The sequence below is a fragment of the Microbulbifer maximicatervae (SeqCode) genome, from assembly GCF_052468295.1.
The window spans coordinates 2,820,677-3,012,500 of the sequence record NZ_CP174340.1 but is presented as its reverse complement, the minus strand read 5'-3'; the positions used below and the strand labels follow the sequence as shown (position 1 = coordinate 3,012,500).

158 protein-coding genes, 1 tRNA gene, 2 rRNA genes, 3 pseudogenes and 2 riboswitches (2 of these 166 cut by a window edge) are annotated in these 191,824 nt (G+C 49.2%); of the genes and pseudogenes, 96 read left to right on the top strand and 68 right to left on the bottom strand.

Annotation, left to right across the window (positions count from 1 at the left end; genetic code table 11):
• From ACJJIQ_RS13700 to ACJJIQ_RS13685, 4 genes are all read left to right on the top strand, one after another.
• Positions 1–2,302, top strand: a 23S ribosomal RNA gene (locus ACJJIQ_RS13700) (it extends 580 nt beyond the left edge of the window).
• Between the two features lie 203 nt (positions 2,303–2,505).
• Positions 2,506–2,621: ribosomal RNA gene (gene rrf / locus ACJJIQ_RS13695) — 5S ribosomal RNA — on the top strand.
• Positions 2,622–3,128: 507 nt separating this feature from the next.
• The gene (locus ACJJIQ_RS13690) at positions 3,129–5,375 is read left to right on the top strand and encodes a hypothetical protein (RefSeq protein ID WP_445358775.1); all 2,247 of its coding nucleotides are present in this window, start codon (positions 3,129–3,131) and stop codon (positions 5,373–5,375) included.
• A gap of 435 nt (positions 5,376–5,810) precedes the next feature.
• Positions 5,811–7,352 carry a thioredoxin domain-containing protein gene (locus ACJJIQ_RS13685; RefSeq protein ID WP_445362190.1) on the top strand — a complete coding sequence of 514 codons (1,542 nt, stop codon included), beginning with the start codon at positions 5,811–5,813 and terminating at the stop codon, positions 7,350–7,352.
• Between the two features lie 617 nt (positions 7,353–7,969).
• On the opposite strand, the gene ACJJIQ_RS13680 is transcribed toward ACJJIQ_RS13685, so the two are convergent.
• From ACJJIQ_RS13680 to ACJJIQ_RS13665, 4 genes are all read right to left on the bottom strand, one after another.
• Positions 7,970–8,755 (bottom strand): DUF3419 family protein, encoded by a 786-nt coding sequence (locus tag ACJJIQ_RS13680; RefSeq protein WP_445362189.1) that lies wholly within the window; start codon positions 8,753–8,755, stop codon positions 7,970–7,972.
• 407 nt (positions 8,756–9,162) lie between these two features.
• Positions 9,163–10,113, bottom strand: coding sequence for an IS5 family transposase (locus ACJJIQ_RS13675; RefSeq protein ID WP_445362188.1), 951 nt, complete (start codon positions 10,111–10,113; stop codon positions 9,163–9,165).
• 55 nt (positions 10,114–10,168) lie between these two features.
• Positions 10,169–11,119, bottom strand: coding sequence for an SDR family oxidoreductase (locus ACJJIQ_RS13670; RefSeq protein ID WP_445362187.1), 951 nt, complete (start codon positions 11,117–11,119; stop codon positions 10,169–10,171).
• An 815-nt stretch (positions 11,120–11,934) separates the two neighbouring features.
• Positions 11,935–12,861: an SGNH/GDSL hydrolase family protein gene (locus tag ACJJIQ_RS13665; RefSeq protein ID WP_445362186.1), complete on the bottom strand. Its 927-nt coding sequence runs from the start codon at positions 12,859–12,861 to the stop codon at positions 11,935–11,937.
• Positions 12,862–13,123: 262 nt separating this feature from the next.
• A riboswitch (TPP riboswitch) is annotated at positions 13,124–13,222 on the top strand.
• Between the two features lie 85 nt (positions 13,223–13,307).
• Here ACJJIQ_RS13665 and thiC point away from each other — a divergent pair.
• The 6 genes from thiC (at position 13,308) to ACJJIQ_RS13635 (ending at position 19,719) form a co-directional block, all read left to right on the top strand.
• Positions 13,308–15,218 carry a phosphomethylpyrimidine synthase ThiC gene (gene thiC / locus ACJJIQ_RS13660; RefSeq protein ID WP_445362185.1) on the top strand — a complete coding sequence of 637 codons (1,911 nt, stop codon included), beginning with the start codon at positions 13,308–13,310 and terminating at the stop codon, positions 15,216–15,218.
• A gap of 111 nt (positions 15,219–15,329) precedes the next feature.
• Positions 15,330–16,406, top strand: coding sequence for a glycine oxidase ThiO (thiO, locus tag ACJJIQ_RS13655; RefSeq protein ID WP_444925588.1), 1,077 nt, complete (start codon positions 15,330–15,332; stop codon positions 16,404–16,406).
• Complete coding sequence (gene thiS, locus ACJJIQ_RS13650) at positions 16,406–16,606, top strand: sulfur carrier protein ThiS (RefSeq protein WP_108734077.1); 201 nt, start codon at positions 16,406–16,408, stop codon at positions 16,604–16,606. Before thiO ends, thiS begins: the two co-directional genes overlap by 1 nt.
• 2 nt (positions 16,607–16,608) lie before the next feature.
• Positions 16,609–17,415 (top strand): thiazole synthase, encoded by an 807-nt coding sequence (locus ACJJIQ_RS13645; protein ID WP_445362184.1) that lies wholly within the window; start codon positions 16,609–16,611, stop codon positions 17,413–17,415.
• Between the two features lie 7 nt (positions 17,416–17,422).
• Complete coding sequence (gene thiE / locus ACJJIQ_RS13640; RefSeq protein WP_445362183.1) at positions 17,423–18,976, top strand: thiamine phosphate synthase; 1,554 nt, start codon at positions 17,423–17,425, stop codon at positions 18,974–18,976.
• Complete coding sequence (locus tag ACJJIQ_RS13635; protein ID WP_444893139.1) at positions 18,970–19,719, top strand: HesA/MoeB/ThiF family protein; 750 nt, start codon at positions 18,970–18,972, stop codon at positions 19,717–19,719. The genes thiE and ACJJIQ_RS13635 overlap by 7 nt, the downstream gene beginning before the upstream one ends.
• An 85-nt stretch (positions 19,720–19,804) precedes the next feature.
• Here ACJJIQ_RS13635 and ACJJIQ_RS13630 read toward each other — a convergent pair whose 3' ends face one another.
• Entirely contained in the window at positions 19,805–20,932 is a 1,128-nt protein-coding gene (locus ACJJIQ_RS13630) for an ISAs1 family transposase (protein ID WP_445362101.1), read from the bottom strand.
• A 288-nt stretch (positions 20,933–21,220) separates the two neighbouring features.
• On the opposite strand from ACJJIQ_RS13630, the gene ACJJIQ_RS13625 reads away from it, so the two are divergent.
• Positions 21,221–21,694, top strand: a complete 474-nt coding sequence (locus ACJJIQ_RS13625; protein ID WP_108734073.1) for a Dps family protein — start codon at positions 21,221–21,223, stop codon at positions 21,692–21,694.
• Positions 21,695–21,727: 33 nt separating this feature from the next.
• Here the strand turns inward: ACJJIQ_RS13625 and ACJJIQ_RS13620 are convergent, their stop codons facing one another.
• On the bottom strand, positions 21,728–22,606 hold the full coding sequence (locus tag ACJJIQ_RS13620) for a LysR family transcriptional regulator (protein WP_445362182.1): 879 nt from the start codon (positions 22,604–22,606) through the stop codon (positions 21,728–21,730).
• Between the two features lie 166 nt (positions 22,607–22,772).
• On the opposite strand from ACJJIQ_RS13620, the gene ACJJIQ_RS13615 reads away from it, so the two are divergent.
• The 4 genes from ACJJIQ_RS13615 (at position 22,773) to ACJJIQ_RS13600 (ending at position 31,452) form a co-directional block, all read left to right on the top strand.
• Positions 22,773–24,752: an acetoacetate--CoA ligase gene (locus ACJJIQ_RS13615; protein WP_445362181.1), complete on the top strand. Its 1,980-nt coding sequence runs from the start codon at positions 22,773–22,775 to the stop codon at positions 24,750–24,752.
• Between the two features lie 368 nt (positions 24,753–25,120).
• The gene (locus tag ACJJIQ_RS13610; RefSeq protein ID WP_108734070.1) at positions 25,121–25,495 is read left to right on the top strand and encodes a hypothetical protein; all 375 of its coding nucleotides are present in this window, start codon (positions 25,121–25,123) and stop codon (positions 25,493–25,495) included.
• A gap of 150 nt (positions 25,496–25,645) precedes the next feature.
• The gene (locus tag ACJJIQ_RS13605; RefSeq protein WP_445361331.1) at positions 25,646–27,445 is read left to right on the top strand and encodes an autotransporter assembly complex protein TamA; all 1,800 of its coding nucleotides are present in this window, start codon (positions 25,646–25,648) and stop codon (positions 27,443–27,445) included.
• Positions 27,445–31,452, top strand: a complete 4,008-nt coding sequence (locus tag ACJJIQ_RS13600; protein WP_445362180.1) for a translocation/assembly module TamB domain-containing protein — start codon at positions 27,445–27,447, stop codon at positions 31,450–31,452. The genes ACJJIQ_RS13605 and ACJJIQ_RS13600 overlap by 1 nt, the downstream gene beginning before the upstream one ends.
• A gap of 40 nt (positions 31,453–31,492) precedes the next feature.
• On the opposite strand, the gene ACJJIQ_RS13595 is transcribed toward ACJJIQ_RS13600, so the two are convergent.
• From ACJJIQ_RS13595 to ACJJIQ_RS13555, 9 genes are all read right to left on the bottom strand, one after another.
• On the bottom strand, positions 31,493–32,008 hold the full coding sequence (locus tag ACJJIQ_RS13595; RefSeq protein WP_445362179.1) for a hypothetical protein: 516 nt from the start codon (positions 32,006–32,008) through the stop codon (positions 31,493–31,495).
• 424 nt (positions 32,009–32,432) lie between these two features.
• Entirely contained in the window at positions 32,433–32,702 is a 270-nt protein-coding gene (locus tag ACJJIQ_RS13590; RefSeq protein ID WP_445362178.1) for a hypothetical protein, read from the bottom strand.
• Between the two features lie 290 nt (positions 32,703–32,992).
• Positions 32,993–34,072 (bottom strand): acetyltransferase domain-containing protein, encoded by a 1,080-nt coding sequence (locus tag ACJJIQ_RS13585; RefSeq protein WP_445362177.1) that lies wholly within the window; start codon positions 34,070–34,072, stop codon positions 32,993–32,995.
• 538 nt (positions 34,073–34,610) lie between these two features.
• Positions 34,611–34,940, bottom strand: a complete 330-nt coding sequence (locus tag ACJJIQ_RS13580; protein WP_445362176.1) for a YceK/YidQ family lipoprotein — start codon at positions 34,938–34,940, stop codon at positions 34,611–34,613.
• A 247-nt stretch (positions 34,941–35,187) separates the two neighbouring features.
• Positions 35,188–35,661: a hypothetical protein gene (locus ACJJIQ_RS13575; protein WP_445362175.1), complete on the bottom strand. Its 474-nt coding sequence runs from the start codon at positions 35,659–35,661 to the stop codon at positions 35,188–35,190.
• Between the two features lie 266 nt (positions 35,662–35,927).
• Complete coding sequence (locus ACJJIQ_RS13570; RefSeq protein ID WP_445362174.1) at positions 35,928–36,878, bottom strand: IS5 family transposase; 951 nt, start codon at positions 36,876–36,878, stop codon at positions 35,928–35,930.
• 168 nt (positions 36,879–37,046) lie between these two features.
• Positions 37,047–37,751: a thiaminase II/PqqC family protein gene (locus ACJJIQ_RS13565; RefSeq protein WP_445362173.1), complete on the bottom strand. Its 705-nt coding sequence runs from the start codon at positions 37,749–37,751 to the stop codon at positions 37,047–37,049.
• Between the two features lie 126 nt (positions 37,752–37,877).
• Entirely contained in the window at positions 37,878–38,726 is an 849-nt protein-coding gene (locus ACJJIQ_RS13560) for a M90 family metallopeptidase (protein ID WP_413662861.1), read from the bottom strand.
• On the bottom strand, positions 38,723–39,145 hold the full coding sequence (locus ACJJIQ_RS13555) for a nuclear transport factor 2 family protein (protein ID WP_445362172.1): 423 nt from the start codon (positions 39,143–39,145) through the stop codon (positions 38,723–38,725). Before ACJJIQ_RS13555 ends, ACJJIQ_RS13560 begins: the two co-directional genes overlap by 4 nt.
• 184 nt (positions 39,146–39,329) lie before the next feature.
• Between ACJJIQ_RS13555 and ACJJIQ_RS13550 the strand changes: the two genes are divergently transcribed.
• Positions 39,330–40,088: a substrate-binding periplasmic protein gene (locus ACJJIQ_RS13550; protein WP_445362171.1), complete on the top strand. Its 759-nt coding sequence runs from the start codon at positions 39,330–39,332 to the stop codon at positions 40,086–40,088.
• Between the two features lie 179 nt (positions 40,089–40,267).
• Here the strand turns inward: ACJJIQ_RS13550 and ACJJIQ_RS13545 are convergent, their stop codons facing one another.
• Positions 40,268–41,170 (bottom strand): LysR family transcriptional regulator, encoded by a 903-nt coding sequence (locus ACJJIQ_RS13545; RefSeq protein ID WP_445358761.1) that lies wholly within the window; start codon positions 41,168–41,170, stop codon positions 40,268–40,270.
• A gap of 152 nt (positions 41,171–41,322) precedes the next feature.
• Between ACJJIQ_RS13545 and ACJJIQ_RS13540 the strand changes: the two genes are divergently transcribed.
• The 4 genes from ACJJIQ_RS13540 to ACJJIQ_RS13525 are packed head-to-tail and all read left to right on the top strand — an operon-like array spanning position 41,323 to position 44,760.
• Entirely contained in the window at positions 41,323–42,300 is a 978-nt protein-coding gene (locus ACJJIQ_RS13540) for a DUF1852 domain-containing protein (protein ID WP_445362170.1), read from the top strand.
• Between the two features lie 28 nt (positions 42,301–42,328).
• Positions 42,329–43,357 carry a methionine synthase gene (locus ACJJIQ_RS13535; RefSeq protein WP_445362169.1) on the top strand — a complete coding sequence of 343 codons (1,029 nt, stop codon included), beginning with the start codon at positions 42,329–42,331 and terminating at the stop codon, positions 43,355–43,357.
• Positions 43,358–43,382: 25 nt separating this feature from the next.
• A complete protein-coding gene (locus tag ACJJIQ_RS13530; protein WP_445362168.1) occupies positions 43,383–43,895 on the top strand; it encodes a flavin reductase family protein in 513 nt (170 codons plus the stop codon).
• Between the two features lie 25 nt (positions 43,896–43,920).
• Positions 43,921–44,760 carry a sulfite exporter TauE/SafE family protein gene (locus tag ACJJIQ_RS13525; RefSeq protein WP_444907616.1) on the top strand — a complete coding sequence of 280 codons (840 nt, stop codon included), beginning with the start codon at positions 43,921–43,923 and terminating at the stop codon, positions 44,758–44,760.
• Between the two features lie 446 nt (positions 44,761–45,206).
• On the opposite strand, the gene ACJJIQ_RS13520 is transcribed toward ACJJIQ_RS13525, so the two are convergent.
• Positions 45,207–45,283, bottom strand: a tRNA-Arg gene (locus ACJJIQ_RS13520).
• 365 nt (positions 45,284–45,648) lie between these two features.
• On the opposite strand from ACJJIQ_RS13520, the gene ftsH reads away from it, so the two are divergent.
• From ftsH to ACJJIQ_RS13505, 3 genes are all read left to right on the top strand, one after another.
• Positions 45,649–47,622 carry an ATP-dependent zinc metalloprotease FtsH gene (ftsH, locus tag ACJJIQ_RS13515; RefSeq protein ID WP_444917841.1) on the top strand — a complete coding sequence of 658 codons (1,974 nt, stop codon included), beginning with the start codon at positions 45,649–45,651 and terminating at the stop codon, positions 47,620–47,622.
• Between the two features lie 588 nt (positions 47,623–48,210).
• Positions 48,211–50,508: a TonB-dependent receptor gene (locus ACJJIQ_RS13510; protein WP_445362167.1), complete on the top strand. Its 2,298-nt coding sequence runs from the start codon at positions 48,211–48,213 to the stop codon at positions 50,506–50,508.
• Between the two features lie 204 nt (positions 50,509–50,712).
• Entirely contained in the window at positions 50,713–51,690 is a 978-nt protein-coding gene (locus tag ACJJIQ_RS13505) for an NAD(P)H-quinone oxidoreductase (protein WP_445362166.1), read from the top strand.
• A gap of 14 nt (positions 51,691–51,704) precedes the next feature.
• On the opposite strand, the gene ACJJIQ_RS13500 is transcribed toward ACJJIQ_RS13505, so the two are convergent.
• Positions 51,705–54,005, bottom strand: coding sequence for a transporter substrate-binding domain-containing protein (locus ACJJIQ_RS13500; protein WP_445362165.1), 2,301 nt, complete (start codon positions 54,003–54,005; stop codon positions 51,705–51,707).
• A 73-nt stretch (positions 54,006–54,078) separates the two neighbouring features.
• On the bottom strand, positions 54,079–55,431 hold the full coding sequence (xseA, locus tag ACJJIQ_RS13495; protein ID WP_445362164.1) for an exodeoxyribonuclease VII large subunit: 1,353 nt from the start codon (positions 55,429–55,431) through the stop codon (positions 54,079–54,081).
• Positions 55,432–55,605: 174 nt separating this feature from the next.
• Here xseA and guaB point away from each other — a divergent pair, with 174 nt between their 5' ends.
• Complete coding sequence (gene guaB / locus ACJJIQ_RS13490; protein WP_282933710.1) at positions 55,606–57,093, top strand: IMP dehydrogenase; 1,488 nt, start codon at positions 55,606–55,608, stop codon at positions 57,091–57,093.
• Between the two features lie 101 nt (positions 57,094–57,194).
• Positions 57,195–58,772: a glutamine-hydrolyzing GMP synthase gene (guaA, locus tag ACJJIQ_RS13485; protein WP_445362163.1), complete on the top strand. Its 1,578-nt coding sequence runs from the start codon at positions 57,195–57,197 to the stop codon at positions 58,770–58,772.
• 357 nt (positions 58,773–59,129) lie between these two features.
• On the opposite strand, the gene rlmB is transcribed toward guaA, so the two are convergent.
• The 7 genes from rlmB to ACJJIQ_RS13450 all read right to left on the bottom strand — a co-directional run bounded on the left by rlmB (position 59,130) and on the right by ACJJIQ_RS13450 (position 64,052).
• Positions 59,130–59,912: a 23S rRNA (guanosine(2251)-2'-O)-methyltransferase RlmB gene (rlmB, locus tag ACJJIQ_RS13480; RefSeq protein ID WP_445362162.1), complete on the bottom strand. Its 783-nt coding sequence runs from the start codon at positions 59,910–59,912 to the stop codon at positions 59,130–59,132.
• Positions 59,909–60,778, bottom strand: coding sequence for a Rossmann-like and DUF2520 domain-containing protein (locus ACJJIQ_RS13475; RefSeq protein ID WP_444907624.1), 870 nt, complete (start codon positions 60,776–60,778; stop codon positions 59,909–59,911). The genes rlmB and ACJJIQ_RS13475 overlap by 4 nt, the downstream gene beginning before the upstream one ends.
• A complete protein-coding gene (locus ACJJIQ_RS13470) occupies positions 60,778–61,536 on the bottom strand; it encodes a pyridoxine 5'-phosphate synthase (RefSeq protein WP_444907625.1) in 759 nt (252 codons plus the stop codon). Before ACJJIQ_RS13470 ends, ACJJIQ_RS13475 begins: the two co-directional genes overlap by 1 nt.
• 3 nt (positions 61,537–61,539) lie before the next feature.
• Positions 61,540–62,133 (bottom strand): peptidylprolyl isomerase, encoded by a 594-nt coding sequence (locus ACJJIQ_RS13465; RefSeq protein ID WP_444907626.1) that lies wholly within the window; start codon positions 62,131–62,133, stop codon positions 61,540–61,542.
• A gap of 154 nt (positions 62,134–62,287) precedes the next feature.
• Positions 62,288–62,968 carry a TIGR04211 family SH3 domain-containing protein gene (locus ACJJIQ_RS13460; protein WP_282933705.1) on the bottom strand — a complete coding sequence of 227 codons (681 nt, stop codon included), beginning with the start codon at positions 62,966–62,968 and terminating at the stop codon, positions 62,288–62,290.
• Between the two features lie 30 nt (positions 62,969–62,998).
• Entirely contained in the window at positions 62,999–63,298 is a 300-nt protein-coding gene (locus ACJJIQ_RS13455) for a YciI family protein (protein ID WP_108734042.1), read from the bottom strand.
• 34 nt (positions 63,299–63,332) lie between these two features.
• Positions 63,333–64,052 carry a VC0807 family protein gene (locus ACJJIQ_RS13450; RefSeq protein ID WP_282933704.1) on the bottom strand — a complete coding sequence of 240 codons (720 nt, stop codon included), beginning with the start codon at positions 64,050–64,052 and terminating at the stop codon, positions 63,333–63,335.
• Positions 64,053–64,248: 196 nt separating this feature from the next.
• On the opposite strand from ACJJIQ_RS13450, the gene ACJJIQ_RS13445 reads away from it, so the two are divergent.
• From ACJJIQ_RS13445 to rluB, 5 genes are all read left to right on the top strand, one after another.
• The gene (locus ACJJIQ_RS13445) at positions 64,249–65,205 is read left to right on the top strand and encodes a PHP domain-containing protein (protein WP_445355947.1); all 957 of its coding nucleotides are present in this window, start codon (positions 64,249–64,251) and stop codon (positions 65,203–65,205) included.
• Positions 65,206–65,297: 92 nt separating this feature from the next.
• Positions 65,298–65,921, top strand: coding sequence for an L-threonylcarbamoyladenylate synthase (locus ACJJIQ_RS13440; protein ID WP_282933701.1), 624 nt, complete (start codon positions 65,298–65,300; stop codon positions 65,919–65,921).
• A gap of 53 nt (positions 65,922–65,974) precedes the next feature.
• On the top strand, positions 65,975–66,997 hold the full coding sequence (locus ACJJIQ_RS13435; protein WP_445362161.1) for a segregation and condensation protein A: 1,023 nt from the start codon (positions 65,975–65,977) through the stop codon (positions 66,995–66,997).
• Positions 66,998–67,007: 10 nt separating this feature from the next.
• Positions 67,008–68,153: an SMC-Scp complex subunit ScpB gene (gene scpB / locus ACJJIQ_RS13430; protein ID WP_445362160.1), complete on the top strand. Its 1,146-nt coding sequence runs from the start codon at positions 67,008–67,010 to the stop codon at positions 68,151–68,153.
• The gene (gene rluB / locus ACJJIQ_RS13425; protein ID WP_445362159.1) at positions 68,150–69,016 is read left to right on the top strand and encodes a 23S rRNA pseudouridine(2605) synthase RluB; all 867 of its coding nucleotides are present in this window, start codon (positions 68,150–68,152) and stop codon (positions 69,014–69,016) included. The genes scpB and rluB overlap by 4 nt, the downstream gene beginning before the upstream one ends.
• A gap of 67 nt (positions 69,017–69,083) precedes the next feature.
• Here rluB and ACJJIQ_RS13420 read toward each other — a convergent pair whose 3' ends face one another.
• The 3 genes from ACJJIQ_RS13420 to ACJJIQ_RS13410 form a co-directional block, all read right to left on the bottom strand.
• A complete protein-coding gene (locus ACJJIQ_RS13420; RefSeq protein ID WP_445362158.1) occupies positions 69,084–69,761 on the bottom strand; it encodes an SRPBCC family protein in 678 nt (225 codons plus the stop codon).
• An 88-nt stretch (positions 69,762–69,849) separates the two neighbouring features.
• Positions 69,850–71,226: an ATP-binding protein gene (locus tag ACJJIQ_RS13415; protein WP_445362157.1), complete on the bottom strand. Its 1,377-nt coding sequence runs from the start codon at positions 71,224–71,226 to the stop codon at positions 69,850–69,852.
• A gap of 10 nt (positions 71,227–71,236) precedes the next feature.
• A complete protein-coding gene (locus ACJJIQ_RS13410; RefSeq protein ID WP_413662835.1) occupies positions 71,237–71,941 on the bottom strand; it encodes a response regulator in 705 nt (234 codons plus the stop codon).
• A gap of 168 nt (positions 71,942–72,109) precedes the next feature.
• Here ACJJIQ_RS13410 and ACJJIQ_RS13405 point away from each other — a divergent pair, with 168 nt between their 5' ends.
• From ACJJIQ_RS13405 to ACJJIQ_RS13390, 4 genes are all read left to right on the top strand, one after another.
• Positions 72,110–72,574 (top strand): Spy/CpxP family protein refolding chaperone, encoded by a 465-nt coding sequence (locus ACJJIQ_RS13405; RefSeq protein WP_444907633.1) that lies wholly within the window; start codon positions 72,110–72,112, stop codon positions 72,572–72,574.
• Positions 72,575–72,795: 221 nt separating this feature from the next.
• Positions 72,796–73,338, top strand: coding sequence for a flavodoxin (locus ACJJIQ_RS13400; RefSeq protein ID WP_445362156.1), 543 nt, complete (start codon positions 72,796–72,798; stop codon positions 73,336–73,338).
• 6 nt (positions 73,339–73,344) lie between these two features.
• Complete coding sequence (locus tag ACJJIQ_RS13395; protein ID WP_445362155.1) at positions 73,345–73,713, top strand: hypothetical protein; 369 nt, start codon at positions 73,345–73,347, stop codon at positions 73,711–73,713.
• Positions 73,714–73,979: 266 nt separating this feature from the next.
• Positions 73,980–74,441 carry a Spy/CpxP family protein refolding chaperone gene (locus ACJJIQ_RS13390; RefSeq protein WP_444914382.1) on the top strand — a complete coding sequence of 154 codons (462 nt, stop codon included), beginning with the start codon at positions 73,980–73,982 and terminating at the stop codon, positions 74,439–74,441.
• A gap of 428 nt (positions 74,442–74,869) precedes the next feature.
• Here the strand turns inward: ACJJIQ_RS13390 and ACJJIQ_RS13385 are convergent.
• The 3 genes and pseudogenes from ACJJIQ_RS13385 to ACJJIQ_RS13375 all read right to left on the bottom strand — a co-directional run.
• Positions 74,870–74,977, bottom strand: a pseudogene (locus ACJJIQ_RS13385) (hypothetical protein); the annotation flags it as partial.
• 302 nt (positions 74,978–75,279) lie between these two features.
• Entirely contained in the window at positions 75,280–75,870 is a 591-nt protein-coding gene (locus ACJJIQ_RS13380) for an FG-GAP repeat protein (RefSeq protein WP_445362154.1), read from the bottom strand.
• An 837-nt stretch (positions 75,871–76,707) separates the two neighbouring features.
• Entirely contained in the window at positions 76,708–77,649 is a 942-nt protein-coding gene (locus ACJJIQ_RS13375) for an IS1595 family transposase (RefSeq protein WP_445362153.1), read from the bottom strand.
• Positions 77,650–78,108: 459 nt separating this feature from the next.
• Between ACJJIQ_RS13375 and ACJJIQ_RS13370 the strand changes: the two genes are divergently transcribed.
• Positions 78,109–79,950, top strand: a complete 1,842-nt coding sequence (locus ACJJIQ_RS13370; protein WP_445362152.1) for a hypothetical protein — start codon at positions 78,109–78,111, stop codon at positions 79,948–79,950.
• Positions 79,951–80,127: 177 nt separating this feature from the next.
• On the opposite strand, the gene ACJJIQ_RS13365 is transcribed toward ACJJIQ_RS13370, so the two are convergent.
• From ACJJIQ_RS13365 to map, 11 genes are all read right to left on the bottom strand, one after another.
• Positions 80,128–82,188, bottom strand: coding sequence for a S9 family peptidase (locus ACJJIQ_RS13365; protein ID WP_445362151.1), 2,061 nt, complete (start codon positions 82,186–82,188; stop codon positions 80,128–80,130).
• 168 nt (positions 82,189–82,356) lie between these two features.
• Entirely contained in the window at positions 82,357–84,432 is a 2,076-nt protein-coding gene (locus tag ACJJIQ_RS13360; RefSeq protein WP_445362150.1) for a S9 family peptidase, read from the bottom strand.
• Positions 84,433–84,885: 453 nt separating this feature from the next.
• Positions 84,886–85,770 carry an SDR family oxidoreductase gene (locus tag ACJJIQ_RS13355; protein ID WP_445362149.1) on the bottom strand — a complete coding sequence of 295 codons (885 nt, stop codon included), beginning with the start codon at positions 85,768–85,770 and terminating at the stop codon, positions 84,886–84,888.
• 19 nt (positions 85,771–85,789) lie between these two features.
• On the bottom strand, positions 85,790–86,521 hold the full coding sequence (locus ACJJIQ_RS13350) for a cupin domain-containing protein (RefSeq protein WP_445362148.1): 732 nt from the start codon (positions 86,519–86,521) through the stop codon (positions 85,790–85,792).
• A 371-nt stretch (positions 86,522–86,892) separates the two neighbouring features.
• Positions 86,893–88,026, bottom strand: a complete 1,134-nt coding sequence (dapE, locus tag ACJJIQ_RS13345; RefSeq protein ID WP_444893178.1) for a succinyl-diaminopimelate desuccinylase — start codon at positions 88,024–88,026, stop codon at positions 86,893–86,895.
• Positions 88,027–88,120: 94 nt separating this feature from the next.
• Entirely contained in the window at positions 88,121–89,152 is a 1,032-nt protein-coding gene (dapD, locus tag ACJJIQ_RS13340) for a 2,3,4,5-tetrahydropyridine-2,6-dicarboxylate N-succinyltransferase (protein ID WP_444893179.1), read from the bottom strand.
• Between the two features lie 21 nt (positions 89,153–89,173).
• Positions 89,174–89,518 carry an ArsC family reductase gene (locus ACJJIQ_RS13335; RefSeq protein WP_108734022.1) on the bottom strand — a complete coding sequence of 115 codons (345 nt, stop codon included), beginning with the start codon at positions 89,516–89,518 and terminating at the stop codon, positions 89,174–89,176.
• A gap of 2 nt (positions 89,519–89,520) precedes the next feature.
• Positions 89,521–90,189, bottom strand: a complete 669-nt coding sequence (gene nth, locus ACJJIQ_RS13330; protein ID WP_413662821.1) for an endonuclease III — start codon at positions 90,187–90,189, stop codon at positions 89,521–89,523.
• A 74-nt stretch (positions 90,190–90,263) separates the two neighbouring features.
• Positions 90,264–91,436 carry a succinyldiaminopimelate transaminase gene (gene dapC, locus ACJJIQ_RS13325; protein ID WP_445362147.1) on the bottom strand — a complete coding sequence of 391 codons (1,173 nt, stop codon included), beginning with the start codon at positions 91,434–91,436 and terminating at the stop codon, positions 90,264–90,266.
• A gap of 31 nt (positions 91,437–91,467) precedes the next feature.
• Positions 91,468–94,173, bottom strand: a complete 2,706-nt coding sequence (locus ACJJIQ_RS13320; RefSeq protein WP_445362146.1) for a [protein-PII] uridylyltransferase — start codon at positions 94,171–94,173, stop codon at positions 91,468–91,470.
• A 122-nt stretch (positions 94,174–94,295) separates the two neighbouring features.
• Complete coding sequence (map, locus tag ACJJIQ_RS13315) at positions 94,296–95,066, bottom strand: type I methionyl aminopeptidase (protein ID WP_282933678.1); 771 nt, start codon at positions 95,064–95,066, stop codon at positions 94,296–94,298.
• A 323-nt stretch (positions 95,067–95,389) separates the two neighbouring features.
• Between map and rpsB the strand changes: the two genes are divergently transcribed.
• From rpsB to rnhB, 16 genes and pseudogenes are all read left to right on the top strand, one after another.
• Positions 95,390–96,136: a 30S ribosomal protein S2 gene (gene rpsB, locus ACJJIQ_RS13310; RefSeq protein ID WP_282933677.1), complete on the top strand. Its 747-nt coding sequence runs from the start codon at positions 95,390–95,392 to the stop codon at positions 96,134–96,136.
• A gap of 113 nt (positions 96,137–96,249) precedes the next feature.
• Positions 96,250–97,113 carry a translation elongation factor Ts gene (gene tsf / locus ACJJIQ_RS13305; protein ID WP_108734016.1) on the top strand — a complete coding sequence of 288 codons (864 nt, stop codon included), beginning with the start codon at positions 96,250–96,252 and terminating at the stop codon, positions 97,111–97,113.
• Positions 97,114–97,275: 162 nt separating this feature from the next.
• Positions 97,276–98,013: a UMP kinase gene (gene pyrH / locus ACJJIQ_RS13300; protein WP_282933675.1), complete on the top strand. Its 738-nt coding sequence runs from the start codon at positions 97,276–97,278 to the stop codon at positions 98,011–98,013.
• Positions 98,010–98,567 carry a ribosome recycling factor gene (gene frr / locus ACJJIQ_RS13295; protein ID WP_282933674.1) on the top strand — a complete coding sequence of 186 codons (558 nt, stop codon included), beginning with the start codon at positions 98,010–98,012 and terminating at the stop codon, positions 98,565–98,567. The genes pyrH and frr overlap by 4 nt, the downstream gene beginning before the upstream one ends.
• Positions 98,567–99,322: a polyprenyl diphosphate synthase gene (gene uppS / locus ACJJIQ_RS13290; protein ID WP_445362145.1), complete on the top strand. Its 756-nt coding sequence runs from the start codon at positions 98,567–98,569 to the stop codon at positions 99,320–99,322. Before frr ends, uppS begins: the two co-directional genes overlap by 1 nt.
• Positions 99,323–99,444: 122 nt before the next feature.
• A complete protein-coding gene (locus ACJJIQ_RS13285; RefSeq protein WP_445362144.1) occupies positions 99,445–100,290 on the top strand; it encodes a phosphatidate cytidylyltransferase in 846 nt (281 codons plus the stop codon).
• Between the two features lie 109 nt (positions 100,291–100,399).
• Positions 100,400–101,584: a 1-deoxy-D-xylulose-5-phosphate reductoisomerase gene (gene ispC, locus ACJJIQ_RS13280; protein ID WP_445362143.1), complete on the top strand. Its 1,185-nt coding sequence runs from the start codon at positions 100,400–100,402 to the stop codon at positions 101,582–101,584.
• 60 nt (positions 101,585–101,644) lie between these two features.
• Positions 101,645–103,000: an RIP metalloprotease RseP gene (rseP, locus tag ACJJIQ_RS13275; protein ID WP_282933671.1), complete on the top strand. Its 1,356-nt coding sequence runs from the start codon at positions 101,645–101,647 to the stop codon at positions 102,998–103,000.
• Between the two features lie 111 nt (positions 103,001–103,111).
• Positions 103,112–104,389 (top strand): annotated as a pseudogene (gene bamA / locus ACJJIQ_RS13270) (outer membrane protein assembly factor BamA); the annotation flags it as partial.
• 61 nt (positions 104,390–104,450) lie between these two features.
• A complete protein-coding gene (bamA, locus tag ACJJIQ_RS13265; RefSeq protein ID WP_444914366.1) occupies positions 104,451–107,030 on the top strand; it encodes an outer membrane protein assembly factor BamA in 2,580 nt (859 codons plus the stop codon).
• A 68-nt stretch (positions 107,031–107,098) separates the two neighbouring features.
• A complete protein-coding gene (locus ACJJIQ_RS13260; RefSeq protein WP_413662813.1) occupies positions 107,099–107,614 on the top strand; it encodes an OmpH/Skp family outer membrane protein in 516 nt (171 codons plus the stop codon).
• 14 nt (positions 107,615–107,628) lie between these two features.
• Positions 107,629–108,690: a UDP-3-O-(3-hydroxymyristoyl)glucosamine N-acyltransferase gene (gene lpxD, locus ACJJIQ_RS13255; RefSeq protein ID WP_445362142.1), complete on the top strand. Its 1,062-nt coding sequence runs from the start codon at positions 107,629–107,631 to the stop codon at positions 108,688–108,690.
• A gap of 78 nt (positions 108,691–108,768) precedes the next feature.
• The gene (gene fabZ / locus ACJJIQ_RS13250) at positions 108,769–109,209 is read left to right on the top strand and encodes a 3-hydroxyacyl-ACP dehydratase FabZ (RefSeq protein WP_108734005.1); all 441 of its coding nucleotides are present in this window, start codon (positions 108,769–108,771) and stop codon (positions 109,207–109,209) included.
• A 106-nt stretch (positions 109,210–109,315) separates the two neighbouring features.
• Positions 109,316–110,095 (top strand): acyl-ACP--UDP-N-acetylglucosamine O-acyltransferase, encoded by a 780-nt coding sequence (gene lpxA / locus ACJJIQ_RS13245; RefSeq protein ID WP_444896539.1) that lies wholly within the window; start codon positions 109,316–109,318, stop codon positions 110,093–110,095.
• A 101-nt stretch (positions 110,096–110,196) separates the two neighbouring features.
• Positions 110,197–111,366: a lipid-A-disaccharide synthase gene (gene lpxB / locus ACJJIQ_RS13240; RefSeq protein WP_445362141.1), complete on the top strand. Its 1,170-nt coding sequence runs from the start codon at positions 110,197–110,199 to the stop codon at positions 111,364–111,366.
• An 8-nt stretch (positions 111,367–111,374) separates the two neighbouring features.
• The gene (gene rnhB, locus ACJJIQ_RS13235; RefSeq protein WP_445362140.1) at positions 111,375–111,992 is read left to right on the top strand and encodes a ribonuclease HII; all 618 of its coding nucleotides are present in this window, start codon (positions 111,375–111,377) and stop codon (positions 111,990–111,992) included.
• 15 nt (positions 111,993–112,007) lie between these two features.
• Here the strand turns inward: rnhB and ACJJIQ_RS13230 are convergent, their stop codons facing one another.
• Together ACJJIQ_RS13230 and ACJJIQ_RS13225 are read right to left on the bottom strand one after the other, a co-directional pair.
• Positions 112,008–113,270 (bottom strand): HlyC/CorC family transporter, encoded by a 1,263-nt coding sequence (locus tag ACJJIQ_RS13230; protein ID WP_445362139.1) that lies wholly within the window; start codon positions 113,268–113,270, stop codon positions 112,008–112,010.
• 79 nt (positions 113,271–113,349) lie between these two features.
• Positions 113,350–114,150 (bottom strand): cytochrome C assembly family protein, encoded by an 801-nt coding sequence (locus ACJJIQ_RS13225; RefSeq protein WP_108734000.1) that lies wholly within the window; start codon positions 114,148–114,150, stop codon positions 113,350–113,352.
• A gap of 205 nt (positions 114,151–114,355) precedes the next feature.
• Here ACJJIQ_RS13225 and ffh point away from each other — a divergent pair, with 205 nt between their 5' ends.
• From ffh to ACJJIQ_RS13195, 6 genes are all read left to right on the top strand, one after another.
• Positions 114,356–115,768, top strand: coding sequence for a signal recognition particle protein (ffh, locus tag ACJJIQ_RS13220; RefSeq protein ID WP_445362138.1), 1,413 nt, complete (start codon positions 114,356–114,358; stop codon positions 115,766–115,768).
• Between the two features lie 155 nt (positions 115,769–115,923).
• On the top strand, positions 115,924–116,163 hold the full coding sequence (gene rpsP, locus ACJJIQ_RS13215; RefSeq protein WP_445362137.1) for a 30S ribosomal protein S16: 240 nt from the start codon (positions 115,924–115,926) through the stop codon (positions 116,161–116,163).
• Positions 116,164–116,185: 22 nt separating this feature from the next.
• A complete protein-coding gene (gene rimM, locus ACJJIQ_RS13210; RefSeq protein WP_108735295.1) occupies positions 116,186–116,725 on the top strand; it encodes a ribosome maturation factor RimM in 540 nt (179 codons plus the stop codon).
• Positions 116,726–116,737: 12 nt separating this feature from the next.
• The gene (trmD, locus tag ACJJIQ_RS13205) at positions 116,738–117,502 is read left to right on the top strand and encodes a tRNA (guanosine(37)-N1)-methyltransferase TrmD (protein ID WP_413662806.1); all 765 of its coding nucleotides are present in this window, start codon (positions 116,738–116,740) and stop codon (positions 117,500–117,502) included.
• 73 nt (positions 117,503–117,575) lie between these two features.
• Positions 117,576–117,932, top strand: coding sequence for a 50S ribosomal protein L19 (gene rplS / locus ACJJIQ_RS13200; RefSeq protein ID WP_282934563.1), 357 nt, complete (start codon positions 117,576–117,578; stop codon positions 117,930–117,932).
• 319 nt (positions 117,933–118,251) lie between these two features.
• Positions 118,252–119,001: a DsbC family protein gene (locus ACJJIQ_RS13195; RefSeq protein WP_445362136.1), complete on the top strand. Its 750-nt coding sequence runs from the start codon at positions 118,252–118,254 to the stop codon at positions 118,999–119,001.
• 52 nt (positions 119,002–119,053) lie between these two features.
• On the opposite strand, the gene aspA is transcribed toward ACJJIQ_RS13195, so the two are convergent.
• The 3 genes from aspA to ACJJIQ_RS13180 all read right to left on the bottom strand — a co-directional run bounded on the left by aspA (position 119,054) and on the right by ACJJIQ_RS13180 (position 122,561).
• Positions 119,054–120,520, bottom strand: a complete 1,467-nt coding sequence (gene aspA, locus ACJJIQ_RS13190; protein WP_445362135.1) for an aspartate ammonia-lyase — start codon at positions 120,518–120,520, stop codon at positions 119,054–119,056.
• 106 nt (positions 120,521–120,626) lie between these two features.
• Positions 120,627–121,442, bottom strand: coding sequence for a helix-turn-helix domain-containing protein (locus ACJJIQ_RS13185; RefSeq protein ID WP_445362134.1), 816 nt, complete (start codon positions 121,440–121,442; stop codon positions 120,627–120,629).
• A gap of 105 nt (positions 121,443–121,547) precedes the next feature.
• Positions 121,548–122,561: an asparaginase gene (locus ACJJIQ_RS13180; RefSeq protein ID WP_445362133.1), complete on the bottom strand. Its 1,014-nt coding sequence runs from the start codon at positions 122,559–122,561 to the stop codon at positions 121,548–121,550.
• A gap of 404 nt (positions 122,562–122,965) precedes the next feature.
• Here ACJJIQ_RS13180 and ACJJIQ_RS13175 point away from each other — a divergent pair, with 404 nt between their 5' ends.
• From ACJJIQ_RS13175 to ACJJIQ_RS13080, 20 genes and pseudogenes are all read left to right on the top strand, one after another.
• Complete coding sequence (locus ACJJIQ_RS13175) at positions 122,966–124,288, top strand: homoserine dehydrogenase (RefSeq protein WP_445364815.1); 1,323 nt, start codon at positions 122,966–122,968, stop codon at positions 124,286–124,288.
• A gap of 86 nt (positions 124,289–124,374) precedes the next feature.
• Positions 124,375–125,775 (top strand): threonine synthase, encoded by a 1,401-nt coding sequence (thrC, locus tag ACJJIQ_RS13170; protein ID WP_445362132.1) that lies wholly within the window; start codon positions 124,375–124,377, stop codon positions 125,773–125,775.
• A gap of 93 nt (positions 125,776–125,868) precedes the next feature.
• On the top strand, positions 125,869–127,563 hold the full coding sequence (gene recJ, locus ACJJIQ_RS13165; RefSeq protein WP_445364814.1) for a single-stranded-DNA-specific exonuclease RecJ: 1,695 nt from the start codon (positions 125,869–125,871) through the stop codon (positions 127,561–127,563).
• A 79-nt stretch (positions 127,564–127,642) separates the two neighbouring features.
• Entirely contained in the window at positions 127,643–128,554 is a 912-nt protein-coding gene (locus tag ACJJIQ_RS13160) for a DMT family transporter (RefSeq protein ID WP_444893194.1), read from the top strand.
• An 8-nt stretch (positions 128,555–128,562) separates the two neighbouring features.
• On the top strand, positions 128,563–129,189 hold the full coding sequence (locus tag ACJJIQ_RS13155; protein ID WP_445355970.1) for a LysE family translocator: 627 nt from the start codon (positions 128,563–128,565) through the stop codon (positions 129,187–129,189).
• A 120-nt stretch (positions 129,190–129,309) separates the two neighbouring features.
• Entirely contained in the window at positions 129,310–129,681 is a 372-nt protein-coding gene (locus tag ACJJIQ_RS13150; protein WP_445362131.1) for a hypothetical protein, read from the top strand.
• Between the two features lie 24 nt (positions 129,682–129,705).
• Positions 129,706–130,098 (top strand): MerR family transcriptional regulator, encoded by a 393-nt coding sequence (locus ACJJIQ_RS13145; protein WP_445362130.1) that lies wholly within the window; start codon positions 129,706–129,708, stop codon positions 130,096–130,098.
• A gap of 103 nt (positions 130,099–130,201) precedes the next feature.
• Positions 130,202–131,297, top strand: a protein-coding gene (gene prfB, locus ACJJIQ_RS13140) for a peptide chain release factor 2 (protein ID WP_413662795.1) whose coding sequence is annotated in 2 segments (ribosomal slippage) — positions 130,202–130,273 and positions 130,275–131,297 — 1,095 coding nt in all. Because the reading frame shifts where the segments join, the coding sequence is not laid out codon by codon here.
• Between the two features lie 72 nt (positions 131,298–131,369).
• The gene (gene lysS, locus ACJJIQ_RS13135; protein ID WP_445362129.1) at positions 131,370–132,854 is read left to right on the top strand and encodes a lysine--tRNA ligase; all 1,485 of its coding nucleotides are present in this window, start codon (positions 131,370–131,372) and stop codon (positions 132,852–132,854) included.
• Positions 132,855–133,005: 151 nt separating this feature from the next.
• Positions 133,006–133,896 carry a hypothetical protein gene (locus ACJJIQ_RS13130; RefSeq protein ID WP_445361379.1) on the top strand — a complete coding sequence of 297 codons (891 nt, stop codon included), beginning with the start codon at positions 133,006–133,008 and terminating at the stop codon, positions 133,894–133,896.
• A gap of 663 nt (positions 133,897–134,559) precedes the next feature.
• Positions 134,560–134,919 carry a hypothetical protein gene (locus ACJJIQ_RS13125; RefSeq protein WP_445362128.1) on the top strand — a complete coding sequence of 120 codons (360 nt, stop codon included), beginning with the start codon at positions 134,560–134,562 and terminating at the stop codon, positions 134,917–134,919.
• Positions 134,920–135,026: 107 nt separating this feature from the next.
• Positions 135,027–135,260 carry a hypothetical protein gene (locus tag ACJJIQ_RS13120; RefSeq protein WP_444925530.1) on the top strand — a complete coding sequence of 78 codons (234 nt, stop codon included), beginning with the start codon at positions 135,027–135,029 and terminating at the stop codon, positions 135,258–135,260.
• A gap of 405 nt (positions 135,261–135,665) precedes the next feature.
• Positions 135,666–135,983: a hypothetical protein gene (locus tag ACJJIQ_RS13115; RefSeq protein WP_444925529.1), complete on the top strand. Its 318-nt coding sequence runs from the start codon at positions 135,666–135,668 to the stop codon at positions 135,981–135,983.
• Positions 135,984–136,081: 98 nt separating this feature from the next.
• Positions 136,082–136,369 carry a hypothetical protein gene (locus ACJJIQ_RS13110; RefSeq protein WP_445361381.1) on the top strand — a complete coding sequence of 96 codons (288 nt, stop codon included), beginning with the start codon at positions 136,082–136,084 and terminating at the stop codon, positions 136,367–136,369.
• A 531-nt stretch (positions 136,370–136,900) separates the two neighbouring features.
• Positions 136,901–137,491 (top strand): TrmH family RNA methyltransferase, encoded by a 591-nt coding sequence (locus ACJJIQ_RS13105; protein ID WP_444925527.1) that lies wholly within the window; start codon positions 136,901–136,903, stop codon positions 137,489–137,491.
• 234 nt (positions 137,492–137,725) lie between these two features.
• The gene (locus ACJJIQ_RS13100; RefSeq protein WP_445362127.1) at positions 137,726–138,163 is read left to right on the top strand and encodes a GNAT family N-acetyltransferase; all 438 of its coding nucleotides are present in this window, start codon (positions 137,726–137,728) and stop codon (positions 138,161–138,163) included.
• Positions 138,164–138,221: 58 nt separating this feature from the next.
• A complete protein-coding gene (locus ACJJIQ_RS13095; RefSeq protein WP_445362126.1) occupies positions 138,222–138,809 on the top strand; it encodes a dienelactone hydrolase family protein in 588 nt (195 codons plus the stop codon).
• A gap of 488 nt (positions 138,810–139,297) precedes the next feature.
• Positions 139,298–139,765: an alpha/beta fold hydrolase gene (locus ACJJIQ_RS13090; RefSeq protein WP_445362125.1), complete on the top strand. Its 468-nt coding sequence runs from the start codon at positions 139,298–139,300 to the stop codon at positions 139,763–139,765.
• Between the two features lie 27 nt (positions 139,766–139,792).
• Entirely contained in the window at positions 139,793–140,128 is a 336-nt protein-coding gene (locus tag ACJJIQ_RS13085; RefSeq protein WP_445362124.1) for a hypothetical protein, read from the top strand.
• Positions 140,129–140,297: 169 nt separating this feature from the next.
• Positions 140,298–141,333, top strand: a pseudogene (locus ACJJIQ_RS13080) (IS481 family transposase).
• 173 nt (positions 141,334–141,506) lie between these two features.
• Here the strand turns inward: ACJJIQ_RS13080 and ACJJIQ_RS13075 are convergent.
• The 8 genes from ACJJIQ_RS13075 to ACJJIQ_RS13040 form a co-directional block, all read right to left on the bottom strand.
• Positions 141,507–142,937: an amidohydrolase family protein gene (locus ACJJIQ_RS13075; RefSeq protein ID WP_445362123.1), complete on the bottom strand. Its 1,431-nt coding sequence runs from the start codon at positions 142,935–142,937 to the stop codon at positions 141,507–141,509.
• Positions 142,938–143,027: 90 nt separating this feature from the next.
• Complete coding sequence (locus ACJJIQ_RS13070; protein ID WP_445362122.1) at positions 143,028–144,104, bottom strand: helix-turn-helix domain-containing protein; 1,077 nt, start codon at positions 144,102–144,104, stop codon at positions 143,028–143,030.
• Positions 144,105–144,434: 330 nt separating this feature from the next.
• Positions 144,435–144,851, bottom strand: a complete 417-nt coding sequence (locus ACJJIQ_RS13065) for a hypothetical protein (protein ID WP_445362121.1) — start codon at positions 144,849–144,851, stop codon at positions 144,435–144,437.
• Between the two features lie 408 nt (positions 144,852–145,259).
• Entirely contained in the window at positions 145,260–146,285 is a 1,026-nt protein-coding gene (gene tdh, locus ACJJIQ_RS13060) for an L-threonine 3-dehydrogenase, zinc-binding type (RefSeq protein ID WP_445362120.1), read from the bottom strand.
• An 85-nt stretch (positions 146,286–146,370) separates the two neighbouring features.
• Complete coding sequence (locus ACJJIQ_RS13055; RefSeq protein WP_413665012.1) at positions 146,371–147,570, bottom strand: glycine C-acetyltransferase; 1,200 nt, start codon at positions 147,568–147,570, stop codon at positions 146,371–146,373.
• Between the two features lie 78 nt (positions 147,571–147,648).
• Positions 147,649–147,864 (bottom strand): hypothetical protein, encoded by a 216-nt coding sequence (locus ACJJIQ_RS13050; protein ID WP_108732493.1) that lies wholly within the window; start codon positions 147,862–147,864, stop codon positions 147,649–147,651.
• A 58-nt stretch (positions 147,865–147,922) separates the two neighbouring features.
• Positions 147,923–148,049, bottom strand: a riboswitch (SAM-I-IV-variant riboswitch).
• 65 nt (positions 148,050–148,114) lie between these two features.
• Positions 148,115–149,548, bottom strand: coding sequence for an aldehyde dehydrogenase family protein (locus ACJJIQ_RS13045; RefSeq protein WP_444915999.1), 1,434 nt, complete (start codon positions 149,546–149,548; stop codon positions 148,115–148,117).
• 28 nt (positions 149,549–149,576) lie between these two features.
• Positions 149,577–151,181 carry a 5-guanidino-2-oxopentanoate decarboxylase gene (locus tag ACJJIQ_RS13040; protein ID WP_445362119.1) on the bottom strand — a complete coding sequence of 535 codons (1,605 nt, stop codon included), beginning with the start codon at positions 151,179–151,181 and terminating at the stop codon, positions 149,577–149,579.
• A gap of 267 nt (positions 151,182–151,448) precedes the next feature.
• Between ACJJIQ_RS13040 and pdxH the strand changes: the two genes are divergently transcribed.
• The 5 genes from pdxH to ACJJIQ_RS13015 all read left to right on the top strand — a co-directional run bounded on the left by pdxH (position 151,449) and on the right by ACJJIQ_RS13015 (position 156,866).
• A complete protein-coding gene (pdxH, locus tag ACJJIQ_RS13035) occupies positions 151,449–152,087 on the top strand; it encodes a pyridoxamine 5'-phosphate oxidase (protein ID WP_445362118.1) in 639 nt (212 codons plus the stop codon).
• A gap of 236 nt (positions 152,088–152,323) precedes the next feature.
• Complete coding sequence (locus tag ACJJIQ_RS13030) at positions 152,324–154,015, top strand: Hsp70 family protein (RefSeq protein ID WP_445362117.1); 1,692 nt, start codon at positions 152,324–152,326, stop codon at positions 154,013–154,015.
• Positions 154,015–155,352, top strand: coding sequence for an RDD family protein (locus ACJJIQ_RS13025; protein ID WP_445362116.1), 1,338 nt, complete (start codon positions 154,015–154,017; stop codon positions 155,350–155,352). The genes ACJJIQ_RS13030 and ACJJIQ_RS13025 overlap by 1 nt, the downstream gene beginning before the upstream one ends.
• A 177-nt stretch (positions 155,353–155,529) precedes the next feature.
• Entirely contained in the window at positions 155,530–155,871 is a 342-nt protein-coding gene (locus ACJJIQ_RS13020) for a hypothetical protein (protein ID WP_445362115.1), read from the top strand.
• A 14-nt stretch (positions 155,872–155,885) separates the two neighbouring features.
• Positions 155,886–156,866 carry a PQQ-binding-like beta-propeller repeat protein gene (locus ACJJIQ_RS13015; protein ID WP_444905885.1) on the top strand — a complete coding sequence of 327 codons (981 nt, stop codon included), beginning with the start codon at positions 155,886–155,888 and terminating at the stop codon, positions 156,864–156,866.
• A gap of 417 nt (positions 156,867–157,283) precedes the next feature.
• Here the strand turns inward: ACJJIQ_RS13015 and ACJJIQ_RS13010 are convergent, their stop codons facing one another.
• The 5 genes from ACJJIQ_RS13010 to ACJJIQ_RS12990 form a co-directional block, all read right to left on the bottom strand.
• The gene (locus ACJJIQ_RS13010) at positions 157,284–158,183 is read right to left on the bottom strand and encodes an alpha/beta hydrolase (RefSeq protein WP_445362114.1); all 900 of its coding nucleotides are present in this window, start codon (positions 158,181–158,183) and stop codon (positions 157,284–157,286) included.
• 245 nt (positions 158,184–158,428) lie between these two features.
• On the bottom strand, positions 158,429–159,361 hold the full coding sequence (locus ACJJIQ_RS13005; RefSeq protein WP_444912552.1) for an ROK family protein: 933 nt from the start codon (positions 159,359–159,361) through the stop codon (positions 158,429–158,431).
• Between the two features lie 198 nt (positions 159,362–159,559).
• Positions 159,560–162,064 carry a TonB-dependent receptor gene (locus ACJJIQ_RS13000; RefSeq protein ID WP_445362113.1) on the bottom strand — a complete coding sequence of 835 codons (2,505 nt, stop codon included), beginning with the start codon at positions 162,062–162,064 and terminating at the stop codon, positions 159,560–159,562.
• Between the two features lie 353 nt (positions 162,065–162,417).
• A complete protein-coding gene (locus ACJJIQ_RS12995; RefSeq protein ID WP_445362112.1) occupies positions 162,418–163,404 on the bottom strand; it encodes a glycoside hydrolase family protein in 987 nt (328 codons plus the stop codon).
• 114 nt (positions 163,405–163,518) lie between these two features.
• A complete protein-coding gene (locus tag ACJJIQ_RS12990; protein ID WP_445362111.1) occupies positions 163,519–164,739 on the bottom strand; it encodes an ROK family transcriptional regulator in 1,221 nt (406 codons plus the stop codon).
• A 246-nt stretch (positions 164,740–164,985) separates the two neighbouring features.
• Between ACJJIQ_RS12990 and ACJJIQ_RS12985 the strand changes: the two genes are divergently transcribed.
• On the top strand, positions 164,986–166,587 hold the full coding sequence (locus ACJJIQ_RS12985) for a sodium:solute symporter (RefSeq protein ID WP_445362110.1): 1,602 nt from the start codon (positions 164,986–164,988) through the stop codon (positions 166,585–166,587).
• 158 nt (positions 166,588–166,745) lie between these two features.
• On the top strand, positions 166,746–167,960 hold the full coding sequence (locus tag ACJJIQ_RS12980) for a hypothetical protein (protein WP_445362109.1): 1,215 nt from the start codon (positions 166,746–166,748) through the stop codon (positions 167,958–167,960).
• 606 nt (positions 167,961–168,566) lie between these two features.
• Here ACJJIQ_RS12980 and ACJJIQ_RS12975 read toward each other — a convergent pair.
• The 4 genes from ACJJIQ_RS12975 to ACJJIQ_RS12960 form a co-directional block, all read right to left on the bottom strand.
• Positions 168,567–171,668, bottom strand: coding sequence for an efflux RND transporter permease subunit (locus ACJJIQ_RS12975; RefSeq protein WP_445362108.1), 3,102 nt, complete (start codon positions 171,666–171,668; stop codon positions 168,567–168,569).
• A complete protein-coding gene (locus ACJJIQ_RS12970; RefSeq protein WP_445362107.1) occupies positions 171,665–172,747 on the bottom strand; it encodes an efflux RND transporter periplasmic adaptor subunit in 1,083 nt (360 codons plus the stop codon). The genes ACJJIQ_RS12975 and ACJJIQ_RS12970 overlap by 4 nt, the downstream gene beginning before the upstream one ends.
• Positions 172,748–173,323: 576 nt before the next feature.
• Positions 173,324–173,620 carry a hypothetical protein gene (locus ACJJIQ_RS12965; protein ID WP_445362106.1) on the bottom strand — a complete coding sequence of 99 codons (297 nt, stop codon included), beginning with the start codon at positions 173,618–173,620 and terminating at the stop codon, positions 173,324–173,326.
• A gap of 22 nt (positions 173,621–173,642) precedes the next feature.
• Entirely contained in the window at positions 173,643–175,208 is a 1,566-nt protein-coding gene (locus tag ACJJIQ_RS12960; protein ID WP_445362105.1) for a VCBS domain-containing protein, read from the bottom strand.
• 379 nt (positions 175,209–175,587) lie between these two features.
• On the opposite strand from ACJJIQ_RS12960, the gene ACJJIQ_RS12955 reads away from it, so the two are divergent.
• The 4 genes from ACJJIQ_RS12955 to ACJJIQ_RS12940 all read left to right on the top strand — a co-directional run bounded on the left by ACJJIQ_RS12955 (position 175,588) and on the right by ACJJIQ_RS12940 (position 179,307).
• Positions 175,588–176,223 carry a CHAP domain-containing protein gene (locus tag ACJJIQ_RS12955; RefSeq protein ID WP_445362104.1) on the top strand — a complete coding sequence of 212 codons (636 nt, stop codon included), beginning with the start codon at positions 175,588–175,590 and terminating at the stop codon, positions 176,221–176,223.
• A gap of 145 nt (positions 176,224–176,368) precedes the next feature.
• On the top strand, positions 176,369–177,538 hold the full coding sequence (locus ACJJIQ_RS12950) for a hypothetical protein (protein WP_445362103.1): 1,170 nt from the start codon (positions 176,369–176,371) through the stop codon (positions 177,536–177,538).
• A 66-nt stretch (positions 177,539–177,604) separates the two neighbouring features.
• On the top strand, positions 177,605–178,558 hold the full coding sequence (locus ACJJIQ_RS12945) for a sensor histidine kinase (RefSeq protein ID WP_445362102.1): 954 nt from the start codon (positions 177,605–177,607) through the stop codon (positions 178,556–178,558).
• A complete protein-coding gene (locus ACJJIQ_RS12940; RefSeq protein ID WP_444916595.1) occupies positions 178,546–179,307 on the top strand; it encodes a LytR/AlgR family response regulator transcription factor in 762 nt (253 codons plus the stop codon). The genes ACJJIQ_RS12945 and ACJJIQ_RS12940 overlap by 13 nt, the downstream gene beginning before the upstream one ends.
• A gap of 337 nt (positions 179,308–179,644) precedes the next feature.
• On the opposite strand, the gene ACJJIQ_RS12935 is transcribed toward ACJJIQ_RS12940, so the two are convergent.
• On the bottom strand, positions 179,645–180,772 hold the full coding sequence (locus ACJJIQ_RS12935; protein ID WP_445362101.1) for an ISAs1 family transposase: 1,128 nt from the start codon (positions 180,770–180,772) through the stop codon (positions 179,645–179,647).
• A 177-nt stretch (positions 180,773–180,949) separates the two neighbouring features.
• Positions 180,950–181,885, bottom strand: coding sequence for an IS1595 family transposase (locus tag ACJJIQ_RS12930; RefSeq protein ID WP_445362100.1), 936 nt, complete (start codon positions 181,883–181,885; stop codon positions 180,950–180,952).
• Between the two features lie 488 nt (positions 181,886–182,373).
• Between ACJJIQ_RS12930 and ACJJIQ_RS12925 the strand changes: the two genes are divergently transcribed.
• The 5 genes from ACJJIQ_RS12925 (at position 182,374) to ACJJIQ_RS12905 (ending at position 186,909) form a co-directional block, all read left to right on the top strand.
• A complete protein-coding gene (locus tag ACJJIQ_RS12925) occupies positions 182,374–183,261 on the top strand; it encodes a hypothetical protein (RefSeq protein ID WP_445362099.1) in 888 nt (295 codons plus the stop codon).
• A gap of 346 nt (positions 183,262–183,607) precedes the next feature.
• A complete protein-coding gene (locus tag ACJJIQ_RS12920) occupies positions 183,608–184,222 on the top strand; it encodes a hypothetical protein (RefSeq protein ID WP_445362098.1) in 615 nt (204 codons plus the stop codon).
• A 23-nt stretch (positions 184,223–184,245) separates the two neighbouring features.
• Positions 184,246–184,929 carry an ABC transporter ATP-binding protein gene (locus ACJJIQ_RS12915; RefSeq protein WP_445362097.1) on the top strand — a complete coding sequence of 228 codons (684 nt, stop codon included), beginning with the start codon at positions 184,246–184,248 and terminating at the stop codon, positions 184,927–184,929.
• A complete protein-coding gene (locus tag ACJJIQ_RS12910) occupies positions 184,917–186,131 on the top strand; it encodes an ABC transporter permease (protein WP_444927291.1) in 1,215 nt (404 codons plus the stop codon). Before ACJJIQ_RS12915 ends, ACJJIQ_RS12910 begins: the two co-directional genes overlap by 13 nt.
• Complete coding sequence (locus ACJJIQ_RS12905; protein WP_444927292.1) at positions 186,124–186,909, top strand: outer membrane lipoprotein-sorting protein; 786 nt, start codon at positions 186,124–186,126, stop codon at positions 186,907–186,909. The genes ACJJIQ_RS12910 and ACJJIQ_RS12905 overlap by 8 nt, the downstream gene beginning before the upstream one ends.
• Before the next feature lie 66 nt (positions 186,910–186,975).
• Here the strand turns inward: ACJJIQ_RS12905 and ACJJIQ_RS12900 are convergent, their stop codons facing one another.
• Positions 186,976–187,980, bottom strand: coding sequence for a tRNA dihydrouridine synthase (locus ACJJIQ_RS12900; RefSeq protein WP_444927293.1), 1,005 nt, complete (start codon positions 187,978–187,980; stop codon positions 186,976–186,978).
• 564 nt (positions 187,981–188,544) lie between these two features.
• On the opposite strand from ACJJIQ_RS12900, the gene ACJJIQ_RS12895 reads away from it, so the two are divergent.
• The 3 genes in view from ACJJIQ_RS12895 to ACJJIQ_RS12885 are tightly spaced (at most 53 nt apart) and all read left to right on the top strand, a layout consistent with a single transcriptional unit that may run on beyond the window.
• Positions 188,545–188,781, top strand: coding sequence for an OadG family protein (locus tag ACJJIQ_RS12895; RefSeq protein ID WP_444927294.1), 237 nt, complete (start codon positions 188,545–188,547; stop codon positions 188,779–188,781).
• Between the two features lie 53 nt (positions 188,782–188,834).
• Positions 188,835–190,625 (top strand): sodium-extruding oxaloacetate decarboxylase subunit alpha, encoded by a 1,791-nt coding sequence (gene oadA, locus ACJJIQ_RS12890; protein ID WP_445362096.1) that lies wholly within the window; start codon positions 188,835–188,837, stop codon positions 190,623–190,625.
• A gap of 19 nt (positions 190,626–190,644) precedes the next feature.
• Positions 190,645–191,824: the 5' portion of a sodium ion-translocating decarboxylase subunit beta gene (locus ACJJIQ_RS12885; RefSeq protein WP_445362095.1), read on the top strand. 137 nt of this gene lie beyond the right edge of the window; 1,180 of the gene's 1,317 nt are visible here — the first part of the coding sequence; the start codon lies at positions 190,645–190,647; the stop codon falls past the right edge of the window.

Genomic DNA, 191,824 nt, shown 5'->3' with positions numbered 1-191,824 from the left:
GTAGCAAGGTTAACCGCTTAGGGGAGCCGTAGAGAAATCGAGTCTTAATAGGGCGTTTAGTTGCAGGCAATAGACCCGAAACCCGGCGATCTATCCATGGGCAGGTTGAAGGTTGAGTAACATCAACTGGAGGACCGAACCCACTAATGTTGAAAAATTAGGGGATGACCTGTGGATCGGAGTGAAAGGCTAATCAAGCCGGGAGATAGCTGGTTCTCCTCGAAAGCTATTTAGGTAGCGCCTCGCGTCTCACCCTCGGGGGTAGAGCACTGTTTGGGCTAGGGGGTCATCCCGACTTACCAACCCCATGCAAACTCCGAATACCGAGGAGTGCAATCGCGGGAGACACACGGCGGGTGCTAACGTCCGTCGTGGAAAGGGAAACAACCCAGACCGCCAGCTAAGGTCCCAAATATCAGTTAAGTGGGAAACGATGTGGGAAGGCCCAGACAGCTAGGAGGTTGGCTTAGAAGCAGCCATCCTTTAAAGAAAGCGTAATAGCTCACTAGTCGAGTCGGCCTGCGCGGAAGATATACCGGGGCTCAAACTGATAACCGAAGCTGCGGATGCTCTTAGGAGCATGGTAGAGGAGCGTTGTGTAAGCCGTTGAAGGTGGATCGGGAGGTCTGCTGGAGGTATCACAAGTGCGAATGCTGACATGAGTAACGATAAGGGAGGTGAAAAACCTCCCCGCCGGAAGACCAAGGGTTCCTGTCCAACGCTAATCGGGACAGGGTTAGTCGACCCCTAAGGCGAGGGCGAAAGCCGTAGTCGATGGGAAACAGGTTAATATTCCTGTACTCGCTATTACTGCGACGGAGTGACGGAGAAGGCTAGGCCGGCATGGCGATTGGTTGTCCATGTTTAAGGTTGTAGGCTGGGGACTTAGGCAAATCCGGGTCCCTAAGGCTGAGAACTGATGACGAAGCCCACTTAGTGGGTGAAGTGGTTGATGCCCTGCTTCCAGGAAAAACTTCTAAGCTTCAGGTAATAGTGAATCGTACTCTAAACCGACACAGGTGGTCAGGTAGAGAATACCAAGGCGCTTGAGAGAACTCTGGTGAAGGAACTAGGCAAAATGGTACCGTAACTTCGGGAGAAGGTACGCCGGTTTTGGTGATGGGACTTGCTCCCTAAGCTGAGGCCGGTCGAAGTGACCAGGTGGCTGCGACTGTTTATTAAAAACATAGCACTCTGCAAACTCGTAAGAGGACGTATAGGGTGTGACGCCTGCCCGGTGCCGGAAGGTTAATTGATGGGGTTAGCTTCGGCGAAGCTCTTGATCGAAGCCCCGGTAAACGGCGGCCGTAACTATAACGGTCCTAAGGTAGCGAAATTCCTTGTCGGGTAAGTTCCGACCTGCACGAATGGCGTAACGATGGCCACGCTGTCTCCACCAGAGACTCAGTGAAATTGAAATCGCTGTTAAGATGCAGTGTACCCGCGGCTAGACGGAAAGACCCCGTGAACCTTTACTACAGCTTTGCACTGAACTTTGAGCCTATTTGTGTAGGATAGGTGGGAGGCTTTGAAGCAGCGACGCTAGTTGTTGTGGAGCCGTCCTTGAAATACCACCCTGGTATGTTTGAGGTTCTAACTCTGGTCCGTTATCCGGATCGAGGACAGTGTATGGTGGGTAGTTTGACTGGGGCGGTCTCCTCCCAAAGAGTAACGGAGGAGTACGAAGGTGCACTCAGCATGGTCGGAAATCATGCAATGAGCATAATGGTATAAGTGCGCTTGACTGCGAGACAGACATGTCGAGCAGGTACGAAAGTAGGTCATAGTGATCCGGTGGTTCTGTATGGAAGGGCCATCGCTCAACGGATAAAAGGTACTCCGGGGATAACAGGCTGATACCGCCCAAGAGTTCACATCGACGGCGGTGTTTGGCACCTCGATGTCGGCTCATCACATCCTGGGGCTGAAGCCGGTCCCAAGGGTATGGCTGTTCGCCATTTAAAGTGGTACGCGAGCTGGGTTTAGAACGTCGTGAGACAGTTCGGTCCCTATCTGCCGTGGGCGTTGGAGATTTGAGAAGAGTTGCTCCTAGTACGAGAGGACCGGAGTGAACGAACCTCTGGTGTTCCGGTTGTCACGCCAGTGGCATTGCCGGGTAGCTATGTTCGGACGGGATAACCGCTGAAAGCATCTAAGCGGGAAGCCTCCTTCAAGATAAGATCTCCCTGAGGCCTTGAGCCTCCTGAAGGGCCGTGGAAGACTACCACGTTGATAGGCTGGGTGTGGAAGCGTTGTGAGGCGTTGAGCTAACCAGTACTAATTGCCCGTGCGGCTTGACCATACAACAGAGATGGTTACTAACGACTAGCTAAGCTAGCGGATTGTGAGTTAGAGACATACGATCGCTTGCGGTGTATTACTACAGATTGTTTTACCGACTTATTTGGGGTTATCGCCGGTCAACAACATGACCGAGGCAAACAGCGATAACACGGCAGGCCAAGCACATCGCTTATAAGACCACCGCCAACCCAAGCCAGTTTGCCTGACGACAATAGAGTTGTGGAACCACCTGATCCCTTGCCGAACTCAGAAGTGAAACGCAACATCGCCGATGGTAGTGTGGGGCTTCCCCATGTGAGAGTAGGTCATCGTCAGGCTTCTAATCCGAAAGGGCCACCCAACAGGGTGGCCCTTTTTTTATGGCTGAAAAATATTTCAAAAAATAAAGAAAATAGAAAAGCCCCGCCCCAACATGCTGAGTTTTGCTCGCTATACAACGTAGATCTCGGCACGTTCAATATCTGATTAACAATCTAAAAGCTCTGACTTGTATCAAGAAAATTCAAGGAAAAAATTTATAAATCACATTAATTTCTTAGCGGTCAATTTTTTATAGAACAATGGTGCAAGATGGATGTAAAAAACTTGATTTTATTCCATTGATTCTGGATAGTCGCCCGTTGCCTCTTCTTGCTCACTGAGGTGATGCTTTTTTGAGCAACTCTTGCGCTAGATACCATAGGTGCAAAAGTTGACTTCTGGCTTGGGTGAGTAGTCGACGATGGCTAAAGACGCATTAAGCCGTATCGGGAAAAAATATAAATACCCGATTGAGAGATGATGGCTACCGCCGCTGGGCGCTAAAAATATTGAAGGAAATTTAGATGCACATTCTTACGCTGTACCAATCAATTTTGCGATGGCTTCTATTGATGACCGTTGCTGTTTCACTGACCGCTTGCGGCGGCGGCGGTAGTGCCGGCGGTGATGATGGCGGTACCACGCCGGAACCAGTCTCTTATAGCATTGATGTCGAGCTGCATGACTTAGAAACTGGTGAGATTCTCCAAAATCCAAATCCAGAAGAGCCGGTGCTTGTCCAAGTTACGGTCAAGCTTGACAATGGAGATCCTGTTGCTTCTGACAATATTACAGTCACAACAACTTTAGGTGAGTTGACCCCTAGTAGTGGAGTTGTGACGACTAATGACAGTGGCGTTGCAACTTTAGAGTTGGATGTTGAAGGGCAGGAAGTAGGGAGTGCTGGAGAAGTTATTGTAACCTATGATAGCACCAGTACGGATCAGAACCCTTACTCGCCGCTCACATTCACAGTTCAAGAGCCCGAATTGCAATTGGGTTATTTAGATGGCAATCAGCAGTTTGTAACTGGTGAGCTGGATATTACTGTCCAGAATTTATCCTCTAGAGGCACCACGCCTGTTAGCGTCTACGTACAAGGTCCTGATGGCGACCTCTACTCGAAGCGAATGGAAGTGGAATTCTCAAGCAATTGCAGTTTGAGTCTACCAGCTGTTGCAACCCTTGACTCCCCGGTTACGACTATAGAAGGTAAGGCTACCTCAACATATACGGCTGCGGGCTGTGAGGGTGAGGATAGTATTACGGCAGCATTAGTGAATTATCCGAGCATATCGGCTAGCGGAAAGCTTGATGTGAAGGCTGCAGAGGTTGGCTCTATTGAGTTTGTAGGCGCAGATCCTAGGATAATCTCTATTAAAGGTACTGGCGGTAAGGAAACATCAACGCTGCTTTTTCAGGTTTTAAGCATGGATGACCTGCCAATAAGTGGAGTTGAAGTTAATTTTGCTTTGTCCACAGAAGTAGGTGATGCAACTCTTACTAACGATTCCGGTACGACTAATGCGGATGGTGAAGTAACGGCACTGGTTTCTTCTGGTACTGTGGCGACGCCGGTTTCAGTAGTAGCCTCCATAACCGTCGATGGGGAGGAGGTTGCATCCACCGTATCTGATGAGTTGGTGGTCTCTGTAGGTATCCCTGACCAAAATTCTTTTGATGTGGCTGCTACTGTTTTAAACCCAGGTGGCGATACCTTTAACGGCGCAACCTCAACAATTACTGTTTACGCTGGTGATGCCTTTAATAATAAGGTTCCCGATGGAACTGCAATTACTTTTACAACAGAGTATGGACGTATAACTGGATCTTGCACCACGATTGATGGCAACTGCTCAGTAGATTGGACTAGTCAGGACCCCCGCAAGCCCGAGTCCTATACATTTGTTGGTGTTGACGGTCAAACCCATTCGGTTCGAACCATTAATAACACGATCTGCCCCGAAACTGGGTTTTTGGGTGCTCCATGCCCGGTGTCTTTAGGGCAGCCGTATGGAGCTCGCTCAACAATTCTCGCATATGCGTTTGGGCAAGAAACTTTTACTGATGCCAACGGTAATGGACGCTTTGATACTGGCGAAGACTTTACCGATTTACCAGAGGCATTTTTGGACCACAATGAAGATGGAGAGTTCGGGAACTCTGGCAACGTTGGTAGTTGCTACCCAGATTGCCCCGAGGTGGCTGGCGATGAAGACTGGCCTGCTGATTTGAACAATAATGGAGTCTACGATCAGGGTAATGGCATTTACAATGGTGTTCTCTGTTCAGATGAGGCAGAGGCAGATGGAAGTTGCTCTAAAGAGCTGATTCATGTACGTAAGCAGGTAGAGCTCCTGGTTTCGGGAGATCAGCCATACGGGATATTTGAAACCGCTGCTGGTGATTTCCTTGATCAGCCTCATATCGATATTTCTAGCGATGAAACTGGAACAGTAAATTTCTATCTTTCTGATATTTACAACGGCCGCTTACCTCTGGGGACGACGGTTAATATTGAATCGGATTATTGCGAAGTGTGGCCTGAGGCCTGGGCAGTTGGAAATACTAGCGCCCAAGGGCCTAGCATAGTTGACATCACCGTGAATGCCCCTAATGGCGCCGTACCAGAGGGGGCTGATTTCGTAAAGGTTACGGTTAATGTTCCAGCGCAAGAAGGCAGTTCGGGCGCTGGCGCAAGTAGCCGCTTTCAATTCTCATGCGCCTACGACCTGTGTGTTAACTCGCCAGATGATTCTCGATGTGAATAAGGTGGCGTGACCACGACTTTGATATCTACCGGGCCGCAATAGCGGCCCGGTTTCATTTCGGAGGGGCAAAATTGAGATTTGCCACAAATTAGTTTTCTTTAACCTTAGTAAGCAGGAAATGTGATAATGAATCTTGCGACTAGCTCAGTATAGGTCTCGTTGGGCCATGCCGGACTTGGGAAGCGTAATGGATAGCTTTACTTCATGGGTGCATGTGGCGTCTTTCTAGAGCATCCTCACTCACTCTTTCTCCCAACTTTCTTCCTTCTCAGTGGGAAGTAATTGCTTCTCCTACCTCTAGATTGTTGGCTCTGGTGCCAAAAAGCATGTCTAGTTCCCATTTTGTGATTGCAGCAGCGACAAGCCTCGATGTAAGAGGCTGAATTGAGAATTGGGCGGTAAGATTGGTCAAAACCGGTAAAAGGAGAATTGCCAGTGAATGGGCTAGGACGCATTTTAATAATTTTAATGGTTTCCGGGAGTTTGGGTGTAATTAATGGTTGCGCCGAGGACACGAAAGCGATTGCAGGGGGTAGGGTAGCTGATCAGCATGCTGTCGCTGCGAGAATAGGAGGGAGGGAAGTTACTGTACAAGAACTGGACAGAGATCTTCAGTTTGTTTTGTACGATATCGCGGAGATGGAACACAAGCTGCGCCTGAATAAGCTTCATGAATTTATTTCTGAAACCTCAGGGGCTGGTACAGATGTTGAAATTCTTCTGCCTGTTCCTAAGCCGCCGCGCATCGAGCTCTCCTATGAGAACAGGGCTGTACGCGGTAATCCTGAAGCGCCTGTAACAGTAGCCGTTTTTTGTTCTTTTCAGTCCCCTCACTGTAAGTCTTTCCAGCCTGTACTGAGGCAGTTACTAAGTGAATATCCTGGTTGGGTGCGACAGGTTAATTTTGATTTTCCCTTAAAGTTTCACCGCGAGGGCGTTAGTGCGGCTGTTTCCGCTCGATGTGCTGGGGATCAAGATACTTTCTGGGAGTACCACGATGCTCTTTATGCAAGAACCCCAAATTTAGGAGATAACGCATACATTCAGACGGCCAAGCACTTGTCAGTTGATAGCGCTTACTTTGCAAATTGTGTAGAGGATGAAAGTTACAGGGCGCTAGTCCTCAAGGATCAAGAAACAGCTTTACAGCTGGGGCTCAAAAACGTACCGGTGGTTTTTATCAATGGACTTTACTTAAAGGGGAAGCGATCCTTTGAGCAGTATTCTTATTGGGTAGAAAGGGAGTTGGCGAAACTTAATATAGATCAAAAACAAAAGCATACCTGGGAGCAACAGAGAAATGGTAAAAATAGACTTCCCGTAACGAATCTTCCTCTTGCTCTAGTGGGTATTAGTGAATCGAGTATAGAAAACAAGTCTAAAGCTCTAGTAGAAGTAGAGGGGCAGAAGGCTCGATATTATTCCTTGGGACAGCCACTTCTCAAAGATGTTTCCTTAAGGCGTTTGGAGGGTAACTATGCTGTTATTAACAATCAGGGCACACTGGAGCGTTTATTGCTTCAAGGCGAGGAAGGTAATACGGTGTCTTTAACTTATTTTCGTCAGCACACTGAGGAACTGCGCCAGCGTATTGAACAGCCTCATGGTGAGGAAGGAAAAAAATTAATTGAGCCAGCGGGAGTGTTGACTCTTGGACAAGAGTGGCTATCGAAACATCTTGAGCAGCGGGAGTCCTTAGAGGCCAAGTTTACCAAGGCGGAATTAAAAGTTGAAGGGCACCATTTGATACGTCTGGAGGGTGTGGCTGGCAATGAATTTTTTACTGCGTTGGGATTTGAGGATAATGATGTACTATTGAGAGTCAACGATAGTTGGGTTCACAGTGGTCAAAATGGGTTGTGGAGTGCCCTTGCCAGTGGAAAGGTAATAGATGTAGCTTTTATGAGGAAAGGTTTGCCGCACCGATTACAGTATGTGGTTGAAGAGCTTGGCTACTTTGAAGAAAAGTCAAAATAGCCAGTTATACGAGGGGACGTTGGTCATCACTAGGTTTGTATAAATGGTGATAACGTAGCTAGCAGGACAGTTGTTAAAAACAGTTCCGCAAGGCCAATACCCCCTTGTCCGGCAAGTTGGAGTGTTTATTTTGGGGGCTTTGATGTTAAAAGAACCATTCAATTAAAAAGCTGCCTAGTTTATCAATGTTGCAGGCTTAAATTTCAGAAGGGTAGTCTAAAAGCAGTTGCTAACTCAATTTGTGTAATAGTGAAACATTGGTGATGATGGTTGAAATAGTGAGAAAAGTTAGTTGGTGCATTTTACGCCAACGTTAAAACTATAAACAAAAGACATATCACTATTGCCCAGCTCTTCTTCTAAGACCGGATCAAATATAAACTTACTTTTAAAAAGATCGGGAATTCTTCTCTTTGTGATAAAGTGGCGCATACATAATATACAGTTTTCATTGCCAGTTGAGTGTATTGAGTTTAGTAGGGAAATGAAGTTTTCTTCGTTGAGATAAGCGGAAACGTCAGAAATCGAAAATTTGTCAATCTTGGTTTCTAGTCGATCTAAATATGTTTCTAGTGGTGATGTTACTGTTTCTATGATGGAGTTATTTAATGCATCCTTTATTGCTGGATAATTTTTTTCTCTAAATATAAAGGTAGTCCATGTTCTGGGTTATATTTTCCCGTCAATAAGAAAGTCATAAAGAAATTTTCAAGGATCAGGTGATTCATTAGGGAGTGATCCATCCTGCTTATCAAATACTCGGGAATCGATACTTGTTGAGGAACATACTGGTAGAATCCGGGGTCTTTCAGGAAGAGCCTGAAGACAGACTCGCTGGTTAGAAAGTGCAAAAAATGTTTCCAGGCTGGGGTATTCCATTTTTGCTCAACAAATTTACGTTGCTCTTCAATGTTCTTGAATGTGACTAACGTTCTTATCTTGCTTGGGCGAATAGTTTTAATGATGGTGCTAATCAATTTAAAGTGCTTCTCAAAGGCTCCTTCGAAGATAGGTCCCCTCTTGATTGTTTTTGTATTTTCTCTCCAAAATGATTCCGCTTCTTTTGAGAGATGGTGTTTTATTTTGTTGTAAAAATGCAACCTTTTGTTGCATGGAAGAATTCCTGTAAATTTCAGGAAATCCTCATAATTTAACTCCTGTATCCCGGCTTTTTTGAGTTCTAAGAGGTAATTTTGGCAGGGGTTTAGATCGATTGCAGTTATTTTCTTAGGTTTGCCTAACAAGAGGCTTAATACGCGATCCCCTCCGCCAGTAACACATAAAATATTGTCATTTTTATTTATATTTAAGGCTTTTAATTCGGATCTGGAGTCTTCATTTGGGCCGGAGTAACTGATTCTGTTTGCGTAAGTGGATTGTAATATATCATTGGGGTTATTCATGGTATGTTTGGCTGGGGGTTGTTTCAATAACTTGTTCGGTTTAAAAAGTAGTCCACAATCATGGTTAGGTAACTATTGCTATTACGCCATTGGTTTTGTACAGGGTGACCTAATATTCTTTGGCTATTTTTACTGCAAAATCTAAAGTCACTGTTCAAAAAGGGACCGTTTTGCATTCTATTAATGATCTTAAGTAGGCGCTTCTCCAATTCGGACAAATTATTTAATGCTGTGTAATCATCTTGAAGCTGTCTTAGGGACCCTCTGATCAACGAAGCATTTTTCTAGAATTAAGCTGAACTGCTTGAAAAATTCACTTTATTACGCTCAAGCGCGTAATTTTCGCGTAATAGCCCGCTAATTTTTCATCTGAAACCCTAAATAGGCGGGTTTCAGGCGAACCACCCCTAGGTGGCTAAATATTTTCTCCCTATTAGTAAGTTGGTAAAGCCTGCTAGCAAGCACAGCCGCTCAGTATTTTTTAACAGTCCCCGATAGCGGACCTTGTCATAACCAAATACCCGTTTAATGTAGCGAAAGGGGTGCTCAACCTTCGCTCTTATCTGCGCCTTGATCTTTTCCGCCTTACGGAGTGCATCACGCCCAGGAAGAGTTTTCAGCTTGCTCGGCTTCATTGCTATGTACCAATCCACCTCCCGCTCCTTCAACTCTTCTCGCTTCTCCGCACCAATGTACCCAGAGTCACCCCAGACTCTTCCTTCCTCCCCATGGAGGACTCGCTCTGTGGCTGTGACATCATGCGAATTCGCTGCTGTTGTATCTACGCTATGTATTACTCCGAGCACATCATCAACCCCGATATGCATCTTCATTCCAAAGTGCCACTGATTGCCTTTCTTTGTTTGATGCATTTCTGGATCACGTTCTTTCTTTTTATTCTTAGTTGAAGTTGGCGCAGAGATAATAGTGGCATCTACAATCGTGCCTTCACGCAGTACCATGCCATTCTCAGCAAGATGCTTGTTGATTTCATCAAAAAGCGCTGCACCAATCTGATTGAGCTCCAATAAGTGGCGAAAGTTAAGAATCGTTGTTTCATCGGGAATTGGGCCGCTCAAAGTCAATCCAGCAAAACTACGCATGGATTCAATTTCATACAGTGCATCCTCCATAGCGGGATCACTGAGATTATAAAATAGCTGCATGCAATGAATACGGAGCATGACACTTAATGGATATGGCTGTCGGCCACGTTTGCCTTGTGGATAGCAAGGAGTGATCTGAGCCTCTAGTCGCTGCCATGGGATGAGGGCTTCCATTTGAGAAAGAAACTTCTCTCGGCGAGTTATACGGCGCTTTAGCTTATATTCTGCTTCGGCAAAGGTGACTTGGTGCATAATCTATCGTAGTCTTGACGGATAACTGAATACTACCAAACTGGCTCGGAATTATTCAGAGGTTCCTTAGGTCTAGATTAAAGTAAAACCGATTAAACTGAACGAAATCATCGATTGTCATTGGCTTGGAATCTGCAATGTTAAAACATTGATTTATTGTGGTTTCTTGGTTGTCTGAGATGTTTAATATTGCATCGCAACAAATATCTACAGGGATAATGTTAATGGGTCGACCTGAAAGATACTTTAAATGAATAGGTAGTTTTACATTCTTTTCTGTTAATCGATTTAGCAGCTTCACATATTCATAGTAGCCTGACTGGGAATTTGTATAACCGGTCACTGAGTCACCTAAAACAATCGTAGGCCTGTAAATCGTATACTGTAGGTTTTTGGATGCCGCGATTAAGTTCTCTGCCATATTTTTAGTGTAATCATAGGCGTTGAAAAACTCTTTTGGCTGATAGAGGGTCTCCTCGATTGTCTCCCCGTTGGCGTAGTCTTTACCACCAATAAAGCTAGTCGATATTTGATTTAGTCGACATTTGGTTGTTACCGCGATGTCAATGAGTCGCTTTACACCATTGACGTTAGTATTCATGCTTTGCTGCAAATTGCTAAAGCTGTAACGCATATCTGCTGCACAATTCCATATGGAGTCAATGTTTAAGGAGCATAACTGGCTGTAAGGTGTAGAAGACAGCCCCAAGCTGGGTTTGTTCAAGTCACCTGATATGATTGTAAGCCGATTGAAGTCATTCTCTGTGAGCTTATAAATAGGATTGACAGCGCTATTTTTTTGCTTGAGTTGTTCAAGTCGATTGTGGATATCACTTCGAGCAATCAAAACAACATTGAAGCCTTTCCTTAATAATCCCCACGTCAAGTATTGGCCTATAAAGCCAAAGCCACCGACAATAAGCTGTATTCTTTTTGATTCTTTTAGTATAGAAAATCGTTTTAAAATATATTGATCTTGATTTGTTAAATCATGCGAATCAGTCATGAGATTGAAGTGGGATTTTTCTGTAAGCTAAGGAGTATTGCTCTTCCAGAAAGTTATTTTTTTTACTGCTTTTTTCATTAAAAAATACAAAAGGTGTACTAAAATAGATTTTTTCATAAGGGCGCCAGTTGCTAAAGTAGCGAAATTGCTCATCCGGTTTCAGGGGTTAATAGGCTGTAGGTAAAATTAGGAAATAGTATCGAGCGGTAGATGTAACACGACGTGATTATCCATCGTGATAGTTGTACCACTAACTCAAATTATAGAGTTTCAGTTGGGTATCGTTGAATAATTATAGTAGACCTGAGTAAATCGTTCATATATTGACTGCATATCCATTTGTCCCAGTAGTCGAGATCAAGAATAATTCAGATACTTCTCCTTGAGCCTTGAGTTCATTAATTTTTTGTCCCAATTGTTTGTGGAAGGCTTGTATATATTGTATAGGAAATTTTTTCTAAACTGATTTTTTACTTGTTCAACTTGGATAAATAATCTTCTAGGTCCATTATGGCCTTAGTGATTTGTCGAGGTTATAGTATGTGCGAGCTAGTAAAATACGAATAAATTGGTTTTACGAGATCGCTCTTAAGTAGCTTAAGGGGCTATTTCCTCTTGTGACCGGAATGAGCTTTGGAGTGCTCTTACCAGTGGAAAAGTAATTGATGTCGCCTTTATGAGAAAGGGTTTGCCGCATAGATTGCAGTATGTGGTTGAAGAGAGTGGTTACTTTGATGAGGATTTAGGTAAGTGAATTGATTAGGGCCCGCGGTACTTTATTGCGGGCCCTGAATTTACCGAGCAGTAAAAGTTACTTATTTATCCGGATTTCCTTGCCACAGTAGGTCAGCGACAATATTTTGTCCTTGAATGCTTGGGTGGAAACAGTCTCCACCATCAATATCATCTTTATTAAACTGAAAAGTCCCGGCATTTAACTCATCCTCACCGGTATATTCAGCAACAACTTCTACCCCATTCATACCGTTGTAACTTTCTGCTTCCTCAACAAGGATTTCGTTATAACGTTGTTGGGCTGTGGCTATTCCGTTATAACGAGTGGCAAAGCTCTCTCCATTCATCGAGCCGCCATTTGTTGCAATTCGGCAGATTCCGAAAGTCGACCAGACACTCTCGCAATCTACGCGGGAATTACCGCTTTGCTTATCCAGACCCGCTGCCCGGAGATCGTGTACTCGCGGTACTGAGCCGAGTACTATCGTAGAGCCGTTAGGGAGTCCATCGACTAATTTGTCCAGTCCAGCTTGAACTGCCGAGCGCCACTCGCTATCGGTGTAGAGGGGATCATTACAGTTGGCTGGATCGACGCATTCCCGGTTACAGATGTCATTACCGCCCAATACTACCTCGACATGATCAGGTAAATTAGTCTGGGATAGAATCCGATCGGCTTGAGTGGAGAAATTGTCGCCTCCACTACGCATCTCAGCACCGGATTCCGCTGCGCTTTTATTGGCAGCCATATTGGGGTAGTTAACTTTATATTTATCGTGAACACTCTCCACTGAATTGTCGTCGCCGTCAAACCAGGAATGCTCGGGTTGGTCCCCGCCGAGAAGACAAAACAGGTCCCAGAAATACTTATTGCGGGTACAGTCTGCACCGAATGCCATGGTAATACTGTCACCCGCAGCAACAGACTTGGAGGGGGCTGCCATTGCTGGCTGTATCGACAAGATGCTCAAACAGAGCGTTACTAGAACTCCATATTTATTCAACATTATATTTTCTCCCACACCGACTTTCGCCGTAAGTTGTTATCATTTTTTTCACTGCTCCGGTAAACGAGAAGGAGTGTAGGACGCACTCAGATATTGTGAGTGATGAATGCTTGAGACCCTTTGGTCAGTTATCAATAAATTGAAGTCTGTTGGAGTTTTGTCGCCAAGAGCATTGATTACTGTATTGGCGTTTCAAAGCTCTACTTTTTCTGGAACAGTTTTATGCCATCTGTTCTTCTTCTGATGCTTCCACTATACTGCGCTCTACTTGTCGGAGTGCCTGTGGGCTGAGATCGCTGTTGCGAGATCCGTTGAACCTGATCGGGGTAACCCCCGCGTAGGGAACAAGATCTGAAGTCGCCTGTTTTGTTACAGTTTGGCGTCTTTTCTCTTTGTATGTGCCCTGGATGCTGCGACCTTTAAATTTCCAAGTTTTAAGGTTACGCATGTCTGAGATCATTGAACAATCCGGTAAAGCCGGAAAGTCCTCCCGCGCTACCAGTCGCGATTCCGCTAAAGAATTTCTTGAAAATCTCACGGTTCAATCTTTCCCCAACTCGAGCAAGGTGTATTTGCCCGGTGAAACTCCCGACATTCAGGTTGGTGCTCGTCAGATCTGTTTGGGAGATAGTTTGGTAGGGGGGAATGCAGAGAATCCGGTGTTTGAACCCAATGAGCCCCTAACCATTTACGACACTTCGGGCCCCTATTCCGAGCCCAATTTTAAAGTGGACGTACGGGAAGGGTTGCCCAAATTGCGCCAGGGCTGGATAGAGGCCCGCAGAGATACTGAACTGCTGGACTCTCGCCAAGCGGCCTACAGCCAGAAGCGTATGGCGGACCAGGGGCTGGATCATATCCGCTTTGAAAACCTTCCCAGCCCTCGCCGGGCCAAACCGGGACAGAATGTATCTCAGATGCACTATGCCCGCCGCGGCATTATTACCCCAGAGATGGAATTTATCGCAGTGCGCGAAAATATGGGGCGAGCCAAGTTGGCAGCGGAAATGAGTGAAAGTGAATACCAGAAGGCACGTGATGGTATTTACATCCCCGAGCAAATCACGCCGGAATTTGTGCGCCGGGAAGTTGCAGAAGGGCGGGCAATTATCCCGGCGAATATTAATCACCCGGAAGTGGAGCCGATGATTATCGGGCGCAACTTCCTGTGCAAGGTGAATGCAAATATTGGTAATTCTGCTGTGACTTCTTCCATTGAAGAGGAAGTGGAGAAACTGGTTTGGTCTACCAAGTGGGGCGCGGACACGGTGATGGATCTGTCTACCGGTGCCAATATCCACGAAACCCGCGAGTGGATTCTGCGAAACTCGCCAGTGCCCATCGGTACTGTGCCGATTTACCAGGCGCTGGAGAAAGTAAACGGAATTGCTGAAGATCTTAACTGGGATGTGTTCCGCGACACCTTGATTGAGCAGGCGGAGCAGGGGGTGGATTACTTCACTATTCATGCTGGCGTGCTTTTGCGCTATGTGCCGCTCACTGCCAAACGTATGACCGGGATTGTCTCTCGCGGTGGTTCCATTATGGCCAAATGGTGTCTCGCCCATCACCAAGAGAATTTCCTCTACACCCACTTCGAGGAAATCTGCGAGATTATGAAGGCTTACGATGTGAGCTTTAGTCTCGGTGATGGCCTGCGCCCGGGCTCCATTGCGGATGCTAACGATGAAGCCCAGTTTGGCGAGCTGCACACGCTTGGCGAGCTGACTGAAATTGCCTGGAAGCACGATGTTCAGACGATGATCGAAGGCCCCGGTCATGTGGCTATCCATAAGATCAAAGAAAATATGGATGAGCAGCTGAAGCACTGCCACGGCGCACCTTTCTACACTCTGGGTCCATTGACCACGGATATTGCTCCCGGCTACGACCACATTACTTCCGGCATCGGCGCTGCACTTATCGGCACCTACGGTTGCGCCATGCTCTGCTATGTGACCCCCAAAGAGCACCTGGGTCTACCCAATAAAGAGGATGTTAAAGAGGGCCTTATGGCATATAAGATTGCGGCTCATGCCGCAGACTTGGCCAAAGGGCATCCGCGGGCACAGAAGCGCGATGACGCCCTGTCAAAAGCCCGCTTTGAATTCCGTTGGGAAGATCAGTTCAACCTCGGCTTGGATCCGGAGCGGGCACGCACCTATCACGATGAAACCTTGCCAAAGGAATCCGGCAAGGTAGCTCACTTCTGCTCCATGTGCGGCCCGAAATTCTGCTCCATGAAAATCACCCAGGATGTGCGCGATTATGCGGCCAAGCAGGAAGCGGCACAGGGCATGGAGGAAATGTCGATTAAATTTAAGGACATGGGTAGCGAGATTTATCACAAGGGCTGATGAGTATTTTGGGGGAGAGTCCTCTCCCCCAAGAATCGGATAGCAAAAGTACGGCGAGTGCATAGCGCATATCGCTGGGTGTCGATTTGGATTTGCGAAGATAGGTGGTCTGTGACAAGCGAAACCAAAGCCAAAGTAGCTATTGCCGGTGGCGGCCTGTTAGGTCGCTTGCTCGCCTGGCGGCTCTGCCAACGGGAACTGGATATTACCCTGTTTGAAGCGGGTGATCTGTCGGCACCAGTCGGGGGAGCTTGCTGGACGGCAGCGGGAATGATCTCACCACTATCGGAATTGGTGCACAGCGATAAACAGGTTTACAACCTGGGGCTGAAAAGCCTTGAGATTTGGTCTGAGTGGGCTCGGCAGCTGGAGGAGCAGAGCGGGCGGAACGTGGAATACCGCCGAGCGGGCTCAGTCCTGGTTGCTCACGGCAAGGATAAAAGTGAGCTGCTGCAATTCCTGCGGGAGCTGCAGGGCAAGTTGGGCGAGTCTGCCAGGGGGCAGGTGCAGCCCCTCGATTGCAATACTTTAGCGAAATTAGAGCCCTCCTTACACGGCTTTGAACAGGGGCTTTACTTACGAGGTGAGGCGGATATCAATAATCACCGCCTACTGCCCGCGTTACTCAGCGTATTGCGCCGAGGTGCAGTCACTCTGCGAGAGCAAAGCAAGGTAAATTGCGAAGCCGGGTATATCTCTGTGAACTCGGAGTGCGAACAATTTGATTGCGTGATCGACTGCCGTGGTCTCGGTGCCAAGGGGCAGATTGAAGGCTTACGCGGTGTCCGTGGTGAGGTGATGGTGGTGGAATCCCGGGAAGTGGTTTTGCAGCGTCCAGTGCGACTGCTCCACCCGCGCTATAAGCTCTACGCTGTACCACGCAGCGATGGGCGCACAGTAATTGGTGCTACGGAAATTGAGAGCGAAGACCAGTCGCCCATTTCCGTGCGCTCCAGTATGGAATTGTCTTCCGCGCTTTACTCCCTCAACCCGGCTTTTGCCGAGGCTCGTATTGTTGAGACCCGCGTAAATTGTCGCCCCGCCACTATGGATAATATGCCTTATATCCACAGCGAGGATGGGCTGATTAGGGTGAATGGCCTTTACCGTCACGGTTATCTTTTAGCGCCGGCAGTAGTGGAGCAAGTGGAGAATCAAGTGGCACAACAACTGTTACAGGTGGTTTGATGCAGGTACTAATTAATGGGGAAACACAGAGCCTTGAATCCCCGCTAAAACTCTCTGCGCTTTTACAGCAGCTCGGCTATCGCGGAGAAACATTTGCCGTTGCGATCAACGGTGGATTTATTCCCCGTACGGAATATAGCAATACACAGATAAATAACGGCGATAGCCTGGATATTGTTGCTCCGGTAGTGGGGGGGTAAAGGTGAGCGATCTATTAACACTTTACGGAAAAACATTTAACAGCCGGCTTTTGGTGGGCACCGCCCTGTATCCCTCCCCAGCGATTATGCGCGAATCCGTGCAAGCCTCAGCTTCGGAAATTATTACTTTGTCTCTTCGCCGGCAAAATCCGGCACAGCAGCAGGACAATCGATTTTGGGATTATATTCGCGAGTCCGGTTGTCAGTTGTTGCCTAATACCGCCGGTTGTAAATCGCCGCGAGAAGCGGTGGAGCTGGCAAAAATGTCCCAGGAAATTTTCCAGACCGATTGGCTCAAGCTGGAAGTGATTGGTGATGATTACAATTTGCAGCCAGACCCCTTTGGTCTGGTAGAAGCTGCGCGAGAATTAATTCAGTTAGGCTTCAAGGTTTTGCCTTATTGCACAGATGACCTGGTGCTGTGTCGAAAACTATTGGATGTGGGTTGCGAGGTATTAATGCCCTGGGGGGCTCCCATCGGTACCGGGCAGGGACTGCTCAATAAATATAACCTGCAAACACTGCGCGAGCGCCTGAGTGATGTACCGCTTATTATTGACGCCGGAATCGGTGCGCCATCACAGGCGACAGAAGCACTGGAGATGGGCTTTGATGCGGTGTTATTGAATACCGCGATTGCAAAAGCCCAGGCTCCGGTACTGATGGCTAATGCTTTTAAACTGGCTGTGGAATCCGGGCGCGCCGCCTTTAATGCCGGCTTGATGCTCAGGCGTCAAACTGCCAGCCCCAGCACCCCCACCCTGGATATGCCTTTCTGGCAGCAGGCAGAGAGCATATTGCAGGATTAGTATTTTTATGCGCGATCAACTCCAATTGAAAAAGCCAATTGTCTGGACCATTGCCGGCAGTGACTCCGGCGGTGGCGCCGGCATTCAGGCGGACCTGCTGACTTTTGCCGACCTCGGCTGCCATGGTTGCAGTGCTATCACGGCCAATACAGCACAGAATACGGTGGAAGTAACTGCAATTAATGCAGTTTCCCTAGAGGTCTTGGGTTCTCAGTTACAGGCTTTACAGCGGGATCTATTTCCTGCCGCAATTAAAATCGGTCTGCTAGCGAATGCTGAACAAGTGGTTGCGGTGGCAGATTTCCTGCGCCAGCTGCAAGCGGTGCAGCCGGTTCCGGTTATTTACGACCCGGTTGCTGTTGCTACCAACGGAGCCGGGCTCACCGAAGGGAATATTACCGCAACGGTGTTGGCTCAGTTGATGCCACAGTGTGATCTGGTCACTCCCAATTTACATGAATTGGAATGGCTTACCGGAGCCAGTGTCACGGGTGCGGAATCTATTGTGCAAGCTGCGCGTCAGTTGCACGCCCACGGCGGTACCGCAATTTTGGTTACCGGCGGCCATACGCAATTGCGTGCGGGAGAAGTTTCCGACTTACTGTGGGATGGTGAAAAGGTCGATTGGTTTATTGGCCGGGAAGTGTCCAGTACAGGCACACATGGCACTGGCTGCACCCTGTCCTCCGCTATTGCCGCTTGTCGCGCTTTGGGCTACCCGTTGCGAGATGCCTGCGTTGTGGGTAAAGCCTATGTACAGCGGGGCTTGCGCTGGGGAAATAATGCACATATCGGCGCTGGTGCTGGACCTGTAGGCCACTGTGGCTGGCCCCTGGATTTAATCGACTTCCCGGAGATTTTGGTACCGGGAGAAGAGCGTGCGCTGGATTATGGCTTTGGTGCGGCCCAGCCTCTTGTTCAAGGGTTTGCCCAAACAGACTCTCATGCATTGGGTTTATATCCGGTTGTGGATACAGTGGAGTGGTTGCAGCGCCTGGCTGAGCTGGGGGTGCGTACTTTACAGCTGCGAGTAAAGAATCCGGGTGGGGACCTGCGCGCACAGATTGAGAGGGCAGTGGCTATTGGCAGGACGTATAACCTGCGCCTGTTTATCAATGATTACTGGCAGTTGGCGATTGAGTGCGGCGCCTACGGCGTGCATTTGGGCCAGGAGGATTTGCAGTCTGCTGATCTGAGGGCAATTCAAGCGGCAGGATTGAAGCTGGGTATCAGTACCCACGGCTTCTATGAATTACTGTTGGCCTACCGTTATCGCCCCAGCTACTTGGCCATTGGTGCAATTTATGCGACCAACACCAAGGATATGTCGGATCAGTTGCAGGGCGTGCAGAAACTTGCGCGAATGGCCGCGCTATTGCCCGATTATCCACTCGTGGCAATTGGTGGTATTAATATGCAAAGGGCCAGTGAGGTTATCGCTAGTGGCGTTGGCAGTATCGCCGTGGTCAGCGCTATTACTAAAGCAAAAGATTACAAGCAGACGGTTGCCGATTTTAATGTCCTGTTGAAAGGTAAGCATGCGGAAGTAGAGCCATGTTAAGTAGTAAGGAATTACAGCGTTACAGTCGCCAGATAATGTTGCCCCAAGTGGGTGAAGAGGGGCAGAAAAAACTGTCTTCTGCGCGAATTCTGATTGTTGGCTTAGGTGGGCTCGGCAGCCCGGCAGCGATGTATCTGGCCGCAGCCGGTATTGGAGAGTTGCACCTGGTGGATGGTGATCATATCGATCTCTCCAATTTACAGCGCCAGGTTTTGTACAAAACCAATCACCAGGGAAAATCCAAAGCCATGGTGGCTGCACAACAATTGGCTGCAGCCAATCCAACTATTCGCATTCACCCCCACAGCCAAATGGCGAATGAATCCTGGCTGCGTGAGCAGGTAAAACAGGTGGATCTGGTGTTGGACTGCACCGATAACCTGGAAATCCGCCATACGATCAACCGGGTTTGTTATCAGGCAGGGTGTCCGGTAGTAATGGCATCGGTGCAGGGGTTTTCCGGCCAGCTGATTAGTTTTGATTTTTCTGAAGGAAACGGCCCCTGTTATGCCTGCCTGTTTCCGCCCCAGGAGCAGGCTGAAGTCCAGAACTGCTCTACAGCAGGTGTGATCGGTCCGGCGCTGGGTGTGGTTGGTAGCATGCAGGCTCTGGAGGCCATGAAATACCTGATGGATTTGCCGGTATCAAGCTTGAATAAATTGCACTTAATCGAGACGGAAACCTTAGCTCTGCAAACTTTGCAGCTGCCGAGCCATAGCAATTGCCCGGTTTGTAGTGCCTGACTTCTTGTGTTTTCAGCCTGGGGCTTGATAAATAGTTTTATTTGGAGAGTCCCTTATTGGCCAGGGCTGTCCCATATAAATCAGTCTAAATGGTGGCTGTAATTATCTTGTCCAAGGTTTCATTATCCCAGCCAGCCTTTTTCCGAAGCCTTTTAATGCTCATGTCTTTTTTAAAGCTGGGCTTTGCCGCTTGCAACTGATTGAGTGCCGAATGCCTCAAGATCGCCATGTTTTCTGGTGCATTTCCTGATCTGAAGCGACTATCATCCTCACGAAAAACCACATCTAAAATCCAGTGTAACGAGTTTTCAACACCCCAGTGAGAGCGAATAATATGATTGAGTTCTGCTGAGCACGGCTCTAAACTACTGATATAGTAGCGCGTTTCGCAACTAGTTCGCCCATCTACAGTTCGTTTCGCCTGGACTGCGATAACACTTCTTAGACCGTGCCATTGCTCTTTACCTTCGAGCCAATCAATACTGTTAGTAGAGAGACATTTTCTGGATTCTATTCGGCCTCGGCTCACCTCTTCCACACAATCAGTATCGACATGCTTGTGGTGCTGCATATCGAACAAATTATTAAAATGCGTGGTAATTTGCTGGTGCAGTTTGTCCTGGTTGCCCTTCACAGCAATCACATAATCGCCGCCTCGTTCGATAATTTTCTGAGTGATCGTTTTCTGGCAGCCCATGGCGTCAAGCGTAATAATCGCACCATTAAGATCAAGAATCTCCAGTAACTTCGGTATGGCCGTAATCTCATTCGACTTTTCTTCTACCTTTTGCTGAGCAAGGACAAGTCGCGCCTCGGACGCAAAAGCACTCACCATATGTATAGGAGATCGTTTACTGGCCTGATCGAAGCTGCGCCTTAGCGTCTTGCCATCGATCGCAATCACGTTACCGAGTTCTTGCTGAATACCTTGGACCCACTGCAGAAAGCAGCGCTTAAATTGTTCGGGGTCTAAGCTTGAAATAACACGGCTAAAAGTGTTTTTTGAGGGTATTCCGCTATTTAGCGGGGTGAATCGTTTTAGGTAATCTATCTTAGATTCTGCGAAATCGACAAAATCTCTACAGCTTTCAGCACCACAAATAACACCGCAAAACATGATAAGTAAAATATCGGGCAGGGCGTGCAGCTTGTGCCGATCAACTCGAGGATCTTCCATGTCGTCAAAGTGATGTAAAAGGCTAACGCTATCCATTTTGTCTGAAAAACACTCTATTTATCAAAAAAGATAGCTATTCTAGGTCTATTTTGTTCGTTTTTACACCGATTTATATGGGACAGCCCTGCCTTATTGGCAATGTCTTGTCGCAAAATTTTCTTCCAATAGCCGGGTTAAAATTCACGCCATTTTTGTACCTTATAAATCTTACTTGTCTATATAAATAAGCTATTGGCTCGATAGCTTGTGAGAAGTGAATAAAGGTACCAAAATGGCCTTATAACCATTTCGGTGACAACAGTTTTTGGAAGAGGGATTTGTATTATGAAAAAAATCGATATTGGTATCAGTGAAAAGGATCGGGAAAAAATTGCTGCCGGTTTGAAACATTTGTTGGCAGATAGCTACACCCTTTACCTGCAAACCCACAACTTCCACTGGAATGTTACTGGGCCTCTGTTCCGCGAATTACACCTGATGTTTGAAGAGCATTACACCGAGCTGGCCACTGCGGTGGATGATATTGCCGAGCGCATTCGTACCCTCGGGGTTTCCGCTCCCGGTACTTACCAGGCTTTTGCTCAACTCAGCTCCATCAAAGAAGTTGTTGAGGTACCACCGGCGGAAGAAATGGTAAAAATTCTCACTAAAGGGCATGAGCAGGTGATCAAAACCTGTCGTGAAGTTTTAAAAGATGCCCAGGCAGGAGAAGATGAGTCCACAGTTGCTTTGGTATCTGATCGTATGAGAGTTCACGAGAAAACAGCTTGGATGCTGCGCGCAACCAGCAGTCACTAGTCGCTCAAATAAGTAGAGGCACTTTTATAGACCTCAACCAGTAATCGCGGATAAAAACGCGGTTGCTGGTGCCGACAAGGTGCCTCGGCTCTTTAATAATATCCCCACCTCCTGACTCACTACTGGCGCCGATAGCGGCAGGTATTCCAGCCCATATTCCCGAACCTGTGTTTCGCACAAGCTCGGTACTGCACTAATGCCTATTCCCGTACGTACTAACTGGCCGATTGTGCTTAATTGATTAGCTTCGCAGATATAGTGAACGCCTTTGCCACTTTGCCCGAAGGCCTCATCGGTCCAGCGCCTCACCGCTGAGCCGCGATTCATTGCAATAAATGGAAAGCTGGCCAAGTCACTCCAGCGCACTTTTCCTTTTTCGCTGAGGGGGTGCTGGGGTGGCATGACTGCGATAAAACGATCCCTGTGTAGGGGTACAAATTCAAGCCCGCCTAGATCCTCGGGACGAAAACTGATGCCCAGCTCCGCCCGGCCCTCCTGCACCGCTTGGGTTACTCGTTCCATCACCACATCTTCCAACAGGATATTGATTTGTGGGTGTTGGCGGTGAAAATTGGCTAATAATTGGGGGAGTTGGTTGAGCGCATAGGCGGGAATTACTGCCAAGCGCAACTGCCCACGTTCCAGGCGAAAGGCCTGCTGTACCGCATCCAGGGATTGATCCCAGTTGTACAATAGTTGTTCGGCGCGGGAGAGGAATTCCTCACCCTCTGGGGTGAGAGTGAGTTGGCGGGCTTCTCGACTGAAAAGAGGGCCGCCAGTCGCATCCTCCAGATTGCGGATGGCAATGGACAGGGCTGGCTGGGAAGTGTGCAATTGAGCACTGGCCTGGGCCAGACTGCGGCTGCGGGCCACTGTGACAAAGGCGCGTAGTTGTTTGATCGTGGCACTCACAGCGGCAGATTCCTGGGGAGTTGATAGATTTGGCTATGTTAACTTTTATTTAACAAATCTAAAAAAGATTAAAATAGTTTTAAGTGGTGGGGCAGGGCATGATTGCTCCCCTTGTGCCCGAGAGGGCGATTCGAAAACACAATAATGAGCCACAAGGTCTGTTGAAATGAAGGACAACTCCCAACCGCTCTGGCAACCCAGCGCAGAGGCTATTGCCGCCACCCAGATGGATGAATTTCGTCTCAGGGTCAACCAGCAATATCAGCTGGATCTCAATGATTACGCGGCCTTATACCAGTGGTCAGTAGATAATCGCGAAGCTTTCTGGCGGGAGTTGTGGGATTACACCGGAGTTATTGCTGCAGATAAGGGTGATGAGACACTCAGTAACGATTCCATGCCCGGTGCGCAGTGGTTTCCACAGGCACGCCTGAACTTTGCTGAGAACCTGCTGCGTTATCGCGATGACAAGGCTGCCCTGGTCGAGCGCCTGGAGAACGGTAGCCGCCGCGAGCTGAGCTACAAGGAGCTGTACGATCGGGTGGAGCGCCTGTCAGCGGCCCTCGTTGCCCAGGGCGTTGTTGAGGGGGATCGGGTAGCGGGCTTTATGCCCAATGTGATCGATACCGTAGTGGCCATGCTGGCCACCACCAGCCTCGGAGCTATCTGGACCTCCTGCTCACCAGACTTTGGTATCAATGGAGTATTTGACCGCTTTGGCCAGGTGCAGCCGAAAGTGCTATTTGCTTGTGAAGGATACTTCTATAACGGCAAGGTTATTGATTCATTGCCGCGTCTGCGCGAGATCATGCAGCGAATCGAATCCATAGAAACTTTGGTAGTGGTGCCGGTTGCTCGCTCAGAAGAGGAAACTGCTCAGGTACTAGCGGCAGAGCCGCTGGGTAAGGCGGTACTACTGCAAGCTTTTGAAGCTGCGGCGCCCGCTCGCGAACTCTCCTTTGTACAAACCGAATTTAATCACCCCCTGTACATCATGTACTCCTCAGGTACTACTGGTGTACCCAAGTGCATCGTCCACGGAGTGGGGGGCACTTTGCTCCAGCACCTGAAGGAGCATCGCTTGCATGGCGATCTGCGCCGTGAGGATACACTTTTCTACTTCACCACCTGTGGCTGGATGATGTGGAACTGGCTGGTGAGTGGCCTGGCTTGTGGGGCGACTCTGGTGCTGTTTGATGGCTCACCTTTCCACCCTTCATCCCAAAGTCTATGGGATATGACCGATGAAGAGGGAATCAGTGTGTTTGGCACCAGTGCCAAATATATTGCTGCGCTGGAGAAGAGTGGCTGCAAACCCCGGGAGACCCACAAACTGGAGAAATTGCGTGCGGTGCTCTCCACAGGCTCTCCGCTGGCCCACGAAGGCTTCCGCTATGTCTACAGAGATATAAAAGCAGATATCTGCTTATCCTCTATTTCCGGCGGCACCGATATTGTGTCTTGCTTTGCCCTTGGCAACCCAACTTTACCGGTCTATGCCGGTGAATTGCAGTGTCGCGGCTTGGGTATGGCGGTGGAAGTCTGGAATGATACAGGCAGTGCAGTGGTTGAAGTTAAAGGGGAGCTGGTTTGCTCCAAATCCTTCCCCTGTATGCCGATTGGCTTCTGGAACGATCCAGATGGAGCCAAGTACCGCGGTGCTTATTTTGAAAATTGGCCTGGTGTTTGGGCGCATGGGGACTATGCCGAGATTACGGCACACGGTGGTGTTGTGATCTATGGCCGCTCCGATGCAGTACTTAATCCCGGCGGTGTGCGTATCGGAACCGCAGAGATTTACCGCCAGGTGGAGAAAGTCGAGGAGGTGCTAGATAGTATCTGTATCGGCCAGCCCTGGCACGACGATGTACGGGTAGTGCTGTTTGTGGTTTTGCGAGAGGGTGTTGTACTGGACGAGGATCTGGCCCAGAAAATCCGCTCCACGATTCGCGCCAATACCACGCCTCGCCATGTACCGGCGAAGGTGATCCAGGTGGCGGATATTCCTAAAACTATCAGCGGTAAGATTGTGGAACTGGCTGTGCGCAATGTGGTGGAGGGTAAACCGGTTAAAAATAAGGAGGCCCTGGCCAACCCTGAAGCCTTATCGCTATTTGAAAAGCTGCCGGAGTTGGCAGAAGAGTAAGTTAGGGAGCCTCTGAACCACTCCGTGATACCTCTGGCATGCAGAGCGGTTCACAATCAAGGCGCGGCTTCGCAGGAATGTCTAGACCTTTCAAGAGGTCGCAACGCGGAGTGTGGATCGCTCTGCATGCCCCGAAGGGCGGGCCTTGAAGGCCACAGCTGCTGCGTTGCAGCTCTTGCAAAGGGCTACGGCCATTCGCGGCGAGCTGCGCCTAACATCTGCAACCTTCAAGGCCCGCAGAGGCATTACGGAGTTATTCAGAGGCTCCTTAGGAGTAAGGGAGCGTAACCCGGCGCCATTTAGTTTGCTGCGGTTCTGCGCTACCCTTCACTTTATAAACACCAATAATTTACGGTAGAAAAACAGTCATGGTTACTTATTTGTACTGGGCAGCGGTGATTGCCTTGGTTATTGCTTCTCTTTTTATCGGCAGTCGCCTGGGCAGCCTTAAGATCGGCGCAATCGTGGCTGCGGTTTTCTTTGTTGGCGGCTGGCTTGCCTACTACTTTCACTATGAGCAGGTTTTCGTGAAGCGTTTTGGCGGGGTCATGCGTATCTCTGTGCCCGATGGGTACCGCCATATCGGCGCCACCTGGAAAGAAGATAATTTGTGGATCGAGAATTATAACCCCAAGACTAATCAGTGTATTTTCACGGAGTATTCCAAAGGAAATATTCTGGAAGGGCGGGTGATTATCCAGGATTGTAATCCCTTAATGCCCAGCCAAGGCACTCAGCCATAGAAGTCCCAAAAACCGAATCGGCTTATTGGCTGCTCAATAAGTCGATTTAATTATCCCAGCTGTTGTCATCAGCTGGATATTCCAGCCTACGGAGGGAACGGATACCCGGATTTTTTGCGGAGTAGCCGCTACTGACACTGGATAAAGATCTTGCGAATTCTCTTTGTCTCCCTACTTGTTGCCCTTCTAGCGCTGCCAATGCAGCTGGTAGCAGCAATCCCATTTTTTGATCGCTTGCCGGGTTTTACCCTGCTGGTGCAGGGCGATCCCCAGCTGCAGGAAAAATTGACCTCCGAACTCAACGAGTTGCGCAAGAACAGTAGTGCGTTGGAAAACTACGAAGATCCGGCAGATATTGCGCACTATGAGCGGGGTAACCTGGAAAAATTACTGCGTGCGCAGGGATATTATGATGCCACTGTGTATGAGTCTGTTTCTGGCAACCAAATTTTCTATAGTGTCACTCCCGGCCCCCAGTACCATATCAAGAGCCTGGATATTGATATGCCGGCCGGTTTGCGGGCAGGCTTTAGCGGCCTACCTATCCATGTTGGAGATCCCCTGATTGCCAGCAAGGTACTTGAGGGCGTAGAAAAAATTACCAAGTACCTCAATGAAAATGCCTGTCTGTTGAATGTGGATGTCAGCTACCAGGCAACGGTGATTCACCGGGAAGCTGCTGCGAGACTGGAGTATCGGGTGGCCCCCAGCCCCGAAGTCCATGTTGGCCAAGTCCGAATTGAAGGAGTCACCTCTATCGAAGAGGACTACCTGTTGGATAAGGTCAAGATTAAATCCGGAGATTGCTTCAGCCGCAGTAAACTGGATGCTGCGCAGTTGCGTCTGCTGCGCACCAACTTAATTGCCAATGTAAATACTGAAGTTTCTGAACCCTACGATGGGTTGGTGGATGTTACTTTTGTTATTCAGGAGCGCAATCACCGCACCATAACCTTGGGGGTGGGGTACACCTCTGATGAGGGAGCCGGTATTTCAGCAGCCTGGGAACATCGCAATGTTTTCCATCGTGGGGAAAAAATTGAAGTCGAAAGTAAGCTCAACGAGGTAAAGCAAACCCTGGAAGGCAAGCTTACTATTCCCCGTTTCTTCCATGACAAGCAACGCTTGACCGCCAGTATTGCTTTGGAAGGTGAGGATGTTGATTCCTACCGTTCAGAGTCCCTGACATTCAGTGCACTGGTATCGAGAAAAATCAGTAAGCATCGCACGCTGAGTGGTGGCGCCGAGCTGAAATTCAGTGAAGTGGACGAGAAGGTGGAAGGAGCAGTTGAAGCAGACGATCCCGATGAAAACTACACACTGTTAGCTTTCCCCCTGGGCTTTAAATTAAACACGACAGATAAACCCCTGGATGCCCGCCGTGGCGCTACTTCTGCGCTGGAAGTAAAACCCTATATCGATCTTAGAAATACCAATACCACCTTTGTTAAAAATACCCTACAGCTCACAGCGTATAAAACAGCCGATGACTGGCGTTATAAGCCCACCTTGGCAATAAGGTTGAAAGCCGGAGCAATTACAGGGGAGTCGAATCTTGAGCTGCCTGCGGATGAGCGCTTTTATGCCGGTGGCGGTGGCTCCGTGCGGGGTTATGGTTACCAGGAGTTGGGTCCGCGACTTATTGAGATTAATGATGAGGGTGAGGAAACCCTCTCCGATGCTATCGGTGGTCGGGGACTCAGCGAGATTTCTTTTGAAGGCCGTTTTCGTTTTACGGATACCTGGGGCGGTGTAATTTTTCTCGATGGCGGCAATGCCTATGAGGACGCAGCGCCAAAGTTTTCTGACCTGTTCTGGGGAACGGGTTTTGGCGTGCGCTATATCACCTCCTTTGCCCCCATCCGCATGGACATCGCCTTTCCTCTCGATCGCCGTGAGGGCATCGATGATCGCTATCAGGTGTATGTGAGCTTGGGGCAGGCATTCTGATGCGCTGGTTGGGCCTGTTTGCGCTGGGCGTTGCCCACTGGGTGGGTGCTTTCCTGCGTGGGCTCTGGCGCTCTCTGGGTGCTGGGGGTTCCCTGGTAACAGGCATTTGTCTGTTCCTCCTGATGTCCGCTATCTACTTCCTCAGCACGGAACCGGGGCGCGTCGGCCTTACTCGTGGGGCTTTTTACGCTGCCGAGCAATTGGTGGACGACCTCGAAATTGAGGCAGAAGGAATTCGCAGTGAAAAATTAGGATTTTGGTTTTTCGAGCGACTGAGAATTGACTATCGAGCTAATACGCTTGCCGAAGCCCAGGACCTGGAGGTCAACCTCAACAGCTTGTCCCGAGATCCCATCGATATCGAGCGAGTGGGGGCCAAAGATTTACTGCTCAACCTGAATATCCTCAATGAACTTCTCTCTGCGCTGGCAGATTCTGGCGAAGAAGAGGTTGAAGTTGTCAGTGAGGAGCAGCCATCGACTACTTGGGAGTTGCTAGTTCCCGGGTTTCGCTTGGCGCAGCTGGATATAGCTCGCCTGCAATTGGTGGACAGCCGGTTGAAGGGGATTCCCCCTGTTGCTATTCAGGCTAACGCCCAATACCGCTGGCAGGATAAGCCGGCGCAGCTATTTATCGAAGTGAGTGAGCTGAATGGTTCCGAGTTTAATCTCACTGTAAATGGCCGGATGCAGGGCGAGCGCTTTGTAATCAATTTCTCTACCAGTGAGGTGGGCCAGGGGTTTGTCAGCCGACAGCTGCATCTGCCGGAAAATCAGGTATTGGATGCTCGCGGCGAATTATCCCTACGCAAACAGGGCGAAAAACTGCTGCTGGATATTAATTCAATCGCAGCTCCTCTAGCAGAACATCAGCTGGATCTGACAGGGAGTATCGAAGCCGATATTAATCCCTGGCGCTTGTCTTCAACGGGGATTTGGCTGCGAGTCGATGAGCGGCGCAGTACGATTAAAGGCAGTATCAGCACGGACGGTGTCAATGCGACAGTTAATCTCAATCAAATCCCGCTAACACTTTCCCGCCCTTGGCAGGATATCCTGGACAGTGGTTGGCTCAGCGCAGATTTTTCAGTGCAGGGCTCCCTGCAACAGCCGAATATTAATGGCAGCTTACAAGTGGAAAGCAGCTATCGGCAGCAGCCCCTGCAATTGGAAGGCCGGGTCGATACTCAAGCAGGTGTGATTGACTTGCAAGCCTTGTCTTTGCACTTTGCCGGTGCACGGATCGAAGTGCTCGGTAGTGTAGATACGAATTTGAAAGCACTGGATTTGGTGGGAGAGATTGATGAGTTGGGTGTTGAAGAAATTCGCCGGCTTGTAGCTTCGCTACCCCAGGCTGATAGGGTAGTTATTCCCACTGCTTTATCCGGCACCTTGCACCAGTTGCGTGTGGAGGCAATCGGCTCATGGAAAAACCCAAACCTCAATTTGTCTCTGAGTGCAGTAAGTGCTTACCACGACTTACAGGGTGAGTTGTCGGCGGCGATAAATGGAAACCTGCACGCGCTGACCATTGATGAATTGGTGTTTACCGGTGAGAAGCTAAATCTGGAAGTAATCGGTCAGCTTGATATTGAACAGAAGCAGCTGGATTTACACGGGCAGATCGACGGCAAAAATATCAGTTTGCGCGATGACCTTGGAGTTACCGAGGCAGAGGGGGTAAACCTAGGGGGATCTTCCGAAGTAACGGTCCAGGGGGAGTGGAGTAATCCCCAGGTGAGTATTTTACTGGATTCCAGTGGCGTCGCGCAGGATTACCCCTTTAACTTAAAAGGGGAAGCCAGTGGCGATATGGACCTGATAGAGGTCAGTGACCTGCGATTGGAGTTATTTACCAACGGTAATGGCAACCAGTTTGGTTCATCCTCGAGCAGAGGCCCTCAGTCCCCCGTGATTGCCTCAGGTTTTGATAAAGGGGAGCCGGAGCCCCCACAGAGCCAGAGCCGTCTGACAGCTCTCGCTGAAGATGCCCAGCAGTTGGGTCGGGTGGGGGTGGCATTGTTGCAGGCCGATGGCTCCATCGAACCTAGGCAAGACCGATTACAAATTGATATGGGCGCGCGCAATCTACCGCTGTTCCTAGTAGATCTCGTCGGTCTCTCTCTCCCTAAGTCCCTTGAAGGGGAGTTGAGCTTGGATGGTAGGATTGATGGGGCTATTTCAAACCCGCAGATTAAAGCCAACCTGATCGCCCAGGGAGAATTTCATCTGGAGCCCTGGCATTTACAGGGTACTTTGGACTATGCAGACAGGAGTCTGGTAACTGATGGTATCGAGCTGCTCTGGGCGGGTCGCAACCAATTATCGATACTGGGTAGCTTGAATGCAGAGCGACTGGATTTAGAGTTGCGCGGCCAGGGTGATCTATCGGATTTGGCGAATAGTTTTTCCAGCGGTAGGGCGGGTAATGGTGATGTCAGCCTTTATGCCAGTATTGGTGGAAGTCCCAAGCAGCCTGAATTCCAAGGGGAGTTGCGCGCTACAGGAGAAGCCCTGGGGCGAGGGCAGCGCGGAATTCAGGTTCAACCGCTTTCGATAGTGTTGGATTGGCAGACAGAGAATGGAGAGCTGGATGCATCCCTGATTGCCCAACACGGCGGTAGCAACGCAGTAAATAGCCAAGTAAGTGTCTTGATTGCGCCGATCTTCGAACAATTATTTGCTGAGAATAATCAAACTGGTGGCCTGCGAAATGTGCCCTTCCAATTGCAGGGGCGCGGTACGGCCGATTTGTCAGTGATTGCGGAATATATTGATCCCCGTGTCCACCGTATGCGCGGCTTGCTCAGTTTCAATGTTGACGGTACCGGAAATTGGCAGCGTCCTCTATTAACCGGTGATATCGAATTGAGTAATGGTCGTTATGAGCACCGACCGAGCCATACTCGCATTGCGGATATTAACTTCTACGCGCAGCTGTCTCCTGAGGAGTGGCGGATTGTACGAGGAAGCGCTACCGATGGTGATGGTGGGCGGATAAACCTGGGAGGGGCGGTCTTTTTACCTCCGGATAGCTCGCCCAGTTTTGATATCGTATTAAGCCTCAGTCGGGCCCACTTGCTGAACTCACCGGGAGTACGCGGTGCAATATCCGGTGATGCCCGTTTGTCGGGCTCAACCCAGGATGCAGAAATTACCGGGCGATTCACTTTGAAGCCGCTGGCCGTACAGATTGAGCAATGGATTGGCAGCAGTGTTCCGGAAATCCAGGTGGTGGAAGTTCAGGTCGATGGCCCACAGGTGCAGCGATCTTCTCCCCTGTTTAGCAAAATTGGATTGGATGTAGAGATTGTTTTGGACCAACAATCCTATGTGCGCGGACTTGGCTTAAATTCTCAATTGCGCGGCGTGGTGGATATTCGAGGCACCGCAGATAAGCCAAAAGCCTCCGGCGAATTAACAATTGTTCGCGGCAGCTTTGATTTATTCGGTAAGAAATTTGATCTGGAAGATGGAGAAATTCGCTTCGAGAATAATGAGGTCGCTATCCTGGTTGAAGGTGTCTATGAATATAGCGATGGAGAAATAACCGCGCAGATATCAGGCACTGCTGCGGACTTGGATATTACATTTACCTCTGACCCCTCGGCCTCTCAGGATGAAATTTTGGCGCAGTTGCTTTTTGGGAAGTCATTATCAGATATTTCACCTTTACAAGCTGTTCGTTTGGTTAGTGTCGTACGCAGTTTGCAGTCGGGTCGAGCGGTATTGGACCCTATCGCCAAGACACGCGAGCTGTTGCACCTGGATACACTCAATATTGAGCAGGAGGAGGGAGATGAAGGTGATGAGTACGCATTGAGCTTGGGCAAATATATTACCAATCGAATTTATGTGGAATTACAGAGAAGTACCGATCCTCTCAGTCCATGGCAGGCGGAGATGCAAATAGAACTTAGGGATAACCTCAACCTGGAGTTTAAAAGTGCCGATGACGGTGACAGCGGTTCCGGTAGTGTAGAGTTACAGTGGAAAAAAGATTATTAGGGTTTTCGCCACTAACCCCCTATCGTTGTAAGAAGCATCGCTAATATTTGGTGATCAGCATATCCGTTATTTTTAACGTGCAACCTGGCTGGGGTGGATTGTTGACGCCCCAGTTGTCGATCACGATCATCATGGATTCATCAAAAATTGCAGGCCCCTTTTCCCGGTAGGCATGCCAAAGCTGATTTGAATCATCGCACTTAGACGCAGATGCTCCACACACTCTTATATCCCATCGATAGGTTCCACTAGCTTCACCCGATATGATTTTTCGGGATGTAAAAGTTATATGCTGTTGGGCACCACTCTTCACCTGTAGGGGACCTGTTTGGCTTGTCCACGCCGCCTGTTTGGGAAGCCCTCCCCAATTGGAAGCGAAACCTCCCGGACCATTAGAGCCTGTTGTTTCTACAAAATCGACTTCCCGCTGCCCCCCGGCCCAACATCCACCGGGTTGTTCACACCAGGGAAACATATAAACGGCAATCCACTCTTTAGCACCACACTTACCTGGAGGCACGTCAACCTTAAAGTCAATTGCAGAAATATCTTTCATTCTAATCTCGGTATTCCCGCATAGAACCGCAGATGTATAAGCGCAGGAGCCTTTGGTGTCCCCATCCATAATAATAACAGCAGATCCTTCCGTATTACTTGGTTGAAAGCTGATTTTGCTGCAGCGATTGTTTTTGGCCACTTTGTCATCTTGGTGATTGAATATGGGCTTACATGTTGTTGCTGATGCCAGATTTAAGGTGGATAGGGCAGCAAAAATCAGGAAGAGTCGGGTTGCTTGTAGCATGGTGTGGAGCTTGCAAACTATAAAACTTAATAAATTATAGTTTGTGTCTTGATGGTCAGGCTTTGGTAGAAATGTTTAGCCTGTCAATAAGGTCAATTTTGGCTGGTAGCACAAAGGTCACTTTCACTTATCCAGAAGGTAACCTTTTTATAGATGAAGTCCAATGATCGTTGAGTGCTTACAAATGATTCTGAACGTAACTTAAAACATCTGTTGGAGTACAATTGTCCATAAATCTATCTTGCAGGCTGTAGGCCATTTTTTCCAGAGGTGCACCGTTGTAGCCGTAGGTCTGAATTTCACTGATATAACGTTTGATAAATGACTCTGCTCCCAAGAGAGACCATTGGTGGACATGGACTAACTCATGGAAATGGAGGGAAATGTCCGCAGCAAAAGGTGTTTTGACAAAGTAGGTATCTTTGTAAGTGATACCGGCTACTTCCATGTCGACAAAGTCACTCAGGCCAGCCTGGTAGAGCTCGGGAACTTCGGTTTTGGAATATTATCAACCACTACAAAGTAGCTTTCGCTAAGAAATCCTTTCGTATAATACCCTGAAAACTTCTCTGTGAACCTCGCGCAAGATTGTCTCTCTTCTTTGAAGTCTATCAGTGTTTGATCAATCCACTGGTCTATTTTTTGCAACATCTATATCGTCCTGATTGGGAGGCAACTCTGGGGCTTTTCTCACCCCAGAGCAGAATTTTTAATATGCGAAATAAAGTTGTGCAAGAGTTATACGTAGGAGTATATCACCGATCCACTTTCTTTTTTCTTTTGAAGATATTTCTTGCAGGGATAGTAAAGTATCGCAATCAGAGTAATCCAGTAAGCATAGGTTCTCAGTAAGTTAGGTGTGTAGCCCTCAGGCCATACTTTGGAGCCGTTGAAGAAATTGGTTGCTACTCCAAACTCTAAGTAGCTCCATAGATGTGCGGACAGATTGATCACTGGGACATGGAGTAAATAGAAGAACAATGAGGCCTGCCCAAAGAGGAGCAATACATCCAGTATTCGGTTTTGCCGATTTTCAACGATAGCCATGATCAAGAAAACTATACTCATTGTCATAAGGATATAGCTGAACGACATTGGGTATTTGGCGGTGTTGATAAAGCCCAGAAGCCCCTGCTGTGAATTCCAATCATTGGGGTCGCCAAAGCCTATTAGTCTAACTGCAATAAATATAATCGATAGCGCAGTTGCTGTTGTTATTAGTAGACGCACTCGTTGCTTGTTTGCCATCTCGTAAAGAGGCCCAAATACATAGCCAAGGTACATAAGAGCAAAGAGGGGAATAATATTGTAAGCAGCAAAAATCCCGGTGTTGAACTCGAAAAGTCTAAAACTAGTGCGTACATGCGCAAGAATCCAAAGCCATTCATAGCCACCTAATAGCTGGCGCATGAAGTCATCATTCAGGTATCCATGTAAGGATATTACGGCCAGGCAAACGATGGTGGTCCATATCATTGGCAAATAGATTAAGCCCGCCAGTATGATCATGGATATGCCCAGGGCCCAGATTACCTGTACAAAAGCGTAATTATAAGCAAACTGCCAAGAGAGGTTTACCAAGGTTAGTTCGAGGATAACCAGTACTAACCCTCGAAGTATTAAGAATTTTGCCAACTCCGGCTTGGAGTTAAGTTTTTTACCGTGAAAGTAGGCACTCAATCCTGTAAGAAATATAAATCCAGGGGCACATATATGCGTGATCCAACGAGTTAAAAACAAAGAGATGGACGATTGGGATAGGTCCAATGGGTCAAACTGGGTCGAAGTCCAATAATCTCGAGTATGATCGAGGGCCATAATAATTACTAATATACCTCTAGTGATGTCTATTGCTGGATATCGCAATTTGTTATCTCCAAAGTTAGTGAACTTTATAGTGTTGGATCCTCAATGAGGTTTTACTACCTTGAAATTTGGTCGGCCGAAAGGTGATCAAGGGGATTTGTAATCTATCTCTATCGTTATCCATTTTCATTTAAGGATAAGCGGGAGCTGGCTTCCTTCAATATTGTACATATATTTTTTAGGCAACCAATTGATTTTTAGTCGTCTGGCATGGTAATGGAAGAACGATGGTGCAAGTAGGTTAATCTTTAACTATTCAAACTTATCTCTGCCATAAGATAGCCGATATTATTATCTTTTTGCTTCAGCTTTTAGCTTGCTAGTGGCCGGATCAGACATTTAATGATGAGTTAGAATATATGATCTCGGCCTATTATCAGTGTAAAGGTTTTTCGGTAAGTAAAAGAGATATTCCTGTTTTTTAGCCAGAGTTACTCTTAGAATAGTAATAGTTAGTAACCCCGAAACCTTAAGGTTGCATTGAGTATTATCAGTTTACTTTGATATTGCCATGCTTTGCTTGGGTCATTACCGTATAAGGTAAAACAATCGTATCTGCTGCCACAGAAAAGACCGCATCTATAGCTTCCAGCGGAATATGGTTGAGTGTTGATCCAGTGTTTACAGTCTGGCTGGGCTCGCTATTCATTAGACAAAAGGAGTAGGAGGTACCGCTATATACTCTTGGAATGCTTTCACAGTAGCTCTTTTGGCCTCGATGAGCGATATCTACTTGGTTATCTTTTGGGTTAACGGTTTTTACCGTGGCGCATGAGGCACAAATGATCGAGGCTGATGCTAAAGAAATTATACGCTTCACAAACTAATCCTTGCTGATGTGATCTGGTGCGGACTATAGAGTAGCATTTTTTAAATCAGTTCCATATTTTATACGTGCTAAAGTAGCATCAGTGTCCAATTGCAATGTGAGGTTTGTAACACCTTGGCATTATTGTATTTCAATCTTGGAACAATCGTTCTACTTTAGTCTATGCTGATATTCCATTTTTTTTGATTAATTGATCTGTCTAGATAAATTACAAGGAAGGCTGCCTTGCCAGTGTGATTTAAGCATGAGAAATATGGTCTATAAAGAATCCCTTGACATACTTTTCATAAATCGTGGTTAGGACATCTGAATAAATTTGGAACTCAAACGGAGTTGTAGGTGGCAGTATACAGTTAAGATAGTCATATATTTCTGGTATATGCCGAGTGCCGTACTCCTCAAGTAGCTTTACCAATCTATTATCTCGTGAAGGGCGGTAGGCATCATCTTCAGTGAAATGATTATGAAGAATACATAAAATCCAGATGGTGGCGCCCTGTTGTAATAGGTGTTCATTAATACCAAGACTCTCCCCGTTTTCCTCGGTTAATTTGACTTTAATATATTCGTACCCATTAAAATCATCATAGTTGATATAAGCAGTTTGTCCGTTGGCGAACCCACCTTCATCAATCATGTGGTAGTAAAGCAACAGTACAGATGACATTGCCCTATTTCCCACCTCAAAGTGGTTTTCAGTATTAATTATCATTCTTCTCCAGTGAAATTTGACCTGGTTTTATTGAGATTTCGCAAGCAACAACTGATAGATCAATATAAGAGCTTTACTGATAATAATACACCGCTCTTTAGGTGTCGGAGAACTAAGGACCCTCTGATCAACGAAGCATTTTTCTAGAATTAAGCTGAACTGCTTGAAAAATTCACTTTATTACGCTCAAGCGCGTAATTTTCGCGTAATAGCCCGCTAATTTTTCATCTGAAACCCTAAATAGGCGGGTTTCAGGCGAACCACCCCTAGGTGGCCAAATATTTTCTCCCTATTAGTAAGTTGGTAAAGCCTGCTAGCAAGCACAGCCGCTCAGTATTTTTTAACAGTCCCCGATAGCGGACCTTGTCATAACCAAATACCCGTTTAATGTAGCGAAAGGGGTGCTCAACCTTCGCTCTTATCTGCGCCTTGATCTTTTCCGCCTTACGGAGTGCATCACGCCCAGGAAGAGTTTTCAGCTTGCTCGGCTTCATTGCTATGTACCAATCCACCTCCCGCTCCTTCAACTCTTCTCGCTTCTCCGCACCAATGTACCCAGAGTCACCCCAGACTCTTCCTTCCTCCCCATGGAGGACTCGCTCTGTGGCTGTGACATCATGCGAATTCGCTGCTGTTGTATCTACGCTATGTATTACTCCGAGCACATCATCAACCCCGATATGCATCTTCATTCCAAAGTGCCACTGATTGCCTTTCTTTGTTTGATGCATTTCTGGATCACGTTCTTTCTTTTTATTCTTAGTTGAAGTTGGCGCAGAGATAATAGTGGCATCTACAATCGTGCCTTCACGCAGTACCATGCCATTCTCAGCAAGATGCTTGTTGATTTCATCAAAAAGCGCTGCACCAATCTGATTGAGCTCCAATAAGTGGCGAAAGTTAAGAATCGTTGTTTCATCGGGAATTGGGCCGCTCAAAGTCAATCCAGCAAAACTACGCATGGATTCAATTTCATACAGTGCATCCTCCATAGCGGGATCACTGAGATTATAAAATAGCTGCATGCAATGAATACGGAGCATGACACTTAATGGATATGGCTGTCGGCGACGTTTGCCTTGTGGATAGCAAGGAGTGATCTGAGCCTCTAGTCGCTGCCATGGGATGAGGGCTTCCATTTGAGAAAGAAACTTCTCTCGGCGAGTTATACGGCGCTTTAGCTTATATTCTGCTTCGGCAAAGGTGACTTGGTGCATAATCTATCGTAGTCTTGACGGATAACTGAATACTACCAAACTGGCTCGGAATTATTCAGAGGTTCCCTAATACTCGGAGCCTTACAAATGGTAAACGATTTATTCTCACATTCTTTGTTGTGCAGAGGGATGTATGTTAGCTTTAGAAGTAAGATGAGATAAAGAAATCTAGTTGGTATTTATTTTTGCCTCAAATGCCCGCCAAAACTCCCGCTCATAGGTTTGGATTAACCGCACGCGAATGGCAATATCATTTTCTCGAACACCTGAAGCTAGTCCCCTTGCAATTATATCGATAGCCTGTTCCCTGAACCCTTCTGGAAGTTGGCTAAAAGTCATTAAGAAACTGAGCTGTTCATTAGTAAAGCGTTTATTTTGTTTGAGAGCTTTTGCAACGCGCTCAGCATTTTTGCCAAAACTCTGAAAGTTTATTAACAGGGCAGCGGCAATTTCGGCGGGTGTAGCGTAGTTGGCTAGCCAGGTAGTATAGGCTGGATAGGCTTGGGCACCTGCGAGTGGTTGGTACTGGGCGATCTGCTCGGGTGAGATGCCCAATGCTTGAATCAGATTGGGTAGCAGGGTATTAGCTTGAATTTCTGCTGTCGTAATTCGAGTAAAAAATGCTCTGGTACTATGTCCCGGTAAGCCACCAAAACGATGCAGAGATAGTGCATTACTTCTCAAGTCCGATAAGTTAATAAGGCGTTGCTCCATTGCAAAAGCCTGTAACTTAGCGTCCGGTAGAGTATTTTTTTCCAGCTGTAGAACAAAGACAGGAGTAGGGCCCTTGAGATACAGTTTTTCAAGGCGCTCTATCAGAGCTTTTGCATCCTGTTGGTTTGTGGCGATATCTGCTGTGGCCGGTTGAGTCATGACTAAAAGAACAACCAGTCCCACAAGAGCGAATCTTAAACAATGCGTATTGGCCACTATTCCAACTCCGCTGGTGCACGAAATAAGCATAGCAGGAGGACAGAAACCGGACTGGTAGCGTATTTGTCAGGCCACAGTACTTTTTCCGCGTATTAATTCGGCGGGATCAATTCGATAGAAATGACTTAACTCCTTATAGAGTTCCGGGTGTAAGGCGTGCATAGCCGTTGGGATCGTATAGAAACTTTCTGTTGCTACAGCAAAGAACTCAGCGGGAGACTGGGCGCCGTATAAATCGAGCACAGAGGGTGTATCACCAGGAAACTCACCGAATTCAGCTCTTTGTCTCAAACGGTGGAATTCCCGGCTCATAACCTCAGCCCAGGTGGCCCCTTCATCACTGCTTTCAAATAGAGGGCGGCCATCAAAGTAACCATCCTCTTCATCGACTTTGTGGGCGAACTCGTGCAGGGCGACATTGTGGCCCCGTTCAGGCGATTGCAAATCTTTCTCCAGGTCACCCCAGGAGAGGACTACGGGTCCACGATAATGTGCCTCCCCTTCACGGGCACTGTGCCTGGCTGTTTCTATATAGCCTTCCCGACGTGTTTCGTGAGCGACATAGGTGTCCGGGTAGAGCAACAGGCTGTAAAGGTTGGGGTAGCATTCATTCTTGCGGCCCAATAGGAGTAGGCAGGCATGGGCAGCGATGGCCACCTTCATGCGTTCATTGACCTGAAGCCCCTCGCAACCGACAAACTCTTTGCCGTGGAGAAACAGGGCGATATTACTGCATAACTCTTGCTGTTGATTGGAGTTAAGGTAGTGATAGAGAGGAAGATTTTCCCTAATGAGTTGTAGCTGTTCCCGTGTTAAGGGTTGTGAGCGGAGGTAAAAAATGCGCCACTGTCGGTAGAAGTGGGGGACCAGCCATATCGCCAGGGCCAGCAGGATAATTGCGATAAAAGCACTCACAGCTTAAACGCCGGTTGTTTGCGTGAGATATTATCTTCCAGCTTAAATTCTTGGCAGGGAGTCCCCTGGTGAAATTTCATTTGCCACTGCCCTTTACTTCTAACCCAAATAGATGATCGCTTACAAAACCCCTTGTACTCCCCTTGCTGGCCTCGCCGTGCAGATTTATACAACAGCATAATGACTGTGTCAGAGAGAGGAATGCATTCATAGTTTTGGCTGTGAATTTCCCAGCCCGTATTTTCCTCCTGTTGCATTGATCGCACTATTGCCTTGAAATCAAAGGTCCGCCCGGATTTCCCTACCTCTATAAAATCAGGGCTTAGTAGCTTGCAAATGACTTCAGGGTCTTTGCGTATCTCGAACTGATGCAGCTTTGTTTCATTCTCAATCAGAATATCGGCAATCTCATGTATCACTGTTTTACCCGGTATGCCCCAGTTGCGACAAATTACTATTTGCCTGGTTTTAGAATGGGGAGTTTACTGCCGAATTCAAGGTTTCGGGTGGATAGAGTAATCCGGAAGCGAAGCTTGATAAATGGGGGATGTCTGCCAACACTTAGAGCGTCTGGGTGATTTTCCTGTCACTGTGGAGAAGCTTATGCGTTTGCTATTGGCCTTTTTTGTCTTGATGTTTGGAGTCTGCACCCAGGTGCTGGCCCAGTCCGGCGAAACCCCGTTAAAAGTAGCGATCGCGGGGGATGCACCGCCCTATGTGATTGACGGTGCGACCAGTGGTTTGGAAATAGATATCGTTCGGCAAGCTCTCCCTGGCTATAAGTTGGAGTTCGTACAGATGGGGTTTGCGGAGACGGCCCCGGCACTTGAGCAGGGTATGGTTCAGGCAGCGGTGAATGTACTCAAGAAGAATGATGGCCTATTTTACTCGAACAATATGATCAGCTTCGCCAATTACGCCATTGCTAAAGCCAGCGCAGAAATGAAGATTGGCAGTATTGCAGATCTCGCGGGTAAGAAAGTGATCACTTGGCAGGGAGCTCCCATGGACCTTGGGCCCGAATTTGAAAAAATGTTTGGGCCTAATGGCACCCAGAAACAGAATGTTATGCAGGCGCCAACAGCTCGTGACCTGGTTGCCCAATTCTGGAAAATGCCAGATGCGGTCGCCGTGGTGGATATGGAGCTATTTAAGCACTACAGCAAAAAAATGGGTCATACCATGGCTCAGGTTGACCTATTCCAGATATTCCCGATGATGACAGACTTTCGAGTCGGTTTCCGCGATGAGAAAGTGCGAGATGACTTTAATCGCGGGCTGGCAGAGCTGTGCAGCAGTGGCCGCTACAAAGCCCTATTGCAGAAATACGATGTGGTGCAAAAGCAGGATATTTGTAAGTAGATAGACTGAAATTGCGGAACAATTAATCGAGAAAGAAGGGGCCTGGATCTTGTGATTTAGGCCTTTCTTGATTGGTGTGGTGGGGCGGGTTCGGACCTACTGCATCTAGTTCGTTGTCGGCAAATAGAAACTTGCTGTTTAATGAATTCTTGCGGGATTATCGATAAATCTTATCGGTCTTAGTTCCCAGTTTCTGAGTGCTCATAACCTCTGGCCAGTTTGATAAAAGCGCTCAGGTATTCAACTTCGCTATCGTCTTCACGAGTTCCTAAGAAAATCTGTTTGGCAATACCTTGTCGCCCGAGGCGCACCACCGATAGTGCCAGCTTGGTGGAGTACTCCTCTGCAAGCCAGCGAGGCAGGGCTGCGACCCCGCGGCCGCTGGCCACCATCTGTAGCATGATATCGGTAGTTTCACTGGTCTTGTGGCGCAGTGGCACCACGCCCGCAGGGTTGAGAAACTGGGTATAGATATCCAGGCGGTCCGGCGGCACGGGGTAAGTTAACAACACCTGATCCCGTAGGTCTTCTGCTGTCAGGTACTTTCGCTTTGCCATCGGGTGATCTCGAGGGACTACCAGCACCTGCTCGTAATCAAATACGGGATCGAAGCGCAGTCCGGCTTTATAGAAAGGGTCAGGGGTAACTAGCAGGTCGATCTCGTAACCCAGTAAAGCGCCGAGACCTCCAAACTGAAATTTCTGCTTAACATCCACATCCACGTCCGGCCAATCTTCCAGAAATGGCGACACTACTTTCAGTAACCACTGATAGCAGGGGTGGCATTCCATACCGATACGCAGGGTACCGCGCTCACCTTGAGCCATTTGCTTTAGCTTGCTCTCAGCATGTTCCAGTTGTGGCAGGACACGGTTGGCCAATCCAAGCAGATACTCACCGGTCTGGGTCAAGCGCAAGCTGCGGCCCTCACGCAACCAGATAGGGGCCCCGAGGTTCTGTTCCAACTTGCGCACAGTATGGCTCAGCGCCGACTGGGTTAGGCAAAGGTGCTTGGCCGCTGCGGTTAGCGAACCGTGATGGTCTACGGCCTGGATTATTGTTAAGTGCGTGCGCTCTAGCATAGCTGTAACCGAGCAATCCATGAATAAATTTAATGGATAGTTGAAAATATACCATTTTTGTTCATTTATAAAGAAGCTTATCCTGCCTGGCAATGTCAATCACCAAGCAAAGAACTCAGTTTTTGCCTTAGGAATCAGGATACCAGGCCGCAATGAATAAAGAGTTTGCATTCAGCATCAAGAACTTACGCTTTGATGAAAACTATCGTCCAGCGGATAGCACGCGGATCACCACCAATTTTGCGAACTTGGCGAGAGGGGAGAGCCGTCGGGATAACTTGCTCAACACCTTGAGAATGATTGATCGTCGTTTCAATGCCTTGGCGCATTGGGACAACCCTAGTGCAGATCGTTACTCTGTAGAGCTGGATATTATTTCCGTTGATATTGATATTGAAGGCAACGGAGAAGCCTTTCCTACCATTGAAGTATTGAAGACGAATATTGTTGATCATAAAAACAATCAACGGATTGAGGGCATAGTAGGAAACAACTTTTCTTCATATGTGCGGGATTATGATTTCAGCGTATTGTTGTTGGAGCATAACAAGAAGCAAGACAAGTTTAGCCTTCCTGAAGGTTATGGTGATCTTCACGGGAAAATTTTTCAATCGTTCCTGAATTCAAGTGCCTACAAGGATAGTTTCAGCAAGCCCCCTGTTATTTGTCTGAGTGTATCGAGCAGTAAAACTTATCATCGAACTGAAAATCAGCACCCCGTACTCGGTGTTGAGTATCGGCAGGACGAATACTCTTTAACTGACGAGTATTTTGAGAAAATGGGTTTGCAGGTTCGCTATTTTATGCCGCCGGATAGTGTTGCCCCTTTGGCTTTTTACTTTCAAGGTGATTTGCTTGGTGATTATACGAATCTTGAGCTTATCGGCACTATCAGCACGATGGAGACCTTCCAAAAGATATATCGGCCTGAAATATACAATGCAAATTCTGTAGCGGGGACCTGCTATCAGCCCAGTTTGAAGCATCAGGATTATTCACTCACTAAAATTGTTTATGACCGGGAAGAGCGTAGCCAGCTGGCTATAAAGCAAGGGAAGTTTACTGAAGAACAATTTATCAAGCCATACAGAAGTATCCTTGATCAGTGGGCCGCTAATTACGCGCTTTAATTAACAAATATAGATAAGATTATTTTTCATGAATCGCCTATTGCCAACTTCAAGCGCTGGAAGCTTGCCTAAACCATCCTGGCTTGCAGAGTCCGAAAAACTTTGGTCCCCCTGGAAATTAAAGGGCGATCAATTACAAGAGGGTAAGCAGGATGCCTTGCGCCTGACATTACAAGAGCAACAACAAGCCGGTATCGATATCGTTAGTGACGGAGAGCAGACCCGCCAACATTTTGTGACTACATTTATTGAGCACCTCAACGGCGTTGACTTCGAGAAGCGGGAAACTGTTAAAATCCGCAATCGCTATGAAGCGAGCGTGCCGACAGTTGTTGGCGAAGTATCTAGGCAACAAGCAGTATTTGTTCAAGATGCTAAGTTTTTACGCAAGCAAACCAGTCAAGCTATCAAGTGGGCATTACCTGGTCCCATGACAATGATTGATACTCTCTACGATAGCCACTACAAAAGCCGCGAAAAGCTCGCTTGGGAATTTGCCAAACTTCTCAATCAGGAAGCGCGTGAGCTAGAGGCTGCGGGTGTTGATATTATTCAATTTGATGAGCCCGCATTTAATGTGTTTTTTGATGAGGTGAATGACTGGGGGATTGCCACTTTAGAAAAAGCCATCGAGGGGCTGAAATGCCAAACTGCCGTACATATTTGCTATGGCTACGGTATCAAAGCCAATACAGACTGGAAGAAAACTCTGGGTTCAGAGTGGAGACAATATGAAGAAGCGTTTCCAAAGCTGCAAAAATCCAATATTGATCTAATTTCGCTCGAATGCCACAACTCCCATGTTCCAATGGATCTCCTTGAGCTTATTCGTGGTAAAAAAGTGATGGTGGGCGCTATTGATGTGGCAAGCAACACGATTGAAGCACCGGAGGAAGTCGCCGATACCTTGCGAAAAGCACTCAAGTATGTGGATGCTAAGGATCTCTATCCCTGTACGAACTGTGGTATGGCGCCTCTATCCCGTAAGGTTGCGAACCGTAAGCTCAATGCGTTAAGTGCAGGTGCAGAAATTGTTCGAAGAGAGCTCTCGGTTTAGCTGTCTACAATATTTAGGTGCTCCCATGTCACTTTCCAGTACAGCCATAGAACCGTTGCGCTTTCGCGAGGCACTGGGGCATTACGCTTCCGGTATTACCGTGATCGCATCGCGCCGTGAGGATGAGCCGATAGGCTTTACCTGCCAGTCGTTTTATAGCGTATCGACGAGCCCGCCATTAGTGTCATTCAGCGTTATGTCGAGTTCGTACAGCTACCCCAAAATTCGCCAGGCAGGTCGATTTTCAGTCAATATCCTGTCGGATGATCAGGTCAAGATTTCCAACCAATTTGCTCGTCAAGGCGCGGACAAATGGAGCGAGGTCGAATGGCAGGAATCGCCGCTGGGGAATCCCATTATCGCCGGCAGCCTACACTGGCTTGATTGCGAAATTCATGCTGAACACGCCGCCGGAGATCACCTGATTGTGATTGGTGAGGTGAAGGCGTTAAACCTACAAAAAGCTGCTGCCAGGCAGCCACTTCTGTATTTCAAGGGTCAATATCGCAACCTTACTGCGGTGTCCCCAGTCGGGTAATACATGTGAGCAACGGGTTGCGGACATGCGGCCCCATCGCCTGCTCCCAGAAGAAACCCGCATCAATCAATTCGAGGAATTTATGGAATTTCTACTCTACCTGCTGCTAGGGGCTGTGGCCGGGGTGTTGGCCGGTTTGTTTGGCGTCGGTGGTGGCATCATCATTGTACCTGTGCTGGTGTTCAGTTTTACAGCTCAGGGTATCGATCCGCATGTACTGACTCACCTGGCTGTGGGCACTTCGCTAGCGACTATTGTGTTTACTTCGATTAACTCGGTTCTGGAGCATCAGCGCAAAGGCGCGGTGCTATGGCCGACGTTTGCCTGGATGAGCCTGGGTATTCTTCTCGGTGCAAGTCTCGGCTCCTTTACTGCGGCAGCTATTCAGGGGCCGATGCTACAAAAGATTATTGGTGTATTTGCTATCACCATTGCCATTCAAATGGCACTGGAGCTTAAGCCCAAGGCCAGTCGCGCTGTTCCCGGCAAGCTGGGGCTGACAGCGGCCGGCGGGGTAACAGGCTGGGCCTCTGCCATCTTTGGCATCGGCGGCGGCACACTGACAGTACCCTTTCTAACCTGGCGCAGCGTGCCGATGCAGCAAGCAGTGGCAACTTCCTCAGCCTGTGGTCTGCCGATTGCTGCCGTCGGCGCTCTGAGTTTTGTGGCTATTGGTTGGCAGCAACCTGAACTGCCGCAGTGGAGTTTTGGTTTTATCTACCTGCCAGCCATGGTCGGCATCGCTATCACCAGCATGTCCTTCGCCCGTTTTGGAGCGCGACTGGCCCACAAGTTATCTCCGCGATTGCTTAAGCGTTTGTTTGCCCTGCTGTTGCTCTGCGTGGGTGGGAGTTTTCTTCTCTGAGGCATCAATGAATTGCAGTCTATCGATTGCTATCTCGGTGTAGGCGCGGCTGCAAAGGTGGGAGGGGGCTTCAATCCTCTTCCAGGTGCGATCGGGCCCAAGTTAGGAGTATTAACTCCTTACTTTCTTTTGTGTGTCGAAATCTCTGGTCGAGCACAGGACCCTAGTGAGATGAAAATGGATTAACGTATCTGGAGGTTGGACAGTTGGTGCAATTGCTCCCGCTGACTGATGTGCGCATATCTATCCGCTGTATGGAGCGAATGAAAAAGATTGTTTTTAACCCTGTTGGGTCATTCAAGTTGTTTGTGATTGCTTGAAGTGAAGGGGGGTTGCTGGGGTAGGGCGAGGCCGCGAAGAATAAATTGTGCAAAGAGCAGTTTGGCACTAGCTGTTCTACAACAAAAAAGGGCTTACGTCGTGAAACGTAAGCCCTTTTCTTTGTATGGCGCGCTCGGGAGGATTCGAACCTCCGACCGCCTGGTTCGTAGCCAGGTACTCTATCCAGCTGAGCTACGAGCGCGTCGTTATGGGTGCGAACTATAGAGAGTTGATTCGTTGCCGTCAACCTCTTTTTGAAAAAAATCCTTAAAAATCCGCAACTTATCGAGTTTCTGGGGCCCTCTGGGAGCGGTCGACCAGTCTCGACAGGGCGCGAATTCTGCCGTGCCTTTCCTCAATTTGCAAGTCTTACTTTGAAAAATATGCCTTGAGTACCGATTGCGCCAGTGATCCAGGGGCGAGGCATTAAATTCTTCGGTGTGATTGGCGGCGAACTATACTCATTACTCTACCGGGATTCCGATGATTCACACCTTTTCCATTGCCCATTGCCAGGTCCGGCCTATCTTCCGGCGGCAGGCTTCTCCAGAGATATAGTGAGAATATATGGCGGACGAGCAGGACCAAGAGCGAAAGCTGCCGCAGGGGGAGTCTCCTTCACCGCCATCGGGAAAGCCGGTTCCGCAAGGGCCGCTGAATTGGCTTCAGTACTTCCTGTGGATTTTCCTTTTAATACTGACTGTACAGTACTGCACTAACGGACAGCTTTCTGGCAAGCGGACTGAGTTAGCTTACAGTGACTTTAAGAAAGAGGTCGCCGAAGGCAAAGTTGCCAGCGTGGTTATCGAGGGGGATAGAGTCAGCGGCACTTTTAAGCCGGAGGCGGGCAAGCTGCCGGCGTCAAACACTGGCGAGAAAGAAAAAAAGGCTCCACAGCCTGAGCACTTCACAACCATTCTACCTTCCGTTCAGGACCCCGATCTGCTCCCCCTGCTGGAAAAGGAGAAAGTGGAAATCCTGGCAGAGTCCCCGGGAGGGGGCTTTATGCAGCGGATGTTGATTCTGCTTCTGCCCTGGATACTGATTATTGGGCTCCTGGTTTGGATGGGGCGGCGAATGCAGGAAAAGATGGCGAGTGGGGCTCCCGGCAGTCCCTTCGGTTTTGCTCGATCACCAGCAAAGCGGTTTGAGCGCAGTGAGTCCCAGGTGACTTTCGATGATGTGGCCGGGTTGGCAAATGCGAAGAAGGACCTGCAAGAAGTGGCGGGGTACCTCAAGAATCCGGAGCACTATCGCAAGCTCGGAGCGAAGATCCCCCGGGGCATTTTACTGATGGGCCCTCCCGGCACTGGCAAAACCCTGATGGCGAAAGCGCTGGCCGGTGAGAGTGAAGCGCCATTTTTCAGTATTAGTGGCTCTGAGTTTATTGAGATGTTTGTAGGGGTGGGCGCTTCCCGTGTGCGGGATATGTTTGCCGAAGCCAAGAAAGATGCTCCTTCAATTATTTTTATCGATGAGATTGATTCCGTCGGCCGGGCGCGGGGAACGGGTGTTGGTGGTGGACACGATGAGCGGGAGCAGACGCTCAACCAGATTCTTGGTGAGATGGATGGCTTTGATCCCCAGGAAGCGGTGGTGGTGGTTGCGGCAACCAACAGGCCCGACGTTCTCGATGCGGCGCTGCTAAGACCAGGGCGCTTTGACCGAAAAATTACTCTGGACCTTCCAGACAAGGCCGCACGCAAGGAAATTCTTGAGATTCATTCCCGCGATGTCCCATTGCACGGCAAGGTGGATCTGGAGCGGCTCGCGGCCCTGACCGCGGGTTTTGCCGGCGCGGATCTGGAAAACCTGATTAATGAGGCCGCACTGTTGGCGGGGCGAGAAGATAAGTCCGCAGTGGATATGGATTGTTTATTGAGGGCGAGGGATAAAGTGGTTCTCGGTGGCGAGCGCGAAATGGTTATCAGTGAAGAGGACAAGCGGATTATCGCCTACCACGAAGCGGGACATGCGCTGGTAGCAACGCTATTGCCGAATGCAGACCCCTTGGAGAAGGCGACTATTATCCCCAGGGGGCACAGTCTCGGCGCTACCGAGCAGATTCCCACCGAAGAGCATCACAGTATGCAGGTCAGTTATCTCCGCGATCGTATCGGCGTAATGCTTGGAGGGAGGGTCGCTGAGCGGGTGGTATTCAAGGAGGTGAGCACTGGTGCAGAGGCAGATTTAAAGCAGGCGACGCGACTGGCCCGTCACATGGTGACGCACTGGGGGATGAGTGAAAAATTAGGCCCCGTTGCTTTCCGCCGGGGAGAGGAGCATATATTCCTGGGGCGCGAGATGGCCCAGCAGAAGGACTTCAGCGAACACACCTCAGAGATTATTGATGACGAAATTATTGCTTTGATCAGCGGTATTGAGATGAAAGTAGATCAGTTGCTGACAAAAAATCGCAAAAAATTAGATGCATTGGCTGGGGCTCTTTTGGAAAAAGAAACCCTCGATGCAGCCGAAATAAATGAAATACTTTCCCATGTGGCTGCGGGTGGTGATGACACATCTATTGCGCCGAAATAGCTCCTGGCTTTAATGGAAATTTATTTTTCAGGTAGACCCGCTGGTCAAATTTAATGTATTTAAATGTACCAGGTTAATTGAGTTTATTAGTTTTGAATTGCCGTTAACCTGAAATATCGAAGGGCACTTTCAGGCTAATCTAAAAGAGCTGAGAGCGCATCAATTTAAAATAGACAAAAAGTTTTGTGTTTTTGGGGTGGTTTAGATACATATTGTCATTGGCTTTTTTGAAAATAATCAATTTTCTAAGTAAAAGGGCAACTTAAGGTATCGCCCTTAAACAGTGCATAATTTTATTTTTTCCATTCCCGTTAATTTTTTTCTTCAAGTTGAAAGAACTTTCCAGACTAATTGAGTTATTTTTACAGACATTTACGTTAAATAGACTTCCACACACGGTTGCGAGCCTGTAACCTGTCCATGTCACAGATTCACAACGAAATCTGTGCATCTTTATCAGCGCGGTCTTGAATCGGAGCTTCACTTAGTCGGAGCCTCTTTATAGAGGTAGAGCGGTGGGGCCAGGCAGTACCGATTGCGATAAGTCCGTTGTTGTACATAAAAAAAATAAAACAATGGAGAGAAAACATGGGAAGTCCGTCAAAACCCAAGCAGCACTCTGCTCTGCTTTCCGCCTGTTCCGTAGCAACTCTTTGGTTAGCCAGTGGTATTAGCCCCAGTTATGCCGCAGAGGGAGCAGTCGGCACCCTTATGGAAGAAGTGCAGGTAACAGCCCGTAAGCGTGCAGACGCAGAATTACTTCAGAATGTTCCGGTAGCGGCTACCGCTTATTCCGGTGACCAGCTGGAGGCTCTGCAAACTAAGGATTTACAAAGCCTTTCTTTCAAAATGCCCAATGTCCAGCTGGAGGATGTGGGTACTGTTAAAAATACGGCAAATTTCACTGTTCGAGGTCTTGGAGTGAATAGCTCTATTCCATCAATTGATCCCACTGTTGGGGTCTTTGTCGATGGTATGTACCTCGGTGTGAATGCGGGTGTTGTTACCGATGTGTTTGATCTGGAGGGTATCGAAGTTCTCCGTGGTCCGCAGGGCCTATTATTTGGCCGTAATGTTACCGGTGGTGCTGTCGTTGTTAAAACAGCGCGCCCAACCGATGAGTTCTCTGCTCGCTTCAAGGTGTCCACAACGGACAATCTCGATGTGGTGACTGCGGGTTCAATTAATGGTGCCATCTCTGACGATGTTAACGGCCGCTTGACCGTTTACTACAACGATGACCGCGGCTGGTTCGAAAATGTTGCCACCGGCAATGATAATGCCGGTGCCTCTGACAGTTGGTTTATTCGCCCAAGCTTTAGTGTTCAACTCAATGAAACGGCAGAGCTGCTTGTGCGGATGGAGCACGGGCGCATGGACTCCGATGGGGTTGTCGCTCAAAACCGTGGCAATGAAGCTTATGTAGTTGATACTGGTAACGGTTTTATTGCCTATCCCAGCGCGACCCAGATTGCGGAGGCTTACGGTATTCCTGATTGGGACAATAGTGAAGACTCTTTTGAGGTAGCCCAGGACGAAGAGGGTTATCAAAAAGATGAGTGGACCCAGATCATTACTGAGTTTAATAAAGATGTTGAATTCGGTGATGGCACCATCACAAATATCCTGGCTTGGCGTGAATATGAGGCGCGGGGCTTGGGGGATATTGATTCCCTGCCTTTTGTCGGTTTCCATGCGGACTCAAGTGTGGACCAGAGCCAATTGAGTAACGAGTTGCGCTATGCCGGCCGTTTCGGTCGCACGGCCATCACTGCCGGTGTCTATTGGTTCTCCCAGGATGTAACCTACCTGGAAAATCGTTTACTGGCCGATGGTGAAGGCGGCATTTTCGATTGGACCGGTGGTGGTGTGCAGGATCACAGTACTTATGGATTCTTTACCCAGGCTGATATCGACTTGGACGAAGCTTGGGTGCTAACGCTTGGTGGACGCTACTCGAGTGAGGAGAAAGATGCGAAGATTGCCTCTATTCCCCTGAACCTCTGCACACTGGATGGCTGTGCTGCCTACGACTTTGAAGATAGCGAAAGCTGGAATGCCTTCACTCCCAAAATTGGTTTACAGTGGACTGTCTCAGATGAGACGCAGCTCTACACATTCTGGACCAAGGGTTTCCGCAGTGGAGGGTATAACTTCCGTAATGCAGGCATAGATCCGACCACAGCAATGCCTTACACCCCGCAGGTAACAGATCAGGAAGAGCAAAGCAGCTTTGAAGTTGGGGCCAAAGTAGATTGGCTTGATGGCCGCCTGCGCACCAATATGGCGGTATTCCACAACACTATTTATGATATGCAGCGGGAGGAAAACCTCGCTGATGCATTGTCTGGTGTGGCCCAGATTATCCGCAATACCGCTGATGCCACTATTCGCGGTGCGGAATTGGAGGCGATGGCGGCACTGAGTGACAACCTGCTGTTTACCTTCAATGTGGGCTATGTGGATGGCGATTACGATAAGGTACTGGGTGACCTGAATTTTGATGGTGTTGTGGATGATAAAGACCTGGGCCTAGAGATTCCTCGCCTGGCGCCCTGGACTTATGGTGTAGGGTTGGTGCACGACCTGTCCCTGGGCTCCCTCGGAACCCTGACTTCCCGCATTAACTTTAATCATCGCGATGAAGCGCCATATACGGATGATAACAAGGGTATGCTGTCTGAAGTAGAAATGCTCGACTTCAGTATTGGATTTACCCCTGATAGTGGTCAGTACACAGTTTCTGTATTCGGCAAGAACATGTTGGATGAAGTGAATGAGGCTAATGATACCCAGCTGCCAGTAAAACTAGGCGGTATCGGTGCCAGCTTTACCCCACTGAATAAAGGTCGTGTTATGGGGGTTGAGTTTCTTTACGAACTGTAACTACAGCTAAAAATTGCTAGCTTAAAGGGTATATTTTTAAGTTAACAAACTTCGAAACGGCCAGTTCCTTTTCACAATTAAAAGTTGTGATGGGGCTGGCCGTTTTTTATTGGGTTGCGTGTTGAATAAAAAACTGCTTGATGATTTTTGATACTCTTGTTTTGTTAGCGTGGCAATAAAAGTGAACCTATAAAGGGGAAAAATATGCGGTTTATTGATCTGCCTACATTTGGCGGGCCTGAAGTCATGCAATTGCAGGAGATGGATAAGCCTGCTCCCGGCGCAGACGAAGTCCTTATCCGTGTAGCCGCAGCTGGGGTTAATCGCCCTGATCTTGTGCAGCGCCAAGGGCATTATCCGGCACCTCCCGGAGCATCGCCGGTATTGGGATTGGAAGTGGCTGGTGAGGTTGTTGAAGTCGGGGAAAAAGTTGTGCGCTGGCAGGTGGGAGATAAAGTTTGCGCCCTGACCAATGGTGGAGGTTACGCAGAGTTTGCAATAGCTCCAGAGGGACAATGCCTCCCGGTCCCCGCAGGCCTTACTCTTATTGAGGCAGCTGCATTGCCGGAAACTTTTTTCACCGTATGGACTAATGTATTTGACCGCGCTGGTTTAAAACCGGGCGAGGTGATTTTAATCCATGGTGGTTCCTCTGGCATTGGTACCACGGCGATCCAGCTGGCTCATCAATTGGGAGCCCGGGTTTTCACTACTGCGGGAACAGAAGATAAATGCGCAGCCTGTGTGGCCTTGGGAGCGGAGAAGGCGATCAACTATCGGGATGAAGATTTTGTCTCCGTTGTGCGAGAGATGACAGATGATCACGGAGCTGATGTTATCTTGGATATGGTGGGCGGTAGCTATATCAATAGCAATATTCGTGTGGCCGCTAACGACGGCAGAATCGTGAATATTGCCTACCTGGCAGGCGCTAAAGTAGACGTAAATATGATGCCGGTGATGTTGAAACGGCTTACATTGACCGGCTCAACATTGAGGGCTCGCTCGCCAGAAGTGAAAGCCGGTATTGCAAAATCGCTGGAACAGAAGGTTTGGCCGCTAGTTGAAGCGGGTAAAGTGCGGCCGCAACTAGCCGCTGAGTTTCCTCTGCATCAGGCGGTTGAGGCCCATAAATTACTGGAGTCCGGTACTATCACCGGGAAAATAGTTTTAACCTTGTAAGGACTTGTGGCTGCCTAGGGCGAGGAGTAAGTGGGCATCCGCTGAATAACGCCCTCAGGCACATCCCCGGGTTCACAATAGATTTTGCCGGGCAGGCGCTGTAGAGGTGGGCGGACTGTCACATCATCGCTCATCATTTCCACATAGGCTTTGTATAGATTGCTGATATTGCGTACATACTGCACGGGCTCAGAGCCTCTCACATAGCCGTATCTAGCCCGTTTAAAGTACTGGGGCTGGGCCAGTTTCAGCATGGCGACTTCCACATTGTCGAACCACACATTGGGATCCAGTCCCAGTTCTTTAGCCAGCCGCTGGGCATCGAGTAAGTGGCCGTATCCTGCATTGTAGGAAGCGAGAGTAAACCAGAGTTTATTTACGGTTGGCAAAGCGGGATTAAAGCGATCGCGCACCCAATCCATATATTTTACCCCCGCTTTAATACCTCTTTCAGGTTCGAACAGCGGCGGAGGAAATCCCATTTCCTCGGCTGTGGCAGGCATCACCTGCATCAATCCCTGCGCTCCAACTGGAGATACGGCTTTAGGGTTGAAATTGCTCTCCTGCCACATTTGCGCGACGATCATGCGCCAATCAAAATCGTATTTAAAGGCGGATTCCTTCACCAACTCATCGTAAGGAGAGAGGTTTTCTCCCGGTATTACCCGGGAACTTACTCGCTGGGTAAATCGTTTGTTCGGCTCAAAATAAGCCTGGTATTGTTTTTGATATTGGCTCGTTTTTCTGTAATTTTTCAAAAACTTATTCAAGTTCTGTAACAGGTGCCAATTTTGTCTTAATACCATCCAGCCCTGTGGACGCGGGTCACCGATAAGGGTTCCGAGTACCAGTTGTGGCTGAACGGATGCCTCAATCTTGGCTCGACCGGAGTGGGATATAGTCGCATCTACCAGCCCGTCGGCGATTAATGAGAAGATTTGGGACTGGGAAATATCTGGCGGCGCCACACGGATATCGACATCAATACCTGCTTCTTTCAGTGTTTCAGCGGTTTCAATAAATGACGAGTAGGCGCGCAGGGTTAACTTGCGACCATTCAGATCCTGAATCTGGGTGATGGGAGGGCTGCCTTTACCACTGACAATCTGGTCTGTGGATTCGACATAGGGCTTGGTGAAGACCATGCCCTGGTCTTCACGGGCACTGGTAATATTGAGCTCGGCCCCGGCAAAGTCACCGCGACCTGCCCTCAGCCAGTCGGCAAGGTCTTCTTCGTAGGGGACAACAATAACCTGGAGTTGGAGTTTGTGCTTATTGGCAAAAGCCTGGGCCAGGTCGTAGTCAAACCCCATTAATACCCCTTTCCATAAGAAATAGGTTGTCGGCCCGTTATAAGTGAGTAGCCTGATTACTCCCGATTTTTTAATACCCTTCCAATCGGTAATGCGTTCTTCCTGGGATTTAACCAGGTTGCGGGTCAAAAAATTATCGAGAGTGGTATGTAGGCGTTTGGAATCTTTGCGTACGCCCCAGGCAATATTTTGCACTTCAGATACATCTGCACCAATCCGCATGTCATCGCGGTAATTGCGCAAATCCTGGGCTGAAAAATCCTCCAAAATAGCAACCCGGTTCTTCTGGCCATTGATGATATCCAGCAGGGTATCTCGGTTACCATTAATATCAATTTCTCGAATAGTTAGGTTTGAGTTTGGATTTTCGGCAACAAGTTGCTCTGCAGTTTCTTTAATAGAGGAGCCGGCGGGGATAATAAATTCCAGGTCCTTTAATTTGCTCGCATCTGAAATATCTGGACCCTCAGGACCAGTGACTAGTACTAACCGCGAATGGCGAAGAGGAACCGTGAAGTCAATAATTTCTTCACGGGCGTCAGTGACAGTCAGGTTATAGGCGATTACATCTGCCTGGCCATCGATCAGCATTTGCACCGCGTCATCGGGTGTTTCAGCTTTTATCCACTTGGGTTCCAGCTTTAACTGTTTGGCCAGTTTGTTGGCAAGTTCGAAGTGACGGAGACTCACCACATCGTCACGAGGTAACAGGTCCTCGGAAGCACCGGTTAAATTAACGAACCGAATTGTGCCGTGTTTTCTTATGTCCCTAAGGTCACCGGTTTCAATGTAGTTGACTTGCTGTTCTTTAGCGGGGGTTACTTCAGGCAGTTGCCCTGATCGCTTGTCGGCATCCTGCGCTTCGGCAGCTGACATGGTGACTGATTCGGCTACTCCAGATTCACGATCTGGTTCCGTGCAGGCTGCAAGGGCAAGCAGTAGTACTGAAAGTAGTATCAAGGTCCACTGGTTGAGGTGGATAGCAGTAGATTCACTATCCATATATTGCTCCGAAGGCACTCTACCTCAACCATTATAGTGTCGCTTGATTTGCGCTCTTTAATTGTTAAAGAAATCAGTTTTCGATGGTATTAACTTTTGCAGTGAAGTTCCCTTTGGCCAGCTTAATATGGACTTGCTGGTCGGTTTCCAATTCTGCACTATCGCGAATTGCGCGATTTTCTGAATCCAGAACAATGGCGTAGCCTCGCTGCAATACTGCCAGGGGACTGATGTTTTGTAGTAATTGGGCCCCGTGGGAGAGTTTGTCACTGCCGCGCTGTAATATCAGTTGCATCGCACGCTCCAGGTTTCCCTTGAGTTGGATTAACTGCTTTCGACTATTGTCGAGTCGGCGTGTCGGTAGGTTGTGGGCAAAAGCTCTGGAGGCGGAATCCAATTGGGATTTGCGACTTTGGATTTGCTGTTGGCAAGCTGCTACCAGGCGCATCTCCAAATGATCCAGGCGTTGGGCTTGGTTGAGGAGCTGCTCCTTGGGGTGGCGCAAACGGTTGCGTCGCAATTGAACCTGTTGAGATAAATGCTTCAGTCGGTTGTCCATGGCGCGGTGCAATCTGCGCTGGACCTGGTCAAGCCGCTGTAAAATTTCTGCAGCATTGGCGCTGGCTATTTCCGCCGCGGCAGAAGGGGTGGGGGCGCGCAGGTCTGCGGCTAAATCTGCAATAGTCGTATCGGTTTCGTGGCCGACTGCAGAAATAGTGGGAATAGGGCTTGCGGCCAGTGCGCGGGCGACAATTTCTTCATTAAAAGACCACAGGTCTTCCAGGGAGCCTCCGCCGCGACCGACAATTAATAAATCGTGGCGACCACTGCGGCCGGCTTTTTCAATCGCTGCCGCGATTTGCTGAGCGGCACCCTGACCTTGAACGGCTACGGGCCAGATTTCAATTTGTGCAGAAGGGTGTCTCCTGCCCAATACGTGAATCATATCCCGTATTGCCGCGCCTGTCGGCGAAGTGACAATGCCGATATTGGTTGGCAAAAACGGAAGAGAGCGCTTTCTGCTTGTTTCGAACAGGCCTTCGGCATTCAGTTTTGCTTTGAGCTGTTCCAGCTGGCGCATCAGGGCGCCAAAGCCGGCCTCCTCCATATGCTCAACGATTAGCTGAAATTCTCCGCGCCCTTCGTACAGGCTCACCCTGGCCCGGATTAAAACCTCGAGACCATTTTGCGGCCGAAAGGCGACACTGCGATTGCGACCGCGAAACATGGCGCAGCGCACCTGGGCCCGCGCATCTTTAAGGCTAAAATACCAGTGTCCGGAGCTGGGCATGGAAAAATTGGAAATCTCCCCACTGATCCATAGAAGGGGCACACTGCTTTCCAGAAGATGTTTAACTTCCCGATTCAGGTCACTTACCGACAGCACGCTGCGCTTGGCATTTTGACTAGGGGGAATTGTCTGCATCGGTGAATCTCGTCGCGCGTATTGGGCGGAGCAATATTGCAGTATCGCCCTTATAGGTAAAGAGCTTTACTGTACAAATCCGTTTTTCTGCAAATTGATGTTTGCGCTTTGGGCGCGTAGAGGTATAATCGCGCCGATACCCAATCCCGCCTATTCGAGGTTTGAGTGTCAACAATGTCTGAATCCAATCTGCGCATCGCGCGCGAAGCCCTCACTTTTGACGACGTCCTACTTGTGCCCGGATATTCCGAGGTCACGGCCAAGGATGTGAGTTTAAAAACCCAACTCTCCCGCAACATTACCCTGAACATCCCCATTGTGTCCGCTGCTATGGATACGGTGACGGAAGCTCGCCTGGCCATTGCGTTGGCCCAGGAAGGGGGTATCGGCATTATTCACAAGAGTATGTCGATAGAAGAGCAAGCTCTTGCCGTTCGCGCGGTGAAGAAGTTTGAAGCCGGTGTTGTAAAAGACCCTATTACTATTGAGTCCGATGCCACTGTGCGCGAGTTGATCGCGCTGACCAGTCACCACAATATTTCCGGTGTGCCGGTAATGGATCGTGGCGATTTGGTAGGTATCGTTACCAGCCGCGACGTTCGCTTCTTAACTGATCTCGACGTCAGTGTCGCCAGCATTATGACGCCGAAAGAGCGTCTGGTGACGGCCCACGAAGATGCGAGCCCCGACGAAGTACGCGAACTGCTGCATAAACACCGTATCGAAAAGGTACTGGTGGTTAACGACAACTTTGAGTTGCGCGGCCTGATCACTGTTAAAGACTTTAACAAAGCAGAGCAGTACCCGAACTCCTGTAAGGATTCCGACGGTCGCCTGCGTGTGGGCGCGTCTGTGGGCACCAGCCCGGACACCGATGATCGCGTAGCCGCATTGGTAGAGGCCGGCGTTGATGTGCTGGTAGTAGATACCGCCCACGGTCACTCCCGCAACGTGATTGAGCGCGTGCGCCGCATTAAGGAAATGCACCCCCAGGTGGATGTGATCGGTGGCAACATCGCTACGGCTGACGCAGCGCGTGCACTGGTTGAGGCCGGTGCGGATGCAGTCAAAGTGGGTATCGGCCCCGGTTCTATCTGTACCACCCGCATCGTAACGGGTATCGGTGTACCCCAGGTGACGGCAATTGCAGAGGTTGCCACAGCCCTTAAAGAATTTGGTGTGCCCATGATCGCCGACGGTGGTATCCGTTACTCCGGCGATATCTCCAAGGCAATTGTTGCCGGCGCCTCATCAGTTATGATGGGTTCCATGTTCGCCGGTACCGAAGAGGCGCCGGGCGAAGTTGAGCTCTATCAGGGCCGTACTTACAAGTCCTATCGTGGGATGGGTTCTCTCGGTGCTATGTCTCGCACCCAGGGTTCTTCCGATCGCTATTTCCAGGATGCGAGCAAGGGCGCTGAAAAACTGGTACCGGAAGGTATCGAAGGTCGAGTGCCTTATAAAGGTCCGCTGTCAGCCATTGTTCATCAGATGATGGGTGGTTTGCGTTCAGCCATGGGTTACACCGGCAGTGTCGATATCGAGACCATGCGCACTCGTCCAGAGTTTGTCCGGGTCACGGCAGCCGGTATGGGTGAGTCCCATGTCCACGACGTTCAAATTACCAAAGAAGCCCCCAACTACCCAGTGGGCCGACGCTAAGCCTTCGACCTTCTCCAGGTGAAAAAAATTTAGATGGAACAAGCAGCAAACGGACCTTCAAGGTCCGTTTGCCGTTATTTAATCCAGTTATCGAGTAAGTCATGAGCCAAGATATCCATTCCAGTCGAATACTCATTCTCGACTTCGGGTCCCAGTACACACAATTGATTGCCCGCCGTGTTCGCGAGCTGGGCGTATTTTCTGAAATTCGCGCTTTCGATATGACCGAAGAGGAAATTCGTGAGTATCAGCCCAAGGGCATTATTCTCGCCGGTGGCCCCGAGTCGGTACCGGAAGAGGGCTCCCCGCGCGCGCCGGAAGCGGTTTATAAACTGGGCGTGCCGGTACTGGGCATTTGCTATGGCATGCAGACCATGGCTCATCAGCTTGGAGGCACCGTACAGGGCAGCGATATTCGCGAATTTGGCTATGCCCAGGTAAAAGTTGAAGGCCAATCCAACCTGTTGAGCGATATCAAAGATCATATCGCTGATGATGGCAGTTCCTTACTGGATGTTTGGATGAGTCACGGCGACAAGGTAGTGGCGATGCCAGAGGGCTTTGAGCTGCTGGCTTCCACCGATTCCTGTCCAATTGCCGGTATGTACAACGCTGAGAAGAATTTCTTCGGTGTACAGTTCCACCCGGAAGTGACTCATACCCTGCAAGGCATGCGTATTTATGAGCACTTCGTGATTGATATTTGCGGGTGTGAGAAGCTCTGGACTCCCGCGAACATTATTGAAGACTCTATTGCTAAAGTCCGCGATCAGGTGGGCGAGGGCAAGGTGCTGCTCGGTTTATCCGGTGGTGTCGACAGCTCTGTGGTAGCCGCTTTGCTGCACAAGGCTATTGGCGATCAGCTGACCTGCGTATTTGTAGATAATGGTCTCCTGCGTAAAAACGAAGGCGACCAGGTAATGCAGATGTTCGCCGACAATATGGGCGTCCGCGTTATCCGTTCTGATGCGGAAGAGGATTTCCTTGGGCGCCTCCAAGGTGAAAAAGACCCTGAGGCCAAGCGCAAAATCATTGGTAATACCTTTATTGAGATTTTTGATCGCGAAGCTTCCAAGTTACAGGACGTGAAATTCCTGGCTCAGGGCACTATCTACCCAGACGTTATTGAGTCCGCCGCCGCAAAAACCGGCAAGGCCCATGTGATTAAGTCTCACCACAATGTGGGCGGCTTACCGGAGGATATGCAGTTTGAGCTGGTAGAGCCCCTGCGTGAACTGTTCAAAGACGAGGTTCGTAAGATCGGCCTGGAGCTGGGCCTGCCTTACGATATGGTTTACCGCCACCCCTTCCCGGGACCGGGTCTGGGCGTGCGGATTCTTGGTGAGGTAAAGCGGGAGTATGCCGATATTCTGCGAGAGGCAGATGCGATCTTTATCGAGGAGCTGCACAACGCCGATTGGTATCACAAGACCAGCCAGGCCTTTGCCGTATTCCTTCCGGTAAAATCTGTGGGTGTTGTCGGTGATGGCCGTCGATATGAATACGTGGTTGCTCTTCGCGCGGTAGAGACTGTGGACTTTATGACAGCGCGTTGGGCGCATCTCCCCTATGAGCTGATTGAGAAGGTTTCGAACCGCATTATCAATGAGATAGAGCACATCTCTCGTGTGGTCTACGACGTTTCCAGCAAGCCTCCCGCGACAATTGAGTGGGAGTAACTGCAGAATCAAGAGGGGGGTGCTTAGCACCCCTTTCTTTTTTTGTTTTGGGCTTCGCGTCTCATTTTCCACAGCGGCCCCTTCTCTCTATTCGATCTTTAATTGGTACGGATTGTCGCTAAACGCTCAGCTAAGACTTCGCTAACTCGTTGATTTTTTGAGCGTTTCCCGGGTTGTTTATTTTTTCTTCATATTGTCACAAAGACCAAATGGCGGGCCTTTGCGGCCTACTACTCTAAGTTAGTCACAGAGATATCCACAGAATCTGTGGGTAGTGGATAATCCTGGTTAGATTGGGATTGAACTCGTGGGATAAGTTGAGGGAGTGGGAGGCGGGCACCTCCCATAGGGGCAGAGTTAGATTTCTCGACGGAAGCTAATTAGTGCGGCCGTGACCGCTACATTCAAGCTTTCCACATCGTTTTGCATGGGGATACGCACCAGTTCATTGCACTGAGCTGCGACGGCATCGCTAACACCGTGGGTTTCATTGCCCAGCACAAAAATTGTGAAGACGTTACTGGAGACCTCTTTCAAGGTGGTCCGGGCGTGGGATGACAGCCCACAAACCTGAGCCCCCGCTTCGCGAAACTCCCCCAGGGTGGCTGCCAATTTGTCACAGCGCAAAATCTGGGTTTTAAACAGTGTGCCTGTGCTGGCTTTGATAACCAGGGGGTCTATCTGTGCACAGCCTTTCTTTGGCAGGATGATTCCATCAATGCCGCCGGCACAGGCTGAGCGAATAATCATGCCCAGGTTTTGAGGGTTGGTTATGCCATCCAGGGCCAGAAGTTCATAGGTGTTTTTGTGCTCTGGGGCTGCAACCTTCTGTAAAAAGTCCTCCGCTCTGCCGTAGTGGGGCAGGGCCAGGTCGAGGGCTACACCTTGGTCCTGACGGGAATTCTTCGAAATCCGGGACAGGCCCTTGCGATCCCAGTAAGCAATTTCAATCTGACGCTCTTCCGCCAGGGTTTCTATTCGCTGGATTAGCTGGTCGCGCCGGTTGCTGCTGGCCAGATGTAATTTATGGACGGGTACAGATAAATCCTCGAGAGCCTCGAGTACAGGCTTGCGCCCATAAATTGTCAGGAGGCTATCGAAGAAGGCTTTTTTTTCCAGGTATTCGGAGGAGTCTTTCACCGCGTTGGCTCACTCAGCAGTTCGATCAATCTGGCTGCGCTCTCAGGTGAGAGCGAGCCGCGCCGCGCCAACTCTACACAGGCGAGGCCCAGATGGCGATAGCAAAGTGCCAGTTGGCTATCTACTGAAGCTAGGCTTTCCACCTGGGCGCCAACGGTTTCCACATCCCCCCTGGCAATGGGACCTGTCAGCGACCTCTCTGGTCCCAGCTCCAAATTGTTTTGCAGAGTCTGTGAAACAATCGGCGCCAACAGGCGAAGGGCACTGTCCCGCTCTATGCCGGCGGCTGAAAAGCTTTGTAAACTCAGGTCCATTAGGGTGGTGAGGTAGTTGGAGGCGATCACTGACCCAGCGTGGTACAGAGACTTGTTAAGGGGATCAATAGCCAGTGTTTCACAGCCAATGGCTGCAAAAGCCACAGAAATAACCTCTACTGCATGGCTATCCCCTTCGACAGCGACACTGGTTTTGGCAAATGTTTGCAGCGAGGTTTCCGGTTCGGCAAAACTGTGAACCGGGTGAGCGCTGGCAATCAGGGCGGGTCTCAAGGGGGCTAGTTCTTTAGAGCTGAGAGCGCCACTGCAGTGGAATATAATAGTGCGCTCGTCGACCAGCCCGCTATCGGCAAGTTTCTGCGCAAATATAGCGATTTCACTATCGATACAGCCAATCAGCCATAGGTCTGCTGAAGGCATTGCCGAGAGGGAATCGACAGCATTGCCTGCACCGATAAATCGACAGGCACTTTGTCCACTTTCGAGGCTGCGGTTATAAATTGACTGTATCCCAAATACACCGCTCTCCTGCCACAGCCGCCCCAGGGTTTTTCCAAGGCGGCCCGCGCCAATAATATTGAGGCTTTGCATCAGCTACCAGCGAGGCAGTCGACGTAGGCGTTAACGGCATTCTCCAGGCCCATGCTGATAGCATCGACAGTAAAGGCGTGGCCTATGGAGACTTCCTGCAAGCCCGGTAATGTGCGATAGCGCGGTAGGTTAACCAGGTTGAGGTCATGGCCGGCATTAATCCCCAGTCCCAGCTGATGTGCGTGCTCAGCGGCGGCACAGTGGGCAGAGAAAATTGTTTCCAGCTCTGGGCTCTGTTTGGTTACGGCTTCGGCATAGGGGCCGGTGTAGAGCTCAATACGGTCAGCCCCGACCTGTTTGGCCAGGCTGATTTGGTCCAGGTCTGGATCCATAAACAGGCTGACACGTATTCCGGCATTTTTAAGTTGATCAATTATCGGAACTAATCGATCTCCATCTTGTTTGAGGTCAAAGCCGTGATCAGACGTGAGCTGATCACTGGTGTCGGGAACCAAAGTGCATTGGTCTGGTTTGGTTTCCAAAACCAGTGGTATTAGGCCGGGGTAGTCCCCCAGGGGAGCGGCGAAGGGGTTGCCTTCAACGTTGAACTCTATGTTTTTGCGGCTGGCGCAGAGTTCTGCCAGGTCGCGCACGTCGCCGGGGCGAATATGTCGTTGGTCTGGACGGGGGTGTACGGTCAAACCTTGGGCCCCGGCGTCGAGGCAAGTGCGCCCGTGGGCGATTACGTCGGGAAAGTTGCCCTCGCGGGAGTTGCGGATTAAGGCAATTTTATTGAGGTTTACGCTGAGAGCGATCAATGCTTATTCTCCCTTGCTGTGTTCAGCGACTGTGTTGTCGCTGGCTGTAATTCGTTTTGCGGAAAGAATCCGAATCGGAGTATTGGGAGCCTCTGGGTGCCTGCGATAAAGGCCTCGGGGTTCCCGCTCAATTTTTTCTATGATATCCATTCCCTCGATAACCTTGCCAAAAACTGCGTAGCCAGGCTTATCCTCGCTGGCATCCAGGCGGGTGTTATCGACCAAGTTAATAAAAAACTGGGACGTGGCACTATCGGGATCATTTGTGCGTGCCATGGAGAGAGTGCCACGCAGGTTTTGGAGTCCGTTAGCTGACTCGTTGGCGATAGCCTCGCGAGTTTCTTTTCTTTGGAAATCAAAAGTGAAACCACCGGCTTGGACGACAAATCCAGGCACAACACGGTGAAAGATAATTCCATCGTAGAAGCCGCTATCGGTATAAGCGAGGAAGTTCTCTACGGTGACTGGTGCTTGCTTGGCATATAGCTCGATACGAATAACCCCAAGATCAGTTTCTAGTTTCACCTGAGGGTTTTGGGCAAATAGCGGAAGGCTGAATAGAGTACAGAAAAGAAAAATAACTAATTTACGCATCATCCGTGTCCTTTGAGTGTCCGGGGGTAATCGGTTTACTACTGTGCCAGCGAATGGTTATAGGTAGAGAGAAAGTATTTGAATATCGCTGCCTGAGGGATGCTTTTCAGCATTCCCACAGGCGTATAGTAAGCGATTTTGGTTGTAGCGAGGGAGATCAGTTGGCCCATTCGGAATTGCGTTTGCGCGGGCGCACATGGGGGGCAATCATCGCCAGAATAGCGCCTAATACAACGGATAGGGCACCGTACACTTGCCACTTGCGGGCATCGCTACCGGACAGGCGCTGAATTTCCGCCTCCGCCATGCTTTTTTCCTGTTTCAGCAACTCGTACTGATGCAGGAGCTTTTGGTGGCGATCGTTGAGCGAAATTGCGTCGGCAGAAAGGGACTTCAGGCTCTTGAGTTCGGCGGCCAATTCCTGGCTCTGCTGCTGGGCAGAAGTCAGGGCGCTATTCAATTCGCCGTTTTCTGTCTCCAACCGGCGAACTTCTCCCCCCAGGTTGCCTTCCATTTTTTCAAAGCGGGCCAAGTTGGCTTCTGCGGTTGCCAGCTTTAGTTTTGCCACGGGCTCACTGACAAGGTATTGGCGTCTGATCCAGCCCTCAGTGCCGTTGGGGGTGCGCACTTTTGCCCAGCCGTCCGAGGCGGCATCTTCGAGCAGGGCCAGTTCGGTACCGCTGGCCAGGCCGCGGTGCAGAATCCGGAATTCATTGCCTTTGCCGGAGCGCATGGGCACGTGAAGTTGGTCGGTAATATAGCGGGTCTCCGCTGCAAGTGCCGCTGGTGCTGAGTTCAACAGCGCTACAGCGAGCACACCGGACAGTAATTTCTTCATTGTGATGCAGCTTGTTAGTTAGAGTTTTTATCAGGGCAGTACAAGCTTGTAGGGCTTGACTGTAACCGATGCATAGACGCCTGCTTCGATATAGGGGTCACTGTCAGCCCAGGCTTTGGCCTCTTCCAAAGAGGGGAACTCAGCAATTACCAGGCTACCGGTAAAGCCGGCTTCACCGGGCTCTTCACTGTCGATGCTGGGATTTGGGCCGGCGGCCAGGAGACGGCCTTCATCTTTTAGAAGGTTGAGTCGGGCCAAATGACCGGCGCGGGCTTTTTTGCGTAAAGGGAGACTATCGCTAACATCTTCACTGATGATTGCGTACCACATTGTTTTTAATGCTCTTGTTAGTTTTTTTAAGGTGTTATTGCGCAACCATCACTTCTTCCAGTTTCAACCCGGTCAGCTTGCCGATACGGGAGAACAGGAAAAAGAGTGCACCCATCAGAATCAGGGTTGATGGGATCGCAATAACCAGATATCCATAGGCGGTCATTTCGCCAAGTTCGGTGTTATAGGCCTCGGTGCCCGGCGGGCTGGTGACGATCATTTTGGCGAGAATGTAATTCAGTGCCGAGGAGAAAAAGAATGACCCGGCAACGATCCATGAAGTCTGGCGCAAGGTGCGGTCGAAGGCTGGCTGGTTACCATTGGCCTGTAATGACTCGGCGATCTTTGTCGTATTCAGGATTTGATCGTTGTAAAGCAGGGTTTTGACCAGCGGCCAGCGGGTATAAACGGATAGTGCCGTTGCAACACCCAGTAGGCCAGGGATTGCAGCTTCCTTAATCGCAATATACTGCGGGTCCAGCTTGAGCAAGCTGATGCCGCCAGTGAGCAGGATGCCAATAAACCCGAGGGCTGAGAAGAAATTGACCTTGCCTAGGCGCAGCAGGTCGCGAAGGCCATAACCCAGTGGGAAGGCCAGGGCCACTATCAATGCCCAGGTTGGGCCCAACCAGTCATCCCCGGAAAGTTTGGTCAGTATCAATGTCGGAATAATGACATTGAAGGCGATATTGCTGAGAAACCCTTCCTTTTTAGGCTTCTCGGGAGATGTCGTGGTCGAATTCGTTTCGGTCATACTCAATTCCGGTGATAATGCCCGCTGGAAACTGATGGGGCTGATAGCCCGTTCAATTTCCCCGCTGACAAAACTACTGTCAGACTTCGGCCCTGGCGAGCCACCTGTAAGTGACTGCTAGTTCGGGCCTTATCCCTGAAAACGCCGAGTGCCGCATAGACAGCGCAATAGGGCGATTGTTCCTGAAAAGACGGATATGGCGATCTTTTTCATCGTCGAACTGAGTGAGAGCCTGTTGTTGAAGACCCTTTCAGCCGATTTGAATACAGACCTGGTAGATCTGCACTGCCACAGTACCGCGTCTGACGGTATTTTAAGTCCTGCGCAGCTGGTGTCGAGAGCGAAATCCCAAGGTGTGACGATGCTCGCCCTGACCGACCACGATACGGTGGATGGTGTGCCTGAGGCTCAACAGGAAGGTGACTGTTTGGGCGTAGATGTAGTTGCGGGGATTGAGTTCTCCAGTCTTTGGGGGCGCAGACCCGTACATATTGTAGGCCTGAACATCAATCCCGAATCGGGGCCTCTGCAAGAAGCCATTCAGCTGCGTGAGCAGTTGCGCGAGGAACGGGCAGAGCGTATCGCGGAGAAGCTGGAAAAGCGTGGTTTTAGCGGTGCCTTGGAGGGTGGGCGTGCCCTGGCGGGCGACTCGGTACTGGGTAGGCCCCATTTCGCACGATGGCTGGTGGAAGCTGGGCATATAGACGATACCGGTAAGGCGTTTAAGCGTTACCTGGGGGCTGGCAAAGTAGGAGATGTGAGAGTTGAGTGGCCCCAGTTGAGTGAGACCATCGCCACTATTCACAGTGCTGGTGGTTATGCGGTATTAGCCCACCCGCTTAAGTACGGATTGACGCGCACCCAGTTATTGCGACTGCTGGGAGCTTTTCTTGAAGAAAATGGGGATGCGGTAGAGCTGCTGTGCGGTCGGCAAAACCCGACACAGACCCGAGAGTTAAAGAAATTGTTACTCTCGGCTGCGGAAGCAGCGGGCAAGTCGATGCCATATTGCTCTCTTGGCAGCGATTTTCACCAGCCGGAGCAGCCCTGGCGTGAATTGGGTTGTGTCAGGTTGCCCGCAGACGTCGAGCCGGTGTGGAATCTGTGGCACACTCTGCACCGGGAACAGCGGGGTCACGTTTCGCTGCCCTGATTCCGGCTTGTGAATTGGGGGCCATCGCCCGGCTTTAAGCCTGGTGGATGGCAGTGAGGTATTTTCAATCGGTAAGGCTTTTGGGGGGCTTTGTGGCGCAGTTTTTTCAGATTCATCCGGATAATCCTCAAGGCCGCCTGATCACTCAGGCAGCAGAGATCGTCGCCCAAGGGGGCGTTATTGTTTTTCCCACCGATTCAGCTTACGCCATAGGCTGTCGACTGGGAGAGAAGCTGGCGGTTGAGCGCATTCGAGGAGTGCGCCAGCTGGACAAGCAGCACAACTTCACATTGATGTGCCGAGACCTATCGGAGCTGGCGACCTATGCCAAGGTCGACAACCAGATGTTTAGGCTGTTAAAGAATCATACGCCGGGTTCCTATACCTTTATTATGCCGGCGACCGCCGAGGTGCCGCGCAGGTTAATTCATCCGAAGCGCAAGACCATCGGTATTCGCGTGCCGGATAATCCCATCGCCCTGGCCCTGATTGAAGAATTGGGCGAGCCGTTGATGAGCTGTAGCCTGATTATGCCCGGCGAAGAACAGCCCCTAACCGAACCTTACGATATCCGCGATACCCTGGAGCACCAGGTGGAATTGGTTATCGATGGCGGTTTCTGCGGGTTGGAGCCCACCACCGTGATCGACCTGACGGGGGATGAGCCCCAACTGATTCGTCAGGGATGTGGGGCAACTGACGAAATACTCGGCTGAAAGCTGCGGCGCCGTGTATAATCGCGCGTTTGCACGATTGAGGGTGGGGCAGGGTGTCCAGTGATGAGTTACTAGCAGAGGTCGAGGAGCAAGTGCTGGCCGAGGTTGCGGCGAGCGATGATGAAGCTCCTGCCCAGGCTGGCGATGCGGAATCGCAGGGCCAGGACTCGGATGAGGATTCCCCCCTGGCTTTGGTGCAGGGCGAAATCTTTAACGACCTCCCGCAGGATCTCTTTATTCCACCAGATGCTTTGGAAGTTGTTCTGGAGGCTTTCGAGGGGCCTCTGGATCTCCTGCTATACCTGATTCGCCGCCAAAACCTGGATATTCTCGAGATCAACGTCTCCGACATTACCCATCAATATATGGCGTATGTGGAGATGATGACGGCAATTCGCTTTGACTTGGCCGCCGAGTATCTGGTCATGGCCGCTATGTTGGCGGAAATAAAGTCGCGGATGTTGTTGCCGCGACCGCCTGAAGCGGAGGAGGAAGAGGGCGAGGACCCCCGGGCGGCTCTGATTCGCCGGTTGCAGGAGTATGAGCGTTTCAAAACTGCGGCTGAGGATCTCGATGAAATCCCCCGTGTTGGCCGGGATGTCCATCAGGCCAATGCAGAGGCTCCCGATCGCAGTATCACACGCCCCGACCCTGAAATTGACTTGAAAGAAGTCCTGGTCGCCCTGGCTGATGTGCTGCGGCGTGCGGATATGTTTGAGAGCCACCAGGTTGAGCGGGAGAAGTTGTCCACCCGCGAGCGTATGACCCAGGTGCTGGATAAGATCCGCCACGGCCAGTTTGTGCCCTTTGTCAGCCTGTTTACCGTTGAGGAGGGTCGCCTCGGTGTCGTAGTGACCTTCCTGGCAGTGATGGAGCTGGTAAAAGAGTCACTGGTGGAGCTGGTGCAAAATGAAGCTTTTGGCCCGATCCACGTGCGTGCTCGCGCTGCTACCCACAGCAGTGAAAGCGAAGACGGTACTGACAGCGAGCTTGAGGATCAGACTCTCGAAGAGGTTGAAGATCCAGAGGACGCTGTAGAGGCCTCGGATAAAGCGTCGGAAATGTATTCGAGTTAGAAAATAGAAGATGACAATCGCCCCCGAATTACTGCGCAAAATCGTCGAAGGCGCCCTGTTGGCCGCTGGCCAGCCTCTCAGTGAAGAAAAACTGTTGTCTTTGCTGGAGGAGGAAGAGCAACCCTCCAAGACTACCCTGAGAGATGTGCTTGAAGAAATCGCCCAGAGTTGTGCTGACCGAGGGTTTGAACTGAAGAAAGTCGCGAGTGGTTGGCGTTTTCAAGTGCCGGAAGAGCTGGCCCCATGGGTGAATCGGCTGTGGGAGGAAAAGGCGCAACGGTATTCCCGTGCTACCTTGGAGACCCTCGCCATTATCGCTTATCGACAGCCGGTAACCCGTGGTGATATCGAGGATATCCGCGGTGTTGCGGTGAGTTCGCATATTGTTAAAACCCTGCTGGAGCGCGGTTGGATTAAAGTTGTGGGGCAGCGGGACGTGCCCGGTAAGCCGTCTCTCTACGCAACAACCCGGGAGTTTCTCGATTATTTTAATTTGAGCACCCTGGATGATTTGCCGACTCTGGCGGAGATCCGCGATATCGAGAGTCTGAACCAGATTCTGGAGCAGGAAGGTTTGCCTCCAGAGCCGGTTCCCGAGGAGGGAGAGTCCGAGGTGGACAATGGTGCTTTGGAAGATTCTGAGTCAGAGCAAGACACCGAGGCAGAACCCTCTACTGAAGCCCCTGCGGCTGAACACGAAGATATAGACGATGCCCTGGTGGAGGCTTTGGCTGAGGAAGTTGCTGCTGAAGCATCAGGCGCCGAGACCGAGACCGAGACCGAGACCGAGTCTGAGCCCGGAGTAGTCGCCGAAGCAGTGCCCGCCGAGACGGATGCAGAGGAAGATCCAGTGGAAACTGCGGCAGCAGAGATCCAGTGGGAAATGGAGCAGGAAGACTCTGAAGATGATTTGGAGTTGGATATAGATGTTGATCTTAGTGAAGAGAGTGAACTTCACAGTGATGAGGAAAGCAGCGCTGAATCGCCGCAAGCAGAAGAAGAGAGCGAGGACTCTCTAACGGCAACGTTACCACCCAGCAGTATGTTTGCCGAAGACGACACAGCTGAAGAGGTCGCCGAGGAGTCGGTGGAGGCAAATGCTGATGTCGATGAAGATTCCAAAGAAGTAGTACAAGTGGAAAGCACCACCCCATGAGTGATGGTACCCCGCCAGCAGGCGAGAAATTACAGAAAGTATTAGCGCGCGCCGGCCTCGGTTCGCGCCGTGAAATGGAGCGCGCAATTGATGCGGGCCGCGTAACCGTAAATGGAAAAGTGGCTGAGCTTGGCGAGCGCGTAACTGACGCGGATCATATCGAGTTTGATGGTAGCCGACTGCCTTCGGCAGAGCAGAATCGCTGCCGGGTAATACTCTACAACAAACCGGTTGGAGAAATATGCTCCCGCCACGACCCGGAAGGCCGCCCGACAGTCTACGATCGCCTGCCGAGACTGAAAACCGGCCGCTGGATTTCTGTTGGGCGCCTGGATTTCAATACCAGTGGTTTGCTGCTGTTTACCAATAGCGGAGAGCTGGCCAATAAATTAATGCATCCCTCCTCGGTAATCGACCGCGAATACTTGGTTCGAATCCAAGGTGATGTGGATGAGGAAATGAGGCGGCGTCTGCTCAAGGGCGTGTTGTTGGATGATGGGTCGGCGCGCTTTACCGACATCGTAGAGAGTGGTGGTGAAGGTAAAAACCGCTGGTTCTACTGCGTAGTGATGGAGGGCCGCAACCGCGAGGTGCGTCGTCTGTGGGAGTCCCAGGGAGTTAGAGTTAGCCGCTTGAAGCGTGTGCGCTACGGCAGCGTCTTTATTCCCTCCCATGTGCGCGTCGGGCAGTGGATTGAGATGGAGCCCCGCGAGATTGATGACCTCTGCGTAACGGCAGGAATGCCGAAACTGGGCCAGCGCCCATTGACACAGGGTGAGAAACAAAATCTGGAGCGCCAGCGCAGGAAGTTGCGCAAGTCGCCAGCACCGGCTGCTCGGCGCAATCGACCGAAGTCGGTTTAAACAGAAAAGGCCCGCAAATTGCGGGCTTTTTTGTATTTCAGTAATCGCTACTGTTAATTGCTGAGTGTTACTGCTGGTTCTCCGGTGTTTCTCCAGCTTCCTCTTCATTCTGGTCTCGCAGTTCATTGGGGACACCCTGAGGGCCGTCACCCATTGCATCATCCATATCGGACGGAATATCTGAAACTGAATCGGTGGAGGTTCCGTCGGAGGTGCTATTTTCAGGTGCTGTTTCAACCAGGTTTTTTAGTTTTTCCAACCCTTGTTCATAAGACTCTCCCACCATTTTTTTCACTGCAAGGCCCATCCAGCGTTCTCTGGGGCCGCCGCCGGTATCGCTGTGGAAGTTCCAGGTAAGAAGGGTGCCGCCATCCTTTGGTTCCAGCTGGAATTCTGCCGTGGCCTGGCTGCCATCACCAAAATCCAGCTTGGTGGCGACTACAGAATCTCGCTTGCTGGCGAAGATAGTTTGACTGCCGCTTCCGGCTTTGGAGTTTTCGCCGCGCCAAGTCATTTTGGCGCCGACGCCTTCCTGGGGACCGCTGTACTCATAGAGTACCGAGGGGTCGATATGGCGCCATGGGGACCACTCGTTGAATTTGTGGAAATTATTAACGTAGGGGAAAACCACTTGTGGCGGTTTGTTGATAAATACGCTGCGATGAACAGTGACTTCGCGTGGGAATAAATATCCCGCGAGCACGAGAATTACCAGGGCAATAAGAATATAAATAATCCAGCGCATAGCGGGTTCCTTTGCTATTTGCGGGTGCAAGGAAGCAACCGCCAGAAAACTCTGGCGGTAGAGATGCTTATATTAGCTGCTGCGATGCTTAATCGTCGGCAATATGTAGCAGGGGGAGCTTAATCTCAACACACAGGCCCGCATCCCGGCTGTTTTTGGCGCTGATGCTTCCCTGGTGATGCAGGATGGTGCGCTGGGCGATTGCGAGTCCCAGTCCAAAGCCACCACTTTCCCGGGTGCGTGCACTATCTGTGCGATAGAAGGGGCGGAAAATAGCCTCCAATTCCTCATCTGCCACGCCGGAACCTGAGTCAATGACTGAGATGGTGCAGGAATCTGAAGATTCTTTAATCGACACCTTGACCCGGCCGTGCTCGGGGCTGTACTTGATTGCGTTGCGCAGGATGTTCTCCAGGGCAGCGGTCAGGGAGCTGCCCCGGGTTGCGACAAGGAGCTCTTCCCCTTCGGAGCGAATTTCAAAGGATAGCTCTTTGTCAGCAGCTTCGCTGTGGAGGTCTTCCGCCAGGGCGCTTATCAGGGCATTAACTTCCACTACGTCATCCAGGGGACGCTGCTCCTGGCTGCTAATAGGAAGTGATAGCACGTCGGCAATAATATCTTCCAGGTAATCCGCAGCCTTGCCGATTTTATCCAGTTCTGTATCGAGCCCGTTTATTTGCTTTTGGCGGGCGATGGCCAGTGCCACTTGCAGGCGTGCTAGTGGCGAGCGCAGTTCGTGAGAGACATCCTTGATCAGGCGGCGCTGCTCGGACATCGACTCCTGAAGCTGGGCAGTCATGGAGTCGAAGTCCAGGGCCAGGTCAGTCAGTTCATCATTCCGGGACTTCAGGGATGGAGTCACGCGGTAGTCCAGTTCGCCGGCAGCCACGCGCTTGGTGGCGGCACTTAGCTGTTCCAGTGGACGGCTCAGGTAGCGGGCCAACCAGTAGCAGGCTAGGCCCGAGGCAATCATGGAGAGCAGCAACATCGGCCAGAAATTGCGCCATAAGAAACGCAGCAATAGGCCTTCTTTGCTATCTCCAGCAACGACGACGATACGCAGGGGGTCTCCGGTGCGCAGCGGCAGGAAGAAGCCTACAGTGGGCTTGTTATTTACCAGTTTGTGAGCTTCGCGATTGCGGTAATCAAGACTGTCGATCAACGAGCCCATATTTGATGGCACTTCGCGACCGAGGATGTCGTTGCCTTGTTGATCAACCGCATAAACCCGCCGTTTGACTTTTTTGGGGGCTTTCTCGAGCCAGTGCTGGAACTGTTCGGGACCGTGACGGCGGGCGATTCGCATATTTCGCATGACCTCGCGAAATAGGGCGGGGCCCTCCCAGCGTTCCTCTTGTCGGGGATCGCCGAATTCACCGAAGTGGGTAATGTAAATGGCGGCTACAACCATCACCATGGCGGTGATCCAGGCCCCAAAGAACATTTTCCAGAAGAGACTGCGCATCGTGGAAAACCTACTGCTTGCTCTGGGTGAGCATGTATCCGGCACCTCGGATATTGATAATTAGGTCGCGGCTGGCACCTTTATCCGCGAGCTTCTTGCGAATGTTACTGACATGGACATCAATGGAGCGGTCGTAGGGCATCAGCTTACGGCCAAGGGCACTTTCAGTGAGAACCTCTTTGCCAACCACTTCGCCGGCATGCTGAACCAGTACCTTGAGCACGGCGAACTCTGCGCCAGTCAGAGCCAAAGCCTGATCGTTCCAATAACCCTGATGCTCTGCAGGCAGTAGTCGAATCTGGCCGCTGCTAAGAGTGTCGTCGCTCTCTTCAGCTTCGACTCGGCCGCGGCGGAGTACTGCGCGCAGTCGGGCCGCCAATTCCCTGGGATTGCAGGGTTTGGGCAGGTAGTCGTCGGCACCCATTTCCAGGCCGACGATACGATCCACAGTGTCCCCCTTTGCAGTAAGCATCAAAACCGGTAGGGAGCGGCTTGCTGCTGACGCCTCCTCCCTAAGTTTGCGCAGTACTTCAAAGCCATTGTGAACGGGCAGCATGACGTCCAGAACCAGAGCGTCAAAGCTCTCGCTCTGGGCGAGCTCTAGTCCCCGGCCACCATCATTGGCTGCGGTTACCTGAAAACCCTCTCCGGTAAGGTACTCCCTTAGCAAGTCGGTGAGTTCGGTGTCATCGTCGATTAAAAGGATGCGGCTCATGGCGTTCTCTCAGTTTCTGTGTGGCCATTATATGCAAAGCGCTGGCGCTGGTTACCGCTGGCGATAGGGCTTTTTACCGTTCTTAACAAATGTTTACCGGTGTTTTCCCCCGTTTACACAAGCTGGGCTTACTATGTAGTCACTGAACGCGAACATGAGGACGTAGGAATGAAACACTGGAAACAAGCAATGGGAAGCTTGGCCTTGGTAGGTGTTCTGGTTGCCCCTGCGGCACTTGCTTTCGGCGGTGGTGAAGGTGGTCAGGGGCGTGGATTTGAATATATGGTCCGCCAGCTTGAGTTGACCGAAGGCCAGCAGGCACAGTTAAAGGCCAACCGGGAGAGCAACCGCGAGGCGAGAATGGCACAGCGCGAGCAAATGATCGAGCTGCGCAAGGAATTAAATGCGGCGATTGAGTCGGGCGCTGACCAGGCGACACTGGATCAATTGGGCGAAGAGCTAGGCAAGCTAAAGCTTCAGGAGATGCAGAACCGCAACGAAATGAAAGAACAGTTTAAGGCCATTCTGACTGATGAGCAGAAGGCCAAGCTAGAGCAGCTAAAGAGTGAGCGCAAAGCGCGCCAAATGAAACGGCGCGATGAAAGCTCTGCAAGCCAGGATTCAGAGTCCTAGGCCCCCCAACCAAAGACTCCTTGTGCGATCCGCTGGGTGCACCCTTTCCCAAGGCCCAGCAGGTTCATAACCCTTAGCCCCCGCTGCCCCGGGGGCATTTTTCTTTATTCCTGCCGAAACCTGATCAGATAGGTAACTTGCTGAGCCCGGTTATTGCTGGGAGAATACGCCGCCTTGTAATTTAGTATGTAGCGGCCCGGACTGGGCGGAGAGGGTTGACTGTGAGTAAAATCGGCTTGTTCTATGGCAGTGATGAGGGTAATACCGAGTCTGTAGCTTTGCGCATCCGCGCCCGCCTTGGCGAAGACAATGTAGACCTGTTTGATATTGCCGATGTCACCCAGTTGGATATTGCTAATTATCAGTATCTTATCTTTGGAATCCCTACCTGGGACTTTGGTCAGATTCAATCTGACTGGGAAGAGTTCTGGGAGGATGTGCAGGAAATCGATTTTAGCGGAAAGACCGTCGCTTTATTTGGCCTGGGAGACCAATTTGGGTACGGCGACTATTTCTTGGATGCGATGGGCATGCTCCACGATGTTATTGTGGAAAAAGGAGCCACTATAGTCGGTCACTGGTCCACTGAAGGCTACGAGTATGAAGCCTCAAAAGCTGAAGTCGAAGGTGGAGCAAAGTTTGTCGGTCTGGCTATTGATGAAGACCAGCAGGAAGAGCTGACTACAGAGCGGCTGAATCGCTGGTGTCAGCAAATAGCTGAAGAGCTTGCGCTTGACAGTGATGTTCTTGAGCTGGATGACTGATTCGTTATGAAAAGCTCCCTGTTGTTCAGTGAGTTTTGGCCCTGGCTGGCAGAGCATACAAATTGCATCGTCAGGGCCGGAAGTAGTGATTCGGTAGTATACGATGATGATGACTACCACTGGCGCTTCACCGCTGAAGATGCCCGTACCAAGTTGGTTCAGGTAATGCGCGGTAAACGACCCGTCGCCGAGCTGTTTATTGAGCCTGAACATATAGCCGCTGTGCGTATTTCTCCCGGGGAGCGGGGAGAGTACAACTTTGACCTGGTAGCAGAAGTCCAGGGGCGCGAGCAGGTTGTTTATTACTTTGTTCTGACTCACTCAACGGAAAATGTGGATACGAAACAAAATCCCTCCTCAGCCGCTCTCCATTAAAAACTTTTCGATATTGTGGAAGTTATACTGGTCAGCCCTGTATAACTTCCGGATTAAATTTCTAATTTAAATTCTACCCCTCTCTTTTATTTCCCTTCACAACCATTAATTTGAAAGTTTTTTTACAGTCGGTGCATTTTGTAAGCTGTATTTATTATAAAAAGCGCTTGTTGTGAGTTCTTAACAAAGGTTTACCACAGTTATCCCCCGTTTACACGGCGCCCACTTACTATGTACTTACTGAATGCAAACGAGAGGGTTGAACGATGAAAAACTGGAAAACTGTAGTAGGTAGTTTGGCTTTGGCTGGCGTTGTAGCAGTACCAGCCGTTGGCATGGCATGTGATGGTAAAGGACGTATGGAAGGTCGCGGCCATGGACCAGAAAAAATTGCTAAAGAGCTGGACCTGACGGAAGCTCAAAAGGATCAACTGAAGGAGCTTCGCGAGTCCAACCGCGAAGGAAAAATAGCTAAGCGCGAAGAAATGCACAAAGCGTATGAAGAGTTGCGTGAAGCAATTCGTTCCGGTGCCGATCAGCAAACACTGGCAAGCCTGGGGGCGGAGATTGGCAAGCTGGAAGTCGCTAAAATGCAGAGCCGCAACCAGATGCGTACTCAATTTGAGTCTGTATTAACAGATGAACAGCTCGCCAAGCTGGAAACCCTGAAGGCTGAAAAAAAGGATCGTCATATGAAGAAGTGGAAGGCGTATCGCGATCATGGTTGAGTGTAGAGGTAATTAATCACGTCCATTTATTGCAGTGCTAGCACCTAATGATATAACGCTTACATCGCAATAAAGAGCTTCTATTATATTTATTGGGTTCCTGTCAGTGGTTCATGTAGCAACAGGCTCGTCGTCGAAGATAGATGAATTTTTAGGGGCGGGCATGCATTGAAATTGAATTGGCTCAGGCTTAATTTTATAAACAATGGTAAATCAGGTTGTAATCTTTACTTGGAGCCACCCTTTAAGCTAGTGACTCATTGAGTTATGCCCCCCCCTCAGTCAAAGTGTATTTTGATTGAGGGGGGGTATTATAAAATCTCAGGAGTATTTAGAGTCTACCCTTTGTGACCTCTTGAAGGAGTTGAATATTCTCACAAAGCCATATTTTGATTGTAAGCCTTCCTGAAGGCCTGAGCCATTAAAAATCAGTAGATAAATAAAGAGCCTAAATTAGGGATGTCGTTGTTTTTCTTGTAGCCACCAGTGCCGGTAGTATTACTATCTTCACCTGGAGCGCCCACTACAAGGGTATTTCCATCTGTACTGAGGCTTACAGGGTAACTGAATTCATCTTGTAGAACTTACTTTGATATAACTCTCTTTTCTCCACGTGGTATTTGAGCGTGTAAATATATAATCTGCTCCAGAACCTCGGGTGCTATCATCTAGCTGATCGCCATTAATACCACTGGCATAGCTGTCTTCTCCGAGAGCCCCGACTGCAAGATTATCCCCATTTCCGCTGAGGTTGATGGAGTAACTAAATATGTCGCCTCTATTGCTATAGCTTAGCTCTGTATTGTGGGGTTTTAGGTAGGACTGCTGAGTCCATTTACTATTTTCCTGTGTAAAGATATACCGCTCCGGTGTAATCGGAAGCATTATTGTTTGCCTGGTCGTCATTAACTCCTGTTGCAAAGTTGCGTTCGCCAATAGCTCCTAAGGCGAGTGTAGAGGCATCACTGCTGAGATGTATGAAAGAGCCAAATAAATCGTATTTATCACCATTGCTGGCTTTAAGGTAAGATTGCTGATTCCAAGTGTTCTCTGAGCGGGTGAATACATATACAGTACCGGATCCAAAGTAGTCATTGTTAGTTTGATCGCCATTGATGCCTGTGCTGCTGCTATCTTCATTGTGGGCACCAACTGCAAGCGTTTTGCCGTCGCCGCTAAGGCTAACGGAGTAGCCAAACGCATCATCGAGATCACTGTTACTAGATTTTATATAAACCTGTTGAGTCCATAAATTAGTTGTGCGGGTATATAAATATACGGCACCAAAGCTGAAAAAAATAAAACAGCTATTCCTTTGATTTCTATTGGTTCCAGTAGAACTGCTATTTTCTTCATGGGCACCGATTGTGAGTCTGCTGCCATCATTACTTAAACTAATAGAGTGGCCAAAATACCCCCTTGTCAGCATTGCTGGCTTTGAGAACAGCCTGCTCTATCCAGTTAATATTCGTTCGGGTAAAGATATAAACTGTTCCGGAGGGGTAGATGTTTCAGTTCGAAGTAATTCACCTGGAACTCCGATGGCAAGAGTATTCCTGTCGCCGCTAAGAGCTATCGAGGCTCCAAAGTACTCACCTTCGCCAGTTAAGTAACCAATACTGTCAATAAGTGGATCGTTAATGGGGAGAGTGTCTGAATCAGAGCCCCCATTGTGGTTACAGAAATGTTGTTTGGCAGAAAAGGTTTAAGTTGGATAGGTTAAAAGATCGGGAGTCTGTCTGTTAATTTGGTGCTAATTATGCGTTATATTATAAGCGGGCGATTAGGAGGTGGAAGATTCACATAATTGGTGCAGAGATATTATTTACCTATTGCTGCCTAATTTTCGCAGTCTAATTTTTACCGGTAATACCAATCAAGAATCTGAGGTGCCTTTATTATCAATGGACCGAATTTTGCTGAAATACTATGGATGATTCCAGAAGTGTGGGGCGTAGGGGTATCAAGGTTATTGATTTTTAGTGTTTGGCAGAATGTAAAGTAAAATTGGCCTGGTAGGCGATCCAACTACGAATGCCGCAGCCACTAAAGCTCAGATTGTAGTTGATTTCTTCAGTTGTGTGCCATCTTACACAGGCTGCTATTGGATTCGGTGAATGTACACTTAAGGACGGCAGAGTGTAGGAGCTTGCTCGCCAATATTAGCACCATGAAAGCTATTTGGCTTCTATTCTGTGCATTGGTTATTTAAAAGCGGTTTGAGAGAAATGTAAAATAATTAATTAAAAATTTTCCTAATTACCACTTATGCTAAGCCAATTTTTAGCAACCTTTCTGGCATCGGTGGTGTCCGAAGAGAGACGTAAATCAATCTTGGAATGAGTGCCGACAAATCAAACCTCCGATTAAAGCGATATTGAAATTCTGCCAAATAGCGCTGTGCATATTTCGGCCTAATAGCATGGTAAGTGCTACGTAGCGCACTCTTTAAATTACCAAGTACTGTATTTACCCAATAGAACTCAGGCTCTTCAACAGAAGCTCGGCCACCACCACAAACAATTTTGTCATGTACACAACCGGCCTCCTTAATGGCATTGAAGCATGGAAGACCATCTGAGATGACTGTGCTGCCACTGCAAAGGTACTTTTTACTCCAGGTTGAAATTTCACTGCTTTTGAAGCCCTTGATAATTGAGAGCTTAATACGGGTTGGGCGTCCCTCCTTGGTTGTTTCAACGGCCGCCACAAAGGGAGTTTTACCCTTGGCTCCGCGCCCGGGCTTGCATCCAGTACGCTCACCACCGAGATAGGCATCATCTAGTTCAATAAAACCGGACAGTTTGTATCGTTGGTCTCGCTCCATCATCACTTGCATGAGTTTCTGCTTCATACGCCATGCTGCGTTGTAAGAGATACCTAGATGTCGAGATAGCTCCATAGAGGAAATGCCCTTCTTATCCTGAGTAATCAGGAAAATACCGAGAAACCAGGTGGTGAGGGGGAGCTTCGTGGAGTCAAAAATTGTACGAGAGGTAATCGATGTCTGACGCCGACAATGGTTACATTGCTTAAGCTTGCGATAAGCGAGGTCGCAATGCTTGTCATGCCCGCAGTGAGGACAACTAAAGCCATTGGGCCAACGCCACTGCGACAGTGCATCGAAGCACTGTTCCTCGCTGCCGTACATTTTGAGGAATTGGGTCAAACTAATACCCTTCTGAAACTGTACCTTGTTGCGAGCCATGGCGTATTCCCTTGCAGATCAACGAGATAGCTGTATTTATATACAGTTACGCATAACTTAGCAAGAGTGGTAATTAGGAAAATTTTTATAACTCCAGTAGCGGGGAGATAGGAGTGGTGGTATTTGCTTCAGGTGTATTGTACGCGAACAAAAGGCCGGGTAGTAGGTTGGGGGTGTGGGTTTCTTGAATTAAGAAGTCTGGCTGATCTTAATCGGTACAACAGATTCAATTGAGTGCTAAGTCTTTAACACTTTTATATGATTTTTACTGGCCAAACCTATGGGGAATCGAGGCTATTTTCGAAATTGTCTGGCTGGAGTTTGCGATAAGGTTATAAGGCGTGTCGGAAATGTGTATTCTGATAGTCTCTGTATTGATGTTTGGTTATGTCAAGGTTAAGTTGCTGTAATTCCCAAGGGTTTTATGGTGTGTGAATCACTTATGGCAGGTGATTTGTGATGTATGGTTTGTTTTATTTTTGGACTGTTAAATTATTTCAAGGGGCGGAGATGGAGTTTGGAATGGTTTATAGATGGTTTATATGTAAATACCTATGGATTTTACTACTGTCTGTTGCTTTTTTGGGGGGGTGTACATCAACTCAAAAGTTGGTTAATTCAAGCTGGTATGAGGTAGAGACTAAGCACTTTCGTATAGTTACTAATGGTAATTCGGAGAAGGTTGAGAGGTTGGCTATCGACCTTGAAAGGCTGAGGGTTGTAGCGGAGAGGCATATAGGGTTTATACCGGATCAGCAAAAGCTAACCGTTTATGCCTTGTCGGATACGTTAAGTTTTAAGGGTGTTTCTGGTCGGGAGGATGTCCGCAGGGTTGTAGGTTTATTTCGTAATACCTCTCACGGTAGCTTTGCTCTTGTGAATTTGGCCGGAAATAAATATTACCCAGGTAATCCTGCACGTCAGATTTTATTTCACGAGTATGTGCATTTTCTTACTTATGGGCGCAGCTCATCTAACCTACCCTACTGGTATAGTGAGGGAATGGCGGAGGTTTTTTCTACGATCAACTTCCATGAGGATGAATATGAGCTTGGGATGATTCCAATAAGTCGAGCTATTACATTAGATTATTCGAAGGAATTGCCTTTAAAGATGCTCCTTGAGGCAAAAAATGGGTCTTTGAATGATAGGGATCGAGAAGCTTTGTATGCTAATGGTTGGATGTTAGCGCACTGGTTGATTTTTGACCCGCAGCGGGCAAAAGCTTTGGGACGGTATCTGAATGGCTACAACGAAGGCTTGGCTGGGGTGCGCCCACTTTGGGAGGAGCTTGGTATGACATTCGAAGAGCTTGAGTCACAATATCTTAGTTTACCTAGGTCCAAATTTGGGTACTTTAGAATGTCTATGCCCAAGATGAAAGAGGCTGAGTTTAATAGTACTGTAACGCGACTCCCTAAAAAAAAGGCGATTTTAGAAATTGCAAATTTTATGGCGATTACGGGTCAGGAGGTTGCCCAGTTAAAGAGTTTTATTGATTATGCTGAAAAGCAGGAGGTTCGTAGTTATGAGCTAAATTCTGCAATGGCGATTGCAGAATTGCAGGCTGGGAATTTTTCGAAGGCAAAAGAGTGGTTGGGTTCTATTCCTTTGGATTTCCATGGGGAACGCTGGTTTTTGGAGGTTCAGGCGCGTATAAGTTTGGCTGAAGAGCTTTCGAAACTTGAGGGCGTTAATTTAAACGCGATAGCAGATATACGAGATAAGTATGTCAAACTTGTTAATTCCCAAGATGATATACCCATCTATTGGTATGAGCTTGCGGTTGTAATGCAGGTGCTGGGGTACCCGCGAGAAGATTATTTTGAAATGCTTGAACAGGCTTATCTTCGTGCGCCTAGGGATACTAGAATAGCGTGGTGGTATGCGCATGAGCTTTATATTAGTCGTGATAAAAAATATTTTTCTCAGGTTGCAAGTCCTTTGATGGTGCAGCTTTCCAATTTGGAACGGGAATCTCGTCTAAATTCAATGCGCAGAGAGATTGAGAAAATACAAGGGCCTCGGTTGTCCGCTAAGCTCGTTAAGGAAGGATTGGGGGAATGGTTTGAAAAATACCAAAATGTGGCTGGGAAAAAAGCTGTAGCTTTAGCTTTGGATTTTAGGGGAGCCTTTGCTATAGGTTTCTCTGAAGAACATATCGATCAGCAAGTCGCAAATGATGATGCGCTTGGCCTCTGTGAGCGATATAGAAAACGATATAAGGTTTTTGGAAAGTGTCGCCTTTATGCCGAGGGTAACCAAATCGTAGACAAAAGCGCTATAGAAAGAAGGCTTTAGCATAGCTTTTGCTAGGGGCAGTATAAATCGTTTAGCTTTTTCTGGAGGCCTGTTAAGTAAGCTGCTGATAGTTTGGTTGTGGTGTGGCGGTGCACCTGAAGGGGTAACTCTTGAATCAGGAGCGGGTTGGTTGATCCGCTCCTTTCTGAATAGACAGAGTCGCTGGATGAAATTTAGTTAATTGCTTACTATATCCTCACTCTCATTCTGCCTATCGGGTTTGTGCTGATCAAACCAATATAAAATCGATGCAACTTTTGCAACTAACTGGCTTGGCCTGGCAGCGATACTGTGGGATGCCCCAGGGATGCGAACCATGGCAGCGTCAACGTCATTAAGTTTTAGTGCTTGATAAAACTGTTCTGTTTCTGACATCGGTGTGCGGTAGTCCTCTTCCCCGGTTAAGAGCATGGTGGGAGTGGTAACGCTTCCGACATAGGTGAGCGGTGAGCGACGGCGGTATTCCTCAGGTTTCTCCCAGGGCATCCCTGAGAACCAATAGCTGGTAAAGAATCTGGAATAATCGGCAGTTAAGACAAAGCTTTCCCAGTTGATGACAGGTTTGGCGACAACAGCGGCCCTAAAACGGTCAGTTTTACCAATGATCCAGGCTGTCAATGTGCCTCCGCCACTGCCACCAGTAACAAATAACTGCTCTTCATCAATATAACCTTGAGAAATTACAGCATCGACGCCAGAGATCAGGTCGTCGTAATCCTGGCTCGGGTAGTTATGGTGAATTAAGTTGGCAAATTCATGGCCGTAGCTGGTGGAGCCACGGGGGTTAGTGTACAGAACAACATAACCAGCAGCGGCAAATAACTGGACTTCGGCGGCAAATCTGGGGCCGTAATTAGAGAAGGGACCACCGTGAATTTCCAATAGAAGGGGATACTTCTTCTCGGGGTCGAAATTGGGTGGGTAAGCGACCCAGCCCTGAACATCTCGGCCATCAAAGCTCGATTTGTAGTTGATCTCCTCAATATTTGCCATCTCGCGCAGTGGCATCAGGTCGCCATTGAGCTCGGTGAGTGCCTGGGTTTTGCCGTTGCGCGCTAGAGCCAGTTCGGCGGGATTCTGAGGGGTCGTTTGTGTGTAGGCGATGTCCCCGCGTTTGGAGACTGCAAAATTGGCTCCGGAGTATGGGCGTCCCAGCGAAAGGCCTCCAGCGTCGCTGGCCATCAGGGTTTCGCTGGAACCAATTTTCTTGATGGCTATTTTGGTGGAGCCGTGATCGTCGTAGCTATAGGCAATTCGTTTGCTATCGCCCAGCCAGTGGAAGTTGGAAATGCTGCGATCCTTGGCAGTTTTTATTTTACGGGACTCCCCGCTATTGATATCCAGAATGTGCAGAGCATGTTGTTGGTATCCGAGCTTTTGATCCTCAAAGCCTAAATAGGCCAGCTTCGTACCATCTGGAGACATCTGCGGGTGATGGTCGGGACCATAACGTTCGGTAATTTGCTCGATACTGCCGTTTTGTAGGCTTACCTTGTAAATTTCCGAGTTCATCAGCTCGATTTCGTGATCGGGATGACGATTGGCTGAGAAGTAAATTGCACTATTATTTTTACTCCAGGCGAGACTGCTGTGGTGATCGTACTCACCTTCGGTAAGCTGGCGAGGAGTACCGCCCTCTCGAGGAATCACAAAAACCTGTACATGTCCCTGCTTTAAATAGCCCATGCCATCTGAACGATAAATGCTGCTGTCGATAAACTGTGGTGGCTTAGCCCACTCTGCGCCTTCCGGGGCACTGGGGAGCTGTACTGGCAGAGGTTTGCTTTCCGGTACGAACATAGTGAAAGCTATTTGCTTTCCATCCCGTGACCACTGGATATTTGAGGGGGATTTTGGCAGGTGAGTAATCTGCAGATTCTGGCCATTATCTAACCACAGCAGGTGGATCTGTGGGCTGCCACTGCGGGTGCTGATAAAAGCGATGGTCTTCCCGTCTGGGGATAGCTGTGGGGAGTAATCGGAGTAGTCTCCAGAGGTCAGAGGGCGGTGATCTTTGCCATCGGTACCGATACGCCAAAGGTTCGCGCGCTTGCCGTCTTTCATTTTGTTCATTGAGTTGCGGACGTAATAAATACTTTTCCCGTCACTGCTGAACTGAGGGCTACTCGCGTATTCGAGGTTAAATACATCCTCGTAACTAAAATTAGGTAGTTGGTTATCAGCGAGCGTAGGGCTGGCGATAAACATCGCTGCGACAATTTTTATTAGCCGGTTCATGATGATCTTTAGGCTCCTCCTTTTTGTTTCCTAGAGGATACCTGAGGAAGGGGGGCAAAGGGAGTGATTCGTTGACTGGTGTGCTCGATGGGATAATCCGTGATGGAGCAGCAGGCTGGCTGACCTGCTACTCCATTATTTGGCCGAATATGCCTGTAAAATTTTGAATTAGTTGGTTGCCAAGTCCTCGCTTTCATTTTCTCTATCGGGTTTGTGTTGATCAAACCAGTAGAGGGTCGAGGCTACTTTAGAGATTCTCTTGCTGGGTCTATCAGAAAAGTTATGGGATGTGTTTGGAAGGCGCACCATAGCCGCCTCTACATCATTTAACTTGAGTGCTTGGTAAAACTGTTCGGTCTCAGATATCGGGGTGCGATAATCGTTTTCTCCAGTCAATAGCATGGTCGGTGTAGTGACATTACCAATATATGTGAGTGGAGAGCGGCGTCGATACTCCTCGGGGGCCTCCCAAGGCATCCCGGAAAACCAGTAGCGAGTAAATATTTTGGAGTAATCGGCAGTTAGAACAAAGCTCTCCCAATTGATTACCGGTGCGACAACTACCGCAGCCCTGAATCGTTCAGTTTTACCAATAATCCAGGCTGTCAGTGTGCCGCCGGCGCTTCCACCTGTGACAAATAATTGATCCTCATCGATATAGCCTTGGGCGATAACTGCATCGACACCTGCCATTAGGTCATCGTAATCCTGGCTCGGGAAGTTGTGATGGATCAGGTTGGCAAACTCATTGCCGTAGCTGGTAGAGCCGCGAGGGTTAGTGTAGAGCACGACATAGCCTGCGGCGGCAAATAGCTGCATTTCGGCAGAAAAGCGCGGGCCGTAGTTAGATAGTGGGCCACCGTGAATCTCAAGTAACAGGGGGTATTTATTTTGCGGGTCGAAATTTGGGGGGTAGGCGATCCAGCCCTGGATATTGCGACCATCGAAGCTGGATTTATAGTTGATCTCTTCCACATGGGCCATATTGCGTAGAGGTATCAAATCACTGTTGATCGCCGTGAGAGTTTTTATCTTACCGCCACGAGAAATTGCAAGTTCTGCGGGAATTTGAGGTGTAGTTCGGGTATAAACTACGTTTCCAAGTTTGGAGACAGCAAAATCTGAAAAACTATAGGGCGCGCCTAGTGTCAGTCCACCAGCGTCATCCGCTATCAAGGTTTCCTTTCCGCCAATTTTCTTAATGGCAATTTTGGTTGAGCCATGATCGTCATAGCTGTAAGCAATACGCTTACTGTCAGCGATCCACTGAAAATCGGAAACGCTACGATCGCTGGCAGTTTTTATTAGCTGGTTTTTTCCACTAGCGAGGTCGATCACTCGCAAAGTGTTTTGGTGGTAGGAAAACCGCTGATCTTCATAGCCTAAATATGCCAGCTTTCTTCCGTCGGGTGAGATTTGAGGTTGAAAATCGGGGCCAAATCTCTCGGTTACTTGCTCAATATTTCCATCGTTGATATTTACCTTGTAAATTTCTGAATCCAGCAGTTCAATTTCATGATTTGGGTGGCGATTTGCTGAAAAGTAAATGGCCTTATTATTTTTGCCCCAGCTGAGCTGGCTGTTGTGCTCGTAGTCCCCACTGGTGAGCTGACGGGGAGTGCCTCCTTCACGGGAAATCATGAAAACTTGTGAATTACCCTGCTCTAAGTATCCCTGGCCCTCAATGCGATACAAGCTCTTGTCGATAAACTGAGGTGTTTCCTCCCACTCGCCCCCTTCTGGTGGTGTGGGAAGCTCCACTGGCAGCGGTTTGTTCTCGGGCACGAACATGGTGAAGGCTATATGCTGACCATCGTGGGACCACTGGATATTTGATGGGGCTTTGGGTAGATGGGAAATTTGCTCACTTTTACCATTGTCTAGCCACAACAAATGTATCTGGGGCTTTCCACTCCTGTCGCTGATAAAGGCAATGGTTTTTCCATCTGGAGATAGATGTGGCGAGTGGTCGTGAAAATTTCCCGAGGTTAGGGGGCGATGATCTTTGCCATCATCGCTGATATACCAGAGGTTTGCCCTTGTGGTATCTGCCATTTTGTTCAGTGAGTTGCGCACGTAATAAATATTTTTATCGTTAGCGCCAAACTGTGGATCGCTGGCGTACTCCAGGTCGAAGATATCCTCGTAGCTAAAATTGGGTGAATGTTCATTTGTATTTGCGTGGGTGGAAAATGCCGGGCTTGCTATAACTGCCGCAGCGATAAACGTTATAAACCTATCCATGGTCCGTGAGCTCCTTTTTATTGTTGGATTCAGCATATCGAAGGGATTGTGCCAGAGGGGATAAATACGCTGAAATGCAGTATTGAGGGGATAGTCAGTTTATTTGGCGTATAAACCTTTTGGAGTTTTGCTTTCCCAGCGAGGAAAGCCGGGGCAAGTCAAAAGTAAACTTGATACTTTCGCCTTTTTTGAGCCTGCAAACTGAGCCAGGTTAATCGAAATGGTAGCTCTGTTAATACTTTCCGATAAATATCTTTGTGGGTATCAAACTGGTCGACCCCAACCATTTCGTCACACTGTGTGAATAGTAGTTTTTCTGGTTTTAGTTCGGTAACCACAATTCTGGTGTGCACAGTTTTAATGAGAGCCGGGGTCAAGGTGTGTATTGGGCTAACGACACAAAGAGCGACCTACCACTAAGACGATAGCGGCTGTATTGAAAAGGGGGGTGAGCTACGGTACTTGGTGGTTTTGGGTTTCACTCTGCCATGTGTGGGCCGTTTCCTCTACGAAACTTCGATAGCTTCGCGGACCCTGCGGCAAAAGTGCGGCTTGAGCCTCGAGATCTTCCTGATGGATTGGGTGGCCGTTTGTTTTGAACCAGCGATGCATGACCAGAAGATCGAAATTCAGCCACGGAGGCACCATGGTTTCGATGCTGTTGGCAAATTCTTCCGGCGTTAGGTCAGGGTATATGACGGCGTGACCTAGTGCTATAGACCAGAGTGCGGCGGTTTCATTGCCGTTAGGGGCATCCAAACTCGACAAAAGAAATACTTCGTTCTTCGCCCTTATGTCTAAGAGTGCTGACGCTGCTGCGAGCGCAACATCACGGATATCAATACGTGCAACCGGGTGGGGCCCCAACGGCGTTGCATAAGCACCTGCAGTGATCACATCCTTCTGAACAAGATCATTCTGAGCGAAGTAGGTGGGCCGTAGTATCGTGTGCGCGATCCCACTTGCTCGCAGCGCTGTTTCAATGGCGAATTTTCCACCCGCATGGGGAATCATCGGTGCGCGAACTGCAAGATCACTCGATAGATAAACGATGTGCCTGGGGGGTGATTCAGCGGCGATAGCCAGTGTGGAGAGGCCTTGATGGGTCTCCTTGGGACCATTTGCGATGAGTAGAAAGACACTCTCAACTCCCTTAAATGCGGACCTCAGGGTGGAAGGGTCGTCCATATCGGCAATGACTGTATCAATATCATCGGGGAGACTTGCGGCATAGGCAGTCGATCGTGTGGCGACCCGGATCTTTGCTCCACTCGCATACAAGATCGGAATGAGGGCCCGGCCGACGTTTCCTGAGCCGCCAAAGATGAGGACAGTCATCGATGTAATCCATTGATGCTCAGGGCCAGACTGCGCAAAAGAATGCGCGAAAAGGTTTGTCGGCGTGCCACCCTACCGGGGTATTCAATGGTATGAAGAAGCTATCACCGGCGTGGAAGGTCTCCTCGCCGTTTGATGTTGTGACCCGTACCGCCCCCTCCAGCATACATATCAGCTCGCTCCGACTGAAATCTGTGATATCGCAATGAAAAGGTCCGGATATTAATGTGCCGACCTGGATCCTGCCATCACCAGACTCATATGCCAGATGCCGGGCTTGGTGTGGCTCTAGAGCGCTGAGACTGGTCTCTCTGCAGTCGTCTTCTGAAATATTTGGAAGCGGGCGCACGACTCTCAGCTTAGACGGATCAGTCTCTGCAGGATACTCATCATTGAATAAATTGATAAAGTACTTGCGGTAGTATACCGGCATGTCCCATGCGCAATTAAGGCCTTGCGGGAGGAAAAATGGCTCTCCAGCAGAGATAACTTCTTTGTGTCCTGTTTCGTCGATAATGCCGACGTGGCCCTCGATCAGAAGCATGAACTCAAAGAGTGGATAGGGATTGAGCCCTGTGCTGCTTCCGCCAGAGCAATCCCAGGTCCCAGTGCAGAGGCCGTTGCGCTCAAAGGCTTTATACCCTCGCTGGATAGGTGTCGGGCCGGTAAGAAAAGAGGGAGGGATGACAGCCCAGGACTCAAGGCCTTCGCCACTTGGGTTGTGCGGGTCCAACTTGATTACGCTTTTCATGGCGTCTTTCTCGAGGGCTCGAGTTGGTGGCAGGAGCCGCGCGACTCGAGAATCAGTGAGCGGTTGGTGGTCGTCGGCGCGATTCACTAAGTATCTCTGCCGCAACTCATTTAGTAGTCTAATCCAACTTGGCGATAGATGTTGCTCTCGATAAATTGTGTCGGCCCGAGCCACCCTGCACGGTCTGGAGCAATGAGGTGTTGTATTGGCAGAGTTGGCAAATACGCTGAATAGTAATATTCAAGAGGTAGCCAGTTTTTGGCAAGATAAACCTGCTGGAGTTTTACTGCCCCAGCCATGAAAGCCGGGGCCTCTCAAAAGAATACTTTGAGCTTTCGCCTTTATGAGCCTCTAGGTTGAGTCGGATTAATTTAAGTGAGTAACTCTTTTAAGACTTCCCGATAAATATCTTTAAGGATATCCAAGTGGTCGGCCTCAACCCTTTCGTCTACTTTATGGATAGTGGCATTTACCGGTCCCAGTTCTACGACCTGGGCTCCGGTAGGGGCAATAAAACGGCCATCGGAAGTGCCGCCGGCGGTCGATAGCTCCGTTTTTTCCCCAGTGATGGTGAGAATTGCCTGCTGAGTTGCCCGAACCAGTGGGCCTGCGGCAGTGAGAAAAGGCAATCCGGATAATTTAAAATTCGCCTCATACTTGAGATTGTGTTTATCCATAATTGCGCGGGCCCGAGTCTCAAGGTCTTCGGCGGTTAATTCAGTGGAAAAACGCCAGTTGCAGAGTAAATCCACTTCGCCGGGAATAACATTGGTTGCGCCGGTGCCTCCATTGATATTTGAAACCTGGAAGCTGGTTGCGGGGAAGAATTCGTTCCCCTGGTCCCACTCTTCGGCAGCGAGTTCAGCGAGAGCAGGGGCCAGGGTATGAATCGGATTCTCGGCCAAGTGAGGGTAGGCTACATGGCCTTGGGTGCCGAGAACTTTTAGTTCCAGGCCGAGTGAGCCCCTGCGCCCATTTTTAATAATATCGCCAACCCGTTCACTACTGGATGGCTCGCCGACGATACAGCAGTCAATCTTTTCTCCCTGTTCCTCGAGCCACTCGACAACCTTAACGGTGCCGTTTGTTGCGGGGCCCTCTTCGTCGCTGGTGATCAGAAATGCTATGCGACCACTGTGGTCTGGGTGTGCCGCAATGAACTCCTCACAGGCAACCACCATGGCTGCCAGGGAACCCTTCATGTCCGCCGCACCGCGGCCATATAGAAAACCGTCGCGAATTTCAGGCTCGAAGGGGGGGCAGCTCCAGTTTTCTTCTGGGCCTGTGGGTACGACATCGGTGTGTCCGGCAAAGGCGAGTAGGGAGCCTTCACTAGAGCCATCGCGTACAGCCCAAAAATTATCGGTGTCGTCTCTGCGCAATTTTGTTACCTGGAATCCTATTTTTTCCAGGCGCTGGATCATAAGGTCCATACACCCCGCATCTTCTGGGGTGACAGAGCGGCGGCGAATCAGGTCGAAAGCGAGTTGGAGGGTGGGAGTCACTTGGGCTTTCCTTGTATAGGGAGATGGGTCGCAAAGAAGCGGCTAGAGGGGTGGGATGCAGCAGTGCGGAACCGAAGTTCCGCACTGTGCAATTTTAATTGCTGTGTAGAGCTTCATTGAGCTCGATAGCACTCTTGTTGGTGAGACATTCCACTGCACCATTAGTGGAGTTGCGGCGGAATAGTAAATCGGATTTTCCGGCCAGGTCTCTGGCCTTGATGTGCTCTACCAGCTTGCCGCTGTCATCCAACAGGGCGATTTTGGTTCCAGCTGTAATGTAGAGCCCAGCCTCTACTGTGCAGCGGTCGCCAAGGGGAATGCCGATGCCGGCATTAGCGCCGAGCAGGCAGTTATCGCCTACCGAGATAACGATATTTCCGCCGCCGGAAAGCGTGCCCATGGTGGAGCTGCTGCCACCGAGATCGGAACCGGCGCCGACAAATACCCCGGCGGAAATACGGCCTTCAATCATGCCGGGCCCTTCGGTGCCAGCATTAAAGTTAACAAAGCCCTCGTGCATGATTGTGGTGCCTTCCCCAAGGTATGCGCCCAGGCGCACTCGAGCGGTGTGTGCGATACGAACCCCAGCCGGTACTACGTAGTTGGTCATTTTGGGGAATTTATCCACGCAGGAGACATCCAGGTACTCACCTTTGAGCCTTGCATCCAGTTGTCGCTGCGGTAATTCCTCGAGATCGATGGCCCCCTGGTTGGTCCAAGCGACATTAACCAGCTTGCCAAAAATACCATCGAGTTTGGTCTCATGGGGTTTTACCAGACGGTGGGATAGAAGATGTAGCTTCAGGTAGGCCTCGGGCACTGACTGCGGGGCTTCGTCAGTAGCCAAAATAACTACTGCGAGTGGTCTTTGGGAATTGGCAAATTGCTGCAGGATTTCCGCCTGGTCAGCGGCGCCTGCACTGTGGAGAGCATCGGCTAATTTCTGTAGCTGGGTGGAGTCCAGAGGCAGGCTGTGATTTCCCTCTGCCACGCCGAGCGTTTCAGTAACCGCGTTAGCGATTTCTGCACTGGGTTTAAACAGGGGTTTGGGATAGTAAACTTCGAGCCAGTCGCCCTTGCTGTTACAGGTGCCGACACCAAAACCGATGCTGTAAATATTGCTCATGGTGGTTATCTCCTAATTCGACTAGCTTTGCAGTTGTTCGAAGGTCGCCTCTTTAAAACCGAAAAGGGTTTCCTTTGAGGTGGTGGTGACCGGGCGTTTGATTAAGGTAGGGGTCGCACTGGCCAGATCTAAGGCGAGTGCATTGTCCATTTCGTTTTTCTGTTCATCGCTCAGTTCACGCCAGCTCGTTGAGCGGCGATTTAGGACCTCTTGCCAGCCAAATTTATCCAGCCATGCTTGAAGGGGGACATCTTCCATGCCGTCTACGCGAAAATCGTGAAAGCGATAATCGACTCCATTTTTCTCCAGCCATTTGCGGGCTTTTTTTACGGTGTCACAGTTTTTAATGCCGTACAGAGTAATCACGGTTACGCCTTTTTGGTTTTCTTGGGGTTTTTACGGTTGGGGTAGCAGGTTGTGCAGATTTCACAGACGGTGCCGTCGCAGCCCCGCGCAGAGCAGAACTCGCGACCGTAGAAAATAATCTGCAGGTGCAATTTATTCCACTTGTCTCTTGGGAACAGTCGCTTCAAGTCTTTTTCCGTCTGGGTGACATTTTTGCCATTCGTCAGGCCCCAGCGCTGGGCCAATCTGTGAATGTGGGTATCGACGGGAAACGCCGGGTGCCCAAAAGCCTGTGACATAACCACGCTCGCCGTCTTGTGTCCGACCCCGGGCAGGGTCTCCAGCGCGGCCATATTCTCGGGCACTTCGCCATGGTATTCGTTGATCAGGATCTGCGAGAGCTTGCTGATGGCTTTGGATTTTTGCGGTGAGAGGCCACAGGGGCGAATGACTTTTTGGATCTCCTCTACTGGGACCTGCGCCATATCCCTGGGGTTGTCTGCCAGCTGCCAGAGCGCTGGGGTTATCTGGTTGACCCGCTCATCGGTGCATTGAGCGGATAGGAGTACCGCAACCAACAGGGTATAGGAGTCTTTGTGATCGAGAGGAACGGGAGTTTCCGGGTAGAGTTCCTCCAGGCGCTGCAAAATATAAGTGACGCGCTCTTGCTTGAGTAGATTTTTTACTGCCATTGTTAAGGTATGCCTGGGCGTGGGGTTCCTGTATGTGCTCGAGTTGTCAGTTGTTCTTGAAAAGTGAGTTGGCCTTACCTGCAAAATGCCTTTATGCGGTGCGCAGCGTCGATGCACTCTTGCAGTGTCGCTACCAGTGCCAGACGCACATACTCGCGACCGGGGTTCAAGCCGATGCTATCGCGGGCGAGAAATGCACCGGGAAGTACCGTGATATTTTGCGCCTCATAGAGTTCCCTAGCAAAACGCTCACCATCCTCGACCTTGGGCCATAGATAAAAGCTTGCCTGTGGCTGTTGTACCTCTAGGCAGCCGTCGAGAATTTCGAGAACTGAAGAAAACTTTTCACTGTAAAGCGCGCGATTCTGGCGGACGTGTTCCTCATCCTGCCAGGCTGCGATCGAAGCATATTGATTGGGCAGCGGCATGGCGCAGCCGTGGTAAGTTCGATAGAGCAAAAACTTTTGCAGCAGATCGGCATCACCGGCGACGAAGCCCGAACGAAGCCCGGGTAGATTAGAGCGCTTTGATAGGCTGTGGAATACTACACAGCGACGAAAGTCTGTTCGCCCCATTTCCTCGCAGGCCTGTAATAATCCTACCGGCGGTGATGACTCGTCAAAATACAGCTCCGAATAACATTCATCGGAGGCGATGGTGAAATCGTAGCGGTCTGCCTTCTCTATCAGCTGTTTAAAATCTTCAGCTTCGAGAAGAGCGCCGGTGGGGTTGCCGGGAGAGCAGAGGTAAAGCAATTCGCATTGCTGCCAAACCGATTCCGGCACCGAGGTGAAATCTGGTTTGAATTGGTTTTCTGCTACACAGTTAATAAAGTGCGGCTGCGCCCCGGCGAGAAGGGCCGCGCCCTCATAGATCTGGTAGAAGGGATTGGGCATCAGGACTTTGCTGCCTGCGGAAACGGTCGCCTGGGCGAATGCAAAAAGTGCTTCCCGGGTCCCGTTCACCGGCAGGACCTGGCTATCTGCGCTCACATTGGATAGCTGAAAACGCTGGCGCAGCCAATTGGCGATCGCCTGCCGCAGGGGCTCTATTCCCTTGGTCAGTGGGTAGGCGGCAAGCTTGTCCAGGTGTCGAACAAGCTCTGCACTGACAAACTCCGGTGGCGCATGCTTGGGCTCACCGATGGACAGTGCAATATGCGGCTTGTCCGCCGCTTGGAGGCCCTCTTTCAGGGCTTGCAGCTTGGTAAATGGATAGAGCTGCAGCTGTTCCAGATTTGGGTTCATGGTCGTGAGCGGGCCTCGGGCGTTTTTTCGGTTAGGCGTCTTGGTTGTTCAGTTCCAGGCAAATGGCTTTTTCCAGTGCGCCGTTGGCCTCGATGTCGGTAAGTGGTGATCCCTCGGCGTCGGTAATGTGAAAAATATCTTCGACTCGTTCGCCGAGTGTCGAAATTTTTGCATTGTGCAGGCGCAGATCGTGGGAAATAAAAATACGCGCGATGCGGGCCAGCAAGCCGGGTCTGTCGGCACTGGTAATTTCCAGGGTGCTGTAATGATCGCCGGGCTCAGTGGAGAGATGAGCCTGGCTCTTCAATTCAAACATTTTAAGGCGGCGGGGCGTACGTCGCTGAATGATCTTTGAGTAGTCCTCAACCAGGGCCAATTCCTGCTGTAGAGTGTCGCGAATCTGCGCTAGGCGCTGGGGTTCGTCCAGTAGCGGTTGGCCCGCTTCATCCAGCACGTAAAAAGTATCCAGCGTATAACCAGAGGCAGAATTGTACAGGCGCGCATCGTGAACGTTCAGGTTGAGCATATCCAGCCCGGTAACCGCTGCGGCAAATACGTTGGCTCTATCAGGCGTGTAGACAAAAACCTGGGTAGCGCCATCGTGCTCGCCGGGCCCCGAGTTTCGCGTTAAAACCAGGGTGTCTTTTTGGCTGGTGTCAGGGCTGCTGTGCAGTTCGTGGATGGCTGAAGTGTGCCAAGTGATATTGTCAGCAGTTTCGCGAACAAAATAGTCATCCCCCATTTGTGCCCAGATATTTTCCACCGAAGCTTGCGGAAGTCCCATAGCGTCCAGTTTTTCCATTGCCTGGCAGCGGGTTTCCTCGATGATTTCTTCTCGGTCGATGGGGTTTTCCAGGCCTCGGCGCAGGGCGTGCCGGGTGGCCTGGTAGAGCTGGCGCATCAAACTGGCCCGCCAGCTGTTCCAGAGCTCCGGGTTGGTGGCATTGATATCTGCGACAGTGAGGGCGTACAGGTAGTCCAGGTGTTCGCGGTCACCCATCTCGCGGGCGAATGCGTGCACGACTTCGGGATCACTGATGTCCTGCTTCTGAGAAACCTGGCTCATCAATAGATGCTTTTCTACAAGCCAGCAAACCAGACGCCGGTCGCGGGCGGGCAGGTGGTGGCGCTGGCAGAATTCCGCTGCATCCACAACGCCCAGCTTGGAGTGGTCGCCACCGCGCCCTTTGGCGATATCGTGGTAGAGGCCGGCGATATACAGCAGTTCCGGTTGGCGCATGCGCTCGAGAATTTCCGCTGCAATCGGGAATTTTTCCCGCGCCTCGGGGCTCCGGAAGCTGCGCATATTGCGCACAACTTGCAAGGTGTGGGCATCCACGGTGTAGATATGGAATAAGTCGTGCTGCATTTGCCCGGTTACCTGCCCAAATTCTGGTAGGTATCGCCCGAGAATGCGGTAGCGGGTCATTCGGGATAGTTGGGTCGACAAGCCCCGGGGGGAGCGAAGCAGCTGCATAAACAACTGGGTATTTTTCGGATCTGCGCGGAACTGGTCGTCGATCAGGTGTCGGTGCTCGCGAATCAGGCGGATGGTGGAGGCCCGTACTCCGCTAATATCCGGGTTGTTGGCCATCAGCACGAAGATCTCGAGCAGGGCCGAGGGCTCCTGGTTAAATACCTGGGGGTGGGTAACCTCAATATTGCCGTCGCGCAGCTGGAATCGCTCATTTAGCGGAATGACCAGTTGGCTGCCTTTGCGCTGAAGGATGGCTTCGCCGAGATATTGGAGAAGTACATCGTTCAATTCCTGCAGTGCCATCACGATGCGGTAGTAGTTGTGCATAAACTGCTCAACGGCGAGCTGGGTGTCGCTATCCACATAACCGAATTGCTTCGCCAGTTCTCTTTGGTAGTCAAACAGCAGTCGCTCTTCCGCGCGGCCGGCGAGCAGGTGCAAGCCGTAGCGCACACGCCAGAGGAAGGTTTCCCCGGACTGTAATATGGCGAACTCTTCCTCGGTAAAAAATGCCTTGCCCTGCAGTTGCTTCAGGGTGCGCACTTGGAAAAAATATTTGGCAACCCAGGCAATTGTCTGGATATCCCGCAGGCCCCCGGGAGAGTTCTTAATATTGGGCTCAAGAATATATTCAGCAGCTTGCTGGTTGCTGTGCCGCTTTTTCTGTTCGGCGAGCTTGGCCTTGAAGAATTCTTCGGTGGGCCAGAGCCTTTTGTGTTCCATTTGCGCAGTTAGCTGCTCGCCAACAGTACTGTCGCCGACAACTGTGCGGGATTCGGTGAGGTTGGTGGCCACGGTGATGTCCTTCGCGGCCAACTCCAGGCACTCCTCGATATTTCGTACGGAGTGGCCGATATCCAAGCCCAGGTCCCATAAAAAGGCCACCAGGCGCTCTATGTTGTCGATGGTATCCGGGGTTGGGTGATCGCTGGAGAGGATGAGTAAATCGATATCGGAGTGGGGGTGTAGCTCTCCGCGCCCGTAGCCGCCCACAGCGAGAAGCCCTATATCGTCTCTCCACTCAAACTGGTGCCAGGCGTAATGCAGAAGGCAGTCTATAAACAAGGCTCGCTCGTGTACCAGCGTGACAACGTCCTCTCCCTCGCGAAAACGCTCTGCCATTTGCCGTTCGGCTGCGCCGACAGCATCTTTGAATATCTCCAGAGTGGGTTTGCCGCCGGAGCTTAAATCCCTGCGAAAACGGGACTGATCAAAGAAAAACAGGGGGCGTTCAAAATAGGGAGGGCTGACCGGCTGCATGGGAAGTCCGTTTGGCTCTTGGGCTGCCGCAGGTGGGGAGCGGCTTGGGTTCGGTTTGCGGAGATCCGCTACTGTAGTGCCGCGAGTAATGCACTTATTCCTCGCGGCCCGTCAGTACGGCTTTAGAAGTTCTCCTCGCTGCGTGCTGTGAGCACTTCTACGCCGTCGCTAGTCACAGCCATGGTGTGTTCCCATTGGGCGGAGAGGCGGCGGTCCTTGGTTACCGCAGTCCAGCCATCTCCCAACACTCGCGTGGCCGCTTTGCCTGCGTTAATCATGGGTTCAATGGTGAAGGTCATACCCTCTTTGAGTACTTCCCCAGTTCCCGGCTGACCGTAGTGAAGAATTTGTGGGTCTTCATGGAAGACGTCGCCGATGCCGTGTCCGCAGAAGTCGCGTACCACTGAGTAATAGTTTTTCTCAGCGTGCTGCTGGATGACGTGGCCAATATCGCCGAGGGTAGTGCCGGGGCGGACAATTTCGATGGCCTTGTACATGCACTCCTGGGTGATTTGTACCAGGCGTTCAGCGTGGGCGGCGGGCTTGCCGGCAAAGAACATCTTGCTGGTGTCACCGTACCAGCCATCTTTGATCACAGTTACATCGATATTGATGATGTCGCCCTTTTTGAGAATTTTGCTCTCGGAGGGGATGCCGTGACAGACCACTTCGTTAACGGAGGTGCAAATAGACTTTGGGAAGCCGCGATAACCGAGGCAGGCCGGGATCGCTTTCTGTACCTTCACGATGTGTTCGTGGCAGCGTCGATCCAGTTCTTCGGTAGTGACTCCTGGAACGACATACTCGCCAATCATTTCCAGCACCTCTGCGGCGAGGCGGCCTGCGGTGCGCATCTTGGCGATTTGTTCTGGGGTCTTAATGGCTGAGGTCATGCGTATCCTTTGTTTCTGGGTTGGGGCGGGTAGCGCCCAAGAGGCGGGCTATTGTAGCGGATTGCTGGCTGTAGGACACATTTTGCCGCTATTGGCGCAAGGATGGCTCAGGCGTCCCGCCAATAGCATTGAGGCGTGATCATTTGCGCGAAATCGGTGCCAGTTCTTCACTATGGGGTGCACTTGTGGTATAAAGCGCGCCGCCTGGGGATACTCCCTGGGCGAGTAAAAGCCGCACACGCATCGACACATGTGTCTGGGTGCCCTGAAAGGGGTTGACGCATGGGATACGTGGAGGACTAACCCGTATATAGAGGTTTATTATGCCGCAAGTAAGTATGCGCGATATGCTGCAGGCTGGTGTTCACTTTGGTCACCAGACCCGCTACTGGAACCCGAAGATGGGTCAATTCATCTTTGGTGCCCGCAACAAGATTCACATCATCAACCTTGAGCACACTGTACCGGCTTTCAACGAAGCCCTGCAGATCATCAAGGGTATGACTGCTCAAAAGAAAAAGATTATGTTTGTTGGTACCAAGCGTGCTGCACAGAAGTCTATCAAAGAGCAGGCAGAGCGTTGTGGCCAGCCTTATGTCAGCAACCGCTGGCTGGGTGGTATGCTCACCAACTACAAAACCATCCGCGCTTCCATCAAGCGTTTCCGTGAGCTGGAAGCCCAGTCTCAGGACGGTACTTTCGAGAAGCTGACCAAGAAAGAAGCTCTAATGCGTACCCGTGCCATGGATAAGCTTGAGCGCTCCATCGGTGGTATCAAGGATATGGGTGGCCTGCCTGACGCGATCTTCGTAATCGACGTTGAGCACGAGCGCATCGCTATCCAGGAAGCTAACAAGCTGGGTATCCCCGTAATCGGTGTTGTCGACACCAACAGCGATCCCGCTGGTGTTGATTACGTGATCCCCGGTAACGACGACGCTATCCGCGCAATCAAGCTGTACACCACAGCTGTAGCCGACGCAGTACTTGCTGGTGCTGCAGAAGCTGGTAACACCGTTGCGAAGGACGAGTACGTCGAAGCTAACGATGACGAAGCCGCTGCAGAGTAATTTGCAGGGCTAAGTGGTGTAACACAGTCGTTTTACACTGCGAACTCAAAAAGGGGCCCGAATTACGGCCCCTTTTTTCTAATTTTTAGTGACAGAACCCCGAGGATTGAATCATGGCGATTACCGCGTCTATGGTAAAAGAACTGCGCGAGCGCACCGGCCTGCCGATGATGGAGTGTAAGAAAGCTCTGACGGCTGCTGATGGCGACATCGAAAAGGCGATTGAAGACCTGCGCAAAGCCTCCGGCCTGAAGGCCGCTAAGAAAGCTGGCCGCACCGCTGCTGACGGCGTTGTTGCCGCTAAAGTTGCAGAAGATGGCAGCTACGGCGTACTGGTTGAAGTGAACTCCGAGACTGACTTCGTTGCTCGCGATGAAAACTTCCAGGCGTTTGTTGCCAAGGTTGTGGAGAAGGCATTTGCCGATCGCCAGCAAGACGTAGCTGCCCTGATGGAAGGCGAGCTGGAAACTGCTCGTGAAGCTCTGGTTCAGAAAATCGGTGAGAACATCGGCGTGCGTCGTATCGAGCTGGTTGAAGCTCCAGTTGTAGGTGCTTATGTTCACTCCAACAACCGCATCGCTGCCCTGGTAGCTCTGAGCGGTGGAGAGGTCGAGCTGGCCAAAGATGTTGCCATGCACGTGACTGCAGTTAACCCGCAGGTGAACAAGCCGGAAGATATGCCTGCTGACGTCCTGGAAAAAGAAAAGGACATCATCAAGGCTCAGCCGGATATGGAAGGCAAGCCGGCTGAAATCGTAGAGAAAATGATGGGCGGTCGAATCAAGAAGTTCCTGAAGGAGAACAGCTTGGTAGAGCAGCCTTTCGTTAAGAACCCGGACGTAAGCATTGGCAAACTGGTTAAAGATGCCGGTGCCGATGTGGTTTCCTTTGTTCGCTACGAAGTGGGTGAAGGTATCGAGAAGGAAGAGGTGGATTTCGCAGCGGAAGTTGCGGCCCAGGTTAAATCCTCTTCTTAATCGCATATTATTGGGTGCCCTCGGGCGCTCAATCGCAGTGGGGTGCTTCCGCTGGGGTTTCTTACCTACAGCGGAGCACCCCTCTGTGTAAATGACTGAAATTGTTGTAATGTTCAGCGGCAAGGCCTGGCCACTAACAGGTACATTGAAGGGGACTAACGAATGCCCGGTATTAAAGACCGCAAGTATAAGAGAATTTTGTTAAAGCTCAGCGGCGAAGAGCTGATGGGTGATCAGGGTTTCGGTATCAGTCCCAAGGTGCTGGACAAAATGGCCCTGGAGATTGGGCAGCTGGTTGGTATCGGGGTCCAGGTGGGCCTGGTTGTTGGCGGTGGTAACCTGTTCCGTGGCGCTGCGCTGAGTGCGGCCGGCCTCGATCGTGTTACTGGTGACCACATGGGGATGCTCGCTACGGTGATGAATGCCTTGGCGCTACGCGATGCCCTGGAAAGATCTGACATCTCCTCGAGAGTGATGTCCTCGATTCAAATGAGCGGTATTGTCGATCACTACGATCGCCGTGCGGCTATTCGCTACCTGGAGCGTGGCGAAGTTCTGATTTTTGCTGCCGGTACCGGCAACCCTTTCTTTACCACTGATTCTGCAGCTTGCCTGCGCGGTATCGAAATTGAGGCTGAGCTGGTTCTGAAGGCCACCAAGGTCGATGGCGTCTACTCTGCTGATCCCAAGCTCGACCCGACAGCAACTCGCTATGACCAGTTGACTTACGATGAGGTTCTCGACAAGAAGCTCGGCGTGATGGATTTGACCGCTATCTGCCTGTGTCGCGAGCACAATATGCCTGTACGTGTATTCCGCATGGATAAAAGCGGGGCGCTGTTGAATATTGTGGTTGGCGGCGTGGAAGGCACCTTAATTGAAGAGGAAGTGAAATCGTGATTGAAGATATAAAAACAGACGCGAAAGCTCGTATGGGTAAGGCACTTGATGCCCTGGCTGGAAATTTCAACAAGATTCGCACCGGCCGTGCACACCCGAGTATTCTCGATGGCATCCACGTCTCCTATTACGGTTCTGATACTCCGTTATCTCAGGTTGCCAATGTTACTGTTGAGGATGCGCGCACTCTCTCCGTAACTCCCTGGGAGAAAAACCTGGTCCCGGATATCGAAAAGGCCATTATGAAGTCCGATTTGGGCCTCAACCCCAGCACAGCTGGTGCGGTTATCCGTATTCCAATGCCTATGCTGACCGAAGAGACCCGCAAGAACTTCACTCGTCAGGCAAAAAGTGAGGCAGAGACCGCGCGGGTTTCCATTCGCAATATTCGTCGCGATGCGCTGGCGGACGTGAAGTCACTGGTCAAGGATAAGGAAATTTCTGAGGACGATGAGCGCCGCGCAAGTGACGACATTCAAAAAATTACCGATCAGTTTGTCGCTGATGTGGATAAAGCATTGGCAGCGAAAGAAAAAGATCTGATGGAAATTTAATGAGCATCGGTGGTACCGAGCTAAATGCTCCCGGCCCACGTCACATCGCCATTATTATGGATGGCAATGGGCGCTGGGCTGCCCGCAAGGGCCTTTCCCCTTCAGCCGGCCACAAGGCCGGTGTCGAGCGTATCCGCGACCTGCTTTCAGCTTGTAAAGCCCGCGGTGTTAAAGCGCTTACTCTGTTCGCCTTCTCCAGCGAGAATTGGCAGCGCCCCCCGAAGGAGGTCGAGCTGCTGATGAGCCTGTTTAACTCCTATTTGCGCAAAGAGGCCCGGCGGATGCGGGAGGAGGGGGTTCGCCTGAGAGTTATTGGTCGACGGGACCGATTTTCTCCTCGCTTGCAGCGCGCTATAGCCGAAGCGGAAGATATCACCCGCGAAGGGACTGAGGGCGACCTGATAATTGCGGCTGATTACGGCGGGCGCTGGGATATTGCCCAGGCGGCCCGCAGATTGGCTCAAGAGGTTGCCGATGGCACGCGCTCCCCAGAGTCGATTACTGAGGATGGACTTGGCGAATACGTACAACTTCAAGATCTGCCGCCGGTAGACCTTTTGATCCGCTCCAGCGGTGAGCAGCGTATTAGCAACTTTATCCTCTGGCAGGCCGCTTACAGTGAATTCTATTTTACTGATACGCTTTGGCCCGACTTTGACGAAGCCGAACTGGATAAGGCTATCGCAGAATATGAGTTACGTGATCGCCGCTTCGGCGGTCGCGCGGAGGGGGATGACGCGATCGCTCAGGCGTGATCCGGGCAAGTCTGCGGCGCCAGGCTTGCTATACAAATTGGTTGGAAATCTTTGCCGACACGCTCTTGATCTGTACAGAGTATCCAGACAGAGTGGTCAAGTTACTAACAAAGGGGTTTGCGGTGCTAAAACAAAGAATAATTACTGCTTTGGTGCTATTGGCACTGTTTATGGGGGTATTGTTTTTACTTCCAATGCAGTGGTTTTCACTGATATTTGTGGCGGTTATCTTGCTGGCGGGCTGGGAGTGGGCCAACCTCTCGAATTTGAATCGAGCCTTGCGCTTCGTTTTTTTGGCCGCATTGGGGTTAACCCTAATGGTCACGGCTCAATACGTCTTTTCAATGAATTTTGATGATCCAGATATCGATCGCGGCCGCCAGATTCTGGCCGTGGCCTGTGGTTGGTGGGCGCTCGCTTTCTTGTGGGTGCAGAGCTACCCGTCCAGTGCTGCTCTGTGGGGCAACCGGTGGGTACGCGGCCTGATAGGCCTTGTTGTGTTAGTTCCAACCTGGTTGTCACTGGTAGTTTTGCGGGGCTTGGATCACGGCGCCTGGCTGGTTCTTTATGTGGTGGCGATCGTTGCAGCGGCGGATGTCGGTGCTTATTTTGTCGGCCGCAAGTTTGGTAGGCGGAAGTTGGCTAGAGAAGTTAGTCCGGGCAAGTCCTGGGAGGGCTTTTTCGGTGGCTTGGGTGCTTGCTTGATTTTGGCCCTCGTAACTTCCTACCTATTTGAGCTTCCACTGAAAAATACTGTCTTGTTCACTTTTGGTGTCTTGGTTACTGCACTGGCTTCAGTTATTGGGGACCTGGTGGAGAGCATGTTTAAGAGGCACAGAGGGATTAAGGACAGTAGTCATATGTTACCGGGGCACGGTGGCATCCTCGATCGGATAGATAGCCTTTCCGCGGCTCTTCCAGTGTTTACGATGGCCGCACTAGCGAGCGAGCTGCCGAAATACTTGTAGAGGCGTTTCCGCTCCAGCTTTGTGTTTTATTCGCTAGCGCCCAGCTTAATGCTGGGCGTGCAATTGTTTGGTGGCAGCAATATTGCTATCAGAGGTACGAAAAGGGCCTATGCAAGTAATTCCCCCGCAACAAATTACCGTTCTCGGCTCCACTGGTTCGATCGGCGTGAGCACCCTGGATGTGTTGGCGCGACACCCGGAAAAATATTCTGTTTTTGCCCTTACCGCCCGTGAAAGGGTTGCCGACCTTGCTCAGCAGTGTCGGAGGTTTAATCCTCAATATGCTGTTGTTGTCGATGAGGCGCGAGCTGAAGAGTTGCGAGTACTGCTTGGCGATGAAGTGGATACGGAAGTCCTCAGTGGGGTGGAGGGCTTGTGTCGTGTTGCCTCCGATACTCAGGTCGATACAGTCATGGCGGCGATCGTAGGAGCTGCGGGATTACGCCCAACCTTGGCGGCAGCAGACGCGGGCAAGAAAGTGTTGCTGGCGAACAAGGAGGCGCTTGTTATGGCGGGCCCAATATTTCAGAGGGCCTTGAATAAGAGTGGTGCGCAACTATTGCCGATTGATAGTGAGCACAATGCAATCTTTCAATGTTTGCCATTCCCCTGTGAGGATCTCGAAGCTGCGGGCGTGGAAAAAATACTGCTTACGGGTTCGGGCGGGCCATTTCGCACACGGGCTGCGAATGAGTTGGGGGCGGTGACGCCGGATGAAGCTTGTGCACACCCCAATTGGTCGATGGGCCGGAAGATTTCTGTTGACTCCGCCACAATGATGAATAAAGGGCTCGAATTTATAGAAGCGTGCTATTTGTTTAATGCGCGCCCTGAGCAGATTGAGATAGTCGTGCACCCCCAGAGTATTATTCACTCGATGGTACAGTACCGGGATGGCTCTTTACTGGCGCAGATGGGTAATCCGGATATGCGCACGCCTATTGCCCATGCCCTGGCTTTTCCCCAGCGCATTGATGCAGGGGTGCCAGCTTTGGACCTGATTGCGCAAGGCAGGCTGGATTTTGAGGCCCCGGATTTTAATCGTTTTCCTTGTCTGCGTTTGGCGCGAGAGGCTGTAAATGAGGGAAAAAGTGCTCCAACAGTCTTAAATGCAGCGAATGAAATTGCAGTAGAAGCCTTCTTGGAGGGGCGTTTAGCATTTACTGATATTGCATTGGTGATAGAAAAAGTGATGAATAGGGCTCCCGTTGTTGAACTGTCGGGGCTCGAGGCAGTCGAAGCCATTGATTTCAATGCGCGAGAACTGGCCAAGCAGGCGCTTGCCGCCCTCTAAACACATTGCCCGGCGTATAATGGCCGCTAAATTGCGTATGACAAGAAGTTGTAGCTGAGTATGGATCTAATTCAGACGGTAATCTGGGCCTTGGTGGCTCTCGGTGTACTGGTATCTTTCCACGAGTTTGGGCACTTTCTTGTAGCACGTCTATGTGGTGTTAAGGTGCTACGCTTTTCTGTGGGGTTCGGCCGCCGGTTGATCTCCCGCTATGATCGCCACGGTACCGAATTCACTATTTCCGCTATCCCCCTCGGTGGTTACGTAAAAATGCTCGATGAGCGCGAGGGGCCTGTAGCGGCTGAAGAGCTGGATCAGGCGTTTAACCGCAAGAGCGTATGGGCGAGGATGGCGATTGCCGCTGCCGGCCCTGCCGCTAACTTTCTTTTGGCGGTAGTCTTTTTCTGGGCTGTGTTCCTCGGTGGAACAGCGGGACCGGTTCCTATTGTGAAATCCGTTGAGCCCGGGAGTATTGCTGCGTCGGCAGGCCTTGAGTCCGGGCAGGAAATTGTTGCTGTTGATGGTGAGGCTACCCCTACTTGGCAGGCCCTCAATTGGCGCCTGGCAAACCGCCTGGGTGATAGTGGCACCATAGAATTCTCTGTGCGCTATCCGGATTCCAACCTCGAATACCATATGGTGGCGGATATCAATCGCTGGCTTGCCGGCCGTGAAGTTCCCGATCCGCTCGGGGAGATTGGACTGCAGCTCTGGACTCCACCGGTGAGTATGACTCTTCATAATGTGGTGGAGGGAAGCCCGGCAGCCTCAGCTGGACTAAAGGCTGGAGACAAGATTGTCTCGACCGATGGCCGTGACTTTTCATCTTTTCAAAGCTGGACCGATTATGTGAGAGCCCGCGCTGGTGTTCCAATGGATATCACTGTCGAGCGTGGAGGCGAACCGCTGACGGTGTCCGTAACACCGGCGGAGATCAAGCTGGACAGCGGTGAAACCATAGGGCAGGTCGGAGTGCAGCCGGTATCAGAGACTTGGCCGGATGATCGAGTACGGATTTACCACTATGGGGTGGGCGGCGCTTTAGTAAAGGGCTTGCAGGAGACCTGGGATAAAACAGTCTTTACCCTGAATAGTTTGAAGAAACTATTATTTGGTCAACTTTCGACCAAAAACTTGAGTGGCCCCATTACCATTGCTAAAGTGGCGGGTACTTCCGCGGAAGCGGGATGGCAGTCTTTCCTGTCATTGCTGGCGTTGCTCAGTATTAGTCTTGGTGTACTCAATCTGTTGCCTATCCCGGTACTCGATGGTGGTCACCTCCTTTACTACGGTATTGAGGCGATCAAGGGGTCCCCTGTGTCAGAGAGGGTGCAGGTGATTGGTTTACAGGTGGGCATGGCCCTGGTGCTCTGCATTATGGGGTTGGCTCTGTACAACGATATTTTACGTTTGTAGTGCCCTGGATTGGCTTTTTTCCGGGCTGATAATGTGAGTGAGATTTTTATACGTGTGAGACGTTTTGTCTTGGCACGATTGTGTTGTGAGTAAAAGCGACTCGGAAGCGGTATGAAGTATTTGCTGAAAGCGATCTTTCTGGGCCTGGTGCTGCCTCTCAGCGCTTTGGCACAGTCGTTCGTTCTCAGCGATATCCGAGTAGACGGGTTACAGCGGGTTTCTGCAGGTACAGTTTTTTCAGCGCTTCCGATTCGGGTAGGCGACGAAGTTGAGCCTGGCGAGATTCAGGATGCAACCCGAGTATTGTTTCGCACTGGTTTTTTTGAAGATATTCAGATTGGCCACGAAAACAGCGTTCTTGTTATTACCGTGAGAGAACGACCGGCTATATCAAAGATAGATATATCCGGGAACAAGGCGATTGCCACTGAGGATCTACTGAAGGCGATGAAGGAATACGGTCTCGCCGAAGGCCAGATCCTAAAGCGTTCGACCCTCAGGGGGTTGACCCAGGAGTTTGAACGCCAGTACGTGGCGCAGGGTCGATATGGCGCCAGTGTTAAAGCGGAGCTCAAGGAGCTGCCACGCAACCAGGTTGAACTACGGGTTGCTGTCGATGAAGGGGCTGTTGCTGCGATAAAACATATTAATATCGTAGGAAATCGAGCCTTTTCTGATAAAGAGCTGGAAGAGATTTTTGAGCTTAAAACTACTGGCTGGCTCTCTTGGTTGCGCAGCGATGATAAGTATTCTAGTGAGAAACTCACTGGTGATTTGGAGCGCTTAAAGTCCTATTACCTGGATCGTGGATATCTTGGTTTCCAGATTGATTCGGCTCAGGTATCTCTAGGGCCGGACAAGAAGAGTGTATTCATTACTATTAACGTGGTTGAGGGTGGTGTTTACACGGTTAGTGAGGTGGAAATTGCTGGAAACCCGATAGTAGCGGAGGAGGAAATCAACCGCCTGCTATTGGTGCGAGAAGGTCAGCGGTTTTCCCAAGCGAGGGTGACGACCACTTCAGACTATATTGCTAAACGCTTGGGCAACAAAGGTTACGCTTTTGCCGAAGTGAATGGTGTTCCTGAGGCCAATGAAGACGAGAGTACAGTAAAAATTACCTTCTTTATTGATCCGGGAAAGCGCACTTATGTGCGACGTATTAGTTTTCGCGGGAACACTCGCACCGCAGATGAAGTCTTGCGGCGTGAACTGCGCCAGATGGAGTCAGCTTTGGCTTCCTCTGCGCGTATAGAGCAATCCAAAGTGCGTCTTGAGCGCCTTGGATACTTGAAGGTAGTGAAAGTTGAAACAACTAAGGTGTCCGGCACCTCAGACCGGCCCGATGTTGATTACATGGTAGAGGGGCAACCCTCTGATTCTGGGGGAGCGGGGCGCTAGTTGGCGCTGTAACTCCTGGATTGCGAATAAAAACACCTGGAATTAGTAGATGAAACATTTCCTGAAAGCGGCTTCTCTTAGTCTGGCACTGCCTCTCAGTGCTTTAGCACAGTCATTTGTAGTTGATGACATCCGTGTGGAAGGGCTGCAGCGCGTCTCTGCCGGTACCGTATTCTCAGCTCTCCCTGTGCGAGTGGGGGATGAGGTGGAGACTCTGGAAATTCAGAGTGCCACTCGGGCGCTGTTTCGCACTGGTTACTTTGAGGATATTCAAATTGGCCAGGAGAATGGTGTCCTGGTTATCACTGTGCGCGAGCGACCTGCAATTTCCAAGATTGAAATTACGGGTAACAAGGCGATTGCAACAGAAGACTTGTTGAAAGGCATGCAGGAGAATGGCCTTTCAGAGGGGCAGATCTTCAAGCGCGCAACCCTTGAGGGGTTGGCTCAGGAGCTGCAGCGTCAATATGTTGGCCAGGGACGCTATGACGCCAGTGTTAAAACTGAAGTAAAAGAGTTGCCGCGCAACCAGGTTGAGCTTCGCGTAATTGTTGATGAAGGCTCAGTAGCCGCAATTAAGCACATCAATATTGTCGGCAATAAAGCGTTCTCCGATGAAGAGCTTGGAGAGATTTTTGAGCTGCAAACCACCGGCTGGTTGTCGTGGTTGCGCAGTGATGACAAGTATTCCCGAGAGAAATTGACCGGCGACCTGGAGCGTCTCGAATCCTATTACCTGGATCGTGGGTACCTGGATTTTAAAATTGATTCCACCCAGGTTTCCCTGAGTCCGGATAAAGAGAGTGTATTTATCACCGTCAATGTATATGAAGGCGATGTTTACACCATTAGTGAAGTGGACCTGGCCGGTGATCCTGTAGTTCCAGAGGAAGAAGTTAAGCGCTTGCTACTGGTGCGGGAAGGGCAGACCTTCTCCCAGGTTCGCATGACAACAACCTCGGATTATATTACCAAGCGCCTGGGGAATGAGGGCTATACCTTTGCTGAGGTTAATGGTATCCCCGAGCCCAATAAAGAAGAGAAAACGGTAAAAATTACCTTCTTTATCAACCCCGGCAAGCGGGCTTATGTTCGCCGAATTAATTTCCGGGGTAATACTCGCACTACAGATGAGGTTTTGCGCCGCGAGATGCGTCAGATGGAGTCAGCTTCTGCTTCCTCTGCCCGTATAGAGCAGTCAAAAGTCCGCCTTGAGCGCCTGGGCTACTTTAAAGAAGTTGAGGTGGAAACCTCAGAAGTACCGGGTACTTCTGACCAGATTGATGTCGAATACACGGTTGAAGAGCAGCCTTCAGGTTCTATCGGCGGCACAATTGGCTGGGCCCAGAGCAGTGGCTTGGTACTGGGAGCTAATATCCAGGAAAATAACTGGTTAGGCACCGGTAAATCTGTAGGTATTGGGATGAATGCCTCCACCTACCAGACTTCTGTGAACTTCTCTTACCTTGACCCTTACTTCACACCGGATGGTGTGAGCCGTGGTTTTAATGTCTTCTACACAGAGAATGATTACTCCGAAGTTAACCTTTCTGACTACAACACCACGACTTATGGTGGTGGCGTTAGCTTTGGTTACCCGATGTCAGAAATTTCCCGTCTCGGATTGAATATTAATTTCAACCACTTGGAACTAACAGCTTCAAGTAGTTCTGTGCAGGAGATTTCCACAACACCTGAGCCAATTGATGGTGTGACCGGTGTTATTACCGATGCTGACGCTGATGAAATTTTTGATGATTGGCAAGATGGTATAGCTAATGATCTGGCAATGTCATTAACTGATGATCTATTTCCCACTCCAGATGGTTTTATTGATCGCTATGGAGATGCCTTTAACAGTTTAAGTCTCACGGCATCTTATGCGCGATCAACTTTAAATAGGGGGATTTTAGCAACTCGAGGTGCTTCGCAAAATCTTTCTCTGGAACTCAGTGTGCCTGGGAGTGACCTGGAGTACTACAAGCTTGTTTACACTGGGCAGTATTTCCGTCCATTGACTAAAAGCCTGACCTTACGCTTGCGAACGCGTTTAGGATATGGTGATGGTTTCGGAGACCTTGATGAGCTACCGTTCTTTAAGAACTTCTATGCTGGTGGTTTTGGGTCTGTGAGGGGCTTTGAGCGCAATACTTTGGGGCCTCGCTCAACTCCTGCAGAAATACTAGGGCCTTACTATGACCCCGATGGTTTCAGTTCCACCCTCGCTCCTTGTGCGACCGATGGAGAGAGCATAACGCAGAGTTGCTATCTGGTTGATGATGACGGGAACCTAGTGACATCTACTTATGGAGATGCTGATCCATTTGGTGGGAATATTCTAGTTGAGGGTAGTGCGGAAGTCATTTTCCCGCTGCCCTTTGTTAAAGATCAGCGTTCCTTACAAACCGCTTTCTTTGTTGACGCGGGTAATGTGTTTGATACCAGCTGTAGTGATACCCAAATCAACTGTTACGATGTGGACTTTGGTAAGATGAATGTCTCTGCGGGGATTGGCTTGACCTGGATTACCGGTTTTGGTCCGCTGACATTCAGCTTGGCGAAAGCCCTTAAGAAAAATGAAGATGACGATGTGGAAGTATTCCAGTTCACCCTGGGTAACAGCTTCTAAATTTGTCAGATAAAATGAATTAGGCGTATATCAGCGCAATTAAAATAAAATCTATTGGAGAGACCGACGTGCTTAAGAATGTAAAAATTGTTGCAGTATTACTTGCAGGTATGACCTTGTCCGGCGCAGCGCTGGCGCAAACCAAGGTTGCGGTACTTAACCTACAAGCTGCGATCATGAGCACAGATGCAGCTAAAACCAAGGTTAACTCCTTGAAGACCAGCTCTGAATATTCGAAGCTGCAGAGCAGTGCCGAGTCAATTCGTTCTGAGCTGCAAAAAATGGCTGAAGATGCCAAGAAAAACAGTGTGACCTGGTCCGATGAGCAGAAGACTGAGTACCAGCGCAAGATGAATTTCCAGCGCTCAGATTTTGAGACAACGGTGAAAAAATTGCGTGCAATGGAAGCTCAAGTGGGTCAAGAGATCCAGGCTTCTATGGGGCCAAAGGCTAGGGATGCCCTGGACGCACTGATTAAAGAGCAGAAGCTTGACGTAGTGCTGGATTCCAATACTGCCTACTATGTAAGTCCTAGCGTCGACCTGACAGAGGCTGTTGTTAAGCGTATGAACGCAGCCAAGTAAGTCGATAGTCTTATATGAAAGATAGCTTTTCTCTTGCCCAGTTGGCGCAAGAGCTGGGGGCCGACTTGCGGTTGGCGCCCGGTTCAGATTCCAATCAAAAAGTTCAGGGTTTAAATACACTGCAGGATGCCGGTGCAGAGCACTTGGCTTTCCTCGCAAGCCCTAATTATCGACGCTTTCTGAAAACGACCAAAGCTGCCGCAGTGCTGGTATCGGAAGAGTTTGTTGAAGAGTGCCCGGTAACGGCCTTATGTGTTGCGGACCCCTACTTGGCCTTTGCTCAAGCAACAGCCCTGTTCGATACAACTCCTGAAGCACCTATTGGTATTCACGCCTCTGCAGTGGTTCACCCCACGGCAGAGATTGGTGCTGGTGTCAGTGTGGGGCCCGGCTCTGTGGTCGAGGCCTACGCAAAATTGGAGCCTGGAGCGATTGTTGGTGCTAACTGCTATGTTGGCGAGGGCAGTTTAGTCGGTGCAGGAACACGCCTGTATGCCGGCGTTGTTTTTCATCATAACTGCTCTATCGGTGCACACGGTATTATTCACAGCCAGACGGTTATTGGAGCCGATGGCTTCGGGTTTGCGCCTAATAAAGGCAGCTGGGTGAAAATTCACCAGCTTGGTGGAGTGCAAATTGGCGAAGATGTGGAAATTGGAGCCAATACCTGTATAGACCGTGGAGCTTTGGGTGATACGGTGATTGGGCGAGGAGTCAAGATCGACAATCTGGTCCAAATCGCGCACAATGTGAAGATTGGTGACTACACGGCCATAGCCGGGTGTGCCGTAATTGCCGGTAGTGCTGAGATAGGGAAGCATTGTCTTCTCGGTGGCTGTAGCCGTATTAACGGGCACATAACGATTGCAGATGGCAGTCAGGTGTCGGGTAACACGTTTGTTACTAAGTCGATAAAGGATACTGGTAGCTACTCTGGAGCGCTATCCTTTGCCGATAGTTCTACCTGGCGTCGTAATGCTGTGCGTTTTGGTCAGTTGGATCAAATGGCGCGCAGATTGAAAGATTTGGAAAAACAGGTTCAGGCACTGTCCCAAAAGAGTGGGACAGACGATTGAACTTTAGTTATTAATTAATTTGGCTTTGTTGTTTTCGGGGCGTTTTACGCCCCGAAGTGGTTTCTGGGGGCATTTGGAATGATGGATGTACGTGAAATTCGCGAGTATCTGCCGCACCGTTATCCTTTTTTGTTGGTGGATCGTGTAGTAGAACTCGAAGAAGGGAAGTATATAAAAGGCTATAAAAACATTTCTGGAAATGAAGAAGTTTTTAATGGCCACTTTCCGGAAATGCCTATTTTCCCGGGAGTGATGATTGTTGAAGCCCTGGCCCAGGTCTCGGGAATCCTCGGCTTTAAAACGTTTGGTAAAAAACCGGAAGATGGATATCTGTATCTGTTCGGTGGGGTTGATAAGGCGCGCTTTAAGCGTCAGGTGATCCCGGGTGATCGCCTTGAGCTCGAGTCTGAAGCGGTATCTGTTCGCAGAAATATCTGGAAATTCGCTTGTAAAGCCAGTGTTGATGGCGAGCTGGCAGCTTCTGTTGATATCCTATGTGCCGTCAAAAAGGTTCAGTAATTCTGTAAAGCTCGCTGGAGAGTTAGATTCAGGATTTTCCGGGTAGCCTTTGTTTTTAAGGGTACAGGTTACCCAGTACGATTAATGCCGAGGAGTAGATCCCAGAATGCAGACAAGTATCCACCCTACAGCTATTGTCGACTCTACGGCAGTAATTGGTTCCGGGGTGAGTATTGGTGCTTACACCATTGTTGGAGCCGGCGTAGAGATAGGTGATGGCTGTGATATTGCCTCTCATGTGGTGCTTAGTGGGCCGACCAAACTGGGGAAGAACAACCGAATCTACCAGTTTGCTTCCGTAGGGCAGGATACCCCGGACAAAAAGTATCGTGGTGAAGAGACGACACTCGTTATTGGCGACAATAACGTGATTCGCGAGGGGGTTACGATCCACCGTGGTACCGTTCAGGACCGAGGTGAGACCACTATTGGTGACGAAAACCTGATCATGGCCTATGCCCATATTGGCCACGATAGTGTTGTTGGTAATCACACTATTATGGTGAATAACTGTGGTTTGGCCGGTCATGTTGTTGTTAAGGACTGGGCGATTCTGAGTGGTTATAGTTTGGTTCACCAGAACTGTACTGTGGGGGAGCATGCTTTCCTGGGAATGGGCGCTGCTATCGGTAAAGATGTTCCTGCTTATGTTATGGTTGCCGGGAACCCTGCTGAAGCAAAGACCATTAACTCGGAAGGGCTGCGCAGGCGGGGCTTTTCTAGAGAAGATATTGCCCTGATCAATAAAGCTTACAAGACCGTTTATCGTCGCGGTCTCACTATGCAAGAGGCGCTGCAGGCCTTGATGGAGTTGCGCGAACAATCTCCAGTTATTCAGCCGTGGATAGAGTCTTTGCAATCTTCCACCCGCGGCATTGTTCGCTAATTCACTTCTCTTTGGAGCTGTTTTGTGCGGTTCCGATTGCACTTTATGCAACTCCCATTTAATTCCAACATAAACAGCTCCCCAAGAGGAGGGATATAGGCGTGTCAGAAAAAAATAAGCCGATACGAATTGGTATCGTTGTCGGTGAGGCGTCAGGAGATATCCTCGGTTCTGGTTTAATGGCCGCATTAAAAACTCGGCTTCCCAATGTAGAGTTTGAGGGGATTGCCGGGCCGCGCATGCTGGAACTGGATGCTACAAGTTTATTTCCTATGGAGCGGCTGTCGGTAATGGGGCTGGTAGAGCCTTTGAAGCGCCTTCCGGAACTGTTGAAAATCCGCAGATCTCTCCGTCGCCACTTTACTGATAACCCTCCCGATCTATTTATTGGTATAGATTCCCCGGACTTTACATTGACTCTTGAGGCTGCACTCAAGGCTGAGGGTATCCCCACCGTCCATTATGTCAGTCCTTCGGTTTGGGCCTGGCGGCAGGGTCGAATTAAAAAGATTGCGCGGGCTGTCGACCAAATGTTGACCCTGCTTCCATTTGAAGCGAATTTCTACCGAGATAACCAAGTACCGGTGACCTTTGTTGGCCACCCTTTGGCTGATGAAATTCCCCTGCAAGTGGATGTCGCCGGTGAACGCAAAGCATTGGGCTTTGAGAAAGGCGACCGGGTAATTGCCCTTTTGCCTGGCAGTCGTGGAGGTGAGGTTCGCATGCTGGGGCCGTTGTTTCTGCAAACGGCCCGATGGTGCCACCAGCGTCACTCGGATATTAAATTTGTTATTCCCGCTGCCAACAAGCAGCGTATGGATGAGATTCAAGAGCAGCTAAAAGATTACCCTGAACTCCCTATTACTTTACTTGAGGGGCAATCGAGACGGGCCGTTTCTGCGGCAGACTGTGTGCTCATTGCATCGGGTACGGCGACCCTTGAAACAATGCTCCTTAAAAAGCCCATGGTCGTTACCTACAAGCTGGGCAGATTGACGTCTATGATCGTCTCGCGGATGTTGCATACCCCATGGGTTTCGCTACCAAATTTACTAGCCCAAAAAGAACTGGTGCCGGAAATTTTGCAGAATGATGCTATTCCGGAGAATCTTGGTGCGGCGGTGATGCAGTACTTTGAAGATCCGCTTCTTGGGGATCATTTAGAGCGCGAGTTTTTCGAAATGCATCAACAGTTGAGACGCAATGCTTCTGAGCGGGCTGCTGATGCCGTGGTGGGGCTGCTGGAAGCTAAGCCTGAATCTGCCGAGTAGTATAAGTTATGAGTAGTAAAACAGAATTGCCCCCCTATGTTTGCCCTTTCAAGGGTGATTTGATTGCAGGTGTCGATGAGGTTGGGCGCGGCCCCTTAGCTGGTGATGTAGTTGCCGCAGCTGTGATTCTTGATCCTAACAAGCCAATTGCCGGGCTTGCCGACTCCAAAAAGCTGACTGAAAAAAAGCGCGAGCGGTTGTTTGATGAGATTTGTGAGCGAGCGCTCAGTTACTCCATAGCTCGTGCAACAGTTGAGGAAATTGACCAGCTAAATATTTTGCAGGCAAGTTTACTGGCGATGCATCGTGCAGTTGCACAGCTATCCGTGCAGCCTGAATTTGTGTTGGTGGATGGCAATAAAAAACCGAACTGGGATTACCCTTGCGATACCGTTGTAAAGGGCGATGGTCGTGTCGCTGCAATTGGGGCGGCATCTATTTTGGCTAAGGTGACCCGTGATAGGGAAATGGTAGTGCTGGACTCTGAATATCCCGGTTACGGCCTTGCAGGTCATAAAGGGTATCCCACCAAGGCGCATATGGAAGCTTTACAATTGCAGGGTCCCACTCCAATACACCGCACCAGCTTTGCACCGGTAAGGCGCTTGCTAGAAGAAGTTGAGTGATTAACGGCTGTAGCGTTACTTGTCGATTCGCTTGATTCTGGCCCGGGTAATCATCTTGTCTGAGACCTCCTCAATTTCCACCAGGTAATTGAGGATGTACAGGCTGATATTGCCGTCGGGGATACTCTCCAGGTGTTCCATTGCCAGGCCGTTAAAGGTTTTCGGCCCGTCGGTGGGCAGTTCCCAGCCAAGGGTGCGATTAATATCGCGAATAGAAGTGCCGCCCTCGATCATGTACCAGCCATCTTCTATAGCGACTATCTCCTCGTCATCGCTGGGTACTGGACTTGCGGTGAAGTCGCCGACAATTTCCTCCAGCAGATCTTCCAGGGTAACGATACCCATTACCTCTCCGTACTCATCAACTACCAGCCCCATGCGGCGCTTGGTTTTCTGGAAGTTCATCAGCAGTGTGGGGAGTGGTGTTGCCTCGGGTACGAAGTAAGGCTCATCGGTGAAGGAGTTGAGCCGCGCTGCCGTTAAATTTTCTGGTCCGTCGCGCAGTATTTGCGCCGCTTTTCGCAGGTGAAGTATGCCTACTACTCGATTGATGTCACCGCGATATACGGGGAGGCGAGTGTAGGAACTTTCCGCTAGCTGCTGCAGGATCTCTTCGGCGCTGTTTTCCAGGTCAACACCCATGACTTCATTGCGCGGAATCATGATGTCTTCAACGGTTGCTTGGTCCAGGTCCAGCACGTTGAGCAACATGCCTTTGTGCTTGCTGGGAAGCAGGGCGCCTGATTCGAATACAACGGTTCGGAGTTCTTCGGGGGCCAGGTGTTCCGCTTCGCTATTCGCTTTTGTTTCGACTCCCAGCAAACGCGCCAGGCCGTTGGATATGCCACCAATCAACAGCACCAGGGGAGTGAGCAGCCATTGCAGTGGGCGCAAAATAAATGAGGCGGGGAAAGCAATTTTTTCCGGGTGTAGAGCGGCAATAGTCTTTGGTGTGACCTCAGCAAAAATCAGTAGGGCAAGAGTTAAGACAATGGTGGTGAGTATTTCTCCGTAAATTTGCGCGAATACCGAGCCGGCGATTACGGATACAAGAACGTTAACGAGATTGTTGCCGATTAGAATTGAGCCGATCAGCTTGTCCGGGCGTGCGAGTAGCTCGGTGGCGCGCTTTGCCCCGCGGTGCCCGCTTTTGGCTTGGTGCCGCAGACGATAGCGGTTAAGCGCCATCATGCTGGTTTCGGAGCTGGAGAAGAAGGCGGATATCAGTATCAATAGGGCCAGCAAACCGAATAGCAGGCCCGTGGGCATCTCGTTCAAGGGAGAACTCTTTTTATTTCCAAGCGGAGATATTGGAACATATTGCCGACCTCCGCAAGCTTTGCAGTCGTATATTCGATTACCCGCGCTGGAGAATGACTTCCATAACCAGCTTACTACCAAAATAGGCAAGTAGTAGGGCGGCGAAAGCGCTTAAGGTCCAACGCACAGCGGTATTGCCTCTCCAGCCCAACCTCCAGTGTCCCCATAGGAGTATGGTGTAAAGAACCCAGGCGACCATAGAGAGGATGGTTTTGTGTATTGGCCCCTCTTCAAACAAATTGCCAACAAAGACGAAACCGGTCAGCAGGGAGGCGGTGAGCAGTAGTTGCCCGAAAGTGATCAGACCAAACAGCAGTGATTCCATGCTCTGCAATGGTGGCAGAAGGCGGGTGGCGCCTACGGGCCTGTGATTGTGCAGCTGCTGGTTAAGGTAATAGAGGTAGATTGCCTGTAAGGTAGCCAGGGTTAGCAGCGAATAGGCGGAAATAGACAGCAGAGCGTGTACCGCAATGCCGGCAGAGATCTGTTGATGTGGCGTTACGGTGCCCCAAATATGGGATGCGGCAAATTCAGTGGCGGCTCCCACTGGTGCGAAAATAAGAATAAGTAGAGTAAGTGGCCGGCCAACGGCCAGGATCAATAATAGAAAGTTAACTACCCAGGAAATCAGCGAGAGCATTGCCAGCAGGTCAAAGCGATAGCCTTCGGGTGAAAAGAGAACGTGTCCCAGGGATATTCCGTGGGTGACAAGTGCACCCGCCAAAAGGCTGAGAAGCAGTTTGGAATTCGGCTGTTGTTTTCGGGCCAGAGCCGCACCTGCAACTATGGTTGTGGCCAGGTAGAGAGCGATAGCTGTCCAGTGGGCGAAAGCCGCCATGGGTAAATCCGTGTCTTCATTATTGCGTTAGGGCAGGAGTGTGTCATAGCCAGTTGAAACAAGGAAGACTTGCGATATTTCGGCTGTGGCGAGACCTGGGCTATACTGCCGCGCCTCAGAGAGGGAGTTGCAGTTTGCTCCCCCCTAATTTCGCGCCCCTCCGCACTGGGGTTGAGTCCGTAAACGGAGAGATCGAGACGAATTTATGTTCGATAACCTGAGTGACCGCTTATCGGCGGCCTTAAAGAAAGTTACCGGTAAAGCGCGCCTTACGGATGACAATATCCGCGATACTTTGCGCGAAGTGCGCAAGGCGCTGTTGGAGGCGGATGTCGCTCTGCCAGTGGTTAAGGCATTTGTTCAGCAAGTGCGCACCGCTGCGGTAGGACAGAAGGTTAGCAAGGCTCTCAACCCGGGCCAGCAGTTCGTCAAGATTGTTCAGGATGAGCTGGTTAAGGTGATGGGTGCGGCTGCAGAGCCTCTCAACCTCGCCGTGCAACCTCCGGCGGTAATCCTGATGGCGGGCCTTCAGGGTGCTGGTAAAACCACCAGTGTGGCCAAGCTGGCCAAATACCTGCAGGAGCGTGAAAAGAAAAAAGTCATGGTGGTGAGTGCGGACGTCTACCGCCCTGCCGCTATTAAACAGCTGGAGACCTTGGCCGGTGAAGTGGGGGCACAGTTTTACCCCTCTACAGCTGAGCAGAAACCGCTGGATATTGCCAAGGGTGCTGTGGGCGCTGCCCGCAAACAATTTGCCGATGTGCTGATTGTGGATACTGCTGGTCGACTGCATGTGGACTCCGAGTTGATGGATGAAATCCGTGAGCTGCACAGTGAGTTGGACCCGGCGGAAACCCTGTTCGTGATCGACGCAATGATCGGTCAGGATGCGGTAAATACCGCAAGTGCCTTTAATGATGCGCTGCCGCTGACCGGTGTGATTCTCACCAAGGCCGATGGCGATGCCCGTGGTGGTGCCGCTCTCTCCGTGCGTCACGTCACCGGTAAGCCAATCAAGTTTATCGGTGTTGGTGAAAAGACCGACGCTCTGGAAACCTTCCACCCGGATCGTATCGCCTCTCGTATCCTGGGTATGGGTGACATTCTGTCTCTGATTGAAGAAGCAGAGCAGAAGATTGATAAAGAGAAAGCCGAAAAGCTGGTTAAGAAGGTCCAGAAGGGTAAAGGCTTTGACCTGGAAGACCTGCGCGATCAGTTGCAGCAAATGCAAAATATGGGTGGCTTTGGCTCCCTGTTGGAGAAAATGCCCGGCATGGGCGGTGTAGCGCAGGCTGCACAACAGGCCGATATGGGCAAAGAATTTAAGCGTATGGACGCATTGATTTCCTCCATGACGCCGGCCGAACGCCGCAATCCTGACCTTCTTAACGGTTCGCGCAAGCGCCGCATCGTTGCCGGTTCCGGCACCCAGCTACAGGACTTGAATCGCCTGCTCAAGCAGCACAAGCAGATGGGCAAGATGATGAAGAAGCTCAAAGGCGGGGGCATGGGTAAAATGATGCGCGGCCTCGGCGGCCTGCCCGGTATGGGCGGTGGTATGCCTGGCGGTATGGGCGGTATGCCCGGAGGCCTGCCACCGGGCCTCAAAAAGAAGTAGAGAACCGAGGTTCTCCGGGCGGCTTGGCGACCCTATACAAATCTGGGGTGGTACATTAGAATACGCCGCCTTTCTGCCGGCCCTGCTGCCGGTAAAAAGTTGTTGTGGTGACTGCTTAGTGCGGTTGCCTAGTGTTGAACCTATAGGAAAGTTACATGGTAACCATTCGTTTGGCCCGTGGTGGTGCTAAAAAGCGCCCATTTTATCATCTGACCGTTACCGACAGCCGCAAATCTCGCGACGGTCGTTTTATTGAGCGTGTTGGTTTCTTCAACCCGGTTGCCCGTGGTCAGGAAGAGCGTCTGCGTGTTGATCGCGAGCGTGTTGATTTCTGGCTGGGTCGTGGCGCACAGGTTTCTGACCGCGTCAGCAAGCTTCTGAAAGAATCTGCTTAATTTGCGCGTAAGTGGTGCTCCTGTGACAGATAACGGAAAACCTTCCGAAGAGTTGGTCACGGTTGGGCGCGTTACTACCGTTTATGGTGTGCGCGGCTGGGTCAAGGTTCACTCCTATACCGAGCCGATGGACAACATCCTGCAGTTCCCTAATTGGCGCTTGCAGGGGCCGAAAGGTTGGGAAGCTCTCGAAATTGACGCTGGTAAGCGTCACGGCAAGGGCTTGATCGTACATGTGAAAGGCATTGATGACCGCGATTTGGCGGCTCGACTTTGCCAGCGCGATATTGCTGTAGCTCGTGAACTGATGCCTGAGCTTGAGCATGGTGAGTATTACTGGCACCAGCTCGAAGGGTTAAAGGTTGTCAGCCATTTCGATGGCGAAGATCACGACTTTGGTACCGTCGCTCGCATGATGGAAACTGGTGCCAACGATGTAATGGTGGTGCGCGGTGGAGCGGATAAGCGCGAGCGCTTGATTCCCTATCTACCTGATCAGTTTATTACCAATATTGACCTGGAAGTCGGTGTAATAACCGTCGACTGGGACCCGGCTTTTTAAGGCGTAGGAGCGATGACAAAACGAATCGCTCTGGTAAGCATTTTTCCGGAGATGTTTGCCGCATTGACCGAGTATGGCGTCAGTGGACGGGCTGTGAAAGATGGCCTTTTAGAAGTTCGCTGTTGGAATCCTCGGGACTTTACCAGTGACAGGCACCGGACTGTGGACGATCGCCCTTACGGCGGCGGACCGGGAATGGTGATGTTAGCTGAGCCCCTTTACCAGGCTCTCGAGGCTGCTCGAGCTTGGGCTGGTGAAGATGGTGAATCTGTACGCAGTATCTACATGTCTCCCCAGGGTCGGCAGCTCGATCAGGGTGGAGTGGAGCAGCTGTCTGCAGCTGGCAACCTGGTGTTGTTGGCGGGGCGCTACGAAGGTGTGGATGAGCGTATCGTCGAATCTATGATCGACGAGGAGTGGTCCATTGGTGACTATGTCCTCAGCGGTGGCGAATTGGCTGCTATGGTGATGGTGGATGCTATTACCCGCTTGATTCCCGGCGCACTTGGACACAACCAATCGGCGGTTGAGGACTCTTTCTCCTCTGGCCTGCTGGACTGCCCACACTACACCCGACCGGAACAATATCGGGGAGTAGCGGTACCGGAAGTTTTGCTTTCCGGCAACCATGAAAGAATACGCCGCTGGCGCCTGAAGCAGGCATTGGCGCGCACGCAACAGCGACGCCCGGACTTATTGCAAGGGTTGGAGCTGAGCGATGAGCAGAAGTTGTTGCTGGATGAGATCCAGCGGGAACAGAAGCTCGAAGAAAATTGAGGCCGAATTCGCCGGGAGGCGCGAGTAGTTCGGTGAACTAGCTGAGAAGCTACACAATCTGTATTTGGGAGCGATCCAAATGACTAACAAAATTATCCAGCAGCTGGAGCAGGAACAGCTGAAGAGCGAAGTACCTCCCTTCGCACCGGGCGACACTGTAATCGTTCAGGTAAAAGTAAAAGAGGGCAACCGTGAGCGTCTGCAGGCGTTCGAAGGCGTGGTTATCGGTAAGCGCAACCGTGGTCTGAACTCCTCCTTCACCGTGCGTAAAATTTCCCACGGTGTTGGCGTTGAGCGTACTTTCCAGACTCACAGCCCGATGGTTGACAGCCTCAAGGTTAAGCGTCGCGGTGACGTGCGTCAGGCCAAGCTGTACTACCTCCGCAGCCTGACTGGTAAAGCTGCACGTATCAAAGAGAAGCTCAACTAAGCTCTCCTTGATCGCAGAAAAAGGCCGAAGCGTACGCTTCGGCCTTTTTTGTATGTGGGTTACGAGCAGCATATTTGGTGCCCCTGATTGGGTCTGCTTGCCTTAACTGACATAAATGGACACGGGCTTGCCCTGGCGCGGGGATACAGTCAATTTCGCTAAAGCGCTCACGTCTTGCGGTGTTTTGCGTAGTCCAAGCTGACTGGATATGTTAAAACGTGCCAATTAGGTTCGCAGCGGCAAAGAGCTGCCATACTGGCTGGAACTGAAGGCCGATGATTAAGTCGAAGCCCAATGAGAATTTAAGGAGCAATTGGTAATGACGCTTATCAAGAAGCCGCTGGCAGTCGCTGGCGCGCTACTCAGTCTGGTGGGCTCTGCAGCGTTGGCAGAAGTCGATACCAACGTTGTAAAAACCATCAAGACACGCCTTGAGGCGAGTAATCCCAAAGCAACCTATGGAGAGGTACGGGAGAGTCCAATTGAAGGGCTTTACGAAGTGGATGTCGATGACGGCAACACGACCCTGTTCGTCTCTGCTGATGGCAATCACTTTGTTTATGGCGATCTCTACCAGGTGAAGGCTGGCGGTGTTGCCAACCTTTCCGAGCAGCGTAGAGCGACGCGCCGCGCTGCGGTCATGGGCGCCCTTGATACAGAAGATATGATTGTCTTCTCCCCGAAAGGTGAAACCAAGGCAAGCGTTTATGTATTTACCGATGTGGACTGCGGTTACTGCCGCAAGCTGCACCAGGATGTGCCCGAGCTGAACAAGCGCGGAATCGAAGTGCGCTACCTGGCGTTCCCACGCGGTGGTCTTAACTCCCTGGGATATCGCAAACTGGCAACTGCATGGTGTGCGGAAGATAGCAACAAGACGCTGACTGCACTTAAGAACCGTGAAAACGTGCCTTTGGATGTCTGTAAGACAAACCCGGTGGCAGCTCAATACAAGTTGGGCAACGAGGCTATCGATGTGCGCGGTACGCCGACTATCGTGATGGAAGATGGTCGGGTCGTTCCCGGTTACTTACCACCGGATCGCTTGCTTAAAGAGCTGGGAATTTAAGCCCGGCTGATAGCTAAAAAACCGGCAGCCGAGAGGCCGCCGGTTTTTGTTTTTAAGCAGGGTTTTTAATTTCTACTTTTCTCGGCTGGGTCATATTCTCCGGCGCGAGGATATCGTTCAGTTCCTCCTCACTCAGTAACCCCTCATCAAGGATTAGCTGTTTCACACTGGCACCGGTAATTAGCGCCTGCTTGGCGATGCGGGTGGCATTTTCATAGCCAATAAACGGGTTTACCGCAGTAATCAGGCCGATGCTGTTCTCAACCAGTTGCAGGCAGTGCTCTTCGTTGGCAGTGATGCCGCTTACACAGCGATCCGCAAGCGTGGTCATGGCTTGGGTCATCAGGCGCATGGACTGTAGCAGGTTAAAGGCGATCACTGGCTCCATTACATTGAGCTGCAACTGACCGGATTCAGCAGCCAGGGTAATCGTGAGGTCGTTGCCGATCACCTGGTAGGCAACCTGGTTAACCACTTCGGGAATAACCGGGTTGACCTTGCCGGGCATAATGGATGAGCCGGGTTGCATCGGCGGCAGGTTAATTTCATTGAGGCCAGCGCGAGGGCCGCTGGAAATCAGGCGTAAATCGCTGCAAATTTTCGAGATCTTAACGGCGATGCGTTTCATGACGCCGGAGAACATCACGAAGGCGCCCATGTCGGAGGTGGCTTCCACCAGGTTTTCTGCGCAGACAAAATCGATGCCGGAAATTTCTGACAGCGCGTTAACAACCAGCTGGCGATATTCCGGGTCGGTATTAATGCCGGTGCCGATCGCGGTACCACCCATATTGATCTCTTTGAATAGAGCGACCAGTTCCTTCACTCTGTCGACATCTTCGCGCACAGTAGCGGCGAAAGCGGCAAACTCCTGGCCCAGGGTCATAGGTACGGCATCTTGCAGCTGGGTGCGCCCCATTTTAATTACTGAGGCAAACTCTTTGGCCTTCTTGTCGAACTCAACGCACAAGCTCTCCATGGACTTAACCAGGTCGCTGTAGCTGAGCAGAATGGCCAGGTTTATCGAAGTTGGATAAACATCATTGGTAGATTGCGATAGGTTTACATGGTTGTTGGGGTGTACTTTTTTGTACTCAGCTTTGTTGTGACCGAGTAATTCCAGCGCGCGGTTGGCAATCACCTCATTGGCATTCATATTGGTAGAAGTGCCGGCGCCGCCCTGAATCATATCTACCAAAAATTGATCGTGCAGTTTGCCATCGATAATCTCGTCACAAGCAGTGGCAATGGCATCTTGCAGTTTGGGCTCCAGGTAGCCGAGCTGTCCATTGGCACTGGCCGCAGCTTTTTTTACCATCGCCAGTGCTTTTACCAGATTGGGGAAGTGATTCAGGGTAATTCCGGTAATCTGGAAATTCTCCAAAGCGCGCAAAGTTTGAATGCCAAAATAGACATCGGCCGGTACTTCGCGCTCACCCAATAAGTCTTTCTCCAAGCGGGTTTCTGCACCTGCACTAAAAACCGGCATTGGTTTGAGTGTGTGGAAATCGTTGGTCATTAGTTTCTCTTCTCTTCATCGTATGGGCCTGTGTGGGGTGAGGTAATATCCCCACCTCCCGCAAGCCTCGTGTTGGGGTAATTTAGTAATTAATTGGGAAGTATTTTTAGAGTGGTGTCGCAAAGAAACTCTGCGGCCCCTCTGTAGAGGTTGCGCGAATATTCTCGCGGATGTTTTTGTTTATCTCTTCGGACTCAGGACCAAAAACACCACATAATTTCAGTGCATTTTTTATGCTGATGTTGCGACCGAGAGATTCGAGAACTACTTTTGTGCAGACGGGCTCACGCCTGTCACTGGCGGATGCTCCCAGCTTTAATCCAGATAGATAGCTGACTCGGCTTTTATAGGTAGGGTATAAAATAGTTTGTGCGATTTCATTGTGAGTCAAGGATTCATAGCCGACCAAAAAAATACGATCGGCAAGAAAGAGCAGCATGCCTTTATAGCGGGATTTATACCACTCATCCCTGTCCGGGTAGCGCATTCGTTCGAAGCGCTGAAAATAATACCCATCACCATCCGACTCAATATGCAGCAGGCTGCGAATAATATGGTCGGAGAAGGTCATGGAGTAGTGGTACTCGAAATAGAAGCCTAAATATTTATCGGCCCGCCCCTGGGACTCCCGCATCAGAATATCAATATCGCGATTGTAGGGCCTGGCGGGGAGGCTGTCGGATACGGGTGCGCTGCGCACGCGAACAATTTGGCTGAATTGCTCGTGGGGCATCATGATTTCATGGGGCTCTACGCCAAAAAAATGACATATCTTTCCCAGGGTATACTGGGAGGGTTGAGTGTTACCGTTGAGATATTTATTGAACTGGGCACGGTTCACCCCAATTCGCCGGCACACCTCGGCTATGGATGGGTAGAAGCTGCACAGAAGGCGGAGGTTTTGCGAAAAATCGTTGCTCATCGGTATTTTGCTTCTGGATAGAGGTTATCCCTTCAATCCTTGTTAATCACTCGGTCCCTTTTTAAAGGCGAAGCCATATGGCTTCGCCAATAGTTTCAGTTTTTATCAGTTGGGGTGATTGCACTCACCGCACAACGGGCGCTGTAATAGGGTTTTAATTTCCATATCGGAATAGCCCATTGCCAACAGGTGGTTGAGTTTTACAAAACAGGCTTCGCTGGTCATATCCAGACCACCTATAACACCGGCATCAAGCAGTGCGGAGCCCGCAGCGTATTTACCCAGATCCACCTGGTGTTCCAAACACTGGGACACTGCTACACAAATAGTGCCGAGCTTTGAAGCCTTCTCAAGCTGCTCAGTAAATGCGCTGTCGTCAGTCGGCGCATTGCCGGTGCCGTATGTTTCAATAATCAGGCCCTTGGGGCGGCTCTCTAAAATTTTCTCAATCAGTGAGGGAGATATACCGGGGAATAGTTTCAGTAAAATCACTCCGCCATTGGCATCGGCGGGAATCTGAAACTGCGGTTCACCGGTGGGAACCAGCAGGGCGTTGTGGTCGATATTGACCTGGATGCCCACTTCCCCGAGACAGGGGTAATTGGGGCTGCTAAAAGCATCCAGTGAGCCAGAATTGACCTTCACTGCACGGTTGCCGCGTAGAAGTTTGCCGTTGAAGTAGAGGCAGACCTCCCTGATATCGTCGGAGCCGCTTAATAATAGCGCCGCAATTAAGTTGTTATAGGCGTCGCTACGCATCTCCCGCAAGGGAATCTGGGAACCGGTGACGACCACGGGCTTTTCTATGCCTTGTAGGGCAAAGGACAGTGCTGAGGCGGTGTAGGCCATGGTGTCGGTGCCGTGCAACACCAAAAAGCCTGAGTACTGGCTATAGTTGTCGCGTATCAGGCTGGCAATGTGATACCAGTCCTTTGGTCGCATATTGGCGCTATCCAGCAGTGGGTCGAGTGCCTGGAAATCGTATTGTGGAAGCTGGCCGATAACATCTTGTAAGAGGCGGCCCAGAGCGCCTTCCAGGTCGGCGTCAGGCACATAGCCCGATTCGCTTCGGCGCATTCCCAGGGTTCCGCCTGTATAAAGGATTAGGGTTTTCTTCATTACTCGACCACTATCTGAGTCCGGATTCAGTACGCCCCTATTTTGTGCAAAGGCGCGGTGGATGCAATTTCGCAGGTTGCTGTTACCTGATGCTAGTAGATGCTTCTATAGCATCTACTGAGGACGCTGTTGGTTTCAAGAGGTGATTTTGGGTGACAGAAGTTTCGACTCTACTCTAGCCGGAAGCGGTGCCTTTATGGCGCAATTATATTGACTTTTTTACGTTCCGCTCGGTAAGGTTGATGATCTTTTGTCAATTTTATTTGCATTTATTGCGCGGCTTCCTGTGGTGGCACTTTCTATGTAATCGGGGGTAGATCCCGGTCTGGTTCGCTGCCCCTATAGTTGCGCGGAGGAACATTGTGAGCGCAACAGTGGAAGAGACTGCGGAGGCGGAGGCTCAGGTGGTTGTAAAAAAGGCACCCCGTGCCGTGCGGATCGGTATCTGTGGCCTGGGTACTGTCGGCAGTGGAACGGTGAATGTATTGGCGCGCAATGGGCGGGAAATTGCAGCCCGTTGCGGTCGCGCCCTGGTCATTGAGCAAATAGGTGCGCGCCGCGATAACGCACACTGTGATACCAGCCAGATAAACGTTACACGGGAAATTTTCGATGTCGCCAATAATCCCAACGTGGATATTTTGGTGGAGCTTATCGGTGGTACTACGGTAGCCAAGGAGCTGGTGCGCACAGCGATTGAAAATGGCAAGCATGTTGTCACCGCTAACAAGGCGTTGATTGCCGAACACGGCAACGAGCTGTTTGAGCTGGCCGCAAAGCACAATGTCACCATTGCCTATGAGGCGGCGGTAGCTGGCGGTATTCCTATTATTAAATCCCTGCGCGAAGGATTGGTGGGCAACCAGGTGCAGTGGCTCGCCGGAATTATTAATGGCACCGGCAATTACATTCTCACTGAGATGCGGGAAAAAGGGCGCAGTTTCGATGAAGCTCTGGCCCAAGCCCAAGCTTTAGGATATGCGGAAGCGGACCCCACTTTTGATGTGGAAGGTATCGATGCTGCTCACAAGCTGGTGATTATGGCTTCCCTGGCATTTGCTATGCCGCTCGCTTTTGACAAGGTGTACACCGAAGGCATCAGCCGGATCTGTAGTGAAGATATTCGCTACGCCGATGAGCTGGGATACCGTATCAAGCATCTGGGGATTGCGCGTCGCACTGACAAGGGCGTGGAGTTGCGGGTGCACCCGACTTTAATCCCCCAGCGCCGCCTGATCGCCAACGTAAACGGCGTTATGAATGCGGTGCTGGTCAGCGGCGATGCTGTGGGACCAACCCTGTATTACGGTGCTGGTGCGGGCGATGAAGCCACGGCATCGGCAGTGATCGCCGATCTTGTTGATGTGGCCCGCACTCTTGAAGCCAAGCCGGAGCACAGAGTGCCGGCAGCGGGTGTCGCTCTTGCGAATCAAGGGGGAACCCAGGTTCTGCCGGAAGAAGATGTTATTACCAGTTATTACCTGCGCATCGCTGCCCACGACAAGCCCGGTGTTATGTCTCAGGTGGCCACCATTTGCAGTGATCAGGGCATCAGCATCGAGGCTCTGATCCAGCACGAACCGGTTGAAGGTGAGGCACTTGTCCCGGTGGTGATTCTGACCAGCCGGGCTGATGAAGCCAGCCTCCGCGAAGCAGTTGCACAAATTGAGGCTTTGGAAACGGTCGAAGGTGAAGTCGTCAGGATTCGTGTTGAGAGCCTCGGATAAACCCTGCGGGCGCCGAGTGACATAACCCCGGGCTCGGTGCCCCAATCAATAAACTCCCCAGCCAGCGATAAGAGCCAAGAAATACTGTGAAATTTGTCAGCACACGCGGCAGCGCGCCGTCTCTCTCCTTCGCCGATACCGTACTAACAGGCCTTGCCAGCGATGGAGGCCTCTATGTTCCCGAGACTTTGCCGAAGTTTTCTCGCGAGGAAATTGCCTCTATGGCGGGGCTCGATTACGAGCAGCTGGCCTTTCGCATTATCCAGCCGTTTGTGGGGGATGATCTCAGTGATGAAGAGCTGAGCGGTATTATCGGACGCTCCTACAAGCACTTCCGCCACAAAGCTATTGCCCCGCTGGTGCAGACAGACACCAATGAGTGGGTGCTCGAGTTGTTTCATGGGCCCACCTTGGCATTTAAAGATTTTGCCTTGCAGTTCCTCGGTCAACTCTTTGATCACCTGCTGAAAAAGCGCGGTGAAAGAGTGGTGGTTATGGGAGCAACTTCTGGGGATACCGGTTCGGCCGCGATCGAAGGTTGCCGCCATTGCGACAATATCGATATTTTTATTCTGCACCCCCATAAGCGTGTGTCTGAAGTCCAGCGACGCCAGATGACCACAGTGCAGTCGGACAACGTATTTAATATCGCTCTCGAAGGTAATTTTGACGATTGCCAAAATATGGTGAAAGCGAGTTTTGCCGATCAATCATTCCTGCCCGATGGACGCCGCCTGGTAGCGGTTAATTCCATTAACTGGGCGCGGATTATGGCGCAGATCGTCTATTACTTTTATGCCGCCCTGCGCCTGGGGGCGCCGGATAAAACCGTTAATTTCTCCGTACCCACCGGTAATTTTGGCGATATTTTCGCCGGTTACCTGGCGAGGCAGATGGGATTGCCTATCGACCAATTGGTAATTGCGACCAATGCCAACGATATTCTGCATCGCTGCATCAGCGGCAATGACCACACTCCCAAACCACTGGTGCACAGCTTGTCTCCCAGTATGGATATTATGGTGTCGAGCAACTTTGAGCGATTGCTGTTTGATCTCTACGGTCGCGATGGTGCGACGGTTGCTGAATTGCTCGCGGATCGCAGCCAGCCCATGCATTTGAGTGAATCGGCCCTGGGCAAAGCGAGGGAAGTTTTCTCCTCCAGTCGGGTGGATGACAAGCGCACGGTTGAAGTGATTGGCGAGACCTTCAGCTCCTGCGAATATCTGCTCGATCCGCATACAGCTATCGGGGTTGAAGCCGCACGACAGGTACGTCACTCCACCGAGCAGCCCATGGTTTGCTTATCTACCGCACACCCGGCAAAATTCCCCGATGCCGTGGCCCAGGCCCTGCCAGAAAAAGAGACTCCCCTGCCGAGTCATATGCAGGATCTCTGGCAGCGGGAGGAGCGCTTCAAGGTATTGCCCAATAACTTGTCCCAAGTACACGACTATATGGCGACGATGCTGTCAGAAGGCAGTTAATCGGCACACTGTCGTGCAATAAGCGGCAACCGATTAGCTATTTGTTTGCTGAGAAATACATTGAGTACAAAAATTCAGCGACGGCCAGTGGATATGTCTACTGGCCGTTTTGCTTCTGAAACACCAAAAATATTGCAGCGTGTCCTGTTGGGGCGGGGGATTGTCAGCGAAGAAGCGCTGGATCACAGTCTCTCTCAATTACAGAGCCCGCAGAGTATGCGAGGGCTGGAGGCTGCCGTTGCCTTGCTGGTGGATGCTACCCACGGGCAAAAGAAAATCCTTATCGTGGGGGATTTCGATGCGGATGGAGCCACCAGCAGCACCTTGGGGGTGTTGGCCCTGGGTGCAATGGGCGCGCCGGGAGTGAAGTACCTGGTGCCGAACCGCTTTGACTTCGGCTACGGGCTGACTCCAGAAATTGTCGAGGTAGCCAAAGATTATCAGCCCGACCTGCTGATCACCGTAGATAACGGTATTAGCAGTATCGAGGGCGTGGCAGCGGCAAAAGCTGCTGGTATGAAAGTGATTGTGACGGATCACCACCTGCCCGGCAGTGAGCTGCCGCAGGCGGATGCCATCGTAAACCCGAACCAGCCAGACTGTGACTTTCCCAGCAAGAACCTCGCTGGGGTGGGGGTGATCTTTTATCTGCTCAGCCGTTTGCGCACGGCCCTACAGCAGAGTGGGTGGTTTGAGCAGAGCGGTATCGCCCCGCCCAATATGGCCGAATACCTGGATTTGGTCGCCTTGGGTACTGTGGCCGACTTGGTCCCGCTGGATCACAACAACCGGATTCTGGTTCACCAGGGCATCGCCCGTATCCGTGCCGGCCGCTGCCGGCCCGGTATTGCCGCCCTGATGGAGGTTGCCGGGCGCGACCAGCGCAGGCTCTCCACCACAGATATTGGTTTTATTTTGGGGCCGCGAATTAATGCGGCTGGTCGTCTCGACGATATCGGCACCGGTATCCGCTGCCTGCTCACCCGCGATCCCAGTGAAGCGCGGGAGCTGGCCGGCGAGCTGGACGCCCTGAACCGGGATCGCAAGGCGATCGAGCAGGGGATGCAGCGGGAGGCAATGGCGGCCCTGGATGAGTTGCGACTGGAGGGCGAAATTCCCTGGAGTTTGTGTCTGTACGACGCCAACTGGCATCAAGGTGTGGTGGGTATTTTGGCCAGCCGCATCAAAGAGAAATTCCACCGCCCGGTGATCGCATTTGCTGAGGGTGATAACGGCCTGGTGAAGGGCTCTGCGCGTTCGATTCCCGGGCTGCATATTCGCGATGCCCTGAGTGACGTAGCCGCCTCTCACCCGGACCTGATCAGCAAGTTCGGTGGCCACGCCATGGCGGCGGGGCTGAGCTTACCCCAGGAAAACCTGGAGGCTTTCCGTAAGGCTTTTGAGCAGGTGGTGCGCAACCGCCTGAATGAAAACCAGCTGCACGCGGTTATCGACTCTGACGGTGAGTTGGAATCTGGGGATTACACTTTGCACACGGCAGCCATGTTGCGCGCTTGTGCGCCCTGGGGACAGGCGTTTCCAGAGCCGGTATTCGACGGTGAATTCCTGTTGCTGCAACAGCGCATCGTCGGCGAGCGCCATTTAAAAATGGTGGTGGCGCCGCCCCAGGCGCCGCAACTAGCGCTGGATGCTATTGCTTTTAATGTGGACACCGAGCAGTGGCCGCAGCCCACGGAAAGAGTGCGCTTGGCTTTTAAGCTCGATGTTAATGAATTTCGCGGGCGGGAATCCCTGCAATTAATGGTGAGCCTGTTAGAAGCGGTATAGGGCGCACTTTGTATTTGGCTGTTGGGAAAAACACGGAGTTTTTTGCAACAGCTCCCAAGTTGTTTGGAAGTAAAAAGTAGTGAAACGTAAACAAGTCCAGGCCGAAGTCCTACTGTTATTAGCCGCTCTCTTCTGGGGCGTTGCCTTTGTGCCACAAAAGATTGCCATGGCGGATATTGAGCCGCTGGCATTTAACGCATGGCGTTTTATTCTCGGCGGTTTAATCCTGATCCCCATCGTTTACTGGTTGTCCTCCCGTCGCGATGCCCAGCCCGGTGAAGCCGAAGGGCAATCGGTGAATCACACCTGGCGGGCCTGCCTGCCCGGTGGCGCACTGTTGGGTTTTTGGCTGTTTCTAGGCGCGGCACTGCAACAGGTGAGCCTGCTGTATACCACTGCCGGCCGCGCTGGATTTATTACCGGTTTTTATTTACTGCTGGTGCCTGTAATTGGTTTGTCCCTGGGGCATAAAACCAATCGCTGGACCTGGATGGGAATTGGTCTCGCTTTGTTCGGTCTCTATTGGTTGGCGGACTTCAGTGAAGAATCCCAGCTGGTGGGCGACTTAATGGTATTTGCCAGTGCCTTTGTTTTTGCCATCCAGGTATTGACGGCAGATCGACTGGTAAAACGCTACGATGCCCTGCGGCTGGCCTGTATCCAGTTCCTGGTGTGTGGCCTTTTGTCCGCCGTAGCTTCGCTATTTACCGAAGAGGCGACACTGCAATCGGCGATCGATGCGGCTTGGCCTATCGCCTATATGATGATTTTCTCCACGGCACTGGCGTTTACTTTCCAGCTCTTGGCCCAACGCTACGCCGCGCCTTCTCACGCTACCGTAATTATGAGTTTGGAGGCAGTTTTTGCCCTGGCGGCGGGCTGGCTATTCCTCAATGAAATGCTCAATACCACGGAGTTAATTGGCTGTGGTTTGATGCTGGCGGGGATGCTGGTCAGTCATTACGGCAACCACAGCGGTACTCACCACTAGGAATATCAATGGAATTATCGACACTGGCACTCTTTGTTCCCGCAAGCTTCTTTGCCTCGGTCACACCGGGGCTCTGCATGATGCTATCGCTCAGTCTGGGAATTACCCTGGGCGTGCGTCAGACTCTATGGATGATGGTGGGAGAGTTGATCGGTGTTGCGTCGGTGGCGATTACCTCTGCACTCGGTGCTGCGGTATTGATGGTTCAGTATCCGACTTTATTTCAGCTGTTCAAATACTGCGGGGCCGCCTATTTGGCCTGGATAGGCGTGCAGATGTGGCGCTCCCGGGGGCAGCTGGCTCTGATGGATCAGGGTGATACGGTCGACGCTAGCCGACCATCGCGAAGAGCGCTGGCACTACAGGGTTTTGTTACAGCTGTGGCTAACCCCAAGGGCTGGGCGTTTTTTATTGCGTTATTACCGCCATTTATTAACGATACCAAACCTCTGATACCGCAGCTTTCAGTCTTGCTGGCGATATTGCTGCTTTTGGAGGCGTTGTGCCTGCTGATTTATGCCAGTGGCGGCCAGGCCCTGAGTCGATTGTTGGAGCGATCTGAAAATGTGCGTTTGGTTAATCGGATTTCTGGTACTTTGATGCTATCGGTGGGAGCCTGGTTGGCGTTATCCTGACACGACTATTTATCGCTTTATGGAGGATGTTCTGTGCTGAAAAAACGGTTGTCATTCTTATGGGTATGGGCCCTGATTATCTCAGTGGCGGCTTGCGGCCAGTCGAGGGAGGAGAGAGCGATGGAGAACGAGGTTGAGAACACACCCGGCGCGGCGGAGCCCGAAGTCGCACCCACGCCTCCTGCAGCGACTATGAGGCCAGGGGAAATGGTGTGGATTTACCGCGGCAGTGGCAGCAAGCAGTGCGAAGGGGGTGGTATGACCCTTCAGCAGAGCCAGGCCAAGTTGAGTGACAATGGGGTGAAGGTGCAGGAGTCCCGCTGTGGAGTCCGCACCGACAGGATGTTCCCCGCCGTATGTGGCGCACCCACAGGAGATATCCTGATGCACTTGGTCGGTATGGATGCCCTGGATGCCTCAATTGAGCTGGGATATAGCCCCGCGGAGAAAGTGCAGTATCAGTTTGCTGCCTGTCGGGACAACAGTGCCTGAGTTGAAACCTTAAGTGGGGTAATCGTGAATATTTCCCAGGCCGCAGAGAATTCGGGGCTCAGTGCAAAAGCCCTGCGCCACTACGAAAATATTGGCCTGGTGGTGCCCGGCCGCTCTGCTAATGGCTATCGGGATTACTCCACTGCCGATGTTGAAACCCTCTGCTTCGTGCGCCGCGCGCGGGCCTGTGGCTTTACCACTGAGGAGGTCCGGGCGCTGCTGGGGTTGCGGAATAACCCGGAGCGCCACAGCCGCGAGACCAAAGACCTGGTCAATCACAAGCTCGGGCAGCTCGAAGAGCAGTTGCAGACCCTGCTGGGGATGCGCGCAACCTTGCGGGCCTTTGCCGATAGCTGCGCCGGCAATGAGTCCCCAGACTGCGCAATTCTGGAAAAGCTCTCGGGACAGACCGCCTAGTAGAGGATTTGCCGCCATATCAGCCCCTATCTGACTGGAAGGACCCCCGCGCGCTGCGGTAGAATGCGCGCCGCTTTTTATTTTGTCCGGACACCGAAAGTTCATGGAAATCAATCCCCTCATCAATCAATTGAAAGACCTCGAAGAGCGCACCGACGTTCTTAGGGGGTATCTTTGACTACGCCAGCAAGAAAGAACGCCTTACCGAAGTAGAGCTGGAGCTGGCTGAGCCGAGCGTCTGGGACGACCCCAGCCGCGCACAGGAACTGGGGCGCGAGCGCTCCTCCCTGGAAACGGTGGTTAATACCATCGAAAACCTCGACTCCGGCATCGCCGATTGCCGCGAGCTGTTGGAAATGGCAGTCGAGGAAAATGATGAGGACTCCGTAGGGGAGGTCTCCACTGAGATCGAAGGTCTCCAGCAGCAGCTGGGGATTCTGGAATTCCGCCGTATGTTCTCCGGCGAGAACGATGAGAACAACGCCTATCTGGATATCCAGGCCGGCTCCGGTGGTACCGAGGCCCAGGACTGGGCGGAAATGATCTTGCGTATGTACCTGCGCTGGGGTGAAGCCCACGGCTTCAAGACCACCCTGGAAGAAGTCTCCGCAGGGGAAGTTGCCGGTATCAAGAGTGCCACCGTGCATTTCGCCGGCGACCACGCCTTCGGCTGGTTGCGCACAGAAACCGGCGTACACCGCCTAGTGCGCAAATCACCGTTTGATTCCGGCAACCGCCGTCACACTTCTTTCAGCTCGGTATTTGTGTCACCGGAAATCGATGACAATATCGAGATTGAAATTGACAAATCCCAGGTGCGTGAGGACACCTACCGCGCGTCCGGCGCCGGTGGTCAGCACGTGAACAAAACCGATTCTGCGGTGCGTTTGACCCACACAGAATCCGGTATCGTCGTGCAGTGCCAGAGCGAGCGCTCCCAGCACCAGAACCGCGATAAAGCCTGGAAAATGCTGCGCGCAAAAATGTACGAGCAGGAAATGCTCAAGCGCAACGCAGAGAAGCAGGCCATGGAAGACAGCAAGGCCGACATCGGTTGGGGCAGCCAGATCCGCTCTTACGTGTTGGACGACCAGCGTATCAAGGACCTGCGCACCAATGTCCAGACCAGCAACTGCCAGGCAGTATTGGACGGAGACCTGGACCAATTTATCGAAGCCAGCCTAAAAGCCGGCCTCTGATTTAAAGTCTCCACTCTCACCGCGCCCCTCGTCGATGAGGGGCAATATCAATCACAAAACTGATAGATCACCATGACTGATATCCAGCAAGACGAAAACAAACTGATCGCCGAGCGCCGCACCAAGCTTTCCGCTCTGCGCGAGAAGGGCAATGCTTTCCCCAACAGTTTTCGCCGCGAGAACCTCGCTGCCGACCTGCAAGCTGAGTTCGGCGATAAACAGAAAGAGGAGCTGGAAGAACTGGGTAAACGGGCGTGCGTAGCAGGGCGAATCCTGGCTAAACGCGGACCCTTTATGGTGATCCAGGATGTGTCTGACCGCATCCAGCTCTACGCCGATAAAGCGGCACAGAAAGATATTAAAGAACGCTTCGGTGCCTGGGATATCGGCGATATCGTCGGCGTAAAAGGCTCTCTGCACAAATCCGGCAAGGGCGACCTCTACGTCAACTGTGAAGAGTACAGCCTGCTAACCAAAGCACTGCGCCCGCTGCCGGAAAAATTCCACGGCATCGCCGATCAGGAAATGCGTTATCGCCAGCGCTACGTGGACCTGATCGCTACGCCGGAAGCCCGCGAAGTGTTCCGCGTGCGCTCCAAGGTGATCGAGTACATCCGCGATTTCCTCAACGGCCAGCAGTTTATGGAAGTGGAAACGCCCATGTTGCAGGTTATTCCCGGTGGTGCCAGCGCGCGTCCGTTCGTTACCCACCACAATGCGCTGGATATCGATATGTACCTGCGTATTGCCCCGGAGCTGTACCTGAAGCGTCTGGTCGTGGGTGGTTTTGAGCGGGTTTACGAGATCAACCGTAACTTCCGCAACGAGGGCCTGTCCACGCGCCACAACCCCGAATTCACCATGCTTGAGTTCTACCAGGCGTACGCGGACTACAACGACCTGATGGATCTCACCGAGAAGATGCTGCGCGGTATCTGTGAAGATGTACTGGGCTCCACCACTGTGGAATACCAGGACAGCAGCTACGACTTCTCCAAGCCGTTCGCGCGTTTGTCTGTGTTCGACTCCATCCTGCACTACAACCCGGAACTCACTGCGGCTGATATCGACAATATCGAATCCGCCCGCGCGGTAGCCGAGAAGCTGGAAATCCCGCTGAAAGACAGCTGGGGCCTGGGTAAGGTACAGATCGAGATCTTCGAGAAGACTGTAGAGCACCGTCTCGACCAGCCGACCTTTATCACTGAGTACCCAACCGAAGTGTCTCCGTTGGCTCGCCGTAACGATGACAATCCGTTTGTCACCGACCGCTTTGAATTCTTCGTAGGCGGCCGCGAGATAGCCAATGGTTTCTCCGAGTTGAACGACGCGGAAGATCAGGCTGAACGCTTCAAAGCCCAGGTTGCGGAGAAAGATGCCGGTGACGACGAAGCCATGCACTACGACGCCGACTATATCCGCGCGCTGGAATACGGCCTACCGCCCACCGCTGGTGAGGGCATCGGTATCGACCGTCTGGTAATGCTGTTTACCAACTCTCCATCGATCCGTGACGTACTGCTGTTCCCGCATATGCGTCCTGAAGCGAACGACTAATCGCTTCTCACTGCCGGGTAGTTTTACCTGCCCGGCAGTATTTCCTCTCCCTATGCCGCAGATTTCCTCACTCTGAAACTTCCCTCAGCTCTATCTATCCTTATTCATTGGTGCTCTATCGGGCCTCGAATGATTTGGAGCGGTTGCTGCTATGAAACAGGGACAGGCGAAAGAGAAAAGCGCAAGGCAAATATTGGCGCTAACGCTCGGTAGCTTTATCTCCTGTACCGCCGCTGCGCAAAGTTCGGAGCCTGCACCGGCTGCCAGCCTAACTTCCAAAGATCCCGATGACTGGCGCTTCCTCGCCACTCCCTACCTTTTCCTCCCGCTTCGCACTAAAGGGACTTCCACTGTCGCTGACACCAGTGTCGATATTGATCTGGATTTAAGTAAAACCCTGGAGCTCCTCAACGCTGCATTTTCTGTGCGCCTGGAAGCCTGGAAAGGGCGCTTTGGGGTAGTGGCGGATCTCTACTATGTGCACCTCAGACTGGACAAGGGAGCAACCATAACCCCGCCGCAAAATCCACAGCTGGATATCGACATAGATATTGACGTGGAGGTGGATGTTCGCCAAGGCTGGATAAATGCACTGGCCGGTTACCGGATTTTAGAAGGGAACCTGGCTAATAGTGGGCGAAAGTACTTCGTTGATGTGGGAGCGGGTTTGCGCTGGAACCGATTAAAGCAGGAAGTGAAAGCACGAGCGGGAATTAATATAGGCCCCAGACCCGAGTTCAGGAATCGCCTCGGAGGCAAACAGAGTTGGTGGGAACCTACACTATCTGCGCGAGGTGCAATCGGAATTACTGAATGCCTAACCATTGCTGTACGCACGGAATTGGGAGGCTTTGGCGCTGGGGGTGATGACTTACAGTGGAATCTACTAGCCGGATTCGACTGGCGCGCCTGGAAGACAACCTCGCTGCGTTTTGGGTATCAGTATTACAGTATTGATTACTCCGATCGACTTTCTGATGGGCGATTTGCTTATGATATTACTCAGCATGGGCCGTATATTGCGGCGACTTGGAGGTGGTAGCTGAGCTAGTTATATTGGTGATCAGGGTGTGTGGTTCTGCTCACAGATCTTGTTGGTGACTGTTATTTTTGAAGAAACTAAGATTTTTGGCGTAATAATTTTAATATCACAGAGTTGGTTGTTTATCTTGGATTTGCAATAGTGGTTATATGGATCATTTTATACTTGGTTCTATGGTCTAGTTTATATGTATCTAATTGATTTGATACTGAAAAGTAAATGTGAAGAGCGAATTTACATTTGAAATAGTCGTCAAGTTAATAGTGGCCTGCGGGTGATCATATACATAGCTAAATTTCACTGATACATGAGTCAGGAAGTGAAAGTAGAGTATATCTTTGATGGAAAACCAGTTGGTATATTTATACGAATACTCAATGATGTTAAGTTTGAACTCGGTGACTACCCGAATTTAGCCGGTTGTTTAATCAAGCGATTGGTCACTCAGTCGAGGATATTAAAGGAGGGTAGTAGTCCTGACCTTAGTATTTGTTGCCTTTGTTTTGAAAATGGTAATCAAAAAAGCAAATTCAACGCTGGTGAGGTAGTAGCTTTTGTGCCATAAAAAATTTAATGGAACCAGGTGGTTTTGTACGCCGCTTGTGTAGGATCTCGCAGCGCCCGACCGTTATTGGTGGCGTTAAGTATAAGTAGGAAGTTGTCATGAGTAAGGTTCGAATAATATTTGGTTTAGCTTGGTTTCTTCTGTCGTTATTGTGCGTAGTTATTTGGAATTCATTAACTTTCGGTGGGTCAACTATATCGGCAAGTGGGGCTGATAAAACAAGCCCCGCCGGTTATCTCTATCTGGGCGCTGGAATAGTATTTGCTATAGTGGTGGGTGGAGTGTATTTGCAAAGAAAGCTAAGCCTATTGGTAGTCTTTCCTGTATTGGTCTTCTCGCTTATATGGTTTTTGGATGTACTAACCGATGAACATTTTTGGCTTAAATATGCTTTAGCTTCGAGTGCTATATTGATTGTATGTTTTGGTTCGGTATTTTCAGTTTGTCGACGCACTTAACAAGTTGCCCAAGTGCATTCTGGTCCGTTGGACCTCCATGGGGCAGCCTAGATTCCATTTTGGCTGTCTTTATTAAAGTCTTAAATGTTGCGGGGAATTACAAATATATGTTGTGGATAATAAATATTGTAGGGTTGCTCACTTCGTGGCACTTTATGGACCTCAATTCTGATTCTTCCTTTAAAAGCGAAGTTTGCCCAACACTATTGGTTATATTTGCAATTTGTCTACTTACGGATGTGGTGTGTACACTTAGTTCTGGTGGTAGCGGTGGGGGTCGTGGAGGTGGCTTCTTTGGTGGCGGTGACGGAGGTTGTGGTGGCGATGGTGGAGGCTGTTAAGTGTATGATATATTCAACAAAGCCATCAATTGAGAGGTGAATTAAAAAGCCTATATGTGGTTTACTCATCACTCGCGATTATACTTGGCTCACTGTTTCTAATTAGTGAGATGGGTTTTCCAAAGAGCTGGATTGTTTTTGTTGTAATTGTAACTCTTTATATTGCTTGGTTATTGGCCCGATCATTCACTAGGGCTATAGAATGCGATTTTTGTAACTGTGAACTTGGGGCAGCGTTAATGCAATTGGGTAAAAATTCAAATCAAGGCTTTTGCCCAAAGTGTGGCAGTGAAATTGAATAACAAAATTGGGTAGCCTCGCCCGCAATAAATGCTCGCAGGACACTCTGTACGTGGCTCCGGTTGCCACAGCCAAAGGCGTGAAGTATTGAATTGGAATCAAAGTATGAAAGGATTTTACGGGCAAGCGAAGTTATCGACGGTTTTTCTGGGTTACCTTTTGTTGCCATTATTTACGTTGTGCTTACTTTATTTAAGTATTCCTGTTTCACCGTATTCAGAGCTGATGCTGGACTCAACTGTTGCTATTTGGTGTGTTGCAGGAGCGGTCGCAATATGGCGCTGTGCATTCAATTCACCATTTCAAGTTCTGGGGTATTTCGCTCGTATGATTTCAGTTCTATTAGTGGTGGTGCTATTTGCCAGCTTATCCAGCTTTATTGTAACGGTCATGGGGTTGGCCATATTTGGTGCTCCCCAGTGAACACACTTAAATACCCAATTAACTAAGTTTCTTTGGCGCTCGGCAGTTTGCACTCCGCTTCGCAACATTTCGACTGCGGGTTATCGGGGCGTTAAAATATGAGTGTATACATCGTGCAATATCCAGATGGGTGCGAGATAGAACTGGGAGATACAGTCTCTCTGGCTATGCCAAACGGCTGGGCTGAGGCTCGCGTAGTAATGCTTGGTAGTACGAGAGAGCACCTAAATATGACCGCAGAGGATCTGGACTGGTACAGTGGCGAGGGCTTGGAGCCTACATCGATACTCGTAGAGTGGCTCAAGGATGGCAAACCAAAACGAGGTGCTTATATGTCAATCCATGTAGATTGTTGTATAAAATTAATTTCTAGAGACCAGTCGTAATTTTCATACGATAATTAATGCGTCAATTAACTCCGCGCCTCGCCCCACCTGCCGGTTATTAAGGCGCTAAATGCTTTGATAGGGCGTATGAGCAATTAAGTGCCCTTTAGCTGTTTAGCTGAATTAATACTAATAAAAATTTTATACGCAGCGCTGAACGTATTTTCTATCTATGTACGGTTCATTCCTAAATTAGCCATATGGATTTTCTGGGAGCTGTTGGCCCGTTGATTGTTGTCGGAGTTTTATGATTTTTTTATTGCAAAGCATTGAGTGGCAGGAAGTATTTGGTAAAACTGTCCATGAGGTTTCCATATGTTCTTTGTTGTGGCCTTTGATATCTTTTCTCTATATGGGTAATTTATGGGCGTCGGTGTAGCTAAGTAGCTAACTAAGAGATGAAACTGACGGTACAATTTCGTGTGTCTTTTATGCTGTCACTACTCTCATTATCGTATCGAATTTATATAGTCTGGTCCGTATCTGACTACAGTGTTAGCAGTAAATCAATTATCTGAGATCTTTGGGGCTATGGAAGTTGATAAAAGTGACGTTCGGAAAAGAGCCGATGAAATAAAGCCGTATCGCTGCAAAAATCTGATAGCTGTTCTCGAATACCCAATGGATATGAAGAATATTGGAGCAGTTATTAGAAACGTTAATGCGTTAGGCGTTGAAAAAACGTATATTGTTGATCCGCGTAACTCTTTACCCGATGATTGGCAGGAAATGAGAGAAAGGAGGTCACTCTCAAAATTGTCTGTCTCTGCGATCAAATGGAGTTTTGTAAAGCGTTTTGGTAGTACTGAGGAATGCCTGGATCATTTGACGAAAAACAGATTTATCTCGATTGTCACCTCTCCCCATGTAAAAGGAAAAGATAACTTTATATTGCATGAGGCAGATTACACTCAGCCAAAGCTGGCTGTTTGGTTTGGTAATGAATCTAGAGGTATAAGTGATCTCGCAGTCGAACATAGCGCCTTCTGCGTATCCATTCCAATGTTTGGCATGATTGAAAGCCTGAATCTTGGCACAACGTCTGGAATTGTATTGTATGAAGTTACTAAACAGCGCCGTGAGTATCAGGAAAAGTACAAGAGAGCAAATCGTAGCGACTAATAGAATGATGGAGTTGATGTCCTATTTTTGTGTTTTTTACACTGTGGCTGTATTCTTTTCCTCAAATAAATAAAGAAACTTTCCCCATTGAATAGGCGCCTACCTTTCGGTCGCAATTACTCTTGGGTAACTTACAAAGCAGGCAAAAACTATTTCGTCTTTAAAGCCACCCCAAAACGAGAAGGTCAAAATTACTTTAATATGAGCAGAATCGAGTTTAAGGAGCTAACCCAAGTGAAGCGAAATAAGCTGTTAGCTGTACTCAATGAGGATTCACTTAGGGAGCACTTAATTAAACATGAATACTTTGATGTCCAGAGTATTAATGAGTGGATCAAGTTTAAGTTAGAAGTAGACTCCCTGCCTGGGTGCCGTGTTCGACTAATTTATATCGGTGGAGTATTAGCTGGGTGGTGTGGTATTCAACCTGACGATAGCGGCTTTGAGATGGCTGTTGTCATATCTCAACAGTTTTGGGGTTCTGGACTCTCAGTATTCAAAACAATGATCGGTTGGGCTAAGGAGTTAGGGCATAAGGAAATAGTGTGTCATTTGCTTGACAGTAGGCCAGAATACAGAGCTTTGAAAAGAATATCCAAAACAGTACATGAAACCGAGCTGTTGGGTCGATGTTTTACGACATACTGTATCGAGCTCGATAAATATGCATAGATTAAACTATAACTGGTCGGTGTATCGTTTCTTTCTTGTTATATGAAAAAAATAAACTATGGCTTGGATTTTGGTTTCAGATATTTTTGGTCGTACAAAAGCGTTAGAGCGATTTGCAGCTGATCTTCCTGGTAGTGTAGAGATAGTTGATCCGTATAATTCAGAATTGATGAATTTCGATTGTGAAGTTGAGGCGTATTCACACTTTACATCAAAGGTTGGGCTCGATAAATACGTTGAAAAATTATCAGAGAGAATCAGCGCATCATTTGGTCATGTGAGTTTAGTAGGTTTTAGTATTGGTGCATCGGCCATATGGAGATTATCTGATCATCAAGCTTTGAGTAATGTTTCAGGGGCAATTTTATTTTATAGTTCACAAGTTCGCCATTACGTCAAAATTGATCCTATATTTCCTACGCGCTTGATATTCCCGGCGATGGAGCCTCACTTTTCTGTATCAGAGGTCATGCAGACGTTGAAGCAGAAAGAGCAAGTGGAGGTTCATCATTCCACTTACCTTCATGGCTTTATGAACCCCCATTCCAAAAATTATAATGCAGAAGGCTATGTTAAATATAGGCAGGTGGTATATGGTACAGCAGTTAACAACTATATCTGTACAGGTTTCAACTTGATGTATTGATCTGGGTGGCTAGCTTGATAAAAATAATCTAGATTCTAGTGAGAGGTTTTTATCATCTTGTCCGTGCTTGTTAAAAAGAGTATGCTCCTTATTGTTCATTTCTGAGTCTAGAGTTCGAGCGCATTGAGTTAATCGAAAGATTTGAGCCAAATCATAAAAGCCTGTGATATCCCTGATTTATTCTCTAGGGTCAAAAGGTGTTTGCGTGATATATTTCTTATTGGTTAATTACATTAATTGGTATTTTGGCTGTTGAGGAAGCCATGCTTAAAGTCTCTGGTGCCGCATCACAATCATTAGAATGGATGAAAGAATGAATTTTCTAAGCTAAATGAAAAAGCGCTCTACATGGTACTGTTTTCTGGCTTTGACTATAAAGTTAGCTTTTTGATTTTCTGCTTTTTGGCAAAGTCTTGGTAGCTGTCCAATCTCTCGATTTGTTTGTTTTTTTTTTTTGATAAATGTAGTGTCAATTCTAAAGGGAAGTTATGAGAGTCTTTATAGTATTTCTTGCTTTGGTCTGGTGTTCGAGTGTTTTTGCGAAAGATGAGCACAAATATAGCTTTGTTAATATTAATGGAAATAATATCGCATACCTGTGTAAAGGGTCAGGTGACCAAGTAATTTTAATGGTCTCCGGTATGGGGTTAGATGCTCATAGTACCTACAAGAATACATACCATAATTTTGAGTCAAAGAATTCTATGTTGTGCATGTACGACAGACCCGGGACAGGTAAAAGCAAGCATTCTGAGTTGAAACTGCGAACTATGGATGAGCTATCGGATGAGTTAGGGGAGTTTATAGAGAAGAAGCAGTGGAGTTCTGTAGTAATAGTCGCGTACTCTTTTGGTGGGCAGATAGCAAGAGCCTTTGCACATAAAAAACCCGAAGTTGTCTCAGGCCTGTTGTTAGTAGATACATCCCATGAATCCTGGTTAGAAAATTTGAAATAATCTCTCTCCCCTGAAGGGTGGAGTATTATGGAGAGGATTATAGCGTGGGAAAAGCAGCATCACTCCTATGAAGATTTCGAAGAATCAGCACGAAATCATAAAAGATATCAGTTAGTAAATAACATTCCCATTACTGTTATGAGTCGGGGAATGCGGCACAACCAAATTAGGCAAACAGGAATGAGTTATGCTGATGTTGATGCATATAATGACACCTGGAATCAATCACAAGCGGCTTTATTGGAAATAAATGAAGATGTAAAGCATGTGGTTATGGAGTATTCGAGTCATTTATTTGACGAAACAGATCCTTGGATTGTACTTAAAGAGATTGAATTACTGGAGAACAAGGTCCTGAAATAATTCTCATAAAATAACCATGAGCCTATTTATTAGTGGTCTACGAGATTTCTCTTGAGCTAACCTTGGCTGAATTGGTTCAGGTCACATCTGACACATTCTCTTGAAAAAGAGGGCTTTCCGGTTTTGATGAAGGTGCCTAAACCTAAAAGAAAAACCAAGGTTAAATTCCATGATTCATACTAATGACCGCATCATCAAACATAAGACCGGATTACTAAATTTGGCAGAAGAATTTAGCAATATATCCAAAGCTTGTAAGATGCTGAGTATATCGAGAGACACCTTCTATCGGTACAAGGAAGCCGTTTTTTGGTGGCAGCGTGGATGCTCTTTTTGAGAAGAACCGGCGTGTACTCAATCACAAAAATCGTGTTGATATAGTTATTGAATAGGCAGTTTTAACCTATGCCCTCCAGGAGCCTGCCCTTGGGCAGGTTTGAGTTTCCAATGAACTGCGTAAACGCGGTGTGCTTGTGACCCCTAGTGGTGTTCGGGGTATCTGGTTACGGCATGACCTGGCTAACTTCAAATTGCGATTAAAGGCACTTGAGGCCAACGTAGCTGCAGAGGGGCTGATCCTCATATAGTTACAGGTTCAGGCTTTGGAGAGAAAACGGCATGGTGATGAAGTTTGTGGTGAAATTGATACTCAACACCCAGGTTATCTGGGCTCGCAGGATACCTTCTATGTAGGAGCATTTAAGGGCGTTGGACGTGTTTATCAGCAAACCTATGTCGATACATATGCAAAGGTAGCTCATTGCAAGTTGCATACTACCAAAACACCAATCACCGGGGCGGGCCTTCTGAATGATCGTGCGCTGCCGTTTTACGCCATGCATGATCTACCGGTGCTGCGTATCCTAACTGATCGTGGTACTGAATATTGTGGAAAGTTGGAACAGCATGACTACCAGCTATATCTAAGTGTGAACGAAATAGAACACGCCAAGACAAAAGCCAGGCATCCGAAAATCAACGGCATCTGTGAGCGCTTCCATAAAACGATTCTACAAGAGTTTTACCAGCCTTCATTACGCCGCAAGATCTATGGATCAATAGAAGAGTTACAAAGGGATCTGGACGAATGGCTCGTATGTTACAATAGTGAGGGTACTCATCAGGGTAAAAAGTGTTGTGGCCGCACACCGATGGTAACACTTGAGGATAGAAAAAGCGTCTGGAGGGAAAAATTTGTAAACTGAATTTGACCTGACAGAACACCTTCTGAAAAACCGCTAACTGTCAGATCAAGTCTGAATTACTACACATTAATTTTGCGGGATGACTCTACCTGTTAATATGGAGTTCCCTTCTAATTCGGCTGGGCTTTCTCTTTTGTGGGATACTTTCTTAGTTTATTTAACTGGCAAGGTCGCTAATAAATATAATTATCCACAATCCACCAAAAATAGAAATTACTTTTCGATCCTGTGCTTTTGGCTAGCTCTTTCATTTCACTAAGGCTATGTCTATCGAAGTAGCTCTGATCCAAAATTACCCCTAGGGGATTGGTTAGGGTGTTCAAGTTTTCTCGTGGATCATCTTCGAGCAACAATAGTTCAGCATTAAAGCCTGTGGAAACGGAGCCCACCTTATCGCTAATACCCAGTGCTTTTGCTGGGTGATGGGTTGCTGCTCGCAATACATCATTAACAGGGATCCCCACCTCCACTAATCGTTGCATTTCTTGAATAGTGCCCAAGCCATTGGGCGTATAGAAGGTTCCGCCGTCAGACGCTATCATTATCTCAACACCGGCTTGGTTTAGCTGCTTGGCCATATCCCCGAAAATGTTGGATTTACCCTGCCAATCCTGTTGCGCTTTAGCGCTATGTATCCCATTAACCTTCTGCTCACCCATTGCTTTTATCGCGGGATGATTGAGCTCGAGATCATCAGCTATGCTGTGCCAGTAATCTGGTCCAAGCTGCGCGATCTGTGCTACGTTGTCATATACGATTAAAGTAGGGCTAACTGGTACGTTGCTATCTAGTAGTTGCTGCACAATTTCATCGAAGCTCTCCTGCTGATAGTCGTAGTTCAAATGTGCCTGAAAGATCATTTCCACATGCTCTAATGACTGCGGTTTAGCCGATAAGTATTCATTGAGAGTAATACCAAAAGGCGGGTGGCCAGCTAAAGGCATGCCGAGCTTCTTCGCTTCATCAGCTATAGCGAAGAAAACCTCACGGAATAAACCGTCATAAACTTTAACTTGCTGGTACCCCTGTTGATATTGCTGGCGAACCAGCTGGCGAGCCTCTTCTTTACTACCAATAAACTTGTGGTGTCGGCCACTGGCATAGTGGGAATGTTGATTTACAGGTGCACCGGATAACACCATATGAGGGCCGGCTATATCCCCAGTATCGATCCATTTTTTGAGAATACGCTGAGGGGAATTGCCAGCCATAACTCTTGTGCGAGTGACTCCGTGCGCTAACATAGCTAATAGATCGGATCGACCCCATACATGGCTGTGCATATCGATTAAGCCTGGCATCGCATATTTACCCAGGCCATTAATCCTCAGCTCGCCTTCAATCTCAGGTATTACATCTCTAGTTATTTGGGCAATTCTTCCACCTTGAATGACGAGGTTTTGGTTACTTGCGGCTGTATTATGCTGGGTGTCGATGACTGTGATATCGGTAACTACAATACGAGCATTCTTTTCAGCTAACCCGTAGGAAGAGGGAGGGATGTACCATGCACATCCCCAAGATCCGAGCGCAGCAACGCTAATGAACACTAAAATAGCTACAGCTGCTTTCCATGAACGAGCAAAATAGGAAGATAACTTCATAATGACCTCTTGTGAATCAAAGAGGCCAAAATGCCAAAATTATCAGCTTCTAGCGTCCGAAATCCAGATTTTGCACGTCCAAAGTAACCATTATTGGGGGTTTTCTGCTAAATACTGACTAGGAGTCATCCCAAGGTGGCGCTTAAACAGGCTGTTGAAGCTGGATTTAGAGTTAAAGCCCGCTTCAAGTGCAATATCGAGGAGACGAACTTTTTTGTCCGAATCACTCTCTTTTGCTGAATCAAGTTGCGAAACTACATCTGCCAAACGCTGAGCATTAACATAGTCATTAAAGTTACCGCCATAGCCCTGATTGATGGCCCAGGAAACATCTTTCTCTCCAAGCCCTGTATGTTGTGCCAAATCCCGAAGGGATAACCTTGGCAGGCGATAGAGCTTTTGACTATGAACCTGTTTGTTAAGCTCTTTGAAAAGTGTATCTGCCTGAGTCGTTTCGTTAGTTTTGCACTTCCCCTTATCACAACCCTCTATTACGGATATGCCCAGGGCTTGTTCACCATCCGTTAAACCCGCAAATAGCTGCGGTTCCCTAACTGCGCGAATTACAAGCGAAGCAACAATCAAAAAATAGCTCAGCTGCATAACAAGGTACCATCTGAGCAAAAGAGAAATGGGTAAGTAAGGTTGCAAGTTATGCCGCACTGCATCCACCAGTGCAACGCCAACCAGAACCCATAGGATACGCTTAACCCAATCAGCTCTCAATTTGTTAGCATCGGAGCGGTTTTGGGGCAAGATATGTTGATATCGAATAAGCGCTTTTATACTTAATGAGAAATAAACAATCTGACTTAAAGTACCGGCCGCTAAAACCCACTGAGGCCAGTGATTAAATAATAAACTGATTGCTGCTGGTGCTAAGTGCACCCAGTGTTTACGTTGTTGTTGATAACTGGCGGATATTAATTGTGCAACTACGGCAAAAAATAATGGGCCCATCAATAATGAGAATGAAGGCGTGATTAAATAGCCAAGATTAACTACTTTCGTTTCTTCTACAAAATTAAATGTCATCAATAATGCAGTGGCGCCTAACAAGTATTGCATTGCTGTAAAACGGTTTTGCGCCCAAAGTAATGCAATACCTAGAATCGATAGGGTGATAAAGGCTATCTGTAAAAAATTAGATGCGGAGTAATTTACCATGTTTGCTCAAATAACAATCTATAAATCGATAAGCAGAATTTCTTAAAGGTAACATCGTTCGAAGCTTCCTGTATTTGATCATACTGGGTGACTACTTATGGAGCCTATTAACAAACCTACAGGACCTGAAGGGGGGAATGCCACAGTTGCTGCGTTTCAACCAGGTCATTTTCGGTGAGCTGTGCCTAACATCTGAAGCCTTCAAGATCCGCAGGGGTATTATGGAGCTATTCAGAGTCTCCCTAAGTGTAACTTCCCAAAGTATGGGGCGGAGTGAAGCTGAGATCGATTACTCGAAGTACACGAATATACCTCTGCTTGTTGCGAGTCTTATTCAACACGACAAAAATATTCTCTAAACTCCCATTTTGTTACTGGCAATGAGTAGCAGTTATTTTCGTATTTTAAAATCCGTGTCTCATCAGAAGTGGGGAGTTCGTCGTAATATGTGATACGAATCGTATCGGCACTCAAGACTTCGATCGTATGTGGTGAAAATGTCAATACCTCCGGCTTTTCCCCTATGATGTAAGTTGCAAACGAATCTACTCGAACTACATTCACGAGACGCCCAAAGAAATTGGAGCGGAAGAGCATTTGGGTTTTCTCGGGTATGTCCTCCACGTTGTTCATGCTGGCTAAAGTCTTTTTTTCATTTGATTGCCAAGTTCCCACATAGAAGAGGTTTTCATCTGCTATGACAAATGGTGTAAAAATAAGTAATGCCAAAGTTAAATATAGTTTCATGTTTTTATTTTTAACATTTGTGCCGCAGTAAATCTGATCTTTATTATCCCGATTGTTATCTTGGAATCAATTGGAGTAAAAACCGGAAGACCTATGTAGGAGTAGAATGTGGTAGCGATCCGGTCCGATCGTACCAGGTTCAGGCGCTATAAATATAAAGATGTACAGTAAAAAAGGCTTCAGGGATGCTGAATGAATCGTGTGTTAGGTCGGCTGGAACCTAATGATCCATGATTTTGAAAAAATAATCGAAGTTTTAGAAGATCTATTTCAGTCGCTAACTGTTTAAGCTGTAGCAACTGCAAATGTGTAGAAGCTGGCAGGTAACGCAAAGATATTTTGGGGTAGGGGGGGGAGTAAATTGAGGGCAGGGAGAATGGCTGCGGGCAATCCCGCAGCCATCGGGACTTATTTCCAGTTCAGGATAACCTTACCGGATTCACCAGACCCCATGGTATCGAAGCCTTGTTGGAAGTCATCGATCGAAAACTGGTGAGTGATAATTGGGGTTAAATCCAGACCGGATTGAATCAGGCTGGCCATTTTGTACCAGGTCTCAAACATCTCACGGCCGTAAATACCTTTGATCATCAGGCCCTTAAAAATAACCTGCCCCCAGTCGATCGCCATTTCACCTGAGGGGATACCGAGCATGGCAATTTTGCCCCCGTGGTTCATTGCCGCGATCATATCGCGGAAGGCGACGGGTACGCCGGACATCTCCAGGCCAACATCAAAGCCTTCGCTCATTCCCAGCTCGTTCATCACATCGCTGAGATTTTCCTTGGCAACGTTTACGGCACGGGTAGCGCCCATCTTGCGTGCCAGTTCCAGGCGGTATTCATTGATATCGGTGATAACTACATGGCGTGCGCCAACATGTTTGGCGACTGCTGCGGCCATAATACCGATAGGGCCGGCGCCGGTAATCAGTACATCTTCGCCCACCAGGTCGAAAGACAGGGCCGTGTGGACCGCATTACCGAGGGGATCGAAAATAGAGGCGAGATCGTCAGAAATGTTATCCGGGATCTTGAAGGCATTGAGCGCGGGGATTACCAGATACTCTGCAAAAGCTCCGGGGCGGTCGACACCGACACCGTAAGTGTTGCGGCACAAGTGGCGGCGGCCGGCGCGACAGTTGCGACAGTGGCCGCACGTAATATGGCCTTCACCGGAAACACGGTCGCCTACCTGGAAACCTGCAACTTCCTGCCCCATACCGACGACTTCACCCACATATTCGTGGCCTACCACCATAGGGACAGGAATAGTTTTTTGAGACCATTCATCCCAGTTGTAGATATGCATGTCGGTACCGCAAATCGCGGTTTTGTGAATCTTGATCAGCAGGTCGTTGTGGCCCGGTGTGGGGATTTCCACATCGGTAAGCCAGATTCCCACTTCAGATTTCAGCTTGGATAGTGCTTTCATTGTTTTTAAAACTACAAATGGCAGGGCGCGGTGCCGCTCCGGTGAATTCCTTGTGAGAATTACCGTATCAGCACCGCTGTTTGGTTTAGATAATATTCAGTTCGCGGCCAACTTCAATGAAGGCATCGATACACTGGTCGAGCTGCTCGCGGGTGTGGGCGGCGGACATCTGGGTGCGGATGCGGGCCTGGCCCTTGGGCACTACCGGATAGAAGAAGCCCACTACGTAGATACCGCGCTCCAGCATCTTGTCAGCCATTTTCTGCGCCAGGGCAGCATCGCCAATCATCACCGGGATGATCGGGTGGTCGGCACCAGCCAGGGTAAAGCCGGCTTCGGACATACGCTTGCGGAAGTATGCGGAGTTGTCGCGCAGCTGTTCACGCAGCTCGCCGCCTTCAGTCAGCATATCCAACACTTTCAGGGAGGCGGTGACGATCGCCGGGGCTACAGAGTTGGAGAACAGATAGGGGCGCGAACGCTGGCGCAGTATGTCGATAATTTCCTTGCGGCCAGAAGTAAAGCCGCCGGAAGCGCCGCCCAGGGCCTTGCCCAGGGTGCCGGTAATAATATCGACGCGGTCAATCACATCGCAGTATTCATGGGTGCCGCGGCCGTGGTCTCCGAGGAAGCCCACTGCGTGGGAGTCGTCCACCATTACCAGGGCATTGTATTGGTCGGCCAAGTCGCACACGGCTTTGAGGTTGGCGATAACTCCGTCCATAGAGAAAACGCCATCGGTGGCGATCAGTTTGGTCTTGGCGCCAGCGGCGTCTGCGGCTTGTAGCTGCTTCTCCAGTTCCGCCATATCGTTGTTGGCGTAGCGGTAGCGCTTGGCTTTACACAGGCGCACGCCGTCGATGATGGAGGCGTGGTTGAGGGAGTCGGAGATGATGGCATCTTCCGGGCCCAGCAGCGTTTCAAACAGGCCGCCATTGGCGTCGAAGCAAGAGGTGTAAAGAATGGTGTCTTCGGTTTCCAGGAACTCAGATAGGCGCGATTCCAGCGCTTTGTGAATGTCCTGGGTGCCGCAGATAAAGCGCACCGATGCCATGCCGAAGCCGTACTGTTCGAGCCCCTCTTTGGCTGCTTCAATCAAGTCCGGGTGGTTGGCCAGGCCCAGGTAGTTGTTCGCACAAAAATTCAGTACCTGGGTGTCGTTGTTCACCTGGATCTCAGCGGCCTGCTGGGAGGTAATAATCCGCTCGCGTTTGTACAGGCCGTCTGCATCGATCTGTTTGAGTTCGCTGCGCAGGTGCTCAAAGAATTGTTCTGGCTTTGACATGGTATTGTTTTTAGCTCCTGTCGGGTGCTCTTGGCACAGGGTAACGGGCGCGAGCTCGCGGCGCCTGTTGGTTCTACTTTATCCCGCCAGTTCGCAGGCCTCATGGGCCGAAATAGGGTGCTCACTGGCGCGGCAACTGGTGGCAAATTTTAATGCCTCTTCGGCAGTGTCGAACAGTAGTTGCCACAACAACTGACGATCACCTCTTCTCACCGCGCGTACTGCCGTGTGGCTTCTTTGGCTGGCGATTTGAATTTCGATAATGTCTTTACTGGAAAACGGTGATTCGGACATGGTCCCTCCAATGGTAAAACTATGGAGGACTGACGTGGAAGCGGCGAAGTGATGTTCGCTAATCCGGTTGGTTTGCTCTGGTAGAGCCCCATCCTCCCCGCAGGCCTTGTGTGCCGCAGAGAGAGAACCACCTTGCCCCGGTCGGCAGGTTGGCGTTGGCGTCAGCCACTCTCGTGATGTGCGAGCAAAGATAACGGGGAGGGGATTAGCAGTCAACAGTACCGCCCCCATTAGAGGGCGGTGCAGAAGTTTATGCGGGAAGCTGCACGGATTTCAGTTCGATAAACTCACCGAGACCGGCCTCACCAAACTCGCGTCCGTTGCCGGAGCGCTTGTAACCGCCGAAGGGGGCGTCGTAGTTAAACTCACCGCCGTTGACAAAGCACAGGCCCGCTTCAATGCGACGAACGATAGGCATGGCGCTTTCGGCGTCTTTAGCCCATACGCCACTGGACAGACCGTATTCGGTGTCATTGGCAATGGCGACGGCTTCATCCATATCCTTGTAGGGGATCAGGCAGGTCACCGGGCCAAAGATTTCTTCCCGGGCAATGGCCATATCGTTGTGAACGTCGGCAAATACCGTGGGTTTCACATAGAAGCCTTTATCCAGTTCGGTGGGTAGATCGAGGCCGCCAGTCACAAGGCGGGCACCTTCTTCGATCCCTTTCTTGATGTAGCCGCGCACGATTTCCAGTTGGCGAGCGGAGGATAGGGGACCCATAAAGGCATTGGCATCAGTGCCCATGGCCACTTCTTCAGCCACCTGCTTGGCAACTTCCACCGCCTCTTCATAGTGCTCAGCGGGAACCAGCATTCGAGTGAGTGCGGTGCAGGTTTGGCCACTGTTGATGAATACATCTTCGCAGCCCCAGCGAACCGCTGCTTTAAGATCCGCATCCGGGGTGATAATCAGTGGCGATTTGCCACCCAGTTCCTGGGTTACTCTTTTAACCGTGGGTGCTGCAGCCTTGGCAACTTCAACGCCTGCACGGGTGGAGCCGGTAAAGGACACCATATCGATTCCCGGGTGCGATGACAGCTCTGCACCGACGACCGAGCCAGCACCGGGGATCAGGTTAAATACGCCCGCAGGAACACCGGCTGCTTCGATAATCTCCGCCATGACGAAATCCTGTAGCGGAGTGGTTTCCGAAGGCTTGGTAATCATGGTGCAGCCCGCTGCGAGAGCCGGGGCCACTTTGCCGACAAATTGGTGCAGAGGGTAATTCCAAGGGGTAATAAAGCCACACACGCCAATCGGCTCCCGGATTAATACCGAGTGGGCCGCCTTTTCGGTCTCTTCCATGATTGAAGTGCGACCGGCGTAGTAACGCATGGCGTAGATAGGGCCATCCACATGTAACCAACGGGTGATATGGGCGGGGCAACCCAGGGTTTGTGAGATCGCCTGGATCAAGTCTTCCTTGCGTTCTTCCATACCGTCAGCAATGGCATTTAGCAGTGCTGAGCGCTGATCTGCGCTGGTATGGCGCCACTTGCGAAAGGCGCTGCGGGCAGCGGCAACGGCAATATCCACATCCTCAGCAGAGCCTTCCACCACCTGGCAAATCATTTCTTCAGTGGCGGGGTTGATCACAGGATGGGAACTGGTGCCGAGGGGCTCGCGCCACTCACCATTGATAAACAGTTTGTCGGTATGCAGCTTGCTGAAATCTGTCATGTCACGCTTCCGTTTGCTTCGCGCCAGTTCAAGGGGCGGTGATTTCGATAATTGTTGGTGTTTTGCGTTGCAGGGCTTCTGCGACTGCCGTAGCTAATTGCTGTGGTTTGTCGATGCGACAACCTTCAGCGCCAAAAGATTTTGCCAGTGCGACAAAATCCGGAGTGCGAAGATTAACACCTTCTTGAGGTACTTCTGCGGCATCCATAAAGTCGCGAATCTCTCCATACCCGCTGTTATTCCAAACCAGTATTGGCAGGGGCAGTTGCTGCTCTACTGCAACGGCCAGCTCACCGAGAGTAAACATCAGGCCGCCATCGCCGATCAAGGCAACTACATCCCGCTCGCTGGATAACTTGGCCCCGATCGAGGCGGGCAGGGCAAAGCCCAGCGTGCCGTAACCGGTGGTACAGGTAATATGGCTGCGAGGGTGGTACAGCGGCAAGGCGTGGTTAGTGTTATAGGCCAGTTGTGTGGAGTCGGTAACCAGAATTCCCTCATCGGGCAGGGCTTCGCGCAGAGCTTCAACCCAAGGGAAGCGCTCCTCAGAACCTTCCCACCACTCTTTGCGGCAGTTACTGATTAATTGTGAAACTTCCTCTTCTGCGCGCTGTTTTGAGCTCTCTTCGCACTGAACCAGGGCTTCGCTTAATTGCTGAAGGCTTTCTGCTGCATCCGCGCAGATGGCCAGGTCCGGCTGGGCGTTACAAACCAGTTGAGCCGGATCAATGTCGATGCGGATCAGCTTGCCTGAGAAAGCGTAATCCTCTTTCACCAGATTGCGATCGGTTTCCGAAAGCTCTGTGCCAACGGCCAAGACCACATCGGCAGCTTCTACTCGCTCACGCACGCAGTCGAAACTGAGATTGGCTCCGCCACACAGAGGAAGTCTTTCATCGACAACGCCTTTGGCGGCCAGAGACAGGAAGACTGGAGCTGCAATTTTTTCTGATACCTGTGTTGCCGCTTTTCCAGCAGATTGCGCGCCACCGCCCAGGAGAATCACCGGGCGTTCGGCAGCTTGCAGCCACTGGGTAGCAGTCGCGATAGTTGTCGTGTTGGCTGCCGGTACCATGGCATTGGGTGCCGCGCGGTAATCGTCCAGATTGCCGGACATAGGCGCCGGGAATAAATCGATAGGGATTTCGATATGGACAGGGCCGGGGCGGCTGGATTGCAATAGCTGGAATGCCCGTGCCATCACTTCCGGTAATTGTTCTGCCTGGGTCAGGGTGTGCTGCCAGATACAAAAGCCTCGACTGGCATCGCTTTGGCGGGGTAGCTCATGCAGGCGCCCACGGCCCATGCCAAGGTCTTCCCGGCGATTGACGGCGGAAATAACCAGCATAGGAATTGAGTCTGAGTAAGCTTGCGCCATCGCAGTGGCTGCGTTGGTCAGCCCCGGCCCAGTGATCAGGAAACAGACACCGGGCTTGCCGCTGGCGCGGGCATAACCGTCTGCCATAAAGGCGGCGCCCTGCTCATGCCTTGGCGTGATATGCATCAAGTCGCTACCGGGCAGGCCGCGATACAGTTCAATGGTATGTACGCCGGGAATCCCGAAAACTTTTTCTACCTGGTATTCGCGCAGCAGGCGCATCAGCACCTGGGCGCATGTGGGCGCAGAGGACATAAGCACCATTTTCCTTATTCGTGTAAAAATGCAGTGAGCCTAGCGGCCCACCAAAAGCCGTGCAAGCACCCGCAGAGTCTGCACCTTCACAGGCAATATCGCAGGAAAATTGAGATTCACCCGGCACTGCGGCAGGAAACTTTGTACGCTTGGGTTACTTTGCCTGCCAGTAGATTTTGAGGAATTTGACGAGGTGGCTGCCGCACAATAGCCTTCCGGCACTTCGCTGAATAAACTTTGAGCTAGAACAACCGAGGAAGTATCACCATGGAAATCGATCAATGGCGTCGGGAATACCAAATGGGTGGTTTAAGGCGCTCTGAATTGAAGCCGACCCCCGTGGAGCAGTTTCGCAAGTGGCTTGCAGAAGCTGTTGAGGCAGAATTAGTTGATGCCAGCGCCATGTGTCTTGCCACCACTAACGCGGACGGGCACCCCTCGCAGCGGATTGTTTTGCTGAAAGGCTTCGATGAGAAGGGTTTCGTTTTCTATACCAATTTACAGAGTGACAAGGCCCGAGATATGGCCGTTAACCCTCAGGTGTCGCTGTTGTTTCCCTGGTGCCGTCTCGAGCGGCAGGTGATTGTTTATGGGAAGGTGGAGCCCGTTTCCCGCGAGCAGGCAGAGGCCTATTTCCAGTCGCGCCCCCTGGATAGCCAGTTGGCCGCGTGGGCTTCGCACCAGAGCCGGCCGCTTTCGTCCAGGGAGGAACTGGAGCAGCAGTTTGATAAAGAGAAGGCTCGCTTTGCCGGTAAAACAATTCCATTGCCAGAATTTTGGGGCGGTTACTGTGTAGTGCCCAATGCTGTTGAGTTTTGGCAGGGGGGTGAAAATAGATTGCACGATCGTTTTATTTATCGCAGTGAAGAAAATGAAAGCTGGAATATAGAACGTCGCGCCCCCTAATTTTCATATTTATCTTTTCGTGGCCCAGCCCTTTGGGCCACAACTAACCGCTTAATCACGTTTCACTTTGTGAGTACCTATCCCCTGATATTGTTTTATAGCGGTGTCTTATCTGGCAATTTGTGGTCAAGGCCGCTTAGAATAATGCGCCATAAATATAGCTAAAACTATTGTCTTAAAAATTCTATAGATTCGATCGTTTTTGCAATTCGAATCCAAGGGTAGGTAGGGGAAATATGGCCATTATTGGTATCGACTTGGGAACCACTAATAGTGCTTGCGGGGTACTGACCGACGAGGGGGTAAAACTAATCCCCAACCGTTTGGGTGAAATTTTGACCCCGTCAGTTGTGGGGCTTGATGATTCTGGCACATTGCTAGTCGGCAAAACGGCTAAAGAACGTCTTATTAACCACAGTGGTACCACTGTGGCTGCGTTTAAGCGCTTGATGGGCACTGACCACAAAGTTTCCCTGGGGAAACAGAAATTTAGTGCAACAGAACTCTCCTCGTTAATTTTACGTGCGCTCAAAGAAGATGCTGAAACTTTTCTTGGTGAAGAAGTAACCGAGGCGGTAATCAGTGTCCCAGCTTATTTTAATGATAATCAGCGCCATGCCACTAAGTTGGCAGGAGAGCTTGCGGGATTAAAAGTAGAGCGCCTTATTAACGAGCCAACTTCGGCTGCCATTGCTTACGGTTTACATGACAAGCGCGAAGGAAACTTCCTTATTTTAGATCTTGGGGGTGGCACCTTCGATGTTTCCATCCTGGAATTTTTTGATGGCATTATGGAAGTTCATGCCAGTGCCGGAGACAACTTCCTCGGTGGAGAGGATTTCGTTGAGGCAATGATCGATGATGTCCTGGCTGAGTTTGATATTAAGAAAGAGGCTTTAAGCCCTCGCGATTTGCAAAACTTATATATGCAAATGGAAAGCGCCAAACGTCGAGTTAGCCAGCAGCCTGAGCAAAAACTTGAATTACAACTTGATGGGCGCTCCCTGCAGTTCCAGGTGACCCCAGAGTGGTTTGAAAAACTCAGCACCCCCCTGTTGTTAAGAGCGAAACGGCCAATTGAGCGGGCAATGCGCGATGCAGATTTGCCCCTACAGAAAATTGATGAAGTGGTATTGGTTGGCGGTTCTACGCGCATGGCCCAGTTTCGTTCAATGGTTGGTCGAATGTTTGGCCGTCTGCCAGCCTGTCATTTGGACCCGGACACTGTCGTTGCGATGGGAGCAGCTATTCAGGCTGGCTTAAAAGAAAGGAACTCAGCACTGGATGATATTGTCCTGACTGATGTATGCCCTTACACCTTGGGAACAGGTGTTATCAATGAAGATAATCCGCAGCTCGGTGCTTACTTTATGCCTATTATTGAGCGCAATACCGTTGTGCCAGTTAGTGTTGTAAGGCGGGTTTGGACTGCTCTGGATAATCAGACGCAGTTGTGTGTCGATGTATACCAGGGAGAAAATCGCCTGGTGAAAAAGAACGTTTACTTAGGTGAGCTAACAGTTCCTGTGCCTAAGAAAGCAAAGGGTGAGGAAGCGGCTGACATTCGTTACACCTACGATATGAATGGGCTTCTGGAGGTGGACGTTACTGTTGTCTCAACAGGGAAAAATTTCAATAAATTAATTGAATTCACACCGGGCGCTCTTACCGAAGTACAAAAAGCTGAAGCTTTGGAGAAATTGACAAAGTTAAAGTTCCACCCAAGGGAAGATGAAAAAAACCAGGCAATTATCGCTCGTGGCGAACGTTTATATGAGTCGAGCCTGGGGGAGCAGCGGGAGTATATCGCCAGACTGCTGGCTTCGTTTGATAGTGTGCTTGAGCGACAAAACCCTACAGAAATCACCAAAGCGCGCACAGAAGTCGGTGAAATTCTGGATCGGTTGGATAGCGAGGACTGGATTTAATGAACCCTTGGGCAGTCCTCGACATTACCCCTGTCAATGATGCCAGGGCTATCAAGCGTGCCTACGCAAAAAAGTTGAAGCAAACACGCCCAGATGAAAAACCTGAGGAGTTTCAGGTTTTGCACTCTGCGTATAGGCAGGCATTGCAGCTTGCTGAACAGTTGCAGGAAGAGGAAGAAGCCGATGTAGAATTGGAGAGTAGTAATCTCGGCCTCTCATCCAGCGAATTATCATCTGAATCACTCCCTCTTGAAGCGGAAGATCCTATCGTTTCCACCGCTAGGGTAGATCAGGCTGAAGATGATACAAACGATACCTTAGCGGTAGAAAAAGCCGAAAGCCTTTCAAAGCCGGAGCCTTCGGTATCAATTGAAGAGAAAGAGGGGGGGAGGACTGAATCAAGTGTTCAAAGCGAAGCAGCTATACCTATCTCGGAAGAGCAAGCGGTATCGAAACAGGAAAGAGACTTGCGGATTGAGGAATATCGGCGTGTCCTCAAACAGGTAGACGTAATTCTTAGCAGTGATGCCGAGCTTAACGATGAGCGAAGATGGTATTTTCTCGGCAAGAGTTCGCATATGCTGGATGAGGAGTACAACTGGAACTTGGGGCTCTCAATCTTTGATCGTTTTGCCCGATTGAATCAGTCCGGTCAAGAAAAGGAGGGGGAAAAAAAGCCCAAAAGGATGGTTTCCGTAAACGTCCTACAGTACTGCGATAGTTTGTTTGATTGGAGGGGAAACGCACCCTACCTATACCAATCGTTGGATGAAAAACTATGCGATAGCTTGTTCGGAATCATGGAAAATCATGAGTCTGAGATCGATCCACTACAGGGGCTTCGCGGAGGGCGCGAAGTCATAAGGGCCAATAGTGAGGAGTTGGTCGAGAACTACGAGCAGTATTATTTTGGCCATTTATTGGCCAGAGGTATAGCTGTTGTTCTGGATCTATTACTGCTTTATGTTGTTATTGGCTTTCCAACTTCAATTGTTTTTATGGCCGCTCTCGATAGACCCGAAAGTGAGGCAACTCTTCAGGCAGGCGGAATTTGTATTATTGCGTACTTGTTCTTTACTTGGATATTGGACAGTTCTAGATTCCAGGGTACTCCGGGTAAATACTTAATGGGGTATCGCGTTACTAACCGTAATTTCAAGCGCATTGGATATGGGCATGGTTTATGGCGGGTTGTTAGTTTTGTTTTATGTTTGGCGCTTGGGAAGATCGGTTGGTTTATCAACTGTTTTCTCGGGGGCAACTTGATTCATGACCGGCTTAGCAGGAGCCATGTAGTTAATATGCGTAAAACCCGAGAGGAGTATTTGCGTCGCTAGACTAATACTTAGTTCAAGAGTGGGGGTTTACCCACTCTTTTCTTATATATTTACACTTCAGTCTGATTTATAAGCGCTTTGGACTTAAGATGATAAAATATGCTGATAAAGAGGTATTTGCTAATGGAGGTGGCGTCTATATCTACCAAAAGGTAAATGCAGACTAGCTATTGGTAATTGAGTCAAAGTGAAAAAGATTTATTTTTAATATACAAAAATAAAAAATCTCAGAATGCAATTACAGAAATGTTGGAGGTGGTCGTCGCCGATGATTCCGATATTGAAACGTACATTAAGGGTGGTAGTCCTTTTGAATATTATTTTAGTGACCATATGAGTGATGCTGTGAAGGGACAATTTAAAAATGTATTCAAGGACACTACTAAGGCGAGTAATTTGTTTGCACGTAATCCAGATTTATTTATATCTCATGGAATCACCTCACCACAACAGTTTGTGGATTTTGCCAGCCAGGGGCAATTAAGAAATCATCCGACATTTATGGATTTTGTACATTAAGGTATATGCACTAGATGTTTATAAAGTTATCTGAAATAAAAAATGTTAGGAGAGGTTGTTCTTTGGTAGATGGAGTTTTAATCTATCAGTCAGAGAAAAAGGTAGTGCAATATGACTTGCAGAGTGAAAGTGTCATAAATGAGTTATCGGTTGCAGAAAATTTTAATAAGTTTATACAAAAAGATAATTTGCTTGTCGGTATTTCATGCAGTGGGTATAAGTTTTTTGATGGTCAACTACTCGGAGTGAAATCAGTACCAGTTAAAAGTGGGATTGGTAATTTTAATCTTTACGCAGATAACTTCATTGTGGTGGCGACTGATTATGACTATTCTCTTTTTCAGGCGAAGGTTGGCATTCAGGATGTATATCGAGATAAGCTTCTCTGGGAGTCCAATTTTGGAGAGCTTATAGAGATTGAGTTAAACAAGGCCTTTACGGTATCGCGCAAAGGCGTTAGTAGGCGTGATCTAAAGACGGGTGAGGTTAAGTGGTCTGTAGACCTGGCTAGTGATAAACATCTTCCTAGGTTAATTGGGGCAAGTAGCGAAATTGTCATATTTGCCTTTAAGGCGGCTAACAAAGTAATTGCCTTTGATCTCGAAACAGGAAGTATTGAATGGAAGATAGATACTTTCTCGGGTGGGTTAAGGGTTGATGAAGATAAAGGAACCCTTCATCAAATGTTAACTAGTTACGCAGCTTTTGATTTGTTAAGTGGAAAGTTAAAGGATAATTATCAGGATAAGTCATATTTTGAATCAGTGTGCATACATTCACAAAGGGATGGTTATATCCTTGATGGTAATCATATAATTACAACAGATCGCAGGCTAGGGGCTATTGGTGCATTTAATATAGTTAGTCATAAGTTTGATTGGCTTTATAAAGAAGATGGAGTTAGTTTTCCAGGAGCTACTTCTATGATTTTTAGAGAGCCTTATTTGTTGGTTTATGATCATAGAGAATCTTTGCATATTTTCAAAAGAACGTAATTGTTGAAGTGTGGCTAGTAATTGTTAGGGATGAAACTTTGCCTGGGATTAGGTTAAATACGATTTTTCGATGAGTTTGGGAGATCCTGGGTATGCCCAGGCTCTCCATACACTGGTAACTCTGAAGAACAGATTAGGTGATTTTATTGTTGCCGGACCATAGAGAAATCTATACTCTCTGGCCTATTCGATAGGTAGAATGATTTTTGATTGGCCAATTGTTTACAGCTAAGGCTTTGATCATTAGTCAATTGTCTAATATAGGCTATTAGTTTTGTAATATCTCAGATCGATCTGTAGTGTGCCACTACAGCTGGGAAGGGTTATTTTCTTGTGCGTACGATTTTGTGAAGCAGTCTTTTGGGGGTTATTTCATTCTTAATCAATATTGTGTTACTAAAGGGTAAAATAAGTTTATTAGAAAGAATATTTTCTAGGTAGTACCTTAGCCTTAAAGACCTTTTCTATCCCTCGATCATAGCCTGGATTAACAACACTACCGTGATTCTCGTTATCAAATACACGTTTTCTTAGGGTAAGGCTATTGTAGTTACGGGACTTAAGTCTTTTTACTAGTTGAGAGAAGTCTTTTACTGCGCAAACTGAGTCGATTTCACTGCAAGTCTCCTCACCACCAATAAATAAATACACACTTTTTCCTAAATCGGCATTGCGTTCTGCATAGGCCAATTCACTATCTAAAATTTGCTTATCGGCCCACCAAATACTGGGGCTTCCAATAACATATCGGTCAAAGCTATTGGTGTGGTTAAAAAGTGCATGGAGAGCTAGAAGCCCACCCAGGGAATGGCCCACAAGGGTTTCGTCTTCTTCGTTACCTTTAAAATTATTATTGATAAAGGGTTTGAGTTCCTCTTCGATAAACTCAAGAAAGTGATCGGCGCCTCCACCTAGTTCAGCACCTTTGATCACACCAGGCACGGGGGTAAAATCCATTACTCGCTGGGCGAAATTCGGGCTGTCAAAAGCGTGGGAGATACCTACCAGAATTACAGGGGGCATTTTGACATTGCCAAACTCATCGGGAACCTGTTCCTGAAGAAGGTTAGGGGCTGTCATAGGGAAATGCAGAAAGCCATCGGTCATATAAATGACTGGATAGCGATCGGTGTTTTCCGGCGTGTACGAGAGAGGTAGCATTATGTCAATAACGTACTCACGCTCTAGTAAATCAGAGTAAAAGTTGTAGGACAGTATCCCCGTGCGGGTGAAAGTTGTGGGTTCGGCACTGCCGGCCACTGCCAGCTGGCAACAGGCACTAAGAATACCTATCACTAATAATCTAATTATTTTCATTGCTATCCCTGAGGGGCGCTGAAACTTACCTGTTATCGCCCTGCTTACTAGAGGTATCTATATGGAAGCCTAACAGATAGATAAAGGGAATCGCTAGCTGGGGAGGGGGTTACTGCCGCAGGAATCACTCTGCATAGCAAGTTTTTGCCCAAGAATTGGTCGTGATCACAGAAATAGGGATATTGCGCGTGGGAACCACGTCCACTGAAAAGAGGATGGCAGGAAGGGGATTTCCCCTCCCTGGTTTAGGCAATGACGTTTTTAGTGTTATATAGGTGCTGGGCCATCCGTAGGGAGCCGACTTCACCGGATCTTCCCACTAGTTTTGGTGCAACGATATACCGTTCAATATTACTTTCTGAGACTTGGGGAAAGTAACCACCGGCTAAGGCTAGGAATTTTTGTCTTACACGGTTGAATAGGTGCGCCTGTATCATCACTCCACCCCCCAGTATGATCCGCTGTGGTGAGTAGCAGCTGGTAAGGTTGACACACATAGTGGCCAGATACTCCGCCTCCAGGTCCCAGGCCGGGTGGTGTTGTTCGAGGTGTTGGCCACGCAGTCCCCAACGCTCCTCTATCGCAGGACCTGAGGCCAGTCCTTCAAGGCAGTTGTTATGAAATGGGCAGTTGCCTTTAAAAGAATCCTTTTGGCTGTCTCTAGGCATCAACATATGCCCAATTTCTGGGTGCATAGATCCATTGATCAGCTGCCCGTCGATCATAATGCCGGCGCCGATACCGGTACCGATGGTTACGTAGACAAAATTCTTTACATCTGTAGCGGCGCCGCAGAGGTGCTCTCCAAGGGCGGCGCCATTAACATCTGTATCGAAAGCAACTGGTACCGACAGGGCTTGGCTGAAGTAGCCAGCCATATTGGTATTGGACCAGCCAGCTTTAGGTGTTTGGGTGATATAGCCATAGTAGGCGGATTCTGGGTCCAGGTTTACCGGGCCAAAGCTGGCTATGCCCAGCGCAGAAACAGTGCCGTGGCGCTGACTGCTTTCGTGAAAAAACTGAGCGACCTTGGATAGCGTATGTTCTGGATCGGTGGTTGGGAAGCTGGCTCGCTCACGGATGTCATTAATCCCAGCAGCTACCACACAGTTAAATTTGGTACCACCGGCTTCAATTCCGCCGAGCAAGGTATCTACCGCATTGCCTTGCATTTCCATCCTAATCCGCTCCCCGGGTTACATAAGTTATTCGTATTATCAGTTGATGGTTTCCGAAATTACACTACTGATAGTTTATAGCTGGTTATATTGTTTCTGAAAGAAAAAAACCGAGCGCCGGTGGGGGCCAGACGCTCGGGGTTTGCAAAGCTATGGGCAGAACTGCAAACCACTTACTAGAGTAGGGAAGAACAACGATCAAAAAGCGTAATTGAAACTGACGCTGGTGGAGCGGCCACTGATAGCCCGTCCGCGTACTATGTCTCCAACTTCTGCGTAAGACTCTTCAACTTCGGTAACAACAAATTCATCGGTGAGGTTGTTTACATTAAAGGAAACGATAAGGTCTTCTGTCAGGTAATAAGAACCAAACAGATTGACCAGGACATAACCTTCCTGTTTCAACTGGTTGGAGTCAGAAACAAAATATTCTGTAGACCCTTGGAGGCTTGCACCAAATGTAAAGTCATCGCCAAAGTTATATTGCGGTGTAATCGTGTAAATGAAATCAGCTTGACGGCGCGGCGTATTACCTACGACAGAACTGTCGTTGGCATCTTTTGAAATTTCGGCGTCGGTCCAGGTGAGGTTTCCATTTACGGAAAAGTCTCCATAACTGTAGGCTGCTTCCAGCTCGATTCCTTGGGCTTCATACTCGCGTACAAACGTTAAGCCGCTAGTGATTTCTGCATTGGTCTCTTCAGTGACCGTATTGAAGTAAGTTGCAAAGAAATCCAGATCGCCGGTTGAGAGTTTGTATCCAATTTCCAGCTGGTCCACAGAGTCGAAGCCATCGGTGGTGTCAGTTAGGCTTCCGTCACTGTTGAGGGCGCCGCTAATTTGTAGAAGCCGATCGGCAATTGCTCGACCGCCCTCGCTGTAGCGGGCAAAAATAGCCATGTTGTCGTTGAGAATATAATTTCCACCGAGAGAGAAAGAGGTGTTGTCTGCATCGTAGTCAACGAGCTGGGTGGATCCATTGGCCATTGTGATAACGCCGCCGGTGAATCCAAAGGCATCGGAAGCGCTAGCACTCTCCACATCGCTGATAATACCATCGCCATTCAGATCGTAGTCTGTATCACCACCACAGCAGCTGGAAACCAGGGAGCCTTTGGCATTGACCATATCGTGGCGGGCACTGACATCGAAGGTAAAGTCGCCGATGTCGATCGCCACATTCATATAGGGTGCATAAGTTTCATATTCCAGGTCCCAGGCCCAGGAAAGAAAGCTTGCAGACCAGACCCCATCATCTACCAGTACATCTCCGTTGGCATTGGCAGTTATGGTGAGGTTTTCAGAATTGCTGCCGTCAACAGTTTGAACTAGGGCATTCCAACTATTCCAGCTGGTTTTGATATTTTGGTTGGAGTAATAGAATCCACCGGAAACAACAATATTATCGCCAATTAATTTATCGACTTTAAAGTCGTTAACTATCAGGCCCAAATCGTGTATTTCTGTATCAAAGAGCAGGTCGACATAGGCGAGGCCTTCGGCCTCTTCACCATTGGCATAAGTCACCGTTGTGCCGGCGCTACAGTCTATGGCTTCTCCGCTACTGGCTACGGCATTTGCACAAATGGTATCAGCCATATCCTGTGTGGATTGTGGTCCGTAATCGCCGAAAGTATCGGTAAAGGGGGAAATAAAGCTGCCGCTAACATCAGAAATTCTGAATTTGTCGGTAACAGTCCAGCCATCATTAAATTCGAATTTGGTTTCAAAGCCATAGGCTTCCACCAGTGATTCGATACCGTCGGATAAGTCGCGGGTTACCGGATTGCCGTAGGCATCAAAAGTGGAAATGTATCGATAATTATCGGAATGCAGGGTTTGGCTGCTGGCATCGAAGTTGGCAACCGTGCCGAATTCACCATCGCCTTTATAGGTTACAGGGCCAGGAAGATAAGTTGTTACCCGGTCATCGAGATGTTTGTAATAGAGGCGGACATAACCGTTATCAAACTCTTTGGTGAGGTTGGCCTTGAGTTGGCCGCCGGAATCCCCATCAAAGCCGGTCTCGCGGATGCCTTCCCCCTCTCTTAAAAATCCGCCGACATAGAATCGCAAAGAATCATTCAAGTGGTGGCCATAGCCAAAGTCCAGGCGGGATTCATCGTAGTCCGCACCAAACGAAAGTCCTACATTACCACCTTCTTCTTCGCCGGTATTGCTGATCATATTGATCACACCGCCAGGGGAATTGCTGGCAAAGGTGGAGGCAGAGCCGCCGCGTACGCTTTCTATACGTGCGAGAGAGGAGTCGGTGCGAACAAAGTTGTCAGTGTTACCGAAATTAATATCGCCGTATTCTAATACAGGCAATCCGTCTTCCTGGATTTGCATATATTTGGAGCCGCCAGTTGCCAGGGGAATACCTCTAACGGTGATATTTGCATTGCCGCCGCCACCGGAGGATTCCGCCCGAATACCGGGTAAGCTGCGGAACAGCTCTGCGGTAGAACGCGGGGCGTACTTCGCCATTTCCTCAGTGTCCAGTGCACTAACGGATACGCTGGATTCCATCTTGGTAACCGGTCGGGCGGTTGCGGTAACCATCACCTCTTCAATTTCCGGCATTTCCTCAGCTGTTGCCGTTACCGCAACGCTGGAGGCCATGGCAACTGCCAGGGCTATGGAGTGTGGTTTAAAGTGTTTCTGTGTCTCTGAACCTGCTTGGAAGCCCTCTGCAATCACGGCGCTCTCCTCAATCATCTCTTATGGTTATTAGATTTTTCACGGCCCGTTCTCTGCGGGCTCGAGACTCTCTTCCTGTTACCGCATGGGTGGGACCTCTCCCCGCGAACACATTTATTAAATCACTGTGATTTAATAAAGGCAATACGAAAATTTGCGGAATTTACGCAGTCGAATCAGCGAATAGATAAGTAAACCAAGGGGAAGTAGTGATTTTCGCGGTATCGATCTTTGCTTTTGGTGACAGCGCTACTTGTCTTTCTAAGTAGCACTGGCTGCGGGAGAAGGGGGTACGGGGCAGTAGATGCTTCTGGTGAGCATCTACCTAAGGATTTGGTTGCGATTCCTGCCTGCTAGTCTTTGGCCAATCCCAGTTGTCCATCGTCCATAAACTCGATGCGTTTGGGGTCGCAGATACCGCCGATAAAGTTGCCCTCGGCATCGTCCCTATTAAAAGCCAGCAGATACCAATGTTGGTCCGGCCCCTGGATAACCCGGCCGGAATAGAGTGATCCCTGCTGGTCTGCGCCGATAAAGCCATCTCCAACGACTTCGTATGGGCCATTCAGATCATCGGCGATAAAATATTTTGTGCCAGTCAGTGGTGTACCCTGCATGGATTGTCGATGGGCAGCGCTGTGGAACTTTGTCGATACTGAGCAGAATAAGTAGTAGCGGCCATGGATGTATTCAATTTGCGGTACTTCCATTTCGCCATACCAGCCGGGAGCCAGTATCGGTTGCCCCACTTTCCAGTGAATTAAGTCCGTTGAGCTGGCATAGCCAACTGCGCCACGCCCATCAGGGCTGCCCTGGTTGCAGCGCGCAGTGAGATACATATGGTAGAGATTCTGCGTGGGGTCTTTAACGATCCATGGGTCACGCCAGGATGCATCGTGCCAATATTCAAGGTTCAGGCCATCGTAGAAATTGGGATCTAATTCCACCAGAGGGTTGTTGGGGTGTTTTTCCCAGTGTAATAAGTCCTTGGAAGTTGCCAGGCAGACCCGCTGAACCAGGCCTTTCTCCGAATATTTAGTACCGGTATAAAACATATACCAGGTATCGCCTTCTCTGTGTACACAGCCGGTCCAGGTAGTGTAAGAGTCTGCAGCTTCCTCACTGGCGGTTGCAGTTCGAGGTGAGGGTTTTAATGCATCCTGGAGCGTTGTCCAATGAATAAGGTCCGTAGAAACGGCATGGCCGACAGATACATTCCAATGGCGCAGCTCAGGATCGCCCAGTGATTTATCGGCTTGAAGGTAAAATACATGGTACTGGCCGCCGTCCTGCGCGAACCAAAAATCCCATACCCATTTATTATCGAGATTAAATGCCATGATATTTACCTCATTAGTGCTGATTGGAAATTTGCCGGTGAATTATTGCTTTGATTATTCTTAGGGAGCCCAGAGTTATTTTTATGCTTTTCTGGGGTTCCAATTAAGGCGCAATCAGGTAGATATTCTTCCTGGTATACCGCCCTTTAATAGAACTGTTTTATCCGGTGCAAAAATTGAGTAAAAAGGCAAAATCGCACCGCCTGTGGCGATGGCGTCGACTCCAATTTTTCCACTGACAATTTTGGGCGCAAATACACCTGAAGGTGCCACCTGCTTTATCCTGCGAGAGATCATTTCGACCAGTTCGTCTAATAAAAAGCGGGGTAAATGCGCATCGACAATAATAGCCTCCAGGTCCAGTACGCTGATTGCCGATAGAAATGCATAAACCAGCGCATCTGCACAGTCGTCCAGCCACTCCTGGATCTGAGGGCGGGCCTGGTCCATTACCGTTTCAAGTTCGGAAGTGCTGGTAATTTCGATGCCGCACTCTCGTAAATGTCTGCGCAGCCCAAATAGTGAAGCGCGATTGAGGAGTAGCTCAAATGCTCCTTGATTTTCAGGGGTGCTGCTAAGTTTTGAGCGGGGTACTGGCAGGGAAACCAGGTTGCCCGCATTGCCATGGACGCCGGTTTCCAGACTGCCATTTAATACCAGGCCTCCACCGATAAAGGTCCCGATATAAACGTAGAGAAAATTGGATATGTCTTGGCCATTGCCAAACTGCAATTCGGCAACAGCAGCAGCGGAACAGTCGTTCTCGAAGAAGACCGGCAGATGTGTGCGCTGAGCAACTTCTTCAGCAAAATTAATTTCCTGCCACTGGGCGGCAAGTTCTTCACTCATATTGAGCTCTTCGGTCCAGGCGCCGATAAACCAGGGCATAGCGATACCCACGCCCACTAGTTTCCCTCTGTCCTTAGCGGGTAGGGTATCAGTAAGTGCCTGGAGGCCCGATTCAATTTTTGCCAATAAAAATTCGGGCTCCGGGAATTCAAACTCGTGGCAAATCTTCTTTAGTACTGTGCCACCAAAATCCATTAGTAGCAGCTCGATATTGCGCCGTCCCACCTTGATACCGACAGAGTAAGCACCAGTAGGGTTAATAACGTACATAATCGAGGGTTGGCCTTTGCCGCCCAGTCGGCGCCCCTCTCGCATTACCAGCCCTGCGCTTTCCAAATCATCGACAATCCGGGTAACCGCCTGAGCGGTGAGGTCAGTTTGGCGCGCTAGGTCGGACTTGGAGGCTGCGCCAGTCTTCCGCAGGGTCGTAAGCACCACTCGCTCGTTATAACGGCGTAAACCACTGGAATTGCTACCTTTACCCATCCGTGCCCCCTGAGATGAAACGTGATCTGATCCGGCCACTGATTGTCCGGTTCTATTGTTAAAAGTGTAACTTTAAAGCCTTTGCTTAGTCTATTGACTTCGTTGGCACTAAGATCAGGGTTTATATAACCTATTGATTAATATAGATTTTTTTGTTTGTTGAAGCTTGGCTTTACTTAATTAAATCACTGTGATTTAATTTTTGGCCAAGTTCAAGCAAATCATTCTAAAAATACGCTGCTAGCAGTGAACGAGGAAGTTATGCCGGTCGATTTTGGTCTCCACCCAGTCGATGCGACCATTCTGGTCGTCTATTTCGTTTTCACCATCGCCCTTGGGCTCTTCCTAAGTCGCCGCCACGATACTGCAGAGGACTACTTCCTGGCTGGGAGAAAAATGGTATGGCCCTTGATTGGCTTATCCCTGTTCGCTTCCAATATATCGAGTACCACTTTAATCGGCTTAGCCGGAGATGCTTACAGCACTGGCATAGCGGTCTTCAACTATGAGTGGATGGCGGCGGTTATCCTGGTTTTCTTTGCCGTTTTCTATCTGCCGACAATTCTTCGCTCGCGCATTTACACGATGCCGGAAATGCTTGAGCGTCGCTTTAACAGCACCGCGCGCACTTATTTTTCGGGATTGACTATTTTCCTGAATATTGTGGTTGATACTGCAGGTAGCCTCTATGCAGGGGCCCTGGTAATGAAATTGATATTTCCTGAATTACCAATTTGGACCACGATTTCAATTTTGGCGGTGATCGCGGGTATCTACACCATCTGTGGAGGTTTGGCTGCGGTTATTTATACCGACACCATTCAGGCGCTGCTGCTGATATTTGGTTCAATCCTGATCAGTATTTTTGCCCTGGATCGCGCAGGAGGTTGGGAAAATGTTGTATCCCAGGTCTCCGAGGAACAATTGAGTCTGATACGGCCCATTGGTGATTCGAGCGTACCCTGGTTGGGGCTAATTACGGGAGTCACTTTGCTGGGCTTTTATTTCTGGTGTACTAACCAATTTATGGTGCAAAGGGTACTCAGTGCAAAAGATGTTAATCACGGCCGCTGGGGAGCCTTATTTGCCGGTCTGCTCAAACTTCCCGTGCTGTTTATCATGGTTCTGCCTGGCACTATGGCGATTGTTATTTTCCCCGAGCTAGAGCGCGCAGATATGGTTTATCCCACTCTGTTATTTGAGCTGTTGCCTGTTGGTATCCTGGGGCTAGTGTTGGCAGGTTTTGTTGCTGCACTAATGTCGCAAATTGATTCCACGCTTAATTCAGCTTCCACGCTGGTGACCATGGACTTTGTGCGGAAGTTTTTTCCGGGCCTAAACCAGCACCAGTTAATGCGTGTAGGTCAGCTGGTCACCTTTATCTTTATGATACTTGCCGTACTTTGGGCACCACAAATTGAGAGTTTTGGTTCCTTATTCCAGTATCTGCAGAAGGTGCTTTCCTATGCAGTTCCCCCTGTATTGGCACTTTTCCTGATCGGATTCTTTTGGCGTGGTGCTAACTCCAGGGGAGCTATAGCTACTTTGCTGTTAGGTACCTTGGGCGGTGTTGGCCTCTTTTTTGTCAATGAAGTCTTCGACTGGACAAACTTACATTTCCTCTATATTGCTCCAATTTTGTTTGTCTTCTGTTCACTGGTATTGGTGATTACCAGCCTGCTTTATTCAACTGAGATTAGCGAAGAAGCCAAGTCTTTCACTTGGTCTAAAAGCGATTTTGACACTGAGACTGTTTCCCTAAAAGCACAGCCATTATGGAAAAACTATCGAGTTCAGTCTGTGCTACTGCTTGTGGTTACTGCGTTGGTGGTTGGTTCGTTCTGGTAGCGCGAAGTCAGATTACTTCTATTTTTCACCCCACAGGATGGAAAACTTAAACAATAAAGGCAATACAGGAGGGTTGGACACGGACGAAGTTGACAAAAGGTTGTACTCAGATAGTTGTATCCGTTTAAAAGAATAATCTTATAAAGAAGGTGTTGACTATGAAGTATTTCGTCACAGCGATGTTAGGTTTATTGGCTTCTGTGCAGATTAGTGCAACAGAAAATATTTTGGATCAGTACTTTAATACATCAGATAATGGTGGGACCCTAAGGTACGATACAATATTTCAGTATGGTAAGAGTGGGAATGGTAGCGATTTCGATATGTGCGATAGCTATGTTACCGCCCGAATCCCTGGAGATAAGATCACCGCTATAACCAGTTTTAGCGGTGATGAGAGAATCAAAGGGTTAAAACTCGAATACTTATATGCAGGAGATGAGGAGGTTGGTAAAACCACTATCTCCGGGTATCGAAAGTTGCTTGGTGCTACCGAATATATTCAGGGTTGGCGCTTCTATAAAAAGCGCGATGGCAATATTTCCAGGATTCGAGTCTACTTGAAAGACATGGCTGATAACTCAACCCGTGATATTACCTTTGGAGGTAATAATGGCTGGTATAAGTGGGAGGAATACCATCTAAGTATTGGAACCCGGTCAGTAGTTGGATTTGCTGGTACTGCGAGTGATAGTAAAGTTTGGAGTATTTACCCTTGCGTTGCGGATCGTTTGGAATTGGTGGAATCTGGCGTAGAGATTCACTGGGATCAGATTGTGGAAACCCCCAACAATACCAGGACATTCTTTGGTGAGAGATTACTTGAGAACTCTGGCAGTATTGCCCAAAACGACAGTACAGAAGTCTGGTATACCGACGGGAAGAGTGAAACAGATACCTGGACTAATACTATGGGGATTGCGGTTACTGCTGGAGTTAGCTTGACCGAGGGTTACAAAGTCGGTGTTCCCGGCACTGTTGAAAATAGTGGCTCCATTACATTCAGTTTTTCTGAGACTTTTAGTGTTTCAACGACCGTTGGGGAAACATCGACCAAAAGCAACCAGGAAACTGTTAAAGATGCCATGCCATCTAATGTACCCGCCTATGGATTGATGATGGCGCGGATGATGGTGGAAAATAGCGAGGTTGAAGTTCCCTATACCACAACGGTCATGAATCCCCATAATGGTGATGAGTTCGAGTTGTCAGGAGTTATCAAAGGTTCCAGCTATTCCAATGCGCGGAAACGCTGGGATGAAGTGGGGCGGGCCTATCCGACTCGTTATGAGATATACCAGAGTTATGCTTGGGTGATCGAGTACTATGGGTTGGAAAATGCAAGTTTGATAGATGATCCGGATATTTTTTAGATTGATATTGATAAGAATTGACTGGCCCAAATTATAAAGGGCCAGTCAATCATATGAGATTTGGCTACTCATCATGAAACCGGATTGAGCCTAAGCGAATCCTGTCATCTTCACATCCGTAATAACTAAACTTTACAGTTTTCTGGGACATATAAGCGGAAAGCAGAAAAGATACTTTGGTGTTGTATATGGCAGAGTCGTCATTGATAAGAAAAAAGGTGTTTTTGCTCACGCAGCTCACCTCTGTCTCTGGATTGACAAATCCTCTAAGTCTGACATCTACACCATTCGAGTGTACTTTTAAGTAGTAAATTTGCGCCTTCTCTGTCCAAGCGGCATCGCTGATAAGTGGCAGTGTAAATGGGATACTCAAAAGTAAATATATTAGAGACTTCATCCTTGATTCCTTACCAGTCTATAAGAGGTGATTCAACCAATTCTCTCCGTATTGGTTAACTGACCTATAAAACTATAGCAAATTAAATTGTTAGAATAGGTGGTAGACAGCGTCGTAAAGTGCCCTTCGAGGAAAATATTCACGCCCATACCGGTAGTTTGATTCTGTTATCTGTATGGCGTGAATAAATTAAGGCCACCTGTTGGATATTATGCAGTGGTGGCTTCTGGGAGTTTTAAGTCGCGGTTATGAGTGGCGGCGGGTGTGATAGTGCGAAACAAACTCGTTGAAAGTAGGGCGGACATAAAAAATAAGACGAATAAGGCGCTAGAAACCATTCCGCCTGTAATGACAGTGGCTAGGCCGCGATAGATCGCTGCGCTACTTCCGGGGTTAAGCACTAAAGGGATATTGCCAAAGATACAGGTAATTGTTGTAAGCATAATGGGGCGGACACGCAAGCTGGCAGCCATATATATCGCCTCTAATTGATTGGCTCCGTTTTGCAATGACTTATGAAATTGGTTGACCAATAGTATCGCATTATTAACTACCAGCCCCATTAAGATTACAAAGCCGATCATGGTTATTACATCCAGGCTTTGGGGAGTAAACAGATTTAAAACTTGTAAGCTTATCATTCCGCCAGCGAATGATAAGGGTACAGCACATAGTACTGCTGCTGCTAACTTTGCGGACCTTTGGGCGAAATACAATAATAAGGCTAATACTGCAATAGCTGCCGCAAAAATCTTTAGAAACTCACTGAGGAACAGGTTGAGTTCATTGGCGCTACCTCTAAACTGTGTATGAAGATCATTGTAGGAACTTTCTGATAAAAACTCTTTCACAGATTGATCAACATCCTCGACAAAAGACTTCATAGCAACTCCCTCGGGAGGAGTTAAGCTTATTGATGCACTTACTTCCTGGCCAACACGAAGTATACTGGCTGGTGCTTGAGTGATTTTGGCGTCGGTCAGTTCACGTAGAGGAATAAAGCCGTGACTGTTAATCAGTATCTCTGTATTTAGGAGCGCCTCAAGATTTTGCGGTTCTCTCGCTTTAAAGTAAAAAGGAAGAGTGTTGGTTCCCGTATAGAAGTGCCCAATATATATTCCATCGGTTAAAGCCATCAGATGATGATTTAATTCCGATATCGTAATACCTAAACGAGCTAATTGTACTAGCTTGGGTTGAAATTCAATACGAACCGCTCTATTTTGAAGTGCACTTCCCTCTTGAATTTGCGCTTCTGGAAACTCTAAGCGTAAATGACTCATCAGCTCACTCCCCGCCATCTGTAGTCGAGATAGCTCTGCCCCTTTGATATCTAACTGGCTAATACGGTTATTGGGTAGGGCAAACCTTAGTAAACCACCTTGTCTGAAATGTATTCGAGTCCCAATTAATCCAAAGAGAGCTTTTTCATTTAGCCAACTCTTTAGTTCTTCAAAATCCCAGTCCCCTTTTGTGTATAGATAGAGGTTGCAATTATTTGGGTTGCAAATTATTCCATAGGTTGAAACTTGGTTCTCTATTTCTTCTCTATTGGCTGTGATTCTATTTACGACCCGTTCCCCAATTTCATTTCTTATGGTCTCTGTGGATAAAGGGCTTTCAAAGTTGATATAAGCAGAGACCATATTTTGCTTAGGGTCTGGGAGGACATCAATGTCAGGGCTAGAAATGAAAGTGGCAATGAGTGCGACGGGTAATCCAAACAAAATCACAGTGGAAGCTAGCTTAGGATTGCTTGCAGAACGGATAGAAAGCTTCACCCACCATTCAAGCACCTTATTGATTTTGATACTACTGGATTCCCCCTCAGTAATTGCTGACTTTTCAAGTAAGTGTCTGGCCAATGAGGGTAGTATTAGTAGAGCAAACAATAGTGATGCAAATAATGCACTTGAAATTGTGAAGGCCAGATCTTGAAAAAGCTGCCCTGTTGCTGACTGCATAGCAATAATGGGCAAGAATACGATAACACTGGATATTGTAGATGAAGCTAATGAGCCCGAAACTTCTTTAGTTCCCCGCGTGATACTTTCCTGAATATTTATACCCTGCTTGCGCAGTCTTTGAATATTTTCTACGACAATAATTGCCGCATCGACCATTAATCCGATAGAAAGCGCAATCCCTGCAAGCGAAACAACATTCATACTTCTATTTCCAAGATACATTCCCAGAACTACCAGAGAGATACAAATGGGAATGCTCAGAAATATTAGGGTAAGAGTTCTAGGGTTACGTAAAAACCAATAAATAACCAGGCAGGCGAGTAGTGATCCCAGCAAGAGGCTTCCGTATACCAGGCTGAGGGAATTCCGAATTCCCGTGGAGTCATCCCGGCTTATGGCGAGCTTCATCCCCAGTCGATTTAACTCTCCGTCATTTAGTTCTTCTATTGTTGATTTGAGCTGGGCGATGGTTTCTAGAACATTGACATTTTCGGTAGGGCGTAGGTAGAAGTATAGAGATCTATTGCCTTCAAGGGCAAAGTACAACCAATCTGAAGCTACACGCTCTTTTACCGAAGCAATATCCGAGAGTTGAATGATTTGGCTTTCTCGTGTTGCGATAGGTAGCGTTGAGAGTTCCTCTAGTGGGATCTGACCTTTAAAATGAAGGGCATAATCTTTTGATCCAATTTTTAGATTTCCTCCCGAACGATCCGTTAAATTGTTTAGATTTTCGGTTATCTCACTAATGGTTAAAGAGTACCGAGTCATCTTTTCCGGATCGAACTCAATATCCACCCTTTGGGCAGTGGGTGTGCCGGCCTCTTCAATAGACTGTACACCAGGAACTTTGCTAAAGGCTGGCTTTACATGATTTATAAATATGTCGATTAATTCAAGTTCGCTAGTTGGCGTCTCAGAATATAGGAAAAAGGATCCAAGCGTTGCCCCTGCGCCATCTGCAAAATTGAATACATCCGGTGTGCGAACTTGTGTTGGCCAATTGGGTACTTGGTTGATTTTGGAGAGTACCTCAATATACATTTGCTCCATATTTGCCTCCGAATGGAAGTCAATTACGGTCCAAGCCCAGCTACTATTAACATTGGTTTGCAATTCTTTTAGGTGGCTTAGGCTGGAGAGTTCCTGCTCTAGCGGAGCAATTAGTATTTGTTCTATTTCTTCTGCGGTCTTTCCTGGCCAGGAGGTTGAGAGTGCAATTTGTGGACGATTAATGGATGGGAGTAGGGCGTTTGGTAAATTTATCCCGGCTATAACCCCTGCTATTATTAGGGTAAAGGTACAACAGATGATAATTGAGCTGTATTTCTCCAGGGACTTCATGTGTTTTCCCTCTTTGTAGGAGTAACGGCTTCATTGAGTTGCAACCCTTCGTGACCCAGTACAATCAAAAGATCGCCGGGAGCAATGCTTGAACGTACGACAAAATAATTATCGAGAGTATCTAATATTTGCACCTTGGCACTAACTGCTCTTTGGTCGTTGTCTAGAGTCCAAACCTTATATTGTCGCCCATTCTCAAGAATTACGGCGTCACTAGGAATTCTAGTAATGTATTCTTGCTCACTATGATCCGCGAAAGGGGTAAACATAGTTATTTCGAATCGCTGCCCAACCAGTAAGGATTTGAAATTTTGTCTGTTTACTTTAAAGTAGAGATTAAAGTTCTGTGTTTCTGGGTTTACTATATGGCTGATATTTCTGAGCTCAATATCTTGCTCCTTAATTTTGAAGGTGCTATTGCTTAGCAGACTTTCTTTATTTATATGTTCTTCAGGGAGGCTGCATTCAATTTGGTTTTCAGTTAATGGGAGTAACTGCATAATTCTTTGTCCTGGATTGAGGTTTTCTCCAGGATTAGCTTCTATGCTTAAAACTTGACTATCGGTTTTTGCGTAGTGCAGTAATCGTTTAGAACGATATTCAGCAGTACTTAGTTGTTGTTCGAGTCTTTGCTTGGTTAATTGGTAGGTGTCCACATTGAGCTTAAGGTTATTTAAATGAGACTGAGAAACCATGTCGGCTGAGCGAAGTTTCTCCAGTCTACCTAGTTCTTCTTCTGCATAGTTAAGCTGGCTTTGTGTTAATTCAATATCGGTGCGAATGATCTTCATTTGCTGGGAGAGATAAAAGTCATCCTGGGCTGCTACTAGTTCACCAGCTTTGATAATGGAGCCAACAGGCTTTATTTCTATAAGTTCAGCATCTGAGTGACTAGATATTTGATGTAGGGCAGGGGAAGATACAGAGCAAAATAACTTTGTTCTAATAGCTTGCTCCCAGGGTTGCGCTGCTTCTACTAGTACTTTGCGGCTATCGTTGGCAAGGCAGTTGGAGCTAATAATTAACAGAATAGGTGGGATGCTACCCATAAAGAGCTTTTTAATTTTACTGTTTCTCATCCTGAGGCTCTGGTCGGTTTTGCTTCTGAATTAATTGTTTAAGAGCGGTAATTGGTATTAAAAATTAAAGAGACTGTGGTGCCTTTAGTATTATATTTGACTAAAAGGTATTTGGATGAGCTATCTGCTGCAATCTCGGTGCGGTAAGATGAAATCTACAAGGGGTGAGTTGTTCATGTTTAGAATTTTGTAAAATGTTAACTTTTACAATAGATGCTTTTGGCGCCAGAGGCTATTTTCTACTACATATATTGCAGCGCTTATATGCTCAGCTGGAAATGACGGGGGGAGTGGTGTTGTGAATATCAGAGTGGCTTGCCTGCTCGGGTTTTCTATCAGCGTAAGTTGAATAGGTCTGTTTGTAACTTACCTAAATGGTAAAGATGTGCCGATATTATAAGACTTAAATAATTAACTTTAATAATGTGGTCAGTAAAATGTGTCTAGATCTGAGGTGGCCAAGTGTTAGGCTAATTGGTGTTGTGTTAATCGGGTGCACTGATAATGTTCTGTACACCCGAATTGATCTATGCGGAATTTGTGAGGTAGGAGTTAAAATTATAGTTAGAAAGGGCGTTACTCCTCTCGTCTTAACTCCAGGCGTTGAGATTCACGTATACGAAAACGCCGTTTATTTTCTCGCTCTCCATGAATACGTACTCGCTCACCAGATTGCATACCTTTATTCTTTGCCTCTTTGGCGTCGATAAAGTAGTAGTCACCGGTAGTTTCGTCTTTTACGGAGAAGCGGTGATCCACTTCTCCTGTTTGAAAGTTCTCGGAGATCTCTTCCTCTAACACGCCAGTTACAGTCTCTTCGGCAATCGCTGAAGAGGAAAGGGCGAGAAGCAGGGCTAAGGGTAGATTTTTCATTGCGGTCTTACTCCTCATTAAATTATTCATCATAAGTTACAGAAACAGTTGCAGAGTTGTTGCTGCTGTCAGTGGATAGGAATTCAATAGTGATCCCAGCTGATGAGTCAGTAAAGCTGTCCCCGGTAGTTGACAGTGTGGCTACCTGATTAGCGGTAACATTGTTATTACTGGTGCCGCTAAGATAGTGAACCGTTACCGCATTTTCGTGGTGTGGACGGGGGTTGAGGGTGTCGTGCTCGACGTGGTATTCGATGTAATAGTAGTTTTCTCCATTCCTGCTACCAATGCTTTCGGCCTTTAAGAGCTGAGGAAGATCATTACTAAGCTCACCAGCAGTAAGTTCTATGGCTTGAAACTCAATACTAGTGGTGCTGCCTGCGACCGCCTCAATAGTTTCAGTGTATCCGGGGAATGAGTCATACCAGCCCATATAGTCACGATGACCGCTTCCAAAAAGTCGTGATTGCCAAGCATTGCCCATTAGGGAGCCGTCACTACCATATTCACTCTCACCGCTATCGTTGGTATCCCCATCATTATTATCGTCATTGCCGGCGTGGCTCAGGCCAATATTGTGCCCAATTTCATGACCCATAATCAGCTGGTCACTATCTGCAATTATCATGCTCCAGCGGCCTCCGACGGTGGCGACACCGGTACCAACGAGCCCTGCTCTGGCCGCAGCTTCCGGGAAAATATAGACCCGATGACGCCACTCGTTGAGTTCTACCGGTCGGTTGTTGGAATCTACGTAATTGCTTTCGATCCAGCTGGTTGCCCTATCTCGCCATGTATAGCCGCTATCGTTATATTCACTGCCTGAACGAGATTCCGCATCTTCGATGCTCAATACACCACCATTCTGGCTGTCGGCAATGTTGTAGGTAAAGCAGTCTATAGAAGTGCTCTCATCATTGTCTTCACCGTAGCAGTATTGATCTAGTGAGGTGTCACTGCTTAGGTGGCGGCTGAACTTTAATTGTCCCAGAGAGTTTTCATGGTAGGCATTATCAAGAGAATCTGTGTCATTGAAAGCCATATTTGCAATTTGGGTAACACTGAGATCATCTTCTACAGAGGAATCTGAGAAGTTCATAAAGATAAAGACAATGCTGCTTTCAGTGGCTTCGATGGTTTGAATAGAGAATACTACAGAGAGGGTACTACCATCGGTGAGCTGGAAAGAGATTGTGTCCTCTACGGAATCACCATCATTCAAATTCTGGGAATTGGTATTTAATTGATATTCCCAGTTTCCACTTTCATAGAGCGTGAAATCTCCATAGCTCCCGGCCACACTACTGGCTTGAAAGGTGGGGCTATTGCTATCGGTATCCTCAAGAGTGAGAGTGCCACTAGCATACTCTTGTGTCCCCACGATAAGTGATGCTAGGGGATTGCTGGGGTTAAAGGTGTAGCCCCCCGTTTCTTCATCACTATCGTCATTCCCGTTATCACCGCTGTCGGTACTTGTTTCGGTTTCAGTAGTTTCATCGCTGGAATTACTGCTGCTGGAGCCCCCCCCACAAGCTGTAAGGAGAACCGATAAGCTGAATGCTGTAAGGAATTTTAGGGTATCAGGCATGACAAACTCGACGTATTTCTTAATCTGATTGAACAGGGCGATTTGTAATTGATGGACAGCTACTCAGTGGCCCGGTTCCAGCTGAATCTTGGTTAAATAGCTATATTTGGATTCTGGGTCACCCAAGGTAAAATAGCTATCGATTTTTTGGCAGGTTGTGACGGTGTTAGCCCAATTTCTGTTAGCGTTCGTATGTAGCATGAACCCTGTTTGAGCAATTGATGACAGGGTTCAAAAGTTAAGTAGGTATAGTGGGTAGGATAAGGGAATTAGACCTCCATATAAACGTAGCTTGTGCTTAGTCCCAAAAGTTTTTTTGTAGGAGTGGGAGTGTAAAATGGGGATATTTATCATTGGAACCGATTAGTGGGAGATATGGATGTTGTCTTTCGTTGAAATAGTCAAAGAGGTTGGAAGGAAAGGTAGGTTTATTGCTGTTGTGGCCGGTACAGGGCTTTTGATATTGATGTTATATCTATTAGTCACCCGACTAAACCTTAATACCACTTATTCTATCGGAGAGGTTATAGATTCACTTCACGGAGTAGAGGTCTATTACAATGGTGGAGTTAATAATGTCGAAGAGCGTAACACCTCGGAAGATGGTTATAATCTTGGCCTAAGATACCAGTGTGTTGAGTTTGTTAAGCGCTATTATTACGAGCGATTTGGGCACAAAATGCCGGATACATTTGGTCACGCTAAAGATTTTTTTGACCTGACGGTTCAGCATGGAAATTTGAATACCAAAAGAGGATTGCTGCAGTTTCGTAACCAAGGTAATACCCCTCCGGATATTGGCGATATCGTTGTCTATAATCCTTCCCTCTTTAACCCTTATGGCCATGTGGCTATCGTCTCTATGATAGATATAGAGAATGCTACCCTGGAGGTTATTCAGCAGAACGCGGGTCCATTTTCTCCCTCCCGAGAGCGTTACCCACTTATTTTCATGCCCCCAGGGCAATGGTATGTAGAGAATAACCGTATTCTCGGATGGTTGCGCAAAGAGTGATCAACTTTTCAGTGGGTTATTTAATAGATAACCCCCTCCATTAATCTCGGTCAAAAGCCATTTATCTGATTCCAGTACCGCTGGTCTTATCCGATGGTATGGGCCTGGAAGGTTGGTAGTGTGCTTCCCACGAATGGAGGCAACTATGAAACTATATTCTCTTTGGGCGCTATCTCTACTGATTGGTAGTGCTACCAGCCAGGCGGATGCCCTTGAATCACAGTGGGATCTGGCGATGACAGCCGCTTATGATCGCGCTTCTGATAGCTCACTTTTTGAGGGGCAATCAAGTGTGTCTCGGCAAGCTTTACTACAGGGGGCTCTACAGTATGAAGCTTGGGAAGGGCAGATCTCTGCATTCCATCAGGCAGAGCGCGGTGGCAGTGAAGAATCAGAGCTGGTAGTTGAGGAGCTTTTCTGGCAGGGGAGCTGGCAGGACTGGGATTGGTTGCTGGGCAAACGCCGCCTAGACTTTGGTGTTGGTTATGGGCATCGCCCCCTGGATTGGTTTTTACCCATTGAGCGGAATTCGGTGTCACTTCAAGTGAGCGAAGGAGTTGGCGTAGTGTCGGCTAGCCGTTTCACTGAGAGCGGAGAGTTAAGTCTAATGCTGATAGATGCCGGTATCAGTCAGGTCTCTGGGGGAGACCTCCCAAGAGGACTGGCCATGCGCTGGTATCAGCTGGGACTGAGTGCCGAATGGCAGTTGCTGGGTTATATGGATGATCAACGAGGTGTAAACCTGGGAGGAAGCTGGGTTAATACCTATGGAGAGCAATGGGAAGTCCATGCGGAATGGCGTTATCAGCAGGAGTATTGGCGCTGGCTGCCCCCAGAATTGATGGCCATACCAAAACAAGAAAAAGCAAATGATGGTTGGCAGGCTCTTATAGGAATGACTTGGGCAAATAGTATTGGGCACTCCATTATTTTGGAGTACTGGTTTGATAGTCGCTCTTGGGGCAAAAATGAGTGGGGTCAGGTATTTGATTACAGCCAATGGTACCAAAATCAGGGGGTGCAATGGGATAGCTTTCGCCGGTCCTCTGCGATGGTCTTTTCTAATGATAATGCCTTGAGGCACAATCTGCTTTTACATTGGATGCTTTCCAATAATGAATATCATCCTAAAATCGATTTAGTCTATACCCCGGAAGATAGTGGCCTTTTTTTAACTATCGGTGGTGAGAGGAAGTTAACTGAAGATTGGGTACTTGGTGCGTCTGCAAGATTCTTTGGTGGTCGAGACGAGTCTGCTTTTGCGCAGCTTCAAAGCCAAGCCGTATTTACCCTCAGTACGACGATAGTTTTTTGAGTGGAGTTAATGATGAACTTGTTAAGAGAGTACTTGCGCACTTTGATAATTTGCATGGTGGTAGCGGTGATCACTCAGGCAATTTGGGACGGGAGCTATGTGATTCACGGTATGATTTCTTTGGTGTACGGATTTATAGCGACATCTACGAGACAAGTAGTGGAGTTTTTCAAGCCCGCCTGGCCCTCTAAATTGAAGTATGCAGTAGTGAGTTTAGTGGCAATTATGTTGGGAACTTTGCATGCTTGGTGGTGGATATCAGGATATGGAGCCTTTCGAGCACTTGATTTTTTAATCGTTGCTATTCTTCTTTCTATTTTTCTTTATCAAGTCCATCTTAATCGGGAGCAGGCTTACCAATTTGAGAGGGAGCGGCAAGAAGCTGAATTGTTAAAGATGGAGCAACAAAAGACTTTGGCTCAGAGCCAGCTAAAAGTATTGCAAAGCCAGATTGAACCTCATTTTTTATTTAATACTCTGGCCAATCTGAAAATGCTTATTCGCCACGATCCTCAAAAGGCAGAAGTTCTACTGGATAACTTTAGTGACCTCTTGCGAATTAGCTTGAAAAAATCCCGTTCCGACCAGGTATCCTTAAAGGATGAGCTAAGCAGTTTGAAATGCTATTTGGAGATTCAAAAGATACGCTTGGGGGAACGGCTAGAGTATGAAGTTGATTTATCAGGGGGGGTGAGTTTAGAGACATTTGTTCCCCCGTTACTTGTACAACCCTTAGTGGAAAATGCAATTTTTCATGGCATTGAGCCTGCAGCCAAAGGTGGACTGGTCAGGTTGCGGGTGAAACAGAAAGAAAACCAGTGGGTTATTGAGGTAGAAGACAACGGTGTGGGGCTCGCTGCTGGAGCTAATAAAATTAGCCCCAGCAAACATAATGGGATTGCGTTAAGCAATATTAGGGAGCGACTTTCTACCCTTTACCAAGAGCGTGGTAAGCTACTGATTCAAAGTAATAATCAGGGCGGGGTAACTGCCCGTTTGGAGTTTCCATGCGTGCCATAATTGCAGACGATGAGCCTTTATTGCGTCACCATCTTGACCAAATGCTTGCCGATATTTTTCCTGAGCTTGAGATTGCAGGTAAAGCCTGTGATGGCCGCGAGGCGTTAGCCCTATGCCAACAAGAGGAGCCTGATGTAGTTTTTCTCGATATCCGCATGCCTGGAATGGATGGTTTGGCTGTTGCTGAGGCTCTTGGCAAATTAAAAACAAGTCCTATTGTTGTATTTATCACAGCCTATGATGAGTATGCTGTAAGTGCTTTTGAGCATGAGGCAGCCGACTATCTGCTAAAACCTATTGATGACAAGCGGCTGGAAAAAGCATGTGATCGTATTCGGCAGCGCCTGAGAGACCGGGAAGAGGGTAACCTAAAGTCAGGACCTGATATTGAGGCGTTGCTGAGGCAGCTTTCCTTAAGTAGACCTGAGTACCTTCGCTGGATTAAGGCAAGCAAAGGCGAAGATATTCATCTGATTGCCTGCGATGAGGTTTCGGCATTTGTGGCAGAGGACAAATACACGACGGTTTACTCCGGTCAGGGTGAGCATATTATTAGAACCCCTCTAAAGGAGTTATTAGCTCAGTTGGAGCCAGATTTATTTTGGCAAATCCACCGTTCTACAATTGTCTGTGTGAAGCGCATTCAAAAAGTATGCCGTGGAATAACTGGCGGTGTATCTGTGGTGATGGATGACGGGCGTCAATATACAGTGAGTCGTAGGGCTGCTTCATTGTTTAAAACAATGTAGTGATCAACAATTTATATTTGTCTTAACTTAGGGGGGGGTTAAATTGACCCCTCTATTTAAATTGATATGCATAGTAGAGATTCATATCTGCTACTTAAGAATTAGTAACTTTACCGCCCCTTATTTTTGATGGCCGGACATTCAGATTGGTTTGGTGTCGAGAGATCTTTAATCTAAATGCTCCAACTGCCTCTGATGAAAGGAAGGGTAATATGGCGGGACTGCGATAAGAGATTATAGCGTTAAAGATGATATTGGTTTTATTGAATTACTATTAAAGCCGTGCTTCAAACTTAATGGGGTTTTAATTGCCCAGGGCTGTCCCATATAAATCAGTCTAAATGGTGGCTGTAATTATCTTGTCCAAGGTTTCATTATCCCAGCCAGCCTTTTTCCGAAGCCTTTTAATGCTCATGTCTTTTTTAAAGCTGGGCTTTGCCGCTTGCAACTGATTGAGTGCCGAATGCCTCAAGATCGCCATGTTTTCTGGTGCATTTCCTGATCTGAAGCGACTATCATCCTCACGAAAAACCACATCTAAAATCCAGTGTAACGAGTTTTCAACACCCCAGTGAGAGCGAATAATATGATTGAGTTCTGCTGAGCACGGCTCTAAACTACTGATATAGTAGCGCGTTTCGCAACTAGTTCGCCCATCTACAGTTCGTTTCGCCTGGACTGCGATAACACTTCTTAGACCGTGCCATTGCTCTTTACCTTCGAGCCAATCAATACTGTTAGTAGAGAGACATTTTCTGGATTCTATTCGGCCTCGGCTCACCTCTTCCACACAATCAGTATCGACATGCTTGTGGTGCTGCATATCGAACAAATTATTAAAATGCGTGGTAATTTGCTGGTGCAGTTTGTCCTGGTTGCCCTTCACAGCAATCACATAATCGCCGCCTCGTTCGATAATTTTCTGAGTGATCGTTTTCTGGCAGCCCATGGCGTCAAGCGTAATAATCGCACCATTAAGATCAAGAATCTCCAGTAACTTCGGTATGGCCGTAATCTCATTCGACTTTTCTTCTACCTTTTGCTGAGCAAGGACAAGTCGCGCCTCGGACGCAAAAGCACTCACCATATGTATAGGAGATCGTTTACTGGCCTGATCGAAGCTGCGCCTTAGCGTCTTGCCATCGATCGCAATCACGTTACCGAGTTCTTGCTGAATACCTTGGACCCACTGCAGAAAGCAGCGCTTAAATTGTTCGGGGTCTAAGCTTGAAATAACACGGCTAAAAGTGTTTTTTGAGGGTATTCCGCTATTTAGCGGGGTGAATCGTTTTAGGTAATCTATCTTAGATTCTGCGAAATCGACAAAATCTCTACAGCTTTCAGCACCACAAATAACACCGCAAAACATGATAAGTAAAATATCGGGCAGGGCGTGCAGCTTGTGCCGATCAACTCGAGGATCTTCCATGTCGTCAAAGTGATGTAAAAGGCTAACGCTATCCATTTTGTCTGAAAAACACTCTATTTATCAAAAAAGATAGCTATTCTAGGTCTATTTTGTTCGTTTTTACACCGATTTATATGGGACAGCCCTGTTTAATTGCCAAGGCTTTAGGATGGTTGCTGTTTGGGTTTGAATTTGGATGCTTGTTTATATATTTTTACCTAATTACCACTTATGCTAAGCCATTTTTAGCAACCTTTCTGGCATCGGTGGTGTCCGAAGAGAGACGTAAATCAATCTTGGAATGAGTGCCGACAAATCAAACCTCCGATTAAAGCGATATTGAAATTCTGCCAAATAGCGCTGTGCATATTTCGGCCTAATAGCATGGTAAGTGCTACGTAGCGCACTCTTTAAATTACCAAGTACTGTATTTACCCAATAGAACTCAGGCTCTTCAACAGAAGCTCGGCCACCACCACAAACAATTTTGTCATGTACACAACCGGCCTCCTTAATGGCATTGAAGCATGGAAGACCATCTGAGATGACTGTGCTGCCACTGCAAAGGTACTTTTTACTCCAGGTTGAAATTTCACTGCTTTTGAAGCCCTTGATAATTGAGAGCTTAATACGGGTTGGGCGTTCCTCCTTGGTTGTTTCAACGGCCGCCACAAAGGGAGTTTTACCCTTGGCTCCGCGCCCGGGCTTGCATCCAGTACGCTCACCACCGAGATAGGCATCATCTAGTTCAATAAAACCGGACAGTTTGTATCGTTGGTCTCGCTCCATCATCACTTGCATGAGTTTCTGCTTCATACGCCATGCTGCGTTGTAAGAGATACCTAGATGTCGAGATAGCTCCATAGAGGAAATGCCCTTCTTATCCTGAGTAATCAGGAAAATACCGAGAAACCAGGTGGTGAGGGGGAGCTTCGTGGAGTCAAAAATTGTACGAGAGGTAATCGATGTCTGACGCCGACAATGGTTACATTGCTTAAGCTTGCGATAAGCGAGGTCGCAATGCTTGTCATGCCCGCAGTGAGGACAACTAAAGCCATTGGGCCAACGCCACTGCGACAGTGCATCGAAGCACTGTTCCTCGCTGCCGTACATTTTGAGGAATTGGGTCAAACTAATACCCTTCTGAAACTGTACCTTGTTGCGAGCCATGGCGTATTCCCTTGCAGATCAACGAGATAGCTGTATTTATATACAGTTACGCATAACTTAGCAAGAGTGGTAATTAGGTATTTTTATGCTATTGCTATATGGTTTGACTAGTAATCTTGTGCGAACTGAGGGGTTGTTTTTGTAATTGTCGGTAATTTACTTTAGGGGTTTGATTGGCATAATTGCCCGCGACTTGAGGGGTGGAGTGTTTTTTAATTGTAGATTAACTATTTTGGTGGGTTTGAGTTTGTTTGTGCCTGGTGCTTGAGATTCTGCCTGAAGGTCTATTTTCTGCTCATTTGGCTTGTAAAATAGGCTAAGATTTTTCTTTATGGTTTTTCTATTTTAGGACATTTTCTTAAATGGCTGGGAAGGTATATATGCTGCATTCTTCCCGAAAGTGCCTAATCTATTTTCCTCTTGTAATGCCAGGTATTCTGCTGTGAGTACCTGTGTGTAAATTTTCTCCGATAATTAATGGAATAATTATGTTGGATAGTTTTAAGTTGGATCCTTCTTCTGTAGAAGGAGTTGAGGATCTAATTGAGGTGAAATCTCCCTACTTTGCGCTAGAGGCTTTACATTTTGACGCTGACGGCTGGCTTGTTGCTAAAGTGCCTGTGCAATGTCAAAGTACATATGAAAGTAGTTTAATGGATGTCGCGGAGATTGGTCGACACTTGGCAATTTTGGGCTCTTGTTTTGGCGCTTTGGCCAATCCAGTAAGATCCAAGCATTACTACTTGGCGCGCAAAGCTGATTTGAAAACTTATGATAGCTTTGTTTCTGATATGCGCCCTGATTACCTTCTGGCTCGAACCAAAGCCGTATTTGCCAGTAAGAGAGAGTTAGTTGCTGAGGCAGAATTGTTAGACCCTGCTGGTGAAGTGGCGGCACGACTTAACGTGAAATATCATGTAATGCGAGAGCGATCTTTCCATAAGATATATAGTGATAGTATCCATGATATCACTCCTGTTATTAGCGATATTAACCCTTACTCCAAAAGTATTGATATTAATGTACATAATATTGATCTAATGTCTCTGACGGCAAGTATCGGTAGAGTTACTCCAGAAATGTGCATGGGGCATTTTGATAAGGTGAAAGCGTTGCCCGTTGCTATTGCCTCGCAGAGCCTTATTAAGTCATGTTGTATATTTTTGAGGCGGTTGACAGGTGAAGATAGTGCTCGTTTTATAGTTACTTCTGCGGATTTGTGTGCGGACAACTTAGCGCTAGCAGGGCAAGATGTAGATATAAAAGTAGAACTCTTAGATGTTGAAAACGATGTTTTTATTGTTCGTACTATAGCTACAAATAATTTGGGGCAGTCTGTCGGTGAAATGATCACCCATATTGCAATGGTGGATTAGTCTTTGTAAATTTCATTTGATATTTTATACAGATCAAGGGAGCTGCTCTTTTGATCTGTATCCACTCCATGTGCATCGCACAATCTTATTAGTATCAATTTAGTTACCAAGTCTTCAATATTTTGGCGATTCTGCAGTCTTTACTAACTAGTACACTCTCCTAAATTTAGACGCCTTAACGATAGTATCTCTTCGCGTGCAGTAATTTTCCACCTATCCATCCTCTAGAGCCATTCAGCATAAGTTTTTGCCTCTTATCCTCTCCAGAGACAGTTCATCGCACTGTCCTGAATGGTATTTGGATGCTAGGTAATCTATTAAAAATTCAGAAGCAAGGAGAAGTGTAATGAAAAGGTTACTTGTAATAATGGCTTTAAATCTTGGGGTAAGCGTTTCATCCTTTGCTGCCCAGGACGCAAAAATGGAAGATTTGTACCAAAAAGCGGCAGCACAGGGTGGGACGGCGATAGAGGAGTCCTATGAGGCTTTTAAGACATTACAGAAAGATAACCCTTCTGATCCTATTGTACTTTTTTACCTGGGGGCTAGTGAGACTCTAATGGCAAAAGAAAGCTGGTTGCCCTGGAGAAAGGTCAGTTATGCAGAGAATGGAATTGCCCGTATGGATAAGGCGCTCACCATAATTGAAGAAATGGAAAATCCTGGTCGTTCCTCTCAGGGGATGCCTCAAGACTTGCTGCTCAAAGGAATTGCTGCAACAACTTTTACTAAGGTGCCAAAGTTCTTTAATTCTTTTGACCGTGGGTTTGAACTTTATCATGAGTTGATGGGTGATCCACGCATGGGATATATGCCGCCAGACGCTACTCACTGGATTTACTGTGGCGCATTGCAGGCTGCAGAGCTTGAGGGTGACAAGGAGTTAGTGAATTTATGGGGAGCAAAGGCTGAGAGTCATGGCATATCAAATCCATGTGGTGATGCTAAAAACTCTGACTAATAGTACGAACAGGTAGTGAATCTATGTTACAGCTCACTCATATTGAAAAGACTTACACTTCCGGTGAGGTTCAACTTCGGGCGCTAAAAGATGTGAATCTGGATATTGGAGCAGGCACTATGGTAGCTCTGTGCGGACCATCGGGGTCTGGTAAAAGTACCTTGTTAAATATTTGCGGGCTACTGGATCATGATTACAGCGGAGAAGTCTGCTTTGCCGGCGAGGTGCTGAGAAAAAGCCATCGGCAGTCAATGAAGATCCGTCGTACCCAGTTGGGTTTTGTATTCCAAAAGTTTAATTTGGTTCCGGTAATGACAGCCTTTGAGAATGTAGCCTTTCCACTTCTTTTAAATAGAATGAAAGAAGGTGAAGTAAGACGGCGTGTAATGGGCATGTTGGATCATGTCGGGCTGTCCCAGTTTTCCAACTACAGGCCAGATCGACTTTCAGGTGGACAACAGCAGAGAGTAGCAATCGCTCGAGCACTGGTGCACCAGCCCAAACTAGTAATTGCCGATGAACCTACGGCCAGCTTGGATAGTGTTACCGCACAACAAATTATTGAGTTAATGAAAAATTTAGGAATGGAGCAAAAAACAGCTTTTATTGTTGCCAGTCATGATGATCGAATGACTCGTCATTGCGATAGAGTTGTTGAGCTGAAAGATGGTGTAATTCTGCAGGAGAGTGCTTTATGCGTCGCTTAAAAGTCGCGGTTTTAAATTTATTGCGCAATCGCCGCAGAAGCTTTCTTGCCGTTGCAATAATTTCCATTGTGGTGACGGCCTTGATGACCTCCGGAGGTTTTGGCCTATTTACGTATCAATCCCTTAAAGAGAACGCGGCGCGTAGTGAGGGGCATTTGGTGCTAACACAGCCGGGATATTTCTCTTCTGATGAGGATTTTCCTCTTCAGCTGGGTTTAGATAATGCCAATAAATTACGTAGGGACTTGTTGGTTGGGGAAAATGTGAAGGCTGTGCAGCCTAGAGTTTATCTGCAAGGGTTAATTTCCAATGGTGATAAATCTACTATTTTTTTAGGTCAGGGGATATTGCCAAGTGAATTTCGGGTGAAGGGGCCTTTTCTAAATGTCACTGAGGGCAGTATTTTATCAAACCGTGAAGATGTCAGTGATCCTGAGATTATGCTGGGTAAGGATCTCGCAAGAAATCTTAATGTAAGCCCTGGGGATTATATTACTTTAATGTCCTCTACCGTTCATGGGGCCCTCAATGCAATGGATTTTAAGGTTAGGGGAGTTTTCGGGACGGGTGTTCCAGATATGGATAAGCGTCAAGTATATATTTCGGTTCAGGCTGCGCAGTTCCTGTTAGATAGTGAGCGGGTCTCAACCATGGCAATCTATGGCTACAATCTTGATAAGACAGCGAGTTTGCAAGAAAAACTGCGTGAGTTAGTTCCAGAGCTGGAAATTACCACTTGGGAGGATCGTGCCTTTTTCTATCAGGGAGTAAAGAATCTTTATGACCGAATTTTTGGGTTGATGGGGATCATTATGGCGTTGGTTATCTTTGTCTCGCTTTTCAATACGCTGGCAATGTCGGTAACAGAGAGAACACGGGAAATAGGTACCCTGTCCGCATTGGGTGCATCCAAAGTGGAATTGATAACAGGGTTTATATTGGAGGCTTTAGTACTTGCTGTAGTGGGTTCTTTAGCAGGTGTTATTTTGGCTGGTCTGATAAGCGCCGGGTTGATGATGTTTGATATTACTATGCCGCCACCTCCGGGAAAAACAACGGGATATCCTTTGACTGTTTATTTCTCTATTAACTTGGCTTGGATGATTTCGGTTGCAATAGCTGCGATATGTGTTTTTTCATCCTTCCTTGCGGCGCGGAAAGGAGTCAATAAACCGATTACTGAGGCATTGGTCCATGTATAAATTAAGATTAGGCAGAGTTAGCTTGGCGATTGGTTTGTTGCTGATGTTCTCTCCCTTTGTTTCAGCTGGGACTGAGGAGAAGGAAAGTCATTTTTCCGCTGTACAGGTAGAAAGCATGTTGGCCAAAGCCGATTCCTATCGTCTTGGAGAGTCATCTTCAAAAGTTGTCACCAACATCCAGGTTTTTAAACAGGGAGAGTTAGAAAGCGAAGATCGCTACCATGTTTATACTCGCCCTGAGAGAAAATCATTGGTGGTATTTAAAGGTGTTGGTGAAGAGGGGCAAAAAATGCTGATGCTGCAGGATAACTACTGGCTATTGATGCCCCGCAGCCGCCGCCCTATCCGCATTACACCGATGCAAAGATTGCTGGGGGAGGCTTCAATTGGTGATATCGCCACTTTGACTTGGAGCCAGGACTATCGGGGGCAATTCGAGGCAAGTGAAATTCTAAAGGATAAATTGACCCACAAACTTCAGCTGGAGGCAAAAACCAAAGGAGCCAGCTATCAAAAGATAACATTGTGGCTTGATAGTGAGAGTCTCTTCCCAATCCAAGCGGAGCTTTACTTGAAATCTGGAAAATTGGCTAAGGTTGCGCATTTTGTATCAGGGGTAAAGGATGAAGAACTATTTGTGGAGGAGATGGTATTAGTTGATAGTATCAAGGCTACCACTGAAACCAGAGTTCACTACGAAAGTAGTACTGCGCATCAGTTAGCGGAAAAATTCTTCAATCCGGCATACTTGAGTCGACAGTCAAAAATGGATCTGTGAGAGTGGATCTGAGCGGGTAACTTCCTCTGCCAGTATCAATTCCGATACTGGCAGAGGTGCGGAAAATTAGGCTGCCTCAATTGATGTTATTTGAATTTTCCGCTCTTCGGAAAAAGCTCTATCAAGCTCTTCTGCCTCCCTGAGACGTTTTATTTTATCAAAGAACAATTGGGCTTCAGGAAAAGCCAATTTCAAGTAAGCGAGCCATTGCTTAATACGATTGCCCAGATACTTGGAAGGGTAAACTTCTCGGGTGGTTTGATAGTAACCCCAAAGAATTTCAATAATCTCTTGCCAGCCCATTGCTGTATAGCTCTCACCTGAGCAGTAGGCTTTTATCTGCTTGCCCAAATCTGGCCTGGCTAGCAGGCTGCGACCAAACATAAATGCTTGGCATCCGGTTACTTCACGGCAGCGTTGAAATTCCTCAAGTGTCCAGATATCCCCGTTGGCAATGACTGGGATTTCGAGTTTTTGGCGAATTTCACCGATGTATTCCCAGTAGGCTGGGGGTTTATAGCCATCGACTTTGGAGCGAGCGTGTACTGCCAGTTCATTTGCGCCGCCAGCTGCTGCGGCCTGGGCGTTATCCATATAGCTAGAGCGATCATTAAAGCCCAGTCGGATTTTTGCGGTGACAGGGATGTTTTCCGGGACAGCGCGGCGAACCGCTCCTACAATAGCTTCCACTCTGTGAGGGCTTTGCAATAGGCAGGCGCCACCGTCGCTGTTATTCACTGATTTTGCAGGGCAGCCGAAATTGAGATCAATTGCTGTAGCACCGAACTCAACTGCTTTTACTGCATTAATTGCCATTGCATTGGGGTTGCCGCCTAACAGCTGTAACCGTACTGGAATCCCGCTTGGGGTCTTCGCACCTTTGTCGACCTCTGGGCACAAGCGGGTGAATACTCTGCGAGGCAAGCGAGTATTAGTGACACGAACAAACTCTGTAACACAGATATCGACCCCTCCAATGGCGGAGAGCAGGGCACGTACGTGATGGTCGATTACCCCCTCCATTGGTGCCTGGTAAATCGTAGGTTCTGGGGTAGGTGTCTTGTCGGTCATAAGTCAGTTGAGAGGTAAATCATAAATCTAAAGGCGCATATTCTATCAGCAAGTTATTGTAATGGCGCAAAATTGATCATTCTTCAGTATATAAAAGTAGGAGAAATAAACTCAGTCTATTGATGTTTTGCACCAAAATTGGGCGTGGTAATTTAGACCCCTCCGTTGCCCCTGAAACCAATAAGTGTTTGATTTTAAAAGCAACTTGTATTGATAATAGAAAAATATCAGCATTTTGGAACTAACGAATTTTTCCTGTGTGCCCGCTCTTTTTGGGGGAGGGCCAGGTGCAGCGGCGGTTGAAATTACCGGTCTAGGGAATAAGATTCCGATGTGCAGAAATTTGGGACGGCTGGGCTAAGTGAGATTTTCCCGGGCAAGTTTATTGGTTGTACGACATAAATTTGTTTAATTGTGAGCGAAGATTTTACATACGCACAAAATATCAATTGGGGTGTTTCAGCTGTCCTGAATAAATAGATACATAAATTCGTAGTGTTACGGGCACAGATGAAACCGTCCAGGATGGATGGTTTTATTGCCTGGTGCCAGGGGGAATAAACAGTGCAAGAAACACTTTTGCAACAGGGGTTAGATATCACCCTGTTTGGTATGGGAATTGTTTTTACTTTTCTGCTATTGCTGGTGATCGGTACCGGTATTATGTCGAGAGTCATCTCCCGCTTTTTCCCCGAAGCGGAGCCCGTATCCCACGCGCCTTCCCGAACCGCTGGGAATGATAAGGCCCATTTACATGCGGTGATTAAAGCGGCGATCGAACAGCATCGCAAAAGACGCTAACCACCAATCGCTTCCAAACAATTTCCAATAATTTCTGCCGAGAGAGATAACCCATGACTGAGGTTAAAAAGCCATTGGGGATTACCGATGTAGTCCTGCGCGATGCCCACCAGTCACTGTTCGCTACCCGACTGCGACTGGACGATATGCTGCCGATTGCTGAGAAGCTCGATAAAGTTGGCTTCTGGTCTCTGGAGTCCTGGGGGGGCGCCACTTTCGACTCCTGCATACGCTATCTCGGCGAAGATCCCTGGGAGCGTATTCGCGAACTGAAGAAAGCTATGCCGAACACGCCTCAACAGATGCTGTTCAGGGGACAGAATATTCTCGGCTACCGCCACTATGCGGATGACGTGGTTGAGAAGTTTGTAGAGCGCGCTGCAGTCAATGGGGTAGACGTGTTCCGCGTGTTCGACGCGATGAACGATATGCGCAACCTGAAAACCGCACTGGCTGCGGTGAAGAAACAAGATAAGCACGCTCAGGGCACCATCTCCTATACCGTGAGCCCAGTACACACCATGGACTTGTGGGTGGATCTGGGGCGCCAGATCGAGGATATGGGAGCGGATTCCATCGCGATCAAGGACATGGCCGGTCTGCTGCGCCCCTATGAGGGCTACGAGCTGGTGAAACGTTTGAAGGCCGCCGTGGACATCCCCATCCATATGCAGTGCCACGCTACTACCGGTTTATCTACGGCTACCGCTCTCAAGTGTATCGAGGCGGGTATCGACAACGTGGACACCGCGATCAGCTCTATGTCCATGACCTATGGTCACAGCCCAACCGAAGCGTTGGTGGCCATTTTGGAAGGCACTGAGCGGGACACCGGGCTGGATATTAACCTGCTGGAAGAAATTGCGGCTTACTTCCGTAACGTCCGCAAGAAGTACGCGAAGTTTGAGGGTTCCTTGAAAGGCGTGGATTCCCGCATCCTGGTGGCCCAGGTACCCGGTGGCATGCTCACCAATATGGAAAACCAGCTGCGCGAACAGGGTGCCGGGGATCGCCTGGATGATGTACTCGAGGAAATCCCCCGGGTGCGTGAAGACCTGGGCTGTATCCCGCTGGTTACTCCCACGTCACAGATTGTGGGTACCCAGGCGGTGCTCAATGTTCTGACTGGAGAGCGTTATAAGTCAATCTCTAAAGAGACTGCCGCCGTCTTGAAAGGCGAATACGGTGCAACACCTGCCGAAGTTAACCAGGAGCTGCAGGTCCGGGTACTGGATGGGGCGAATCCGGTTACCTGTCGTCCGGCAGACCTGTTGGCACCAGAGTTGGACAAGTTAACCCTGGAGCTTCAAGAGAAAGCGGGTGAACAAGATGTGGCCCTGACCGATGGTGAGGGGGAGATCGACGATGTGCTTACCTATGCACTCTTCCCGCAGATTGGCCTGAAGTTCCTGAAGAACCGTGGTAATCCAGAAGCTTTTGAGCCAGTACCTACCGGTAATGAAGGTGCTGCAGTCAAGAACGACAAAGGTGAAGAAGTTTACACGGTGACTGTGGAGGGGCAGAGCTACACCGTCACTGTGGCCGATGGTGGTGACTTAACCAATATTGCCCCTGTGTCCGGTGGTGCTCCAGCATCTGCAGCTAGTGCACCTTCCATGCCTGCTACCGGAGGTGAGCCGGTTAATGCGCCTCTCGCTGGAAATATCTTCAAAGTAATGGTGAAGCCTGGGGATCAGGTGAGCGAAGGCCAGGCGGTGTTAGTACTGGAAGCGATGAAGATGGAAACTGTGGTGAGTGCCCCTCGTGCCGGTAACGTCGCCAGTGTGGCAGTAAAAGAAGGCGATTCAGTGGCGGTGGGTGATGCCCTGCTGTCTATTGCATAGCCAAAGGTAGGAGTCACACGTGGATAATCTGATTACTCTTTGGCATTCCTCCGGTGTCGCGCAAATGGCATCGGGCCAGTTCATTATGATTTTGGTGGGCCTGGGCCTGCTGTTTTTGGCCATTCGCAAGAACTTTGAGCCCCTGCTTTTGGTACCTATCGGTTTCGGCGGAATCCTGGCCAATATTCCCGGTGCTGATTTGGCACTCTCAGCCGTAGAGACAGCCCTTACCCAGGGAGATGGAACTGTTTTGGCGCAAATGGCCCAGATCCTGGGCCTCGATAGTACTTCAGCTTTACCCGCGCTAAAGGAAGCTCTGGCCAGTGCGCCGGCAGCCGTGCAAGTACAAGCAGCTGAGTTTGCCCGGGATGCCGGTTTCAATAACGGTATGCTGTATAACTTCTATTCCGTAGCTATTGCTTCCGGCATTGCGCCGTTGGTAATTTTTATGGGCGTAGGGGCTATGACCGACTTTGGTCCGCTACTCGCCAATCCGCGCACCTTGTTCCTCGGTGCAGCGGCCCAGTTTGGGATCTTTGCCACGGTGCTCGGTGCTGTGGGTCTCTCGGTAGCGGGAATCATGGACTTCTCAATCGCGGATGCCGCTGCGATCGGTATTATCGGTGGAGCAGATGGTCCCACAGCTATCTATGTTTCCAGCTTATTGGCCCCAGACCTGTTGGGGGCTATTGCTGTAGCGGCTTATTCGTATATGGCGCTAGTGCCTATGATTCAGCCGCCGATTATGCGAGCCCTGACCACTGAGCAGGAACGCAAAATTGAAATGGTGCAATTGCGCCATGTGAGCAAGCGGGAAAAAATTGCCTTCCCGATGTTGCTGCTGATTTTGGTGGCCCTGTTCCTGCCAGCTGCTGCACCGCTGTTGGGTATGTTCTGCTTTGGTAATTTGATGCGTGAGTGCGGAGTCGTTTCCCGATTGTCAGACACTGCTCAGAATGCGCTGATCAATATCACCACTATTTTCCTGGGACTTTCCGTTGGTTCAAAATTGGCGGCAGACAAATTCCTCGATCCTAAAACCCTGGGTATTTTGGCTTTGGGTATTGTGGCGTTTGCGATCGGCACAGCGGCTGGCGTGTTGATGGCTAAGTTGATCAATGTATTCAGCAAGCACAAGATTAACCCATTGATTGGTTCTGCCGGTGTTTCTGCCGTACCTATGGCCGCGCGGGTGTCCA

Coding starts and splice junctions, on each gene's coding strand:
- ACJJIQ_RS13690 (WP_445358775.1), top strand. CDS start 3,129: ATGCACATTCTTACGCTGTACCAATCAATTTTGCGATGGCTTCTATTG.
- ACJJIQ_RS13680 (WP_445362189.1), bottom strand. CDS start 8,755: ATGAATAACCCCAATGATATATTACAATCCACTTACGCAAACAGAATC.
- ACJJIQ_RS13675 (WP_445362188.1), bottom strand. CDS start 10,113: ATGCACCAAGTCACCTTTGCCGAAGCAGAATATAAGCTAAAGCGCCGT.
- ACJJIQ_RS13670 (WP_445362187.1), bottom strand. CDS start 11,119: ATGACTGATTCGCATGATTTAACAAATCAAGATCAATATATTTTAAAA.
- ACJJIQ_RS13665 (WP_445362186.1), bottom strand. CDS start 12,861: ATGTTGAATAAATATGGAGTTCTAGTAACGCTCTGTTTGAGCATCTTG.
- thiC (WP_445362185.1), top strand. CDS start 13,308: ATGTCTGAGATCATTGAACAATCCGGTAAAGCCGGAAAGTCCTCCCGC.
- thiS (WP_108734077.1), top strand. CDS start 16,406: ATGCAGGTACTAATTAATGGGGAAACACAGAGCCTTGAATCCCCGCTA.
- thiE (WP_445362183.1), top strand. CDS start 17,423: ATGCGCGATCAACTCCAATTGAAAAAGCCAATTGTCTGGACCATTGCC.
- ACJJIQ_RS13635 (WP_444893139.1), top strand. CDS start 18,970: ATGTTAAGTAGTAAGGAATTACAGCGTTACAGTCGCCAGATAATGTTG.
- ACJJIQ_RS13630 (WP_445362101.1), bottom strand. CDS start 20,932: ATGGATAGCGTTAGCCTTTTACATCACTTTGACGACATGGAAGATCCT.
- ACJJIQ_RS13625 (WP_108734073.1), top strand. CDS start 21,221: ATGAAAAAAATCGATATTGGTATCAGTGAAAAGGATCGGGAAAAAATT.
- ACJJIQ_RS13615 (WP_445362181.1), top strand. CDS start 22,773: ATGAAGGACAACTCCCAACCGCTCTGGCAACCCAGCGCAGAGGCTATT.
- ACJJIQ_RS13610 (WP_108734070.1), top strand. CDS start 25,121: ATGGTTACTTATTTGTACTGGGCAGCGGTGATTGCCTTGGTTATTGCT.
- ACJJIQ_RS13600 (WP_445362180.1), top strand. CDS start 27,445: ATGCGCTGGTTGGGCCTGTTTGCGCTGGGCGTTGCCCACTGGGTGGGT.
- ACJJIQ_RS13595 (WP_445362179.1), bottom strand. CDS start 32,008: ATGAAAGATATTTCTGCAATTGACTTTAAGGTTGACGTGCCTCCAGGT.
- ACJJIQ_RS13590 (WP_445362178.1), bottom strand. CDS start 32,702: ATGGAAGTAGCCGGTATCACTTACAAAGATACCTACTTTGTCAAAACA.
- ACJJIQ_RS13585 (WP_445362177.1), bottom strand. CDS start 34,072: ATGGCCCTCGATCATACTCGAGATTATTGGACTTCGACCCAGTTTGAC.
- ACJJIQ_RS13575 (WP_445362175.1), bottom strand. CDS start 35,661: ATGATAATTAATACTGAAAACCACTTTGAGGTGGGAAATAGGGCAATG.
- ACJJIQ_RS13570 (WP_445362174.1), bottom strand. CDS start 36,878: ATGCACCAAGTCACCTTTGCCGAAGCAGAATATAAGCTAAAGCGCCGT.
- ACJJIQ_RS13565 (WP_445362173.1), bottom strand. CDS start 37,751: ATGACTCAACCGGCCACAGCAGATATCGCCACAAACCAACAGGATGCA.
- ACJJIQ_RS13550 (WP_445362171.1), top strand. CDS start 39,330: ATGCGTTTGCTATTGGCCTTTTTTGTCTTGATGTTTGGAGTCTGCACC.
- ACJJIQ_RS13545 (WP_445358761.1), bottom strand. CDS start 41,170: ATGCTAGAGCGCACGCACTTAACAATAATCCAGGCCGTAGACCATCAC.
- ACJJIQ_RS13540 (WP_445362170.1), top strand. CDS start 41,323: ATGAATAAAGAGTTTGCATTCAGCATCAAGAACTTACGCTTTGATGAA.
- ACJJIQ_RS13535 (WP_445362169.1), top strand. CDS start 42,329: ATGAATCGCCTATTGCCAACTTCAAGCGCTGGAAGCTTGCCTAAACCA.
- ACJJIQ_RS13530 (WP_445362168.1), top strand. CDS start 43,383: ATGTCACTTTCCAGTACAGCCATAGAACCGTTGCGCTTTCGCGAGGCA.
- ACJJIQ_RS13525 (WP_444907616.1), top strand. CDS start 43,921: ATGCGGCCCCATCGCCTGCTCCCAGAAGAAACCCGCATCAATCAATTC.
- ftsH (WP_444917841.1), top strand. CDS start 45,649: ATGGCGGACGAGCAGGACCAAGAGCGAAAGCTGCCGCAGGGGGAGTCT.
- ACJJIQ_RS13510 (WP_445362167.1), top strand. CDS start 48,211: ATGGGAAGTCCGTCAAAACCCAAGCAGCACTCTGCTCTGCTTTCCGCC.
- ACJJIQ_RS13505 (WP_445362166.1), top strand. CDS start 50,713: ATGCGGTTTATTGATCTGCCTACATTTGGCGGGCCTGAAGTCATGCAA.
- ACJJIQ_RS13500 (WP_445362165.1), bottom strand. CDS start 54,005: ATGGATAGTGAATCTACTGCTATCCACCTCAACCAGTGGACCTTGATA.
- xseA (WP_445362164.1), bottom strand. CDS start 55,431: ATGCAGACAATTCCCCCTAGTCAAAATGCCAAGCGCAGCGTGCTGTCG.
- guaB (WP_282933710.1), top strand. CDS start 55,606: ATGTCTGAATCCAATCTGCGCATCGCGCGCGAAGCCCTCACTTTTGAC.
- guaA (WP_445362163.1), top strand. CDS start 57,195: ATGAGCCAAGATATCCATTCCAGTCGAATACTCATTCTCGACTTCGGG.
- ACJJIQ_RS13475 (WP_444907624.1), bottom strand. CDS start 60,778: ATGCAAAGCCTCAATATTATTGGCGCGGGCCGCCTTGGAAAAACCCTG.
- ACJJIQ_RS13465 (WP_444907626.1), bottom strand. CDS start 62,133: ATGATGCGTAAATTAGTTATTTTTCTTTTCTGTACTCTATTCAGCCTT.
- ACJJIQ_RS13460 (WP_282933705.1), bottom strand. CDS start 62,968: ATGAAGAAATTACTGTCCGGTGTGCTCGCTGTAGCGCTGTTGAACTCA.
- ACJJIQ_RS13455 (WP_108734042.1), bottom strand. CDS start 63,298: ATGTGGTACGCAATCATCAGTGAAGATGTTAGCGATAGTCTCCCTTTA.
- ACJJIQ_RS13450 (WP_282933704.1), bottom strand. CDS start 64,052: ATGACCGAAACGAATTCGACCACGACATCTCCCGAGAAGCCTAAAAAG.
- ACJJIQ_RS13445 (WP_445355947.1), top strand. CDS start 64,249: ATGGCGATCTTTTTCATCGTCGAACTGAGTGAGAGCCTGTTGTTGAAG.
- scpB (WP_445362160.1), top strand. CDS start 67,008: ATGACAATCGCCCCCGAATTACTGCGCAAAATCGTCGAAGGCGCCCTG.
- rluB (WP_445362159.1), top strand. CDS start 68,150: ATGAGTGATGGTACCCCGCCAGCAGGCGAGAAATTACAGAAAGTATTA.
- ACJJIQ_RS13420 (WP_445362158.1), bottom strand. CDS start 69,761: ATGCGCTGGATTATTTATATTCTTATTGCCCTGGTAATTCTCGTGCTC.
- ACJJIQ_RS13415 (WP_445362157.1), bottom strand. CDS start 71,226: ATGCGCAGTCTCTTCTGGAAAATGTTCTTTGGGGCCTGGATCACCGCC.
- ACJJIQ_RS13410 (WP_413662835.1), bottom strand. CDS start 71,941: ATGAGCCGCATCCTTTTAATCGACGATGACACCGAACTCACCGACTTG.
- ACJJIQ_RS13405 (WP_444907633.1), top strand. CDS start 72,110: ATGAAACACTGGAAACAAGCAATGGGAAGCTTGGCCTTGGTAGGTGTT.
- ACJJIQ_RS13395 (WP_445362155.1), top strand. CDS start 73,345: ATGAAAAGCTCCCTGTTGTTCAGTGAGTTTTGGCCCTGGCTGGCAGAG.
- ACJJIQ_RS13390 (WP_444914382.1), top strand. CDS start 73,980: ATGAAAAACTGGAAAACTGTAGTAGGTAGTTTGGCTTTGGCTGGCGTT.
- ACJJIQ_RS13380 (WP_445362154.1), bottom strand. CDS start 75,870: ATGCTGACAAGGGGGTATTTTGGCCACTCTATTAGTTTAAGTAATGAT.
- ACJJIQ_RS13375 (WP_445362153.1), bottom strand. CDS start 77,649: ATGGCTCGCAACAAGGTACAGTTTCAGAAGGGTATTAGTTTGACCCAA.
- ACJJIQ_RS13370 (WP_445362152.1), top strand. CDS start 78,109: ATGTATGGTTTGTTTTATTTTTGGACTGTTAAATTATTTCAAGGGGCG.
- ACJJIQ_RS13365 (WP_445362151.1), bottom strand. CDS start 82,188: ATGAACCGGCTAATAAAAATTGTCGCAGCGATGTTTATCGCCAGCCCT.
- ACJJIQ_RS13360 (WP_445362150.1), bottom strand. CDS start 84,432: ATGGATAGGTTTATAACGTTTATCGCTGCGGCAGTTATAGCAAGCCCG.
- ACJJIQ_RS13355 (WP_445362149.1), bottom strand. CDS start 85,770: ATGACTGTCCTCATCTTTGGCGGCTCAGGAAACGTCGGCCGGGCCCTC.
- ACJJIQ_RS13350 (WP_445362148.1), bottom strand. CDS start 86,521: ATGAAAAGCGTAATCAAGTTGGACCCGCACAACCCAAGTGGCGAAGGC.
- dapD (WP_444893179.1), bottom strand. CDS start 89,152: ATGAGCAATATTTACAGCATCGGTTTTGGTGTCGGCACCTGTAACAGC.
- nth (WP_413662821.1), bottom strand. CDS start 90,189: ATGGCAGTAAAAAATCTACTCAAGCAAGAGCGCGTCACTTATATTTTG.
- dapC (WP_445362147.1), bottom strand. CDS start 91,436: ATGAACCCAAATCTGGAACAGCTGCAGCTCTATCCATTTACCAAGCTG.
- ACJJIQ_RS13320 (WP_445362146.1), bottom strand. CDS start 94,173: ATGCAGCCGGTCAGCCCTCCCTATTTTGAACGCCCCCTGTTTTTCTTT.
- map (WP_282933678.1), bottom strand. CDS start 95,066: ATGACCTCAGCCATTAAGACCCCAGAACAAATCGCCAAGATGCGCACC.
- rpsB (WP_282933677.1), top strand. CDS start 95,390: ATGCCGCAAGTAAGTATGCGCGATATGCTGCAGGCTGGTGTTCACTTT.
- tsf (WP_108734016.1), top strand. CDS start 96,250: ATGGCGATTACCGCGTCTATGGTAAAAGAACTGCGCGAGCGCACCGGC.
- pyrH (WP_282933675.1), top strand. CDS start 97,276: ATGCCCGGTATTAAAGACCGCAAGTATAAGAGAATTTTGTTAAAGCTC.
- uppS (WP_445362145.1), top strand. CDS start 98,567: ATGAGCATCGGTGGTACCGAGCTAAATGCTCCCGGCCCACGTCACATC.
- ispC (WP_445362143.1), top strand. CDS start 100,400: ATGCAAGTAATTCCCCCGCAACAAATTACCGTTCTCGGCTCCACTGGT.
- rseP (WP_282933671.1), top strand. CDS start 101,645: ATGGATCTAATTCAGACGGTAATCTGGGCCTTGGTGGCTCTCGGTGTA.
- bamA (WP_444914366.1), top strand. CDS start 104,451: ATGAAACATTTCCTGAAAGCGGCTTCTCTTAGTCTGGCACTGCCTCTC.
- lpxD (WP_445362142.1), top strand. CDS start 107,629: ATGAAAGATAGCTTTTCTCTTGCCCAGTTGGCGCAAGAGCTGGGGGCC.
- fabZ (WP_108734005.1), top strand. CDS start 108,769: ATGATGGATGTACGTGAAATTCGCGAGTATCTGCCGCACCGTTATCCT.
- lpxA (WP_444896539.1), top strand. CDS start 109,316: ATGCAGACAAGTATCCACCCTACAGCTATTGTCGACTCTACGGCAGTA.
- rnhB (WP_445362140.1), top strand. CDS start 111,375: ATGAGTAGTAAAACAGAATTGCCCCCCTATGTTTGCCCTTTCAAGGGT.
- ACJJIQ_RS13225 (WP_108734000.1), bottom strand. CDS start 114,150: ATGGCGGCTTTCGCCCACTGGACAGCTATCGCTCTCTACCTGGCCACA.
- ffh (WP_445362138.1), top strand. CDS start 114,356: ATGTTCGATAACCTGAGTGACCGCTTATCGGCGGCCTTAAAGAAAGTT.
- rpsP (WP_445362137.1), top strand. CDS start 115,924: ATGGTAACCATTCGTTTGGCCCGTGGTGGTGCTAAAAAGCGCCCATTT.
- trmD (WP_413662806.1), top strand. CDS start 116,738: ATGACAAAACGAATCGCTCTGGTAAGCATTTTTCCGGAGATGTTTGCC.
- ACJJIQ_RS13195 (WP_445362136.1), top strand. CDS start 118,252: ATGACGCTTATCAAGAAGCCGCTGGCAGTCGCTGGCGCGCTACTCAGT.
- aspA (WP_445362135.1), bottom strand. CDS start 120,520: ATGACCAACGATTTCCACACACTCAAACCAATGCCGGTTTTTAGTGCA.
- ACJJIQ_RS13185 (WP_445362134.1), bottom strand. CDS start 121,442: ATGAGCAACGATTTTTCGCAAAACCTCCGCCTTCTGTGCAGCTTCTAC.
- ACJJIQ_RS13180 (WP_445362133.1), bottom strand. CDS start 122,561: ATGAAGAAAACCCTAATCCTTTATACAGGCGGAACCCTGGGAATGCGC.
- recJ (WP_445364814.1), top strand. CDS start 125,869: ATGTCTACTGGCCGTTTTGCTTCTGAAACACCAAAAATATTGCAGCGT.
- ACJJIQ_RS13155 (WP_445355970.1), top strand. CDS start 128,563: ATGGAATTATCGACACTGGCACTCTTTGTTCCCGCAAGCTTCTTTGCC.
- ACJJIQ_RS13150 (WP_445362131.1), top strand. CDS start 129,310: ATGGAGAACGAGGTTGAGAACACACCCGGCGCGGCGGAGCCCGAAGTC.
- lysS (WP_445362129.1), top strand. CDS start 131,370: ATGACTGATATCCAGCAAGACGAAAACAAACTGATCGCCGAGCGCCGC.
- ACJJIQ_RS13130 (WP_445361379.1), top strand. CDS start 133,006: ATGAAACAGGGACAGGCGAAAGAGAAAAGCGCAAGGCAAATATTGGCG.
- ACJJIQ_RS13125 (WP_445362128.1), top strand. CDS start 134,560: ATGAGTAAGGTTCGAATAATATTTGGTTTAGCTTGGTTTCTTCTGTCG.
- ACJJIQ_RS13120 (WP_444925530.1), top strand. CDS start 135,027: ATGTTGTGGATAATAAATATTGTAGGGTTGCTCACTTCGTGGCACTTT.
- ACJJIQ_RS13115 (WP_444925529.1), top strand. CDS start 135,666: ATGAAAGGATTTTACGGGCAAGCGAAGTTATCGACGGTTTTTCTGGGT.
- ACJJIQ_RS13110 (WP_445361381.1), top strand. CDS start 136,082: ATGAGTGTATACATCGTGCAATATCCAGATGGGTGCGAGATAGAACTG.
- ACJJIQ_RS13105 (WP_444925527.1), top strand. CDS start 136,901: ATGGAAGTTGATAAAAGTGACGTTCGGAAAAGAGCCGATGAAATAAAG.
- ACJJIQ_RS13095 (WP_445362126.1), top strand. CDS start 138,222: ATGGCTTGGATTTTGGTTTCAGATATTTTTGGTCGTACAAAAGCGTTA.
- ACJJIQ_RS13090 (WP_445362125.1), top strand. CDS start 139,298: ATGAGAGTCTTTATAGTATTTCTTGCTTTGGTCTGGTGTTCGAGTGTT.
- ACJJIQ_RS13085 (WP_445362124.1), top strand. CDS start 139,793: ATGGAGAGGATTATAGCGTGGGAAAAGCAGCATCACTCCTATGAAGAT.
- ACJJIQ_RS13075 (WP_445362123.1), bottom strand. CDS start 142,937: ATGAAGTTATCTTCCTATTTTGCTCGTTCATGGAAAGCAGCTGTAGCT.
- ACJJIQ_RS13070 (WP_445362122.1), bottom strand. CDS start 144,104: ATGGTAAATTACTCCGCATCTAATTTTTTACAGATAGCCTTTATCACC.
- ACJJIQ_RS13065 (WP_445362121.1), bottom strand. CDS start 144,851: ATGAAACTATATTTAACTTTGGCATTACTTATTTTTACACCATTTGTC.
- tdh (WP_445362120.1), bottom strand. CDS start 146,285: ATGAAAGCACTATCCAAGCTGAAATCTGAAGTGGGAATCTGGCTTACC.
- ACJJIQ_RS13055 (WP_413665012.1), bottom strand. CDS start 147,570: ATGTCAAAGCCAGAACAATTCTTTGAGCACCTGCGCAGCGAACTCAAA.
- ACJJIQ_RS13050 (WP_108732493.1), bottom strand. CDS start 147,864: ATGTCCGAATCACCGTTTTCCAGTAAAGACATTATCGAAATTCAAATC.
- ACJJIQ_RS13045 (WP_444915999.1), bottom strand. CDS start 149,548: ATGACAGATTTCAGCAAGCTGCATACCGACAAACTGTTTATCAATGGT.
- ACJJIQ_RS13040 (WP_445362119.1), bottom strand. CDS start 151,181: ATGTCCTCTGCGCCCACATGCGCCCAGGTGCTGATGCGCCTGCTGCGC.
- pdxH (WP_445362118.1), top strand. CDS start 151,449: ATGGAAATCGATCAATGGCGTCGGGAATACCAAATGGGTGGTTTAAGG.
- ACJJIQ_RS13030 (WP_445362117.1), top strand. CDS start 152,324: ATGGCCATTATTGGTATCGACTTGGGAACCACTAATAGTGCTTGCGGG.
- ACJJIQ_RS13025 (WP_445362116.1), top strand. CDS start 154,015: ATGAACCCTTGGGCAGTCCTCGACATTACCCCTGTCAATGATGCCAGG.
- ACJJIQ_RS13015 (WP_444905885.1), top strand. CDS start 155,886: ATGTTTATAAAGTTATCTGAAATAAAAAATGTTAGGAGAGGTTGTTCT.
- ACJJIQ_RS13010 (WP_445362114.1), bottom strand. CDS start 158,183: ATGAAAATAATTAGATTATTAGTGATAGGTATTCTTAGTGCCTGTTGC.
- ACJJIQ_RS13005 (WP_444912552.1), bottom strand. CDS start 159,361: ATGGAAATGCAAGGCAATGCGGTAGATACCTTGCTCGGCGGAATTGAA.
- ACJJIQ_RS12995 (WP_445362112.1), bottom strand. CDS start 163,404: ATGGCATTTAATCTCGATAATAAATGGGTATGGGATTTTTGGTTCGCG.
- ACJJIQ_RS12990 (WP_445362111.1), bottom strand. CDS start 164,739: ATGGGTAAAGGTAGCAATTCCAGTGGTTTACGCCGTTATAACGAGCGA.
- ACJJIQ_RS12980 (WP_445362109.1), top strand. CDS start 166,746: ATGAAGTATTTCGTCACAGCGATGTTAGGTTTATTGGCTTCTGTGCAG.
- ACJJIQ_RS12975 (WP_445362108.1), bottom strand. CDS start 171,668: ATGAAGTCCCTGGAGAAATACAGCTCAATTATCATCTGTTGTACCTTT.
- ACJJIQ_RS12970 (WP_445362107.1), bottom strand. CDS start 172,747: ATGAGAAACAGTAAAATTAAAAAGCTCTTTATGGGTAGCATCCCACCT.
- ACJJIQ_RS12965 (WP_445362106.1), bottom strand. CDS start 173,620: ATGAAAAATCTACCCTTAGCCCTGCTTCTCGCCCTTTCCTCTTCAGCG.
- ACJJIQ_RS12960 (WP_445362105.1), bottom strand. CDS start 175,208: ATGCCTGATACCCTAAAATTCCTTACAGCATTCAGCTTATCGGTTCTC.
- ACJJIQ_RS12955 (WP_445362104.1), top strand. CDS start 175,588: ATGTTGTCTTTCGTTGAAATAGTCAAAGAGGTTGGAAGGAAAGGTAGG.
- ACJJIQ_RS12950 (WP_445362103.1), top strand. CDS start 176,369: ATGAAACTATATTCTCTTTGGGCGCTATCTCTACTGATTGGTAGTGCT.
- ACJJIQ_RS12940 (WP_444916595.1), top strand. CDS start 178,546: ATGCGTGCCATAATTGCAGACGATGAGCCTTTATTGCGTCACCATCTT.
- ACJJIQ_RS12935 (WP_445362101.1), bottom strand. CDS start 180,772: ATGGATAGCGTTAGCCTTTTACATCACTTTGACGACATGGAAGATCCT.
- ACJJIQ_RS12930 (WP_445362100.1), bottom strand. CDS start 181,885: ATGGCTCGCAACAAGGTACAGTTTCAGAAGGGTATTAGTTTGACCCAA.
- ACJJIQ_RS12925 (WP_445362099.1), top strand. CDS start 182,374: ATGTTGGATAGTTTTAAGTTGGATCCTTCTTCTGTAGAAGGAGTTGAG.
- ACJJIQ_RS12920 (WP_445362098.1), top strand. CDS start 183,608: ATGAAAAGGTTACTTGTAATAATGGCTTTAAATCTTGGGGTAAGCGTT.
- ACJJIQ_RS12915 (WP_445362097.1), top strand. CDS start 184,246: ATGTTACAGCTCACTCATATTGAAAAGACTTACACTTCCGGTGAGGTT.
- ACJJIQ_RS12910 (WP_444927291.1), top strand. CDS start 184,917: ATGCGTCGCTTAAAAGTCGCGGTTTTAAATTTATTGCGCAATCGCCGC.
- ACJJIQ_RS12905 (WP_444927292.1), top strand. CDS start 186,124: ATGTATAAATTAAGATTAGGCAGAGTTAGCTTGGCGATTGGTTTGTTG.
- ACJJIQ_RS12900 (WP_444927293.1), bottom strand. CDS start 187,980: ATGACCGACAAGACACCTACCCCAGAACCTACGATTTACCAGGCACCA.
- oadA (WP_445362096.1), top strand. CDS start 188,835: ATGACTGAGGTTAAAAAGCCATTGGGGATTACCGATGTAGTCCTGCGC.